Here is a 219814-nt window from a genome sequence, read left to right on the forward strand (position 1 = left end):
GCTTCGAACGCAACGAGTGTGTTCAGCCAGGGCAGGCGGGCAGTCTCTGAGCGTCCGTTGTGCATTCCAGCCTTACAATTCGTCGATTGCGATGCGCCTTGCCGCCGGTGCGCGCGGCCGAATCCAGCAGGCCGTCATCCAAAGACTAGCACGGCCAGCACCGTTTGGTTAAAGCCCGAACGCGCTGGCCAGCGTCTTCGCCGCAGCGTCATTGAAATGCAAGCGTGTTCCAGCCGGCAGTATCAGCCGAAGCGTAAGACGCGAGGTGGAACCGTCTACCGCAATCGCGCGGCGAGGTGCAGCGCCATAGAATGGCGCTGCGGGCTCAGAGCCCGGCGGTGAAGCCGATGACACCCTTGAAGCCGTAGCCGCCCCGGAAGCTGGTCGAGGCAAGTGCCTCGCCATGCAGGGCATATTTGCCGCCGGCCCATTTGTAGCTGCCGCCGACGCCGATCTCACCGGCGAAGCGCTGCGGTTCGAAGGCGAGGTCGACGCCCGACACCGCGACCGAGGAACCGTCGAGGAACTCGTAGGTCAGGTTGGCGATGCCGTAGACATGGCTGCCGGTTGCGGCCATGTCGTAGTTCAGTGCCGTGCCGATGCGGCCCTTGAGACTGTCGCCTTTTTTCAGCGAGACATTGGCGCCGAACGGATCGGTAAAGGCATCGAAGCTGACCGAGGAATAGGCCAGCTGCGCCTGCGGCGTCAGCGACCAGATGGAGTTCGAGCGCGATCTTGCGTCCGGCTTCCAGGCTCAACGCATAGCCGTTGCCATGGATGCCATTGCCGATCTCGCCGATACCAACGGCGCTCATGTCGCTGCGCAAGCTCGCCACCTGCGCCTGGGCGTCGACATAAAGGCCGCTGGCGCCGTGCCAGGTCAGGTTGGCGCCGATGCCGTAGCTTGTGGTGGTATTGGCGCCGTCGCCCAGGCTGGAGAAGATGTCTGCCGAGGCGCGCGAGTATTGCGCCGTCAGGCCGCCAATCAGCATGCCGGCCGGCCCTTCGTAGAATTGGCCGTCGAAGCCGATCTGCGTCAACGCCGTGTTGGCGTCATAGGAAGCATTGGCGGCACCCGCATCGGCCACGACATGGCCGTGGGCTGCTTCAATGCGCGTCCAGATCGCTGCCGCTGGTGCCGAGATCGCACCAGCACTGCCTTCCGCAGCAACGCGACGGCGGTCGCCGACACGCTGCTCGAGCGTCGGCAGGGCGATCATGCCAAGCAGCACCTGCGGATAGTTCTGGTAAACAGGCGTCGTCGGGGCCAGGCCCGCCGCGCGCAAATACCAGTCGCCGTCGGCCGGGTCCGATATGCCGTTGTGGAACAGCTTGTAGCTGTAGGCGCCACCGATGGCCGGCCCGCTGAGCGCGAAGGCATCGGCTGCGGAGCTGCCGTCGACCTGGACGATCCTGATGCCGTCGCCGGTCGTTTCGGCCCCGACGCCGCCGACATTGATGCCCCGGACCTGGGTCGGACCAGTACCCAGAATGCTGTTGCCGGTGATGACAAGAAGATCGGCTGGAGAACTGTCGCCGCCGAGTTCGGCCTCGACCTCCAATATGCCGCCATTGCTGGTGTAGTTGCCGGCGATGGTGAGAGTGCCAATCGAATTGCCCGGCGCGATAACGCCGCCAAGGCGGTTGATGGTGTTCCCGACAGTTCCGATGCCCTGCAACCGGCCACTGAGCACGTCCATGGTGCCGCCGAGAATGCCGTTGACGGTCAAGGTGCCGGCATTGACGGTCGTCGTGCCGGTGAAGGCCGAACTGTTGCCGGCAAGTGTCTGCTGGCCGCCGGCGAGGATGAAGCTGCCGCTGCCGGTAAATATGCCGGAGAACGTGTCGTTGGCCTGGGCCAGTGTGAGGGCCTGGCTACCAAAATTGACCGCGCCCGAGCCGGACAGCCTCGCGACCGACGTGCCCGACGTTGTCGCGGAGATATCGAACACCCCATCGGCGACGACGCCGCTGGAGCTTGCGAGGCTGGCATTTCCGGATAGAGCGAGCGTGCCCGACCGAATGACCGTCGCGCCGGCATAGCCGATTGAGCCTGTCAGGTTGAGCACGCCGCCACCAGCTACGGTCAAGCCGCCGCTTCCGGCGATATTGCCGGAGAGCGCGGCGGTGTTGCCCTTGGTGTCGATCGTACCGCCGCCGGCTGTCAGAGAAATGGAACGCGCCGATGTGAAGGACGAGCCGAATCGAAGCGTGCCTCCGTCGAAACTCAACCCGCCCGATGCCGCGCCAAGATTTCTGTCTGCGGTCACCTCAACCGTACCGCCATTAAGGAAAGTGCCGCTGGTGTAGGTGTTGGAACCGGAGAGGTAGGTCGTGCCGGCACCCTTGACGATCAGGCCACCGGTTCCCGTTACGGCGTTTTTGAGTAGTTGCCGGTTCCTACGGCATTGAGCGTCAGCATGGAGCTGCCGAGGAACACGAAGCGAAACGCCGTATGGCCCAGCTGAGTGATGCTGCCGGTGTTGCTGTCGATCCGCCATTCCTGGTTGCCACCGAGGGCGATCCGCTCCGACAATGTAATCTGCTGGTTAACCTGGCTGTCGACGCCCAGTCCATCCACGCCGTGGAGAGTGAGGGTCGATGACTGTGAGGCGGGAGTCATCGGCACGAATCCGCTGCCGGTATAGGGAGCCAGAAACACCAACTGACCAGCATTTCTGGCTGCACCCCACATGATTGACTGGCCGGTGCCTGCTTTATTGTAGATCGCCTGGTCGCCGATCCCGGGCAGGGGGTTAGGCCCTTCGAAGCCGCTACCGCCAGACTGCCCCCAAGTGACATTGCCCGACGAAACGAAATGAAAATCGGCGGCCACCGCAGGCCCAGACGACAACAGCGCCGTGATCGCGAGCGTCGAAACACTTGCGGAGATGAGGTGCGCGGTCGAAATTTTCCTGAAGGCAGGCATGCAAAATACTCCCTTCCGGGAGCGCATGTGCGGAGCCCGGTATCGATGGTCCGATACGAGTTGTCCTGCCAGGGGGAATGCATGCAGCAAGCTGCCGCAGAGCTAGTCCCTTGTCATGCCCGCCGCCTCTGTAGGCTCGCATAGAACTGGCCAAGCTGAAGTAGCGCTATGTCTCATTTGTCTGCGCATTTTGTCTCGGGCTATTGATCGGAGTTCTACCGGCGCGTGCCATTATGTCTCGCGCGCACGCCGCGATAGGTGGAGCACGACATCAAATCAGCTTACGCACCGTCATCTGCCGTTTCGACTTGGCGGGGGGGAACGTGCGATGCGGCGAGCCAGGACAGGCGCCCGATAGTGGTCGACGAAGTGCTGCTATCGACTGATTTCGTCGAACCGGGCCTGCGCGACGAAGTCTGGCGCAAGATCGCCAAGCCCTATTTTGAGGCGACGCAGGGCGACGAAGACACCATCCTGGAAGGCTCTATTCTCTCGCGCTCGCTCAGCACGATGCTGGTGGGAGCGACGACGTTCAACTGGCAACACTACAGCCGCGACCGGCGTTTCGTGTTGCAGAGCGGGCTCGACCATTACCTGCTGCAGCTTTTCATCTCCGGATCGCTCATGGGCGATTGCGACGGCCGCATGATCTCTGTCGATCCGGGCGACATCTGGGTCTTCGACCTTGCCCGCATCTTCAAAGGCAGTGCGCGCGCCGGATCGACGATTTCGATCGTCCTGCCGCGCGAGCGCGTCGACAAGGCAGCTGACGGGCGCAGCCTGCATGGTGTGGTGCTCAAGGCAGGGTTGCCCGTCACGCGGCTGCTGACGGATTTCATCGTCAGCCTGTCGAACGTGTCGGCTCAGATGGAGCATGCCGACATACTGGCCCTCGAGGGTGCGGCTATCGACCTGCTGGCGTGCGGGCTGGCGCGCCAGCTGCCGGACGGTGCACTCGGCGACCAGGCACTGGCGCATGTGCTGCGCCGGCGCGTGCTCGACGTCATCGACGCAAATCTCTCCGAACCGGAGTTGGGGCCCGCTCTGTTGATGCGTCGTTTCAGGGTTTCCCGGGCGCATCTCTACAGGACGTTCGCTGCCGATGGCGGGGTCGCCAGGGTGGTGCGCGAAAGGCGGCTCGATGCTTCCTATCGCGAACTTGTCAGCCCAGCCACACCGATCCGCTCGATCACCGAGATCGCCTATCAGCTCGGCTTTTCCGGCAGCGCGCAGTTTCTGCGGGCGTTTCGCGCCCGCTTCGGCATGACACCTAGCGAGGCGCGGCAGGAAGGTGGCACGCCGATGCAGGCCGACCGGCGGCTGGCGCAAGTGCACGAGCATCTGGCCGAGTATGCCCGCAAGCTCGGCGCGTCCTGACGCTCAGTTTTGCTCGCGCAGGGCGGCGGAAATGGCTTCGAGCCCGCCCCGGAGTTGCGCTTCGGTCGGCCAGCCGAAACCGACGCGAAAATAGGTTCTCGGCATTTCGAACCAGTGGCCGGGGCCGACATAGGCACCGTGCTTTTCGAGCAGGCCGTTGTAGAAGCGGTCGAGATCGAAATCGGGGCCGACATTGAACCGGGGAAAACCGACGACGCCGCCTTCCGGCCTGACCCATTCGACCAGCGGTTCGCGGTCGATCCATTGCTGGACCATGTCGCGCCGCGCCTTCATCTCGGGCATCAGCGCGCCGAGGAAGGTGTCGCGGCGCTCCAGCATGGCACGCGCGATGGCCTCGTCGATGACGCTGCCGCAAATGCCGATCTGCTCCTTGGCGGCGAGAAACCGTTCGTAGAGCTCGGCGTCTTGGGTGACCAGCCAGCCGATGCGGATGCCGGGTATGCCGAAGGCCTTGGACAGCGACGAGACGCTGATGGCACGCGCGCTGAGCGAGGCGGCGGCGGGCAGGCGTTGGCCGTAACTCAGGTCGCGATAGGTCTCGTCGACCAGCAGGTAGCAGCCGTGGCGCTCGGCGAGCGCGATCAGCCCGTCGAGGTCGGCGCGGCGCATGATCGTGCCGGTCGGGTTGTGCGGGCAGGTGACGCTGATGTAGCGCGTATTGGGGCGCAGGGCGGCAGCGACTTCCGCCAGGTCGACGGCGAAGTTGTTGTCGAAATCGAGGTCGATGTAGCTGATGGCGCAACCGATGGCGCGCGGCGTCTCGATGTTGGTGGCGTAGTTGGGGCGCACCACCACCAGGTGGTCCTTATCAGACAGCAGGCTGGTGGCGATGATGAACAAAGCGCCGGCCGCACCCGCGGTAACCAGGACGTGGTCGGGCGAAAGCCCGGCATCCTGGCCGGCGATCAGCTCGCGCAGGGCCTTGTCGCCGCGATGCTCGCCATAGAACAGCGTCAGGTCGGGCAAAGACAGGCCGATCTCGGACAGCTTCTGGTCGGCAATCGAGCTTTCCGAGAGATTGTAGCGAATTCGGTCATAGCCATATTCCTCCGGCGCTTCCTTTTCGATTACCATCCTGGCGTAGTTCATCGTCGCGCTCTCCCGTCCCACGGCATGCCAGCCGCTGCGATCATGTCGGCGAACAGCGTTAGTCAGGATCGCCGCGCCTAACCATCCTCCCAAGGGAGGAGGTTTGCCAGCAAAAGGGGACGCAGCAAGGCATGCCGCAGCACGACTATCGCGATGTGGCGGAGCTGGTTGGTGCCATCGGTGCGCCGACGTTTCCGTCGGTCCTGGCTGGCTGGATGCGCAGCCACGTCGCCTTCGACATGATCGCCATCGTCGTCTATCGCGGCAGCCAGCCGCCGCTGCACATCCATGACGACTTCAAGGGCGAGCAGGCGCGCAATGGGCTGAGGCAATATCTGGCCGAGACCTACTTGCTCAATCCGTTCTACCAGAGCCATCTCAAGGGCATCGCCTCAGGCGTCTACCGCATCCGTGATCTCGCGCCTGATCACTATCTGCAGAGCGAGGTCTACCGCTCCTACGAGATCATCATCTCGGAGACGGAGGAGATCGGCTACATCACCAGGGGCTGGCCGCGCGGGCTCGAGGAGATCGACATCGCCGTGGCGCTCGACGAACGCGAGACGACCGAGATCGGCATCTACAGCGCCAAGCCCGGGAGTTTCGATGACGCGGCAATCGAGAGGCTCAACGGCATGCTGCCGCTGATCGAAGCGAGCTTTCGCCAGCACTGGCAACGCATCAAGGCGCGGTATGTGGCCGAGCGGGTCTCGTCTGATGCCGGCTGGGCCGAAGCGGCCTACAACAGCTTCGGCAGCGATCTCTTGACCAACCGCGAGCGCGAGGTCGTGGTGCTGGTGCTGCGCGGGCATTCGTCGGACTCGATCGCAGCCCACCTCGACATCACCCGGGCCACGGTCAAGACTCACCGCAAGCATGCCTATGAGCGGCTTGGTATCTCGACCCAGGCCGAGCTGCTGTCGCTTTTTCTCCAGCATGTCCGCCAACACATGCCGGCAAGCTGAAGGCTACAGTTCCTCGAGTGCATCACCGATGGTTTCGATGCCCCGGAGCCGGGTTCGGCCGGCGGCGCCCGAGCGCTCGATGGCGCGGGTGGCGAGCAGGTGGCAGATCGCCATCGCCGAGACGTGGTTGAACAAGGGGCCCGGGGCGAGTGTCTGGCAGCGGAAATGCCAGGCCGCACTCTGGCGGTGGGGTACGCCCTCGTCGGTGATGTAAAGCAGCTTTGCCCCGCTTTTCTCGATGGCCGACAGCACCATCTCCATGCGCGCGATGCGGCGGCGCAGCCCGAACACCACTGTTACGTCGTCCTTGCCGACGCTGACAAGATGTTCGCCCAGCGTCTGTCCGCCGCCCGGAATAGCGACGATGTTTTCCACCACCTGCGTCATCTGCCACTGAAAATAGTCGGCGAAAGGGTGGCTGCTGCGGAAGCCGAGCACCCAGATCTTGCGGCTGGCCAGCATCGCCTCGACGGCGGCGTCGATCTGGCCGTCGGTGATGGTGGCGAAGGTGCCTTCGATGTTGGCGATGCCCTGGGCGACATGGGCGCCGAGCGACTGGACCCCGGCAGCATCAGTCGAAGTCGTCAGGAACAGGCGCGAGCCGGTCTGCTTTTCCTCGCGCGCATGGCGCCGGGCTTCTTCGTAATTCTCGTAGCCCAGACGTTTGACGAAGCGCGATACCGTGGCGTTGGAGACATTGGCCAGTGTAGCAAGCTCGGACGCGGAATAGCTCGCCAGTTCGCCGGGAAAGTCGCAGACGAAGTCGCCGAGCCGCCTTTCGGCCGGATGCAGCGTGTCGAGCGCCTCGCGCACACGGAAAAGAAATGGCCGATCCTTGGGGTTTGTCATGCCGCCTGCCGCTGAATTCTGGTCGCGCACATTTGCGCCGTTCGGCCGCCACCGCAAGAGTGGAAGCCCTCGAAACCCTGCCGAAACTGCCGCAATCACGAGGAATCACAAAGACATAAGCTCTTTGCCGCACAGCGCAACTCGTCTCACTGCCGCGACGTAAGATTGGGCTATAAAAACAATATTTCACATGTTAGATTGATGAAAATCAGTTTTCATCTGGTTCAGCCAAGGGAGGAGAAACCATGGCAGCGGAAAGTATGGTGCAATCCGGCAAGTCATCGCCGGTCATTCGACAATTGGAATCGGCGCTGAGCCGGATAGGCGTGACAGGCGCTCATAAACAGATCATCGCGCTGGTCCTGATAGGCTGTCTGTTCGACAGCTTCGAGCAAAACACGATCGGCGTCGCCGGTCCAATGCTGAAGGCGACCTGGGGCCTGACCGGCGCCGACATCGGCTTCCTCAATACCATCACCTTCGGCAGCGCCGCCATCGGCCGCCTGCTCTCGGGCATCCTCGGCGACCGTTACGGCCGCCGCGTGATGCTGACCTTCAATCTTCTGCTCTTCACCATCGGCTCGGCCGCCTGCGCACTGGCGCCCAACTTCGCCACGCTGTGCTTTGCCCGCGCCATCGTCGGCTTCGGCGTCGGCGGCGAGATCTCGACCGCGGTCACCATGCTGTCGGAGTTCTGCTCGCCAAAGTTCCGTGGCACGGCGGCAGGCCTCGTCAATGTCGGTGCCGGCGGTTTCGGCAACTTCCTGGCACCGGCTTTCGGCCTCTTGATCTTCACGCTGTTTCCCGGCGACAACGCCTGGCGCTGGCTGTTCGCTTCGCTCGCCCTGCCGGCCCTGCTGGTGGTGTTCTACCGCCGCTACGTGCCCGAGACGCCGCGCTTCCTGGCATCGCAGAACAGGATCGCCGAGGCCAACAAGGTGCTGTCGATCCTTGAATCGGGGTCGCTCCGGCCGCGCAATCTTGTTGTCCGCGAATATCTGACCCACGATCCGGCGCAGGACGAAGCTCCGAACAAGAACAGCTGGAAGGAACTGTTCCGCGCCCCGTTCATTGGCCGGACCGTTCCTGTCGCCATCGCCATCCTGATGAGCTACGGCGCCCAGCTGTCGGTGCTGACGCTGATGCCGATCATCTTCGTCTCGATGGGCTACACGCTGCAGGGCAGCCTGCTCTACTCGATGATCATCCAGAGCGGCAGCGTGCTCGGCGCCATCGCCGCCTCGATGTTCGGCTACTACTTCCCCCGCAAGAAGGTGCTCACAGTCGGTGCCGTCTTCGCCTGCCTCGCAGCCGTGTCGATCGTCTATCTCGGCACCAACATCTATCTGGTGCTGCTGTTCGGCGCGATCTTCCAGTTCTTCGTGCTGCTGCTCAACACCTCGATCTGGATCTATGCGCCCGAGCTGTTTCCAACCCGGATTCGCGCCTTCGGCGTGGCCTTCATCCTGGCAACGGGCTCGGCGGCCGGCTCCTTCATCCCCACCGTTGCCGGCGCGCTGTTCGACAACTACGGCATGGTTGGTGTGTTCAGCCTGGCGGCGGCGATGTACGCGGTCTTTGCCTTCTGCATCCAGTTGGGCCCTGAGACCTATGGCATGTCGATGGAAGACCTGACCCAGCCGGCGGAGGTCGAGACACCCGAAGTGTCGACCCGGCAGGCGCAAGCAAGAGCGTAATGATGACTTCACATATCCTGTTGATCAATCCCAACAGCTCGCAGGCAACCAGCGACATGATGCATGCCATCGCGCGCAAGACTGCAGCAGGACGGGTGGCCGTGGCGATTGCCACGGCCACCCGGAACCCGCCGATGATCGTCAACGGCCCGCAGCTGGAAGCTGCGGCCGACCAGGTCGTCGAGATCGGGTCCGACCACGGCAGGGACTGCCGGGGCATCATCGTCAGCGCATTCGGCGATCCCGGCCTGGCAGCCCTGAGGGAACGCATCGACGTTCCAGTCGTCGGCATCTGCGAAGCCTCGATGATCGAGGCTTCGCGCGGCGGGCAGCGATTTGGCGTTGCGACAACGACGCCTGATCTGGCCGAGGCGATCGCAGGCCGTGCCCGCGACCTGGGGCTTACCCATCTCTACACCGGCATCCGCTGCACGCCGGGCGACCCGATTGCTCTCGCCGGCGACGAAAAGCGCCTTGGCCAGTCTCTGGCCGAAGCGGTGCGCGCATGCATCGAGCTGGATGGAGCGGAGGCCGTCATCATTGGCGGCGGCCCGCTCGGACAGGCAGCCGAACAGCTGCAGCCGCTGTTCGACACGCCTGTCATCGCGCCGATTCCCTGCGCCATGGAACGCCTGCTGGCGCTGCTGCCGGCCGGCGACGGAGAGCTGTCGTCAATGCCGGCGTGAGGGGCTCGCTGGCCTGCGCATGCGGGACGGCGGTGGTTACCGCTGTGCCTTGCGCCTGGCAGCCTTGGCACGACGCTTCTGCCTGAGCCTGCGCTCAAGCAGCGACAATTCGATGCCGATCATGCGCGGCGCGTAGATCGCCGGACCGTGGTTGCCACCGGCCGCGCGTAGAATCTCCTGCAATGCGCGCCGCGACATCAGCTCGCGCAGCTTGCGCAAGGTGCGCCATTTGCCGAACGTCGAAAACAGCAAGGGCAGGTTTTCGGCAATGATGGTCCGGGCTTCCGGTGCCTCGAAGACTTGAAGCGAAGAGACGCCGTTGCTCTCGAGAACCTGGGCGACCGCGGACCAGAATCGCCATGCCCCCATGCGTGGCGAAAGTGTTGCGGCGTCCTCGATGAGAACCCGCATCGCCTCGCGCCGCCGCGCCGGGAAAAACCGCTGGGCAGGGCCTGCGATATCCACCACGCCGTCCAGAGCCGGGTTGCCAGCGAAGAAGTTGTCGCCGTGCAACCGATAGGCCGACAACGGCATGGCGATCGTCGCCGACCCGCCGAATACATGGGCGAGCCGGCAAAAATGGCCGTCTACCGACAATCCGAACATGACATCTGATTTGGCGCGTGGCCGTATCGTTTCGAGCAGGAAACGACGGAACATGTTGGACGTGCCCGGTGACCACAGCCAGCCATTTTCGGTGGGTGGATGAGCGACGATGCTGCGGTCGAGTTGGTCGAATTGCGCCCGGCTGACCTCCGACAATCGCAGCACCAAAAGGAGCTTCGCAGGCCGCCATCGCGCGTATCGAGCTGCAATCCCCTGAGACCGGTCCCCAATACCGCGCCGGCAGCATCGATCTCGATCACCGCGCTCGATGTGAATGCGACACCGCGCGGCAGTGCCAGATGCGCCTGGACATGCATGGCGGCAAAATCCGCCAGCAGATAGTCGTCGGAATCGACGAAGGTGACGAAATCGCCGCGCGCGACATCAAGGCCTTTCAGCGCGCCTGTGAGCGCGCCGAGGTTTTCGTCGAGCCAGATCGTACGAAACCGTGGGTCGTCGGCGATCGCCGCCTCGATCTCGGCGCGGCTGCCGTCGGTCGAGCCGTTGTCGACGACGATGGCCTCGAAATTGGGATAGGTCTGGTTGCGAACCGAGCGGATCGCCGATCCGACGAAACGGGCGTAGTTCCAGTTGCGGATGATGAATGAGACGAGCGGATAGGTCACCGGCTCGGGCACGCGTTCGTTGAGCGACAGCCCGCCCAGCGTCAAATTCGATGCCGACGTCTCGGCCGACAGCTCGTCCAGCTTCTTGTGCACTCACGATTCCCCGGCAAAGGCTGAGCGGGGCAGGCGCTCTTGCTACGGCTCGTCACATCGCATGGCATGCTGGCCTTGGCAACAAGCAGCCGCGCGGGCGTCAATCCAGCGCGCGGTCGAGATGGGTGTAGCCGCCGTCGACGAACAGCCATTGGCCGGTGGTGTGGCTGGCCTTGTCGGAGAGCAGGAAGATGATGGTGTCGGCGATCTCCTGCGCTGTCGTCATGCGTTGTCCCAGCGGAATACGGCGGGTGATCTCCTCCAGCCGCGCTTCGGGATCGTCGAAGGTTTTCAGCCATTTGTCGTAGAGCGGCGTCATCACTTCGGCCGGAATGACCGCGTTGACGCGGACGCCGTCGCCGCGCAGGGCTGCCGCCCATTCACGCGTCAGCGACAGCTGCGCGCCCTTGGCGGCGGTGTAGCCGCTGGTGTTGCCCTGGCCGGTGAGTGCTGTCTTGGACGAGACGTTGACGATGGCGCCGCGCGACTGCTTCAGCCACGGCAGGCAGTGATGCGCGGCCGTGTAGTAGTGGATCAGGTTGCGTTCGAGCGACTCGCGGAAGGCATCCGGCCCGGCCTCCAGTCCAATGCCGTCATTGATGCCGGCATTGTTGACCAGACCGTCGATGCGGCCGAAGATTTTTGCCACCTCGTTGACCGCGGTTTCGATCTCTGGGTCGTGCATCAGCTCGACCTGGACGAACATCGAGCGCGACGAGGCTGCCTTGAGTTTAGCGGCAAAGTCTTCGGCCAGCGGGCTGCGGCCGAAGACGACTGATATGGCGCCTTCGGCGGCAAGGCCGAGCGAAACCGCGCCGCCGATACCGGCACCGCCGCCGGTGACGATGACGACCTTGTCCTTCAGCCCGAGATCCATCTTAGCCTCCGTCAGCCGCGGAACTGGAAGTCTTCGAACGTCGCCGGCTTCATCTCGATGGAGAAGCCGGGCGCTATTGGCGGCATGTAGGCCGCGTTGCGGACGATGCAGGGTTCCTTGAAGTGTTCGTGCAGGTGGTCGACATATTCGACGACGCGGCCCTCACGGGTGCCGGCGATGCAGACATAATCGATCATCGACAGATGCTGGACGTATTCGCACAGCCCGACGCCGCCGGCATGCGGGCAGACGAGCAGGTTGTATTTCGCCGCCATCAAGAGCACCGCCAGGATCTCGTTGACGCCGCCGAGGCGGCAGGAGTCGATCTGCACCACGTCGATGGCGCCGCGCATGATGAACTGCTTGAACATGATACGGTTCTGGCACATCTCGCCGGTGGCGACCTGTACCGGGGCCACGCCCTCGCGGATCTTGCGGTGGCCCTCGACGTCGTCGGGATTGGTCGGCTCCTCGATGAACCACGGCTTGGCGAAGGCGAGGTCGCGGACCCAGTCGATGGCCTGGCCGACCTCCCAGACCTGGTTGGCGTCGATCATCAGCTGGCGGTCGGGGCCGAGCACCTCGCGGGCGATGCGCAGGCGCCTGATGTCGTCGGCCTTGTCGCGGCCGACCTTGAGCTTGACGTGATTGAAGCCGGCGTCGACCGCTTCCTGGCAGAGACGGCGCAGCTTCTCGTCCTCATAGCCGAGCCAGCCAGCCGAAGTGGTGTAGCAGGGGTAGCCTTCGCGCTCGAGAATGGCGATGCGCTCGGCCTTGCCTGAAGCCTTGTCACGCAGCATGGCCAGCGCTTCGTCAGGGGTGATGCAGTCGGTGATGTAGCGGAAGTCGATGCAGCGCACGAGTTCTTCGGGCGACATGTCGGCGACCAGCCTCCACACCGGCTTGCCCGACATCTTGGCCCAGATGTCCCAGACAGCGTTGACGACAGCGCCGGTGGCGAGATGGATCGCGCCTTTGTCGGGCCCGATCCAGCGCAGCTGGCTGTCGGAGGTGACATGGCGCCAGAAGGCGCCCATGTCGGCTGCGACCTTGCCCATGTCAAGGCCGACGACAAGATGGCGCATCGCCTCGATCGCGGCGCAGCAGATCTCGTTGCCACGGCCGATGGTGAAGGTCAGGCCATGACCCTCGATGCCGGGCGCGTCGGTCTTGAGGATGACGTAGGCCGCCGAATAATCGGGGTCCGGGTTCATCGCGTCGGAACCGTCGAGATGCTGCGAGGTCGGGAAGCGCAGGTCGAGCACCCGCATGTCGATGATTCTGGTCATGGTCGTGGGTCCTCTGAGCATGATCCCGAAAGGGCGAAGACCTTTCGGCCAAGATCATACGGCTAAGACAAGAGCGAGATGGCGGCTTAAGACGACGTCATCTCGTTCCATGGGTTCAGGCGGCGACGACGCGCTGCCTCTGGGTGCCGAGGCCTTCGATGCCGAGCGACATCGTCTGGCCTGGCTTGAGATAGACGGGCGGTTTCTGGCCGAGGCCGACGCCGGGCGGGGTGCCGGTGGAGATGACGTCGCCGGCCTGCAGGCTCATGAAACGGCTGAGATAGGCGACGATCTGCTGCACGGTGAAGATCATTGTCATGGTCGAACCGTCCTGGAAGCGCCTGCCGTCGACGTCGAGCCAGAGCTTGAGGTTCTGCGGGTCGGCTATTTCGTCTGCGGTCACCATCCACGGACCGGTCGGGCCGAAGGTGTCGCAGCCCTTGCCCTTGTCCCAGGTGCCGCCGCGCTCGATCTGGTATTCGCGTTCGGAGACGTCGTTGATGACGCAGTAGCCGGCGACGTGGCTCATCGCGTCGGCCTCGTCGATGTAGCGGCCGGGCTTGCCGATGACGACACCGAGCTCGACCTCCCAGTCGGTCTTGACCGAGCCGCGCGGAATTTCGACGTCGTCGTCGGGACCGACGATTGCCGAGGTCCATTTGTTGAAGACGATGGGTTCTGCCGGGATGGCAGCACCGGTTTCAGCGGCGTGGTCGGCGTAGTTGAGGCCGATGCAGATGAATTTGCCGATACGACCGACGCAGGCGCCGAGACGCAGATCCTGCTGCGGTGTGCCGGCAACCAGCGGCAGCGTCTCGACGTTCACAGCGCGCAAGCGCGCGAGGCCCTCGGGCGAAAGCACGTCGCCGGCGATGTCGTCGACGATGCCTGAGAGGTCGCGGACGCGGCCGGACGTGTCGAGGATACCGGGCTTTTCGTTGCCCTTGGGGCCGTAGCGGAGCAGTTTCATCTGGATCACCTTGTTGGGAAAGAAACCGGAGGCGGCAGACCGCCTCCGGGGAGAGTTGCGCAGGATCAGTCGTACAGCACAGCTGCGATTTCAGGCTGATCGATGTTGGTCTTGTCATAGTAGTAGAAGCCGGTGTCGATGTTCTTCTCGACCGCTTCACCCTTGGCTGCCTTGACGGCTGCTTCGACGGTCTTGTAGCCGATACCAACAGGGTTCTGGGTGATGGCGCCGGCCATCTGGCCGTCGCGGATCGCCTGCTTTTGCTGGGCGCCCGAGTCGTAGCCGATGATCACCAGCTGGCGGCCGAGTTCCTTGGCGCCGTTGACGACACCGATGGCCGAGCCTTCATTGGCGCCGAACATGCCCTTGAGGTCTGGGTTGGCCTGCAGGATCGCCTTGGTGATTTCCGTCGACTTGAGGTGATCGCCTTCACCATATTCGATGGCGACGATCTCGACCTTCGGATGGGCTTCCTTCATGCGGTTGACGAAACCGTCGCGGCGGTCGATGCCGGTGCGGCTTGTCTGGTCGTGCACGACCAGCGCGACCTTGCCTTCGTCGCCGATCAGTGCCGCCATCTTGTCGGCCGCAAGGGCTGCCGCGGCGATGTTATTGGTCGAGGCGGTGGCGACCGGGATATCGCCTTCGACACCCGAGTCGAAAGCGACGACCGGGATCTTGGCGTCCTTGGCCTGCTGCAGCAGCGGCAGGGCGGCCTGGCTGTCGAGGGCGGCGAAGCCGATGGCAGCCGGCTTCTTGGCAAGGGCCGCCGCCAGCATGTCGATCTGGCGGTCGACCTGGGTTTCCGAGTCAGGGCCTTCGAAGGTGACTTCGACGCCGAGGTCGGCCGCTGCCTTGTCGGCGCCCGCCTTCACGGCCTGCCAGAACTGATGCTGGAAGCCCTTGGAGATGAGCGGGATGTACATCTTGTCCTGGGCCATTGCCATGGTCGAGCCGTAGCCGAGGATTGTCATGGCGCTGAGAGCGCCAAGCACTGTGCGTCTGGTGAACATGTTTCCTCCGATTGGTCGTTGGTTGAACGTTGCTGGTGGAGCGCTTTCGCTCTCTTTTTGATGTTGGCGCAGCACCACGGCGCTGCGCGAAGCAAGCTTCCTCAAAGCCTGCGGCGCCGCAGAATGTCGGTGTAGACGGCGAGAATGATGATCGAGCCGGTGACCACGGTCTGCCATTCCTGGGCGACCGATAGGATGCGCAGGCCGTTGGCGAGCACGGAGATGATGAGCGCGCCGATAAGCGTGCCGATGATGGTGCCACGGCCACCCGACAGCGATGTGCCGCCTATGACGACGGCCGCGATGGCGTCGAGCTCGTAACCCTGGCCGAGCGCCGGCTGGGCCGAGTTGAGGCGCGAGGCGATGAGCAGGCCGGCGATGCCGCAGATGCTGCCGGAAAGTGCATAGACGGCGATCTTCCAGCGGTCGGTGTTGACGCCGGACAGCCGCACGGCCTCCTCGTTGGAACCGAGCGCGAAAGTGAAGCGGCCAAGGATGGTGCGTTCGAGGATGAAGCTCGTTGCGATCGCGACCAGGAACAGGATCAGCACGCCATTGGGGATCGGCAGGCCAGGGATGACCGTGCCGATCAGCGACCCTTGCGAGATCTGGGTGAAGCCTGGCGTGTTGTTGAAATAGATCGGACGGGTGCCCGAGATGACAAGCGACAGTCCCTTGAGGATCAGCATCATGCCGAGCGTGGCGATGAAGGGCGGGATCTTGAGCTTGGCGACGAAGGTGCCCGATAGCGTGCCGCTGGCGGCACCCGCAAGGATGGCCGCCAGCACGCCGAGGCCGAGCGGCATGCCCCAGAAGGTCAGCACCACGCCTGCGATGACGGCGCAGAAGGTCATCAGCGTACCGACCGAAAGGTCGATGCCGCCGGTGATGATGACAAGCGTTGCGGCGATCGCCAGCACACCGTTGACCGACGTCGCCTGCAGGATGGCGATGATGTTGGAGGTCTGCATGAAATTGGGTGAGGCGAAGCTGAACACCGCGACTAGTATGATCAGGCTGGCGAAAGCGAGCAGCCGGTGCTGGGCGCCCGAGAATCGCGCCGCGGTCGAGACGCTTGCTGTGGATGCGGTTGCACTCATTTGGCCTCTCCCTTTGCCGGCTTATCTTGTTTGTTGACGGCGTCGCCGCGAAGTGTCGCCAGATGCATGATCTCTTCCTGGCTGGCGCCGCCAGGCAGGATGCCGGTCAGCCGGCCTTCGCACATGACGGCGATGCGATGGCTGAGCCTGAGCACCTCGGGCAGTTCCGACGAGATGACGATGATGGCGCGGCCCTGCTTGGCCAGCGCGTTCAACAGCTTGTAGATCTCGTTCTTGGCGCCGACATCGATGCCGCGCGTCGGCTCGTCGAAGATCAGCACCTCGCAGTCGCGCAAAAGCCATTTGGCGATGACGATCTTCTGCTGGTTGCCGCCGGAGAGCAGACGCACTTCCTGCCGGTCGGACGGCGTCTTGATCGCGAGCTGGTCGATGTAGCGTGCGGCCGCGTCGTGCATCGCGGCTTCCCTGAGCAGCCCGCCGGAGCCGGTGAAGCGGGCGAGGCTGGCCAAAACGACGTTGTTGCGCACGTCCATGCCGGTGGCGAGGCCGAAATGCTTGCGGTCCTCGGAGAGGTAGCCGATGCCGGCGCGCACCGCGTCCTGCGGGATGCGGATGTCGACCTTTTTGCCGTGCATGTAGATGTCGCCGCTGTCGCGGCGGTCGGCGCCGAAGACGGCGCGGGCGACCTCGGTACGGCCCGCACCCATCAGGCCGGCGAAGCCGAGGATTTCGCCCTTGCGGACAGAAAGGCTGACGTCGCGGATGACCGTGCCGCGATTGAGGTGTTTGACTTCGAGCACGACCTCGGAAGTGGCATGGTCCGGTATGTCGGGGCGCTCATCGGTCAGGGCGCGGCCGACCATCATCGAGATGATCTTGTCGACGGGCGTTTCGGCGGCCGGCACCGTGCCGATATATTCGCTGTCGCGCATGACCGTGACGCGGTCGGCGATGCGCTTCAGTTCATCCATCTTGTGCGAGATGTAGACGATGCCGACGCCTTCGGCCTTGAGCCTGTCGATGATGGCGAAAAGCTCGGCGATCTCGGCATCGTTCAAGGCAGCTGTCGGCTCATCCATGATCAGCACGCGCGAACGGTAGGACAACGCCTTGGCGATCTCGACCATCTGCTGGCGGGCAATCGTCAAGCCGCCGACCGGCGTGCGTGGGTCGAGCTTGAGATGCATGCTGGCGAAGATTTCCGCCGCTTTGGCATTGAGCCTGGCCTCGTCGAGCAGCAAGCCGCCAGCCTTGCGCGGCTCGCGGCCGATGAAGATGTTCTGCGCCGCGGTCAGATGTGGCATCAGGTTGAGTTCCTGATGGATGATGCCGATGCCGAGGTCCTGCGCCTGGCGCGGCGAGTTGATCTCGACCGACTTGCCGTCGAGCAGGATTTCGCCGGCGTCGCGCCGGTAGATGCCGGCGAGGATCTTCATCAGCGTCGACTTGCCGGCGCCATTCTCGCCCATCAAGGCGTGGACCTCGCCCGCGCGCAGCTCGAGCTGGGCATTGTGCAGGGCGCGCACGCCGGGGAACGACTTGCCGATATCCTTCATGACGACGAGGGCGGTCATGCGCGTCCTCCTTCGAGGCCGTAGAAGCGCTGGGCAGCTCCGGCCAGGATCTGCGTCCGTTCGCTGGCGCTGAGACCGTCCAGCAAGAGTTCGGTGACCTTGACCCAGCCGCCGAAGCTTGCAGCCAGGGTCAGGACCGGCCAGTCCGAGCCCCAGACGATGCGGCGCGGCCCGAACCACGCCAGCAGTTTCTCGACAGTCGGCCGGAGAGCCGCAACGGCCCTTTCCGGCGTCGAGCGACGCTCGACAGGCAATTCGGTGAGCAGGCCGGAAAGCTTGCAGATAGACCTGGGGTGAACGGGCAAGAGCTGCCATGCCGGTCTCCCACATGGCGTGGCGTGGATCGCTGGCTTCAGTGGCGAGTGCCGGCTTGGCGGCGTGGTCGATGATGACGGGCAAGTCAGGATTGGCATCGACGAAACGCTTCAGCGCCGCAAGATGTTGCGGCATGACCAGCGCGTCGAAACGCAGGCCAAGACGCTTCAGCGCGGCGATGGCCTGCGGATGCGGGCGGGTGGCGATCCAGTCGGGATCATCGAGATCCTGCAGCATTGGCCGGACGCCCTTGAATAGCGGGTTTTTCGCCAGGCGGCCCAGAGAGGCCACGCTTTCGGCCGCCGACAAATCGACCCAGCCGACGACGCCGGCCACCGCTTTGTCTTCGCGCCCTTGATCGAGCAGGAAATCCGTTTCGGCTTCAGTGGGGGCGGCCTGGACCAGGATGCGCTGGCCTATGCCAGCTGTCTCGGCGAGCGGCCGCATCTCGGCTGCGCCAAAGTCGCGATAGATCGGCGCGAGATGCGCGGCGTCAGGCGTCAGCCAGCCGTAATCGCCACGCTGGAGCGCCCAGTAGTGACAGTGGCCGTCGATCCTTTCGATCATGGCCGCCGCTCCGCCTAGATGGTGACGCCGCCGTCGACCAGGACAGCCTGGCCGGTGACGAAGCGGGACTCGTCGGACAGCAGGTAGACCACCAGCGGCGCGATGTCGTCGACGGTGGCGAGCCGGCCGATCGGCTGGCGGGCGATGAAGTCCTTCTCCGCCTGCACCGGGTCGGCGGCGGCGGCGATACGGCCGCGCAGCGAGGGTGTGTCGACGGTGCCGGGGCAGAGCGCGTTGCAGCGCACGCCGCGGCGGATGAAGTCGGCGGCCATACCCTTGGTGAAGCCGATTACCGCAGCCTTGGTGGCGCCGTAGAGCAGCCGGTTGGGGAAGCCTTTGATCGACGAGGCCATCGACGCCATGTTGAGGATGGCAACGCTGCCAGTCTTTTCAGCCTGCTCCAGCATGCCGGGCAGGAACGCCCTGGTGGTGCGGTACATGCTCTTGACGTTGAGGTCGAAGCTGAAATCCCAGTCCTCGTCGCTGCAGTCCATGATGGTGCCGTTGTGGACGAAACCGGCGCAGTTGAAGAGCCCGTCGAGCGGTGCCTGCTGCTTGGCGAAGGCGGCGACTGCCGCGCCATCACGCACGTCGAGACGATGGGTCTCGATGCGATCGCTTTCGTTGGCCAGCGCTGCCAGGGCCTCGGCGTTGATATCGGTGGCAATGATGTGGGCGCCTTCCGCGGCGCAGGCCAGCGCACTGGCGCGGCCAATGCCTTGGGCGGCGGCGGAAATGAAGATGCGTTTCCCGCTTAGTCGCATAACCGTTGCCCTCCCAGCAAACTGCTTGCGTCTGTCTATATACGAACATACTATTCATAAATGAACCGACCTTGCAATGGGGAAATGCGAGGCGGATCGACAGGGAGGATTTCGAGCGATGCCAAAAGGGCCTTCAAAGACCGCCAACAGCGTCGACAAGGACGAGCGCTACCGCGCGCCCGCGCTCGACAAGGGGCTGGATATTCTGGAGCTGCTTTCAGAGCAGCCGGGCGGGCTGACGCGCGCCGAGATCGTCAAGGCGATGGGGCGCGGACCGAGCGAGGTCTATCGTATGCTCGAACGTCTTGTGGCGCGCGACTTCGTCAGCCGTTCGCCCGAAGGCGACCGTTATGCACTGACGATGAAGCTGTTCATCCTCGCGCACCGGCACCCGCCGGTGCGCCGGCTGGTGGCGCGGGCGCAGCCGCTGATGGATACGTTCTCGCTGGCCGCCGGCCAGTCATGCCACCTGGTGGCGCCCGACCGCGACGCGGCGATCGTGGTGGCGCATGCCAGCTGCCCCGGTAACTGGGAGTTCGGCATCCGCATCGGCGCCCATATCGAGCTTCTCACCACCAGCTCCGGCCACATCCTGCTTGCCTTCCAGGACGAGCATTCGAAGGCCGAGGTCGCGGCACGCTGGGAAGGCACGAAGCTGGCTGACGTGCGTGAAAAACTGGAGCCGACATTGACCGGCTACCGAGACGCCGGCCATCGGGTCGGCCCGAGCCAGCAGATGCGCGCCATCGACGACATCTCGGTGCCGATCCTGTCGCCCGACGGCTACGCGATTGCCGTGCTGACCTGCCCCTATATCCAGCGGCTGGACGACAAGCAGACCGACATCGACCAGACGCTTGTGCTGCTCAAGGACGTCGCGGCGAAGCTGTCGCTGTCATAGGTATCTTTGGCCAGGGCCGCTCTGCCCCTCACCCTTAGCCTGTCCTCCCAGACGGGGAGAGGGGGCGTCAGCGTTGCCGCTTGTTCCTTCCCCCCGTTTACGAGGAGAAGGTGCCGGCAGGCGGATGAGGGGTAGCTCTAGGTCAACCGAAATGTCTTAAGCGTCAGGCGGCACCACGCCCTTGCGGACGGCGAAGTCAGCGTAGAAGCGGCGCTCCTGCGTCTGGATGACGGCGTAGGCCTTTTTGGCGCGTTCGTAGAAGGCGAAGCGCTCGATGCCGACCATTTTGGTGCCGGTGCCCGCGATCAGCTTGCCGACCTCGCGCTGGACATCGGGAATCTCGTCCGGCTTGCCAACCACTTCCATGCGGCCGAAGGCATCGTCGACGAAGGTGTCGACGGGCATGACCGAAAGCACTGCCTTCATCACGCTGACAATGTCGCCGTCGATGCGCAAGGGACGGCCATAGACAGTTTGCCTGGCCATGGCATCGGCGGGGAAGTTGGCATCGGCGACGATCAGATCGTCGCCATGGCCCATGGCGCGGAGCACGTAGAGCACGTCGGGGCCGAGCAGCGGGTCGATGCCAAGGAGCATTGGAAACACCTGATGTTGCGATTGGGGACGGTTGCCCCTTGATGCCAGAATTGCAGGCAAGTGCTGCCGCGCGCAAGCGGTGTCAGGCGTCGCGCACGAATCCTTCGCTCGCCACCAGCAGGTTGCGTGTGTATTCCTTGGCGACGTTGCGCGTGGCGAGGTCGCCGGCCTCCAGCCGCTCGACCTCCTCGCCACTTTGCATGACCATCAAGCGTTCGCACATATGGGTGATGACGCCAAGGTCGTGGCTGACCATGACGAAGGTCAGCTTGCGGTCGCGACGGATCTGTTCGAGCAGATTCAGCACTTCGGCCTGCACCGAAGCGTCGAGCGCCGATGTAGGTTCGTCGAGCAGAAGCACCGAAGGTTCGAGGATCAGCGCGCGGGCAATGGCGACGCGCTGGCGCTGACCGCCGGAGAGCTGGTGCGAATAGCGGAAACGGAAGCCGGAGCCGAGGCCGACCTCGTCGAGCGCGCGCTGGATGCGCTTTTCGGTGTCGGCAAAGCCGTGGATGTCGAGCGGCTCGAGCAGCAGCCGGTCGACCGTCTGGCGCGGGTGCAGCGACCCGTAGGGGTCCTGGAACACCATCTGCACCTGACGGTAGAATTCCTTGTCGCGGGTCTTGCCCAGGCGCTTGCCGGCAACGTCGATGGTACCAGAGGTCACAGGCGCCAGACCGGCGACGGCACGCAGCAGCGTCGACTTGCCGGAGCCAGATTCGCCAACCAGGCCGAAGGATTCGCCCTGGGCAACCGTCAGGCTGACGTCCTTGAGTGCGATGAACTCGTCGTAGACGACGCGCAGGCGATCGATGGCAAGGGCAGGGGTCAAAGCAGCCACTCCGGCTGGCGGTCGAGCACGGGCAGCGGATGCCGGTCGGAGCCGATCTTGGGCATGCAGTTGAGCAGGCCTTGCGTGTAGGGGTGCTTCGCCTGCGACAGTTCGGAGGCCTTCAATTCCTCGACGATCTTGCCGGCATACATGACGATGACCCGGTCGCAGAAGGTCGAGACCAGGCGCAAATCATGCGAGATGAAGATCAGTCCCATGCCGCGGTCGATGACCAGCCGGTCGAGGATGCGCAAGATGTCGAGTTGGACGGTGACGTCGAGCGCCGAGGTCGGTTCGTCGGCGATCAGAAGTTCAGGACCGGCAATCAGCATCATCGCGATCATGGCGCGCTGGCCCATGCCGCCCGACACCTCGTGCGGGTAGAGATCGTAGACACGCCTGGGGTCGCGGATCTGGACGGCGGCGAGCATGTCGAGCGCGCGCTCGCGTGCTGTCGACTTGCCGATCTTCTCATGCGTGCGCAGCGTCTCGACGATCTGCCGGCCGATGGTCATGACCGGATCGAGCGAATATTTCGGGTCCTGCAGGATCATGGCGATGCGGTTGCCGCGCAGCGCCCGGCGCTCGGCAGCGGAGGCCTTGAGCAGGTCGATGCCGCTGAATTCGAGCCGCTTCGCCCTGATCTCGGCCTGTTGCGGCGTCAGCCCCATGATGGCGCGCCCGGTCTGCGACTTGCCCGAACCGGACTCGCCGACGATGCCGAGACGTTCCTGTCCGAGCGCGAAGGAGACACCGCGCACCGCTTCGACCACCCCGGTGCGGGTGGGGAAGGAGACGCTGAGGTTTTCGACATGCAGCAGCGTGCTCATTGGCCACCGCTGCGTGTATCGAGTGCATCGCGCAGCCCGTCGCCGAGCAGGTTGAAGCCGAGGCTGACGATGAGGATCGCGGCACCGGGCGCGGCCGCAACCCACCATTGGTCGAGGATGAAGCGGCGCCCCGAGGCGATCATCGCGCCCCATTCGGGCAGCGGTGGCTGCGCCCCGAGGCCGAGGAAGCCGAGACCGGCGGCGGTCAGGATGATGCCGGCCATGTCGAGAGTGACGCGGACGATCAGCGAGGAGATGCACAAAGGCATGATGTGGCGCAACACGATGCGCATCGGCGAGGCACCCATCAGCTTGACCGCCGCGATGTAGTCGGAGTTGCGCACTGTCAGCGTTTCGGCGCGGGCGATACGGGCGTAGGGTGGCCACGAGGTCAGGGCGATGGCGATGATGGCGTTTTCGATGCCGGGACCGAGCGCCGCCACAAAGGCCAGTGCCAGCACCAGCTTGGGAAAGGCGAGGAAGATGTCGGTGATGCGCATCAGCACGGCGTCGATCCAGCCGCCGGCATAGCCAGCCGCCGTGCCCACCAGCAGGCCGATCGGAGCGGCGATGACCGCCACCAGCACGATGACCTGCAAGGTCAGCCGCGAGCCATAGATCAGGCGCGAGAGGATGTCGCGGCCCTGGTCGTCGGTGCCGAGCCAATTGGCGGCACTGGGCGCCAGCAGGCGGGCGTTCTTGAGGTCGCCGATATAGGGCGAATGCGGCGCGAGCAGCGGCGCGAATGCGGCGACGAACAGCAGCAGCAAGATAATGCCGAGGCCGATGACGGCCAGCTTGTTTGCGGCAAAACGGCTCCAGGTCAGATAGGCGCGGCCGAGCCGCGCCTGCAGGCGCGATTGCGGCCTGTCGGTGAGAAGCCAATCGCGGCGGGTCATTGTTGTGTCGCTCATCGGATCCGCGTCCTTGGGTCGAGCAGGCGATAGAGCAGGTCGGACAACAGGTTGAGTGCGATGAACACCGAACCGATGACGATCGTGCCGCCAAGCACCGCATTCATGTCGGCGTTCTGCAGCGAGTTGGTGATGTAGAGGCCAAGTCCGGGCCAGGCGAATACCGTTTCGGTCAGCACCGAGCCTTCGAGCAAACCGGCATAAGACAGCGCGATCACCGTCACCAGCGGCACCGCGGCATTGCGCAGCGCGTGACCCCAGATGATGCGGGTTTCCGACAGGCCCTTGGCGCGTGCGGCGACGATGTATTCCTGGCTGAGCTCGTTGAGCATGAACGACCGCGTCATGCGGCTGATATAGGCGAGCGAGAAATAGCCGAGCAGCGAGGCCGGCAAGATGATGTGGGCGAAGATGTCCTTGAACGCCGCCCAGTCGCGGTTGAGCACAGCGTCGAGCAAATAAAAGCCGGTGATCGGCGTGAAGGTGTATTCGAACACCACGTCGATGCGGCCGGGGCCGGCGGTCCAACCGAGCCGGGCGTAGAACACCAGCAGTGCCAAAAGGCCGAGCCAGAAGATCGGCACCGAATAGCCGATCAGGCCGATAATGCGCACGACCTGGTCGGCAAGGCTGCCGCGCTTGACGGCGGCCAGCACGCCGAGCGGAATGCCGAGGGCGGCACCGATGATGGTGCCGACGGTGGCGAGTTCCATGGTGGCCGGAAAGACGCGGCGGATGTCGGCCATCACTGCATTGGTGGTCAGCACCGAGGTGCCGAAATCGCCCTGCAGCACGCCTTTCACATAGAGGTAGAACTGCTGGTAGTAGGGCAGGTTGAAGCCCATCTCCTCACGCGTGCGCTCGACGACATGAGCGGGCGCCCGGTCGCCGACGATGGCGAGAACGGGGTCGATCGGCACGACGCGGCCGATGAAGAAGGTCACCGCCAACAGGCCGAGATAGGTCGTGGCCACGATCACCACAAAACCGGCGACGGACTTGAGAATGGCGGAGGCGCGCCTGTTGGCGCGCCTCGCTTGCGTCTGGTTTTCCATGCTGCTCAACGGACTGATCCTTTTGTGCATGACCCCCGAAAATCGCTACCGATTTTCGGAAAGGATCATGCACAGACTCGTTTGCTACAGCGTCCTTTGCGCATCCAAAGAGGCGCGGCGCTGTAAGAGATCAGTCCTTGGTCACGGGAGCGACGAAGTTCGAGTCGAAGTTCGGCCCGAGCTTGTAGTTCTTGACGTTGCCGCGCAGGCCCGCGACTTCGGTCTGCTGGAAGATCAGCAGGAACGGGCTGGTGTCGAGTGCCGCCTGCTGCAGTTCCTTGTACATGGTGGCGCGCTTGTCGTTGTCGCGCTCCAGAAGGGCCGCCTTGGTCTTTTCGGTCAGCTCCGGCACGTCCCAGGCATTGCGCCAGGCCAGCGTCTTCACCGTGCCGTCGTCGGCATTGTTGGGGTTGGAGGTGAAGGTCTCGGCATTCGAGTTCGGATCCCAGTAATCCATGCCCCACTGGCCGATATACATGTCGTGGTTGCGGGCACGGTACTTGGTCAGCGTCTGCTTGCCGTCGCCGGGAATGATCTCAAGCTTGACGCCGGCCTGGCCGACTGTCTGCTGGAAGGATTCGGCGATGCCGGTGACCGGCTGGGTGTTGCGGACGTCCATGGTGACGGTGAAGCCGTCCTTCAGGCCTGCCTTTTCCAGCAGCTCCTTGGCCTTGGCGACGTCGAAGGTGAATGGGTTCGAGTTCGAGCGCACCGAGCACGCCCTTGGCCTGGTAGGTCTGGCGGATTTCGCCGATGCCCTTGATCAGCGTCGAGCCGATGGCATCGTAGTCGACCAGATATTTGAGCGCCTGGCGCACTTCGGGCTTGGCCAGGTTGGGGTTCTTCTGGTTGAGGCTGATGTAGTAGACCGTGCCCTTGGGCGCGCTGGTGGTGGTCAGTTCGGCGTTCTTGGAAATGGCGTCCAGGTCGCCAGGCTCGAGATTACGGGCGATGTCGATGTCGCCGGCCTCAAGCATCAGGCGCTGGGTCGCACTCTCCTTGACGTGGCGATAGATGACGCGGGCAAGTGCCGGCTTGTCGCCGTAGTAGTTGTCGTTGCGCTCGAGCACGAGGATCTCGTTGGCGCGCCAGTCGCGGATCTTGAACGGTCCCGAGCCGGCATAACCTGTCTTGAGCCAGCCATTGCCGAAGTCATTGTCGAACTTGTAGTCGTCGGTCGGCGTCACCGGGGCGACGTGTTCGAGCACAAGCTTGCTGTCCATCACGGCACCGACGGTGGCGGTCAGGCAGTTGAGCACGAAGGACGGAGCGTAGGACTTGTCGACGGTGAAGACGAAGGTGCTGTCGTCGACGGCCTTGGCCTTGTCAGTGACATTGTCCTTGGTCAGGCCGAACTGGGTGAGGATGAAGGCCGGGCTCTTGTCGAGCTTGACGACGCGCTCGAACGACCAGGCGACGTCTTTGGCGGTGATCGGATTGCCGGAGGCGAATTTGAGGCCGGGCTTGAGCTTGAAAGTGTAGACCAGGCCGTCGTCGGAAACCGTCCAGCTCTCGGCGACGCCGGCGCGTACCTTGGTGGTGTCGCTGATGTCGAGGCGTACCAGCATGTCGTAAGCGTTGCCGAGGAATTCGGCCGGGCTGAGCTCGAAGGACTCAGCCGGGTCGAGCGTGATGGTGTCGTCGATGGCCCAGGCCTGGACCAGCGTGTCGGCCGGCGTCACCGCAAGCGCGGGTGCCGCGAAGACCATCGCCGACAAAGCGGCGCCAGCAAGCATCAGACGGAAATGCCCGTTCATTTTACCGATCATCATTTTTTCAGTTCCCCAGGTTGACGAATTATTTGTTGTTAGGCCGTCGCTTCATGCCAGGCCGAGCGCAAGACCCTCAGCCAGTTGTCGCGGCAGATTTTCGCCAGATCGGCGTCACCATATCCAGCGTTGCGCAGGGCGGCAACGAGGTTCTGAAGCCCTGTCGCGTCGCCGATCTCGGCCGGCATCGTGGCGCCGTCGAAGTCCGAACCGAGCGCCACGCCGTCGATGCCGACATGCTCGACGAGATAGTCGATGTGGCGGATCATGTCTGAGAGCGGGGTGTCGGTGTTCTTGGCGCCGTCCTCGCGCAGCATGGTGACGGCGAAGTTGAGCCCGACCAGGCCGTTGCTTTCGCGCACGGCGGCAAGCTGCTTGTCGGTCAGGTTGCGGCTGATCGGCGTGATCGCATGGACGTTGGAGTGGCTGACAATCAGCGGCTGGTCGCTGAGCTTCGCCACGTCCCAGAAACCCTTTTCGGTGATGTGGGCGAGATCGATGGCGATGCCGATGCGGTTGCATTCCTTGACCAGCCGCTTGCCGGCTTCAGTCAGGCCCGGACCGGTGTCGGGGCTCGACGGGAAGGCAAAAGGCACGCCATGGCCAAATACGGTGTTGCGGCTCCACACCGGGCCGAGCGAACGCAGGCCGGCGGCGTAGAACACGTCGAGTGCGGCAAGATCGGCGTCGATCGCCTCGCAGCCCTCCATGTGCAGCACGGCGGCGAACTTGCCTTGGGCACGCGCGGCGTCGATGTCGGCGCCCGTGCGGCAGATCTTCCAGCCGCCGGCCCGCTCGATCCTGAAGGCGATCGAAGCCATGTCGAGGGCGATGTCGAGCGAAGGCGCGCGTTCGAGCGGCTTGCACAGCGGAATGGCGTAGTGGCCGTTTTCGTCGCGCTGCTCGTCGGGCATGCTGGCAGAGGTGATGTAGATCGCGCACAGGCCGCCGACGAGGCCGCCTTTTTGGGCGCGGGGCATGTCGATATGGCCTTGCTTGGTGCCTTCGATGAACTCGGCCACCGGGTCAGCGCCCTTGGCGGCATTGTTCCACAACCGATAAAGCACGTCGTTGTGGCCGTCGAAAACTGCCTGCATCACCTACTCCTGTCTGCGGCGGCAGTTGGATGATGCGCGGCTGGGCAAGTCAACCTGTCCGCTGCGGCGCGCTGTGCGCCGATGCCGCAAATCCGCTTTGCGCAACCAAGCAGGACCAAAAGGAATCTTGGCCTGGACCATTCGTCTTCGGCCCCCCATTTGGCGACGGAAATATAAGCGATCGGCTGTGTTGTCCGGCCAAAGACAGTTCTGGACCTGACCTTGCGGAAGAGCTGCGACCTTCTTCGGTATTGAACTGTGGTGAATATTTATGCAGGCGGGTGAATGCCTGCGGCGTAGCTGCCGGCTCAGTACCAATTGCGACAGGAAATTTACATATGTCAGAAGTCAGTCTTCTTGATCACGCACTCGTGCGCCTCGACGAGGCAGCGAAACATCTCAACGTCGATGCCGACGTGATCGAGAAACTGAAATTTGCCCGCGAGACCACCAAGGCCCGCCTGATGATCCGCATGGACGATGGCTCGCGCAAATCCTTCCTCGCCTGGCGCTGCCGCTATGACGACACGCGCGGACCGACCAAGGGCGGCATCCGCTTCCACCCGGAATCGACCGCCGACGAGGTCGAGATGCTGGCGTTCTGGATGACCTTCAAATGCGCCGTGATGAACCTGCCTTACGGCGGCGGCAAGGGTGCCGTGCAGGTCGATCCGCGCAAGCTGTCCAAGGCGGAACTGGAGCGGCTGTCCCGTGCCTACAGGCTTTCGCCCGCATCATCGGACCGGATCGGGACATCCCGGCGCCCGACGTCTACACCAACTCGATGATCATGGGCTGGATGGCCGATGAATACGCCCAGATCGTCGGACAGGCTTCGCCCGCCGTCATCACCGGCAAGCCGCTGGCGCTGGGCGGTTCGCTCGGCCGCGGCGACGCGACCGCGCGCGGTGGCTTCTATCTCGTTCGCCATCTTGCCGAGGAGCTCGGCCTCAGGGGCAGCTTGCGCATCGCCGTGCAGGGTTTTGGCAATGCCGGCCAGCACATCGCCCGCTTGCTTGCCTCGGATGGCCACAAGATCGTTGCCGTGTCGGATTCCGAAGGGGCGGTGCAGGCCGCCGGTGGTCTCGACCTCGACCGGCTGTTCGTCGCCAAGGACAGCGGTCGTTCGGTCGTCACCACCGCCGGTCACGCCGGCCACCAACTGCTCGACGGCAATGCGCTTGTCGGCGTCGACTGCGACATCCTGGTGCCGTCGGCGCTGGAGAACATGATCCGCATCGACAATGCCGACCAGGTCAAGGCCCGCATTGTGCTCGAACTGGCCAACGGCCCGGTCACCGCGGAGGCCGATGAGGTGCTGGAGAAGAAAGGCATCGTCGTCCTGCCCGACATCCTGGCCAACGCCGGCGGCGTGACCGTCTCCTATTTCGAGTGGGTGCAGAACCGCCAGGGCTACTACTGGCCGATCGAGGAGATCCACGACCGCCTGCGCACCATCATGGAGCGCGAGGGCCGCGCCATCTGGGATGTCGCCAAGGCCAAGGACGTTTCGGTGCGCACGGCCGCCTATGTCCATGCGCTCGCCCGGCTTGCCGAGGCGATCGAAGCGCATGGCACGCAGAATTACTTCGCCAGTTGATCCAAATCGGTCACGCCGCCGGATCGAAACGGTTCGGCGGCGCAGGCCCAATGGTTTGGCGCGTCCGCGCATTCATCCAGACGCACGACGCTCTGGCCTGTCATTTTCCTGTTGAAGCGCCGAATGGGTGCGGGTAGGGCTTTTGTCTTGAATTCCCCACAACCCTTGCCTTTCAGGCAGAACCGGCGGCCCGACATGACCTTCATTCCCGATTGGTCGACCATCATCCAGTTTGCGATCGCAACCTTCATCATCGCGATCACGCCTGGACCCGACATGACCTTGTTCGTCGGCCGGGCGCTGTCGGAAGGCCGCAAGGCGGGCTTTGCCTGCATGGCCGGGGCGATGACCGGCATCGTCTTCCACACCACGCTGGTGGCGCTCGGGCTGTCGGCGCTGATCGTCGCCTCGCCGCAGGCCTTCATGGCGCTCAAGATCGTCGGCGCCGGCTACCTCGTCTGGCTCGCCTTCCAGGCGATCACCAAGGGCTCGGCATTTTCACCCGATACCACCAAGCGGGCACCGCGTTCGATGTTCCAGAACTGGGCGACCGGGCTCGGCATCAACCTGCTCAACCCGAAGATCATCCTGTTCTTCATGACCTTCCTGCCGCAGTTCGTTTCGGCCCACGATACCAATGCGCCGGGCAAGCTGTTCTTTCTCGGCGCGATGTTCATCATCCTGTCGCTGCCGGTGACGGCGCCGATGGTGATCGCCGCCGACAGGTTCGCCGGCCTGCTCAGGAAGAGCCCCAAGGTGACACGCATCGTCGACTATCTGTTCGCCGGCGTGTTCTCGGCGTTTGCGCTGAAGATCCTTACGGCGCAGGCGAAGTAGGCCTGAGCGTCCCGGCAAAACGGCCGGTGATGAACCAGTAGGCGATGCCGCCGATCAGGCCGCTGCCGATGATCGAGACCGGCAGCAGCGGATCGCGGTAAGCGAAGCCGTGGTCGCCGCTCTGGTAGGCGAAGCCGATGAACACCAGTGCCACGAAGCCGCCGGCGAGTGCGTAGAACAGCCAGTCGCGCTTGCCGAGCAATTCGGCGAGCAGCATGACGACGACCGCCGGCACAAAGCCGAAATAGGCGACGAAAAGCGCGGTGAAGGGGATGGTGAAGACCATCGACCCGGTGGCGACCTCGGGCGGTATGTCGGCGGCCATCAGGCCGGCGGCGCCGAGGAAGACCATATTGAGAAAAGCGCTGGCGGCGAGCGACGCCGCGAGATAGCCCAGCACCATGTGGGCGAACTTGCCGAGATAGAGCAGGACGCGGCTCACGCCTCGCCGTGCCCTGCAATCATCATTGCCTCGAGCGCTAGGCGCTCGCTCTTCTTCATGCGCTCGGATTCCGACTTGAGCTGGCCGCAGGCGGCGAGGATGTCGCGGCCGCGCGGGGTGCGGATCGGCGAGGCGTAGCCGGCATTGTTGATGTAGTCGGCGAACTTCTCGATCGTTTCCCAGTCCGAGCACTGGTAGTTGGTGCCGGGCCAGGGGTTGAACGGGATCAAATTGATCTTGGCGGGAACGCCGCGCAAGAGCTTGACCAGCGCCTTGGCGTCTTCGAGGCTGTCGTTGACGTCCTTGAGCATCACATATTCGAAGGTGATGCGGCGGGCGTTGGACAGGCCGGGATAGGCGCGGCAGGCCTCGATCAGTTCCTTGAGCGGGTACTTCTTGTTGATCGGCACGAGCAGGTCGCGCAAATCGTCATTGGTGGCATGCAGCGAGATCGCCAGCATGACGCCGATCTCCTCGCCGGTGCGGAAGATCTCCGGCACGACGCCCGAGGTCGACAGCGTGATGCGGCGCTTGGACAGTGACAGCCCGTCGCCATCGGAGGCGATCAGCAATGCCTTCTTCACCGCCTCGAAATTGTAGAGCGGCTCACCCATGCCCATCATGACGATGTTGGAGATCTTGCGGCCTTCGGCCGGCACGATGGCGCCGTCGGGCGTGTTGCGCTCGGGGAAATCGCCGAGCCGGTCGCGCGCCGTCATCAGCTGCGTCAGGATCTCTTCCGCCGTCAGATTGCGCACCAGCTTCTGCGTGCCGGTGTGGCAGAACGAGCAGGTCAGCGTGCAGCCGACCTGGGACGAGATGCACAGCGTGCCGCGGCCTTCCTCGGGGATGTAGACGGTCTCGATCTCAACCGGACGGCCAGCGCCGCGTGGCGGAAAGCGGAACAGCCACTTGCGCGTGCCGTCGGAGGAAATCTGCTCCTCGACGATCTCCGGGCGCGCGATGGTGAAGTGCTTGGCCAGTTCTGCGCGCAGGTCCTTGGAGATGTTGAACATGTCGGCGAAGTCGGAGACGCCGCGAACATAGAGCCAGTGCCAGAGCTGCTGGACACGCATCCTGGCCTGGCGCTCGGGAACGGTGCCGGAGGCAATGAGCGCTTCGGCAAGCTCCTCGCGGGTGAGGCCGATCAGCGACTCCTTGACAGCTGCTGTCGCACGGGCGCGCAACGCGTCTCGGGTAGCATCGGTGGTGAGGTCGAGCGAAAGGGTCATTCAGGCTCAGCTAGGTTGATATCTCGGCAAATGTAGGATTTTGGGGCGACATATCACAGGTCTGTCGCCGCGTCACGTTTTGGCGGCCATGCATTTGTGCCGCAGCTTTGCGTTCTGTTAGGCATTGGACGGGATGCTAGGCGGATGAGCAACATCCTACACATCGTCCTGGTGGTGCTCGCCGTCAATGTTGCGGCGTTCGCTGCCTTCTGGTGCGACAAGCGGCTGGCCCGCAATGGCGCGCGGCGCATCCCCGAGAAAACCCTGCTCTGGCTCGCCTTCGCCGGCGGCAGCCTGGGCGCATTGTCGGCCCAGCATCTGTTTCGCCACAAAACCCGCAAGGAGCCGTTTCGCAGCAGGCTTTACGCGATCATTGCCCTGCAGGCGGTCGCCATCGCCGCCCTGGCGATCTGGCTGATTGCGCCACAATGGGCTTCTGGCCTGTTCAACGCGCTGAGCCGCCCGGCTGTATCGTAGCCCGGCCCGGGGCCTCAGCTTGCGCCCGTTTGACGGAGCACCAGCTGGTAGCGCTGTTCCGGCCGGCCGCTGCGTTGGTGCTGCACCAGCTCGCCCAAGCGGCGCCAGCCCAGGCGCTCATAGAGCCTGATAGCGCGATCATTGTCGGCATAGACCGCAAGCTGGGCTGTTTCGAAACCGCGCTCGCGCAGCAATGTCGCGATGCCGGCCAACAGCTCGGCTGCCGCGCCCTTGCCCCAATGGTCCGGGTCGACGCCGAAATAGTGGAGTTCCGCCACACTGTCCTCGCCCGCAATGGGCGCGATGGCGCCAAAGGCAACGGCAGTTCCAGCGTCGGTTTCGGCGACCGCGAGCAGGGCGTGCGGCGAGCTCGCCAGCACGCGCGCGATGACCGGCCTGGCTTCGTCCAACGTGGCGACGTCGGGATCATTGTCGCGCGCCGCCGTCGCCCGCGCCCAGATGGTCGCTGCCGCATCAACGTGGGTTTTGGTTCCGTCAACAATCCTGTGCATCTTCAAGCCTTCAATGCTGCGGTAACAAAAAAGCCGGGCGATCGGATCGCCCGGCTTTCGAAATACATATCGAGCGCTGTTACTTGCAGCTGGTGATCGACGTCAGCGCCGCCGAAATGCCCTTGAGCGAGAAGACGTAGCTTGTCGGGTTGCCGCGGCCGGACTTGGCCGACACCTTCATGTCGGAACCGCCTTTCATGGCGGCGATCAGGGCCGGCTCTTCGGCCGCGTTCTCGACCCAGGCCGATTTGCCCTTGGTGAACATGGAGAAGCTCTTGCCGTCGATGGTGACGGAGACCTTGGAGTTTTCCTGGAAATTGTAGCCGGCAATGAACTGCGGCTCGAACGAGACCTTCTGGCCCGGACGCTGGCTGACGAAGAAGAACATGTCGCCATGGTCTAGCGTCGGCGGCTGCTTGTCGGTCGGCACCGTCAGCACGTAGCAGACCTTGCCGTTCTGGGCCTGGTAGCTGTAGGTGCCCCAGTCGTTGTGCTGGCCGATCTTGGTCGCCGACTGGGCGAGTGCCGGCATTGCCGACACTGCAAGCACCAGACCCGAAATTGTAGCTATCAAACCGCGCATCGCTTTTCCTGTACCTCAAATGGAGCGGGGCAGGCCGACTGCGCGCCCGCCCATTCGCTTCATTTTGATTTAATCTGGGTTACCAAAGGGTGAATGGCTTCTCACAAAGGACATTCACCGCATGGAACCCCGCCGAACTGCCTGTCGTGCACAGGCGCCTTGTCCCTGTCGTGGTTGAAAACCACGAAAACGGCAAGAGTTTGACTTTTCGTTTCAGGATGAAACAAGCGGGCCCGCGCTTCACCGATCCTGCGACAGCGCTTCCTTCGCGGCAAGGCGGTGCGCCGGCGTCATGTGGGCCCGCACCGCAGCAATCGCCGCGGTCAGCACGGCGATGTCGTCGGTGAAGCCGAGGCCCAAGATGACGTCGGGAATGGTGTCGACCGGCAGGATGAAATAGCCGAGCGCCGCCAGAAGGATGCCCTTGGCGCGCAGCGGCGTGTCCTTGTCCAGCGCGCAATAGTAGGCGGCGACAACTTCTTCCATGAACGGCACATGCCGGGCCGCGCGCTTGGCGGTGCGCCAGAATTTCTCGCGCACTTCGCCCTCGCTTGGCGGAACATCGTTCATGCCGCCGCGGAAGCCATCAAAGCCGGGAAACTTCACCATCCAGACAATCTCCTTTGCCCGAACTCTATCTTTTCGCGCATCAAGCTCGCCAAAAACCGGTTTTGGCTTTCGTCCCAATGCGCCGGTAAAGATGTGGGAAAGTCCAAGCCCTGCTGCAAGATGCCAGGCTCAAGAACCGAAATAGCTGTTCATGCGCTTTGCCAGCTTGAAGTCGAGTTCAGTCAGTCCGCCAGCATCATGGGTGTTGAGCGTGACGTCGACGGTCTTGTAGACATTCGACCAGTCGGGATGATGATCGAGCTGCTCGGCGGCAAGGGCGACGCGGGTCATGAAGGCGAAGGCCTCGCTGAAATTCTTGAACACGAAGCGGCGCGACATCGACAGCCCGTCGGCGGCAAGTGTCCAGCCGCCGAGCGCGTCAAGCGCTACCTTCAGCTCCTGTGGTCCAAGTTTCTCTCTGGCCATTTCATGCTCCCGTGATATTCGAAGTGTTCACCAGCATAGCGCGGGATCGATGAGCGAGAAGCCGGTAAAATCAATTCTGTTCGTTTGCCTCGGCAATATCTGCCGTTCGCCGCTTGCCGAAGGCGTGTTTCGAGCCGTGCTCGCCGAACGCGGGCTGGATGGCGAATACACCATCGACTCCGCCGGCACCGGTGGCTGGCACGCCGGATCGGCACCGGATCCGCGTTCGATCGCGGTTGCGGCCCAGCATGGCATCGACATCACGGCGCAGCAGGCACGCAAGGTGGTGGCGCGCGATTTCGAGCGTTTCGACCTGATACTCGGCATGGATCGCTCCAATGTCGACGATCTCAGGGCGCTCGCTCCAGCGGAGTCAGGCGAACGTGTCGAGCTTTTCCTCGGCCATGCCAAGGGTGGGCCACGAGACGTGCCTGATCCCTATTATGGCGGTGAAGACGGGTTTGCGGCGGTCTACCGCATGATCCGCGACGCTTCCGAGGCATTGGCCGACCGGCTTGCGGCGCGGGCGTCGGCACCGTTGAGCGGCCACGCCTCCTCGACGATGTAGGGGCCGCCGCCGACCGAGTCGCGCGACGACATCAGGACAAAGCGGCCGACGCGGAAAGGCACGGTGGCGAAATTGCCGCGTGCCGACAGATAATGCGCGACGTCGAGCGGGCTGGTGTTCCTCAGCCGCGCCAGCGTCACATGCGGCGTGAACTTGCGCGGATCGGATGGGAGACCGAGGCGTTTGCAAATGCGGTCGATCTCGGCCTGCAGCGCATTCATCTCCGGGGACGGCGTGACACCGGCCCAGACCGCATGTGGCTTTTTCTGCCCGAAGGCGCCGACCCCGCAGAGGGTGAGCTGGAAGTCGGGCCGGTCGACGCGGTCGAGCACGTCAACGATCTCATCGGCGACATGGCCTTCGATATCGCCAAAGAAACGCAAGGTGAGGTGGTAGTTCTCGACGTCGATCCAGCGGGCGCCTGACAGGCCGCCCCTGAGCAGGGACAGCGATAAGGCGGCATCACGCGGAATTTCGAGGGCGGTGAAAAGACGCGGCATGGCCAGGCTCCCTTCCTCGAATCGCAATTCGTAGGCTCAGCGAATCATCGATCGCCGTGCTGGGCAAGTGCTTTGTTCAGCGTTTGCCGTTTCGACAATGCCGCGAAAGCGGATGTGTTGCAGCGCTGCATGGCGACGTTCATTTGCCGGCAATTGCCGTTTCCACAGTCGGCAGCGCCTTTGCCACCATCCGGTCGATGCCTTCGGCGGTCGGGTGCATGCCGTCTTCGAGCAGCAGTTTCGGGTCGGCGGCGACGCCGTCGAGGAAGAACGGATAGAGCGTCACGCCGTATTTTTCGGCCAGTTTCGGATAGATCGTCCCGAACTGTTCGCCATAGGCATGGCCGAGATTCGGCGCCGCGACCATGCCGGCGAGCACCACCTCGATTTTGCGTTCCTTGAGCCGGGCAAGCATCTTGTCGAGGTTCTGCTCGACGAGCGCCGGGTCGATGCCGCGCAGCATGTCGTTGGCGCCGAGTTCCAGGATGACCAGCTGCGTTCCGTCGGGAATCGACCAGTCGAGGCGCGACAGGCCGCCGCTGGTGGTGTCGCCCGAGACGCCGGCATTGGTAATCACGACATCGTGACCTTTGTTGCGTAGCGCCTTTTCAAGCTTTTCGGGAAAGCTCTCACCGGGATTGAGGCCATATCCGGCCATCAGGCTGTCGCCGAAGCCGACGATCTTGAATGGTTCGGCCCAAACCGGGGCAGTCGCGGTGAAAAAGGCAAGAGATGCGGCAAAGAATGCGAAAATAAGATGTTTCAATGCCATGTCTCAAAACCCATATGACCAAAATTCCTGCCTCTTACATTTTCATATAGGACAGATTTGCCGTGACAGAAGCCGTCATCGAACTGAGAGACGTATCGTTGACGCTCGGAACCGGGGCTTCTTCAGTACACGTGCTGAAAGGCGTCAGCCTCGATGTTGCGGCCGGCGAGGCGACTGGTATCGTCGGCCCCTCGGGCTCCGGCAAGTCGACATTGCTGATGGTGCTGGCCGGGCTGGAGCGGGTCGACGGCGGTACGGTGAAGATCGCCGGCGAGCTGCTCAACGGCCGCAGCGAAGACCAGATCGCCGCATTCCGGGGCCGCAACATCGGCATCGTGTTCCAGTCGTTCCACCTGATACCCAACATGACGGCGCTGGAAAACGTCGCCGTGCCACTCGAGCTGGCGGGCAAGCGCGACGCCTTCGCCATCGCCGCGCGCGAGCTCGCCGCAGTTGGGCTCGCCGACCGGGTGACGCATTATCCCGGCGAGCTGTCCGGCGGTGAGCAACAGCGCGTGGCGATCGCCCGCGCCCTGGCACCCGAGCCGCGGATCCTGATCGCCGATGAGCCGACCGGCAATCTCGATCAGGCGACCGGCCGGCAGATTGCCGACCTCCTGTTCGCCAAGGCCGCCGAACGAGCGATGACGCTGGTGCTGGTGACGCACGATCCCGCACTTGCCGCGCGCTGCGACCGGCAAGTGGCGATGCGTTCGGGGCGGATCGAGACTGCTGTTGTCGCGCAGGTGGCGGAGAAGGTCCGGGCATGAGGATGGGCCTCCTTCCTTCGCATCCCGCTCGTGGCGGAGATAGCCGCCAGGCAAGGCAACGTGGAGCGTCGATGCCTCAGAGAGAGGCGTCCCCATGCTGAAGGACCTGCCGCTCGCCTTCCGCTTCGCCTCGCGTGAAATGCGCGGTGGCCTGCGTGGCTTCATGATCTTCCTGACCTGCATCGCCCTTGGGGTCGCCGCCATCGGCGGGGTCAATTCGGTGGCACGCGCCATCACCGCCGGCGTTGCCAGCGAAGGCCAGGCGCTGCTTGGCGGCGATATCCGCTTCCAGGTGATCCAGCGCGAGGCGACCGGCAAGGAACAGGCATTCCTCGAAAGTCTCGGCACTGTCTCGCACAATGCCGGCATGCGCTCGATGGCGCGGCTGGAGGACGGTTCCGACCAGTCGCTGGTCGAAGCCAAGGCTGTCGACGACACCTATCCGCTTTATGGCGCGCTGGTCACCGAACCTGTTATGCCGCGCGGCGAACTGTTCGCCGAGCGTTCAGGCGTTTTTGGCGCGGCGGCACCCGACCTGCTGTTTGAACGCCTCGGCCTCAAGCTCGGCGATCGCATCAAGCTTGGCAGCGCGACCTTCGAGCTCAGGGCCAAGCTTGTGACCGAGCCCGACGCGGTCTCCGATGGCTTCGGCTTTGCCCCAAGGCTGCTGGTTTCGATGGAAGGCCTGGGGGCTTCCGGGCTGATCCAGCCAGGCAGCCTCGTCGAGCATGCCTACAAGGTCCGCATGCCGGTGGGCGCCAGCGAGGCCGAGGTCTCCGCCGTGCGCGAGCGGGCGAACGCCGAATTCCCCGAGGCCGGCTGGAGCGTGCGCACCCGCAGCAATGCGGCACCGGCACTGTCGGCCAACATCGAACGCTTCACCCAGTTCCTGACGCTGGTCGGGCTGACCTCGCTGGTCGTCGGCGGTGTCGGCGTGGCCAATGCCGTGCGCGCCTATCTCGACGGCAAGCGCGGCGTCATCGCCACCTTCAAGAGCCTCGGCGCCTCTGGCGGCTTCGTGCTGTCGGTCTACCTCATCCAGATCCTGCTGATATCAGCCGTCGGCATCGCCATCGGCCTCGTTCTTGGGGCGCTGATGCCGTTTGCCGCAAGTGCCGCGCTCCAGTCGGTCATCCCCGTGCCGGCGGAGGCCGGCGTGTACCCGGCAGCACTTGGCATGGCCGCTCTGTTCGGCATTCTCGTCACGCTTGCCTTCGCCATCCTGCCGCTCGGCCGCGCCCGCGACGTGCCGGCGACGGCGCTGTTCCGCGAGATGGGGTTCGAAGGTCGTGGCCTGCCGAGGCTGGTCTACATCGCGACCGCCCTGGCTATTGCCGCCGTTTTGGCGCTGCTCGCCATCTGGTTCGCCGGCGATCGCCGCATCGCCACCATCTTTGTCGGCGCGACGATCTTTTCGTTCCTGGTGCTGCGCGCCGTGGCCAGTGCCGTGCAATGGCTGGCGCGCAAGAGCCCGCGGGTGCGCTCGACAGCCCTTCGCCTCGCCATCGGAAACATCCACCGGCCGGGCGCGCTGACGCCGTCGGTGGTGCTGTCGCTCGGCCTCGGGCTGACGCTGCTGGTGACGCTGGCGCTGATCGACGGCAATCTGCGCCGCCAGATCGCCGGCAGCCTGCCCGAGCGGGCGCCGAACTTCTTCTTCGTCGACATCCAGCCTGATCAAGTCGACGATTTCGCCAGATTGGTCGAGGCCGAGGCACCGGGCGGCAAGCTTGTACGCGTGCCGATGCTGCGCGGCCGCGTCATGGCGCTCAACGGAACTGACGTGCAGAAGCTCAACGTGCCGCCGGAAGGCGCCTGGGTGTTGCGCGGCGACCGTGGCCTGACCTATGCCAAGAAACTCCCGGAGAACTCGACGCTGTCGCAAGGCACGTGGTGGCCGGCCGACTATTCCGGCGAGCCGTTGGTATCGTTTTCGGCGCAGGAGGCGGGCGAACTCGGCCTCAAGCTCGGCGACATGGTGACGGTCAACGTTCTTGGCCGCAATGTGACCGCCAAGATCGCCAATTTCCGCGAAGTGCAGTGGGAATCGATGGGCATCAACTTCGTCATGGTGTTTTCGCCCAACACTTTCGCCGGTGCGCCGCACAGCTGGCTCGCCACGCTCACCGAGGACAAGGCGTCGCCCGTCCAGGAATCGCGCATCCTCAATTCGGTGACGCGCAGCTATCCAGCGATCACTACGGTGCGGGTGAAGGATGCGCTCGACGTCGTCAACCGGCTCGTCGCCCAGCTCGGCACGGCTATCCGTGCTGCGGCGGGTGTGGCGCTGATCGCCTCGGTGCTGGTGCTGGCCGGTGCGCTCGCCGCCGGCAACCGAGCGCGTGTCCACGATGCGGTGATCCTGAAGACGCTGGGGGCGACGCGGCGAACGCTGATATCGGCGTTTTCACTCGAATACCTGCTGATCGGCCTGGCCACTGCGGTGTTCGCGCTTGCCGCCGGCGGCGTGGCGGCATGGTTCGTCGTCGCCCGAATCATGACACTGCCGTCGTCCTTCCTGCCCGAGGTCGCGGTGGCGACGATTGTCTTCGCCCTGGTGCTGACAGTCGGCTTCGGCCTCATCGGCACCTGGCGCGTGCTTGGCCACAAGGCGGCGCCCGTGCTGCGCAGCGAGTGACGAAATGCTGTCGTGGGCTGGACTTCAACGACATTTGTATGAGAAATGTGCCCTCACAGCGGGTTTCAGGCCGTAACGGGCCTTGTTTAGGTCTGAAAGAACCCTCATATTTCGCCAGAGGCATGCTGGAGTCCCGCCAGCGGCGCCTGGGTCTCGGCCTGACACCCGACGGGGCAGAAGCAATAGAGGAAACCATGTCCGACTTTAGAAACTACCAGACGCGCATGGCGACGGCAGGTAGCCGCACCGACGCGTCGATCGACGAGGGCCTGCGCGCCTATATGCTCAAGGTTTACAACCTTATGGCACTTGGCCTCGTCATCACCGGCGTGGCCGCGTTCGGCACCATGATGCTGGCGACCACCAACGATCCGGCAACCGCCGTGGCAACGATGGGCAACGGCAAGATGCTGACCAGCCTTGGCGTCGCGCTTTATGGCTCGCCGCTGAAGTGGGTCGTCATGCTGGCCCCGATCGGTATGGTGTTCTTCCTGAGCGCCCGCATCCAGTCGATGAGCACTTCGGGCGCGCAGACCGCGTTCTGGGTCTTCGCCGGCCTGATGGGCCTGTCGCTGTCGTCGATCTTCCTGGTCTATACCAGCGCCAGCATCGTGCAGACCTTCTTCGTGACCGCTGCCGCCTTCGGCGCGCTGTCGCTGTTCGGCTACACGACCAAGCGTGACCTGACCGCCATGGGCTCGTTCCTGATCATGGGCGTGTTCGGCATCCTGATCGCGATGGTGGTCAACATCTTCCTCCAGTCGTCGGCCCTGCAGTTCGCCATTTCGGCGATCGGCGTGCTGGTGTTCTCGGGCCTGACCGCCTACGACACGCAGAAGATCAAGGAGATGTATTTCGACGGCGACGACGCGCTCGTTTCCGGCCGCAAGGCGATCATGGGCGCGCTGACGCTCTATCTCGACTTCATCAACCTGTTCTCGTTCCTGCTGTCGTTCCTGGGCAACCGCGAATAATCAGGTCTGGACCAGTGACATTCGAAGGGCGGCCTAACGGCCGCCCTTTTCATTTGTGCCAGGCTTTGCTCTAATGGAGGCAGAAAAATGGACTGCCTAAAAAATGAGCATAGTGATACGACACGCCTTGCCCGACGACCTCGACCGGATCACCGAGATCTATGCCGATGCGGTGCTCAACGGTACGGCGAGCTACGAGTTGGAGCCACCGACACGCGCTGACATGGGCACGCGCTACGATGTCCTGATGGACGGTGGCTATCCTTATCTCGTCGCCGAACGTGAGGGCACGATCGTCGGCTATGCCTATGCCGGTCCGTTCCGGGCCCGTCCCGCCTATCGTTTTGTTGTCGAGGATTCGATCTATGTGGCGCCCGATGCCAAGGGCGCGGGCATCGGCAAGGCATTGATGCAGGCGCTGATCGACGAATCGACGACGCTCGGCTTTCGCCAGATCATCGCCGTCATCGGCGACGGCCATGCCGACAGCGCCTCGGTGCGGTTGCATGAGCGGCTCGGTTTCCATCACACCGGGCGCATGGAAGGTTCCGGCTACAAGCATGGCCGCTGGCTCGACACCGTGTTCATGCAGCTGGCGCTGAATGGCGGGGCCACGTTGTCACCGGATCCGGGTTCGATGCCGGAGCGGCGTTTCAGGGCCAAGGGCGGCCAGGGCTGAGCTCAGTCTGTTCCACCGACAAGCGGCACGAAGCGCACCGCGACCAAGGTCTTTTGCGCGTAGTCGGCTTCGCCGTTTCGCACGATCTTGACCAGTTGCTGGTCGCCAAGCGGGCCAAGCGGCATGATCAGCCGGCCGCCGATCACCAGTTGCCGCTTCCAGGCTGGCGGGACGGTGCGCGAGCCCGCCGCCGACAGGATCGCGTCGAACGGCGCCTCCGCTTCATATCCGACCGTGCCGTCGCCAGAGATCACCTCGACGGTCGTGTAGCCCAGCCGGTGCAGGCGGTCTCGTGCAGCCGCCGCAAGCAGATCCACCCGTTCGATGGTGACGACACGACCGGCGATCTCGGCCATGACAGCTGCCGCGTAGCCTGACCCTGTGCCGATCTCCAGGACCTTGTCGCCGGCCTTGAGCTCCGCCGCCCAAGCCATCAGCGCCACGATGTAGGGCTGGGAGATCGTCTGGTCGTGATCTAGGGGAAGTGCCGTGTCGTCATAAGCGCGTTCGCGCAAGGCTTCGGGCACGAATTGCTCGCGGGGCACGGCATTCATGGCTTCCAGTACCGCCAGCTCGGTCATGCCGCGCCGGGCGATCTGGTATTCCACCATCCTGAGGCGTGCTGCCCGGTCGTCGATCATGGCCTTCCTGCCGTTGCCTTTTAACCGGGGCGAGGGCGCAAGGTTCCCCGGCTCGGCACCTGCCGTAGCGTCCGCATGATGCTGCAGCGCGACGACCCTTGCTGCATTGCACAAAATGCAAAGCTCCTATGCAATATCAACACTTTAAATCAGCCCGCAGCGGAGCTAGATATAGGTCATCGAATTTGTCGGGCCTACCTCCTCCCAGGGTTTCCGACGAATAGGTCAGCGCCTACCTCCTCCCAGACGCTGGCCACAAATACGACACCCGCCGGACCTCCTCCCCCGGCGGGTGTTGTTTTTTCAGCTCCCCCACACCGATATCTGCCCAGTCGCACGCACAGCGGCCGATGGACCACGTCAGGCCAAACCGCCGGACAGGATGCCCCGCGCGATCACTGGTGTGGCGCTCAGGTGGCCGATCGGGCTATAGCCAATGCCAAGCGTCTCACGGCGATGCCGTCGAGAAACGAGTGCGCTCCGGCCTGCCTCTGCCACAAGCACGGACATGGCCGAGCGCGGGTGAGGAACCGAGGAAAGGAATTCAGCATGAACGTGATGAGCGAAACGGCAGCGCTTCTGGAGCGGCTGGGTGTTGCAGGTACCGCTTTCAGCGGCGGCGACCTGATCGTGCGCAGCCCGGTGACGGGCGAGCAGATCGGTGCGCTGAGGTCGATCTCAACCGATGAAGCCGGTGCCGCCATCGGCCGCGCCGATGCGGCGTTCAAGGCCTGGCGCAACGTGCCGGCGCCAAAGCGCGGCGAGCTGGTGCGCCTGCTTGGCGAGGAGTTGCGTGCCGCCAAGGCCGATCTCGGCCGCCTGGTGTCGATCGAGGTGGGAAAAATCCCGTCCGAGGGTCTCGGTGAGGTCCAGGAGATGATCGACATCTGCGATTTCGCCGTCGGCCTGTCGCGCCAGCTCTATGGTTTGACCATCGCCACCGAGCGTCCTGGCCACCGCATGATGGAAACCTGGCATCCGCTCGGCGTCGTCGGCGTCATCTCGGCCTTCAACTTCCCCGTTGCGGTGTGGTCGTGGAATGCCGCACTTGCCTTTGTCTGCGGCAACTCGGTGGTGTGGAAGCCGTCGGAAAAGACCCCGCTGACCGCCCTTGCCTGTCAGGCGATCTTCGAGCGCGCGGCCAAGCGCTTCGGTGCGGATGCGCCCGAAGGCCTGTCGCAGCTGCTGATCGGCGACCGCGCCATAGGTGAGGTGCTTGTCGACCATCCCAAGGTGCCGCTGGTCTCGGCCACCGGCTCGACCCGCATGGGCCGCGATGTCGGCCCGCGCCTGGCCAAGCGTTTTGCCCGTGCCATCCTCGAGCTCGGCGGCAACAATGCCGGCATCGTTTGCCCCTCGGCCAATCTCGACATGGCGCTCAGGGCGATTGCCTTCGGCGCGATGGGCACCGCCGGCCAGCGCTGCACCACCATGCGCCGCCTGTTCGTCCATGACAGCGTCTATGACCAGCTCGTGCCCCGGCTGAAGAAGGCCTATGACAGCGTGTCGGTCGGCAGCCCCTTGGAAACGGCGTCGCTCGTCGGCCCGCTGATCGACAAGGCGGCCTTCGACGGCATGCAGACAGCGCTGAAGCATGCGGCCGAAAGCGGCGGCACCATCACCGGCGGCGCCCGCGTCGACCAGGGCCATGACGGCGCCTATTACGTCAAGCCGGCACTTGTCGAGATGCCGGGCCAGACAGGCCCGGTGCTCGAAGAGACCTTTGCGCCGATCCTCTATGTCATGAAGTATTCCGACTTCGACCAGGTGCTGGAACAACACAATGCTGTCGGCGCTGGCCTGTCGTCGTCGATCTTCACCCTCGACCTGCAGGAGGCCGAGCGTTTCTTGTCGGTCGAAGGCTCGGACTGCGGCATCGCCAATGTCAACATCGGCACCTCGGGCGCCGAGATCGGCGGTGCCTTTGGCGGCGAGAAAGAAACCGGCGGCGGCCGTGAATCGGGTTCCGACGCCTGGCGCGCCTACATGCGCCGCGCCACCAACACGGTGAACTACTCCAGGGCACTACCCCTCGCCCAAGGCGTGTCATTCGATATCGAGTGAAGGGGCTGCAAAGCAGCCTGACACATCTCAAGCGCCGTCCGCGAAAGCGGGCGGCGCTTTCGTTTGCCGGGTCAGAGGGCGAGGCCGGGGATGGTCCAGCCCGCCATCTCGGCCTGTGCCGACGGTGCGATCGGGATCAGCCGGCGTGCCTCGAGGTCGAAGCAGATGGCGACCACCTCCATGGCACCGAAGGCACGACCGGAAAACGGGTCGAGCATCCAATTGACGATCGCCATGGTGCGGCTGTCGGCGCAAGCGAGGCCGGAGCGCACCTCCCAGCAATCGCCATTGCCGGGCATGTCGTCGACCAGGATCAGGAATTCGAGCGCCGCGGCGCCGAAATGTGGTCCGCGTCGCTCGCGATGATGGGCGCAAAGCTCGCGCAACGGCGTGATGATGTTGCGGACACTGTCGCCGATGGCGCCGACGAAAGCCTGCGGCAACATGCGGCCAAACGGATCGCAGGACTGCTGCAGCACCGCACCCTGGCCGAGCCGGTGCAGGCCAAGGTGTTGCGCCCGCGCGCCCGACGCGGACGTCTTGGCCGGCGGCTTGCCGACGCTGCGCGGCATCGCCAGCCTGGGCGTCTCGACGAGTTCGCCAGCGACACGGGTGGCGAAAGCCTCCGGCCATGGGCTCGAAGTGCGGTCCACCGTGGCGACATGGCCAAGGCCGACGCGGAAGGTCGCGGCGCATTCGCCCGAAGCGCTGTCGAACATCATGGCGACGATTTCGGCGCTGTTGTCGCCGATGGCTGTGAAGCCGGCGGAAATATGCATCGAGCTGCCGGCGCGCGCCTCGCGCAGGAAACGAATGTGCATGGTGCTGACGGCAAGCGTCGTCACTGACGCCGGCGCGAACAGGCGGGGCAAGCCGGCAAGGCCGAACAGCATGGCGATGGCCTCCATGCAGCGCGCCACGTAAAAGCGCGTGTTCATGTGGCCCATCTCGTCGCATTCCCAGGTGGCGACGCCGCCGCGCCAGACATCGCGCTGCCCCGATATGCCTGCAGTCATGCCTTGTCCTCTCTGTCTGGGGATCAGGCGTAGCGGTTGCCGCGCGCCGGCTGATCGTCGCATCGGACGATACCCTGAGCTGCGCGATCTCGGGCGGACTCCGCGCGCCAGATCAAAGAATTTGTCGCAGCGTGGTCCAATTTCACAGCTAGGCCATCGATGGTATCAATGCCGCGTCTAAACGAAGGGTCGCGACGCTTGGTCGGATTTCGCCGCAAGGGAATTGGGTTCGGGGTCGCGCTTGCCGCGGCGCTGATGCTCGTCCTGCAGACGGTGGCCGGCGCGCTGGCGCTTGGCCAGGGCACGCCGCCGCTCGACATTTTTGGCAATCCGCTCTGCATCACCTCGGCGAGCGGCCACACCGCACCCGCCAGGAGCGACCATCCAAGCCTGCCGCAATGCTGTACGCTTGGCTGCAACATGGTCTCGGTGACCACCGGTTCGCCGCCCGAGGGCGCAGGCCTTCCGGTCGTGCGTCCGCTTGAGGCCACGATCGTTTTCGCTTCCCCGAGGCTCGATCCGTCGATCACGCCGGAGCACGACCCCGGCAATCCGCGCGCCCCGCCTGTGGTCTGATACGGCCTGCCGGCTAGAGCTTTTGACGCAATTCCGCACGGAAAACCGCTCCGCACTTTTCCTGGAATTGCCCTGGCGACCGCCGCACGACATCTCCCTACACAGCTTATTTTGCGCCGCATGCGTCGGCGCTCCTTCAAGACACAGGAGTCTTCCATGACCCGTTCCGTTCGCGCCCATGCGCGCCCGCTCTTCCGCAGCCTGGAAGAGCGCTTCGGCATCGCCGTATTCGCGCTGCTGCTGCTGTTCGCCTCGGCCCATCAGCTGTTTGCCCATGGCTTCAAGGCCGGCGATCTCGAGATCGGTCATCCCTGGTCGCGCGCCACGCCGGCCGGTGCCAAGGTCGCCGCCGGCTACCTCACCGTCAAGAACACCGGCGCAGTCGCCGACCGGCTGGTGTCGATCCAGTCGGACGTTTCCGCGAAGGCCGAGATCCACGAAATGGCCGTCGACGCCAAGGGCGTGATGACCATGCGCCAGGTGACCGGTGGCGTCGAAATCCCGGCCGGCAGCGAAGTCGCGCTCAAGCCGGGCGCCTACCACATCATGTTCATCGGCCTGAAGGTGCCGGTCAAGGAAGGCGACACGTTCTCTGCTACACTGGCCTTCGAGAAGGCCGGAACGGTGACTGTCGAGTTCCAGGCCGACAAGATGGGCGGCCAGAGCCAGGACCATTCGGGTCACTGACATCATGGGCACGCGCTGTTCTTCCCTGACCGGGGGCGGCATGGCCGGCGACAGCGCGCGCCTGCTTGTTCTTTTGTGCGCCTTCGTGCTGGCCGGCATCGCCTTCTTCGGGGCGACGCTGGCGGCAAGCGCCCATGCCTCGCTGCTGCGTTCGGCGCCGGCCGAGGGCGCCGTGGTTCAGTCCGCACCAGCCGAAATCGCGCTCGGCTTCAGCGAGAGGGTCACGCCGCTCGTCGTCGAGCTGCTTGCGCCCGACGGCGGCTCGACGCGCCTGACCGCCAAGGCTGCCGGCGCCGACATGGTGATCGCCTGGCCAGCGTCGCCGGCCGCCGGCACCTACCTGCTTTCCTGGCGGGTCGTGTCTTCCGACGGGCATCCTGTCGCCGGCGTGCTGGCATTTTCGGTCGGCAGCCCCAGTGCGATGCCGCCCCAGGCGCCCGAGGCGAACGACAAGACGCTGCACTTCGCCATCTGGAGCGCCAAGCTGGTGCTCTATCTCGGCCTGGTCTTCGGCGTCGGCGGCGCTTTCGCGCTGGCCTGGCTTGCGCCTGGCAGACATTACGGCATCGGACCCATTGGCCTGTTGCTCGTTATGGGCCTCGCCGCCGCACCTGTCTCGTTAGGGTTGCAAGGACTCGATGCGCTGGGCGCGCCGCTCAATCTGTTCGGAAGTACCATGTCCTGGCAGGCCGCGGCGGCCACCAGCTATGGCTTCACCGCGGCGATCGCCTTCATGGCGTTGTCGCTCGCGCTGATCGCCATGGCCGCCGACGCAAGGCTGGCGCGCTGGCTGTCGCTCGCCGGCGTTGTCGGCGTCGCGGCGGCACTCGCCGCCAGCGGCCACGCCAGCGCCGCCGCGCCGCAATGGCTGACCCGGCCGATGGTGTTCGTCCATGGCGCAGGTATCGTCTTCTGGGCCGGGGCGTTGCTGCCACTGGCCTATGCCTGGCGCGAGGGCGGCGAAAGTGCTGAGGCAGCGTTGCGGCGCTTTTCGGCGACCATTCCCTATGTCGTGGCAGCACTGATTGGCGCCGGCCTCGTACTGACCGTCATCCAGGTCAGGGCGCCCGCAGCGCTCTGGAGCACGGATTACGGCCTGCTCCTGTTGGCAAAGCTCGGATTGGCCGCTGCTCTGCTTGTGCTCGCCGGCTTCAACCGCTGGCGCTTGACCAGACCCGCATTGGCCGAGCAGGTGGGCGCCCAACATTTGCTGGTGCGCAGCATCGTGATGGAGGCGCTGTTGATGGTCGCGATCCTTGGCGTCGTTGCCGGTTTCCGCTTCACCCCGCCGCCACGCGTGCTGGCCATCGAGGCAGCCGAACCCGCCGCGATCCACATCCATACTGCGGAAGCCATGGCCGACCTCGCCATCAGCCCCGGCCATGCCGGCACGGTCAGCGCTTCCATTGTCGTCATGTCGGGCGATTTCGGCCCGCTCGATGCGCGTGGCGTGACGCTGACGCTGAGCCAGCCCGGTTCCGCCGAGATCAGTGCTGCCGCACACAAGCCCGGCGATGGCACCTGGCGCATCGACAGCCTCGACCTGCCGTCGGCAGGCACATGGAACGTCGCCATCGACGTCGACATATCGCAGGGGCAAGCGGCGACGCTGAACGGTGAAGTCGCCATCAGGCCGGCCACCGGCTGGTAGTCGATACGGACGATGCCGCACCCGTAACGCCGCCTATCGTCCGGGCATTGTTTGCGAAATGCCCGGGAGTGCGCGCATGAAAATCCTCATCATTGGCGGAACGGGCATGATCGGCGGCCACACGGCCGGCTATCTCAAGGCGCAGGGCAACGAGGTGGTGCTGGCGGCACGCAAGCCAGCACCCGAATCGACTGCGATGGCTGCTTATCCGACCATTTTTGGCGACTACACCAAGGGTGATTTCTCGGCTGCCGATCTCGCGCCCTTTGACGGCATCCTGTTTGCCGCCGGCAACGATATCCGCCACCTGCCCAAGGGCGTCGACGAAAACGAGTTCTGGACCAAGATGCAGATCGAGGGCGTGCCGACCTTCGTTGAACTGGCGCGCAAGGCCGGCGTGCGCCGCGTCGTCCATATCGGCAGCTACTATCACCAGGTCATGCCCGATCTCGTCGAGACCAACGCCTATGTGCGCGGCCGCAGCCTAGCCGACGAGGGTGTGCGCGCGCTTGCGACCGGTGATTTCAACGTCTCGACGCTCAACCCGCCGTCGATCGTCGGTTATGTCGAGGGCCTGCCGACCAAGCGCTACGAGACGCTGATGGCCTATGCCCGTGGCGAGACGCAGCTGCCGATCTTCGCCCCGCCGGGTGGCACCAACTACATGTCGGTGCAGTCGCTGGCCGAAGCGATCTGGGGCGCGTTCCAGCGCGCCGAGAGCGGCAAGGCCTATCTGGTTGGTGACGAGAACCTGACCTTCCAGCAGTATTTCCAGTCGCTGTTCGACGCCGTCGGCAATCCGCACCGGGTCGAAGAGCGCAACGAGGAGCATCCGCTGCTGCCGGATATGTTCATCGTGCCGGGCCGTGGCAATATCCTCGCCTACGAGCCGGACCTCGAGGAGACCAAACTTCTCGGTTATCGCCGCAACGACGTGCAGCGGGCGCTGCGCGAGGTGTTCGCCCAGGTCTCCGGCGGTTGAACCGGGAAGAAAAGCATGGCCGACAATAAGGCAGACCTGCTGATGGAAGTGGCGCTCAGGCGCGTGTCGGAGCGCTATGCCTACGCTGTCGACTCTGGCGACGGCGATTTGCTCGCCGCGCAGTTCACAGCTGATGGCGTGGTGGAATCGCCACGTGGAAAATTCGAGGGGCACGAGCAGATCCGTGGCATCCCGGCGATGGTCGCCGGCCGCTACCTCAAGACCTTCCATGCCGTGCTCAACCAGATGGTCCGGCCGATCGAGGGTGGCGCTGCGGGCGAGACCTACTGCATCGCACGCCACTATTTCCGCGATCCTGCCGGTCGCTACCTCTGCTACGAGATGACCATCCGCTACCTCGACCGCTTCGCCCGTACCTCCGATGGCTGGCGCCTTGCCAGGCGTGAACTGGTGGTCGTTGGCACCCACACCCATGAAGCGCAGGAAACGGCGGCTTAGCCGCCAGGCGCCCAATCCATCGACTGCGGAGGACAGCATGCCCGACGAAATCCTTGGCCTTGCCGGAAAAGTGGCGCTGGTCACCGGCGGCGGCGCCGGCATCGGCCGGGCGACAGCCGAACTCTATGCCCGTGCAGGCATGAAGGTCGCAGTCGCCGAGATCGACCCGGCGCGTGTCGAGTCGGTACGCGAGGCATTGGGGTCCGACCACCTCGTCGTCGAGGCCGACGTGCGCAAGGCAGTCGACGTCGCACACCTGATCGAGGCTGTGCGCGGCCGCTTCGGCCGGCTCGACGTGCTGGTCAACAATGTCGGCGACTATCTTGGCTTCAAGACGCCGTTCGAGCAGTCGACCGAGGAAGAATGGACCGCGCTCTATCACATCAATTTGCTGCACATGTTCCACGTCACCAAGGCGGCAATCCCGCTGATGCGTGCGGGCGGACAAGGTGGCAGCATCATCAACGTCTCGACCATCGAGGCCTTCCGCGGCATCCCGACGACGGTCGTCTACTCGGCCTTCAAGGCGGCGGTCACCGGCTTCACCCAGAGCCTGGCTGTCGAGCTTGGCCAGCACGGCATCCGCGTCAACGCGATCGCGCCCGAGACCACCAATTCGGCGCAGATCGTGGCGACCCCACGCGTGCCGCAGGAGAACCTCGAGCATCTGAAGCGTTGGTTCCCGATCGGCCGTTTCGGTGAAGGTTCGGATTCGGCGGGAGCTGCATTGTTTTTGGCGTCGGAGGTGCTTTCAGGCTGGGTTTCGGGCACGACAATCCATGTCGATGGCGGCGTGCTTGCCGCTGGCGCCTGGATGCGCATGACCAACGACGCCTGGACGCACCTGCCGGTGATCCAGTCCGACGGCTACACGCCGCGGCCGCAAGCGCGCTAAGCCTTCCTAGGCGGCGCTCGACCGCTGGGCGAATTCGCGCATGTTGCCCGGCGCCTCGTTGCGGCCGACGAGGCTTGCGATCTCCGACAGCGGCAGCGGCCGGCCGAACAGGAAACCCTGCATCTCGGCGCAGCCTTCGGCGCGCAGGAACTCGAAGTTCTCCTGCTTTTCAACGCCCTCGGCGAGGACCGGGATTTGCAGGTCGTTGGCAAGCAGGATCGTTGCCCTGACGATCGCCGCGGCCGCGCTGTTGTTGGCGACGTCCTCGACGAAGGAGCGGTCGATCTTGACCCTGTCGAAGGGAAAGATCTGCAGCGTCGACAGCGAGGAATAGCCGACGCCATAGTCGTCCATCGCGATGGTGACGCCGAGTGCCTTCAACTGGCGCACGACATGCAAGGCGCGTTCGCGGTCCTCGATGATGCTGGCTTCGGTGATCTCGAGCTCCAGTCGCGAGGCGGCGAGGCCGGTCGATAGCAGGGTCTCGTGCACGACCTTGGTCAGGTCGGCCTGGACCAGTTGGGCCGCGGCGATGTTGACGGCAATCTTGTAGGGTTTGCGCCACGTCGCCACCTCGGCGCAGGCGGTCTTCAGCACCCATTCGCCGATTGGGAGGATCAGGCCGTTTTCTTCGGCGATGGGGATGAACTCTTCGGGCGCCACGATGCCGCGTTCGCGATGGTGCCAGCGCAGCAGCGCCTCATAGGCGGTGACCTCGCCAGTCTTCACGTCGAGCTGGGGCTGATAATACAGCTCGAATTCATCGCGCTCCAGCGCGTGGCGCAGTTCCATGGCAAGCGCGCTGCGCTCGCGCCGGCCTTCGTCCATCGAGCGGTCATAATAGCAGACCTTGTCGGTCACCCCGCGCTTGGCGCGGTACATCGCAAGGTCAGCGGCGCCAATCAGGTCGTCGGCATCGCCGGCGTGATCGGGATAGAGGCTGACACCGACGCTGGCACCGACCGACAATGTCTTGGCCTTGTTCTGGATCGGGTCGAGCACGCTGGCGACGAGGCGACGCACGAAGCTGTCGACCTCTTGCCTTGAGGAGACATCCTGCTTGACGGCGACGAACTCGTCGCCACCGACACGCGCCACCAGTTCGCCAGGGCCGGTCAGCGCCTTCAGCCGGTTGGCGAGGGTCATCAGCAGCAGGTCGCCTGCGTTGTGGCCGTGGACGTCGTTGATCTCCTTGAAGCGGTCGAGGTCGACGACGATCACCGCGGCCTCCTTGCCGGCGTCGGCGCTGCGCTTGAGCATGGCGGGCAGGTTGTCGGACAGGAAGGCGCGATTGGGCAGGCCGGTCAGCGGGTCGTGCTGGGCGGCATGGCGGAAGCTGTCGACCAGTTCGCGCTGCGATTTGGCGTCCATCACATAAAGCGTCAGCCCGGCAATGATCGCCATGGTGGCAAGCACCAGTACGGCCAGGAATTCGCTCGAAAACACTTTGTCCGGTACTGGCACCGAGGGATCGGGCACGATGGTGGCAGCGCCCATGGCTGTGAAATGCATGGCGCAGATGGCGAGCACCAGGGCAACGACCGACAGCGGCTTGGCGTGGCGGACGCGCTGCCGCGCCGCGAGATGCATGGCGAGTGCGCCAAAGGCCACGGCAAACAGGATCGAGGCCTCGACCAGATTGGCGTCCCATTCGATGCGGCCGGCAATCTCGAAACCGCTCATGCCGGTGAAATGCATGGCAACGATGCCGAGGCCGATAACCGCGCCGCCTGTTTCGACCGGCAGTCCGTTGGGCGGGCTCGCGGAAAGATGCAGCCCGGCGGCGGTGAAGGCGACGGCGATGACCAGCGAGGCGATGGTCAACAGCGGGTCGAATGCGGCGTCGAAAGGCAATTGGAAGCCGAGCATGGCGACGAAATGGGTGGTCCAGATCGCGGCGCCACAGGCAATGCCGGAAAGCATGATCCAGGAGGAACGGGCGTCGGATGAGAGACGAGAGGCGCGTTCGAACAGCCGCATCGTCATGGCGGCGCCCGCGACACAGACGATCGCCGCAACCACGACAAATGAATAGTCATGCTCGTAAGCAAGACAGGAAATGACCCTGAACATCGTCACGCCCCCACACCCGCCAACACTGCCTGGCCGGCCCCGTAGCCAAGTCTCCTCCCGAAAGGTGAAAGAAATTACTAATTTAGCAGCGCTTTTGTTCGCGTCATGCGGCTATCGTCAGGAGGCGCATGCAACGATATCGAGGTGCTCCGCAACTGGCCCCGGGCGCCAGACGCCGCTTCATGCTTGCGGCAACGCGGTTGCGAACCGCGCGGATATCCCTGACAACTGGCTGTCTCAGTCGAAGGAGCAGGGCATGGCCGAGGGCAAGACCAAACGGTTCGAAGCGACGCTGACCGCGTTGCGGGGCATTCTCATTGTCGCGGCGGCCTTGGTTGCCTTTTTCTACCCGGCGCAGGCGGTGCAGTTGCTGGTGCTTGTCGGTGGCGGGCTGCTGCTCGTCGATGGCGTGCTGGGCATGGTGACGATCGACCGTTCCGTGCCGCGAACGACCGGCCAGACGCTCGGGCTGACCCGCAATCTCTTGTCGATCGCGGCGGGCGTGATCGTCCTTGCCAGTGGCTTTTTGGCCAGCGTCTTCACCTTGTCCGCGCTGACATGGATCGTCGGCCTTCTGGCTTTGCTGGTTGGCCTGATCGAGATGGCATCGAGCTTTCTCGACAGCGATCGCCAGACGAGGCTCTGGCCGACGCTGGTCGGCGGCGCTGTCTATGCCGCCTTCGGCCTGGCGCTGATGTTCGTGCCGCTCAGCAGTGCGGCGACGCTGATGCGCTTCGCCACGATCCTGATGCTCGCTTACGCACTGCTGCTGTTTTACCGCGCCTGGCGCATCCGCGCGGCGAGGTGACCAGCGCGCATTTGAGCGCGCTCCAAGTTTTTTGAACCTCGTGCTTTCCGAGAATCGGAACCTATTTTCGGGCCGATGCGCTGGCAAAGCCGGTGAGGAAGGCGGTGAGGTTGTCACCGAGCGCGTCGCAGAGATAGCCGCCTTCCTGGACGATGACGGTGGGCAATCCAAGCCTGGCGATCGCTTCGGCGATGCGCGCAAAACCCGGTGTCGTCACCGACAGCCCGCCGAACGGATCGCCTTCGAAGGCGTCGAGCCCGAGCGCCACGACAAGCGCGTCAGGGGCGAAGGCCTGGATGCGGCGATTGGCGTGGTCGAGCGCTTCGAGGAACTCGACATCGCCTGACTTGCGCGGCAAGGGCAGGTTGTGGTTGTAGCCGAGGCCGGCACCTTCGCCGCGCTCGCCGGCATGGCCCCAGAAGAACGGGTAGAAGCGGCTCGGGTCGGCATGCAGCGACACCGTCAACACGTCGGCCCTGTCGTAGAAGATGCCTTGCGTGCCGTTGCCATGATGCAGGTCGACATCGAGGATGGCGACACGTGAAGCGGTGGCCCGCAGTCGTTGTGCGGCGATGGCCGAATTGTTGAAGAAGCAGAAGCCGCCGGCGACATCGGCAAAGGCATGGTGGCCGGGCGGTCGACATAGCGCATAGGCAGCCGGTTCGCCCGACAGCACGGCTTCGGTGGCGGCCACCGCGCTCCAGGCGCTCCAGCAGGCGCTGTCGAAGGTTTCGGCCGAGATCGGGCAGGCGGTGTCGGCCATGTGGTATCCGGCCTGGCCGGCAGCACCAGCCGGGTAAGTGCCGTTGCGGGCAAACGGATGGATATTGGGGATCACTTCGGCCGAGGCGCCTTCCATGCGCTGCCAGCGCTCGAAGATATAAGTCAGGAACTCGATATATTCCGGCGTGTGGACCGCGGCGATCGGGCGGAGGCCGTAACTGGCCGGGCGGTGGATCGTCGAGCCTGCGGTACGTGCGCCCAAAAGCAGGCGCTCGACCCGCTCGGGCTGTTCCGGATTGGGCTTTTGCGCCCCCATCGACAGGAAGGCCTTGGGATCGTGGCGCTTTTGCTCCTCGGCATAGAAGGTCTTCATTGGGGCTCCCCCGTCGTTTCGCTCAGCGCCGCGAATGTTGGTCCGCTGGCAATGTAGGATCTCTGGTCGCTCGTCCAGGCGAAGCCGAGCCTGGTGTAGAAGGGATGTGCGCGCGCGTTGTCGTCATCGACCGCCAGCCGCATGTAGACGCCGCCTCTGTCCCGGCAAAGCCTGGCGACATGGCGCAGCAGCTGCGCGCCGATGCCAAGGCTGCGGAACTGCCTATCGACAAACAGGTCCTGCACAAAGACGCCGGGGCGGCCATACCAGGTCGAGAAAACAGGGAAGAACAGGCACATGCCGGCGAACGCGCCATCCACCTCGGCGATGACAGCGGCGAAGGCCGGGTTTTCGCCGAAGCCGAAACGCCTGATGTCGTCTTCGGTGCAGGCGACGCCGTCAGCCTCGCCGACATGTTCGGCGAGCCCGATGATCGCCTTCATCAGTGATGGCGAATCGTCCGCTGTTGCTGGGCGGATGGAGACGGCGGTTGGCCGTGCCTCGGTGGGGATGCTCATTCGCGCAGTTCCGCTTCTGGACGCGGAATTGATAGCATCCGAGCCGGCGCTGGCGAGGGGGATTCAGCCTGTGGCCGCAAGCATGGTGCCGTCATGGCCCGATGCTGGAGCCATACCGGCACGTCGAACAACGTTGTGGCAGCTTTGACTTAGGCTTCCACCAGCTTCAGGCGCTTGTCGAAGACGCCAAGCACGCGGGCCAGTTCATGGCCGCGCTTGAGGATCAGCCCACCGGCGGCAACGACCGAGAAGGCGCCCTGCTTGCGGGCGAGTTTGGGATCCTTGACGATCTGGAACAGCGGGGTTTCGCTGGTGCGGCGAAAGACCGAAAAGACGGCGCGGTCGCTGAGATGGTCGATGGCGTAGTCGCGCCACTCGTTGGCGGCAACCATGCGTCCGTAGAGCCTGAGAATCTGGTCGAGTTCCCGTCGCTCGAATGCCACCGGGAGATCCTGGCGCTCCCGACGGGCCTCATGGAGCGGGATCAAAACCGCGGATGTCTCGCCATCCTCCGCCCCAGCACCGCGATCGGTCATCAATCGTTCCCTTGCAGAACACGACTTCGGCTCGTGCATGGCCCCGAAATCGGAAACGATTTTCGGAAAGGATCATGCACAGACTCAAACTGTTACAGCGTCCTTTGCGCGTCCAAGTGGGACGCGCGGTGCTGTAAGAATCGCGCATTCGCACCCGAATTGCAACCCGGGAGGGCGAAGCAACAGCTGTATGAAGAGTGTCGGATGGCTTGCCGCAACGGTAACGTTTGCGAGACAGACTGTCGGAATTGGTGATGACTCGCCACATTCCTGCCGTTTTTTATCCGCGCTGACGCCCCATTGTCCGACGAATTTACCCTCGTTGCCTGAGACGGTTCGGTCCGGCACCGGCTCGTAAACCCCAAGCCCCCCGCCCACGGGCTAGAGTCGGATCGAACCAACCTCGGTTCCTTTTCAGGACCAGGTGCGACGATCCCAAAATCTGAAGCCGACGTCTGGCCACAAGCCTGCGTCGGCTTTTTTGCGTTACAGCGCTGGGACCGGCTTGCGCACCACCGCAGCGCCGAGGATCGGGCCAGGCACACCATCCTTGCCGACGGCCTGCAACAGCACGGCGCAGCCGCCCTTCTTTTCCACTTCGCTCTTGGGCAGCTCGAACCGCTGCGTCTGGCCGTGCCACATGCCGGCGGTGTGCAGGTCGGTCACGGCATTCCAGTAGGTGACGCTGCGGCCCTTGTTTTCGCCTTTCTGCAGGTCGACGACCTGCGGTGGCTGATAATGCACGATCACCACATGGGCGGGACTGGCCGGGCCCTTGGCGGCGCCGACCTCGATGGTGAAGGTATCGCCATTGTCGGTCACCTTGAGGTCGACATTCATGCCCTGGCCGGTCTCGGCGAGGTTGTCGAGCGCACCGGTCACATCCTCGCTCTTGGCGCCGTTGACGTGGGTTCGGCCATTGATGACGGCCTGGGGCGTGTAGACCGAGCGTGCGCCGAAGGCGCGCATATAGGCATATTGCCGTTCGGTGTTGTCGTTGCTGCCGAGCTTGTCTTGCCAACCGAGATAGTCCCAGTAGGTGACGTGATAGGCGAGCGCCACCATGTCGTCTTTGGCGGCGAATTTGGCAAACAGCTCATCGGCTGGCGGGCAGGAGTTGCAGCCCTGGCTGGTGAAGAGCTCGATGACGCCGAGCGGGCGCGCCGTTGCCTTGGCTGTCGAGTCGGCATGCGTCGCGCCGGTAAACCCGGCAAAGGCCAGCGCCACGGCCGCCAGCCGATAATATCTGCGAAACTCCATGACCGATCCAGATCTTCAGCCGACGTAAGCGGCTTTTTTGTAGTTGCTGAAATATGTGGCAGAAGCGTCATTCAACGGGAAGTCACGTTGCGGTGAAATTTCCAACAAATGGAGTTTCCGCTGCGTCAGCCTGTCGGGACAAATTACCATTATGAAAATGGCCTCGTGGCGGTAGAATTGAACCCTGGTGAGGCAAGGTGATGCTGGAACAGTTCAGCCAACATCTCGATCTTTATTGCGAGCGCACTGACATCGGTCTGTGGGCCGAGCCATTCAATGCCTTGAGCAATCTCGCTTTTTTCGCCGCCGGCCTGTGGGGCGTCTACGAGGCGCGCCGGCGCAAGGCGGGTATTTTCGCCGAGGTGCTGGGCTGGTGGGTGGTGGCGATCGGCATAGGCTCGGCGTTGTTCCACACCTTCGCCACCGAGGCGACCAAATGGGGCGACATCCTGCCCATTGCCGGCTTTACGCTCGCCTATTCGCTGTTCAACCTGCGCCGCTTTGCCGGCATGGCGTGGCCCAAGGCGCTGGCGATCTTCTTCGGCTTCTACATCGTTGTCGGTTTCGTCACCTACATGGTGCCGGACTGGTTGCGCGTGGCCTCCAATGGCACCACCGGCTACCTGCCGCCGTTCCTGGCACTGATCTTCTTCGGCGGCGTGGTCATCGCCAATGGCAGCCGCGCGGGCTGGTACAACATCGCCGCTGCTGCGATCTTTCTGGGTGCCGTCACATGTCGGGTCATGGACCCGCTGGTCTGCGACGCCTTGCCGATCGGCACGCATTTCATGTGGCACGTGCTCGACGGGCTGATGCTTGGTGTGCTGCTTGCCGCAACGACGCGCTACGGCAAGCCCCGCACAGGGTGGGCAAGCGATGAAAATCGTGCGCGTATGGCGGCGGACCAGGCCTTATCCGGCCAGTGAAGCCACCGGTTCGGTGTGCCTTTCGGCCCAGCCGTCGAGCCATTCGGCTCCTTGCATCTCGATCAGTCGCGACGACGTGCGGTCGAACTCGAAGGCCTCGTGGCCGCGTTTGCCGGCATAAAGCTTGTCGGGTGTTGTCGCCGCACTGATCACCAGCCTGATGTGCTGGTCATAAAGCGTGTCGACCAAAAGGATGAAACGCTTGGCCTCGTTGCGGTTGGCTTCCGCCAAAACAGGCACATGGTCGACGAAGATGGTCTTGTAGTGGGCGGTGATCGCGAGATAGTCGCGCGCGGCAAGCGACTTTTCGCACAGATCGGCGAAGGAAAAGCGCGCGCATCCATCAACCGCCGCCGGCACATGCACCTTGCGGCCCTTGACCGCGACGGTGGCCGGTTCGGTGGCAGCGCTATGGGTCACTGTTGCCCAGGCCTTGTCCATCGCCTGGTCGGCAACCTCGCCCAGCGGGCTGATGTAGACCGGCACGCGGTCGAGCTTTTCGAGCCGGTAGTCAGTGTCGGCATCGAGATTGAGCACCCCGGTGTTGTGCTCGAGCATGCCGATGAAGGGCAAAAACAGCTGGCGGTTGAGGCCGTCGCGATAGAGATCGCGGGGTGCGACATTGGAGGTGGCGACCAGCACCACGCCAAGCCCAAACAGCGCCGAAAACAGCCTGGACAGGATCATCGCATCGGCGATGTCGGTGACCGAGAACTCGTCGAAGCACAGCACCCACGCCTCTTCGGCAAGTGCCGCCGCAACCGGCGGGATCGGGTCGTCGTCGCGCGAGGTGCCGTTCTTGCGTGCCGCCCGCTGCTTCTGGATGCGGTCGTGCACATCGGCCATGAAGTCGTTGAAGTGGACGCGGCGCTTGTGCTTGACCGGCACCAGCTCGAAGAACATGTCCATCAGCATGGTCTTGCCGCGGCCGACGCCGCCATGGACGTAGAGGCCCTTCACCGGCTCGCGCTGCGGCTTGCGCTTGGCGAACAGCCAGCCCAGCGCGCTCGATTTGCGCGCCAGCCTCTTGTCGGAGATTTCGTCGATCAGCCGGTCGAGTGCGGCCACGATCGTTAGCTGTGCCGGATCGCGGCGGATGCTGCCCAGCTCGACCAGATGGTCGTAACGCTGCCTGACGGTCACATGGGTCTGGAGGCCGTCACGCAGGTGCATGGTTCACTCTGGCACGAATTCGAAAGTCCCCTTGCAGTGCCGCGCGCCCGACAGGGCGCGCCAAGGATGCTGAGCACCTTGAACCTATGCATGATCCTCTTTCGAAAATCGATTCCGATTTTCGCGAGCATGCCCTAGCGGTTGAGCGAAATCGGCAGGCCGTTCGAGGTCTGGCCGTCGAAGCGGCCCTCGCCCGATGAATAGAGCCTGGCCAGCGGTGCGCCGGCTTCATCGAACAGGGTCAGCTGCTTGCCGGCGACGTTCCATGACTTGACGCCGTCGATCGGTGCCGGGCAGCGCAGCGGGCCGGCGCGGAAGCCCTGGCCGAATTTGGTCTGTGGCGTCGCCACCTTGCAGCTCTGGCCCGAAACCGAAGCGCTCCACACGCCAGCCACACTCGTTGCGGTGATGTCGGGTGCGTTGGCTGCTGCGGCGCCACCGTCGGCGGGCAAGGCCGCGACCTGGGTCTGCTGCTGCGGGGCTGCCGGGAACTGCGAGGCGCCGGCGGCACCTGGCGTCGAGGGTGGCGGCAACTGGCCGCTGGTCACCGTGCCAGCGGGTGCCGCGGGCAGCGGGGCCGGTTGGGTGTCCATCGACGAAAGGCGCGTGCTGTTACAGCCAGCGGCCGCCAGAAGCGCCACCAGCGATGCGGCCAGCAGGCCGGTTTTCGAAAAAGCCATTGCATTCCCTCCGTGGGGCAGTTCTGGGGGCGCCCCCGCGCGATCGACAGTTCGCCTCTAAAGCGGCGAAGTTGGCAGAATTTCAACCTGATATGGTTAAAATAGGGTTTGCATATGAAATTGTTGCAAAATTACCTCAATAGGCCGGCGCGCCGCGAGACTGGTAATTCGACGATGTTTCCGCCATATAGGCCCCAAACAGCCGCGAGACTTACCGACCATGGCCATTGAGGCCCCATTCGCCAAGATGAACGGGCTCGGCAACGAGATCATTGTTGCCGACATGCGCGGCCGCGCCGACCGCGTCACGCCTGCCGCGGCGATCGCGTTGGCTGCCGATGCGGCGACCAAGTTCGACCAGATCATGGCGATCCACGATCCGCGCACGCCGGGCACGATCAACTATATCGAGATCATCAATTCCGACGGCACCCATGCCCAGGCCTGTGGCAATGGCACGCGCTGCGTCGTCCAGGCGCTGGCCGCCGAGACCGGGCAGAAGGTATTCACCTTCGAGACTGTCGCCGGCATTCTCAATGCCGAAGAGCATGAGGACGGCCTGATCTCCGTCGACATGGGCATTCCGCGCTTCGGCTGGCAGGACATTCCGCTGGCCGAGGAGTTCCGCGACACGCGCGCCATCGAGCTGCAGATCGGGCCGATCGACGCGCCGGCGCTGCACTCGCCATCGGTTGCCTCGATGGGCAATCCGCACGCCATCTTCTGGGTCGACGAGGACGTCTGGTCCTACGACCTCGACCGCTTCGGGCCACTGCTCGAAAACCACCCGATCTTTCCCGAGCGCGCCAACATCTCGATCGCTCAGGTGACCTCGCGCGAAACGCTGAACCTGCGCACCTGGGAGCGCGGCGCCGGCCTGACGCTCGCCTGCGGCTCGGCGACCTGTGCCGCGGCCGTCAGCGCTGCCCGCACCGGCCGCACCGGCCGCACCGTCACCGTCACCGTGCCGAGCGGCGGGGTGCTCAAGATCGACTGGCGCGCCGACGACCACGTGGTCATGACGGGTCCCGCGGAATGGGAATTCTCCGGCAACTTCGACCCGGCCAGCGGCGCCTGGCGCCGCGAGCAGCAGGACGTCGCCTGATGGCCGTCGACGTCGTCACCTTCGGCTGCCGCCTCAACACCTACGAATCCGAGGTGATGAAGCGCGAGGCCAAGGCCGCCGGGCTCGACGAGCTCAAGGGTGGCGCGGTGATCTTCAACACCTGCGCTGTAACCAGCGAAGCCGTGCGCCAGGCCAAGCAGTCGATCCGCAAGGCGCGGCGCGAAAATCCCGACGCCCGCATCATCGTCACCGGCTGTGCCGCGCAGACCGATCCGGCCGCCTTCACCGACATGGCGGAAGTCGACCTCGTGCTCGGCAACGAGGAAAAGCTCAAGTCGCACAATTATCGCGCCTTGCCCGATTTCGGCATCAACGACTTCGAAAAAGCCCGCGTCAACGACATCATGAGCGTGCGCGAAACCGCCACGCATATGGTGGACGCCATCGAGGGCAGGGCGCGCGCCTTCGTCCAGGTCCAGAACGGCTGCGACCATCGCTGCACCTTCTGCATCATCCCTTATGGCCGCGGTAACTCGCGCTCGGTACCGATGGGCGCCGTTGTCGAGCAGATCAAGCGGCTCGCCGGCAATGGTTACGCCGAGGTGGTGCTGTCGGGCGTCGACATGACAAGCTATGGCGCCGACCTGCCCGGCGCGCCGCGCTTGGGCAAGCTGGTCAAGACGATCCTGCGCCAGGTTCCTGATGTGCGCCGCCTGCGCCTCTCCTCCATCGATTCGATCGAGGCCGACGAAGACCTGCTTGAAGCCGTCGCCAGCGAAAGCCGGCTGATGCCGCATCTGCATCTGTCGCTGCAATCGGGCGACGACATGATTTTGAAGCGCATGAAGCGCAGGCACCTGCGCGACCAGTCGATCCAGTTCTGCCAGGACGTGCGGAGATTGCGTCCCGACATCGTCTTTGGCGCCGACATCATCGCCGGCTTCCCGACCGAGACCGACGATATGTTCGAAAATTCGATCCGCATCGTCGAGGAGTGCGGGCTGACCCATCTCCACGTCTTCCCGTTCAGCCCGCGCGAGGGTACGCCCGCCGCGCGCATGCCGCAGGTCCGCCGCGACATCGTCAAGCAGCGCGCGGCACGTCTGCGTGCCGCCGGTGAGGCTGCCTACAGGCGCCACCTCGAAAGCCTGGTTGGCACGCGCCAACAGGTGCTTGTCGAACGTGAAGGGCTTGGCCGCACGGAAGGCTTTAGCCTCGTCGCACTCGATCAGGGCGCGCCGGGCGAAATCATAGAAGTCGACATCGCCGGGCATGACGGCGAGCGGCTCACAGCGGCACCGGCCGCCGCGCGCGCGGCCTGACGAAAGCGACCGCATGGCATTCGGGTTCATCAAGAAAGTCTTTTCCTTCGGCAAGAAGGAAGCTGTCGAGCAGCCGGCCGAGGACGAGGTCCTGCCGCCGCTGAATTTCGACGCGCTCGAAGCGCTGAGGCCGGCCGAGGAAATTCCGCCGACGCCGCAAACGCCCGTTGTCACTGATGCGCCCGCCGCCCCGGTCGAGGAGCCGAAGCCGGAACCTGCACCGGCAACGCCGCCCTCGGTGCCCGAGCCCAAGCCGGCCGAACAGCCGGTGCCGGTCGAGCCCGCACCGCAGCCCGCTCCGCCGGAGGAGCCCAAGCCCGAACCCGCGCCGGAAGTGCCTGCCGTCGAGCCGGAAAAGCCTGCCGAGCAGCCAGCGCCTGCACCGAGCCCGGTCGAGCCCGCGCCCGCGCCAGTGGAGGTTCCGGCGCCGTCGTCAGAGCCATCGATGCCTGCGCTGCCCGAGGAAATCCCGGCCCAGCCAGTGCCTTCGGCGCTGGAGCCTGCGATGCGTGCTCCCGAGCCGGTCGCCGCGGAACCTGTCGTCGAATCGCCGGAGCCTAAGTCCGCAATCCTCGCCGTCGAGCTGGGTGCCGCCGAGCCGGTCCTTGAAGCGCCTGAGCCCGTCGCCGTCGACGTGCCGCAACATGCCGATGCCTTGGCCGAGGACGAGCAGCCGGTTGCCGCGCTGCGCGAGGCCGCCGTCTCTGAGCCTGTGCCGGTTGAAGCTGTTTCCGTCGAGCCCGCTGCACCCACACCAAAGCCCGCTGCCGGCAAGGTGACCGTCCAGAAGAAGGTCGAGCAGAAGACCGAAATCGTCGAGGAGGCTGCACCTGCGCCGAGGCAGAGCTGGTTCCAGCGCCTGCGTCATGGCCTGTCGCGCTCGTCGAAGGAGCTGTCGGGCAACATTGCCGGCATCTTCACCAAGCGCAAGCTGGACGAAGACACGCTGCAGGACCTCGAAGACGTGTTGATTCGCGCCGATCTTGGCGTCGAGACTGCCCTTCGCGTCACCGATGCGCTCGCCGCCAGCCGCTATGGCAAGGATGTTTCCGACCACGAGGTCCGCTCGATCATGGCGGTCGAGGTCGAAAAGGTCCTGAAGCCGGTGGCGATGCCGCTTGAGCTCGATTTGTCGCACAAGCCACATGTCATTTTGGTCGTCGGCGTCAACGGCACTGGCAAGACCACGACCATCGGCAAGCTCGCGGCCAAGCTCACCGAAGGCGGGCTGTCGGTGATGCTGGCTGCGGGCGACACCTTCCGCGCCGCAGCGATCGAACAGCTCAAGATCTGGGGCGAACGCACGAAGTCACCGGTCATCGCCTCGAAGCTCGGCGCCGATGCCGCCGGACTTGCCTATGACGCGTTCGAAAAGGCCAAGGAGGCCGGCTCGGACGTCCTGATCATCGACACCGCCGGCCGGCTGCAGAACAAGACCGAGCTGATGGCCGAGCTCGAAAAGATCGTGCGCGTGCTCGGCAAGCTCGACCCCGAGGCGCCGCATACGGTGCTGCAGACCGTCGACGCCACCACCGGCCAGAATGCGCTCAACCAGGTCGAGATCTTCCGCAACATCGCCGGCGTCAACGGCCTGGTCATGACAAAACTCGACGGCACGGCGCGCGGCGGTATTTTGGTCGCAATCGCCGCCAAACATAAGCTGCCGGTCTATTTCATCGGCGTCGGCGAACAGGTCGACGATCTCGAACCCTTTTCGGCAAGCGATTTCGCCAAGGCGATCGCAGGAGTCGCCTGACCTATGAATGCACCTATCCTCGAAAGCGATCCGACGGACCCCAAGTCCAAGAAAGAAGACGTCAGCCCGCTGCTCAAGCTGGTGCTGGAACTCGGGCCGCTGGTCGTCTTCTTCTTTGCCAATGCGCGCGGCGAATGGCTGGCGCAGAAGTTCCCGGCACTGGCCGAGCTTGGCGGACCGATCTTTATCGCCACCGGCCTGTTCATGGCGGCAACGGCCGCCGCGCTGATTGCCTCGTGGCTGCTGACGCGGTCGCTGCCGATCATGCCGCTGGTCTCGGGCGTCGTCGTCTTCGTCTTCGGCGCGCTGACGCTCTACCTGCAGGACGACGTCTTCATCAAGATGAAGCCGACAATCGTCAACACGCTGTTCGGCGTGATCTTGCTTGGCGGCCTGTGGTTCGGCAAGTCGCTGCTCGGCTATGTCTTTGCCTCCGCCTTCCGCCTCGACGCCGAAGGCTGGCGCAAGCTGACCTTCCGCTGGGGCCTGTTCTTCCTGTTTCTTGCCGTGGTCAACGAGGTTGTTTGGCGGTCTTTCTCGACCGACACCTGGGTGGCTTTCAAGGTCTGGGGCATCATGCCGATAACCTTGCTCTTCACTTTCAGCCAGATGCCGCTCATCATGCGTCATTCGCTCGAAGAGTCGAAGTAGGGGGGGCCATGGAATTCATCGCCGACAGCGAGGCCTTGCGTCAGCATTATCGGATGCCCGGCGACGGTGCGGTGAGGAAGGAACTTCGCCACCTCGACCATCACGCCAAGAGTTTCCTGGCGCGCAGCCCGTTCGTGCTGGTCGGCTCGTCCGACGACAGGGGCAACGCCGATGTCACGCCCAAAGGCGACAAGCCGGGCTTTGTCGCGATCCTCGACGATAGCACTATCGCCATTCCCGACCGGCCCGGCAACAACCGGCTCGACACGCTTGAAAACGTTCTGGTCAACCCGGCTGTCGGCCTGCTGTTCCTTGTCCCGGGCATGAACGAGACGCTGCGCATCAATGGCGAAGCGCGCCTTACCGCCGATCCGGCCTTGCGCGAACAGCTTGCCGCCGAAGGCAGGCCGCCTGTCACCGTCATGATTGTCGCCATTAAGGCCGTCTACATGCACTGCGCCAAGGCGTTCATGCGCTCCGAACTTTGGGCACCCGCGACCTGGCCCGACCGCGCCAGCCTGCCGACGCTCGGACAGATCCTGCGTGACCAGCTGGCAATTGCCGACAATGCCGAAACGCTCGACCGCTCGCTGGACGAGTCCTATCGCAAGAGCATGTGGTAGCGTCGCTGGATACGATTCGTCCGACGCGGCCACCTTGCTTTGATCGACATTCTCGCCATTTCCGGCAGCCTGCGCGCTGCCTCCACCAACCGGGCGCTTGTTGCTGCCTTGGCGCGCAATGCGCCATCGGGTTGCCGTGTCAGCGTCTATGACGGTCTTGGCCGCCTGCCGATTTTCAACCCCGATGACGAGGGCGGGCGCACGCCAGGCGAGGCGACAACGTTCATCGATGCCGTTACGCGAGCCGACGGTGTGATCGTGTCTTGTCCTGAATACGCCCATGGGGTGCCGGGCGGGCTGAAGAATGCGCTGGATTGGCTGGTTTCACGCGATGCCGCCGTCGGCAAGCCTGCCATGCAGGTTCACGCCTCGCCGCGATCACAATTTGCCCGCGCCGCCCTTGCCGAGATCATGAAGACAATGTCCTTCGACCTTTTCGACGGACCAGAGCTGACCATCACGCTGCTGGGCAAAAGGCAGCACGAGATGGACGAGGTCCTCGCGGACGTCGTCAACATCGCATCGATGCGGGACACGCTGTCGGCGTTTTCCAGCTTTGTTCGCGCGCGTTAACCCGCCATGCGTCCCGCGCATTGCTGCGTTGCAGCATCTTATTTTGCGGCGCAATAGTTCCTATGTCATCATCGGATTGATCAGGGAGGTCAGTTTTCGCCGCATCTTGCGGCGCGATGAAAGGAACCTGCCATGTTTTTTGACAACCTTCTGAGCCGTGCCCGCGAAAGCGCTTCCAAGCGCAAGCAGTACAAGCGCCTCGTGGCCGAGATCGACGGCTTCTCCGGTCGTGACCTGGCCGACATGCGCGCCGACCGCAGCGAGATGCTGTACCAGGCCTACAAGCACGTTTACGGCTAAGGCCTAACCGTTAGATCAGGCCGGCCGATATCTGACCGGCCGTTGCGACAAGGCGCTTGGGCACCCTAAGGGATGCCCAAGCGCCTTTTCTGTTGGCGGTGTCGCTGAAGTTGTAGCTGGCTTCGGCTCAATGCGCCGGCGTCGCTGCCGTCACGCGGGCATGGGACCGTTTCAGCCAGTAACCGAAGATCGCCGCCGTGATGAAGGCGATCAGCCCGTAGATCGCTGCCGGAACCGCCATGGTCGCATTGTTCAGCAGCAGCGGGCTCAGCGCGATGGCGATCGCCAGCGTGCCGTTGTGGATGCCGATCTCCATGCCGATCGCTGTTGCCTGGCGCCTTTCGACGCCGGCCGCGCGCGGCACGAAATAGCCGACTCCGAGGCTGATCAGGTTGAAGGCGAGCGCGGCGAGGCCAACGATCGGCCCCCAGACCTTGAGCGTTTCCCATTCCTGGATCAGCGCCACGGCAACCACCGCAAACAGAAACAGCATCGAGAAGATCTTCACCGGCCGGGCCATGCGCTCGGCAAAGGCCGGGAAGCGGCTGCGCAGCCACATGCCGATCAGCACCGGGCCGAGCACGATGACAAACACCTGCAGCACCTTGGCGAACTGCAGCGGAATCGCCTGGTCGCCCGACAGGAAATGCGCCAGTGACCAGTTGACGATCAGCGGCAGCGTGAGGATCGACAGCGCCGAATTGATCGCCGTCAGCGTGATGTTCAGCGCCACGTCACCATCGGCCAGGTGGCTGTAGAGATTGGCCGATGTGCCGCCCGGGCTTGCCGCAAGCAGCATCATGCCGACGGCCAGTGCCGGCTCGAGGCCGAAGACATAGACGACGCCGAAACACGCCAGCGGCAGGATGACGGTCTGGCAGACCAATGCGACGAGCACCGCCTTTGGTTTTTGCAGGACGTTTCGGAAATCCTGGACCGTCAGCGACAGGCCGAGGCCGAGCATGATGACGCCGAGCGCCAGCGGCAGAAAAATGATGAGCGCGGAACTGTCTTGCATCTACGCCTCCCCTGTAGCCGCTCGCCGCGCCGTCACGGCACGCCTCTCCCCAGCGACTGTATGAAAACGTAGTGGAATTCCAGACGATTCGCACGTGTCGCGAATAGCCGGCTCTGGGGCTATTGTGCCGCCAGTGCCTTTTCGATCTCGGGCATCAGTGTACTGACGACGGCCTCGGTCGACAGTGGCCCGACATGCTTGAAGGCAACCTTGCCGTCCTTGCCGACAAGGAAGGTTTCCGGCACGCCATAGACGCCCCAGTCGATTGCCGTGCGGCCATTCTGGTCGACGCCGACGGCCTTGAACGGATTGCCGAGATCGCCAAGGAAGCGACGGGCGTTCTCCGGCTTATCCTTGTAGTTCAGCCCGGCGATGGCGAAGCGCTGGTCCTTCGACAGCTCCAGCAGCACCGGATGCTCCTCGCGGCACGGCGCGCACCACGACGCCCAGACGTTGACCAGCGTCACCTTGCCGGCGAAGTCGGTGGAGTTGAGGCCAGGCAGTGAAAGTCCTTCAAGGGCGGGCAGTTCGGTCTTCGGCGCTGTCTGGCCGATCAGTGCCGAGGGCACGGCGGTCAGGTCGCGGCCGGACAGCAATTGCGTCAGGAACAGGCCGGCGAGCGCCAGGAACAGCAGCAACGGCAGCAGCACGAAGAGTCTGCGCGGCCGTGCCGGCTTCTGGCTGTCGACGCTCATGCCTTTGCCTTGTCCGAGCGGCGGCGATGGCCGGCGGCTTCGAGTTCGGCCATCTCGCGCTTGCGCGCGCGCTGGTCGGCGAGAATCCAGATGATCAGCCCAGCGATCGTAAGCGCAGAAACGCCATAGGCGGCGGTGACATAGAGGGCGTGCGCACTCATCGGGCACCCTGGCAAGACTTGGTCATGTCGCTGTTTCCGAGCATTCCCTTCACTTAACGGTGGGTGGGCGGCTGCGCAATCGGACGCCGCGCCGCACCGTGGCGGTTGAAGGAAACGTGATCAGTCGGTGCCCGAGCGCAGGGCGACCGCCGCCGCCAGCGGTCCGATGACGGCCAGGAACATGGTCAGCGCGCACAGGATCAGGAACGGCGGGGTAAACGGGTCGGGATCGTTGACGGCACCATAGGCCGCGGTGACGCCGAAGATCAGCACCGGGATGACCAGCGGCAGCACCAGCACCGAAATCAGCAGGCCGCCGCGGGGCAGGGCGACGGTGACGGCGGCACCTGTCGCACCGATGAAGACAATGGCCGGCGTGCCGACGAGCAAGGTGAGCGCTGCGGCACCGATGCCGACAAGCTCCATGTTCATGAACAGGCCGAGCAGCGGGGCAGCGATGACCAGCGGCAAAACGCTCGCGGTCCAGTGTGCCAGGCATTTGACGAAAACGGTCAGCGCCAGCATGTGCCGGTCGGCGTTGAGCACCAGAAGGTCGAGCGAACCGTCCTCGCGGTCTGCCTGGAACAGCCGGTCGAGGCCGAGCAGGCTGGCGAGCAGCGCGCCGATCCACAGGATCGCCGGACCGATGCGGGCAAGCAGGTTGAGATCGGGGCCGACGCCAAAGGGGATGGTGACGATGACGGCCAAGAAGAACAGCACGCCCGTCAGCGCCCCGCCGCCGGCACGCACGCCCATGCGCAGGTCGCGGAGGTAGAGGGCTAGCATGGGTGCCCTCCATAGAGATGCGCGGAGCTTTCAAACATGCGCCCGCCCCATCTCCAACGTCTTGGCGTCTGCCAATCCCAGCGGCAAATGGGTCGCGGCGATGATGATGCCGCCTGATACGCAATGAGCCTTCATCAGCTCGGCGAAGCGCGCGTCCGAGGCCTTGTCGAGGCCTGATGTCGGTTCATCGAGCAGCCAGACCGGGCGGTGGCTGACGAGTAGCTTGGCGATCGCAGCGCGGCGCTTCTGGCCGGTCGAGAGATAGCCGAAGGGCAGGTGGCCGAGGCCGCCAAGCCCGACCTCTTCGAGCGCATCTGCGATGTCGAGCTTGCCGTCGCCAGAGAAGTCGCGCCAGAAGGCGAGGTTCTCCCGTACGGTGAGGGCTGCCTTCATCGCGTTCTGATGGCCGAGATAATGGCAGGCCGAAGCAACCGTGGGAAATTCCTCGCCGCCGCCCTCGACGGTGATTCGTCCCGATGCGTGCGGCAACAGCCCGGCGATCACGCGCAGCAGTGTCGACTTGCCCGAACCGTTGGGGCCGGTGACGACGAGTGCTGCGCCGTCCTCGAGCGAAAAACCGACGTTGGTGAAAACCGCCTCGCCGCCGCGTTCTCCGCTCAGATTTTCGGCGATCAGCCGCATTCGTTCCCCATCGCCGAAAGTCTTGTCCCCGCCGCTTCGCGCCGCAGCAAAATAGGCGAATCTCGGTCTAGAACTATTCCAATAAATTCTCTATATGCCACTCGACCATGCCAGCGGTCGGCATGGAAACAGAATTTGCGCCGAACCAGCGCACGCGCCGCCTTGAACGGCTCGGGTTGCTTGGGACCGGACAGCGGAAATGGCCGTACCCGCACCTTTGCGCGTGATTGCATGCCCATCGGAGTCCGTTCCCTTTCAGGCTGAACAGACAAGGATGGATCGCACGTGTCCAAATCACTCGACAGTTTCAATTGCCGCCGCACCCTTACCGCGGCTGGTACCGACTATGTCTATTACAGCCTCATCGAGGCCGAGAAGAACGGCCTGACCGGCATTTCGCAGCTGCCCTATTCGATGAAGGTGCTGCTCGAAAACCTGCTGCGCAACGAAGACGGTCGCACCGTCACCAAGGAGGCCATCCAGGCCGTCGCCGGCTGGCTGACCGACAAGGGCACCGCTGGCGTCGAGATCGCCTACCGCCCGGCCCGCGTGCTGATGCAGGACTTCACCGGCGTTCCCGCCGTCGTCGATCTCGCCGCGATGCGTGACGGCCTCGCCTCGCTCGGCGGCGACCCGCAGAAGATCAACCCGCTGGTGCCTGTCGACCTGGTCATCGACCACTCGGTCATCGTCGACGAATTCGGCACGCCGCTGGCCTTCGCCCGCAACGTCGAACTCGAATATGAGCGCAACGAAGAGCGTTACAAGTTCCTGAAGTGGGGCCAGCAGGCGTTCCGCAACTTCCGCGTCGTGCCGCCCGGCACCGGCATCTGCCACCAGGTCAACCTCGAATACCTCGCCCAGACCGTCTGGACGAACACCGAGGACGGCGTGACGACCGCTTATCCCGACACCTGTGTCGGCACCGACTCGCACACCACTATGGTCAACGGTCTGGGCGTGCTCGGCTGGGGCGTCGGCGGCATCGAGGCGGAAGCCGCGATGCTCGGCCAGCCTGTTTCCATGCTGCTGCCCGAGGTCATCGGCTTCCGCCTGACCGGCAAGCTCAGGGAAGGCGTCACCGCAACCGACCTCGTGCTCACCGTCACCCAGATGCTGCGCAAGAAGGGCGTCGTCGGCAAGTTCGTCGAGTTCTTCGGCCCTGGCCTGTCCAACATGACGCTGGCCGACCGCGCCACCATCGGCAACATGGCGCCGGAATATGGCGCGACCTGCGGCTTCTTTCCGGTCGATGTCGAGACCATCCGCTACCTCAACATGTCGGGGCGCGCCGAAAACCGCATCGCGCTGGTCGAGGAATATTCCAAGGCGCAGGGCATGTGGCGCGACACCTCGTCGGCCGATCCTGTCTTCACCGACCTGCTCGACCTCGACCTCGAAACAGTCGTGCCGTCGATGGCCGGCCCGAAGCGTCCCGAAGGCCGCATTCCGCTCGAAGGCATTGCCTCGGGCTTCGCGACCGCGCTCGAAGCCGAGTACAAGAAGACCGTCGACCAGTCGAAGCGCTACGCCGTCGAAGGCGAGAACTTCGACCTCGGCCATGGCGACGTGGTGATTGCCGCGATTACCTCCTGCACCAACACCTCGAACCCGAGCGTGCTGATCGGTGCCGGCCTGCTGGCCCGCAACGCCAACCGCATCGGCCTGAAGCAGAAGCCGTGGGTCAAGACCTCGCTGGCGCCTGGTTCGCAGGTGGTTGCCGAGTATCTCGAAAAGGCCGGCCTGCAGAAAGAGCTCGACCAGATCGGCTTCAACCTCGTCGGCTTCGGCTGCACGACCTGCATCGGCAATTCCGGCCCGCTGCCGGCGCCAATCTCCAAGACCATCAACGACAAGGGCCTGATCGGTGCGGCCGTGCTTTCGGGCAACCGCAACTTCGAAGGCCGCGTGTCGCCCGACGTGCAGGCCAACTACCTGGCTTCGCCGCCACTGGTCGTTGCCTACGCGCTCGCCGGTTCGGTGACCAAGGACCTGACATCAGAGCCGCTGGGTGAGGATCGCGACGGCAACCCGGTGTTCCTGAGGGATATCTGGCCGACCAATGTCGAGATCGACCAGTTCATCGCCGAAAACGTCACCCGCGAGCTGTTCGCCCGCAAATATGCCGACGTCTTCAAGGGCGACGAGAACTGGCAGAACGTCCAGGCGCCGGAAGGCCAGACCTACGCATGGGACGACAAGTCGACCTATGTGCAGAACCCGCCTTACTTCGTCGGCATGGGTGCGAAGCCGGCCAAGATCGGCAAGATCGAGGGCGCACGCGTGCTCGGCCTGTTTGGCGACAAGATCACCACCGACCACATCTCGCCGGCCGGTTCGATCAAGGCGGCTTCGCCCGCCGGCAAGTACCTGACCGACAACGGTGTCGGCGTTGCCGACTTCAACCAGTACGGTACGCGTCGTGGCAACCACGAGGTAATGATGCGTGGCACCTTCGCCAACATCCGCATCCGCAACCACATGCTCGGCGAAAACGGCCGCGAGGGTGGCTACACCTTCCACTTCCCGTCGAAGGAAGAGATGCCGATCTACGATGCCGCGATGCAGTACCGCGCGGAAGGCGTGCCGCTGGTGATCTTCGCAGGCGTCGAGTACGGCAACGGCTCGTCGCGCGACTGGGCTGCCAAGGGCACCAACCTGCTGGGCGTGCGCGCGGTCATCGCCCAGTCGTTCGAGCGCATTCACCGCTCGAACCTGGTCGGTATGGGCGTGATCCCCTTCACCTTTGAGGAAGGCACGACCTGGAAGACGCTTGGCCTCAAGGGCGACGAGCAGGTGACGATCGACGGCCTTGAGACGATCAAGCCGCGCCAGAAGATGATCGCCAAGATCACCTTCGCCGATGGTTCGGTGAAGGACGTTCCGATCCTGTGCCGCATCGATACGCTTGATGAGCTCGACTACTACAAGAACGGCGGCATCCTGCAGTACGTGCTGCGCGACCTCGCCGCGTAAGTTCGACGCGCGATTCATGTGAAACAAACCGCCGGGGCGAAAGCTCCGGCGGCTTTGTTTTGGGGGCGGATCAGAAGGGGGTGAAGGATCGCAACGGTGAAAGGCAAACCGCCGAGAAAAATCACTCACTTGGACATCTCCACGCTCCTGCCTGCCCGTTCAAGGCGAGCGTTCGGCCGCACCGGCTGATCGAAGCCAACCGCTGCAGAGTCTTAGGCGACCGACGCGGGAGCAGTTGCGACCAGCCAAGGCACTGAATGCGAACCGCCAACACGCCGAAATACGCCATCTGCCGTATTGCCCGGCCCGTCGCTGCCGGGACATCTGCCCACCTGACGGACCCCGTTGTCGCGGGTCGAGATTGACGAAGGAGCAGGTTCAATGAGGTTGATGACGTTTGGCGCAGCGTGGCTGGTTGCCATATCCAGTGGTGCGGCACTGGCTGCGGATGCTACGTCGGCGCAGCCGGCTGCCGGCTTCGTCTGGAGCGGCGGTTATGTCGGTGTGCAGGCCGGTCATCTCTGGGGCAATGGGCGGACGACGGCTGAAACCGGCTGGAATTCCAAGCCCGATATCGAGGGTTGGCTTGGCGGCGTTTATGCCGGCTACCACCATCAGCTGGCGAACCAGGTCGTGATCGGTATCGAAGCCGACCTTGCCTGGAGCAATGCCGATGGTTTCGGGCAGGCGTACGACGGATCAGGCACGCCCTTGCCGCCACCCGTCATTGGCGACGTCTATGAGCTCAACTGGTCGGGTGCGGCGCGCCTGAAGCTGGGTTACGCAATGGACCGCCTGCTGCCTTACGTTGCCGGCGGCGTTGCGTTCGCCGACGTCAACGTCCACGCCATCGACGATGGTGTCCGGATCAGCCCTATCGTTGGCGACACGATGGTCGGATGGACGCTCGGCGCCGGTGTCGAATACGCATTCACCGATAATCTCATCGGCCGCGTGGAGTACCGATACACCGATTTCGGCGACTTCGACCTGTCGTCGTTTGCGACGGCGGAGCTTACGACGCACGACGTTCGTCTCGGCGTCGCCTACAAGTTCTGAGCAAGGTACCTCCGCCGACCAAACCCCGGCCTCGTGCCGGGGTTTTTGCTTGATCAGGGATGCTTGAGAGGCAGTACCGTGCCGTGGACACGCCAAGCACATGATCCGGCGAGGCACGATCTCAAGCGCCGTCGCTCAGATCGTAGAGATACATGACGAAGGTCTCCGCCGGTTCGGCCGATTCCTTGCGCCGTTCATAGAGCGCGCGGGCCGGAACGTTGTCGGGTTCGGTGCCGAGCCAGGCCTCGGCGCAGCCCAGTTCGCGGCCGGCGGCAAACAACGCGTCCATCAGAAGATTGGCGATGCCACGGCGCTGCCAGGCCGGCGAAACACCCACCTCGTCGACATAGAGTTCCGACGGCTTGTCTGGATGACGGTGAACCATGCCGGCAGCCTGCGCCACAACCTGGCCATCATCGAGGGCGACGAAGAGCAGGTGGCCTGATGAGGCGAGGCAGGCCTTCAGGCGGGCGGCATCGACCGGCTCGTCGAAGACGTCGGCGGCGACACTGTCGAGCAGGTGTTCATCGCCCGGCTGGAGCCGGCGGATCTCGATGGACGGCATCGTGGTCTTCATCTTTTCTTCGTAAAGTCGTCACAAAACTTTGACGTTTACGTAAATCCCGTTGTTTCTAACCGATTGAAAAAGTTGAGGTTGAAATAATCGGTTGAATTTTTTTGGCCACGGAGCTATTGCGAGCCGCTATTTCTGGCTGCATTTCCGCGGCCTCTCTGGCCCAAACCTACTCCACCCCGCCGCCACGGCGTCGTTAAAGGCAAAGGGAAATTCCTTCATGGCACGCAACAAGATAGCCCTCATCGGCTCCGGCATGATTGGCGGTACGCTCGCCCATATGATCGGCCTCAAGGACCTCGGCGACGTGGTCCTGTTCGATATTGCCGAAGGCACCCCGCAGGGTAAAGGCCTCGATATTGCCCAGTCCTCGCCGGTCGACGGCTTCGACTCGCGCTTCACCGGCGTCAACGACTATGCCGGCATCGAAGGTGCCGACGTCTGCATCGTCACCGCCGGCGTGCCGCGCAAGCCCGGCATGAGCCGCGACGATCTGCTCGGCATCAACCTCAAGGTCATGGAACAGGTCGGCGCCGGCATCAAGAAGTATGCCCCCAAGGCCTTCGTCATCTGCATCACCAACCCGCTCGACGCCATGGTGTGGGCGCTGCAGAAGTTCTCGGGCCTGCCCAAGAGCCACGTCGTCGGCATGGCCGGCGTGCTCGACTCGGCGCGCTTCCGCTACTTCCTGTCGGAAGAGTTCAAAGTTTCGGTCGAGGACGTCAGCGCCATGACGCTGGGCGGCCACGGCGACGACATGGTGCCGATGGTGCGCTATTCGACGGTTGCCGGCATTCCGCTGCCGGACCTGATCAAGATGGGCTGGACCAGCCAGGACAAGCTCGACGCCATCGTCGAGCGCACCCGCAAGGGTGGCGGCGAGATCGTCGGCCTGCTCAAGACCGGCTCGGCCTACTATGCGCCGGCCTCGTCGGCGATCCAGATGGCCGAGGCCTATCTCAAGGACAAGAAGCGCGTGCTGCCTTGCGCGACGCACCTGTCGGGCCAGTATGGCGTCAAGGACATGTATGTCGGCGTGCCCGTGGTGATCGGCGCCGGCGGCGTCGAGCGCATCATCGAGCTCGACTTCAACAAGGCCGAGCAGAAGATGTTCGAAAAGTCGGTCGACGCGGTGAAGGGCCTGTGTGAGGCCTGCGTCGCGATCGCGCCGAACCTCGCCAAGAAGTAAGGGACAACGCGCATGAACATCCACGAATATCAGGGCAAGCAATTGCTCAAGGGTTTCGGTGCTCCCGTCGCTGACGGCGTGCCGGTGTTCAAGATCGAGGAAGCGGAAGCGGCGGCCAAGGCGCTGCCGGGTCCGCTCTACGTCGTGAAGAGCCAGATCCACGCCGGCGGCCGCGGCAAGGGCAAGTTTAAGGAGCTGCCCGCCGACGCCAAGGGCGGCGTGCGCCTCGCCAAGTCGGTCGACGAGGTTGTCGCCTTCGCCAAGGAAATGCTCGGCAACACGCTGGTGACCAAGCAGACCGGCCCGGCCGGCAAGCAGGTCAACCGCCTCTACATCGAAGACGGCGCCGACATCGACCGCGAGCTGTACCTGTCGATCCTTGTCGACCGCTCCGTCGGCCGCGTTGCCTTCGTGGTTTCGACCGAAGGCGGCATGGACATCGAGGCGGTTGCCCACGACACGCCGGAAAAGATCATCACCGTTGCGATCGACCCGGAAAAGGGCGTCACCGCTGACGACCTCAAGGCGCTGAACGGCGCGCTGAAGCTTTCGGGCGATGCGGCCAAAGACGGCGAGAGCCTGTTTCCGATCCTCTACAAGGCGTTTGTCGACAAGGACATGAGCCTGCTCGAGGTCAACCCGCTGATCGTCATGAAGGACGGCCGCCTGCGCGTGCTCGACGCCAAGGTGTCGTTCGACAACAACGCGCTGTTCCGCCACGCCGACGTGCTCGAGCTGCGCGACACCACCGAAGAAGACGCCAAGGAAATCGAGGCGTCGAAGTATGACCTCGCTTATGTGGCGCTGGACGGCAACATCGGCTGCATGGTCAATGGTGCCGGTCTCGCCATGGCGACGATGGACATCATCAAGCTCTACGGTGCCGAGCCCGCCAACTTCCTCGACGTCGGCGGCGGCGCTTCCAAGGAGAAGGTGACGGCGGCGTTCAAGATCATCACCGCCGATCCGGCCGTGAAGGGCATCCTGATCAACATCTTCGGCGGCATCATGAAGTGCGACATCATCGCCGAAGGCGTGATCGCGGCCGTCAAGGAAGTCGGGCTCAAGGTTCCGCTGGTGGTTCGCCTCGAAGGCACCAATGCGGAACTCGGCAAGAAGATCATCAACGAGAGCGGGCTGAACGTCGTTTCCGCCGACGACCTCGACGACGCGGCGAAGAAGATCGTCGCTGCGGTGAAGGGGTAACAACGAGCATGCTTCGAGCCGCGCAAATGTCGGTGCTGTCAGCCTTCGGGTTGGCGTCGCCTTCGTTTGCGGGCGAGGCAACAGACGCGGCAGCCCTCTTTCGCGAAATATGCCTCGCGACTGAGGGTGATCTGGTCGTTGCGAAGGAACGAGCGCAGGGGCACGGCTTCGAATTCGATGGCAGCTATGGCCGACTTGCAGGATCGAAGGGATGGCCAATGGTCATGCTCACGCCTACAGGCGATGGCAACATGCATGACCGGTGCGCAGTCGCTGGCGAAACCGTCGCTGAAGGGGCGATTGCTGACGTTGCCTTGTCAAAGGGACTGGTTGAGGTTCCCAAGGAAAAGGCCGTGGGGCGGCCCTCCGAGGGCTTGGTAGTCCGGACTTTCGTCAGCCGCGAATGTGCTGAGGCGTCTGAGTTTTTTGGCTCTTGCGAGCTGATTCAGTTCCTTGGCGACGAAAGACCAGAAGGGGCATCGTCAACGCCGTTCTTTCGCAAGTTCAATTACGTACCCAGCAGGAAACCGGTTAGCTGACGATTTTGAGCCAGCCTGATCGAACAAATTAAAACTTACTCGGAAAAAGGACTTTAGATGTCCATTCTCATCGACAAGAACACCAAGATCCTGGTGCAGGGCCTGACCGGCAATACCGGTTCGTTCCACACCGAGCAGGCGCTGGCCTATCACGGCACCAAGATGGTCGGCGGCATCCACCCCAAGAAGGGCGGCGAGAAGTGGGACGGCTCGGTGCCGCTGCCGATCTTCTCGACGGTTGCCGAAGGTAAGGAAAAGACCGGCGCCAACGCCTCCGTGGTCTACGTGCCACCGGCAGGCGCTGCTGCTGCGATCATCGAGGCGATCGACGCCGAGATCCCGCTGATCGTCTGCATCACCGAAGGCATCCCGGTTTCCGACATGATCAAGGTCAAGGCGCGTCTCGACCGCTCGGCCTCGCGCCTGATCGGCCCGAACTGCCCGGGTATCGTCACGCCCGACCAGTGCAAGATCGGCATCATGCCGGGCAACATCTTCCGCAAGGGTTCGGTCGGCGTTGTTTCGCGCTCCGGCACGCTTACCTATGAAGCGGTGTTCCAGACGACGAACGCCGGTCTCGGCCAGTCGACGGCTGTCGGCATCGGCGGCGACCCGGTCAAGGGCACGGAATTCATCGACATGCTCGAGATGTTCCTGGCCGACGACGAGACCAAGTCGATCATCATGATCGGCGAAATCGGCGGCTCGGCCGAAGAGGACGCAGCGCAGTTCCTCATCGACGAAGCCAAGCGCGGCCGCAAGAAGCCGATGGCCGGCTTCATCGCCGGACGCACCGCACCGGAAGGCCGCACCATGGGCCATGCGGGTGCCGTGATCTCGGGCGGCAAGGGCGGCGCGGAAGACAAGATCGCGGCCATGGAGGCAGCGGGCATCCGCGTGTCGCCGTCGCCGGCACGTCTCGGCACCACGCTGGTCGAGGCGATCAAGGGCTAAGGCCAGGTGAATAGGGGAGTAGGGCAGTAAGGCAGCAGGGAATTCCGGATCATTGCCCTACTGCCTTACTGCCCTACTCCCTTCAAAACAGGAGAGGAGCCAGAGGCTCCGCAGGACAAAATGGCACGATCAGATCAGGCCAACGACCAATTTTCCCTCACTTCGTTCCTCTATGGCGGCAATGCCGACTATATCGAGGCGCTGCACGCCGCCTATCTCGACGACCCTGAATCGGTCGATCCCGAATGGCGCGACTTCTTCGGCGCGCTGAAGGACGACGCCGTCGACATCCGCAAGAACGCCAAGGGCGCTTCGTGGTCGACGCCGAGCTGGCCGCTGCAGGCCAATGGCGAACTGGTTTCCGCGCTCGACGGCAACTGGGGCATGGTCGAGAAGCTGATCGAAAAGAAGGTCAAGGACAAGGCGGTCGCCGTCACCGGCGCCGAGCCGTCCAAGGCCGACGTGCTGCAGGCGACGCGCGATTCGGTGCGCGCCATCATGATGATCCGCGCCTACCGCATGCGCGGCCACCTGCATGCCAATCTCGACCCGCTCGGCATCGCCAAGCCGCTCGAAGACTATAACGAGCTGTCGCCCGAGGCCTATGGCTTCACCGCCGCCGACTATGACAGGCCGATCTTCATCGACCATGTGCTCGGGCTCGAATACGCGAACATCCGCGACATGCTCGAGATCCTCAAGCGGACCTATTGCTCGACGCTCGGCGTCGAGTTCATGCACATCTCCGATCCCGAGGAGAAGGCGTGGATCCAGGCCCGCATCGAGGGTCCCGACAAGGCGATCGAGTTCACGCCCGAGGGCAAGAAGGCGATCCTGTCCAAGCTGATCGAGGCCGAGGGCTTCGAACAGTTCATCGACGTCAAGTACAAGGGCACCAAGCGTTTCGGCCTCGACGGCGGCGAAGCGCTGATCCCGGCACTCGAGCAGATCCTCAAGCGCGGTGGCGCGCTCGGGCTGCAGGAGGTCGTGTTCGGCATGGCCCACCGCGGCCGCCTCAACGTGCTCAGCCAGGTGATGGCCAAGCCGCACCGCGCGATCTTCCACGAGTTCAAGGGCGGCTCCTACGCGCCTGACGACGTCGAAGGTTCGGGCGACGTGAAGTACCATCTCGGCGCGTCCTCGGACCGCGAGTTCGACGGCAACAAGGTCCACCTGTCGTTGACCGCCAACCCCTCGCATCTCGAGATCGTCGATCCGGTGGTGATGGGCAAGGCGCGCGCCAAGCAGGACCAGCTGTTCGGCCGTGCCCGTGGCGAGATCGTGCCGCAGGAAGAGCGCGCCAAGGTGATGCCGCTTCTGCTGCACGGCGATGCGGCATTTGCCGGCCAGGGCGTGATCGCCGAAATCCTCGGCCTGTCGGGCCTGCGCGGCCATCGTGTTGCCGGCACGCTGCATTTCATCATCAACAACCAGATCGGCTTCACGACGAACCCGCGCTTCTCGCGCTCGTCGCCCTATCCGTCCGACGTTGCCAAGATGATCGAAGCGCCGATCTTCCACGTCAATGGCGACGATCCGGAAGCTGTGGTGTTCGCCGCCAAGGTGGCGACCGAATTCCGCATGAAGTTCCACAAGCCGGTGGTCGTGGACATGTTCTGCTACCGCCGCTTCGGCCATAATGAAGGCGACGAGCCTGCATTCACCCAGCCGATCATGTACCGCAACATCCGCACCCATAAGACCACGGTGCAGATCTATGCCGACAAGCTGATCGCCGAGGGCCTGATCGCCCAGGCCGAGCTCGACAAGCTGCGCGCCGACTGGCGTGCGCATCTCGAAACCGAGTGGGAGATCGGCCAGGCCTACAAGCCCAACAAGGCCGACTGGCTGGACGGCGCCTGGTCGGGCCTGCGCACGGCCGACAACCAGGACGAACAGCGTCGCGGCAAGACAGCGATGCCGGTCAAGACGCTGAAGGAAATCGGCAAGAAGCTGACCGAGGTGCCGGCCGATTTCGAGGCGCACAAGACGATCAGCCGTTTCCTTGAAACGCGCCGCAAGATGATCGAATCGGGCGAAGGCATCGACTGGTCGACGGCGGAAGCGCTGGCGTTCGGCTCGATCCTGCTCGACGGCAACCCGATCCGGCTTTCGGGCCAGGATTCGGAGCGCGGCACGTTCTCGCAGCGCCATTCGGTGCTGTACGACCAGAAGGACGAGACGCGCTACATTCCGCTCAACAACCTGTCGGCGGCGCAGGCCGGTTACGAGGTCATCAACTCGATGCTCTCGGAAGAGGCCGTGCTTGGCTTCGAATATGGCTACTCGCTGGCCGAGCCCAAGGCGCTGACGCTTTGGGAAGCGCAGTTCGGCGACTTCGCCAATGGCGCGCAGGTGGTGTTCGACCAGTTCATCTCCAGTGGTGAACGCAAGTGGCTGCGCATGTCGGGCCTCGTGTGCCTTTTGCCGCACGGCTATGAAGGCCAGGGACCGGAGCATTCGTCGGCACGCCTCGAACGCTTCCTGCAGCTCTGCGCCGAAGACAACATGCAGGTCGCCAACGTCACCACGCCGGCCAACTACTTCCACATCCTGCGCCGGCAGCTGAAGCGCGACTTCCGCAAGCCGCTGATCCTGATGACGCCGAAGTCGCTGCTGCGCCACAAGCGGGCGGTGTCTTCGCTGTCGGAGATCTCGGGCGAAAGCTCGTTCCACCGCCTTTTGTGGGACGACGCCCAGTACCTCGGCAACGAGCCGATCAAGCTGGTCAAGGATTCGAAGATCCGCCGCGTCGTGCTGTGCACCGGCAAGGTCTATTACGACCTCTACGAGGAGCGCGAGAAGCGCGGCATCGACGACATCTACCTGTTGCGCGTCGAGCAGCTCTATCCGTTCCCGGCCAAGGCGCTGATCACCGAGCTGTCACGCTTCCGCAATGCCGAGATGGTGTGGTGCCAGGAAGAGCCCAAGAACATGGGTGCGTGGTCGTTCATCGACCCGTATCTGGAATGGGTGCTCGCCCATATCGACGCCAAGCACCAGCGCGTGCGCTACACCGGCCGTCCGGCCGCCGCCTCTCCGGCGACGGGCCTGATGTCCAAGCACCTGGCGCAGCTCCAGGCATTCCTCGACGACGCCCTCGGCGAATAACCAAAGAACGGACAGGCAAAAAATGGCTACCGAAATCCGTGTCCCTACCCTCGGCGAATCCGTGTCCGAGGCAACGATCGGCAAGTGGTTCAAGAAGGCTGGCGACGTGATCGTCGCCGACGAGCCTTTGGTTGAACTCGAGACCGACAAGGTCACCATCGAAGTGCCGGCCCCTTCTGCCGGCGTGCTGGTCGAACTGACCGTCAAGGAAGGCGAGACCGTTGGCGTCGGCGCATTGCTCGGCACCATCGGTGCCGGTGACGGCGCCGTTGCCGCTCAGAAGCCCGCAGCTGTCGCCCAGGCCACGGCCTCGACCGTCAAGGAAGCCGTGGCGCAGACCGCTTCGGTCGCCGGCGCCCCGGCGATCGAAGAACGCAAGATGCCGCCGGCACCGGCCGCCGCCAAGCTGCTCGCTGAGACCAACCTGTCGGTCGATCAGGTCGCCGGCTCGGGCAAGCGCGGCCAGGTGCTGAAGGGCGATGTGCTCGACGCCATCACCAAGGGCATTTCCGCTCCCGCCGCAGCCCCGGTTGTTGCTCCGGTGGTCGCCCGCGTTCCTTCGAGCGCAGTCGATGCCCCGCGCGAAGAGCGCGTGCGCATGACCAAGCTGCGCCAGACGATCGCGCGCCGCCTCAAGGAAGCGCAGTCGACGGCTGCCATGCTGACCACCTTCAACGAGGTCGACATGAGCGCGGTGATGGCGCTGCGCACCAAGTACAAGGACATCTTTGAAAAGAAGCACGGCGTGAAGCTCGGCTTCATGGGCTTCTTCACCAAGGCGGTGACGCATGCGCTGAAGGAAATCCCGGCCGTCAATGCCGAGATCGACGGCACCGACATCATCTACAAGAACTTCGCCCATGTCGGCGTTGCCGTCGGCACCGAAAAGGGTCTGGTGGTTCCGGTCGTGCGCGATGCCGACCAGATGTCGATCGCCGAGATCGAGAAGGAAATCGGCCGCCTCGGCCTCGCCGCACGCGATGGCAAGCTGTCGGTTGCCGACATGCAGGGCGGCACCTTCACCATCTCGAATGGCGGCGTCTACGGGTCGCTGATGTCGACGCCGATCCTGAATGCGCCGCAGTCGGGCATTCTGGGCATGCACAAGATCCAGGACCGTCCGGTCGTGGTCGGGGGCCAGATCGTGATCCGCCCGATGATGTATCTTGCGCTGTCCTATGATCACCGCATCGTCGACGGCAAGGAAGCCGTGACCTTCCTCGTCCGCGTCAAGGACAGCCTGGAAGATCCGGAACGCCTGGTTCTCGATCTCTGATCCGACCGAGGAAAGGTGCCCGGACAACCGGGCACCTGCTCCAGTCGGCAAGGTCTAGAGCCTCAAAATGCGAGGGGCGATGGAAGCGGCAGCAGCGTCGACTGAAATCTGGGTTCTCGGCTGGAGTGTCGTGCTGCTGATCGTGCACATACTGGTGCAGGCGCTGTCGCTCGACCTTTCCGGCGATCTCAGCATCAAGTATCTGCTCAGCCCGCGCGACGAGGGCAGGGCTTCGAAAAGCCTGATTGCGGGGCGGTTGCAGCGGTCGCTCAACAACATGCTCGAGACCTATCCCGCCTTCATCGCGCTCGCGCTGGCATTGGCGGTGACAGGCAAGACGGGCGAACTGGGGGCTGCGGGTGCCGTGACCTGGATCCTGGCGCGCCTGGTCTATGGCGTGCTTTATGTCGCCGGTGTTCCCATTTTGCGCACTATCGTCTGGTTCGTTTCGATCGGCGGGCTGGTCCTGATGGTCGTGCGCCTGATGACGTAAGATCCGCGCCTGAAGAAACCGAAACGAGACGGTCGCATGGCTTTCGAACCCGACATTCCCGCAATCCAGGTGCATCTGTGCGTCAAGGACGGCAAGGCGGCGATCGCCTTCTACGAAAAGGCCTTCGACGCGGTCGAGACCTTCGAGCAGATGGCTGATGACGGGGTGCGCGTGCTGCATGCCAACCTTGCGATGTTCGGCAGCGAGGTGATGCTGCATGACGAGTTCCCCGAATTCGGCGTGGATGTCTTGTCGCCGTTGAGCCGCGGTGGCGCCAGCATGACCGTCAACATCAACCTGAAGCTGCCCGGCGAGGTCGACCAGGCCGTCGAGCGCGCCACGGCGGCCGGTGCCAAGATCGTCATGCAGCCCGACGACATGTTCTGGGGCGCGCGCTACGCCAAGATCCAGGATCCGTCCGGGCATGTCTGGGCTTTCAATGCGCCGTTGGGCGCGCCGGCAAGGAGTGACCCGTCATGACGCAATACGCGTTCGAATTTGCCGGCTTGATGGCCGTCTTCGCGGTGCTGATGGTGGTGCCGGGCGCCGACTTCGTCATGGTGGTGCGCCAGAGCGTGGTGCATGGCCGCCGCGCCGCCATCGTCACCAGCTTCGGCATCGGCGTGTCGCTGCTGTTCCACGTCAGCTACACCATCCTGGGTATCGGGCTGATCGTGTCGAAATCGCTGCTGCTGTTTTCCCTGATCAAGTGGGCCGGTGCGGCCTATCTCGTCTATCTCGGCATCAAGGCGTTGCGCGCCGGGCCAATGGAAATGGCGCCGGTCGAGGTGCAGGAAGGCGGCGGCCAGCCCAAGGAAATTTCGGCGCTGCGCTGCTTCCTGATGGGCTTCGTCACCAACGCGCTCAACCCCAAGGCGGTGTTGTTTTTCCTGCCGTTGTTTACGGCGATGGTCAGCCACGAGACGCCGGCAGCGGTGAAGGGCGTCTACGGCCTGCTGATGGCCGTGGTGCTGATCGCCTGGTTCGTTGGCGTGTCGATGTTCTTCACCATGGCCTCGGTGCGCGAGCGCTTCGTTACCTGGGGCCGCTGGTTCAACAAGGCGACCGGCATGATCTTCATCGGCCTTGGCGTGAAGCTTGCCACGGTGCAGGCCGGCTGATGCGGTTTCAGGCGCTGATCGCGGCTGTTGCAGTGCTGTCGGCGACGACGGCCGAAGCGGCGTGCCCGATCGAGCTTGCCGTCTATGGCGACCGCGATGGTGCCGCCGAAATCGACTTCCGGCCGACACTGGAATCGGCAACGGTGACCAACAGCTTCAAGATGGTGCTGGACAATTCCGTCGTGCTCGACGGCGTGGTGATGTGGTCGCAGGACGTGGCGCGGCCAAATGGCATGCTGATGCACCAATGCCCCGAGGGCGACGTGACCGGTGAGGAGATCGAGGCCTGCACGGTATGGCAGGGCGTGATCTACAGCGTCGACGAGCAGGGCAATGTCGGGCTTCTGCCGCGCGAGCGAATCGCCGCGGCTGCGCCGAAGAAGCTGATCTTCTCCGACCTCGGCCATGGCCTCAGGACATCTGCTGCCTATGGTCCCGACGGGTTCTCCAAAGTGCCGTGGGACGTGTTCGAGCTGAAGGGGTGCCAGGAATGAGTGCGCTGGGAAAAGTCCTGCTGGTAACCGGCGGCAGCCGCGGCATCGGGGCTGCGATCTGCCGGCTTGCCGCCAAGGCCGGCTACCGCCTCGCCATCAACTATGCGTCGAACGAAGCCGCCGCCTCGGCACTTGTGGCCGAGATCAAGGCATCAGGCGGCGAGGCCATCGCCATCAAGGGCGATGTCGGCAGCGAAGCCGACGTGCTTGATATGTTCGCCGAAGTCGACCGGGCCTATGGCCGGCTCGACGCCTTCGTCAACAATGCCGGCGTTGTCGACATGAAGGCGCGCGTCGACGAGATGAGTGCTTTAAGGCTGGAGCGCATGATGCGCATCAATGTCGTCGGCTCGATCCTGTGTGCCCGCGAGGCGGTCAAGCGCATGTCGAGCCTGCATGGCGGCCAAGGTGGCGCCATCGTCAACATCTCGTCGGCGGCGGCGACGCTCGGCTCGCCCGGCGAGTATGTCGATTATGCCGCCTCCAAGGGAGCCATCGATACCTTCACCATCGGACTTGCCAAAGAGGTTGCGACCGAAGGCGTGCGGGTGAATGCCGTGCGCCCCGGCATCATCGACACCGAAATCCATGCGTCGGGCGGACAGCCGGACCGGATCGCGGCCATTCGCGGCCTGGTGCCGATGAAGCGCGAAGGCAAGGCACAAGAAGTTGCCCATGCCGTCATCTGGCTTTTGTCGGATGAGGCATCATATACGACGGGCTCGATTTTGAACGTGAGCGGCGGCCGCTGACCGCCCCAGGCAAGAAGGAAAGAACAATGGCATATGACGTCGTCGTAATCGGCTCGGGCCCAGGCGGCTATGTGTGCGCCATCAAGGCAGCACAGCTCGGATTGAAGGTCGCCGTGGTCGAGAAGAACGCGACCTTCGGCGGCACCTGCCTGAACATCGGCTGCATTCCCTCCAAGGCGCTTCTGCATGCCTCTGAGATGCTGGCCGAGGCACAGCATTCCTTCGACGCGCTCGGCGTCGAGGTCGGCACGCCGAAGATGAACCTGAAGAAGATGATGGCGCACAAGGATGCGACTGTCGCCGCCAACGTCAACGGTGTGTCGTTCCTGTTCAAGAAGAACAAGATCGACAGCTTCCAGGGTACCGGCAAGGTGCTCGGCGCCGGCAAGGTCGGCGTCACCGGTGCCGACGGCAAGACGCAGGAAATCGAGACCAAGAACATCGTCATCGCCACCGGCTCGGACGTCGCCGGCATTCCGGGCGTCGACGTCGCCTTCGACGAGAAGGTGATCATCTCGTCGACCGGCGGCCTGTTGCTGGAAAAGGTGCCTGGCCATCTGGTGGTTGTCGGCGGCGGCGTCATCGGCCTCGAGCTCGGCTCGGTCTGGGCGCGCCTCGGCGCCAAGGTAACCGTGGTCGATATCTCGACACCATTCTGGGCGGCATGGACGGCGACGTCGCCAAGCAGTTCCAGCGCATGCTGGCCAAGCAGGGCTTCGAGTTCAAGCTCGGCTCCAAGGTAACCGGCGTCGCCAAGGCCAAGAAGGGCGCGACAGTGACCTTCGAGCCGGTGAAGGGCGGTGCGGCCGAGACCATCGAGGCGGATGTCGTGCTGGTCGCCACCGGCCGCAGGCCCTACACCGACGGCCTCGGCCTCAAGGAAGCCGGCGTCGAGATGGACGAACGCGGCCGGGTCAAGACCGACGGCCGCCTGCGCACCAACGTTGCCGGCATCTATGCCATCGGCGACGTCGTCGTCGGTCCTATGCTGGCGCACAAGGCCGAGGACGAAGGCGTTGCCGTCGCCGAGATCATTGCCGGCCAGGCCGGACACGTGAACTACGACGTCATCCCCGGCGTGGTCTACACCAGCCCCGAGGTCGCTTCGGTCGGCAAGACCGAAGAAGAACTGAAGAAGGCTGGTATCGCCTACAAGGCGGGCAAGTTCCCGTTCACCGCCAATGGCCGGGCGCGCGCCATGCTGCACACCGACGGCTTCGTCAAGGTGCTGGCCGACAAGGACAGCGACAAGGTGCTGGGCGTTCACATTGTCGGCTTTGGTGCCGGCGAGATGATCCACGAGGCGGCGGTGCTGATGGAGTTCGGCGGTTCGTCGGAAGACCTCGGCCGGACCTGCCATGCGCATCCGACGATGTCGGAAGCGGTCAAGGAAGCAGCACTCGCCGCCTTCTTCAAGCCGATCCACATGTAATCAGGCGGATCGGGTCGATCCGCAGTGCGAACCAAAGTGAAACGGCCCGCTCGGTGAGCGGGCCGTTTGCTTTTCAGCAGCCGTTAGCCACCGGAAGGTGCCGGAGCCGGTGCCGTGGTGCCGCCGCCCGAAGGCGCGGGTTCGGCCGGAGCCGGAGTGGCAGGTGCGGGCGCAGGCTCAGCAGGTGCAGGCGCCATGGTACCCGACGGTGCCGGGGCAGGCTCGGCCGGAGCAGGTGCCGGGGCCGGTGCTGTCGCCGCCGGCGGTTCGGCCGGTGCCGGGGCTTCCGCGGTCTTGGGACCGAAGATGTAGTAGGCCACCGCTGCAAGCAGCACGACGATAATGGCTATCAGCCATGTGCTGCCCATGCTCGACTGGCCGGCTGGGCGTCCTGGATCTGGATTGTTCACCATTGAGATCTCCCTCAGCTGCGCTCCGCAATCATTGCGTGAACATCGCAATCAACGCGCGAAGGGCGTTTCGGTTTCACATTGACGTGAAATTTTCGAAACGAAGATTCCAGCGGCGGCGTTTCGCCACGCCGCCAAGGCCAAGAAAGAGGAATAGGCTCGACCAAGTTGCAGCGAGCCGAGGCTAAAAACATGCCCGTGGTGCCTGTCCTGTCCAGTGCCGAGCAAATTCTGCCCGGCGCCCGGTTCACCGACAGATTCGCGGTGGTGGTCAGTGGCCAACGCCTCGACGTCGGCACCGCGGCCGAGCGGGTGTTTCGTCATCGGCCGAGCTGGATCGGCGCGCTGATGGCGCTGCGCAACCTTTTGGTCAGGCCGTTCGGGCTGAAGACGCGCGATGAGGACCTTGCGCCGGAACTGGAGCGCAAGGGCATGTTCCCGGTGCTGAGCCAGTCGGCGCAGCGGATGGTGCTCGGGCTGGACGACCGCCATCTCGACTTCCGCCTGCTTGTCGAATTGAAGGAGCTTGGCGACGGCCGCCAGGAGGTGAGCGCCACGACGCTGGTCAAGCCGCACAATCTGCTGGGGCGGGCCTATCTTTGCGCCGTGATGCCGTTCCACAAGATCATCGTGCCGGCCATGCTGGCGCGCGCCGCCAAGCCTTAGAAACCTGCGTCCAGACGGGCGCGTGGCAAATTTCAGCGATCGGCTGATGTGACGGTGTAGCCGGCCTTGCGGAACAGCTCGACCAGCCCGTCGGGGCCGGGCAGGTGCAGCGCACCCACGGCCATGAAGGCGTCGCCAGCACTGATGAGCGGTTCGGCGCGCTCGACCATCGTCTTGTTGCGCGTCGTCACCATCGCCTCTTCGAAGGCGGCGTAACTCGCTTCATCGCCGCCCGTGTTGGGCAGCGCGTTGCGGAACAGCGGCCAGAACATGCCGGTGTCGCCGCGCTGGTAGAGCACGACCATCGTTTCGATGACATCGTCCATGCGATCGCCGAGCTTGAGGGTTTCGACTAGGCCCTTGATGTGGAATTCGAGCGGCAGCGAAGCCATCGCCGAGAGCTGGTCGGCAGCACTTTCGAGGCCCTTGACCTGCTTGCCGGCAGCTTTTGCCTGCTGCGCCAGCAGGATGTCGAGCACCGGCGCACCGCCAGACTTGCGGGCAAGCTCGCAGGCCGGAAGTGCGACCATCGCCGACAGCATCCACGGCTTCATCTTGGTGACGCTTGCGGGCGGGATGCCACGCGCCTCAAGTGCCGCATTGACGATCCTGGCGTCTTCCGGCGACAGCAGCGATGGCAGCGTGGTGGCGTCGGTGAACATCATCAGTTCTGGCTGCTTCATCAGGTTGGCGACCATCGCCTGCTGATCGAGCACATCGGTGGTTTCGATGACCAGCGTGTGGGCGGCGTCGAAGGCCTTTTGGGCCGCGGGTTGAAGGCTGGTGACGCGCGGGTCGGTGACATGCATGGTGCCGTAGAGCCAGGACGGCTTCTGGCCCGGCTTTTCCAGTTTCCACAACAGGCCCTGGCCGTTGAGCGTTTCTTTCGCCTCGGCCTCGATCTTGCCGAGCAGTGCCGGGTCGTTGTTCTGCAGCTCGGCCAGCATGTCCGAGCCGGTGCAGACAGGTGCCTCGGCATGCGCCTTGCCGGCGAGCAAGAGGGCGGCGGCGAAAAACAGGATGAAGAACAGCAGGTTGAGCGCTGCAAGCAGCTTCAGCGACAACAGCGAGGCGCGATCGGCAAAGGCAACGAGACGTTTCATGGCCTTGGTGTAGCGGCCAAAAGCGGCAAAACGGTTAATGCTGTGGTGACAATTGTCGGGTCGCAGGTGCTAGGCGCGCGGGTGCGCCGCCTCGTAGATCTCGAGCAGCCGGGTGGTGTCGACGCCGGTGTAGATCTGGGTCGTCGACAGGCTGGCGTGGCCAAGCAGTTCCTGGATGGTGCGCAAATCGCCGCCGCGCCCGAGCAGGTGGGTGGCGAAGGAATGGCGCAGCGCGTGCGGCGTCGCCGTGTCTGGCAGGTTCAGTGCTGCGCGCATCTTGCGCATCTCGCGCTGGATGATCGCCGGGTCGAGCTGGCCGCCGCGCGCGCCGCGAAACAGGGCGTTGTCGGCGCCGAGAAGGTAGGGGCAGAGCTTGCGGTACTCGGCGACGGCCTGGAGCGCGACGGGCAGGACGGGCACCAGGCGGGTCTTGCCGCCCTTGCCTGATATGCGCAGTACGGTGTCACTTGGCGACGCCAGTTCCGCTCCGGACAGGTTAAGCGCTTCGGAAATGCGCAAACCCGAGCCGTAGAGCAAGGTCAGCACGGCGGCGTTGCGCGCGGCGATCCATGGCTCTTCGGCGAGTTGCTCGCCAACTGAGACGACTCGCTTGGCGTCGACCGCCGTGAGCGGCTTGGGCAGCGATTTCGGCTGCTTCGGCGCCCGCAGCGCCGACGAGCCGGCGGCATTGACCAGGCCCTGGCGTTCAAGAAAGCGCAGCAGCGAGCGCACGCCGGCAAGGCCGCGCCCGAGCGTGCGGGCACCGGCGCCATCGGCGCGGCGGGAGGCAAGGAAGCCACGCAGATCGACCGGTCGCAGGTCGCTGATGTCGGAGATGCCGGGCGGGCCGCCGTTGTGGCCGGTGAGGAATTGCAGAAACTGGCGCGTGTCGCGCTCATAGGCATCGACGGTCGATGCCGACAGGCGGCGCTCGCCGGCAAGCGACTTCAGCCAGCCCTGACGGGCCGACTGCAGGTCGGGTTTTGCGGCGATGAGGAATTCCTGCATTGGCAGTCGGCGTCCGATTGGAATATGGCAGTGTTGAACGAGTGAAGTTGACAAGCAGTGAAGCAGGCGATGGCCAAACCTCAAAACCCTATCCAGATGGCCGTGATCGGCGCCGCCCACGGCATCAAGGGCGAATTGCGCGTCAAGACCTTTACCGGCGACCCGCTGGCCCTGGCCGACTATGGCCCGCTTTACGCCAAGGACGGACGCGCCTTCGAAATCGCCGCGATCCGGCCGGCCAACGAGGTGGTGGTGGTGCGCTTCAAGGGCGTTGCCGACCGCAACACGGCCGAGGCGCTGACCGGCACCGAGCTGTTCGTCGACCGGTCGGCACTACCCGATGATGGCGACGAGGGCGAGTTTTATCACGCCGATCTCGTCGGACTTGCCGTGCGTGACGAAAATGGCGAGCCGGTCGGCAAGGTGTTTGCCGTGCAGAATTTCGGCGGCGGCGACATCCTGGAAATCCAGTACCAGGGCCGCAAGGGCGTGCTGATCCCGTTCACCCAGGCAGCGGTGCCGGTGGTCGATGTGTCAGGCGGTTTCGTTGCCATCGACACGGTGGCGGCCGGGCTGGTGGAAAACGAAGACGATGATGACGCGCCCTCCGATGGCGAGTTCGACAAGCGCCCGCGCGGCCCCAGGGATGCCGGAGGCAACCGCTGATGTTCCGGGCCACCGTGCTCACGCTCTATCCCGAGATGTTTCCGGGCGCGCTGGGGTTGTCGCTGGCGGGGCGGGCGATGGAGCGCGGCGACTGGGCGCTCGAGGCGGTGCAGATCCGCGACTTCGCCACTGACAAGCACCGAACTGTCGACGACACGCCGGCCGGCGGCGGCGCTGGCATGGTGATGCGCGCCGACATTTTGGCCAAGGCAATCGATCACGCCTCATCAGAGGGGGATACGCGCCCGCGCATCCTGATGAGCCCGCGCGGCAGGCCGCTGACGCAAGAGCGCGTGCGCGAGCTGGCTGCCGGGGCGGGCGCGGTGATCCTGTGCGGGCGCTTCGAAGGCGTCGACCAACGCGTCATCGACGCGCGTGAACTGGAAGAGATTTCCGTCGGCGACTTCATCCTGTCGGGCGGCGAGCCGGCGGCACTGGTGCTGCTCGATGCCGTCGTCAGGCTTTTGCCCGGCGTCATGGGCAACGAGGTGTCGGGCGAAGAAGAGAGTTTTGAAGGCGGGCTGCTCGAGCATCCGCACTACACAAGGCCGCAGGAGTTCGAGGGTCGCGCTATCCCCGAAGTGCTGACTTCGGGCAACCACGGCAAGATCGCCAAATGGCGCCGCGCCGAGGCCGAGAAGCTGACGGCTGAACGGCGGCCGGACCTTTGGGCCGGGCGGGTCAAGTCGAAGTAGGATTTGTCGTCCGCCGTCAGGACGCCCCTAACCCCCCGTTTCATGTTGGAGAGGAACCCAATCCTGCGAGGTCGCCACCTTGGAGATTCGCGTTTCCTCTCCTTCGCGAAGTGGGTGGCGAGGCGCGGCCGAGCCGGTGAGGGGCGGCCTTACCCCTTGCTGAAATAGTAGCCCGCCAGAAACAGCCCGACCGCGACGACAAGGGCGCGGACGATGCCTTGCGGCACGCGCCGCGCGGTCCAGACACCGGCATAGCCGCCAAGCGCCACGCCCGGCACCATGATCGCGGCCTGCGTCCAGGCGACAACACCGCCGGAGGCGAAGACGGCGATGGCGATGGCGGCGATGACGATCGACAGCAGGTTCTTCAACGCGTTGAGGCGGTGGTAGTCGCCGCCTTCGGTGAGGCCGAGGGTGGCGAGCATCATCACGCCCATGCCGGCACCGAAGAAGCCGCCATAGATCGAGGTAAAGAACTGGACGAAACGGCCGGCGAGCGAGGTGGGGGCGCCTTCGGGCCGATCGGCCAGCTTCTTGGGGCGCAGCCAGGGGCCGGCGGCGAACAAAGCGGTCGCGGCGAGCAGCAGCCACGGCACCAGGGCGCCGAAGGCGACATTGTCGAGCGACAAAAGCGTCAGCGCACCGATCAGCGCGCCAATGGCCGAGATGACGGCCAAAGCAAGCGCGCCGCGCCACATCAATCTGATGTCGGCGAGATAGGCCCAGGTCGAGGTGATGTAGCCGGGGAACTGGGCGATCGAGGAGGTGGCATTGGCCGAGATCGGCGGTACGCCGAGCATGGTCATGGCGCCGAAGGTCAAGAAGGTGCCGCCGCCGGCGATGGCGTTGACGACGCCCGACAGGAAGCCTGCGAGAAAAAGGATGCCAATGGCGATGAGGGACACGGGCTGCCTGCCTTGCTGGTACGTGAGCCCGGTCTGTAGGAAGCTGAGCCCAACGATGCAAGCCATGGCTTGCCGATGGCGGCTAGGTGGTCCAAGGTACATCTGGCAGCCATATTGATACCGCTGCACGCCAGACGCGCAAAAAAGAAGCGGCAAAGGCGTGACAAATGGCCGAAATAGCGGTATGTGCCCGCCCGAACCGGACGAATAATCGACCGGACCCGTCAACAATGACGGTGTAGTCGCCCCTGCCAGAAGACCCGCGAGGGAAGAAGGCATAACCGAGCGGTCATTGGAACTGCAAGGCGAGCGTTGGGCGCTCTGGCTGTCGGAAGAACAAGAAGTGGATTTTTGAGATGGATATCATCCGCCAGCTCGAGGCCGAACAGGCCGCCAAGATCGAAGCCAAGCGCACGCTGCCTGAATTCCAGCCCGGCGACACCGTCCGTGTCCAGGTGCGCGTCACCGAAGGTACGCGTACCCGCGTCCAGGCCTATGAAGGCGTCGTCATCGCTCGCGCCGGCTCGGGCTTCCAGGAAAACTTCACCGTCCGCAAGATATCCTATGGCGAAGGCGTGGAACGCGTGTTCCCGGTCTACTCGCCGATGATCGAGGGCGTCGAGATCGTCCGTCGCGGCAAGGTGCGTCGCGCCAAGCTGTACTACCTGCGCGATCGTCGCGGTAAGTCGGCTCGTATCGTCGAGAACACCGGCGTGCGCGCCCGCAAGCTGAACGACGCCGAGCGCGCAGCACTGGTCGCCGAGAAGGCCCGTATCGAAGCCGAGAAGGTTGCCGCAGCTCAGGCGCTGGCCGCCGAGAAGGCCGCCCAGGAAGCCGCCGAGAAGAAGGCAGCAGCCGAGGCCGCCAAGGCAGCTGAAGCCGCTGCCGAGACTGCAGCCGAGTAATTCCGGCACACTGTTTTCGAAAGGGCGGCTTCGGCCGCCCTTTTCGTTTGGGGCGGATGCTGATCTTCAAGCCGGCTGACGCGGTTTCATTCCGGCCAGCGCGGCAAAAGCGGAACAGATACAGCCAATTCAGCGCGACTGGCGCATCGTCCATGCTTGCAAGCAGGCTTGGGACGGCTAAAGTCTGGCGCAAATCGACCGGCGCCGCCGGTCTTGTGTTTTCGGGGAATCATGTCAAACTTCAAATTGTCGCTGGCCGGCGCGCTGGCTGTCGTGCTTGTGCCTTTTGCCGCTATGGCCCAGAGCCTACCCGATCTCGGCGGCAAGTCGGTCGTCGTGGTGACCGAGAACGCCTATCCGCCGCTGCAGTTCATCGACCCCAAGACCGGCAAGCAGATCGGTTGGGAATATGATGCCATGGACGAGATCGCCAAGCGGCTGAACTTCAAGATCGAGTACCAGAACACCAGCTGGGATGCGATGATCCAGGCGGTATCAGACGGCCAGTACCAGGTCGGCATGACCGGCATCACCATCAAGGACGAGCGCAAGGAAAAGGTCGACTTCTCCGATCCCTACATGCGTTCGCAGCAGTTCATGCTGGTACGCGCCGACGAGAGCCGCTTTACCGACGCCAAGAGCTTCGGTGCCCTCAAGGACGGCCTGATCGCGGCGCAGCCGGGCACCTCGCCGTTCTACACCGCGGTCTACGAGATCCTCGACGGCAACGAGCAGAACCCGCGCATCAAGCTGTTCGAGACCTTCGGCGCCACCGTGCAGGCGCTCAAGGCTGGCGACGTCGACTTGGTGCTGACCGATAGCGTCGCAGCTCAGGGCTATGTCGACGCTTCCGAAGGCAAGCTCAAGGTGGTGGGCGCGCCGCTGGGCAGCGAGGATTTCGGCTTCATCTTCAAGAAGGGCTCGGACCTCGTCGCGCCGATCAACCAGGCGATCGCCGCGCTCAAGGCTGACGGGACCTTCGATGCGCTGAACAAGAAGTGGTTCCTCGACTACAAGATGGGCCAGTGATTGTGCTGCCGTCTCCGCTTCTCGGCGGAGACGGCAAGCCGCCGTCGGGCCTAGGATCCGTAGCGGCTGGCGCCGGCGTGGTCGACGACATAGAGCCAAGTGCCGTCGGCCTGCCTGCGCACGATCTCGGCGGTGAAGCCGGAATAGAGGGTAAGACCTTCCTCATCGACGATTGCGAAATCGGCGCGCAGCAGCGCCAAGTCACCGTGCTCGACGCAGAAGGTGTTTCTCGACGTCATCGTGCCCGGCATGCGCACGAGCCTTTCAAGCTCCCCGGCGATCGCGGCCTTGCCGGCAAAGCCGGAACCGCCGGCAGCAACCAGCAGGCGGGCATCTTCCTCGTAGAGCGCCAGCAGAGCCTCGACATCGCCGCTGTTGCGGATGGTGGCAAAGGTTTCGTTCATGTCGGCTGGCCGGTAGACTTTCAATGACATTGGCTTTCTCCTGTTTCGGCGACCAGAACACGCCGTTTCAGAACTATCCAAACGGGTACCCCGAATGAGTGCAGAGATGACCGCGACCAGCGAGCGCGAGGTGCCGACGCCACGGCGGCCGGAAGTGTGCCCGGTCGAGGATTGGCTTTCCTTTCTCGGTCACCGCTGGAATGCGCTCGTGCTGTGGCAGCTGTCGGTGGGGGCGAAGCGGCATGGCGACCTGATGACACAGCTGCCCGGTATTACTGCCAAGGTGCTGTCGGAGCGGCTGGACGGTCTGTTGCGGCGCGGGCTCATCGAGCGCGACGAGGCCGCCGCCTTTCCGCGCGGCGTGGTCTATTCGTTGACGGCGGGCGGTCGCCGGGTGGTTGCCCTTCTCGACCAGTTCGAGACACTGCCGCATTCCTTTGCCGGGCCGCGGCAGGACGCGGCATGAGCCACCGGGTCAAGAAGGACGACTTTCCGTGGTGGCTGGTGGCCTCCGTGGCGATCGGGATTGTTTCAGCGGTGACGATCGCGGCCAGCGATGTCTACGGCCAGATCCTGACGACGTTGGTCAAAGGGCTTTGGGTGACGCTTTTCGTCACCATCGTCGCTTTCGCCATGGCGTCGGCGCTGGGCCTGTTCATCGCATTGCTCGGGCTATCGAATTCCAAGGTGTTGCGCCAGGTCTCGCGTTTTTATGTCGAGATCATCCGCGGGTTGCCGATCCTGGTGCTGCTGTTCTGGATCGCCTTCGTTGGCGCGCCGGCCTTCGTCGTGGCATGGAACTGGGTGTCCATCCCGTTGCAGTCGGCCGGGCTGGTCGAGCCGATGCAGGTGCGCGACTTCTCGCTGCTGTGGCGGGCGATCATCGCCTTGATGATCGCCTATTCGTCGTTCATCGCCGAAATCTTCCGCGCCGGCATCCAGGCCGTCGATGTCGGCCAGATCGAGGCGGCAAAGGCGCTGGGGCTTTCGCGTTACCAGCGCTTCCGGCTGATCGTCTGGCCGCAGGCGTTCAAGACCATCCTGCCGCCCTACAGCAACGACTTCATCGCCATGGTCAAGGATTCCTCGCTGGTCTCGGTGCTCGGTGTGGCCGACATCACCCAGATGGCCAAGGTCTATGCCTCCGGCTCGTTCCGCTTCTTCGAAACCTATTCCATCGTGGCTTATGTCTACCTGATCCTGACGCTGGGGCTGTCTCTGGCCCTGCGCGCCCTGGAGCGGCGGCTGCGAAGAGATTTCACGCCATGATGGGAGACGCCGACAAGACCGCGCTCGACATGGTTTATCAGGCGGAGACGGAAACGGAGCTTGCCGCGGCCTATGCGGCATGGGCAAACGGCTACGACACCGAGACGGCAGCGCTTGGCTACTGCCTGCCCTTCATGATCACCGCCTGGGTGGCGCGACATGTGCCCAAGGGTGACGGGCCGCTGCTCGACGCCGGCTGCGGCACCGGGCTGTCGGGGCCGTATCTCCAGGCGCTCGGCTATGGCGACATCGAAGGGCTCGACCTGTCCGAGGAGATGCTCGACCTGGCGCGGGCGCGGGGCGGCTACAAGGCGCTGACGCAAGCAGCCCTCGGCGGGCCGTTGCCTTGGGCCGACGGGCATTTCGCAGCTGTCTTCTCGACGGGCGTTTTCACGGCGGGCCATGCACCTGCCTCCGGCCTGGACGAACTGGTCCGGATCACGCGGCCGGGCGGGTTCGTCATCTTTACCGTGCGCAGCATGGTGCTGGAAACAGGTGGTTTCCGCGGGAAGTTCGCCGAGCTGGAAACTGCAGGCAGATGGCGGGCGGTCGAGGAAAGCCCCGTTTTCCGCGCCTTTGCCGTGGCCGAGCCGGATGTGCTGGTCAAGGCGTACATATTCAGGGCTGTCTGATATGTCGCGCGTCATTAGGCCTCTGCGACCGGATGGACGATTGCGGTTGGCTATGTCGCGGACAAATCTCGCGGCATGGAAACCATTCGCCAGGCCCTCGCCAATCCACTTTCCCGCCTGCGTCTTGCAGGCCTCTTCGAAGGAAGCACCCTGCTCCTCCTTGTGCTGGTCGCCGTGCCGATGAAACATCTGGCCGGCTATCCCGCGATCGTCAGCGCATCCGGTCCGGTCCACGGCCTTGCCTTCGTGCTCTACGTCGTTTGCCTGGTCGACAATTTCTCCGGCGGCGGCTGGTCGCCCAAGGAGATGCTACGCACCGGGCTTGCCTGTCTCGTACCTTTCGGCACCTTCATCAACGACCGCTATCTTGCCGTCCGGGCCGCGAACCAGGCGGCTGGGCTATGAGCTATCTCGTCATCAAGTCATTGCATGTCGTGGCGATGGTGGTCTGGCTGTCGGGCATGATCTTCGTGCCGCTGACCTTGTCGCGCATGGCCGCAGGCGGCGGCATCGATGCCAGACAGGCGGCACAGCTGCGGGCGGGCTTTTCCGCGGTGGTGACGCCGGCAATGCTGGCGGTGTGGGGGCTGGGGCTCTATCTCGCCTATGATGTCGGCTATTTCAGCGACGCATGGTTGCATGCCAAGCTTGCGTTTGTCGTGGCGATGTCGGGTCTGCATGGCGTCTTGTCCGGCCAGCTCAGGCAGATGTCGGGGGCGAGGTTGGCAAAGCCGGCGCCGTTCGTGCTCAGGCTGCACTGGGTCGTTGGCCTGCTGTTGCTTGGCATTGTCGGGCTGGTGATCGTCAAGCCGTTTTAAGTAGGGCCGTTTTAAGTGGGGCGCTTTGAGTGCAGCCGTCCTGGACGAGGCGGGGCGCGGGTGCGCCGCGCCTTTCAGGCTGGGCCGGCGGAACCACCCTTGCCATGGCGCGTTGGGGGCCGAACCAGAATGAGGCCCTCATGGAACAGCTCGTCGAAGAATTCGGCCATCCGACCTACACTTCGTTTCCCGTCATCGTCGCGCGTCTGCTGCTGGCAACGATCTTCGGCGCCGTCATCGGTTTCGAGCGCGAATGGCGCAACCGGCCGGCCGGCCTCAGGACCCATGTGCTGGTGTGCGTGGCAGCCGCGACCTTCGGCATACTGACCATCGAGATCGTTCATGCGCCGATGTTTGCGGCTGCCGGTATGAAAGAGATGGTCAAGGTCGACCCGATCCGCGCGGTCGAGGCGGTGACGGCGGGCGTCGCCTTCCTCGCGGCGGGTACCATCCTGTTTGCACGTGGCGAATTGCAGGGCCTGACCACAGGTGCCGGCATGTGGCTGGCCGGCGCCATCGGTCTCGCCGCAGGGCTTGGCTTCTGGCAGATCGCCGGCTTCGGCACCTTCATGGTGCTTGTCGTTCTCGGCCTGATGCACTCGCTCGAGGTGAAGTTCGACCTGAGCGAGGACAAACGCGATGAGAAGCCGGTGGCGCGCAAGGCAGCGGCCAAGGGCAAGCGCGCCTAGCTGCCGTCAGGCTTCGGCGCCTGGTCGTGTCGGCACGTCATCCCGCACCTTTTCGAACAGCAGCCTGAGCGCCTGGCGTAGTGTCTCCATTTCGTCCGGGCTGGTCAGTTCGGCCCAGCGCGCGTCGACCTTGCGCCCGGTGGCGGAGGCGATGGGACGCACGGCCTTGCCGCGCTCAGTGAGAAAGACCAGTCGTCCGCGGCGATCGTTGGGATCGGGCCTGCGCTCGACATAGCCAAGCTTCTCCAACTCCTCGACCGCCTGGGTCATCGTCTGCTTGCGGACATGGGCGAGCTTGGTCAGTTCGCTGACCTGGATGCCCTCAGGCGGGGTGAAGGTGAAGACATTGGCGTGCGGCGGCCGGATGTCGCCGAAGCCGGCGTCGTCGAGTGCTGTGTCGACGTACGCCTGACCGACCTGACACCAAGGGCCGGTGCGGGCGGGACGGCGGTTCCATCCGCTGCTTTTTGCGTCCTGCCACGCTCCAATTGCCGGATAGGGAAAAGATTGATATGAGCAGGCCATGGAAGAGCTCTTTGGAGATCCGGCCTACAAGGGTTTCGTGCTGCAGGACCACAAGCGCCTGCCGTCGCGATTCTTTGCCCGGATTTCAGGCGCGTTGACCAGCCGACTTATTTAGTCGTTTTCGCCGAGCCGACGGGCTTTCGGCGCCTCAGCCTTCCCATGTTCATATCGACGGATCCAAGATCATGAGCGCACCGCGCACCCTCTACGACAAGATATTTGACGACCACATTGTCGACCGCCAGGACGACGGCACTTGCCTGCTCTACATCGACCGCCATCTCGTCCACGAAGTGACGAGCCGCAGGCATTCGAAGGGCTGCGTCTGACCGGCCGCACCGTGCGTCACCCGGAAAAGACACTGGCCGTCGTCGACCACAACGTGCCGACCTCGCCGGACCGCAAGAACGGCATCAAGAACGAGGAAAGCCGCATCCAGGTCGAGGCGCTGGCCAAGAACTCGGCCGATTTCGGCGTCGAGTACTACTCTGAAAACGACAAGCGCCAGGGCATCGTCCACATCGTCGGACCCGAGCAGGGCTTCACCCTGCCGGGCATGACCATCGTCTGTGGTGACAGCCACACCTCGACGCACGGTGCGTTTGGCGCCTTGGCGCATGGCATCGGCACGTCGGAAGTGGAACACGTGCTGGCGACCCAGACGCTGATCCAGAAGAAGGCCAAGAACATGTTGGTGCGTGTCGACGGCCAGCTGCCGGACGGCGTCACCGCCAAGGATATCGTGCTCGCCATCATCGGCGAGATCGGCACCGCCGGCGGCACCGGCTATGTGATCGAATATGCCGGCGAGGCGATCCGCGCGCTGTCGATGGAAGGCCGCATGACGATCTGCAACATGTCGATCGAGGGCGGCGCCCGCGCCGGCCTGATCGCGCCTGACGAGACCACCTACGCCTACGTCAAGGACAAGCCGCGCGCGCCGAAAGGCAAGGCGTGGGACATGGCACTGGAGTACTGGAAGACGCTGCAGACCGACGAAAGCGCGCATTTCGACAAGGTGATCGTGCTCGACGCCGCCAAGCTGCCGCCGATCGTCACCTGGGGCTCGTCGCCCGAGGACGTCGTCGCCGTCACCGGCGTGGTGCCGGATGCGGAAATCATCGAGGACGAGAACAAGCGCAACTCCAAGAAGCGCGCGCTTGACTATATGGGCCTGACCGCCGGCACCAAGATCACCGACATTTCGGTCGATCGCGTCTTCATCGGCTCGTGCACCAACGGCCGCATCGAAGACCTGCGTGCCGTCGCCAAGGTCGTCGAGGGCCGCACGGTCGCCTCGACCGTCAGCGCGATGATCGTGCCGGGCTCGGGCCTGGTCAAGGAGCAGGCGGAAGCCGAAGGCCTCGACAAGATCTTCGTCGCTGCCGGCTTCGACTGGCGTGAGCCGGGTTGCTCGATGTGCCTGGCGATGAACGACGACCGGCTCAAGCCGCATGAACGCTGCGCCTCGACCTCGAATCGCAACTTCGAGGGCCGCCAGGGCTTCAAGGGCCGCACTCATCTGGTGTCGCCGGCCATGGCTGCCGCTGCCGCGATCGCAGGCCATTTCGTCGACATCCGCGACTGGCACTGAGACGCGGCCGGCACGCCCGGCGATGAAAAAGGACAAGGCGGCGGAGCAACTGTTCCGTCGCCTTTTTCGTTTCAGGTCTTGGGGATCGCCCGCATTTCGTGCCTTGCGTTAACGTCTTTTTCGCCGGCTTGTGGTGTCATCCGCGCGAAGGAGATTGCTGGCGACGATGACCGGTGCGGAGTTCATTCTTGCGATCAACGTGTTCGTAGCCGGCCTTCTGGCCGGCGCTTTCATGTCGATTGCGCTTTATGACGAACGGCGCATCCCGGCGCGCTGGTTCGCGCTGTGCTATCTCACCGGGCTGCTCTACATCGGCACCGAATTCGCGATCCCGATGTTTGAGGACACGCGGCTGATCGTCACCGCCAACTTCGTGGCATTCCTCGTGACGCTGCTGATCATGAATGTCGGGCTGGCCAGCCGCTACGACGCACAGCCGGCATGGTGGTTGATGGCGGCGTTCCTCGTGCTGTCGACGATTGCGGTCTTTGCCACGCAAGGATTGCTCCGCGATTCGCTGCTGCGCATGATGACCTACCAGACACCTTACGCCGTAGCGCAGGCGGTCGGTGCGGCAACCATCCTGCGCTCGCGCCGGCAACTCAGCCAGTTCGACTACGTGCTGGCGGGCGTGCTGCTGGCGAGCGCGCTGCAGTTCTTCTCAAAACCCTATCTGGCGCTTGCCGTGGGCGGTCCGGGCTCCGATCCGCACCACTATCTCCAGAGCACCTATGCGATGATCTCGCAGGCGCTCGGCACGGTGTTTGCGCTGTCGATCGCGCTGATGCTGATGGTGATCCTGGTGCGCGACATCCTGCTCGATGCGACGCAGAAGTCGGAGACAGATGCGCTTTCAGGCCTGCTCAACCGTGGCGGTTTCCAGCGCCGGGCAGCCAGCGCCATGCGCGATGCGGTGCGCCAGGGGCTGCCGATCACGCTGGTCATCTCCGATCTCGATCACTTCAAGTCGATCAACGACAGCTACGGCCATGCTTCCGGCGACCGTGTCATCGAAGCCTTCGCGCGCTTCATTCAAGAATCAAAGGCCGGGCATCATGTCGCGGGGCGAATCGGCGGCGAGGAGTTCGCGATCATCCTGCCCGGTGCGCATCTGGCGTCGGCGCGGTTGTTCGCCGAGGGCGCACGTTCGGCATTTTCAGGCATGCCGGTCGACGGACTGCCAGGCGATTGCCGCTTCACCGCAAGCTTCGGCGTTGCCGAGCTCGTCGCCGGCGAAAGCATCGACCAGCTGATGGTGCGGGCCGATGCCGCGCTCTACGAAGCCAAGAAGGATGGGCGCGACTGCGTCCGGGTGTGGGGTTCGATCGCGCTGTTTGCGGATTCGACCGTCGTGCCGTTCGGCATCAAGCCGTCGAGCAGATAAACTCAGCGGCAAACCAGGCCGGGTTGCGGAATCTCGCCTTCGGAGAAGCCGTACATGTAGCTGCGGCCCTTGAGCAGCATGGGCGGGCGATAGCAGCGTGCAACCTTGCGGTCCGGCTCGTCGAGATAGATGACCTTCGGCCTGGTCGAGCCGGTGAATGCGGCGAGCTTGCGGGCCGAAGCGCCTTCGCCGACAATGATACGCTTGTACCCCACGGTGCTTTCGACGATCAGGTTGCCGAAAGAATCGGCATAGACGCGTTCGTGGCTTCCGCCGGCTGCGGCTGGAGAGGTGAATGCCATGCCAGCGGCAAGCATGAGGGATGCAGTTGCGGTCAGAGCCAGCGCGGAACGCATCGGGCAAATCTCCATGTTCGGTCGGACAGGAGATTAATGATTTCTTAATCTTTGTTAAGGCTTCGGGCCTTCTTGCGCGGAAAAGATTAACAAACATGGTTAATTTTTCCTGAATGCGAGCCGGTCGCCGGTCAACGCCAACGAACGGGTAGCCGCCGCGTCGTCCCGATGGGGGATGCCTTCGCTACCGATTCTGCCCGCACGTTCCGCACCGACTCACCCATGCGGGTAGCGGCGGCATTTGTTCAATCGATTGAAGCCGTGATGCGACTAAATAGATGAGCCAGAACGGTTTTCCGACTTTGACGCGGTGCAAAAAGAGCTTTAGAAAGCGCGCAGTTCCGACGTCGCAAAACGGTGCGGCGGCGCCGTATTCAAAGATAGCCACGCTCGGATGCAGACCGGGGGAGCCATGAGCAAATCACAAGCAACCCAAGCCACGTCGCGTGCGCGGCCCTTGTCGCCGCATTTGACCATCTATCGCCCGCCGATCACCATGACCACGTCGATCCTGCACCGCATCACCGGCTGCGCGCTCTATTTCGGCACGCTGCTGGTCGCCTGGTGGCTGATCGCTGCGGCGACCTCGCAGCACTATTTCGAATTCGTCAGCTGGGTGTTTGGCAGCTGGATCGGCCAGCTGGTCCTGCTCGGCTACACCTGGGCCTTGATGCTGCACATGCTGGGTGGCCTTCGCCATCTGGTCTGGGACACCGGGGCCGCGCTCGAAAAGCACACCGCCTCGAAATTCGCCTGGGCGACGCTGGCCGGCTCGGTGGTGCTGACGGCGCTGATCTGGATCGCCGGCTACATGGCGCGAGGGATGTGAGATGAGCGGCTCCAACAACGACATGCGCACGCCGCTTGGCAAGGTCCGCGGCCTCGGCTCCGCCCGCGAGGGCACCGAGCATTTCTGGCGCCAGCGCCTGACTGCGGTCGCCAACATTCCGCTGATGCTGTTTTTCGTCGGCCTTTTGATCGCGCTCAACGGCGCCGATTTCGCGACCGTGCGCGCCTCGCTGGCCAATCCGCTGGTTTCGCTGGTGCTGGCCCTGGTGCTGGTCTCGGGCCTCTACCACATGCGTCTCGGCATGCAGGTCGTGATCGAGGACTACGTGCATGGCGAGTTGCTCAAGGTGACGCTCATCATGCTCAACACTTTCTTTACCGTAGCTGTCGGCGTCGCCTCGCTCTTCGCCCTGCTCAAACTGGCATTTGGAGGCTGAACGGTGGCCAAGGACGGCAAGACCAGCGGAGCTTCCGCCTATACCTATGTCGATCACAAGTTCGACGTCGTCGTTGTCGGTGCCGGCGGTGCCGGCCTGCGCGCCACGCTCGGCATGGCCGAGCAGGGGCTGAAGACCGCCTGCATCACCAAGGTGTTCCCGACCCGCTCGCACACGGTCGCGGCACAGGGTGGCATTGCCGCCTCGCTGCAGAACATGGGCCCGGACTCGTGGCAGTGGCACATGTATGACACCGTCAAGGGTTCGGACTGGCTCGGTGATGTCGACGCGATGGAATATCTGGTGCGCGAAGCACCTGCCGCCGTCTACGAGCTCGAGCATTACGGTGTGCCGTTCTCGCGCACCGAAGAAGGCAAGATCTACCAGCGCCCGTTCGGCGGCCACATGATGAACTATGGCGACGGCCCGCCCGTGCAGCGCACCTGCGCTGCCGCCGACCGCACCGGCCATGCCATCCTGCACACGCTGTATGGCCAGTCGCTGAAGCACAACGCCCAGTTCTTCATCGAATATTTTGCGCTCGACCTGATCATGGAGCCGGACGGCACCTGCACCGGTGTCGTGGCCTGGAACCTCGATGACGGCACCATCCACCGCTTCTCGGCGAAGATGGTGGTGCTGGCGACCGGCGGTTACGGCCGCGCCTATTTCTCCGCGACCTCGGCGCATACATGCACCGGCGACGGCGGTGGCATGGCGTCGCGCGCCGGCCTGCCCTTGCAGGACATGGAGTTCGTGCAGTTCCACCCGACCGGCATCTACGGTTCAGGTTGCCTGATCACCGAAGGCGCACGCGGCGAAGGCGGGTATCTCGTCAACTCCGAGGGCGAACGCTTCATGGAGCGCTACGCGCCGTCGGCCAAGGACCTGGCGTCGCGCGACGTCGTTTCGCGCTGCATGACGCTGGAGATCCGCGACGGCCGCGGCGTCGGCAAGAACAAGGACCACATCTTCCTGCATCTCGACCATCTCGATCCGGCGGTCTTGCACGAGCGGCTGCCCGGCATCTCGGAATCGGCGAAGATTTTCGCCGGCGTCGACGTGACCCGCGAGCCGATCCCGGTGCTGCCGACGGTGCATTACAACATGGGCGGCATCCCGACCAACTACTGGGGCGAAGTGCTGAACCCGACCAAGGGTAACCCCGACCGCGTGTCGCCCGGCCTGATGGCCGTCGGCGAGGCCGGCTGCGCTTCGGTGCATGGCGCCAACCGTCTCGGTTCCAACTCGCTGATCGATCTGGTGGTGTTCGGCCGCGCGGCGGCAATCCGCGCCGGCGAAGTTGTCGACCGCAACGCGCCGATCCAGGCGCCGAACGCGGCATCGGTCGAAAAGATCATGGACCGTTTCGACCGCCTGCGTCATGCCAATGGCGGCACGCCGACGGCGGTGCTGCGCGAAAAGATGCAGAAGGCGATGCAGGAAGACGCCGCCGTGTTCCGCACCCAGGATTCGCTGGAGCAGGGCTGCAAGCGCATCTCCAAGATCTGGGGCGAGATGAAGGACATCAAGGTCTTCGACCGCTCGATGATCTGGAACTCGGACCTGGTGGAGACGCTGGAGCTCGAGAACCTGATGTCGAATGCGATCGCTACCGTTTACGGTGCCGAAGCGCGCAAGGAAAGCCGCGGCGCGCATGCCCGCGAGGACTTCTCGGCCCGCGACGACGTCAACTGGCGCCAGCACACGCTGGCCCATGTCGCCGAGGACGGCGAGGTGACGCTGAGCTATCGTCCTGTTCACACCGAGCCGCTGCTCAAGGAAGAAGACGGCGGCATCAGCCTGGCCAAGATCGCACCCAAGGCGCGGGTGTACTGAGCCATGGCCGAGGCGCGACGCAGCGTTTGGCAAGCAGGAGGGCCTGAAGCGGCCGTCCTCGCTTGCGCGCGCGCCAACCGTCGCCGGGAGTGCCGGCGATGAGCGAACTCGGCTTCTTTGCCATCAATCTCGACCGCTCGCCGCATCGCTGGGCCGAGATCCAGCGGCTGTTCGGCGCCATGCCGTGGCCGCTCGAACGCGTTGCCGCTGTCGATGTGCGCAAGCCCGACGACGTGCTTGCCGTGCGTGGCCAGACGCTGACCATGCGGCCCAACGGCATTGGCTGGAACCCGCTGCGCAACCGGATGTTCGCACTCGTCGAGGAGGCCTGCTTTGCCAGCCACATGCTGGCGCTGAAGGCGTTCCTGGTATCCGGCCACGATCATGCGGTGATCCTGGAAGACGACGCCGTGCCGCTCGACGGTTTCGCAGAGACCATGCGGCGGCTGCTTGCAAGCGGTGTGGCCTTCGACATCGTCAAGCTGGAAGGCCTGGTGCGGAGCGGCGGCCGGCTGTCCGTGCCGGTGGCCGATCTTGGGCGCGCCAAGCTGGTGCGCTCGCTGCGCCCGTCTTCCGGCGGCGCCGGTTATCTGGTGACGCGCAAGGCGGCTGAACAGCTGCTCGCCAAGGCCGGCAAGCTTGCGGTGCCGGTCGACGACTTCATCTCCAATCCGGGCCTGCATGGCTGCGACGTGATGCATTCGTCGCCCTGGCTGATCGTCCAGGCCGGCGCTGACACGACGATGGGCGAGCTGCGCACACCGCATCGCCACGTCAAGCGGCGCGACCCGTTCCACTTCCTGCAGCAGGGTCTCGTGCGCGGCACGCTCAGGCTCAAGCTCTGGCTCAACGCCGTGCATGGTTCGCCGCTGTCGCTGCTCAAGATCTACACGGCGCCGTGGTCTCCCGCAGACATTGTCCAGCAGATGCGCCGTCTGACTGCGGAGGCGGCAGCATGATGGCTGCGACATTGCCCGTAACAGGATATTCGGCAACGCCGCTGGCGGCCAAGCTTGGCCTCAAGGACGGCCAGAGCGTGGTGTTCGTGAACCTGCCGGGCGATCTCGACGGACTGGTTACGGCGCGCGACTTCGCCGCGACGACGCTGACCGATTGGACAGCGCTTGGCGAGGCGGGCGAGAGGCATGACATCGTTCATGCCTTCACCGGCAAGCGTGCCGATCTCGAAGCCAATGTCGAGACATTCAAGAAGATGATCGCGCCCGATGGCGCTGTCTGGATCTCCTGGCCCAAGAAGGCGTCGAAGATCGCCACCGACATCACCGAGGATGTCATTCGCGACGTCGTGCTGCCTAAAGGGCTGGTCGACGTGAAGGTCTGTGCCGTGGACGCCGTGTGGAGCGGGCTCAAGCTCGTCATCCGCAAGGAACTGCGCGCCAAGCTGTGAGGAACCGATCGTGGTCGAACTAACACTCCCCAAGAACTCGCAGATCAAGCAAGGCAAGACCTGGCCGAAGCCGGAGGGTGCCACCAACCTGCGTGAATACCGGATCTACCGCTGGTCGCCCGACGACGGCGAGAACCCGAGCATCGACACCTATTTCGTCGATGTCGACGATTGCGGCCCGATGGTGCTGGACGCGCTGCTCTACATCAAGAACAAGATCGACCCGACGCTGACGCTGCGCCGCTCCTGCCGCGAAGGCATCTGCGGCTCCTGCGCGATGAACATCGACGGCTCCAACACGCTCGCCTGCACCAAGGGCTGCGACGACATTTCGGGCGCGGTGAAGATCTACCCGCTGCCACACATGCCTGTCGTCAAGGACCTGGTGCCCGACCTCACCAATTTCTACGCCCAGCACCGTTCGATCGAGCCTTGGCTGAAGACGGTGTCGCCGGAGCCGGCGAAGGAATGGCTGCAGAGCCATGAGGATCGCCAGAAGCTCGACGGCCTCTACGAGTGCATCCTGTGCGCCTGCTGCTCGACCTCGTGCCCGAGCTACTGGTGGAACGGCGACCGCTATCTCGGCCCGGCAACGCTGCTGCAGGCCTATCGCTGGCTGATCGACTCCCGCGACGAAGCCAAGGGTGAGCGCCTCGACAATCTCGAGGATCCATTCCGGCTCTATCGCTGCCATACGATCATGAACTGCGCCCAGACCTGCCCCAAGGGTCTCAATCCGGCCAAGGCGATCGCCGAGATCAAGAAGATGATGGTGGAGCGCCGGGTTTAGTTCGGCGATCGGTTTTTGGCTGCGCGCCTGTGGCGTCGCGGCAGCCGAAATCGAGAAGATGATGGTGGAACGGCGGGTGTGAGGTAGCAGCTGATATGACGGACACGGACCTTCCCCACCTCACCCCGGTCGAAGCACGTGTTCTCGGCTGCCTGATCGAGAAGAAGGAATTGACGCCCGACGTCTACCCGATGACGTCGAATGCGCTGGTTGCCGCCGCCAACCAGAAGACGTCGCGCGAGCCGGTCATGGCCCTGGAGATCGTCGACATCACCCGGGCACTCGGCATGTTGCAGGCGAAGGGGCTGGCGAAGCAGCAATTCGCCTCGCGCGTCGAGCGCTACGAACATCAGATGGCGCAGAAATTCTCGCTGACACGCAACCAGAGCACGCTGATCGGCCTGCTTCTGCTGCGCGGACCGCAGACGGTCTACGAATTGCAAGCCCGTACTGAGCGCATGGCGAACTTCGCCGATGCCGACGCCCTGCGTGGCGAACTCGACATGCTGATCGGCCGCAGGCCGGCCCTGGTCAAGGAGATCGGCCGCGCTCCCGGCCAGCGCGAGGATCGCTTCGCGCATCTTTTGTCCGGTGATGTCGATGCCGCTGTTGTCACGACAAGTCGGGCCCCGAGCGCTGCTGCCCCCGTTGTCTCGGAACTCGAGGAACGCGTCCGGCTCCTGGAAGAGGAAGTCGCCGCGCTGAAGGCGCGGCTCGACGCGGTCGGCGGATAGGCGGCGCGGAACGCCAGCTGGCGATTGGCATTGCCACCCGACTGATCGACCTTGATCCATCACATCTGCTATAGCGTTCGGCAGCGATGGGCGTGCGAGGGGGCAGGTTTGATCGATCGGCATTTTCCAGCATCTATGGATCCGGCAATCGTGGCCGAGATCGACACCCGCCTGGTCGACATCGAACGTCAACACAATGTGTCGATCCCCTTGGCCGTCGAAAGCGGAAGCCGAGCCTGGGGATTTCCTTCGCCCGATAGCGACTATGACTGCCGATTTGTATTTGTCAGGGCAGTCAGCGAGACCTTCACGCTGTTCCCCGAGCGCGATGTCATTGAAACGCCGTTGACCTCGATCCTTGACGTCAATGGCTGGGAGCTATCCAAGGCTTTGAAGCTCCTGCTCAAGGGCAATGTGGTGGTGGTCGAGTGGCTGACGTCCCCCTTGACCTACCAATGCGATACCGAGTTTCGCGAGGCGTTCCTGAAGCTTGGCGACGAAGTCGCTGATCGCACATTGACCGGCCGGCACTACTATCATCTGGCAGCCAATCAGTTCGACCGCTTCCTGACCACGCCGGATCTGGTGCCATTGAAGAAGCTATTCTATGCGCTGCGTCCGTTGATGGCCTTGAAATGGCTCGACGAGAATCCGAACTCGGCAATTGCTCCAATGAATTTCCCGACCCTTTGCGCCGGAGTGCCTCTGGAGTCCTCCGTCATCGATGCGATTCAGGCATTGATCGCGCGCAAGGCCGAGACGCGAGAACTCGGTGACGGCCCGGTTCCCGGCCCCATTCTGGGGTTCCTGGCTACGGAGTTCTCCCGCGCGCAGATATGGCGTGATGGGGCTGAGGCACGCCGACCTGGCAGCGAGCGACTCGTCGATGATTTCTGGCGCACATGGAGCCATCGCCTCGCGCCAGCAGGCCGGGTGTAAGTCCGGCGTTTTTCGTATTGCGTAGGCCCCGTTAGCCTTTGGGACGGCCGCGTTTAGGTGGCATCGTCGCTGCATCGCCGCGCATCTCCTCGACGCAGCTGACCGCGAGATCGGTGCTGCGCTTGAGGAAGTCGACGATGGTGGCAAGCTCGGCCTGGCTGTAGCCCGACCACAGCTTCTGCATGCGCGCCTGCATTGGCCCGTAGGCCGCCTCGATCGGCTTGATCGCTTCCGCCTTGATACGTAGCAGCACGCGGCGACGGTCGCCCGGATCGGCCTGGCGCTCGACATAACCGGCGCGTTCGAGGCGGTCGAGCAGGGCGGTCATGGCGCCCGAACTCAACCCGGTGGCGGCAGCGAGTTCACCTGGTGTCGCCGCCTTGCGCATGAACAGCAGATCGAGGCATTCGAGATCGGTGGTGTGCAGGCCGAAGCGCTCGGCCACCGTCTGGCTGGTGACGATGTTTTGCGCGCCCATGCGCCGCATCTCCCGGTCGAGCGCGGCGATGAGGTCGTGGTGGGCGGACGCGTCTTTTTGCATCCGCTACTCATAGCGACCGGATGACGGTGGCGAAAGCCAACAGCATCGACAAGCCAACCACCAGATCGAGCGGCAGGCGCAGCCTGCTACGCTGCGTCCAGCGCCGGGCGGCGTCCTGGTCCATTGCCTTCGACGCCAACCTTTCGAAGGCCAGGGCCTTGGGGATGAAATCGAAGGCCGACCAGACACGCATGACGACGTGCGTTGCGAATGCGATGAGCAGCCAGAAGCGGGCGTCGGGGGCCGACCAGCAGGCAATCAGTGCGACGATCAGGGCGATCTCGAAGGCGGTATGAGCCGGGATCCAGAAGCGGCGGCGTGACAGGCCGCCGAGGTCCGGCTGGATCAGGTCACGACGTTCGGGCCAGGCCGGATCGACGACCGAGAATTCATAGAGGCCGCCGCCGATGGACATCAAAGCGAGTGCGGCGGCAAGGCCGGTGGAGATGAGCGGAAATGAGAGCATTGTTGAACCTCTGGGAATGGCCAATTAGCTCTATAATCGAATATCTTGATAATCAAGATATATGATGATGGAGAAATTCGCGCGGTTTCACGACGTCGGGATGGACCCTTTCTATGACGGTCGGCTTGGAGGGGGTGCAGCAACAAGGGGCGATTGATGGCGGTGCCGGCAGCGACCTGTCGAAGGGCGAGCCCTTGACAATAGTCGAACGAAAAACGGCCCGGCTGCGAAGCAACCGGGCCGTTTTGCTTGTTTATGATCGAAGGGAGATGCGATGCGAATGCCCTTCTCCCGCAGGGCAGAAGGGGAGGCCGGCGCTTACTTGCGCGCCGCTTCGACGATCTCTCGCGCCATGGCTTCGGCCACCGCGTCGGTGGTGCGGCCTTCGCTGTCGGCGCGCTGGAAGATCGCGGTCAGCGTGTCGGCGATGCGGGCGACGCGCGGGTTGACGGTCGCGACGTCATAGCCGCCAGCAGCCATTTCAGCGGCGACGTTGATGACGCCGCCGGCGTTGATGACGTAGTCGGGCGCGTAGAGGATGCCGCGTTCGACAAGGCGCTGTCCGTCCTCGGCCGTCGCCAGCTGGTTGTTGGCGGCACCGGCGACGATCTTCGCCTTGAGCAGCGGAATGGTGTCGGCCGACAGCATGCCGCCCAGCGCACAGGGCGCGAAGATGTCGACGTCGGCTGCGATGATGGCATTGCCCTCAACGACGGTGGCACCGAACTGCTCGGCGGCGCGGGCGGTTCTGACAGCATCGAGATCGCAGACGGTCAGCACAGCGCCCTCGGCATGGAGCTTCTGGCACAGCGACCAGCCGACCGAGCCGAGGCCTTGGACGGCGACGCGGACGCCAGCGAGATTGTCGCTGCCGGTGCGGTGGCGCAGCGCTGCCTTGAGGCCAACGAAGGTGCCTTCGGCGGTGAAGGGCGAAGGGTTGCCGCTGCCGCCCTTGGTGGTGCCGCTGACATTTGAGGCGCGCTCGGCGAGGAAATCGGCGTCGGCCAGCGTCATGCCGACGTCCTCGGCGGTGATGTACTGGCCCTGGAGCGTGGTGAGCATCTCGGCATAGGCCTCGAGCATCGCGGGCGTCTTTTCGGTCTTGGCGTCGGCGATGATGACCGCCTTGCCGCCGCCGAGCGGCAGACCGGCGATGGCCGACTTGAAGGTCATACCACGCGACAGGCGCAGCGCGTCGATGACGCCGGCTTCGAAGCTGTTGTGCGGCCAGATGCGGGTGCCGCCGAGGGCGGGCCCGAGAACGGTGGTGTGGACCGAGACGATCGCGGTCAGCCCGCGCGCCGTGTCGCGGCCGAGCCAGACCTGCTCGTGATGGTCGAAGCCGTCGAGATGGCGGACGTCTGAGGTGATGTCGGTGATTTCGAGCGTGGTCGCGACCGATGGCTGCGGATGACGCGGTTCAAGGACGTTCAGCATGAGGGTTCCTCCCGGGTGCGCTGGTCCCCTCGAAAGCTAAACATTTCCGGCGATTTTTGGTTTCGAAGACGGGGCGCGGCGCGACCGCGCATTGCGCGCTGCCGCTTTGCCGCGCAACAAACGCAAAACGCCGGGGCGAGCGGAAGGGTGGCCGGGCGCGGGACTGCCCCCCACGCGCCCGGCCTGCCGGCTGGTCGGAATGCCACTGCCCTGGCATTCCTTGCAGCCAGACTCCGTCAGCCGCCGGCGCAAGGCGCCGGCGCTTCAGAGCCTGTCCTGGTGGATCAGGCCTCCGGTTCCTTGTTCTCCTTCGGCTGCCGCATCTCAGCCGGTTCGGGGAGCTTTCCGCCAAGCGCCATGGGGGCAAGGAAGGCGCGCGGGTTGAAGCCGGCCGCGGCGAGCGCCACGAGCGTCTTCCAGAATTGCAGGCGGTACATGTCCGTCACCTCGTTTGCTGGACTGACCACTTCGATTCGTGAGCGCAAACTAGACGGGCGGACGACGCCGTTCTTGGACTGCGCGGCCCCTTCTTCGGGTCTCGACGGTACGGGCTTGACCTATTCATTGACGCGAATTAGAAAGAGTGTCTGCCCGCCTTGGTTGTGTATCGTTGAGTAGACCAATGACGAATTCTGACGGGCAGAACGCCTCTTTTCGCGTGTTGACAGACGACCTCCCGGCGCAGGAGCGGCTTGCCGTGCTGCGTGAGGTCTATGGCCGCACCATCCTCAATGCCGATCTCGAGCCGGTCGACGGCGCGCCTGTCCACATGGACATGCGGGTGCGGCTGCTGCCAGGCGTCGGCATCGCCACCGGCTCGGCCTCGCCGATCAAGGTCGGCATCGGCAAGGAGATGATCGACAATGACGACGTGATCCTGCTCGCGGCACTGTCAGGCGGCAGCCACATGCAGGTTGGCGGCCAGGACGAGAGCATCCGCCCGGGCTGCGCGATGTTCGTGCCCGGAGGGCGGGCCGGCGCCAATGTCACGCGCCCCGGCTTCACCTATGTGAACCTGCGCTTCGACAGGAAGGCACTGCAGCCGCTGCTCGGCGACGTCTCCAGGATGATGATGCGGCCCATCCCGATCAGCCATGGCCCGATGCAGCTGTTGATCACCTATGCCACGGCGCTGCAGGAGCTGGACGAGCCGCTTCCGGGCAACATGGCGCGCATGGTGGCGAGCCATCTGCTCGACCTGACGGCGCTGACGCTGGGTGCTGAACGCGACGCCGAACAGGTGGCGCTGGGGCGTGGTTTGCGCGCCGCCAGGCTGGCGGCGATCAAGTCTGATATCGCAGCGCGGGGCGACCTGCGCGGGCTGTCGGCCGAGGCGATCGCCGCCGAGCACAAGCTGTCGCCGCGCTATGTCAGAAAGCTGTTCGAGAGCGAGGGGCTTTCGTTCACCGAGTTTGCGCTTGGCCAGAAGCTGAAGCGGGCGCACCGCATGCTGGCCGACCCGCTGTGGGCACAGCGCAGCATCACCGACATCGCCTACGAAGCCGGGTTCAACGACCTGTCCTATTTCAACCGGGTGTTTCGCCGGCGCTTCGACGCGACCCCATCCGAGGTGCGCGCCGAAGGGCTGGCTGCCTGAAGCGGCAAAGGGCACCGGGCCTGGCGCATCGTGCTTTCCGAGGGGCGCAAGCGACGCTCGGGCCGATGGCGCGCCCGGCGCCCCGCAGGGCCTTGGTCAGGCGAGGCTGGCGTTGAGCGAGACCTTGATCGCGCCGAGCGCCTTGGAAACCGGGCAGCCTTCCTTGGCCTTGGCCGCAAGTTCCTGGAACTTGGTATTGTCGATGCCGGGCACGGTGCCGACAAGCGTCAGCGCGCTTTCGGTGATGCCGGTGCCGGGGATGAGCGTCACCACTGCCTTGGCGTCGAGCTTGTCGGCGGGCGTGCCGTTCTCGGCGAGGAAGTGCGACAGCTGCATGGCAAAGCAACCGGCATGCGCTGCGGCGATCAGCTCCTCGGGGTTGGTGCCCGACTTGCCGGTTTCGTCCTCGAAGCGGGCCTTGAACGAGTAGGGCTGGTCCTTGATCGCGCCGCTCTGGGTGTTGAGCGTTCCCGAGCCTTCCTTCAGATTGCCTTTCCAGACGGCGTTGGCGCTGTGGTTCATGATGTTCTCCATGATTTCTGACGGGGCCAGGTGCGGCAACCGGGTGAGACTATAGCGCTGCCGCGCGCGCCTGCCAGCGTTCCGTCGCCGGGAAAGCGGCGCCGTGCGAAAAAAGTCTCTCGCGAAAATGTCTGCTTGTCTTCACTGCCAGCGTCCTTGTGGCGAGCACGGTCCAACCCAAGGAGAGCATCCGTGAAGTATGTCTGCCTGGTCTATCTCGAAGAAGGCCTGTTCGGGACGCTGTCGCCCGAGCAGAAGGAGAAGCTCGATAGCGACTCGCTGGCCTATGACAAGCAGCTGGAAGCCAAGGGCAAGCTGATCGCAGCCGAGGCGCTGCAGTCGGTGAAGACGGCGAGGTCCGTGACGCGGCGCAACGGCAAGAGGCTTGTCACCGACGGGCCGTTCGCCGAGACCAAGGAACAACTGATCGGCTTCGTCATGATCGAGGCGGCCGGCGAGGACGAGGCGCTGGAGATCGCATCGCACATTCCGCTAGCGGCAATGGGCAAGGTCGAGGTGAGGGCGATTTACGATATTCCGGGGGCGTGACCCGGGGGGCGTGACGCTGTGGCTCGCCCAGATGACGAACTGTAGCGATCAGATAGCCTCGCCCTTGAGCAGGCGCGGGGTTTCGCCCGTCAGGCCGGAGGCCTGGCGGATGAAGTAGTCCTTGAGCCGGGGGACACGGTCGACGAGACCGAGACCGATGTCGCGGATGGCGCGGACCGGGGCAATGTCGTTGGAAAACAGCCGGTTGAGCACGTCGGTGGTGATGCCCATGCGCACGGTGTCGAAGCGGCGCCAGGTTTCGTAGCGTTCGAGCACGTCGAGCGCGCCGATGTCCTGGCCGAGACGGTCGGCCTCGACGATGGTTTCGGCAAGCGCTGCTGCATCCTTGAAGCCGAGGTTGAGGCCCTGCCCGGCGATCGGATGGATGCCGTGGGCGGCGTCGCCGGCAAGGGCGAAGCGCGGGGCGACGAAGGCGCGCGCCAGCGTCAGGCCGAGCGGCCAGGCGCGCGGCTTGCCCTCGACGCGGATCTCGCCAAGCTTGAGGCCGAAGCGCTGTTCCAGTTCGATCTCGAAGACGAAGGGGTCACCCGAGACAAGCTTGTCGGCGTCCGCAGTGCGCTCGGTCCAGACGATGGAGGAGCGGTTGACGCCATCCCTTGTCGGCTTGAGCGGCAAGGTGGCGAAAGGCCCAGCCGGCAGGAAGTGCTCTTCGGCGCGGCCGCCATGCGGGCGCTCGTGGATCACAGTGCAGACGATGCCGGACTGGCCGTATTCCCAGCGCGCGATCTTGATGCCGGCCATGTCGCGCAGCTTCGAATTGACGCCGTCGGCGGCAACCAGAAGCCTGGTGTCGATGCTGACGCCGTCGGCAAGATGGACCTTGGCGCCGGCGATGCCGGCTTCGAAGGCCTGGACGGCGACGCCCTCGATGATGTCGATGCCGAGTTCGGCGGCGCGGCGGCGCAAGGCGCCGTTGAGCAACCTGTTTTCGACCATGTGGGCGAAGGGCTCGCCTGCCTCGAGTTCGCCGTCGAAGGTAAGGAAGACCGGGCGGACGGGATCGGCACTCTTCGAATCGGTGATGATCATGTCGGTGATCGCCTGCGCCTCGGGCGCGATCTCTTCCCAGCAGCCGAGCTGGTCGAGCATGCGGCAGGCAGCAGCGGCGATTGCCGAAGCGCGGCCGTCCTTGCGCCAGACCTCGGCCGGGGCGGCGTCGACGATGGCGATGTGCAGATTGGGCCGCGCCTGCTTGATCGAGACGGCGGTGGCGAGGCCGACATAGCCGGCACCGGCGACCAGCACGTCGAGCTGCGTCGATTTGTTGTCGTCAGATTCGCGCGTGACCATGGCGGCGTCCTTTACGGCTAGGCTTCCCGCCTTGACTCGACGGGGGCTTCCTGCTGGAAACCGGGGTATACTTCGTCCCGAAAAGGGGAAAGCATGCCGGCCGGAATACAAGAGCTTCTCAGCATTCTCAATCTCGAGAAGCTGGAACACAACCTGTATCGTGGTCGCAGCCCGCAGGTTGCCTGGCAACGCGTCTTCGGCGGCCAGACCATCGCCCAGGCGCTGGTAGCAGCACAGCGCACCGTCGAGCCGGACCGGCACGTGCATTCGCTGCATGGTTATTTCATGCGGCCGGGCGATATCACCGTGCCGATCGTCTACGAGGTCGACCGCATCCGCGATGGCGGCAGCTTCACCACGCGGCGGGTGGTAGCGATCCAGCACGGCCATGCGATCTTTTCGCTCGAGGCTTCGTTCCAGGTCGACGAGGTGGGCCTCGAATACCAGATGCCGATGCCGCTCGACGTGCCGCCGCCGGAAGAGCTGAAATCGCAGCGTGAGCTCTTGGCCGAAGCCACCCATGTGCCCGAGCAGATCAGGCTGTTCTGGGCCAAGGAGCGGCCGCTGGAGCTCAGGCCGGTCTATGCCGAGCATTATTCGAGCCGCGACAAGCTGGCGCCGCTGCAGAAGGTGTGGATCCGCCTGACAGGCCCGGTGCCGAATGACCGGGCATTGCGCTGTGCGGTGCTTGCCTATCTTTCCGACATGACGCTGCTCGATACGGCAACCTTTGCCCATGGCCGCGGCATCTTCGATCCTGACATCCAGGCGGCGAGCATCGACCACGCCATGTGGTTCCATCGCGAGCATGATCTCGACGGCTGGCTGCTCTACACCCAGGACAGTCCCTCGACCTCGGGTTCGCGCGGTTTCACCCGCGGCGCGCTCTATTCCCAGGACGGCACGCTGATCGCTTCGGTGGCACAGGAAGGGCTGATCCGCCTGCGCACCAAGCCTACGAAATAGGCATTTTAGGAATTTTGCACATTATGTAAGCAGGTGCTTTGCTGCACCTGCGAAGGATGTTGCTTGCCCCTGAGGCATTACCCTTCATTTTCAACACCTTAACTTGCTCCAAACCAAACTGGCACGGAGCTTGAATAGCCTAGGTCACTCACCGGTGGTCTTCGGGTCCGCTGGCGACGTCTGCAACGCGGGGGACCCGCATCAGCAAGGGGTGAAACCTGATGAAAATCGTGATGGCTATCATCAAGCCGTTCAAGCTCGACGAGGTGCGCGAAGCGCTCACCAATGTCGGCATCCAGGGCCTGACCGTCACCGAAGTCAAAGGCTACGGACGGCAAAAGGGACATACCGAGATTTACCGCGGCGCCGAATATGCCGTGAGTTTCCTGCCCAAGATCAAGATCGAAGTCGCCGTTTCGACCGACCTCGTCGACAAGGCGGTCGAGGCGATCACCGGGGCTGCCAAGACCGGCCAGATCGGCGACGGCAAGATCTTCGTCTTCGGCATCGACCAGGCCGTGCGCATCCGTACCGGCGAAACCGACACCGACGCGCTCTGAGCAGGCCAACCAATTCTCATGGAGACCTCAATGCAAATTCCAACCTCATTGAAGACGGTGGCGCGCTCGGCCCTTGTCGGCACGCTCGCGCTCGCCGCCCTGGGAACGGTCGCGGCCTTCGCCCAGGAAACCGCACCCGCAGCGGCCGATGCCGCCGCAGCGGCAGCTCCCGCACCGGCTGATGTCATGGAGAAGGGCGACGTCGCCTGGATGCTGACCTCGTCGCTTCTGGTGCTGTTCATGGCACTGCCGGGCCTGGCGCTGTTCTATGGCGGCCTGGTGCGCGCCAAGAACATGCTGTCGGTGCTGATGCAGTGCACGATGATCGTCGCACTGGTGATCGTGATCTGGACGTTCTGGGGCTACTCGATGGCCTTTGGCGACGCGCCGAGCCCGTATTGGGGCGGCCTCGGCAAGGCCTTCCTGGCCGGTGTGACGCCTGAAAGCATGTCGGCGACCTTCACCAAGGGTGTCGTCATTCCCGAATACGTCTTCATCGTCTTCCAGATGACCTTTGCCTGCATCACGCCGGCGCTGATCGTCGGCGCGTTTGCCGAGCGCATCAAGTTCTCGGCCGTGCTGCTGTTCGTGGCGCTGTGGGTCACCTTCGTCTACTTCCCGATCGCCCACATGGTCTGGGATTCGGACGGCCTGATCTATGGCTGGGGCGCGCTCGATTTCGCCGGCGGCACTGTCGTCCACATCAATGCGGGCATCGCCGCACTGGTCGGCGCGCTGGTGATCGGCAAGCGCACCGGCTACGGCAAGGACAACATGGCGCCGCACTCGATGACGCTGACCATGGTCGGCGCCTCGATCCTGTGGGTCGGCTGGTTCGGCTTCAACGCCGGCTCCAACCTTGAGGCCAATGGCGGTGCTGCACTTGCCATGATCAACACCTTCACCGCGACCGCTGGTGCGATCCTCGCCTGGGTGATCATCGAAGTGGTTGCCCGCGGCAAGGCGTCGATGCTGGGCGCAGCCTCGGGCATGGTCGCCGGCCTCGTTGCGGTGACCCCGGCCGCCGGCTTCGTTGGTCCGGTCGGCGCCATCGCACTCGGCGCCATCGCCTCGGTCATCTGCTACTTCTTCGTCGCGGTGGTGAAGATCAAGCTCGGCTACGACGACTCGCTCGACGTATTTGGCATCCACGGCGTTGGCGGCATTATCGGCGCCATCGGCACCGGCGTCTTCAACGCCAAGGCGCTGGGCGGCATCGGCTACGGCGAGATGTCGATCGGCGGCCAGGTGTGGACACAGTTCCTCGCCGTGTCGGTGACGGTCATCTGGTGCGGTATCGGCTCGCTGGTGCTCTACAAGCTGGTCGACCTGCTTGTCGGCCTGCGCCCGACCGTCGAAGCCGAGCGCCAGGGCCTTGACCTGACCTCGCATGGCGAAGTGGCCTACCACTCGTGATGCCTGTTGGAGCGTGGTCCTCCCCCTAGGGATCATGCTCCGACCGCGCGGCCAGGGTAACGGCCGCGCAACATCCTCCCAAATCCCGTCGTGGCCGCTCGAAAGGCAGCTGCGCTTTGAGGCCCGGAGCTATCCGGGCCTCCTTTTTTAGTCGGGCTTGAATTTTAGTCGAGCTTGAACGCCGGATCGAGCGGGCGCTTGTGCAGGAAATTGCGGAGATTGCGCGGCGTGCGAGGGTAGCTGGCGCCCTGGTATTTCGCCGGGTCGCGATAGACGCTGAGGGTCGAGGGATCGCGTCGCGCGCCGCTCGGAATGGCGCCCCAGCGACCGGCGTCATAGAAATCGACGAGGAAGGCGTAGTCGTAGCGGCAGAAGCGCAGTGCCTTGGCGAGTGCGGCCGGCGACAGGTCGGACGGTTTGGCCTGGCCGCTTTTGGTCTGGCCGCTGGAGACGTGGATATGCGGCATCGACACGGTCTGGCCGACGATGTCGCTGATGTAGGCGGCGACCTGGTCGACCTTCTCCAGCTTGAACACCTTGTCGAACAAAAACAGGTTGCTGCCGAGGAAATAGCGCGGCGAGGCGACGTGGAAGCGGACGTCGCTGCAGATTTGACAATAATCCTCGACGTTGAGGATGAAGGTCTCGAGATCGGGTTCGAGCGAAAGGCCGAGCTGGCGCGCCATGTCGGCGTCGGCCTCGTCGCCGGTCAGAAGCCTGGCTTTGACGACACGGTCGAAATAGGCCGACAACAGCCGCTCGACCGGATCCCTGACGATGGTGAAGGGCCTGGCGTCGGCATTGTGCATTGGCCGAAACGGATCGACCAGCGAGGTCGGAAGCCGATGGTGGACGTCGTCGTCGGGGTTTTCGAGCGCTTGATGCTGGCCGGCAACCTGCATGAGCAGATATTTGACGCTGCTGCTGCCGCTCTTGGGCACGGGATAATAGGTGGCGTTGAAGAATCTCAGTCCTGTCGGCATCTGGCTCCTGGCGTTGTGGCTTGATGCGAAGAAGAGTTGCGACGTTGCCGTACCAGCAGGGCGCCGGGACAGCGGAGAGAACATTCAATGTTTCTAATGTGTCTATCGTTTGGCGCTGACTTGAGACCGGGGCCCAGGCGAGCCGGGCCCACGCAGGGAGTACTCAGGTCGACAGCGACTATCGTTGCGCTCAGGCGAAGAATGCCCGGATGCGTGGCCACAAGCCGATCGCCGCGCGGACACGGCGGGCGGCGCTGGCGCCCCTGACGGCATCGCCGAAATGGCAATAGCAGACGATGTTGTGTAGCTGCCGGTCGGACAGGTCGAAGAAACGCTTGGCCTCGCCGTAGCTGTCGTCGCCGAGGCCCGTTGCCCGGAAGGCGGGGTCCTCGAATGCCACCGTGATGGGCGAACCCGGTACGCGCATGGCAAGCCGTTCGGCGCGCGGGGCATATTCGGTGCCGGAAAGGGTACCCAGGCGCCGTTCCGGCTGGTCTTCAAGCAGTCGGGCCCAGCGCTCGAGACGCTCGGTGCGCGTCATCGGCAAATAGGGGCTGAGCGGCTGGACGTCGGCGAAGGCTTGCAGTTGCTCGATGCTGTGGTGCTTCATCGCTGCCTCCATTAGATTTTTCTAATATGGAAAACTATGGCGATGCGGCTCCTGCGGCAAGCCTGTTTTGCACCTAGGAACGGAAAAACCCCGCCCTAAGGGGCGGGGTCCTTTTTCATGCCAGGCAGATGGCCGGATTACATCGCCGATGTCGTCACCGCCGTGACCTTGGTGGCGTCGTCATCGGCAACCGTGATCGATACCTTCATGCCTGCCGCCAGATCGGCCGGCAGCGCGACATCAGCAGGAACGGTATAGGTCTTGCCGTCCTCCAGCGTGATGACCCGGGTGTCCTTGTTGAACTCCTTGACCACGCCGTCGGCCGAAGCAGCCCAAGCTGCGCCGGCCATCAGTGCCGCGGCTCCCAAAGCCAAAATGAGCTTTCTCATTCTGTTTCTCCTGGTTTGAGTCCCTTCCGGCAAATCCAACGCCAAAGCGGTGGGATGGTTGCATCAAAAATACCGCTGCCGGGCCGAGGCCGCGACCCATTCCCGAGGTTCGCGGCAGCGGCAACATGCCTGTCATGTGAACAATGGCTTAACCTTAATGCCGCCTTAACCTTCGCCCCGATAGTCTGACGACCGAATCTGCCCGCGATGCGTTCGCATGCGGGCTACGGCATCAATGGACGGGGACGAGGCATGCGTTCTGGGGTTTCCTCACCGCTCGCGCTGACCGAGACGGGGCACGGCATTCAGGCATTCGCGCGACGGCAAGCAGGCCGCGCGGCGGGTCTTGGCCTGTTTGCCTTCGTCGCCTTCGGGCTCGCGGCGCTCGGCACCTGGAACGTTGCCGATCCAAGCTTCAGCCACGCCACCGACAATCCCGTTACCAACGCCATGGGTTATCCGGGTGCGGTGTTCGCCGACCTCGCGATGCAGTTCTTCGGGCTGGCTTCGGTCGCTGCGCTGATGCCAGCGGTGATCTGGGGTGTGCTGTTCGCCACCGCGCGCGGCGTCGACCGCATGCCCAAGCGCGGCCTTGTCTGGTTCGGCTCCGCACTTCTTGGCGCAGCGATTGCCGGCTGTGTCGGCGCACCGCCGACCTGGCCGCTGCCGACCGGCCTTGGCGGCGTGTTCGGCGACATGGTGCTCAAGGTGCCGGGACTGTTCATCGGCGGTTACCCGACCGGGCTGATCGCCACGGTCATCGGCGTTTTGCTGATCGCACCGGCGATCTGGCTGTTTGCCTTCGGTGCCGGCCTGCTCAACCGCGAAAACGGCTTTGCCGTGGTCAATCCCAAGCCCAAGCCCGACATGCGCGAGCAGGATTTCGCCAGCTTCGACGACGAGGACGAGGACGAAAACGAGGGCGTGCTGGCGCTTGGTGCCATCACCCATTGGTGGCTGTCGGCCAAGGCCTATCTGCGCCGCCGCGCCGCCAAGCGCCGTGAGCTGGAAGGCTACGACATGCCGCCGGTCAAGCGCGAGAGCGCCTGGCGGCAGGCGGCCGAGCGCGTCGAATCGGCCGAGCGCGCCGAACAGCGGGTTACAACAGGCGGCCGTGCGCGGGTCGAACCCGAATTCTTTGCCCAGATGGTGTCGCAAGAGCGTGCCGTTTCGATCGATCCCGACGACCAGGATGTCTTCGGCGACGACGACATGGACATGCCACCAGTGCCGGCCGAACGTCGCGGCGCCAACGCCCAGGTGCAGAATTTCCGCTCACCGGCGAATGGGGCGCCCGCCCCGGCACGGGTCGAGGCACCAGCACCCCGGCCCGCGCCCGGCGCTCGTGTCCAGCGTGAGGCGCAGACCACGCTGATCGGCGCCGAGACCTTCGAGATGCCGTCGCTGCATTTCCTGGCCGAACCCAAGAACGTGGTGCGCGACGCCTCGCTGTCGAAGGACGCGCTCGAACAGAACGCGCGCCTGCTCGAAGGCGTGCTCGAGGATTTTGGCGTCAAGGGCGAGATCATCCATGTCCGCCCCGGCCCCGTCGTCACGCTCTACGAACTCGAGCCGGCGCCCGGCATCAAGTCGTCGCGCGTTATTGGCCTTGCCGACGACATCGCGCGCTCGATGAGTGCGATCGCCGCCCGCGTCGCTGTCGTGCCGGGGCGCAATGCCATCGGCATCGAACTGCCCAACGCCAAGCGCGAAACCGTTTATCTCCGCGAGATCCTGGCAAGCCGCGACTTCGAGACGACCAAGTCGAAGCTGGCGCTGGCGCTCGGCAAGACCATCAATGGCGAGGCGGTCATCGTCGACATCGCCAAGATGCCGCACGTGCTCGTTGCCGGTACCACCGGCTCGGGCAAGTCGGTGGCGATCAACACGATGATCCTGTCGCTGCTCTATCGCATGACGCCGCAGGAATGCCGCCTGATCATGATCGATCCGAAGATGCTCGAACTGTCGGTCTATGACGGCATTCCGCACCTGCTGACGCCTGTCGTCACCGACCCGAAGAAGGCGGTGGTGGCGCTGAAGTGGACGGTGCGGGAGATGGAAGACCGCTACCGCAAGATGTCCAAGGTCGGCGTGCGCAACATCGACGGCTTCAATGCGCGTGTCAGCCAGGCCGAGAAGAAGGGCGAGCAAATCTCGCGCACGGTGCAGACCGGTTTCGACCGCCAGACCGGCGAGGCGATCTACGAGACCGAAAACCTCGACCTGGCGCCGCTGCCCTATATCGTCGTCATCATCGACGAGATGGCCGACCTGATGATGGTCGCCGGCAAGGACATCGAAGGGGCCGTCCAGCGCCTGGCGCAGATGGCCCGCGCCGCCGGCATCCATGTCATCATGGCAACCCAGCGTCCGTCGGTCGACGTCATCACCGGTACGATCAAGGCCAACTTCCCGACCCGCATCTCGTTCCAGGTGACGTCGAAGATCGACAGCCGCACCATTCTGGGCGAGCAGGGCGCCGAGCAGCTGCTCGGCATGGGTGACATGCTCTACATGGCCGGCGGCGGCCGCATCCAGCGTGTCCACGGCCCGTTCGTCGCCGATGAAGAAGTCGAAAAGGTCGTCGCCCATCTCAAGCTGCAGGGCGTGCCGGAATATCTCGACGCCATCACCGAAGACGACGGCGAAGACGAGGACGAGCCGTCGGGTAAGGGCGGTGGCGGCAACGGCGGCGGTGGCAACTTCGAGGATTCGGACGATCCCTACGACCAGGCGGTGGCCGTGGTGCTGCGCGACGGCAAGGCGTCGACCAGCTACATCCAGCGCCGGCTCGGCATCGGCTACAACCGTGCCGCCTCGATTATCGAGCGGATGGAAAAGGAAGGCATCGTCGGTGCCGCCAACCATGCCGGCAAGCGCGAGATTCTGGTGCCGACCGAAGACGACAAGATGTAGGATCAGGTAACCGGCGATCACGTTTTCGCGTTCAGGGACGTGTGGCGTGAACCATGTCAAACTTCAGCCCTACTAAGTGCCGATACAACCGTCGAACTGGAATGAGAGAGTAACCGGCATGAACGACGACATCCGCACCCCGACCCGCCGACGCCTGCTCGGTTTCGCGGCGGCGATCGCCCTGACAGCGACACCGCTGATTGCATTGCAGACCCCTGCCCAGGCACAGGCGCAAGGCTCCGATGCAGCCCAGCGCATCGCCGACCATTTCTCGAGCGTGCGCTCGATGTCGGGCGAGTTCGTGCAGTTCGGCCCGCGCGGCGAGCAGACCGGCGGCAAGTTCTTCCTGCAGCGTCCGGGCAAAATTCGCTTCAACTACGAGGCGCCATCGAATTTCAAGGTCATCTCGGACGGCCAGTCGGTGGTCATCCTGAACTCGAAGATGCGCACATCCGACCTCTATCCGCTGTCGAAGACACCGCTGAAGCTGTTGCTCGACGAGCGCATCGATCTCTCCGGCAACAAGGTCAGGAGCGTCACCGAAGAGGACGACCTGACCACGATCAAGCTGTCCGACAAGCAGGTGTTCGGCAATTCGACCATCACCATGATGTTCGACCCCAAGTCCTACGAGCTGCGCCAGTGGACGATCACCGACGCGCAGGGCAAGGACACCACGGTGATGGTGTTCAACGTCAAGCAGGGCGGTTCCTTCCCTGGCGATACGTTCAAGATCGACTACAAGCTCAACCGCGAGCTGAACGTGCAAAAGAAGAGCGACTGATAAGCTGCTTGCCAAGTCTACCTTGCCGGTCATCTGACTTGGCAGGTTTCGACCTTGGGTTTGCCCGGCTTAGTTGTGGACAGCGGCGCTCGTGGCGCCGCTTATGGCATCGTGCCTTGTCATCGCAGGCCCGTGCTGGCAGGTTCCGCCGCAACTTCGTGCCGGAACCCGCCATGCCCTTTTCCATCGCCACCTGGAACATCAACTCCGTACGCCTGCGCATGCCGCTTGTCGAGCGACTGCTCACCGAGTATGCCCCCGACGTCCTGTGCCTGCAGGAAACCAAGTGTCCGGACGACCAGTTTCCGTCGGCGGCGTTCCGCAAGATCGGCTACGAACACATCGCGATCCACGGCCAGAAGGGCTATCACGGCGTCGCAACCGTGGCGCGGCGCCCGCTGGAGATCGTGGAAAAGCGCCGCTTCTGCGAAATCGACGACAGCCGGCATTTGTCGGTGCGCTTCGACGCCGGCGGCAAGAAGGTTGTGCTGCACAATTTCTACGTTCCGGCCGGCGGCGACGAGCCAGATGTCGAGATCAATCCGAAGTTCCGCCACAAGCTCGGCTTCGTTTCGGAAATGAACGCAATCCGCGCCGATCATGACGAGAACTCGGCATCGGTGCTTGTCGGCGACCTCAACATCGCGCCGCTGGAGCACGATGTCTGGTCACACAAGCAGTTGCTCAACGTCGTCAGTCACACGCCGGTCGAGACCGAGAGTTTCGAGGCGATGCGCAACGCCGGTGCGTGGGTCGACCTGATGCGGCTCAACGTGCCCGACGACCAGAAGATCTACACCTGGTGGAGCTACCGGGCGAAGGATTGGGAGATCTCCAACCGCGGCCGCCGGCTCGACCATATCTGGTCATCGGCGAATCTCGCGCCGCGGCTGACGGGCATCGACATCCTGAGTGCTGCGCGCGGTTGGGAGCGGCCGTCGGATCATGTGCCGGTCATTGCGCGGTTCGACCTGGACTGAGAAAACCCGCCCAAGCGGACATCTGCCGCAGCTTTCTGCGTTTCCGGTGCTCACGGACCTGAACGTCCGCTCCGCTCCGGTTCTCGAAAGCCGCACCAGCTGTCTCACCGGAACGCGTTTTCGAGCGCTGTGCGAAGCTACTTCCCGAATCTTGGCGCCAGGCTTTCGATGCGGGCGAGCATGTCCTGGAGGTCTTCGAGGATGTGCTGGTGCAGGCGGGCCGCGGCCTCGGGGTATTCCTCGAGAATGCGGTGGAACATCTTGCGGTTGAGCCGGATGATTTCCGAATCGATTGCGGCGGCGGCACTGGTCAGGCGCCTGGTGTCGGCGATGAGGGCGAGTTCGCCCAGCATCGAGCCGGGGCCGGCAGTGCCGACTTCGGCGCGTATGCCGTCAACCTCGCGGTAAAGCGCTATACGTCCCGATATCACGACATAAGCCGAATCGGCCTCGTCGTCCTCGCGGTAGAGCTTGCGATCGGCGGGGAGGTTCACATTCTCCGCACCGAAGGCCAGCAAACGCAGCTGTTCTTGTGTGAAGCCCTCAAACAGCCTCACGCCGGACAGGATGCGGATGTCGTCATCCAGCGCCATTATGTCCCCGACTTCTCAGACTGGCTCCCTTCCCTGTTGTTAGCCGGTTCCCCGCTCCAAACTAACAACATAATCCGCTTATCCCCCCGAAAACCAAAGCCGATTTTCGGGTCGATTCAGCAAACCAGTCAGGGGACCAGCTTGTATCCGCCGCTTTCTGTCACAAGAATTTCCGCATTGGAAGGATCGCGCTCGATCTTCTGGCGCAGCCGGTAGACATGGGTTTCCAGCGTGTGGGTCGTGACACCCGAATTATAACCCCAGACTTCCTCGAGAAGGACGTCGCGGGTGACCACTTTCTGGTCTGCGCGGTAGAGATATTTGATGATCGAGGCTTCCTTTTCGGTCAGCCTGACCTTGCCGCCGCGCGCATCGATGAGAAGCTTCTGGCTCGGCTTGAAGGTGTAGGGCCCGACCGAGAAGGTGGCGTCCTCGCTCTGCTCGTGCTGGCGCAGCTGGGCGCGGATACGGGCGAGCAGGACAGCGAAGCGGAACGGCTTGGTGACATAGTCGTTGGCGCCGGCTTCGAGGCCGAGGATCGTGTCCGAATCGGTGTCGTGGCCGGTCAGCATGATGATCGGCGCCTTGTAGCCGCCCTTGCGCAGGATCTTCACCGCCTCGCGCCCGTCCATGTCGGGCAGGCCGACATCCATGATCAGCAGGTCGATGAGGCCGGCGCGCGCCGCGTTGACGCCCTTGGCCGCCGTCGCTTCCTCAAGGACTTCGAATTCCTCGTAGAGCGCGAGCTGTTCGACCAGCGTGCTGCGCAGATCGTCGTCATCGTCGACGATGAGGATGGTGCGTGAGGTCATGGATCAATCCGTTGTTTCAAAATCAGTATTCTGTTGACCGCGGCAATCGAATGCGGAAGCTGATCGCCACAACTTTCAGCGGTAGTGATTTGTTCCGCAAGGCGATCATACAAGAAAAATCAAAGGCGTAATTGGGGCGGGTGATTTTTTGCGAAATGGCATTTCCACCATCGTCGTGCGGGCCAAGCCCGGCGACCCGACCAAGGGGCTGGTGCAAATAGGGGGCACGGTGTTCCCGTGCGCGCTCGGGCGGGGCGGCATCACCGCAAACAAGCGCGAGGGCGACGGCGGCACGCCGCTGGCCGCGATGCGCCTGTTGTCGGGTTATTTTCGCCGCGACCAGTTCGTGGCGGGGCGAAGCCGCTTGCCGATGAGCCCGATCGGCGCCGATCTCGGCTGGTGCGAAGTGCCAGACGACCGCAACTACAACAGGCCGGTGAAGATACCTTATGGCGCGAGCCATGAGCGGATGAAGCGCGACGACCGGCTCTATGACGCTTGCCTGGTGCTCGACTGGAACATCAGGCCACGGCGGCGCGGACGCGGCAGCGCGATCTTCTTCCATTTGACGCGACCGGGCTTCACGCCGACACAAGGCTGCGTGGCGGTCACAGCGCAGGTGATGGCGCGGCTTCTGCCGCACCTGTCGAGGCGCACGGTGCTGAAGGTGGTGCGCTAGGCGCGTGGCCGCAGGTCGCGGTCTGATTTCGGAAGGGAGCGCTCTGGCGCATCCATGCGGGCGCCGCAAAGAAAGCGGCCCGAAGATCGGGAGACATGATCCTCGGGCCGAGTGTGCTCCCAGAGTGAGCTTGGGAGATGGGGTTCAGCGGCGGTTTTGGCGGCGTGGTGGCTGCCAGCCGATGTCGAGCAGGCCGAGCCGACCAAGATCGGCGTCGACGGCCTTGGCGATATCCTTGCTGGCAATGCCGGTGTCGCGGCGATAGTGCTCAGACAACTCGGTCACATCCTGCACCGGCACGTTGAGCGCCGATTTCATCTGGCGAAACCAGTCGAAAACCGGCTGTAGCCGGGACGGCTGGGCAAATGGAGCTCTCAGGACAGCGGTAGACATGGTCGGTTCCGTTTCGTCCGGACATCAAATCCGGTTTGACATTGATTGAACTGGGCTCATGATGCGACTTTGAAAGTCAAAAGAGAAACGAGTAGTTCTTTCTCGATCATCAAACCAAATTTGAAGATCATGCGATGCGCTTCGTACCCGGAACACGTGCACTGCGGACGCTGGAGGCAGCCGGCCGGCATCTGAATTTCACCCGTGCCGCCGACGAACTCGGCCTGACGCCGGCCGCTGTCAGCCACCAGATCAAGGAAATCGAGGACCAGCTCGGCGTGGTGCTGTTCACCCGCACCAGCCGCAGCATCCGGCTGACCGAAGCGGGGGCGGCGCTGGTGGATGCTTCCGTCGATGTGCTCGACCTGCTCAACCGCGCGGTTTCGCGGGCGCGCAAGCTGACGCGCGGGACAGCTCTGCTCAAGGTGACGCTCGACGCGCAGTTCGCGGCCAAGTGGCTGATGCGGCGCATCGACGCTTTCCGCAAGCTGCACCCTGATATCGATCTCAGGTTCGACATCAGTTACGAGGTGCGCGATTTCGACCTCGACGACGTCGATGTCGGCATCCGCTTCGGCACCGGCAAATATCCGGGGCTCATTGCCAACAGGCTGTTCGACAACATCATCATTCCGGTGTGCAGCCCGGCCTTGCTGGCGTCGGGCCCGCCGCTGCGTGTGCCGCGCGATCTCTTCCACCACACGCTGGTGCACATCGAATGGTCGCAGCAAGGTGTGACATGGCCGAACTGGCGGATGTGGATGGCGGCCGCCGGCGTCGACGATTTCGACGACAGCCGCTCGGTGGTGTTCACCACCTCATCCGATGCGGTGCAGGCAGCGCTCGACGGCAGTGCGGTGGCGCTCGCCGACTTCGCCATGGTGGCCAACGACCTGTCCGAGGGGCGGCTGGTGCGGCCGTTCGAGCTGGGCATCAAGGTGGCGCGAGAGTTCGCCTATCACCTGGTCTATCCGGTCGCATCCGCCAACGATGCACGGGTCATTGCCTTCAAGGACTGGCTGCTGAACGAAGTCCACAACCCGCAGGCCGATCCGACCCGGCGAAGCTGGGACGATTTCAGGCCGTCATAGGCAAGCGAAGATCAGGCGAAGCGCCAGACGGTGGTGCGCTTGACCTCGGCATCTTCGAGCGCGCGGGTGACCGGCACCTCGTAGGTGGCGAGTTTCTCGAGCCGGTCCTTGGGCAAGTAGGAGCGGCCCGGGTCGCCGACGAGCACGTCGGCGCCGCGTGCCCGGAGCGCTTCGAACCACGGCACGAGCCGGTCGGCGAAGGGTTTTTCATAGAAGACGTCGCCGGCGAGCACGACATCCCAGCCATCGTCGCGTCCGACCTGGTCGATGCCAGTGAAATGGACCGCTACAGCATTCGCCGCCGCGTTGAGGCGGATCGCCGCTTCGCAGAACGGGTCGATGTCGGCGCCGACGACTGCAGCAGCGCCCGCCTGCATCGCTGATATGGCGACGAGACCGGAGCCGGAGGCGAAGTCGAGCACGCGCTTGCCGGCAACGGTTTGGGGATTGTCGAGCACGTATCGCGCAAGTCCCTGGCCGCCGGCCCAGGCGAAAGCCCAGAAGGGTGGCGGCAGGCCGATTTCGGACAGCTGCTCCTCGGTCCGGTGCCACAGATCATGCGCCTCGTCGGCGAGATGGAGCGCGATCTCAGGCACATGCGGCGGGCGCATCAGCGCCGTGTTGGCGCGGATGAAGGTTGCAGCAACCTCGGGTGTGAGCCTTGTCACGGAAGCCGTGGTCACGGCGCCTTGTCGAGCCCGGCCATGCGGCAGACTTCCTGCCATTCGTCAGAGGTGACCGGCTGGACGGACAGGCGCATCGAGGTGACCAGCGCCATCTTTTCCAGCGCCGGGTTGGCCTTGACGTCGACAAGGGTGACCGGCTTCGGGATCTCGCTGTGGTAGCGGATGTCGACGCATTCCCAGCGCGGATCTTCGGTGGTGGTGTCGTGGTGGGCGAGCGCACAGACCTCGGCGATGCCGACAACCTCGAGCCCTTCATTGGAGTGGTAGAAAAAGCCGAGATCGCCGATCTGCATGGCGCGCATGTTGTTGCGGGCGAGGTAGTTGCGCACGCCGTCCCATTGCGTGCCCTCCTTGCCCTTGGCCTTCAGCATCGCAAAGGAGAATTTAAACGGCTCGGATTTGAACAACCAGTAATTCTTTTCGCTCATGTCGTCCCTCTAGGCTTGTGGTTCAGGCGCTGGCCGGGTTGTTGAACACCCAGTTCCAAGGCCGGATGTCGACGCTCGCAAACAGGCCGGCCTTGGCATAAGGATCGGTGCCCGCAACTGCCTGCGCCGCCGCCGCATCGGCGGCTTCGATGACGACAAGCGAGCCGTCCGGCTTGCCGTCGGTGTCGAGGAAGGGGCCGGCGAATTTCAGCGCACCCTTGGCGTTGAGGTCGTTGAGGAAGGCAACGTGGTCGGGCCGCGCGTCGAGGCGGACCTGGAGATGGTTCGGCTTGTCCTTGCAGATCAGTGCGAAAAGCATCGTTGTCTTTTATCCTCCTGGTGCAAGATCCCGAAAATCGGAATCCATCTTCGGAAAAGGATCATGCACAGATTCAAAGTGTTACAGCGTCCTTTGCGTGTCCAAAAGGACACGCAAAGGACGCTGTAACGGGTCAATCGGCTTCGGCGCGCAGCGGACGGGTCATCAGCCCGGCGACGGCCTCGTTGATGGTGATGGCGTTGTCGAGCAGGGCGGCCACGGCCTCGATGATCGGCGCGTCGAGGCCACGTTCGCGGGCGATGCGGGCGGCGATGTAGGACGTGGCGACACCTTCGGCGAGCGGACGTCCGGCGAGTTCCTCGCCTTTTCCGAGTGCGACACCATAGGCGAAGTTGCGCGACTGCACCGACGAGCAGGTCAGCATCAGGTCGCCGAGGCCGGACAGCCCCATCAGCGTTTCGGGCCGGGCGCCGAAGGCAGCGCCGATGCGACGCAGTTCGACGAAACCACGGGTGACAAGCGCCGCCTGGGCCGATGCGCCAAGGCCAGCACCGGTGACGGCACCGGCGGCGATGGCGAAGACGTTCTTGAGTGCGCCGCCGATTTCGACGCCGATGAGATCGTCGCTGGAATAGCAGCGCAGGTTGGCAGCGGAGAAGCGGGTCGCAAGCGCGGAGGCTCGCGCCTCATCCTCCGACGCAACGACAACGGCGGTGGGCAGGCCACGCGCCACGTCGGTGGCGAAGCTTGGTCCGGAAAGTGCTGCCACGGGATTGTCGGGCAGGATCGCGTTGGAGATATCGGACAAAAGCCCGCCGGTGTCGCGCTCGATGCCCTTGGCGCACAGTACCAGCGGCACATGGTCCGCGATATGCGGCTTGATCTCGGTCAGGACGCTGCGCAGCGCCTGCGCCGGCGTGACGACCAGCACGCAATCGGTGCCGGCAAGACTTGCCGCGAGATCGGTTGTGGCGGCAATGCCGGTTTCGAAGGTGATGCCGGGGAGATAGCGCGGGTTTGTGCCAGTGCGGATAGAAGCGACGCTCTCGCTGTCGCGGGCCCAAAGCGTGACGGCATGGCCGGCGCGCAGCATGGCGAGTGCCAGAGCCGTGCCCCAGGCGCCGCCGCCGAGAACCGTGACCTTGTATGCGCTCATGCCTTGGCTCCCCGCCTGCCGGATCCAACCACCGGCGCCGACACGCTGTCGAGCGGCCAGCGCGAGCGCGGGACAAAATCGAATGCGTCCGGTTCAACGAGATTGGCGCGCAACCGCTCGATGCCGGCCCAGGCGATCATCGCGGCGTTGTCGGTGCACAGCGCCATCGGCGGCGCGATGAAGGCAAAGCCGTTGTCGGCGCAAAGCTTCTCCAGCATGGCACGGATCTGGCGATTGGCGGCGACGCCGCCGGCAACGACGAGAGCGGGCACGGCCGTATCGGGGAACTCAGCGCGGAAACGGGCCAGCGCGCGCTTGACCCGGTCGCCGAGCGTATCGGCAACAGCCGCCTGGAACGAAGCGCAGATGTCGGCGACATCCTGGTCGCTCAAGGGAGCCACGGCGGTTGCCGCCTGGCGCACCGATGTCTTGAGGCCGGAGAAGGAGAAGTCGGGCTGGGCCGAACCTTTCATCGGGCGCGGGAAGACAAAGCGGGTGGCGTCGCCAGACTGGGCTGCCTTCTCGACATTGGGGCCGCCGGGATAGGGCAGGGCCAGCATCTTGGCGGTCTTGTCGAAGGCTTCGCCAAGCGCGTCGTCGATGGTGGTGGCCCAGCGCTGGTAGTCGCCGACGCCCTTGACCAGAACGATCTGGGTGTGGCCGCCTGAGACAAGCAACAGAAGATAGGGAAATGCGAGGCCGTCGGTGAGGCGCGCCGTCAGCGCGTGGCCTTCGAGATGGTTGATGGCGATCAGCGGCTTGCCGGCGGCAGCGGCTATCGCCTTGGCGGTCATCAGCCCAACGATCAGCCCGCCAACGAGGCCGGGGCCGGCGGTGGCGGCAACAGCGTCGATGTCGGCGAGCGACAGGCCGGAATCCTCAAGCGCTGCCTCGACGATGCCGTCGAGCGCTTCGACATGGGCGCGCGCCGCGATCTCCGGAACGACGCCGCCAAAGGCCGCGTGCTCCTCGATCTGGCTGAACACGGTGCTCGACAGGATGCGCGGCGGCTGGCCGGCTTCAAGCGCAACGACGCTGGCCGCGGTTTCGTCGCAGCTTGTCTCGATGCCCAGAACACGGATCAATTGGTCGCTACCCTGCATGATTGCCCGGTGGTAATTTCCTAGATAGGAGGTACGGGAACGCCCCGCCAGCGCGGGGTTATCACGGACCAAGCGCTATGCAAACTAGAGCCTTGAGAATCGGAACCCGCGGCAGCCTGCTGGCGCTTGCGCAGGCGCATGAGACGCGTGCGCGGCTGATGGCGGCGCACGGCCTGCCGGAAGAGGCGTTCGAGATCGTGGCGATTTCGACCAGTGGCGACCGCATCCAGGACCGGCCGCTGTCGCTCGCCGGCGGCAAGGGCCTGTTCACCAAGGAACTGGAAGAGGCGATGTATGCCGGCGAGATCGACATCGCCGTGCACTCGTCCAAGGATATGCCGACGCAGCTGCCCGACGGGTTGGAGCTCTCGGCGTTCCTGCCACGCGAGGACCCGCGCGACGCCTTTATCGGCCGCGCGGCGCCGACGATCATGGATTTGCCTGAGGGTGCTGTCGTCGGCTCGTCGTCGCTCAGGCGGCAGGCGCTGATCCGGCGCATGCGCCCTGACCTCGACGTGGTGATGTTCCGCGGCAATGTGCAGACCCGCCTGCGCAAGCTCGACGAGGGCGTGGCGCAAGGCACGATCCTCGCCAATGCCGGCCTGCGCCGCCTTGGGCTTGAGAATGTCATCACCGACCTGATGCCGCTCGACATCTTTCCGCCAGCGCCGGGGCAAGGCGCGATCTGCATTGAAAGCCGCGTCGGCGACACCGATGTCACCGGCATGCTGGCAGTGATCGACCACAGGCCGACCGGCCAGGCACTGGCTTGCGAGCGGGCGTTTCTGGCCGCCCTCGACGGTTCGTGCCGCACCCCGATTGCCGGATACGCCGAGATCGATGGCGACAGGCTGTCTTTTCTCCGGGCTTATCCTGACGCCAGATGGTACGCTGTGGCACGAGGCCAGGGCCGAGGGCCGGGTGGCGGATGCCGTTGAAATCGGCTGGAACGCCGGCGATGAGGTGCGGGCACGGGCCGGCACGACATTCTTCGAGGGGTGGAGCTAGATGGCACAGCGCGTGCTGGTGACGAGGCCGGAACCCGGCGCCACCCGCACCGCGCGGCGCCTTGAGGCGCTCGGCTTCGAGCCGGTGCTGCTGCCACTTTCCGAAACGCGTGCCCTGCCAGTGGCACGCGACAGCGTTCCAGCCGATGCGACCGCGATCGCGGTGACCAGCGCCAATGCTCTGCGGCATGCACCAAGCGGTCTGATCGAGCGCTTGCGGCGCCTGCCTTGCCATGCGGTCGGCGCACGCACGGCTGAAAGCGCACGCAAGGCGGGATTTTTCTCGGTCAACGAAGGCCCTGGCGACGCTGCCGCTCTTGCCGACATGATATCAATCGAACTTGGCGAGACGACGCTGGCCTATCTCTGCGGTCGGGTGCGGATGCCGGATTTCGAGCGCCGGCTCGGCAGCAACGGCACCAGGGTGGTGCCGATCGAGACCTACGACACGATCGCGCTTTCGCCCGATCCTTCCTTCGTACGCCAGCAACTCGGCGGGCAGCCGATCGACGCGGTGCTGATCTATTCGGCAAGATCGGCCGCAGCCTTCGGTACCTTGATGCAAAGACATGCCGAGGCTGATTTGCTGATGCGCGGGGCGACGTGTTTTTGCCTGTCCGGGCGTATTGCCGCTGCACTGGTCGATGGCCTGCGCGTCGAGGTGGCGCTGGACCCCAACGAGGACGCACTGCTTGATCTTCTCGGCGTGTCCGACTGACGTCGCGTCGACGTGCCATCACACGGCCTTTTTTCGCGGGACGGTGGTGTGTTACTTGTCTTCTTCTTCGCCCCCGCAGCGTTCGCGGGATCCAGGCCAATGAAATCGCGGAGCTTCAAGCATGGTCAAGACGCCCAAGACGCGCCATTCGAAAACGCATCGTGAGCCGGTGACGATCGAGCTGGAGCCGGGCGCGGTTTCGCGCGTTACCGAAGCTGAGGCGACGAGCGAAGCAAGTGCTGCATCCGACAGCGCAACCTCCGAGGCGTTGGCGCAGGCATCCTCTGCTTTCGGCGACGAGACAAGTTCAAGCATGAAGGGCAGCCAGGCAAGCCATGACTACAGTTTCGACAATGAGCAGCCGGCGCGACCCGACCAGCCCGAGGCCGAGGCATATCAAGCTGCAGCCAGGCCGAGCTCTGCTGCCTATGGCGGCGCAACGATGACCGTCGAACCACGTCGCGGCAGCGCGTCGACGCTTGCGGCCGGACTAGTCGGTGGCCTGATCGCCGCGCTGGGCTTTGCCGGGTTGCAATATAGCGGGGTCCTGGGCACGCCGGCTTCCGGCGTCGAGCAGGTGCAGACCGAACTTGCCTCGCTGAAGTCGCAGCTTGCCGATCTCAGCGCTGCGGCCAATGGTGGCGGTGCGCTGAAAGGCGAGGTCGAAGGCCTTTCCGCAGCGCTCCAGCAGGCGAAAACCGAGATCGAGGCGCTGAAATCGACGGCCGGCCAGGCCGGATCGGGCGAAGCGCTTGCCGGGCTCGACGGCCGCATCAAGCAGATCGAAACGGCGGTGACCGCGCTCAGCCAGAACAGCGGGGCCGCGACCGAGATCGCGACGCTCAACGAGCGGGTCGCGGGGCTGGATGCCGCGGTGAAATCGGCAGGTGCCGCCGCAACGGCAGACGACGGCAAGATCGCGACGCTGGAGCAGTCGATTTCCACCCTGACCTCCAAGGTCGAGGCGCAGGCGGCGCAGCCCAAGATCGCGCTGGCGATTGCCGCTTCCGCACTGAAGGCTGCGGTCGACCGCGGCGCAGGCTTTGGCGCCGAGCTCGAAACCTTTACCGCCATTTCACCTGAAGCGCCGGAGCTTGTGGCACTCAGGGCGCATGCCGAAAAGGGCGTGCCGACACGCACGGACATCGTGGCCGAAACCGATGCAGCGGCGAATGCGATGATCGCGGCGGCGAAACCCGTCAACGCCGATGCCGGCATTCTCGAGCGCCTGGTGTCGAGTGCCGAACAGCTGGTGCAGGTGCGGCCGATCGGGGCCGTCGAGGGCACCGGCGTTCCGGAAACGGTGGCGCGCCTGGAGGTTGCGGTCACCCAGGGCGATTTCGCCAAGGCGCTGGCCGAATACGACACGCTGCCCGACACGGCCAAGGCCGCTGGCGCCAACTTCGCCGCCAAGCTCAAGGCGCGGCTCGATGTCGAAACGCTTGTCGACAAGCTCGTCGCCGGCGCGATGAAGGCATGAGGGACGCCAGATGATCCGCATCCTGTTTTATCTGGCCATCGTCTTCGCGCTCGGGCTGGGCTTCGCTTGGTTGGCCGACCGCCCCGGCGACATGGTGGTGACCTTCAGCGGCTACCAATACAAGGTCAGCCTGATGGTGGCGGCGGTGGCGATCACCGCCATCGTCGCGGCGGCAATGCTGACATGGTGGCTGACCAAAGCGGTTTGGAATAGCCCTTTCACCATCGCCCGGCATTTCCGCGCCCGCCGGCGCGACCGTGGCTACCAGGCGCTGTCGACCGGTATGATCGCGGCAGGTGCCGGCGATGCGGCACTCGCACGCAAGAAGAACAAGGAAGCCGTCAAGCTGATCAGTTCCGACCAGGAACCGCTGATCCATCTGCTCGACGCTCAGGCGTCGCTGCTCGAAGGCGACCATGACAGCGCGCGGCAGAAGTTCGAGGCGATGCTCGACGATCCCGAAATGCGCCTGCTTGGCCTGCGCGGACTATATCTCGAAGCCGAGCGGCTCGGCGACCGGGCGGCGGCGCGCCACTATGCCGGCCGTGCCGCAGGCCTTGCGCCGCAGCTTGGCTGGGCCGCCGATTCGACGCTCGAGGAAAAGACCGAACGCGGCGACTGGGACGGGGCGCTGGCGCTTATCGATGCGCAGAAGTCGACCCGCCAGATCGAGCGCGACGTGGCTAATATCAGGCGTTCGGTGCTGTTGACGGCCAAGGCGATGTCGCTGTTGGAGAGCGATTTCAACGCTGCGCGGACCGCTGCACTTGAGGCCAATCGGCTTCGTCCCGATTTTGGCCCGGCAGCGATCATCGCCGCCAAGGCGCTGCTGCGCCAGAACGATGTGCGCAAGGGCTCGAAGGTGCTTGAGACCGCATGGAAGGCAGAGCCGCTGCCCGACATCGCCGAACTCTACGTCCATGGCCGCCCCGGCGATGCCGTGCTCGACCGGCTGGCACGGGCGAAGAAGCTGCAGTCGCTGAAGCAGAACCATGCCGAATCCTCGCTCGCCGTGGCGCGGGCGGCGCTGGAGGCGCAGGACTACAAGCTGGCGCGTTCCGAGGCGGAGGCTGCCGCGCGGATGCAGCCGCGCGAGGGCGCTTACCTTTTGCTCGCCGATATCGAAGAAGCGCAGAGCGGCGACCAGGGCAAGGTGCGGCAGTGGCTGTCGCGCGCCGTGCGTGCGCCACGCGATCCCGCCTGGGTGGCGGACGGTGTGGTTTCCGAGCGCTGGGCACCGTTCTCGCCGGTTACCGGCAGGCTCGACGCCTTCGAGTGGAAGGCGCCGGAAGAGCGGCTCGGGCATCTGATCGAACAGGATGACGAGCCGGCCGAACGGGTGAAGATCCCGAGCATTGCCGCAGGGCAACCGGCCGGCGACGATATCGTCGACGTGATCGTCGAAAGCGATGCCGAGCCTGAAAAGGTGGTCGAGCCGTCGAAGGCGGTGCCGCCCGCTCCCGACGGGATCGCGGCGCTTGTCGACGACGACAAGGCGGAACCGATCCGCCTGCCCGACGATCCGGGCGTCGATCCCGAAGTGGAGCGGAAAACGCCCAGAAGCGGTTCCGTTTGTTTTGATTTCCCCTCGTGCCTGGATCTAGGCTTGGTTCAAACAGGATTCGACGATGTTCGAACGCATGATTTCGTTTCTGAAGGACCTGCCGGCGGCGGGCTCCAGGGTCGCCCGCGAGGACGATCCGCGCGTTGCCGCGGCGGCGCTGATGTATCATGTCATGGATGCCGACGGCGACCGGCAGGACGTCGAATGGGAGCGGGTCAAGCAGCTGCTGAGCCAGAGCTACGGTATCTCGGGCGCGGAACTCGACCGGCTGGTCAAGGCCGGCGAGCAGGCCGACAATGAGGCGATCGATCTCTACGCCTTCACCAGCGTGCTCAAGCGCAGCCTCGACGACCAGGCGCGCAAGGACTTCATCGGCATGATGTGGGAGATCGTCTATGCCGATGGCGAGTTGCACGAGATGGAAGACAACACCATCTGGCGCATCGCCGAGCTGATCGGCGTGGAAAGCCGCGACCGCGTCGAAGCCAAGCGCAAGGCTGCACAGAAGGCGCAGCGCTCATTCGGACCCGAAGCGGACGAGTGAGCGGCCAATGCCGGGCAAGGCGCGCCCCAGGGTCCTGGTGGTACTGCATCAGGAGCATTCGAGTGCTGGCCGCGTCGGCCATGTGCTGATCGAAAACGGCTTCGATCTCGATATCCGCCGGCCGCCGCTTGGCGATCATCTGCCCGAGACGCTCGACGAACATGCCGGCGCGGTGGTCTTTGGCGGGCCGATGAGCGCCAACGACCACGACGAGTTCGTGCGGCGCGAGACCGACTGGCTGGCTGTGCCGCTCAAGGAGAACCGGCCGTTTCTCGGCATCTGCCTCGGCGCGCAGATGCTGGTCAATCATCTTGGCGGCAAGGTCGAGGGACATGGCGAGGGGCTTGTCGAGATCGGCTGGTATCCGATCAGGGCGACCGAGGAAGGCCGCAAGCTGATGCACTGGCCCGAGATGGTCTACCAGTTCCACCGCGAGGGTTTTTCGCTGCCGCGCGATGCGGTGCTTCTGGCTTCATCCGATAGCTATCCCAACCAGGCGTTCCGCTATGGCGACAATGCCTGGGGCATCCAGTTCCATGCCGAGCTGACGCGGGTGATGATGCAGCGCTGGGTGGTGCGCGGGGCCGAGCGTTTTGTGTTGCCCGGCGCCCAGCCCGGCCGTGACCATCTCGGCGGTCGGTTGATCTGGGACATGCATCTCAAACGCTGGCTCGACGAATTCCTGGTCAAGATCTTCGGCGAGCCGGCCAAGGGCTAAGCCTGTTTCTTGCCGTCACGAGCGTCGATTTCGTCCTGCTGGGTGTCGATGGCCACGGTCTGCACCTTGGTGTTCTGGCCGGCGCCGCTCATCCAGCGGCCACCGTCCTTGACCAGCACATAGAGCGGCGAACCCTCGAGTTCACCGGCGATAGGCGTGCCGTCCTTGTGGACCGGGCGCTGGCGGATGTTCACCGCCGCTACCTCCGGGCTCAGCATCGTGACATGGGCGACGTCATAGCGGGCGTATTGGTCGCCCAGGTCGGGCGTCAGCACCTTGCGGGTGAACTCGGCGATCTCGACCTTGCTGGAAAAGCGCCGGCCGAAGGCCGTGACCCAGACAGCGTCGGGGCGAAACAAAGCGAGGAAATCGTCGGCCGAGCGCTCGTTCTGCGATCGCTCGACTTCGGAGATCAGCTTGTTGATCAAAGCGAGGTCGTTGTCGTCCACATTGGCCATGGTCATTCCGCACTATCCCGATGCTCGCACAGTGTTCTTCATTGCCGCGATCTGGCGGGGCAAGCATCGCAATCGCCTAATCGATGTAGGGGAATGTATGAATACGTTGCGATATTTACAACGCCGGCAAAGCAGCCAGGATCGGAAAGTTCAGACGCGCCCGTCGAGACGCCTGACCTTGCGCAGGGCGGGAAATGTCCAGGCCCAGATGCAGGCGACAGCAATGGCGCCAATGCCGCCGAAGACGACGGCCGGTGCCGTGCCGATGAGGGCGGCCATGGTGCCGGCGCGGAACTCGCCGAGTTCGTTGGAGGCACCGACAAAGACGCCGTTGACCGCATTGACGCGGCCGCGGACATGGTCGGGCGTCCATAGCTGGATCAGGGTCTCGCGGATGTAGACGCTGACCATGTCGGTGGCGCCGATGAAGGCGAGGGCAACGATCGACAGCCAGGGAATTGTCGAGAAACCGAAGATCGCGGTGAAGACACCGAACAATGCCACGAACACAAACATGACCAGGCCGGCGTGGTCGCGGATCGGATGGCCGGCGAGCCAGACGGCGACGATGATGGCACCGACGCCCGGCGCGGCGCGCAGGAGGCCGAGGCCCCATGGCCCGAGGTCGAGGATGTCGCGGGCATAGACAGGCAGCAGGGCGACGGCGCCCGACAAAAGCACGGCGAACAGGTCGAGCGAGATGGCGCCGAGCACGATCTTTTCGCCCCAGATGTAACGGAAGCCGGCAAACAGCGTCTCGACCGACGGCTTGTCGGTCTCGCTGCGCTGGACAGGCTTGGGAATGGAGAAGACCAGCGCTGCCGAGGCAAGCATGAGGATGGTCGCGGCACCGTAGGCGGCTTCGGGCGAGACGCCATAGAGCAGGCCGCCGGCGACCGGGCCGACGATGGTCGCGGTCTGCCAGGCCGACGAATTCCAGGCGACCGCATTGGCGAAATCCTCTGCTGGCACGAGATTGGCGACCAGCGAGGCCGAGGCCGGGCCGAAAAGGCCCGCGCGATGCCGAAGACGGCGAGCACGACGAAGATCGGCAATGGGCTGGCGAGGCCGTGGAAAGTCAGCGCAAGCATGGCAGCGGCACAGGCGGTCTCGACCAGGGCTGACAGGCCCATGATCAGCCTGCGGCCGAAACGGTCGGCAACGACGCCGGTGACTAGCACCAGCAGCAGTGCCGGCGCGAACTGGATGACGCCGACGAGGCCGAGGTCGAAGGGGTTGCGGGTCAGGTCGTAGACCTGCCAGCCGACGCCGACCGAGATGATCTGGGTCGAGAAGGTGGCGAGGAAACGCGCGATCCAGAAACGCGAGAAGGCGCCATGGCGAAAGGCGGCGAAGCGCTGTTCAGGTGCTGTGACGGGCTGGGATGTCATCGGCGCGGCGCGGAGAACCTGTGTGCGGAGCCGGTGCAAATCGCGTCAACCGACCGCCGCTGCCATAGCGCAGTTTGGCGCTGAGTGGGCGCTTTTGTGCGGCTGGATCAAAGTTTTTTCGGAGGCAGTGGCCTGCGTGGCCCGACGCTTCAAGCCGTCGGGCCACGCCGCGCGGTCCTGGCAAGGCTGTTACCTGACAAAGACCGTAACCGAGCCATCGGCACCAATGCTGGCGGCGACAATGGCCGAGGTCTCGACCATTTCCGCGTCGAGTTGCGATTTCAGGGCGCTGTTGGCCATGATCGCAGCCTGCACGCCGGTGATGTCCGCTTCATTGTCGCTGACGGCCTTGTCCAGCGCCTGCTTGTCGCCCTTGGCAATTTCCGACAGCGTGACGATCTGGACGCTGCCGACCGTCGTCATCGCCTGGATGGCCCTTGCGGTGCTGCTGCTGGCCTGGATGGCGGACAAAACGGTGCCGAGATCGGCCGTGGCGCTGGTGCTGGCCGTGGTGGATGTGTCCACCTGGGCGGCTGGCCTGGCGGCGTCCTCGGCAATAGCTGGCGCGGCCAGCGTCGTGGATGCGAGCAGGACCGCAGTGGCGAGTGAATGTTTCATCTTCTTCCTCTCGAATTCATGCCCTCGCGTCGGAGTAACTGACCGGAGCGGCATGGGTTCCGCCCAAAAGAGGCCCGAAAGAGGCATTGAAGAAAAAGCCGGGCTCGATGTTATGGGCGACAGCAGGCGCAGTGCCTTCTGTTCCATGGTGTTGCGCCGGATGGGGCTCGGGCGCGCATGTTGCATTGCAACATAGTTTGAATTGTCCTCACCGATCGCGTCGCCGATCCTGCGGCATGTCCAGCAGGCTCACCGCAAAGACATGACAGCACCCGCTTCGTCGTTTTCGCCCCGACATCGAGGGCCTGCGCGCCATTGCTGTCGGTGGCGTGGTCGCCTTTCATTTCGGCATGTCGGACCTGCCGGGCGGCTTCATCGGCGTCGACATCTTCTTCGTCATATCAGGCTACCTGATTACCCGGCACCTGATGCAGGAGATCGGTCGAAGCGGGACTGTCGATCTGTGGCGTTTCTACGGACGCCGCGCGCGGCGGCTGTTGCCGGCATCGCTTTTGGTGATCGCGGCAACGCTTGTCGCGGGATACTTCATCCTGGCGCCATCCGAACAGCAGCTCTACGCCAAGGGTGCGCTGTTTGCTTCCAGCTATGTCATCAATCTGTGGCTGCTGCGCTGGTCGTTCGAGTATTTCGCCGCCGATACGGCCAGCAACCCGTTCCTGCATTTCTGGTCGCTGTCGGTCGAAGAGCAGTTCTACCTGCTGTGGCCGGCCTTCCTGCTGCTGGTCGTGTGGTTGCGGCCGGGCGCAAGGGGCATCGCATTCATGCTGGGCGTGGTCGCAATGGTCTCGTTCGGCGCCAGCGCCTGGATGACCTCGGTTTCGCAGCCCTGGGCCTTCTATTTTTCGCCGCTGCGTGCGTGGGAGTTCGCCGTGGGTGGGCTCGTTTCGCTTGGGGTGGCCGAGCGCTGGGCGTCGGGTTTTCGTCTCTCGCCCGTTATGGGCTGGATCGGCATCGCATCGATCGCCACCGCCTATCTGACCGTGTCGGAAACAGATCCGTTTCCCGGCTTCATCGCGCTGTTGCCGGTTGCCGGAACGGCGATGCTATTGCTGTCAGGCGCCCGCCAAAGCCCCGTGGGGCCGGCTGCGCTGCTGTCGCTGCCGCCGTTTCAATGGACCGGGAAGCTCTCCTACTCGCTCTATCTCTGGCACTGGCCTGTCATCGTCTATGCGACGATCCTGTGGCCCGACCTTGCGCTCACAGGCCGGCTCGCCTGCTTGCTGGCGACGGTCGCCCTGTCCTATCTCAGCTATCGTTTTGTCGAGAACCCGGTGCGCTCGAACGGCTGGCTGTCGGCAGGCGCGGTGCGGTCGCTCGGGCTCGCGGCAGTGCTCACCTCTGTCGGCGTGACACTGTCTTACGGTGTTTCCCTGCTCGCGGCACGCAGCGTCGACCCGAACCAGAAGCTCATCGCGGAGAGTGCTGCCCGGTATTCGTCGGCGCGCCAGATCGACACCAATTGCGTCGCCAGCCTGGAGCAGACCAAACCGCGCAGCTGTAGGCTCGGTGCATCGCAGCCGCAGAAGACGATTGTGCTGTTCGGCGATTCACATGCCGACCACTGGTCGACGCCGCTGGCCAAGATCGCCGAGACGAACAACTGGCGGCTGGTAACCTATCTGAAGTCGTCCTGTTCGGTGGCGGCGGTGCCGACATGGAACGTTCGGCTGATGCGGGCCTATTCAGAATGCGATGCGTGGCGGCAGGCGGCGATAAAGGAGATCGCCAGCCTGCAACCCGATGCGGTGATCGTTTCGCAGTTTTCGTACAGCTACGTCGAAAATGACGTCAATGGCGAGCTGGAGCATCTGGTCAGCCGCGACGTCTGGGCCGACGGCTTGAGGGCGTCGCTTGCGGCGCTTCACAAGACCGGCGCCGAGGTCGTGCTGCTCAGGGACGTTCCCGTGCACAAGTCATATCTCGACCGCTGCGTCGCCCGTTCGTTGTGGCAGGGAAGGAGTGCTGCTGTCTGCGACACGCCGCGACAGGAGGCCATAGACGAGCGGGTGTCGGAGACCGAACAGGCCGCGACATCTGGCCTGCCTGGCGTCAGGTATGTCGACCTGACCGAACTGTTCTGCAACGAGACGACATGCCCGGCGATGATCGACGGCAAGCTGACCTTCCGCGACCGCCACCACATCGCCACGCCTTATGCGGCGACGCTGGCTGGCTCGATGCAGCGCGCGATCTTCGGTGACCAGCTGGCGGCACACTGGCAGTAGCCGTCATTCGCCGGCCCTTAATCCCACGTGAAACCGCTAAAGCCGGATACCGGTGGTGCTGAGGCCTTTGGTGATGCTGCCGGAGGTCGGCACCAGCGGGATCAGGCAAGCCTGCAGCGCGTGGTAGATGTCGGGCTTGCCATAGAACGGGCCGGCATTGGGCTTGAGATCGCTGTCGAGCTGGGCGTGCCAACCGCCATTGGTCCGGTCGATGAAGCGGCTGGCGCAGAAGCTCCAGATGCGGCGGTACCACTCTTCATAAACATCGTCGCCGCCGATGGCGTTGAGCACGGAAGCGGCGCCGATCGCCTCGCAGCATGGCCACCAGTAGCGGTCCTTGATGCGGGCCGAGCTGTCCCATTCGAGCGTGTAGTAGAAGCCGCCCTTGGCAGCGTCCCAGCCATCGGCGGTTGCCTGGCCAAACAGGTTCTTGGCTGCATCGGGCAGCCAGGCGAGCTTGCGGCCGCCGAGCTCCCAAAGTTGCAGCAACAACCGCGCCCATTCGAGCGAATGGCCCGGTGTGGTGCCATAGGGGCGGAACATCGGGTCGCCGGAATAGTCGCGGTCGAGCTCCCAGTCTGATGTGAAATGCTCGGGCAGGCGCCAGCCTTCGGCGGCCGAGTGGCGGCGGATGATCAGGTCGGCGATGCGTTCGGCCATGGTGAGGTAGGTGCTGTCGCCTGATGCCTCGAAGGCCGCCATCAGCGCCTCGGTCAGGTGCATGTTGGAGTTCTGGCCGCGATAGCTGTCGAAGGGTTTCCAGTCGCGGGTGAATTCTTCCGCCACCGCGCCGTGTTCCTCTTCCCAGAATTTTTCGGACAGGATCGTCGAAATGTCGGTCAGCAGGCGGTCGGCGTCGGGGTGGCCGGCGACCTTGGCGCTGGAGGCGGCAAGCAGAACGAAGGCGTGGCCATAGGCCTGCTTGGTGTCGTTGGTCGGACCGTCATAGCCGACGCCCCAGAAATAGCCGCCGTTGGTGGTGTCGCGGTGACCGTTCCACAGAAAATCCATGCCGTGGTCGACAAGCGTGTCGGCGCCAGGCCGGCCGAGCAGGTGGGCAATCGCGAAACAATGCACCATGCGGGTGGTGACATGGATCTGGCGGCCGGCGAACTTGCCGGGCACCGCGCCCGGCGCGAGCGGGTGGCCTTGGTCATCGAGGTCATGGAAGCCGCCGAGAGGATTGAGGCTTGCGCGCTCAAAGAAGGAAAACAGCGCGTCGGCTTGCTGCAGCAGCCACAAGCGGTGGCTTGTCCGGGTGGTCCATTTGGCCGCGCCGGCGGAAATTTCCAGTGAAGCCATGAAGTTCCCCTGCGGCTGATTGACTGCCTCGACCTGAAACCACGACCTAAAACGTTATGGCGCACGCACTCAACAGGAAAACGCCATGATTTGCGTCCAGCGGTGCATAGACGCTGGATACAGCTAATATGCCACGGTGGTGCCACTAGCCATGGCGCTTGCCGCGCATTATGGACAAATGGCGCGCTTGACCGAGTTGGCAGCGAGATTTCGGGGACTAAATGACGAAATTGATGTCGTCCAAGGCGGACGGCCTGCCCAAAGGGTCTGCCCAGGCTGCAGATCATGCGGCCGAAAAGGCGCTCGTTCGCCGGCTTGCATCGCATTGCAATCGCTTTCGCGACCCAGACGACCGCCGCGCGGCGTTCGAACTGGCGGTGACGCTGGTGCCCTTCCTGGCGATGGGGGCCGTACTTGTCTGGCTTGCCGCCTATGCCGAGCCGGTGCTCGGCGGCTGGCGCTGGCTGGCGCTGGCCGGTCTGGCGCCGGTCTGTGCGGCGTTTCTGGTGCGGCTGTTTGCCATCCAGCACGATTGCGGCCATGGCTCGTTCACCAGTTCGCGCGAAGCAAACCGGATGATCGGACGGCTGCTGAGCGTCTTCACCTTCACACCCTATACGCTCTGGCAGAAGGCACATGCCGTGCACCACGGCGGCTCGGGCAATCTCGACAAGCGCGGCATCGGCGACATCGATACGCGCACGGTGGCCGAATATGAGGCGATGACCACCAGCCAGCGGCTGATGTACCGCATCTATCGCAACCCGATCATCCTGATCGTCATCGGCGTACCGATCTATTTCCTGATCATGCACCGGCTGCCCTACAATGATGCCATTCCGCGCGTCGAAGCCTGGCGTAGCGCCGGCGGCCTCAACGTGGCGCTGGTGCTCGTCTATGGCGGGCTCGTGCTTGTGGCCGGCTGGGCGGTGATGTTGGCGGTTCTGCCTGTCGTGGTGATGGGTGCCTGGGCCGGTGGCTGGCTGTTTTATGTCCAGCATCAGTTCGAAGAGACGCGCTGGGATGCCGGCGACGCCTGGGACCTGCATGTCGCAGCGTTTGGCGGCAGCTCGTGGTACGCCTTGCCCGCTGTGGCACAGTGGATCACCGGGTCGATCGGCCTGCACCACATCCACCACCTGTGCAGCCGCGTGCCGTTCTACCGCCTGCAGGCCTGCTTCGACAGCAATGCCGAGCTTCGCGATGCCAGCCAGACCGTCAAGCTGACCTTCTGGAAGAGCGTCGGCTGCATCAATCTCGCACTGTGGTGCGAGGATCGCCGCCGGCTGGTGACGTTCGCCGAAGCGCGGGTTTAGCCACGCCGTAGATTTCCGTCAGTTCGACAGCCGACTGCGCCAGAGCGCAGCGGCCTCGTCGCGCGCCTCATTTCTAGGCTTGCGGCTTACCGGGCCGGCGCCGGCGATGGCATGCCGGCGCGGATGAGCTGCGAAAAGTCCGGCGTCAGGCCGGCAGCCAATGCGCGCGTGGCGATGTGGGCACGCGCGCGCAGTTCCTGCACCGAGAGGCGGGTGTCGAGCGCGCCTCGGTCATAGGCGTATTCCGGCAGATAGCCGTTGACGATCAGGCGCCAGTCGAACGGGGTCACGTCGCCGACGGCGCGCATCATCCTGAAGATGACGGTGGTGCAGTTGGTGGTGATCGAATTGTAGAAACGCGGCGTCGCGGCCAGCGCATTGGCATCGGCGACATAGCCGAGCAGCAGCGCCCGGGCGTCCTTTGCGGGCACGTTCAGCCGGTAGAGCTGGACGTCCTCGCCGCGGATGTTCGAGCGGACGCCAACGACGTCGCGCTCGTCGGCTGCAACGATGACCAGTGGGTTGGCCTTGAACAGGTCGGCGATCGGCGAGAATTCGCCGCCATTGCGCCTGCGCACCTCGACCGACCAGGCGAGCTGGTCGCCGCCTTCGAAGCCGAAACTCATGATGACATGGGCCATCTCCGGCCCGGCCCAATAGGACATGAACAGGTCGAGCGTCTCGAGCTTGTTCAGGTCATAGCTGCGCGTCGTCCAGCGCTCGGTGAAATCGGTGTTGCTGCGCCATTCGAAGTCGCGGACGTTGGTCAGCGTCAGCTTGTCGCCCTCACGTAGCCCGGTGACCTGGCGCGCGACATCGGGGGCAAAGTCGGCGTGCTCCGGTGGGGCGATGGTGTTCCACCACACCATGACCGCAGCGAAGGTAATGACGAACAGCGCCAGCGCGTGCAGGCGCCAGGGGCTGAACAAGGCGATGGCGGTGGCGATGCCGAGCAGCGCGAACAGGCACGCCGCGAGGCCCCTGCCGATCTCGGGTGCGGGCAGGCGATACCACAGCGCCAGCGTCGCCCAGGCGGCCGCGAGCGCTATCGCCAGGACAAGGACGATGGCCGAAACGATCAAGCCCACGTTGCGCAATGCCATCTCCGGTCGGGTTTAGTTCCATCCACTTAGCCGAGATCGCAGATCAGCTGCCTTGCGGCAAGCGCAGATCGCCAGGCGCCGGCGATGTTGGTGGTGTCTGGAGCTCCCCTCGCTGGTGGGGTGGGTAGCTCTGAGCGGATCGGTCCGCGCCGACGAATATGCTGATAGCCCCAAAAGCTCAGGGAGTTTCGGCACCTTTTGCCTTCAGGAGGTTGCGCCGAAATTCACAGACTTGCGCCCGCGCGGGAAAGGGCAGCTGCTTTTCGTCTCACCACTCGGCGACCGAACCGTCCTTGTGGCGCCAGATGGGGTTGCGCCAGCGATGGCCTTCCTTGGCGCGTTCCTTGACGTATTCCTCGTCGACCTCGATACCGAGACCGGGGCCGTCGGGGATGGTGACGTAGCCGTCTTCGTATCGGAACACGTCCTTGTTTTTGGCGTAGTCCATCAGATCGTTGGTCTTGTTGTAGTGGATGCCCAGGCTCTGTTCCTGGATGAAGGCATTGTAGCTCACCGCGTCGAGCTGCAGGCAGGCGGCGAGCGCGATCGGGCCGAGCGGGCAGTGGGGGGCTACGGCGACATCATAAGCCTCCGCCATGGCCGCGATCTTGCGACATTCGGTGATGCCGCCGGCATGCGAGAGATCCGGCTGGATGATGTCGACAACGCCTTCCTGGAGCACGCTCTTGAAGTCCCAGCGGCTGTAGAGGCGTTCGCCAAGCGCGATCGGCGCCGATGACAGCCCGGCGATCTCCTTCAGTGCCTCGCGGTTTTCGCTGAGCACCGGCTCTTCGATGAACATCAGCCTGTAGGGCTCGAGCTCCTTGACCAGCACCCTGGCCATTGGCCGGTGGACGCGGCCGTGGAAGTCGACGGCAATGCCGACATGCGGGCCGACTGCCTCGCGGACCATGGCGACACGCTCGATTGCCGCATCGATCTTGTCGTGGCTGTCTACGATCTGCAGCTCTTCAGTCCCGTTCATCTTGAGCGCGGTGAAACCGCGCGCGACGACGTCCTTGGCACCTGCCGCGACTTCCGATGGTCGGTCGCCGCCGATCCAGGAATAGACCTTGATGCGGTCGCGGCAGCGCCCGCCAAGCAGTTCATGCACCGGCACGCCCAGCGCCCGGCCCTTGATGTCCCACAGCGCCTGATCGACGCCGGCAATCGCACTCATCAGGATCGGGCCGCCACGGTAGAAGCCGCCGCGATACATGACGTTCCAGTGGTCCTCGATCAGCCGGGGATCCTTGCCGATCAGGTAGTCGGCAAGCTCATGCACCGCCGCCTCGACGGTGTGGGCGCGGCCCTCCACGACTGGTTCGCCCCAGCCGCTGACGCCTTCGTCGGTTTCGATCTTGAGGAACAGCCAGCGCGGCGGGACGATGAATGTCTTGAGTGCAGTGATCTTCATGGTGTCGGCACTACTCCAATGTATGCGCCCGCTCAGTCTTGCTTCTTCTGGCTCTTTGCCCGCGCGAGATCGCGTGCGGCGAGGTCCAGAATCTCGTTGGCGGCACGGCGCGCGGCTGTGGCGTCGCGCATGCGCAGCGCCTCAACCACGCCGTAGTGGACCCTGACGGCCTCGTCGCGCCGGTCGACGGAATTGGCTGTCGCCTCCAGCGCGAAATTCAACGCAGTCTCGATCATCCCGCCGATCTGGCGGAAGATCGGGTTGTGGCAGGCCCCGTAGAGCACCTGGTGAAAGGCCGCGTCCGAGCGGGCAAAGCGCGCAACGTCGCTTCCCGCGTCCTCCATGCCTTTCCAGGCCAGCTCAAGGTCGGCGATCTCCTGCAGCGACGCTCGTGTCGCGGCAAGTTCGGCGACCAGCGGCTCGATGGCGCGGCGGGTCTCCAGGATGGAATCGAACAGCTTGGGATCGAGGGTGTTCGGCGCGTGCCACTCCAGCACCTGCGGGTCGATGATGTTCCAGTTGTCGCGCTCGCAGACGACGGTGCCGATGCGCGGACGGCTGAGAACAAGGCCTTTGGCGGCGAGCGTCTTGAGTGCCTCGCGGATGACGGTGCGGCTTACGCCGTGTTCGGTGCAGAGATCGTTCTCGCTCGGCAGTGAGCTGCCGACCGGATAGTTGCCGGCAAGGACCTCCGCGGCAATCGCACGCACCACGTCCGGCAACACGCGCGGGCGGCGCGATTTCGCTACCGCTGCTGGCGCCTCTTTGATGTTCATGCGTTCTCCTCCCCCAAGAGCGTTTTCTCGTTCTTATGTCCGCTTCGCATGCCGGACAATGCGCCCTGCGATCATCCATGGCGGTGTCGCAAAATGAAGCTAGCTCATTTATCATACCAGTGCAATTGACTGGTATGATAAAAGACGCTAGCGTTTGTCATCCGGGCTGAGCGCCCGGCACCTTTGGGAGGAGTTCACATGCGATTGTTGAAGACGGCGCTCGTCGCGGGCGCCTTAGCGGCTCTGTCTGTCACCACCATCGTTTCTGCCTATGCGCAGGAGACCAAGATCGGCTTCATCGTGAAGCAGCCTGAGGAGCCGTGGTTCCAGGACGAGTGGAAGTTCGCCGACCAGGCCGCCAAGGAAAAAGGCTTCACACTGGTCAAGATCGGCGCCGAGGACGGCGAGAAGCTGATGTCGGCGATCGACAATCTCGGTGCCCAGGGCGCTCAGGGCTTTGTCGTCTGCACGCCCGATGTCAAGCTCGGGCCTGGCATCGTTGCCAAGGCGGCAGCCAACAACCTCAAGGTGATGACCGTCGATGACCGTCTGGTCAGCGCCGACGGCAAGCCGATCGAGGAAGTGCCGCATATGGGCATCTCGGCCACCAAGATTGGTGAGGCCGTCGGCCAGGCGATCGTCGACGAAATGAAGGCCCGTGGCTGGAAGGCCGAAGAGGTCGGTGCGATCCGTGTCTCCTATGACCAGCTGCCGACCGCCGTCGATCGCGTCGAGGGCGCCATCTCGGTGCTCAAGGCCAACGGCTTCAAGGCCGAGAACATCTTCGACGCGCCTCAGGCGAAGACCGACACGGAAGCCGCGCTCAACGCGGCGACGGTTGTCCTGAACAAGAACGCCAACATCAAAAAGTGGGTCGCCTTCGGCCTCAACGACGAAGCGGTTCTGGGTGCCGTGCGTGCATCGGAAGGCGTCGGCATCGCGGCTGACGGCATGATCGGTGTCGGCATCGGCGGCGCGGACTCGGCGATCAACGAGTTCAAGAAGCCTTCGGCTACCGGCTTCATCGGTTCGGTGATCATCTCGCCGAAGCGCCATGGCTATGAGACTGCGCTCAACATGTATGAGTGGGTCGCCAACGGCAAGGAACCGGAGAAGCTGATCCTGACCGCCGGCGCGCTTGCCAAGCGTGACGACTTCGAAAAGGTCCGTGCGGAACTCGGCATCGAGTAATCACCGCTACATTGAACGGTGTCCGACGGCGGTGCTTTGCTGCCGTAGGACATTCAGGAGGACCGTCGATGTCATTTCTCGAATTTTCTCACATCTCGAAAGCCTATCCTGGCGTCCAGGCGCTGTCCGACGTGTCGTTTTCCGTCGCAAAGGGGGCCGTCCATGGCCTGATGGGCGAAAACGGCGCCGGCAAGTCGACGATGATCCGGGTCCTCTCGGGCGACCAGCATGCCGATACCGGCGACATCATCATCGACGGCCAGGTCCAGAAATATGCCTCGACGCGTGACGCCTTTCATGCCGGCGTCATCGTCATTCACCAGGAACTGCAGCTGGTTCCGGAGCTTACCGTCGCCGAAAACCTGCGGCTCGGCCGCTTTCCGGCCAATGCCGGTGTCATCCAGTCACGGCAGATGTTTTCAGAGGTCGGCGACAAGCTGAAATCTGCAGGCATCGACATCGACCCGCGCCGCAAGGTCAAGACGCTGTCGATCGGCGAGCGGCAAATGGTCGAGATCGCCAAGGCGATCATGCTCGATGCACGCGTCATCGCGCTGGACGAGCCGACCTCGTCGCTGTCGTCGCGCGAAAGCGAAATTCTCTTCAGCCTGATCGAGCGCCTGCGCGCCGAAGGCAAGGTCATTCTCTACATCTCCCATCGCCTCGACGAGGTGTTTCGGCTCTGCGACAGCCTGACCGTGCTGCGCGACGGCAAGCTGGCCGCCCATCACCCGAGCCTCGAAAACGTCACGCGCGAACAGGTGGTGGCGGAGATGGTCGGTCGCGAGATCTCCAATGTCTGGGGCTGGCGCGCCCGAACGGTGGGCGATGTCAGGCTGAAGGCGGAAGCCATCGCGGGCGACAAGCTCGTGCAGCCGGCGAGCTTCGAGGCCAGGGCCGGCGAAATTCTCGGCTTCTTCGGGCTGATCGGCGCTGGCCGTTCCGAGTTGATGCGCCTGATCTATGGTGCTGACCTACGCAGCAGCGGAACGATCAAGATCGATGGACAGGCAGTGCACGCCGTCGACCCGCGCCAGGCGATACGCGCGGGCATCGTGCTGTGCTCCGAAGACCGCAAGCATGACGGCATCATCCAGGGGCGCTCGCTGGAAGAGAACATCAACATCTCCTCGCGTCGCCACAACACGCGCTTCGGCATCCTCAATCCGCGCAAGGAAGCCGAAATCGCCGAGACCTACATCAAGAAACTCAAGGTCCGCACGCCTTCGCGCAAGCAGGACATCCTGAACCTATCCGGCGGCAACCAGCAGAAGGTCATTCTCGGCCGCTGGCTGTCCGAACAGGGCGTCCGCGTCCTGATCGTCGACGAGCCGACACGCGGCATCGATGTCGGCGCCAAGTCCGAAATCTACGAAATCCTCTACCAGCTTGCTGAGCAAGGCATGGCGATCATCGTCGTTTCCAGCGAACTGCCCGAGGTGATGGGCATCTGCGACCGCATCCTGGTCATGTGCGGCGGCCGCATCTCAGCGCATATCGACCGCAACGATTTCAGCGAGCGTGCAATCCTGGCGGCAGCGCTTCCCGACAAGAAGACGCCAGACGCAATCGCTTCCTAAGGGGACTGAGCATGACAAACTCTTTCAAGAAGGTACTGCTCGGCGACCAGGGTCTCGTCGTGATCTTCGTTCTGGCCTTTGCGCTGGTGTCGATCTTCGTTCCGAACTTCCTGACCGAGCGCAACATGCTCGGCCTGCTGCAGTCGGTCGTCACCGTCGGCATCGTCGCCTGCACCATGATGTTCTGCCTGGCGGCGCGGGATTTCGACCTGTCGGTCGGCTCGATCGTCGCCTTTGCCGGCATGGTCGCCGTCATGGCCTCGAACGCCACCGGTTCGATCATGGTCGGCATCCTCGCGGCGCTACTTTGCGGCGGCGCCGTCGGCCTGATCAACGGCGTGGTCATCGCCAAGTTCCGCATCAATGCACTGATCACCACGCTGGCGACGATGCAGATCGTGCGCGGCCTCGCGCTGATTGCGTCGGACGGCCGGGCAGTCGGCATCAATGATCCGAATTTCTACCAGCTTGCGCTGTCCAAGCTGCTCGGCATTCCGACGCCGATCTGGGTGTTGGCGACCCTGTTCGTGGTGTTTGGCTTTGTGCTCAACCGCACCGTCTTCGGCAAGAACACACTGGCCATTGGCGGCAATCCGGAAGCGTCGCGTCTGGCTGGCGTCAATGTCGACTGGACGCGCATCTGGATCTTCACCCTGCAAGGCATGGTCTGCGCCATCGCCGGCATCCTGCTCGCCTCGCGCATCACCTCGGGCCAGCCTAATGCGGCCATTGGCCTGGAGCTTTCGGTCATCTCGGCCTGCGTGCTTGGCGGTGTGTCGCTGGCCGGTGGCCGCGCGGCGATCGCCGGCGTGATCGTCGGCGTGATGATCATGGGCATCGCCGAGAATGTGATGAACCTGCTCAACATCCCGGCCTTCTACCAGTACATCGTCCGTGGCGTGATCCTGCTGCTCGCCGTGTTGCTCGACAATCTCAGGTCCAGCGCGCTCGGACGCCGTTGAGATGCAAGGGTTTGTCGAGCTTGAAGGCGAGCGCCTGGCGCTCCGGGTGAGCTTGAAGGGCGGGGCGGTCGATGACGGCCAGACAAGCGATGGCCGGCCCTTCCTGCGCCGACACGGCGACGGCGCGTTCGACGTCTTGCGTTCGGCCTGCTTTCCGCTGGTTCCGGTCGGCAATCGCGTCGAGGCAAACAGCTTCGAGCTGGGCGGCAAAAGCTATCGCTTCACGCCCAATACAGCCGAACCGAACTACATCCATGGCGACGGCTGGCTGGCTGAATGGAACGTTGAAGATGCCTCGACCACGCATGTTCGGCTTGCCTTCGGCCAGCTCCACCCTGTCAATTCGCCCCATATCTATCGCGCGGTTCAGACCATCACGCTCGACGGCGCAACCGTGACCTTAGCACTTTCGGTAACGAACCTGGGCAGCGAGACACTGCCGTTCGGCATCGGCTTCCATCCCTATTTTCCCCGCACCGACGCCACCCGGCTCATGGCCCCGGCGATGGCTTGGTGGACCGAGCGCGAGGGTTATCTGCCTGGCGTGCGCACGCCGATCCCAGACAGTGCCGATTTCGTGACACCGCGCCGGCTGCCGCGCCGCAGGCTGAACAATTGCTTCGAAGGCTGGAGCGGCCAGGCACGGATCATTTGGCCCGAGATGAAGCTCGCCGCAGACATCGCCGCCGATGCGTTGTTCTCGCGCTACATGCTCTACGCGCCGGAAGACGACTGCAGCTTCTTCTGCCTGGAACCAATGTCGCACACGCCCAATGCACTGGCGCTTGCCGGGCCGGAATCGCTGCATCTCTTGGCACCCGACGAGACGCTTGCCGGCACCTTTTCGATCACTGTTTCTGACTGCGAGGACTTCCAATGAGCGACCGTCTTGTCGGCAAACGCATTTTCCTGACCGGTGCAGCACAGGGCATTGGCCTCGCCATAGCCCAGGAATGCCTGAGGGAAGGCGCGAAACTTTTCATCGTCGACCGTGATGGTCCGTTGCTGCGCGAGACTGTTGCCAGGCTTGGGGCATCCGAGGGCGCGCTTGGTCATGCCGAGGCCGACATTTCCGATATGACCGCGATAGCTGCCGCCATGACAGCGGCGGAAAAGGCGATCGGCCCGGTCAACGCCCTGATCAACAATGCCGGCATCAACGTCTTCAGTACGCCGCTCGAAACCACCGATGCCGAGTGGCAGCGTTGCTTCGACGTCAATCTCAAAGGCTCATGGAACTGCTGCAAGGCAGTGCTGCCAGGCATGATTTCAGCCGGTGGCGGAGCGATCCTCAACATCGCCTCGACGCATTCCTTCACCATCATTCCGCACACCTTTCCTTATCCGCTGGCCAAGCACGCGCTGCTTGGCCTCACCAAATCCCTTGCGCTCGAATATGCGGCTTCCGGCGTGCGGGTGAATGCGCTCGCGCCCGGCTATGTCGAGACGCAGAAAAACATCGACTACTGGAACAGCTTTGCCGATCCGGCAAAGGCGCGCGCCGAAACCCTGGCGCTGCATCCCGGCAAACGCATCGCCACCCCCACCGAGATCGCCAAGGCGGCCGTGTTCATGATCTCGGACGAATGCCCGTTCATGAACGCTGCCTGCCTTGTCGTCGACGGCGGCCTGAGCGTCCTCCAGCACGCCGCGCAGTGAGGGGTACGATGACCGCAGCACCCGTCATCGTGGCGATCGATTGGGGAACCACCCGCATGCGGGCATGGCTCCTTAATGCCGAAGGGGCCGCCCTTGCCGAACATCGCAGCGACGAAGGACTGACCACCGCCCAGACGGTCGGCTTCGAGCCCATTCTCGAACGGTGCCTTGCTGCCTTGCGCGCGCCGGACGGCGTGCCGGTCATCATCTGCGGCATGGCCGGCGCGCGCCAGGGATGGATCGAGGCGCCTTATGTCGACGTCCCGTCCTCAATTGCGGCGATCCTCAGGGGGGCGGTCCGCGTTCCTCATGCGGGACGCGACATCCGCATTGTGCCGGGCCTTGCCCAGCGCAGTGCCGAAGCCCCCGACGTGATGCGGGGCGAGGAGACGCAACTGGCCGGCTCGAAGCTCGAGGCTGCCGGCCGCCATGTGGTCTGCATGCCGGGTACCCACTCCAAATGGGTGGTCGTCGACAGCGGCGCCGTCGAGACTTTCCGGACGTGGCCGACCGGCGAATTGTTCGCGCTGCTTTCAAGCCACTCCATCCTGCGCCATTCGATTGGCGAGACGCCGGGCGCCATCTCGGCGGAGAGCCCGGTGTTTGCAAGTGCCTGCGAGATCGCGCTCGCCGAAGGCGGCGATTTCGCCTCGCGACTGTTTTCGATCCGGGCCGGTTCGCTGCTTTACGGTCTGACCCCCGAAGACGCGGCGGCCACGCTTTCCGGCTTGATGATCGGCAGCGAAGTGGCGTCGGCCCGGCGACAATTTCTCCATGACGATCGAAGCCTGACCCTCGTCGCTTCCGGCACGCTCGCCACGCTTTATCGTCGTGTCTTCCAGGTCGCCGGGTTCGAAGTCCGCGACATCGATGCCGACATCGCGGTGCGCATCGGTCTGTTTGAGGCAGCGCGCCAGAACGAAATGATCGATGGAGTGCCGGCATGACCAGAACAGCGGAATTTCCGAAATTGCGGCGCGGGCTTGTCGCGATCCTGCGTGGCCTTACCCCCGATCAGGCCGTTGCGGTAGCCGGCGTGATCTACGAAGTCGGCATCGAGGCAATAGAGGTGCCGCTCAACTCGCCGGAGCCTTTTGCCTCCATCGCTTCCATCGTCGGCAGCCTGCCAGCTTCCGCGTTGATCGGAGCAGGGACCGTGCTTGAAGCGAGGCAGGTCGATCGTCTCGCCGAGGTCGGCGGTCGCCTTGTCGTCAGCCCCAACATCGATGCCGAAGTCATGGCCGCAGCCGCCCGCCATCGCATGGTGACCATGCCTGGAGTGATGAGCCCAACCGAGGCGTTCAAGGCACTGCAGCTGGGGGCCTCGGCGCTCAAGTTTTTTCCTGCCAGCGTGCTCGGTGTCGGCGGTATCGCCGCGATGCGCGCGGTGCTGCCCAAAGACACTGTTGTCGGCGCCGTCGGCGGTGTTTCCGATCGCGACTTCGCCAGCTATCGCGCAGCCGGCGTCAGCGCCTTCGGGCTTGGCACGAGCCTGTTTCGTCCCGGCATGAGCATCGAGGAGGTGGCGACGCGGGCAAGGTCCGCGGTTGCCGCCTGGGACGCGGCTTTCGGGGACGACAACGATGCCGGCTGACCTCGTTTCGGTGTTGTCCGACCATGCCTGCGAACTTGGTGAGGGACCGAGCTACGATCCGGTCAGTGACACGCTCTACTGGTTCGACATCGTCAACGGGCTGCTGCTGGAGAAACGTTTCGGCGAAGACCGCACCATAACCACCCAGCTCGGCCAGATGGCGAGCGCCCAGGCGATCATCGATGGCGAGCGCCAGCTGATCCTGACCGAGACCGGCCTTCATGTCAGGGACAGGACGACAGGCCGCCTGGTCCTTCACACAGCAGTGGAGGCGACAAACTTGGCCACGCGCTCCAACGATGCCCGCGTGCATCCATGCGGCGCCTTGTGGTTCGGTACGATGGGCAAGCGGGCGGAGACAGGTGCCGGCAGCCTCTACTGGTTTTTTCGCGGCGAGCTGCGCCAACTTTACAGCGGCATTTCCATCCCCAATTCGATCGCGTTTTCCCCTGACGGCACCATTGCCTATTACGCCGACACCGCAGTTGGGCGGATCATGCGTGTTGTTTGCGACGCAAGGACCGGCTTGCCTGCAGGCGAGCCCAAGGTTTTCGCCGAAAGCCAGGGTGCGGGCGGCTTCGACGGATCGGTGGTCGACGCCGATGGAACCCTGTGGAACGCGCGCTGGGGCGAAGGGCGGCTCGCCGCCTATGCCCCCGGTGGCGAACTTGTCCGCTCGGTGCTGTTTTCGGTGAGCCAGCCGTCATGCCCGGCATTCGTTGGCAAACATGCCGACCGTCTTGCGGTGACGTCAGCCTGGATCGGGCTGAGCGATGACGCGCGCCGTGCCGAACCGGATGCCGGAAGGACGTTTCTGGTCGACCTGCCGGTCAAGGGCCGGCTCGAGCCTGATGTGCTGATCTAGCGGCATAGCCGCGCCGGCCGCCGCTGGCGGCTCTCCAACCACAGGAACATGACAGTGACACGGAAACTGCGTTCGCAGGCCTGGTTCGGCGGCTTTGGCAAGGATGCCTTCATTCACCGCAGCTGGATGAAGAACAACGGCCTGCCCGACGATGCTTTCGACGGACGGCCGGTGATCGGTATCTGCAACACCTTCTCCGAACTCACACCTTGCAATGCGCACTTCCGCGGCCTGGTCGAGCATGTGAAGGCGGGCATCCTCGAAGCGGGTGGCCTGCCGCTCGAGTTTCCGGTCTTCTCGTGCGGTGAATCCAATCTGCGTCCGACCGCGATGCTGTTCCGCAATCTTGCTTCGATGGATGTCGAAGAGGCAATCCGCGGCAACCCGATGGACGGTGTGGTGCTGATGGCCGGTTGCGACAAGACCACGCCGTCGCTGGTCATGGGTGCTGCGTCCTGCGACGTGCCGGCGATCGTTGTTTCGGGTGGCCCGATGCTCAACGGCCGCTTCCGTGGCAAGCCGATCGGCTCGGGCACCGATGTCTGGAAGTTCTCCGAGGACGTGCGCGCCGGTCTGATGAGCGAGCAGGAATTTGCCGCCGCCGAGAGCGCGATGTCGCGCTCGCCGGGCCATTGCATGACCATGGGCACGGCCTCGACCATGGCGTCGATGGTCGAGTCGCTCGGCCTGGCTTTGCCTGGCAACGCCGCCTATCCCGCCGTGGATGCCCACCGCGCGCGGCTCGCCCGTCTTTCCGGCCGGCGCATCGTTGCGATGGTCAAGGAAGACCTGCGCCTGTCCGCCATCCTCACCAGGAAGGCATTCGCCAATGCCATCCGTATCAATGGCGCGATCGGCGGCTCGACCAATGCGGTCGTCCATCTGCTCGCCATCGCCGGCAGGATCGGCACTGAGCTGACGCTCGAGGACTGGGACCGTTATGGCCGCGACATCCCGACCATCCTCAATTTGATGCCGTCCGGCAAGTTCCTGATGGAAGAGTTCTGCTACGCCGGCGGTCTTCCTGCCGTCATGAAGGAGATCGCCGACCTGCTCGACCTCGACGCGCTGACGGTGACCGGCAAGACGGTCGGCGACAACATCGCCGGTGCCGAGAACTTCAACGACGAGGTGATCCTGCCCCGCGACAAGGCGTTGACCCAGCAGGGCGGCATTGCCGTCCTGCGTGGCAATCTCGCACCCAATGGTGCGATCCTCAAGCCTTCCGCTGCGTCGCCGGAACTGATGCGCCATCGCGGCCGCGCCGTGGTGTTCGACAACATCGAGCACTACAAGGCGCGCGTCGACGACCCTGGGCTCGACATCGACGAGACCTGCGTGATGGTGCTGAAGAACTGTGGCCCCAAGGGCTATCCCGGGATGGCGGAGGTCGGCAACATGGCGCTGCCGCAGAAGCTGCTGGAAAAGGGCGTGCGCGACATGGTCCGCATTTCCGACGCGCGCATGTCCGGCACCGCGTTCGGCACGGTTGTGCTGCATGCGGCACCCGAGGCCGCCATCGGCGGCCCGCTGGCGCTGGTCGAGGATGGCGACATGATCGAACTCGACGTCGAGAACCGCCGTTTGCACGTCGAAGTCAGCGACGAAGAACTGGAGCGCCGCCGCAAGCTGTGGACCCCGCCTGTGCCGGAGATGCAGGGCGGCTACCAGAGCCTCTATGTCGAGCGTGTCATGCAGGCCGATCGCGGTGCCGACCTGGACTTCCTGGTCGGTTGCCGTGGCCATGACGTGCCGCGCGAAAGCCATTGACGGAGAGGCCGATGCGCCGTTTCGCTGTCGCCGACTTGCACGGCATCCACGCCATCCTCTACGCGTTGTTCGATGACCAGGAGCGGCTCGACCGGGCTGCCATGCGTCGGCAGGTCGAGCTTTGCCTTGAGGTCGGCGTCCACGGCATGGCCGCACTCGGCCTTGCCACCGAAGTGTCCAAGCTGACGGATGCCGAGCGCCGGATGGTCATGGACTGGATCGCCGAAGACACCGGCGGAAAGGTGCCGCTGGCGCTCACCATCTTCGGCGCGTCGGTGGCCGAACAGATCGCGCAGGTGCGCCACGCCGAAAGTGTCGGCGCCGACTGGCTGATCCTGCAGCCGCCGATGGTCGGCCAGTATGGGGCGGCCGAATACATCCGCTTCTTCGGCCGCGTGGCCGAGGCGACCGATCTGCCAGTCGCCATCCAGAATGCCCCGGCCTTCATGGGACGTGGACTGAGCTCAACTGAGATCAGCGACCTCGTTCGCCAGCACCCGAACATCCAGCTGGTGAAAGGCGAGGGTCCGGTGGTCGACATCGCCGGCCTTGTCGAGGCAACCGGCGGCAAGCTGCCGATCTTCAACGGCCGCGCCGGGTTGGAGATGCTCGACAATCTGCGTATCGGTTGCCGCGGCCTGATCCTGGCGCCGGATTGCATCGACTATGCCGTCGCGGCCTATGACAGCTTCCGGGCCGGTGATGAGGACGGTGCGCTTGCGCGCTGTCGCCAGATGTTGCCGGCGGTCGTTTCGACCATGCAGGGACTGGAGAACCTGTTGTGCTATGGCAAGCGGCTGTTTGCGCTACGCAGCGGATTGGCTGTGCATGATCGTGGTCCAGCGCTGCGCCCGAGCGCGACCGGCCTTGCGATGATCGAGCGCTTCGCCGCGGAGATGGGGCCGCTGCAGCATCGGACGGCGAGCATCAATTCGACAAGCCGGTGATCTGGCAACGCGCCATGCCTGCAGTCTGAAGCCTGGCCTTCAATGGCGGTAGACTGCCTTTCAGCCGAGCGCGGGCTCGCCAGCAGGTAGGCACTTGAACATGGCTCCGGCATGCGCCCGCCTGGGAACTGCTCGGTCAGAAAGGTGGCGGCGGCGCCTGATGGCGCGCCGCCGGTACGTTCGGTCGTGTTGCCAAAGCAGACTTTACGTCGGCTGATTGACGAGCACATCCTCGATCCGGATCGGGAAACGCCGGACCCGCACGCCGGTCGCATGCCAGACGGCATTGGCGATCGCACCCACGGTGCCTGTGATCCCGATCTCGCCTACGCCCTTCACGCCGAGCGGATTGACGTAAGGATCGTCTTCCGGAACCAGGATAGCCTCGAGCGAGGGCGCGTCGGCATTGATTGGCACGTGGTACTCGGCAAGGTCGGCATTCATGATCCGTCCGGTCCTGCGATCGGTGATCGCCTCCTCCAGCAGCGCAAAGGAGATGCCCCAGATCATGCCGCCAAAATACTGGCTACGCACCAGGCGGGGATTGATGATGCGGCCGGCTGCGAAAGCGCCAACCAGGCGCGTCACCCGCATCTGGCCGAGGTCGGGGTCGACCTTCACTTCGGCGAAGACCGCGCCGTGCGAATACATCGCATGGGTCGAGGCGGCCGCTTCGTCGCGTGCCGCCCTGGCCTTTCCGACCACCTCGGTGCGACCGGCGCGGGTAAGGATCTTCGCATAGGTTTCGCTGCGTCCGCTGTCGTCGCGGCGATGGAGTCGGCCGGAACGGGCGACCACGCCGATGTTGCCAGCGCCGAAGAGCGGCGATGCGGGATCGGCGGTGGCGAGCTCCGCAAGTCTGGCGATCGCGTCCTGACCGGCATTGTGGAGCGCCAGGCCGGCGCTGGCGGTATGGCCGGAGCCACCGGCGATGCCGCCGTCGGGCAGACTCGATATGCCCGAATGGAGCTCGACCTGATCGGGATCGAGGCCGAGCGCTTCGGCCGCGATCTGGGCAAGTGCTGTCCAAGCGCCTTGCCCCATGTCGGCGCCCGCCGTTTCCACCAAGGCCGTGCCGTCGGCACGCAAGGTTGCGCGAGCCTCGGCTGGGAAATGCGGGCAAGGAAAGACTGCGGAACCCATGCCCCAGCCGACGAGAAAACCGTTCTCGTCGCGCATCTGGCGCGGCTCGATCGGCCGACCCGCCCAGCCGAAACGTTTGGCTCCCTCGGCGTAGCATTCGCGAAGCGCCTTGGATGAAAAGGGCCTGCCGGTGCCCGGCTCGGTCTCTGCATAGTTGGCAAGCCTGAATGCGAGCGGATCCATGCCACAGGCTTGGGCTGCCTCGTCCATGGCAACTTCGAGTGCCGCGGACCCGGAGGCTTCGCCCGGTGCGCGCATTGGCCCCGGCGTGCCTATGTCGAGGCGCAGGCCCTCGTGTTCGGCAAGGATAGCAGGGCTGGCATAGAGCGGCAGCGACGCATTGGCCGCCGGCTCGATGAACTCGTCGAAGCTTGATGTGGCGCAGAGCGCGCGATGGTGAAGCGCAGTGAGGCGCCCGTCATGATCAGTGCCTATGCGCAGCTTCTGCCAGGTGCGGCCGCGGTGTCCGACTGGGCCGTACATCTGCGCCCGGGTTAGCGACAGCTTTACCGGGCGGCCGAGCATGCGGGCAGCGAGGACGGCGAGGATCTGCGGCCCGTTGAGAATGGCCTTCGAGCCAAAGCCGCCACCGAGGAAGGGCGATCGGATCAGCACGTTCTCCGCCGGAATGCCGAAATAGGCAGCATAGGCCGCGCAGCTCAGCGCCATCGCCTGATTAGGCATGTCGATGGTCACCCGGTCACCGTCCCATTCAGCGACGATGGCATGTGGCTCCATCGCATTATGGTATTGCGATGGCGTGACATAGTCGGCCTCGGTCACCTGGGCGGCAGCCTTGAGGCCTGCCTCGACGTCGCCATGGGCCGTGCGCGGCGGCGCGCCAATGCCGATCGCAGCGAGGTCGTAACGTTTGCCGCTCTTCAGCTCCGTGCGGGCGCTTTCGACCTCATATTGTGGGTCGAGCAATGCGGCCGCTTCCGTTGCTGCCTCCCACGTCTCGCCAATCACCATGGCGATCGGCTGGTTGACATAACGCACGGTGTCGTCCTGCAGCACCTCGACGCGAAACCCGAAGGGCGGCATCTTCTCGTCAGGATCGTGGGCGAGTGGCGGCCGGTTTGTCGGTGTCAGGACTTCAACGACGCCGGGATGCGCCATGGCGCTCTCCACATCGAGTGCAGTCACCCGCCCGCGCGCGATCGTGCTGACGGCGATGACGGCATAGAGCATGCCGTCGGGATGGTTGTCGGCGGCATAGGTTGCCCGGCCGGTAACCTTGAGCACGCCGTCGCGGCGGGTCAGCGGCTGGCCCATGTTGGATCCGTGCCGGCGATGCTGAGGGGATGGGGAAGCGGGATCAAGCGGCATGGTTCGCTCCGGAGGTGATAGCGAAAGGGGAGGCCGGTAGCGCGGGCATGACTTCCGGCGTTCCTTCCAGTGCAAGGCTCAAGGCGCGCACGACGATGCGGCGCGCCAGTTCGATCTTGAAGGCGTTGTCGCCAGACGGCCGCGCCTCGGCGAGTGCCAGATCGGCGGCGATTGCGAATGCCTGCGGCGAGGGGCGCTGGCCCTCCAGCGAAGCCTCCGCCGTGCGCGCCCGCCAGGGCTTTGCGGCGACACCGCCGAGCGCGATGCGCGCCCTGCGGATAGCGCCATCTTCGATCTCCAGCGCGGCTGCCGCCGAGACGACGGCAAAGGCATATGAGGTGCGCTCGCGCAACTTCAGATAGCGCGCGTTGCGCGAGAAGCCCGCGGCTTCTGCCGGAAGCCTGAGTCCGACGATCAATTCGCCGGGCGACAGTCCAGTTTCCCGTTCCGGCGTGGCGCCAGGCAGGACGTGCAGCAAATCTATCGGAATCTCGCGGGCGCCATGCAGGCCCTGCACCTCGACCACCGCATCCAGCGTCACCAGCGGTACGCAGAAATCGGAAGGGTGGGTGGCAATGCACTTCTCGCTCCATCCAAGCACGGCGTGGAGGCGGTTCTCGCCGTCGCGCGCGTCGCAGCCCGATCCCGGCGCGCGTCGGTTGCAGGCGCTCGCCATGTCGTGGAAATAGGCGCAGCGCGTACGCTGCATCAGATTTCCGCCGACGGTTGCAGCGTTGCGAAGCTGTGCCGACGCGCCCGAAAGCAGTGCTTCGGCAATGGCCGGGAAGGTGCGCGCGAAGCGCTCGTCATAAGCAAGGTCGGAATTGCGAACCAGCGCACCGATGCGTGCACCACCGTCAGGCAGCCATTCGATGCGGTCGAGGCCGGGTAGCCGCGTGATGTCGACGATCCGCTCGGGCCGTGCGGTGCCCGCCTTCATCAGGTCGAGCAGATTGGTGCCGCCTGCGAGGTAGGACGATCCCGGCACAGCGGCGGCCGCCACGGCCTCCGACACGCTGTTCGGCCGGATGTAGTCGAAACGGTTCATGCCGCGTCCCTCCGGTTGGATTCTGCGAGGGTCTGCTGCGCTTCGAGTACCGCTTCGGTGATGCCCTGATAGGCGCCGCAGCGGCAGATGTTTCCGCTCATCAGCTCGCGGATGCGCTCAGGGTCGTCTCCGGTATGGCCTTCGGCGATGAGGCCGACGGCGCTCATGATCTGGCCCGGCGTGCAGTAGCCGCACTGGAAGCCATCATGTTCGATGAAAGCTGCCTGGACCGGATGCAGCGTTTCGCCGTTTGCGAGCCCCTCGATGGTGGTGACTTCAGCCCCGTCGAGGCTGGCAGCCAGAGCGAGGCATGAATTGATGCGTCGCCCATCGACGAGCACGGTGCAGGCGCCGCACTGTCCCCGATCGCAGCCCTTTTTCGTGCCGGTCAGGTCGAGGCGCTCACGCAACAGGTCGAGCAACGTTACGCGCGGGTCGTCGAGCACAACTGTGCGCAGCTGCCCATTGATGGTGAGGCCGATGGAGAGTGACATCAAGGTACTCCATTCAGTGATTGTGATGTATGGATCGGAGCCGCCGAGTGGCAGCCGCGGATGCGGGCGCGGGAAAAAACCTGGCGCGAACTGTCTGTTGGCCGTGACCGGGAATGCGTGCTTTTGTGCGGTTTCCCGATGCGCAATCTATTTATACGGAGGGTTCCTCCGTTTATCAAGGGGCAACAAGTCCCGGCTGGAAGAAACATGGGACCTGAGACCGCAAAGACAAGACGCAAGCCGCGTACAGACGCAATCCTGAATCGCGAACGCCTGCTCGAGGCGGCAACGCAAGTCTTCAGCGTCGGCGGCCCGCAGGCGAGCCTGGAGGCGGTCGCGCGGCAGGCCGGCGTCGGGATCGGTACGCTCTATCGCCATTTTCCGACGCGCGAAGCGTTGTTCGAGGCCGTCTACCGCCATGAGGTCGACCACCTTGGCGAACTCGCAGAGCAGCTTGCCCGCGACAGCAATACGGTCGAAGCGCTGCGCAAATGGTTGCATGCCAACGTCCGCCTCGTCGCCACCAAGAAAGGCATGGTCGAGGCGTTTCAGCTCGTCGCGTACGGCTCTTCCGAACTGAAGGCCTATTCCTTCGAGCGACTGACCAACGCCATCGGACTGCTGCTCGATCGCGGGGTCGCGGCGGGTGAGCTGCGTTCCGACATCACGCCGGAAGACCTGCTGCGGACCCTCGTCGGTATCTTCTATTCGCAAGGCACGGCCGACTGGCAGCCGACGGCCCTTCGCCTCGTCGACGTCTTCGTCGACGGGCTGCGCAAGCGCTAGCAAAGGGTCGGCGGCAGGGGATATCTAACGTCTGCAGCGGCTACGGAGCAGCGCTCCGCTGCCGGCGTGAAGCAGGCACAGGGTCGCAACGAAAGCTGCACGGCAATGGCCGAATGTCCGCCAGCAGCTGACGCACTTCCGACAGTGTCGTGGCGAAATTCTGAGCAAGGGGAGAAATGGCAGTTCGGCAATATTCCGCTGGTGGAGCTGAGGTCCACCGAACATGCGTCCCACCATGTTTCAGCCCGTCCCCGATTGCCTTGTGCCATAAGGCCTAAAGAGCATTTTGTGTCTTGGGTCGTTTCGTGTCGTCCTGTACTATCCCCACTTCGAAGTGGGGAAGTAAGTGGGGAATGGCTAGGACGCTTAGCAAACTGTCGGACGCATCCGCCAAGGCTGCAAAGAAGCCGGGCCGCTATAGCGATGGCGGTGGGCTCTATCTCAATGTTTCACCATCGGGCGCGAAGTCGTGGGTGTTCATGTGGGTGAAAGACGGCAAGCGCCGTGAGATGGGTATGGGGAGCTATCCGCTCGTCACGCTCGCGAAGGCACGCCAGAAGGCAAACGAACATCGACTTGCCGTGCAAGAAGGCCGTGACCCGATAGCCGAGAAGTCGAAAGAGGCCGAACCAACCTTTGGCGAATGCGCTGATCGATACATTGAAAGCATCAGATCCGAGTGGCGCAACGCCAAGCACGAGTACCAATGGAAGCAGACGCTCGGGGACACCTACTGCAAGTCAATCCGCACCAAGCGTGTTTCCCAAGTCACAACCGATGACGTGTTAAAGGTGCTTTCGCCCGTTTGGCAGGCCAAGAGCGAAACCGCGTCCCGCCTTCGCGGTCGGATGGAGCGTGTTCTTGAATTTGCTAAGGTCAAAGGCTGGCGCTCTGGTGAGAACCCCGCAGCGTGGCGCGGCAACCTTCGCAATCTGTTACCCAAGCGGCAAAAGCTCCAGCGCGGCCACCAACCGGCGATGCCCTATAAGGATGTGCCGGGCTTCATGGCCAAGTTGCGGAAAGCAGAGGGAATGAGCGCAAGAGCGCTGGAGTTCACAATTCTGACTGTTGCCAGGTCGGGCGAGACGCTCGGGGCCGGCTGGACGGAAATCGACTTCCCGCACAAGCTATGGAAGGTTCCGGCAGAACGGATGAAGGCCGGCGAGGCCCACACAGTCCCGTTGTCAGCGGCTGCAATGGCCATGCTTGAGACGCTTAAAGAGAACCGCACAGGGGATTACATTTTCCCCGGCTTGCCACGGCCAGGGAACAAGAAGGACGCCAAGCACGGGCGCCCGCTCTCTAACATGTCCATGATGATGATGCTTCGGCGGATGAAGCTTGGCGAGCTTTCCGTGCATGGGTTCCGGTCCAGCTTCCGCGATTGGTGCGGCGATGCCACGTCGTTCCCACGAGAAGTTGCGGAGGCGGCACTAGCGCACAAAGTCGGCAATGAAGTTGAGCGCGCCTATCGCCGCTCCGATGCTCTGGAGAAGCGCCGCAAGCTGATGCAGGCGTGGGCAGACTATCTGGCAGCGGCGAAGGCTGGAAACGTGTTGAAGTTTGATGAGGCCCGGACTCGGGCTTGAATGAAACCGCAGGGATAGGACGGCCATCCGACAAGCCGGGGTTAGCACCTCCCGGTTTCCCTGCGGCCCCTAAAGGTGCATCGCAAAGGTGCTGCGGTGACGGACCCAATTCCTGATGGCTACATGCCCGTGCGAGAAGCATTTGAACGATTTCGACAAGCCCTATGGAATGGCCTGAACACCGAGGGAAGCCCTCAGTCGCAATCCCGCTAATGACGAATTGATGGCGCGCTTCGGGCGTCTGGAGGATGTCGAACGTGGGGAATTCGTTGGGGTCCTTGCGAAGGGCGAATTGAAAGCTCTGGTTCGTTTCCCGGACAAGGCCGACAACTACCGGCTACCGGCAGATTCTTGGCGCGATCAATTTTTCGCCGAACGAACACTCCTGGCTGACGAAATTGCTAATCCGATATCCGGGCCATGGGAGGCCTTTGCCGGACGCACGCCGTTCATTCACGAGCCCGAATTTCAGGCATGGCTAGAGGGTTTCAAAGGGGAGGCGCGCAATCGCGAGACCACGTCGGGTATGTGCCTTAGGCTTGCGAAAGACGAATTAATCGACGCGGCATTCTATGGGCGCGTCTCGCCAGCTGACGCCCTTTCGCTAACTGAGAAGTGGGGATTGCCCCCATTGGATAGGCGGCCCAACGCGGCAAGTTTCGATCCGATGCGCCAAGCAAAATGGACCCTTGCGATGACAGTCGCATGGATCGTGTGGCGAACTTCGGAAGCAGTGCGTGATAATTGGGATTCTTACCGCATTGAATGTTGGGAATGGCGCGGCCATCGCTCGCGACTGCCGGTGAATGGCGGTAGTGAATGGCAAGAGGTCGAGGGTTGGGAGCTTCGGCACCAAGAACCCGCCACATTGATGCGATTGGGAATTGTCGAGGCTGTCGAGGACCCATTGAAAGATGGGCACGAGGAGATTGTTTCGGTCGCGAGCGCCAGGAAGGAGCTTTGGGACCGGCTGGCCGAAGGAGCGCTTATTGCTACAGGCGTTCCCGAGGCCACAAGTCGGCCAGTTCAGGTGCCGGCCCATGAGTGGGCATATCTCGTGGCAACTGCGGACAAAAATCTATCTGACCAGCTTAGGTTCAAGGACTCCCCGCTGAAGGTCGAATATCGAGAAGTCATGTTCTCTCGTGACGACGTGCAGCGCCTCTGGAACCAGCCGACGCCCAAGCGCTCATTGCCCGCAGCCTCGCCAATGAGGGTAGAGCACGGTGCTTTCATGTTCCTTGGTGAGGCAATCGATTGGATTATCTGCAGAGGGCTGCCTTTGCCCTCGCAGGAGTTTGCAGATCGGTGGGACGAAGCAGAGCAAAACCTCTTCGCCGTCCTCGACACCAATGTAGTCACCGTCCAGGGATATCCTGCTCCCAACATGCTCCGCGTGTATGAGGATCTGCCGCTCGGAATTTGGGCGCGCATGAACAGGGGCGGAAGCGGCGACCCTATGTTTTCATCGGTTGATGACAGTGAAGAGCGGGAAGATGGCGGCAGTGTCTTTGTAGGCGACCAAAGGTGGGATGGTGTCAGGCTGCCAACAACCTTCGTGATGAGGCAGTGGCCAACCTTTCCCGAAGGTTCGGGTGTGGATGATGCTCCCCGCCGTAGGGGGCGGCCCGCCCGATATGATTGGGCCGCGTTCGGGGCCAAGGCGTTGAGCTTGTTGGAGGAAGAAGGGGATTTTGACCCAGCCGTGGACCCAAACTGGAACCAAAGTAAGCTGGAACGCCTCATGGCAGATTGGTGCCTGGAAAGGTGGGGAACCCAACCGAGTGAGTCAGTAATTCGGATCCGGGTCAAACCGGTAGTGGTCGAGTACCGGCGAGGCCGAAAAGGGTAGCAATTACTGGCGAGCCTTTTAAGCCTTACCGTCCGACTTTCCCCGGCTAACTCGTCAATTTCTCCGCATGCACCGTGATGTGTTCCGGTGCATCCAACGGAGAAACACTATGCAGAAACTGTCAGTCACTATCCCCGAGGCGGTCACAATGACCGGAATCTCGCGGACGTCGTTCTACAAGTTGTTTGCAAACGGTACCCTAGTTCGCCGCAAGCATGGCAAACGTTCGTTGATCTTGGTCGAAGACCTTGAACGCGTCGTCCGGGCGCTTCCGGCAGCGGAGGTGTGATCGATGCACCTCAATAGCGAAACCGCCGCTCCGAAGGGCTCAATCTTCGGGAACGGCGGCTTGGTAATTTCTAAAGCTGTGGTGGCTCAGAATTACCCCAACACCCCCGCCAGTGCAACGGAAATCGCCGCCGCTGTGGTGGCCGCTCGGTTCCGCGTTTCCCCCTGCATCGCTCGCGTAATTTGCGAGCTTGCACAGATCGGCGGGAGGCTCGCATGAGCAAGAAGCTACGATTAATCGCCAAGATCGAGCCGGACGGCGCCGTCAATGAAGTCGTTGGACGCGATGCATGGGCGCTCAAGAACCTGAAGGCAGCCGGCAAGCGTGGTTGCACGCCGATCGATCACCCGGGGCCGCGCTGGAGCCACTACGTCTACAAACTGCGTGGCATGGGCTTCGTCATAGAGACCATCCACGAAGCCCATGACGGCCCGTTCGCCGGTACCCATGGTCGTTACATCCTGCATTCGGAGGTAACCATCATCGGCGAAAGGGGTATCGCGGCATGAGCAATTCAATCCCCATTGCCGTTGTCGAGAAGAACCGAACAGAGGAAGTTCGCATCTCACTCGACGTCCTGCACGGTCGGCGGTTGTTCAACACCCGCGTCTACTATGAGGTAGGCGACGGTACAAAGCGACCGGGTAAGGCAGGGCTGGCGTTACGCCTTGAGTGCCTGGAGAGTTTCGCAGAAGCCGTCACCTCGGCGCTTATGACAGCCAGGGCCAAAGGCTACCTGAAATGAGCAAGCGCGAGTTCTCCAAAGTTTCCCCGGCCGTATGGCGGTCGGGGAGGTTCACCGGGCTGGAGTGCAGCGCCGCCCAAGTCCTGTACCTCTATTTCCTCACCTGTGAGCACCAAAACAGCGCCGGCTGTTTTCGACTGCCAGACGGGTACGCCTGCTCCGACTTGCGGTGGGAGCCTGCAATGTACACTGAGGCTCGTGAGCGATTGGTTAGAGCCGACCTGATCACTTTCGATCCTGCGACCGAGGAGATCTACATAGATCGCTGGTTCAGACACAACGCTCCGATGAACGAGAAGCATTCAGTCGGAACGCGACGTATCATCGAGGCCATCGAAAGCGATGTTGTCCGCGAAAAAGTGGAGCACGAGTTCCTGGTAGCGGATGAGATCCGCACCGCCAAGATCATGCCGCCGCCGAACACCCCATTCCACACAGCCGGCCTTTCAAACAGCCGCCTTGTAAAAGGAGGGCGCTGATAATGCCCATACTCTCCCCATACGGTATCGAGACCCTATCGATATATAGAGACAGAGACCTGAGACAGAGACCCAGACCGAGAGGAGACCCAGACAAAAACCAAAGAATAGACCTTGAGACCGCGATTCGCGCTTTCGAAGGAACGCCAACCGGAACCGTTGGCGAAACGAGGACCGTTCGCGACATTGGGCTTAGGAGAGGTGAGCTAGGCCCGTCTCCTGCAGCGCTCGTCACGGGAGATGGCCATGGACCGGAGTAAGCGTCTGACGCTAAAACAGGCTGCCGGCATTGCCGGGGTGTCTCCAGATACGATTGCCAGATGGTGCAAGCGCTATGGCATCGGGAGGCAGTTGCACCGTAATGCGCCGTGGCGGGTTGACCCAGTCGGGCTTGCGATTATCTCCGATGGAGATCAAGCAGCGCTAGCGAAATACCAGCGCGGCGATTGAGGATTTGGTCAGCGAAAGTCAGGGCATCAACGAGAAGAAACGCGAACCTGGAAGCGCGCCGAACGAGAGCCTCAAAGCCTTGAGGAAGCGTCAGATGAGCTTGATGAGTGGCTTCAACACATCAACGGTTTCCGTCAGGCCCCGGGCTTCCATTTGCAGCAGAAGCGCCTCTGCGGTCATCTCCGGCCTTTTAAGTCGCATCCTCATCTCTTTGATCGCGGCACCGGCTCGGCCAAATTCAAGGGCGATGGTGTCGGCGATGAAAGCGTCCCCGGACTTGGCTTCCACAACGTCGTCTCAATACTGCCGTCCGCCGCTTCCTTCGTCTTCACGCCAATCTGTGTGGTGTCCGCGATGTCGAGGATGTCGTCGAAAAGGGCGTCGGCCTGAGCTTCCCTCGCGCGCGCGTATTGGTCCGCAAAGGAGATCAGCGCCGCTGCGAGAACGTGGGTATCTTTGGGATCGGGCAGCCCTGCGCACATCGGCAGAAAGGTGTCAAAGTCGAGAATCGTGGCATCCTCGAATGCCTCTTCCATCTGACGTCTGGCCCTTGCGGCGTTTTCAGCCGCGTCTGTATGCCCCTTACGTTGACGAATCTGCTCGATTGCGGCTTGGGTTTCATCCAGCACCTGGGTGGACCATCTGAGGCGGAAGAACTCTGCTTCTGCGAGGGTCAGCAGCAGATTCCGCCTCAGCGTGTCCGCAAGGGTGCACGCATCTATGAGCGCGGTGTAGCGATTGGCGAACAAGGCTACAGAATGTCCGCGTCCAGCTCGGCAAGTTCCGCAAGCGCCTTGCCGCGCTTCTGGTCACGGTCCCGCTTATACTGAAACAGATTCTCAGCCATAATTCGACGGTGTCGCCCGACCGTTGTGAACTGGATTTCACCCTTCTCCAGTAGTGAAATAAGAAATGGACGAGAGACATTCAGAATATCGGCAGACTGTTGCGTAGTGAGCATCTTCGATACCGGAACCAGCGTCACTGCATCGCCATTTCCGATATGGCGCAACAAATCCATCAATAGCCCAGATAAGGCTGGCGTCAGAACTATTTCTGTCGGCTTCTTCGTTTCCTCGTCCAGAACACGAAGCTTGGCATTGTTTGTGGCGTTTGCGGCTATTACCTTTCGCAGTTGGTTCGCGGCAGCCTTCTCGCCTGCGGAGGGAAGACGGTCGCCGAACTGGCGGGCAGAGGCTGGAATGGTCATGGTGAGTCGCTCTTCCGGTGAATCTTCACTTTAGCTGAGATTTGCGTTATTCGCAATAATCGAAATGAACGCAATAAGCGAAAGTCGCAATCCGACGCGCATGGTTATTCTCTTGTCATGGCTTTCTCTGTCGCAAACCTGACTCTTGGCCCTCAGTCCGGTCGACTGCGGACTTTGCGGACAGTGCCGTACATTGCCGATGATACGGAACGCCTGCAAGGGCGCCGCCTGCTAGATTCCTTGTTCGCCAACGAGGGACAGGGCCATGCGGCTGACTGCTGCGATGATCGAAAACATCCGACTCCGTGTCACGCCCGAGGAGAAGCGGCGCTTCGCGGAGGTTGCGCGTAAGCGCGGCGTAACACTCAGCGACCTGGTGCGCCTAAGCCTGACCGAAGCCACTAAGCGCGTGGCCGCATGATGGCCGCTACTGCTTCCCCCTACGAAATGAACCTCATGGCGCTTTGGCTGCGGCATCGCAACGAGTGCCGTTCTGTCGGCCAGATTGTGGCTGACGCGCGCGCCGGCCTGCTGCCGGGGGTTTACCTCCAGGGGCGCAGCTACCTGATCGATGACGAAACGGCGGCCCTAGCGGCAATGAGCAAGGGTGCGGGCAACGGTGGAGGCTATTGCTAGATGTTGCTGTTCATAGACAACCGCCCCGTTGTTCACTTGGTAACGCAAGCCGTCGATACCACCGATCGGTTGGGCTCTTACACGTTCTCCGGTCTCAACTTCGGGGATGACTTTAGCAATCGCACGCTAGTCGCCCTCATTCATCTGGTAGCCAGCGGTAACAACCGGATTGATCAGGGTAGCTGCACAATTGGCGGTGTAGGCGCCGCAGGTGGTGATTCCGGCGATGCCGGCTCTTCCCCGGTGGGGGGCGCAGGGGCTGGCGTGTGGGCTGCCAGGCCTTCGGGAACCTCGGGTAATGTCACTGTCAACTTCTCCACCGCAGCGGCCAGCGCTTGCGCAATCTACCTCTACGCCGTGACAGACTTGGCTTCCGCAACGCCGTTCGCTGAATCGTTCGGATCTGGCGGCGGTGGCGGCATAACCAGTGACCCGAGCTATCCGGCGAGCATGAACGGAACGCTGAATGTCCCGAGCGATACCGTGCACGGGGCGGTGATTTTCGGAGCAGCGAGCCGGGCGAACAACACGAGCGCAATCACCCTCGTAGGCATGACGCAGCAATACGACACCACCCTTGACGGCTCGCACCGTATCGCGGGCGGCTATGCCTTCCGGCTACCCCAAGAAACCAACCGCACAGTCGGGCTCTCGACCGGCGCCGGCAACGTCATCTTTGGCATGGAAGCCAGGTCATTCAGCTAGGAGAAAGAGCAATGCTTCCAGGAATCGGCACGTTCCTTGTGCAGGCCCCAAAAATCGATTTGGTGGCGCAGGCGGTAGACACCACCGACCGCTCAGGGTCTTACACAGTCTCGGGGCTAAATTTCGGGGCTGAATTCAGTAATCGGGCCATCATAGTGGCGGCGATGCTCGTCAACTCGGCGAACTCAGTCGTCAACCAGAGCGGGGCAACGATTGGGGGCGTGGCGGCCTCTGGGAACGATTCCGGCGATGCTGGCACTTCGCCCACGGGCGGCGCCAGTTGTGGTGTATGGGCCGCCAGGCCTTCGGGAACCTCGGGAAGCGTCAGCGTAAGTTTTGGGGCCACCTCTCAGGCATGCGCCGTGTTCGTATTTGCGGCAGAAATAGCGTCAACGACCCGTTTCGCTGAATCTGTCGGCAGCGGCGGCGCGGGCGGCATCACAAGCGACCCCAATTTCCCGGCGAGCGACAGCGGGACCATCAACATTCCGCAAGATGGGGTGTTGATCGGTGGCGTAGCCAGAGCAAACACAACGGCCCCTATCACCCTAACCGGCTTCCATAGTCAGAGAGAAATGGCGCTCGACACGGGCCACCGCATCGCGGTCGGCTGGAAGTGGTACATGCCGGCTCAAACGGCCTACCCCATTGGCTTCACCACCAGCGCGGGCGGCGTCATCTACGGAATGGAAGCGCACTCATTCGCCTGACCATTTGAGCCGGACTGAGAGGCCTGAAAACATGTCGAAAAGTAAGGGCAAATTGCGAGTCGTGAAGACAGATGAGCCGTCAACAGAAGTAGCTAAGTCCTATGAGCCTACCGAGCGCGAACAGCGCGCTATGGCGAACTTCAGGGAACGCCGGGACGGTCGGTGCCCGCTCCCCAAATTCAAGACCGAAATGAAGCCCTCGGGTGACGGTAAGTCTTCGGTCCAGGTCGATATCGACCATGAGGATTGGCTGACCGGATATGAGTTGCAGAGCGAGGCCATCAAGTCGAATAGCAATTCATACTATATCGGCACCACTGACGCCTTGGCTCAGCTCTCTCGCATCGGGGACAAGGTACACGAGAACACCTTCAATTATGCCTTCGCACTCATCGCCGGCATCGAGCCAAAGGACCAACTAGAATCCATGCTCGCCGTGCAAATGGCTGCGGTGCACATGGCCACGTTGAAGGCCGCCCGTACGCTCCAAACAGCGCAGTACGTCGAGCAGCAAGACAGCGCTCAGCGCACTTTTACCAAACTGGCCCGGACCTTCGCCACACAAGTCGAAGCCCTCAAGCGATACCGTAGCAAGGGCGAGCAACGGGTGTACGTGGAGCGGGTGACGGTCAACGAGGGCGGGCAAGCTGTAGTTGGTAACGTCGCCAGCGGGGTGGGGGTACATGAAAAAAAGTCCGCATAATCCCATGCACAGCGCTCACTCTGCCCCCAGATGCGGCGCCAAGAGTAAACGTAGCGGTGCCAGGTGCAATGCACCAGCGGTACGTGGCAAGCGCGTGTGCCGCATGCACGGGGCTTTGGCAGGCGCCCCAAGGGGCGATGCTCATGGCAGATTTAAGCACGGATTGTACACTTGTGAGAAATTGGCCAGCGAAAGGGCCATCGCCGAGTTGCTCCTCGTGTCACGGCGCGGCCTGCAAGACTTAGATCACCAACCACCCGGCGAATCACATTAGATAAATGGCTACCAGAGGGACATGGGGGGCGGTATGGCGAAGTGCATCTATCGGGAAGTAGTCTTAGACTCAAGCAATAACCCAGAAGATGGGGATGCCTCATCTGTAGAGCATATTATCCCTTGGGCATTGGGGGGCTCGAATGCCTTCACGACAAATGACGCGTCGAAGTTCGCAAACAACAGTCTAGGTTCGGAAGTGGACGCTCGGTTTGCCAACACCCTTCCCATTGCAATCATGCGTCACAGATTGCAGCTGAAGAGCCAGAGTGGGAGCATCGCACCCATAGTTTGGCATGGGGAGAGCCCAGAGGGTTTTGGCGGAACGGTGACAATTCATCATGACGGAAAGGTTGATACCGTTCTTGATTCTACCGTCAATCGACCGCAAAAGGGCCAGCCCGGACCAATATCTATCGCAGGGCCTCGTGAGCGCATCGAGGGTATACTGGATGGTATGCTCAGCGGAATGAATAAGAGAAAAGAAGTAGCGTACTCTGAAGATGGAAACTTGCTTAGTTCGCTAGACGATTTTTTTGCAATTTCGAAAAAAAGCTTGGTAGATAAGCTATCTCTTTCTGTAGAGTATTTTAATCAAGAGGCTTGGACTAGAGGAATACTGAAAATTGCCTTGGCTTCTTGTCACAAGATTCTCGGAAGCGAGTGGACATTTTCTGCCGACGCATCCGGCATCCGTCAGGCGGTTATGAACCCCAGAAAAGACTGGACCACTTTGCCCCGTGGCTTTATCGCCGGTGAGTTGGATCGCCGGCTGAGGTTGGCCATGGGGAAGACCGCCAAAATGCGGGACACATTCCAACACATCGTGACTGTGTTGCCTTCCGACAAATACGGGCGAGGCATCGTGGTCGTATCTCTTTTTGGTGGCAACGGCGTCCCGGAATCACTGATTGATATAGGTCAACTGCCCCCCTCATTTTGTGAGGCTCTCAATCGTGAAAACAACGGAGACACAATAGTGGGTTATCGAGTTGACCCAAAGACGCGAGTTACTGTCCCCATAACATTTCGCGAAGTGGATCGCCGGATGGCGACACAAGGGCCTTCTGATAAGAAATCTCTGCAGATTTATCGCGACCCAACCCTGCGCTAGTTGAACGGATCTATCCTTCGGCACGGAACCTCAAAGTCAGGGCTGGGGTACGGGATGCCTCCACCCGTTACAGTGGCCGCGCTCATGTCGAATAATGGCGCTGGGCGTTGCCCGCTTGTACGTCTCTGACGACACAATCACGAGACAGTAGGACTTCGACACGGGGCGCGAGCATCCGCGTAGGTCAAACAGGTGCCGCAAGCCCGGGCCGATCCGGTGGCATTCCTTAACGACCAGATGCTGCGGGAAATACCGCACCTCCATCTTGCCAGGGAACGGATAATCGAACTCCGGGGGCGGATTCCATGTCGGGTCCTCCCGGCCAGCTAACGCATTCGAGGGGATAACCGACGTTGCAATGACCAGTGCAGCGAGCAATTTGCCTGCCATAACCATCTGAATGTCTCCCATCGGAACCATTCAGTGTTATATAGGACGCAAATCAGTTCGGAAACAGACAAAATGTCAGGTATCGTTGCCAGATTGACTGCCGCTGAATACAACCCGGTTATGGAAGGCCGTCACATCAAAGCCGCCCGCGCCATGCTGGGCCTAAGCCAAACCGACCTGTGCAAACTGGCCGGGGTGAGCCGCGCGACTTTGAACGACCTGGAGAATGATACCGGCGACCCGCGTCGGTCATCCGCGCTGGCAGTAGAGGCGGCTTTGCGCGAAAAGGGCGTCAACTTCATTGACGATGGCGACTCCATCGGTGTGACTATGCCCAAGAGTACAAATAGGACCTGACACAGACCTTGGGAGGGATCTGTTGGCATCAAGACATTACCTCTTCCCGGACGAGGGTGAGCCGGTTCGAGTATCGCTTGAATTGCTCAACGGCCTTATCTCAGGCCGCGACGCGCTACCTCAGTATGCTGGAACGCGGCAACGTGTTCTCGGGGTAATCTTGGATTTGGAGGACGGCAAGCCGTCTCGGGTAGCTCATACCGAAACAGGGATTTGGATTTTTGACGAAGACGGCCGGATTTCCTCCGGCCTACATCGAGCGGTTGCGCTCGCGATGGATTCGATGCCGAGGCCTAGCCGACACTCCGCGACCGTGGTCGAATTGCACCCCCGCGCCAGTGAACGCATGTTCGAGAAAGAGTTTCGTTGGCAAGCTGAAAAGTCTGACATCGACCGTGTCCTGGCAGACATATGGCCTAAGCAGAAAACCGACCGCTTGAGCACTATCAAAGGTGTGTCTAAGCGAAAGCCGTCGCTGAGCTTTGAGGCAAGACATGCGCTAAATGAAATATCTGAAGGGTTCTGGAAAATACCCCTAGCTATCGAGCGTCTAAAGGAGCCAAGCCAAAAGGCATTCGGCTACGAGGCACGTTTACGCGCTGAAAGCGACCCCGATTTTGCCCCCCTGTACCGTGCCATAGCTGACATGTCCGATTGGCAGCTCGACGTTCAGAAGCGCCGACGCACCGGCAAAGGAGTCTGGTATGCCGTCGTTGAAGTGATGGCCTGGCATGATGGGGTCGGAGAGGCTGTTGCGCGGTATCACCAACGCTGCAACAGTCGCAAGGAGGCGGTGCTGGCGGCAAGGGCACTGCTTTCTGAACATGTCGCCAAATTCGACGACGATAGAACCGTTGAGGCACTACTACTCACCGAGCCTGAATGGGAGAAGCAGTCTTCTGACGACATCGGCTCAAGTTGACGGCTACCCCGCTTGATATGGGCAAACGTCGCCCCATAGCCCAGGGGAAGAGTGCCAGCCTTTGGGTTGGAGGCCCCGGTCGAGACGGCGCAGTTGATGCGACTTTTCGAGCGATACCTCAATTATCGCAAATGGCGTCCAACATCATCGACATGAGTTTGTCGCGCGCCTTCGCCTGTAAGGGTCCGATTGGCTCTGAAGTGAGCAATTGGTCTATCGAAAATCGCCGATAAGGCGGGCGTCCTGTGCCGACGTAAATCTGCCCTCGATCCCAATTGAAAACCAGCTTCCAGCTTGCGCTCTCATCTTCGGCTAGGACGCACGTAAGCGGCTTCATGCGAAATACTCCCTTGAAAAGGAGAGACTGCCAAAGCATTGGAGGCTCCGCTGTCGCCAGATCTGGCTATTGACTTCCCTTCGCTACCGAGGGGTGGTGGCTAGGCTTTTTAGGTTAGGCTAATATTAATTGCCCTCGATGCATCCTGAGCATCTGCGGGCGTGTATCGAGTACCCGCGCGGCGCGAAAGCGCCCAGGCAACAGGCTCCGTCATCGGAAGGTGACGGAGCCTTCTCATTCGTGCTTCGCGCTACGCGCAACAGTTCGCGGCTTGAGGGCCGAAGGCCAGCCAATCGCTATCTTACGGCGCCGTAAGCGTCGGGGTTTCCGCTGGGATTGTCTCCCCGCCCTTTAGGAATCGCTTAACTACGACTTGCCCCGATCATGGCGACAGCGACAATGCACGTTGACGTATATTAGCGACTCTCTATTCCTCTCTTGGCGGCACTTGCCCGTCCCTCAATCGGCGCCTTTCAAAAAGGAAACCCGAATGCGTTCGAAGTCACTCCTCCACGTTACCACCGTCGCCTCGGCAATCGTGAAGCTATTCAAATAGCCTGGAAGTCGCCGACGCGGTCGCGAGAGTCATTCCATGTCGGGCACTTCGCCAGCCCGGTAGAGGATTATGGGCTCCCCATATTCACCGATGGAAGGGTTGGCCTCTCGCGACCAAGCGACAACGCCGGCATGCTCGCTCTCGATCATCTTGGCCAAGCGAACGGCCGCATCCTCGCTCTGCATCTGGCGCGGATCGAATGCCGGCTGAAGGTTACCTTCGTCATCGCGATTGAAAGCCGCCACCACAATCAGTTTCGGCATTTTCTGTTGCGGGAGGACGTGACCGGTATTCGACATCGAGCGGTCTCCTAGATCAACGAGCCTTGGGATTGAGGCAAAATGAATTGGCTCGGTGGAAGCTCCAGCATGTTGTCAGCCGGGAGGGCTCTCACCGTCCTTGTGGTATTCAAGCGACGACATGCCGGGCATCTTGTCCTCGGGCCAGCCAACACAACAGGCGTCTATGGCGGCTGCCTCCGCTTCAAGCCACACGCTGGCCGCTTTCCCATCCTCCTCGCTAAGTTCTCCCTGAAATCCATCGTCATCCCAGCATTCCAGCGCGAACATCCCTGAGCAGGCGCGTTGAGCTGTCATGCTGGCGGCATCGATCACCGCCTGCGCCGCAGCGATGCCGCGTTGCATATCCTCCGGGGAAACTCCCTCGATTCTCAGGTGCAATCCCATCAGGGCCTCCATCGCTGATGCCCATACGTTAGCGTGATGTGAATTGACTCCGCAAGGCATCTGTTCCTATTTTGTTCTCATGCCACTGCTGTCTGAATTCCCGTCCGATAAGGTCGTCATCTCGTGCGAGAAGTGCGGAATGCGGAAGCAATACGACCGAGACGCCATGGTGCGCACGGGCGGGGACCGCACGCTAGCTCACTTGTTGGATGAGATTGTCGCCCGCGTTGGCTGCCCTAAAGCCAGCAGCCTAAGTGTCTACGAGCGGTGCGGCGCCAAGTTTGAGGAGCTGCTGGCACTGTTGAAGGGGCGGCGGGAAGAATGACGGCTGCGAAGAAACGAGAGAACTCAAAGCGCTGGCATATCCGCCAGAACCTGCCGCATCAGGTCGCGCTGCCGAACGACCTGTGCTGCATGGAGAACTATGACCTGATAGCTGCTTTCTGCCGCCGGTTCGATACAGAGCCGATGATGCAGCATGTGGTGGCCAAGTGGCCGAACGGCAAAAGCGAGGAGTTCCGGCTTTATTGCTTTGCGACCCGGGCCGATGCCGAGGTGTTCGCGGCCCATTTCGAAGGTGCGCACTTCGACCCAATCAAGGACCGCGAAAAGGGTAAAATCAACGGCGCCTGGCTGCGAACCGACGAGTGGAAGCCGTCTGAGCGGTGCGGGCCGTTGGAGCTGCCGCGCTTCTTCCGAGAATACGGGGGTAGGCCGAGCGGGCTACGCCGGGCCGCTCTCAGTCTTTCATGTCCTTGCGCCACCAGCGATTACCCATCCTATCGCCCGCAACACACCGTAGATAAGAAGTCCTCCGAGAATGAAGGCGACGGCGAAACTGCCCGATTGAGACAAGTTTGAATGGTGTCTCGCGGCGAAGATTTCATTCTGCGCCTGGAGCGCGCGGTCTAGCGATTCCGTTGCGCCGCTTTGGTAGCGGATAACCTCTCCATCCAGGCGGGGGCGTGGGTAGGTGCCATAGAAATCGATGTCCGAGAACGCTATAGCCACGCGGGGCCCTCCGACCCACGAAAAGGCAAATGCCGCCGCCCAGAACACGCCAATAGCGATGGATATCCCACCTAACACTACCCCGAGCCGATGGAAAACGCGGTGAATTCGTCGACCGGTGGAGATAGGGCTGTCGTTCACTTGCAAACCACCCACTCTTGTTCGGAGTTAATCCAACAGTAGCCGTTAGCGGTGAGCTCCCTGCCAAGCCGATCCAGGGCAGTGCAACTGGCCGCGCTCTGGTTGGCGGTAAGGATTTCACCGGTTGCGGTTTCGCCTTGGCGGCACTCAGGGCGTAACTTGTAATAATCCTGAACAGTTTTCGGGCCATCGAAGGCGAGCGCCAAAGGCAACGTGAATAAGCTAAGTGCTAAAGCAACGATAAGGCGCATTCCCTTAGCCTAATGTGACCTCCGTCGTCTTTCAACTTGTCCGTTAGGCAAGAACAGCAAGGCGGTAGACCTATCGTGAGCGGCGCGCTTCCCAAGGCTCGAGAAAATCGCCCTGCCAAAGACCGCGCCGATCCGCCTTTGCCTTGGCCTGCTCGGGTGCATAAGCGCCACGGCTGTACCGTGGCCAATCCAGTGCATGGCCGTTGCGCACAAGCCAGCGGGCCACGCTCTCGCCGTCTGCCCGGTAGCAGTCGCCCACAAAGCGCTTGTAGCGGTCGCGGCTATGGTATTCGCACCTGGTAGGGCGAGACGCGGCCAGGAACTCGTCTAGGGCATTAGCGGCGGCCTGTCCGCATCTGTAGGCCTTGCCGTTGCCATCGTGGCAAACCTGCCAGCTTTCAGGAGCATCTACGCCATTGAACCGAATGCGCTCGCCGGCAATCTCTACCGTGTCGCCGTCCACAACAGACGCTCGACCCACGACGGGGCCTTGCGCAGCCGCTTGGGCGAGGCTCAGCAATAGCGCAAGCACTGCCACCGACGATTGTGACATCGTTGCCTGACGTGTCGAATAGCGCCTCATTTTGCTGACTTGGGCTGCGCCAGCCTGACGCCGGCCCCGCCACCATTCTCTGGTATGAACACCACCCCGGCCTGTTCGAATGTGAGGCCGATTAGCTTCCTATTGGCGTCCCGCATGTCGCCACCTTTTTCAAAGGCGCGAATTGAGACGGCGCTGATTGACACCCGTTCCGCTAGGTCACCCTGGGTCCAGTTCAGTAGGGCACGGGCGGCTCGACACTGCTCAGGGGAAATCATTAACTTTCCTTTTTCGCAAGTTTAGGCTTGAAACCGAAACTTACATGGGTTATGAAAAAAGCAAGTTAGCGTTCAATTCCACAAGTTACAAGCGGAGTGTTCGTGCAATGTTCTCCCGTTCACAGATACTATCGACCGCATGGGCTATGTACCGCAGGCACTTTGCCGCTCGGCCGCATCTGAAATTCAAGTTCGATCGCTCCGATTTCGGCTTCTACCTCGCCACGGCGTGGCGGAACGCAAAGGCCTCAGCGTTGTCGTTGGTAGAGCGCCGCACCGAAGCCCTCGCCAACCAGATCGAAGCCTTGAGCTTCAAGACGCTGCGGTATGACACCGCCCCAATGCGCCGGGCCTTGGAAAGCCAGATGTCCGCGTTTTCAGCCTAGGCGCACAGCGCCCAACCTTAACAAAACTCAACATCAGGGAGACAAAACAATGTCCACGCGCAAGGTGGCAGCCGCCGAAGGCATGCCCGAAATCAACCGCCGCACCGCTCTTGTTGCTGGTGCAAACCTCGCCCTCTCCACCGCCGTCCTTGGGGTGACGGTTTCCCCTTCCGAGGCCGCCGAGCCAGAACAACCTTGGGTGAAGGCCCGTAGGTTGGCCCGCGAACTCTCCGACACCCTGGCCCAATGCGATGACGGGCACACTATGGCCTACATCTACCCGGCGTCTGCAGGGTTTCACAGCAATATACTTTTTGGAGACATGGAGGGCTCTGCCGAGCACCGGCTAGAGTTTCACGCCAAGGCCTACGCCATGGCAGCGCGCGATATCGATCCCACCGCGACCTCTCTTTGGATGGGCCGAGCCGTCGACCCTGACAATCCGCAGCGCTTCAACATCGTCATCGTGCAGGAGGCCTGACCATGGCCAACAATGTCGTTGTTCTTGCCGCTGTGCGAGCCGAGCGCGTACCCGAGGCGGTCATGCCCGACAGGCTCGCAGCGTCTTGGGCTGAGGGTTGGGCTCGCGTCCAGATGTGCCACCATCAGCGCGAGGTGGCTTGGTGGCGCTATCGCCTTGCCGTCAACGTGCACGGCCTCAATAGCCTAGAGGTTATGCAGGCCAAGCGTTACCGAGTGTCGGTTGAGCGGGCATGGGAACACGAGGCCTATCAACTCCTGTTCGTTCCGGCGCCGGCCGTTCGATTTCTTCGCTGGAAAGAGCGCTTCGCCACGGGCACCCGCTGGAGCCCTCACGTAGAGGCGGCACTTATGCGCGACCGCAAAACGCACGCCGTCCGCATCGAGGGTAGCCGCAAAGCCGCAACCACCATGAGAGCAAGGAAGGGGGCCTAACAATGACCCGGCTTATTCCGCAGAGCGACATGAGCGCTGACGACCTCATGAAGTGCAGTTACCAAGCGCAGTCGATCCTATCACTTTGCATCCGGGTGGCCGACGACGCTTCGCTAGGGAAGGCCGCGCCTGCTCCCAGCGCGGACATCTCCCAAGCGCTTACGGTCGCATTGGAATTGGTCGGGGCCATGCACGACGCCCTTGAATCCCATGAGGGTCTGAAAGGCGGTGTGCAATGACCTATCGCGACAATCTCACGTCTAGCCTCGCCAATACCATGGAACTGGCCGCCGACTTGGCCACCGAGATCCATACGGCACTTGAACGGAGCGCGCTCAAATGAACATCACCCGACGTCTGCTGCTTCAGCGCGGCATGGCCGGAGCCGTTGCCGCAACTGGCGCAGCGACCGATGCAGAGCCGACCCCGCGCCAAAGGCTTGAGGCTGCGGTAGTCGAACTAAAGGCAGCCGCAACCTGCATATGGCCCACGGCGAATGACTGGATTATCAATTTAGACGGCACTCCGTCCGTCCCGCTGCTTATCACCAACTACGATCCAGACGCCAAGCCAAGGCGAGGTAGCGCCAGGGCTAGTTGGGAAGCCAAGGACCGAGGGGCGCCGAAATGAGCAACCGCCTCAATCTCCATGACGCAAACGTTCGCCGTAGTATCGAGAATGAGATCGAGCGGCTGATAGCTAAAGTCGGCCCGAATTGGCGCTGTCTTGATTTTAATCAAATGAAATCAAGCAAGTGTCATTTCGAATCCGTAATGATACTGCTCTCAAGGTGAGACGTCACCAAGTTCCACCAGTGGGTCAGCAGGGTCGACCACAATCTTTGACATATCAACGGGCGCTGACTGGCAGTGTATCAGGCCGAAGAGTCGGCTAGCCGCAAAAGGCAGGCCGGCGCCGACACTGGGAACCTGCATGCAAACGCTTACATCTGTGCCTTTTGATACCTCCCAAAAGAAAGCTGGTCTGACGACGCCCGGATCACTCCCATTGGCTGGGTTGAAATATGGGGCTTGTATCTTGAAATCTGTGATTGGCCCGCTTGCAGGAGCTGTCTGCACGGGTCGGCAATAAGCGTTATGTTGTTCGTTCTGATACACGGAATTGAGGAGCGTATAATCCAGTGACGCCTTGCATTCAAAAATGATGTTTGTGTCTACGTCTATAACCAATGTATATGACGCAAGAGAAGTGTGGGAATATTTTCCGCCTACTGCATTGTTAGCAACAATATGAATAGCAGATCCCGACACGTCTGGGATAAGTTCGAGTTTTGTTGCGGATGCTGGCAAGGCCATCAGGCTGGCAGTCACAAGTCCAGCCATCAATACAAGATTGCGCATGGGGCAGTCCCTCCGACTGTCAGATATCTTGCGCCTTGTCATGTTAATCAGCAATAGGAATCCAGGGCGACTTCTTGAGGCACCCGCCAACTTGGGCGCCACTTCCTGGCGAAGCGTCCTAAGGTTGAAGCACTCGACCGAGAAAGCACGCGGCGCGCAAAGCCAAAGGCGAGAGGCGAAGCGGTTTCGAAGCTGTCGGCTTATCTGTCTCCTTTCCATCTTTCGAAAGGGTCGATTCCGTTCTTGAGCCAATGCTGCGAGGTATGTCTCACTAAGTCATAGGGGCCTTGAGTACGGTACTCGAACGATTGAACCACATCCGGCCTACGCATGCTCTCCCACAAGTGTGCGGTCAGTGATCGGGAGGTCTTCGCCACAGCATGTTCGCGGGCAACTTCGCCATCTGAGAACTTGCCAATAAAGAGTTCAACTGCAGCCACTAGGCTGTGGGCATCGTCATGCGGAACGAAGCGGAGGTGGTCGAGTTCAAGTAATGCGCGGGCTTCCCGTTCTTCCTCAAACTTTTCTGGACTAGAAATCCATCCAATGCCGCCGATGGACACCTCCAGCGTTCCCATCTGGCACGCGTTGTAAAAAACACGGTACCGCCTGCCATACTCAGGCCCGTCGCTTAGATAATCTCTTATCTCGGTGTCTCGAAGCTCTTCGATTGCCCATGGATCAGCTATGTGCCTGTTCAACATGACCCCAAACCATTTGAAGTCGTCGAATAGAATATGGTGTGCGGGCGTAATGAACGACTTCACGCCATTTTCACAGATAGAGGAAGGAAGCTGGTGGACCGGCGCGTGGCGCTCACCATCCTCGATGGCCGCCACAATGCCTGAGTAATCTTTGTGGATGACCCGTTCTTCGACGAGATCGAGGCGATGCGCCAAGTTGTAGAGCGCAACAATCAGCAACAGGGCCACAATCGCCCAGCTGAACGTCTGGTCATCAATGCCAAACAGATCTTTCGCCCAGTAGACGATAAGAGCCCCAAACCCGATACCAGCCCATACCAGCATTTGCCGAGTCATTCAGACCGCCCCCAACGCATTTCTCAAGAATGCTCTCGGGCCTACTCGACGGCAAGACTGGACCTTCGAGTCGCTAATCCTGGGTTCCACTGTAACTAGGAAAGGCATTTCAGAATGCGCATCCCGTGGAGAAATCCAGTTCACACCGTTTCGAGCGCGAAATAGAGGGCTGCAATCCATCTAAGTGGGGAAGAAAGTGGGGATCGGCCAAGCTTTCCTTAGAAAGGAAAGCAAAATCAATTTTTTAGGATAATCCGCTGGTGGTGTGCGCAGTCTCTCGCGAACGGGCCTCAACCGACGATTAGCCTGATAGCACCCCAAATTCAGGGAATTTCGTCACGTTTCAGGTGCTTCATCGGTTCTGTGCGACGAATTGTTGAGGCAGCGCAGAGGTTTACGTCGCAATTCCCTATGAAACGGAACAGGGAATGTCTTTCAGCCTAGTAGGGAATTTCGGTATCCGTGCAGGGTAATGGTCTGAGCCGCCGCGACACCCTTCAGAGGTGCTGTCGTCTCTTGGTTGACGAGATCAAACCGGCACGGCTTGCAGCTTTCATGAAAGCCTTTCGGGCCTCTTTCGGCGCTCGCCAGCCATCAAGAGCGTCGCGGCATGCGCGATAAGCGGCTCGATACGAGCGACCGCGAGCCCAGTCAGGCCAATGCTCGTTCATAAACTCGATCGCTTCCAACGAACTTGCAACGACACGTTCGCCCCAGGGCCTCAGCGTCAGCTTAACCGGATCTGGAAAGCGCACATCGTTCATCGCTTTATCCATCAGGTTTGCTTCGCGGACCATGTTGGCACGCTCGCGCCGAGCTTGGCCGCCATTCAGTGCATTGTGGCCGCACCGAATTCGCCAATCGAAGGGGTTGGGGCTACATTTTCGGATCGTGGGGCAAGAAGGTCATGTCTCCGGGCAAAGGCGACAAACATGCCGCGGGCGGTTTCCGCTTCGATCTCACCGGCGAGCGCTGCCTTGCAGGCGTGGAAAGCAATCACATGCGCCGGATCCCTTCTTGACGGTGGCCATTCGTAAAGAACTGCGATGGCTTCAGTCACGGACTTGACCTCCGTCGGGAAACCGAGACCGACGAGGATGGTGACGGGACGTTCGAACAGGTTGTGTTCCATTGGTTTCCTCCTTTCTTCATCGGACGCTTTGGCAAGCGGTATTGTCTGTAACTCGCAGCGCTCGGATATTTCATGCACGTTGCGAAGCGGGGGCAAGGCGCTGTAGGCCTTCACCGGTGCCTCGAGCCATGCCGTCAAGGCATAGCGGATGCTCGCGACCGTCTAGCCACGTTCTTACTTCCCCGATGCAGTAGGCCGAGGCATCGGGGAGATCAGTATCCCGCCTTCGGAGGGCGCCGAGGCAATGATTAAGACGCGTCGACGTCATGCCCTGACCTCCTGGCGTTGGAAGACGACATAGGCAATGGTGAAGAGCAGGATCATTGCAGCGACCAGCCCTGAGATCTGTGGCCATACGATCAGAAGGCTCTGCATTGTGGGTAGCGGCGCGCCGACGATTGCACCCTGGACCTGATCGAAGAACAGCGGACCGACGGAACGGGCGGCTGGGTCGAGCAGCATCGCTGTCACTTCACCGTAGAGCATCTGCGGCGACAGTCTTGCAACAGCCTGCTGCGTCTCAAACTGCGTGATGACACTCATCGGGTCGAGCGGATCGATCGGAGTGAAAGCATTTGCTATCAACGGGGCGATCATTCCCCAGAACACTGTCAGCACCAGCCAGACCGACAGCGCCGCCAGCGCAGAAGTGGCGGGCGAGCGAATGACCGTTGAAAACGTGATCGCAAGCGCCAACCAGACGCCAGCGTATGCCAGTGTCACCCCCAGATATGCGATGCCGCGAACGAGGTCTCCAGCCAACGGCGGAAGGCCAAGGAAAAGGATGCCGAGGCCAACCATGAGAAGCCATAGCGTCAGCAGCGCGATCGCAATGACCAGCAGTCCACCCAGGAACTTTCCGAAGAGCACAGCGTCCCGATAGATCGGCTGCGAGAGGAGCCGACTCATGGTCCGGCGCGAGTGCTCGCCGTTGATGGCATCGAAGCCGAGCGCGATTGCCACGAGGGGCAGCAGAAAGCCGAGGAATGCAGCGAACGACGGTAGGGGCTCTTGAGCGACGGTCAACAACTTGAGGAACAGGTAGGGATCCTCAGCCGTGGTTTGGCTGATGCGACCGATCGCGCCATAAACAGCGCCGATGGCGGTGAGCAGGACAAGCAGCATGATCAGGTGCATGCGTGCGCTGGTCATGTGATCGGCCGCTTCCTTGAGGGCGATGGTCGCGACCCCTTTGAAGGGGGAGCCTTCACGCATCATGGCCAACCTCCCTGAAATAGCGAGTGTACGCCTCGTCGAGGCTTGCCTGACGCAAGTCGAGGTTCTTCAACGCTCCGCCGCCTTCAACGACGAAGCGAGCTAGTTCCGGGCGCACGTCGCGTTCCGCTTCGACCAGCCAGTGTCCATGTCGTCCCGGGACGACAGATCGTACCCCCAGCGCCATCCCGGCCGCCTTGGCGAGATCGATGCCGTCCGCCTCAACGTCTACGATGAAGGCGCCGCCACCAATTTGCGCTGCCAGCTCCTCTATCGTGCCCAGAAAGCCGATCTTGCCTTTATTGAACAGTGCGATGCGATGGCAAATCGATTGAACCACGTTGAGCATGTGCGACGACAACAAAATGGTCATGCCGTCGCGGCTCAATGCCTGGATCAGGTCGAGCAATTCCTGGGTCGACTGGGGATCGAGACCCGAAGTCGGCTCGTCGAGAATGGCAACGCTGCATTTGCGCATGAGAAGTTCTGCAATGCCAAGACGCTGCCGCATGCCACGGGAATAGGTGCCGACCTGCCGATCGGCGACCTCAATCAGTCGCACCTTTTCGAGGGCCGCGGCGATCCGTTCACGAGCAAGATCCTTTGACATGCCTGCGAGACGGGAGGTATAAGCCAGGTTCTCGCGGCCGGACATGGCATCGTAGAAACCGACGGCGTCCGGCAGGTAGCCAACCTCTCTTTTGACCTCAAGGGGCTGGCGCAGAGGGTCCTTGCCAAGGATGCGTACGCTGCCTTCACTTGGCTCGGTCAAGCCGAGCAGCATCAGGATTGTGGTTGTCTTGCCCGCGCCGTTCGGCCCGAGCAGTCCGACAACTTCTCCGGCTTCAACCGACAGATCTATTCCTGCGACCGCGGTTGCCGTGCCGTAGCGTTTGACCAGTCCAGTTGCTGTTATGACTGTGGTGTTCATCATCGCCGCCCATACCTCATCACAGCCATGCCGAGGACGAGTGCGGCCGCGGCAATGACGCCGAGCCCGGCAACGCCCCACATTGTCGATGTATTGACCGTCACGCGGAACTGCGCCGATTCCGACACGCTTCCACCGCTGGCGCGAACATTGATCATGTAGTCGCCGGCGATAGCACGCTCGGAAGGGGTGATCTTTACGTTGACTTCGCTTGTGGCGTTCGGCGCAAGCGTGCCAACGGTCTTGGGCTCGAATTCCACCTTCCAGCCAGTGGGTGGCGAGGCCGAAAGTTCGACATCCGTCGCTGGCGCAGTCCCAGTGTTGGCGAGCGTAAAGGGGAAAGTCGTTTCCTTGCCGGCAACCGCTTGGCCCGAAAGCCGTTCCTGAGGGCCGCTCAACGCGACCTCCGGTTGACCCGTCACCTCAATGCTGAGTTCTGTCGCGGCGCTGGCGCCACCACCCGCAACTTCCATGGCGATCGGATAGCTGCCAGCTGGCGCGGCGCGTGCCGGTGTGACCTCGAGCGTAATGTTTTGAGTGGCGCCGGCTTCGATTGGCAAGCCGGTGATTTCTTCCGAGCCATACCCGCGCTTAAAGCGTGTCTGGAAGCCTTCGGGGGCAGTGGCGGCCAGGTTGACCAAGCTTTCCTCGGCGCCGTTGTTGGTCACTTCGACCTTGAAGCTGAAGGTCGAGCGCGCAGTACCCCGCAGCGCCGGCAATTCCGGTTTCAGTTCCAAGCCGCCCTCGGATGCATCCGATAGTTTCACGGTAATCGGCAAATCGGCCGTTTGATTGCCGTAGCGAGCCTTGACGTCGATCGGCACGCTCGTGCCGGTCGCACCCTCCGGTGGCGTCAGCTCGAGCTTGACCTCTTCCGTGGCATTGGGCGACACAATGACGGCCCCAACCTCGCGGTTGCCACCCTTGATCGACCATTTCCAGCCATCGGGAATGCCTGACACCTCCAGCGACGCACGCTGAGGCGGCAGATTGTGGTTACGCAAAGTCAGCGGGATCGACTCGGTCTCGCCGGGTCGGATCGCCAGGTCAGGATGCGGTGTCGTCAGCCAGAAGCCGGTTAACTCTTGAGGATTTGCTGGTTGATCCTGCGCGAGCGCCGGAACCGGGATCAACGCCGCTGCAATGGCCGCTCCTGCGGCGATTATCCATCGAACAGATTTTTTCATCTCCTTCTCCCAATCGATGAACACGTTGCTCTACTCGGATGCTCCTAGCGGATAACCAGGAAGAGCTTGTTCCCACCACGAAACAGATCCAGCGCGATCGTGCCGGCGGTGTTGCGCAGTGCCGTGGCCAGTTCGACCGTGGTTGTGACCGGCTGCCGGTTGACCGCGACAATCACGTCCCCAGCTCGCAGGCCGGCACGGGCTGCGGCGCTGCCTTCGTCGACGCGGGAAACGAACACGTTTCCAGCGGCATCTTCGATTTGCGCGCCCTCCAGACGATCGGGCAGCGCCGCCGTTTTTGCTCCCTTTTCAGGTTCGATACGCACAGTGACAGACTTTCGCGCGCCGTCGCGCAGGTACTCGATGCCCACCTCCGATCCGGCGGGTGCCAGGCCAACCCGGTTTCGCAGATCGGCTGAGCCGGAGATCGGGTGCTGATCGACACTGATGATCACGTCGCCGGCCAGTAGCCCGGCTTGGGCAGCAGGCGAGCCGTCTTCGACGCTGCTGACAACGGCGCCGGAATTCTCGGTGAGTTTGAGCGCGTCTGCGAGGTCCGGCGTCAAATCCTGGATGGCGATGCCGATACGACCCCGACGCACCTCGCCATGCTCAATGAGTTGCTTCATCACAGTCGACGCCATCGCGATCGGGACAGCGAAACCAATGCCGATATTGCCGCCGGCCGGCGCGATGATGGCAGTGTTGATGCCAACCAAACGCCCGTCATGTGTCACCAATGCGCCGCCGGAATTGCCCGGATTGATCGAGGCATCAGTCTGGATAAAATCTTCGTAGCCCTCGATGTTGATGCCGCTGCGGCCAAGCGCACTGACGATACCAGCGGTAACGGTTTGGCCGAGACCAAATGGATTGCCGATCGCCACGACTGGTTCACCGACGCGCAGCGTATCGGAATCACCGAAGGAGAGGGCTGTGAGCCGGTCGCCCTTGATCCTGAGCAACGCGATGTCGGTCGCCTGATCGCTGCCGATCAATTCAGCTGTGAAGCGGCGTCGATCCTTCAGCGTCACCGTGATCTCGCTGGCGTCGGCGACGACGTGATGGTTGGTGAGGATGAACCCCTTTTCGGCGTCCACGATGACGCCCGATCCGGCGCTCAATCTGGGCTGCGCATCGGGCATGTTGAAATAGCGACGAAAGAAGGGATCATTGTAAAGCGGATTGGTCTGGGCTGCGGAGCCGGAAGTGACTGAGATGTTGACGACAGCCGGTGTCACTTCTTGCAATACATCGGGAAGAGGGCGCTCGGCGCTTGCGCTAATGACGGGCTGCGGTGCGGCTGCCAATGCGGGCGCCGGCGCCAGAACAAGAAAGACTGCCGAAAGCGCAAGATAGCTAGACCAACGCGTAGTCATTTTTCGGCCCCGAACTCTAGATTTCTCCTTTCGACGCCACCGGCTGGCCATCGGGTCTACCGTGAACGGACGATATTGTCCGTTCCTCTCATTTGCCGGCGAACGCCAGTTTCAGTTTGCGACCGCGTCAAACATCCGTTTTCGGGTTCGCTTTTCCGTCCGACAGCTGCCGCGCCGCCAAGAACATCACCGTGTACGCTGCCTTCCGCCGGTCCCAGCCTGCGGATTCAGTCATGTCGAGCACCTCGGTCAGCACCGGCTCCAGCACGGCTTTTAGATCGGCCTCATAATTCATTTCGGTCGCCGCACGTTGCGGCGGCGCAATCTTGTTGATGTTGATCGTATCCATGGCATCACCCGTCTGGGGCTGTGTCCGCGCCCGGATGGACGCGGACACAGCCTCTCTGTCTCTTAGAAGTCCATGCCACCGCCGGGCATCGCTGGCAGCGGCGCGTCCTTCTTCGGTTTCTCGGCCACCATCGCCTCGGTGGTGACCAGCAAGCCAGCGACGGACGCGGCGTCCTGAAGTGCGGTGCGCACCACCTTCACCGGATCGATGACGCCCTGTGTGTAGAGGTCGCCAAACTCGTTGGTTTGTGCGTTCCAGCCGTAGCCGAACTCGGCCTTGTCGCGCAGCTTGCCGACGATGATCGAGCCTTCGGCGCCAGCGTTTTCCGCGATCTGTCGCACTGGGGCTTCGAGGGCGCGGCGCACGATCTCAACGCCGTGTTTCTGGTCGGAGTTGTCGGCCTGGACATTGTCGAGCGCCTTTACCGCGCGCAGCAGGGCAACACCGCCGCCCGGCAGCACTCCTTCTTCAACTGCCGCCCGAGTTGCATGCATCGCGTCATCGACGCGATCCTTGCGCTCCTTCACCTCGACCTCGGTCGAGCCGCCGACGCGAATGACGGCGACACCCCCGGCGAGCTTGGCCAGGCGTTCCTGCAGCTTCTCACGATCGTAGTCCGAGGTGGTCTCCTCGATCTGAGTCTTGATCTGGGCAACACGCCCCTGGATCTCGGTCTTGGAGCCAGCGCCGTCAACGATGGTGGTGTTATCCTTCTCGACAACCACCTTCTTGGCGCGGCCGAGCATGTTCAGCGTCACGTTTTCGAGCTTGATGCCGAGATCTTCCGAGATCGCCGTGCCGCCGGTCAGAATGGCGATGTCTTCCAGCATCGCCTTGCGGCGATCGCCGAAGCCAGGCGCCTTGACGGCAACGACCTTGAGGCCGCCTCGCAACTTGTTGACGACAAGGGTAGCCAACGCCTCGCCCTCGACGTCCTCTGCGATGATCAGCAGCGGTTTGGAAGACTGGACCACCGCCTCCAGAACCGGAAGCAAAGCCTGCAGGTTGGACAGCTTCTTTTCGTGGATCAGAACATAAGGCTCTTCCAACTCGACGCGCATCTTGTCCTGGTTGGTGACGAAATAGGGGGACAGGTAACCGCGATCGAACTGCATGCCTTCGACGACTTCGAGTTCGGTTTCGGCGGTTTTTGCCTCCTCGACCGTTATCACACCCTCGTTGCCGACTTTTTGCATCGCCTCGGCCAGGAAGCGGCCAATTTCGGCGTCGCCATTGGCCGAAATCGTTCCGACTTGAGCGATTTCGTCGTTCTTGGTGACCTTGCGAGCATTGACCTTGAGTTCCGCGACCACGGCGTCGACCGCCTTGTCTATGCCACGCTTCAGGTCCATCGGGTTCATGCCGGAAGCGACAGCTTTGGCACCTTCCTTGACAATCGCCTGGGCAAGCACTGTCGCCGTTGTGGTCCCGTCGCCGGCGATGTCGCTGGTCTTGGACGCGACTTCGCGCACCATTTGCGCGCCCATGTTCTCGAATTCGTCCTCCAGCTCGATCTCCTTGGCGACGGTGACACCGTCCTTGGTGATGCGAGGGGCGCCGAACGACTTGTCGATCACAACGTTGCGGCCCTTGGGACCGAGCGTGACCTTCACAGCGTTGGCGAGAATGTCGACACCGCGCAGCATCTTCTCGCGGGCTTCGGTATGGAATTTGACTTCCTTAGCAGCCATTTTTCTTGCTCCTTCTTAAATGCCGGGTGCCACCTTAGGCGGCCTTCTTGGCCTGGGCCGCGGCATCGATCACGCCCATCACGTCGGACTCCTTCATGATCAGGAGATCCTCTCCATTGAGTCTGATCTCGGTGCCGGACCATTTGCCGAACAGGATGCGGTCGCCAACCTTGACGTCGAGCGACAGCAACTGGCCGCTGTCGTCGCGGGCGCCCGGACCAACGGCTATGACCTCGCCTTCCTGCGGCTTTTCCTTGGCAGTCTCGGGGATAATGATGCCGCCGGCCGTTTTTTCCTCGGCCTCGATGCGGCGGACCAAGATACGGTCGTGCAATGGACGGAACGTCATGTCGTTCTCCTCATGGACAAACAGATTTTTGAGGTTCCTCCGCGCCGCATCCGAAGCGGATCCGGCGCGGGGTGCGCGACCCTTTTTCGGCATCGCACGCAATCGATCTGGGTGAGGTGTATTTGAGTTTCAAGAGGTGGCTGCAAAAATTTTGGCACTCGGGCATGCCGAGTGCTAGCGCGCTGAATTCATGCAGCTATCCGCCGCGAATGCGCGATTGAGGGGGCTTGAAATTTCGTTCGAATCCTCCAAAGTTTTTGTCCGACGATGGTCCGCCTAGGACCACCGTCGAAACGTCAACCCAAAGGAGATTGTTGTAACGGAGGACCATCGATGGAACGAACCGTCCCGACGATTATCCCTTCGATCGCCCCTGAAACCACGGATCTGTCACTGGACCGTCTGCTTTTCCCGGCCCGGTTCTTCGGCCATCCCGACGATGTGGTGACGGACGATCAGCTCGACATTCAGGAAAAGCGTGCCATTCTTGCCTCCTGGGCATCGGATGCATGCGCGGTCGAATCCATACCGGCCCTGCGCAAGCCACCAGGCGTTGCGGCCCCGGTGACTTTCGATGCCGTCATGGATGCGCTTCGCCGGCTCGATGAAATTCGCGCCGACGCCGCCTCCAAATTCGACCAGGGCGGCAACCGCGAACGTCCGGAAAGATTGGACGCTTGATGGTGACCGAGAACAAGCTTGTGCTCAGCAGAGAATTCCGGTTGCAGATGGAGGGTTACGGCCTCACGACCGCGGAGATCCATTATCACCTTCCTGATTACCCGCGGTTGTTGCAACTTTTTGTCTGGCAGGAATACGACCTCGCACCGGAATTCCCGACGCTGAAAGGTTTCCTCAGCTACTGGGAACAGGAACTTGAAGGCGCGCTCCATTCAGTGCGCGTTGCCCATCACCGCCTGATCAAACCTGCGGAATGGCAAGCAGTGGACGGGGTGTTTACGATTCAGTGAGCACCAGGGCCCGGTGCGGCCGGGCCCTCTATCTCGTCATCGTCGGGCTCAATCAAGTCAATCAGTGCCGCAACCCGCGTTCCGGGAAGTGGGCGGCCTTGCCCCATCAACGCGTCGTCGCCGAAAGCCCAACCCCACGCCTCCCTGAGTTCATCGAGCGAAGCGCCGGACATGATCACTTCTGCAATCACTGTGTCGTCCACCGGTCCGAGGACCGAGACAACGTCTTCCCGCGTCATGGTCATCGCTTACCTCCATCGATTCGCCAGCGGACTAGATGGGCATTGGACGGAGCGCTTTCCAGTCGCCCCGGCCTGTGAATCCACCACCACGCCGTCAAAATGTCGGCTCGATTGCTCGCCCCTTGACGTCGAGCAAATCGCTTCCCAACTCTTAATTCGTCGGCCGCTGCAAAGGGCCGGCACGGTCAGGGAGCGCCAGGCTTCTTGGCGCTTCCTCGTACCTATGTTGCTCCAAGGAGGATGTAGCTATGAGAACAAATATGGACTTCTCCCCCTTCTACAGGTCGAGCATCGGCTTTGACCGGGTTTTCGATCTGCTCGAGAAATCCAGTTCACCGCAGGCCGACAACTGGCCGCCCTATGACATCGTCAAGCTCGGTGAAGACACCTATCGCATCGCGCTTGCTGTAGCCGGGTTCGCAGAAGACGAGCTTTCGATCACCCATGAGCCGAACCTGCTCGTCATCAACGGCTCGAAGACAGAAAATGGCGAGGTTTTGTATCTCCACCATGGACTGGCGATGAGGACCTTTGACCGTCGTTTCGAACTCGCCGACCATGTCAGTGTCATGGGTGCCAAGCTCGAGAACGGCCTGCTAATCATCGACCTCAAGAAGGAAATTCCTGAGGAGATGAAGCCGCGACGGATCGCGATTAACGCCGACGCTGACAAGAAGTCTGCGTCGAAGCGGATCGAAGGCAACGTAGCGGCATGATCTTACCTGAACCGGCCAGCGCGACACCCCATCTGGGGTGGGGTGTCGTCGTGACCTGACGAGAAAGGACAAGAAAGACGAAAGGAAACGACAATGAGTGTGCGTGACCTGATTCCATGGAACCGTGGCAATAACCAGGCTCCGACGATCTATCGCAGCGAAGACATGGATCCGTTCATGTCGCTGCATCGCAACGTCAACCGGCTGTTCGACGAGGTGTTCCGGGGATTTGACACACCGTCGGTGTTTGGCCGCATGACGCCTCGGAACGGCGCCTGGCCAAGCGTCGAATTCTCGGAGAACGACAAGGAAATCCGGGTGGTCGCGGAAATGCCCGGACTTGACGAGAACGACGTCGAGGTTCTGCTTGACGACGGTGTTCTCACACTTCGCGGCGAGAAGAAATCGGAAACCGAAGACAAGGATCGTCAGTTCAGCGAACGCTATTACGGGCGTTTCGAGCGGCGCCTTGCTCTTGGCCGCGAGGTTGATGAGGACAGGGTGGAGGCGGCATTCAAGAACGGCGTCCTCACAGTGACCCTGCCCAAGACGGAAAAGGCGCAGGCGAACGCCAAGCGCATCGCGATCAATACCACCAAGTGATGGCTGACTGGCCGGTCGGGCCCAAGGTCCCGGCCGGCATCTTCAGGCGAGGAGGAGTCGATGACGGCGCCGCTGACACCAAACGTCGAGACGGACCGCATCCTGTTGAATTGCGGGCGGACGGCGAACGTCAAGCTTCCAATGATGTTTCCCGCCAAGCGGCCACCACTGAGCGGGCAAAGTTCGGCGCGGATTTTCCGGCCTGGCCGCTGTGTCATGACCTCTGCCCGCGGCAGGGCTCAACCGTGGCGGCTGGTGTTTGAACGGCGGACGCCGCCCTTCATTGACGCTTTGATGGGCTACACCGGAGGGGATGATACGCTGACCCAGGTCACGCTTGATTTTCCGACCCAGGAAGCGGCCATAGCGTTCGCTGAAAGGCAAAACCTAGCCTATGCCGTGCTGAATTCCCCGCCAGAACGGCCTCGACCAAACGTCCGATCGCTTCTCCGGGAGCCACGGAAAAGCAGACCGAGGCACCGGACACAACCACAAGTTAGGAGGTAAGAATGGCAAAACTCCCTTTCTTGGCTCCGGTGCAGGTTGAAACAAACGGCGCTGTCCACGAGATCGACTCGGTGCAGGAGGCGATGATGTTCCTGAAGCACTGGCCGACAGGTCGTCGGGGGCCGGTGTTCACCTGCGCCGAGAGAAGCTGCAACGCGGCGATCGCCGGACAAATGTCCGTTGAACAGGCACGACAGGCCTTTGTCAGCTTCGCCAGAATTGCCGGCGTTCTGATCAGCACCGAGCCATCGGCGCCATTGCCGAAGGTCGCTCTAAAGCAGTCGCGCCAAAACGCACCCTGAGTAGAGGTTGCCTACCTTTGCGTCCGTAGCGCCCCCTTCTACGTGGCAAGGGAACCTTTCCCGCTAAGCATGGTTTTTGTTGCTGCGACAAAGGCGGCAGGCAGCGCACCGCGGAACGCCTACATTTTCTTTGCGCGACAGGCGTTTCAGTGGTTCGATCTGGTCAGCCAACGCTAAAGGTACTCATCGTTGAGGACGAAGTATTCCTCGCGCTGGACTTGGAATTTCAATTGCTCGAACTAGGACTGGACGTGGTCGGCATGGCGGATCATGCGAAGCGAGCGCTGGAGCTAGCTCGAATGCATGCTCCGGATCTGGCCCTTGTCGACCTCAACCTGAAAGACGGGCTCACGGGGCCGCATATTGCTCAGCGGCTAGCAAACGATCATCACGTCTTGGTGGTGTTTGTCACCGGGAGCCCCGACCAGATCCCGCTAGATTATGCCGGTGCTATCGGAGCAGTCACGAAGCCTTGTGAACCTATTTCGCTTGGCCAGGTGATCGATTTCGCCAGTGCCTACATTCACCGAGGTGCGGACTGCGCATTGCCAACTCCGCCGCCTCAGATGAGGCTGGCACCATCGCTTCGTTAAGGGCGAGCAGAAAAATTGCTCACACTCGGGAGCGACAGCGCCCCAACCGGACGCACAGCGCAATTTGGGGTTGTTTCGATGGGGCGATTACCCTCCCAAGCCCAAACGAGGAAGGTCGCCGTCTGCAACTATCGGCCAACCGCAGGGTTCTTAGGATGCGCGACGAACCCCCTTCGGATCTGTCTACCGCTCGCTTGCGGGTCGATACCATGGGCTTCTTGTCTGCCGGTTGGCTGGCCGATACTCCCGGTCGGCTGAGCCCTCGGAACGAGGAATATGTTTCCAAGGACTAGTCGTGCCGGCTACCTTCCCTGGATCATGCAGCCCCCCATTTGCTAACGCGCTTATCAGTGCCAGTTCTAATTCATGACCAGCACGCCAAGGACTATGTTCCCTTCGTGGTTTCCGTCGACCGTCTACCATGACGACACCCAAGGTGTGCCGATACGTTTATATCAGACCCTCATTTTCGCATACAACGATGCTTGCCCTTGTGAAGTTCCCATCTCGCATTCGCCCGGGCTTCCCAACCGGGCTCTGTTCCTCGACCGACTGAACCAGGCCCTGGCGCGGCGTAATCGCGGTCGCGGGGAGGAATTCGCCGTCCTTTTCATCGACCTGGACCGTTTCAAGGTGGTCAATGACAGCCTGGGGCACCTTGCTGGTGATCGCCTGATCATAGAGGTGGCGGCTCGCACGTGTATCTGTTTTCTTAATATTCGTCATACTAGTGATAATTATATCAGATTATTTTTTATCCTGTGCTTTCACCCCCTCACCAATTTCTTGTCACGGCGCGGGCCGTTGTGAATCATGCGAAAAAATACTTGTCTCCATACTTGTTCTCTGAGGCCCGAATCGGCAACATTTAGCTGTCCCGCCGAGGGATGGCCCAACCTGTAGTGCGGACGGGCAGGCCTTTCGAAAAGTTCAATCTTGCTAATCTCGCCGGATCTCTCCGGCGGAACGAGGAGGTCGTTGCCATGTTAAACGCACAAGGAACACGTCGCTTTGACGATGCTCAGGCCAGATCCAACCATCCCGAGGTCGAGATGGTTGCGATCGACCGGTTGATCGAGCCCAAGCGAGCTTTGCGCAAGATAACTGAGCGCCATGTTGAAGCCGTTGTCCGGTCCATCGAACAATTCGGTTTCATTGGCGCCATCGTCGTTGACGCCGGCCTTACGGTTATCACTGGCCTGGCCCGGCTCGAAGCGGCGCGGCGGCTCGGATACTCGGAACTGCCAGTTATCCGGATTGACCACCTGACCCAGGCTCAAATCAGGGCATATCGCATCGCTGACAACAAACTCGCCGAAGGCGTTGCCTGGGACGAGAGTGCGCTTCGTTTGGAGTTCGAAGACATCCTGGTGCTCGACACCAGCTTCGAGCTTGAGCTGACCGGGTTTTCAACCGGCGAACTCGATGTTGTGCTTGATGCCGGGGATGGCAGCGATCCGGCCGATCAGATGGATGTTGCTCCCGCTGATGTCGCGGTGTCTCGGCTCGGCGATGTCTGGCAGGTCGGACAGCACCGCCTGATCTGTGGAGACGCAAAGCTACAGGCAACCTATGCCACTTTGTTGCGCGGGGAGAGGGCACGGCTTATTGCTATCGACCCGCCCTACAATGTCGGGATCGCCAGCATCATGGGGCTCGGAGAGACCCGGTACCGGGAGTTTGCTGAGGCCTCAGGCGAGATGTCTCCTGAGCAGTTCGAGCAGTTCCTCACATCGAGCTTGTCGGCAATGGCTGGGCACCTCGTGCCTGGCGGCCTGATCTATTCCTTCATGGACTGGAAGCACATCGAGATCTTGCTCGAGGCGGGACGCGGGCTTGATTACGAACTGCTCAACCTCGCTGTCTGGAACAAGATGAAGGGTGGCATGGGAAGCCTGTACCGCTCCGCCCATGAACTCTGCGCCGTGTTCAAAAAACCCGGCGCTTCCCACCTCAATAACATCGAGCTCGGTCGTCATGGCCGCAACCGGACCAATGTCTGGGATGTACCTGGGTTCAACAGCTTTGGCCGAGAACGCAACAAACGCCTTGCCGATCATCCCACCGTCAAGCCGGTCGAGCTGATCGCTGACATCATCAAGGATGCCTCGCAACGTGGCGACATCGTCATCGACGGCTTTTGTGGCTCCGGCACGATGCTGATCGCCGCAGAAAAAACCGGCCGAGTTGCGCGCTGTGTTGAACTCGATCCGCTTTATGTCGATGTTGCGCTGCGGCGCTTTCAGGAGCGGTTCGGCATCGAAGCGGTCCATGTTGAGACAGGCCTTGGCTTCCATGCGATGAGCGAGATGCGTCGCGCCGAAAGTTCTGGCCAGACAGACGGCACCGACACCTTAGATACTTGCCCTCTCAACGAGGGTTCTTTGGTCATGCCGGCCTCTGCACAGCAAGTTGGCTTGGGGCAATCCAACCCTCCCGTACCGCGGCGCCGGCGTGTTCCGACCTGGCTCATTGAGCCGGACGTTGTTGCCAGCAAGGGAGGTCGGGTATGAGCGGGCCCTCGCGAAGCGCCCCCGCGGGCAATCCTGTCCAATCATCTCATGATGCAGCAGCGCCGCGGCGACGTCGGCCGCCGCCGCCGCAGGCTGCAGCTCCCAGTCCTTATTGTAAGGCTCTGCCGAGCACGCCGCCTGCACCATCGCAATCCGTAAGCAGCAGTAACAGCACCAGCGAGCCTTATGATGTCGGCTATGGCAAACCGCCAAAGGCGGCGCAGTTCAAACCGGGAAAAAGCGGCAACCCGAAAGGTCGGCCGAAAGAAAGCCTGTCGCTCAAGACTATCCTTCAGCGAGAGCTACAGCAGTTGATTGAGATCCGTGACGGCGATGGAACCCGCAAGATCACCAAGCGAGAGGCCCTGATCAAGTCGTTGATGGTGAAAGCCATCAAAGGCGACCTCAATACCATAAAGGCACTGATCGTGATCGCGGGCGAGGATGCCGAGCCTGCAGATAATCCCGTTCATGAGCAGGCTCTTTCACCCGCTGACCAAGCCCAGCTCCGGCATCTTCTCGGTGACACTGCACTGGATATGTCGATCGGTCCTCAAAGCAGAAAGCGGAAGGACTAGCTCGATGAGTGGGGCTCAGCCGACTCTCATCGCCCTAGACAACCCGTCGCAGTTTCTCGCAGAGCTGCGACGGAGGTCGCTCAGCGCCTTTGTTGGAAGTGTCTTCGGCGAACTCAACGGCGATGGCTATCAGCCCAATTGGCACATCGACGCGATCGCATGGCATCTCGAGGAAGTTGAACGTGGTACCCTTAAGCGTCTTATCATTACCCTTCCACCACGACACCTTAAGTCGTTCGCTGCATCGATTGCCTTCCCCGCTTGGGTCTTGGGCCGAGATCCGGCGCGCAAGGTGATATCGATCTCGTACTCGCAGGACCTGACGAAGAACCTTTCGAATGAGTTCAGGCGTGTTCTGGATCTCCCACTCTACGCCAGTCTTTTTCCAAAGACCCGGCTGAGCAAGACCAAGAACACCGAGATCGAGCAAAAGACCACGTCAGGTGGGTTTCGTTATGCCACATCAGTCGATGGAACACTCACCGGGAGAGGCGGTGACATCATCATCATCGACGACCCGATCAAGGCTGGCTCGGTGATGTCAGACGCCGAACGAACGGCGGTCAACACTTGGTATCACAATTCCGTGGTGTCGCGCCTCGATAGCAAGAAGGACGGCGCGATCGTCATCGTCATGCAACGCCTCCACGAAAACGATCTGGTGGGTCACCTGACAGAGCGTGACGACCATGGCTGGACCATCCTGAATATCCCCGCGATTGCCACAGTCGATACCATCTACCGTACCGGCAATGGCCTCAACAACCGTACTTATCACCGCCGGGCCGGCGAACTGATCCAGCAAGACCGAGAAGGCCAGGACCATCTCGATGCCTTAAGACAAGACATCGGTACGCATCAGTTCTCGGCACAATATCAGCAAGAGCCGATCCCGCTGGCCGGCAATCTGATCCGACGTAACTGGCTCAAGAGCTATCGGACGCCGCCTGAACGCCAAGAGTTCGATCTGGTCGTCCAAAGCTGGGACACCGCTTCGAACGCTGAGGAGCAAAACGACTTCTCCGTTTGTACAACCTGGGGTGTCAAAGGTAAGCAACTTTACCTGCTCGACCTGTGTCGCAAGAAGCTTGAGTATCCCGATCTCCGCAAGGAGGCCCTAAGACTAGCGCGAGAGTTTCGGCCCGGCATCATTCTGATCGAGCGGGCTGGAACAGGGTTTGCGCTCCTCAAGGATCTACCCCTAGTCTATCGGGACGCGTACCTCCCCAAGAGCACCCCCCGCAGCGACAAGGTCAGCCGTGTCGCCGGTGTGTCCTCTCTCATTGAGCAAGGCAGGGTGCTCATCCCGGAAGCTGCCTTGTGGCGCGATGAATTCCTGAAAGAGGTGTTGGCCTTCCCAGGTTCGCGACACGACGATCAGGTTGATAGTATGGAGCAATTCCTGCGTTACATGCAGGCCCTCGGCAATCGTATGCCGAAATTCGATCCGGTGATGGGTAAGCGGGTTCGCGAAAGGCGCGACGTCATCAATCGGCGCTGATAACCGTCATACGGGTCGGGCTCCGATCCCATTCATGGGCGAACTGTAGATGCTGCCGCTGATTTGCGAGCCAACGCTTCAAGTGTCGCAACGGCCACCTCGAGCTCTGACTGCCCGAGCTTCGCCAGCAGCTCTCGAGCAACGACCACCAGATCCTGGCCGTTGACAGGGCCGGTTGTGCCCAGGTCGTTGAACAGTTCCGTCGTCGACACGTTAAGCACCGCAGCCATTCTCTCTAGCGTGGCTACTGACGGCCAATTCAGTCCCCGTTCAATCATCGAGACAGCATCGACACTGCGGTCGAGTTCGGCCGCGAAGTCGTTTTGCGTCAGCCCACGCAGCTCGCGCAGCGTCTTGATCCGTCGTCCGAGTGCCAGTTTGAGCTCCATGAGCCGTATCATGAATGCGGGCATTCGGAGTTAGAACCGAGCTAACCTGCGGAATTGACTTGTAAATCGTATCGATAGTACGCCAATGTCCACTCCAATGATGCCTACGATCCGGCCAGACGCCCGGACGCCATTGGAGAACGAATCATGGGTGCTTCCAACGACCTGACGGCCTTACTCGTCATCGTCTGGCTCTTCGGACTGATATTTGTCTTGGCGAGCCTGTTCAGGCCAGTGCCGCCGTTTCGATCGCGAACCCAGGCATTCCTCCTGGGACTGCCTGGCATCCTGATCGCGCCGTTTGTCATTGCAATCGCCTTGGGCTGGGCGCCTGCCCCTCGGGACCAAGGCGGCTCTATAATTGCACCAGAACCTCAATCAGCAAGTCGGCCGCCGGAAGATGCCGGGCCTTCGCCATTGGCAACCACCGATGTCGTTGCCACAACAACCACAACTACGCCTCCTACCCCATCCGCCCCTGAAATTGTCGGCCTGACCCACATCAACAAGGCGTTGGGCAAACGGGTGAGCTATCGCAAGCCGAGAACCAAGGTCCTGGTCAAACAGGATGTCCCGGCGGGTGCCTGGTCGCTCCAGGAGCCCTCGACCAAAGTGATCTGCTTCGCCGACGGCAACAACGCGGTCTTCTTCACCATCGGCGAGCGCTTCATTGCCGCCAATGGCAAGGCCCGGCAGTTTGTTCGCCACAAGGCTGGCGACGGCATCGTGTTGGCAAATGACAAGGTGGCACCGATCGAAGAACTCGAACGCGGGACACATATCAAGCTCGTCGATGCGGTGATCGATGCCGGGCTTGCCCTTTGCGCACAGAAATCGGTCGACGAGGTAACCAAGGCGGTTCGCAACGGACCAGATAAACCCTCCCATCCTCTTGCCACATCGCCAGAGGAAGAAGCTCTGTTCAATGCTGCCCTCACAATTAAGGGTGGCGAGCGGTGCAGATACGAACTAAGTGCGCCGCGGCTGGTCGACTATCTTGAGGAACACGGTATCGACCACACGAGGTTCACTACAGAGATTGAGCCCTATCTCGCCACCGCTGCCGGCTTTCTCGAGGGAAGCGGCAAAAGCTATTGCAAGGACAAGCTCCTTCCGAAATTTGGCCCGGAGGGCCTCGGGTTCTTATCCGAGAGATAGTCGATGGCAGACGGTTGTTGTGCCCACGCTCTTTGATCACGGCCAGTGGCCACGTCGCTAACTAGCCACCCGTTGAACGGAAAACTGCACGCTCTCAGGTCGGGAAATAGGCAGGATCGCTAAAATACGGCGATCCGCCTCCACCAGATTGCAAAGACCAAAGGGTAGTCTTCCCTGGAACCAGGCATTGGGTATGAAACGATCGCAGGAGCCTTTGTCGCCTCGAACGCCCCTTCGATTGGTATCCGCCTCGAAGCGACCGCGGTGGAGCCTGCCCCGTGCCCGATCAACAGCTACAGTGAGTCTGCTGTTGCTGGCGTCGGCCGCGACAGGCTATTTCGGATTTGATCAGGGGGCGCCTGCTCATCTCAAGATCCCTACACAGCCGCTTGTCGGCCGAGCATCGATTGTCGATGGTGACACCATCGAAATCCGTGGTGAACGCGTCCGTATCAACGGTATTGACGCACCGGAATCAGCCCAAATCTGTAAGGATGCAAAGGGCGCGAACTATCGTTGTGGCTCAGTCGCAGCCGCAGCCCTTGCAAAGTATCTCGAACGATCCTCCCCGTCCCGTTGCGAATTCGTCGACCGTGATCGTTATGGCCGCTTTGTCGGCAATTGCCGCCGCGCTGATGGCAACGACATCGCTGAATGGCTAGCCCGCAACGGCCACGCGCTTGACTGGCCGCGGTATAGCAATGGGGCCTACGCATCTCATCAGAGCGCCGCAAAGAGAGAGCGCATTGGCGTCTGGTCGGGCTCATTCCAACCACCATGGGATTGGCGCGCCCAACAACGAGGCGAGACTGCTGAACCCGCGATTGTCCATGTACCAGAGGAGCCGGCCACGACGCCGCCGAGCTATGGCTTGGTGTCGTCGTCCTGTCGGATCAAGGGGAACATCGCAGCCGACGGCGATCGCATCTATCACATGCCAGACCAGAAATTTTACGCGAAGACAAAGGTCACTGCAGCAAAAGGCGAGCGCTGGTTCTGTTCAGAAGCGGAAGCGCAGCAAGCTGGCTGGCGGTCCGCCCGCCAGTGACTTGAGCCAGTCCGGTGCCGGTTATAGTGTCCTGGGCTGCTAGGGGGAAGGCGTGCGATTTCTTTATTAGATCTACCCTTACGGCAGGTTTGATCCGCATTTGAGTGTTAAGTTCTGCTTCGAATTATTGACTTTTACGACAAAATCTATCTCCACTCGGGTGAGTTGCAAAATTACAAAAGCTTATTTTAAGATGGAATGTTGCTGGAAAGATGATGCGTAAATTCTTTGAGACGGCCGTACTTATTGTTTCTTCTTCTCTTCCCGCAATTGCTGGCGATTTCGCTGGACCCGCAAAAATTATCGACGGCGACACGATTAAAGTTGGCCTGATCAGTATCAGGCTTCATGGCATCGACGCGCCTGAGGTTGGCCAGCGATGCAAGATGTCAAACGGCAAGAACTGGGATTGTGACGATGCCGCCATGGATAGGCTTGGTGACCTGATAGCCAATGGCGTTGTCTGCAAAGGCAAAAAGTACGACGGCTATGACAGGCTCCTAGCAGTCTGTTTCACCCCCAGTGGGACCGACATCAATAAGACCCTGGTCGCAGAGGGATATGCTTGGGCTTTCCGAAAATACTCGATAGACTACGTTTCAGATGAGGTTTCAGCCCGTGGGCAGCGACTAGGTGTCTGGCAAGCTGAGACCCAGGCTCCTTGGGACTACCGCGACATGAAGTGGCAGGTGGCAGCACAAGAAGCTCCAAAGGGCTGCCCCATCAAAGGCAACATTTCTTCCAACGGGAACATCTACCACGCGCCTTGGAGCCCTTGGTACAAAAGGACGAAGGTTAGTGTAGACAAAGGCGAACGCTGGTTTTGCAGCGAGAGAGAAGCTCTGGATGCAGGCTGGAGAGCTCCCGCTTGGCGATGAGCGGGGATCGTTATGGCTGCGACGGTTCTGGTATGTTTCGCTTCCGTACCCTGATCTCGATTCTTCGGCGATCCTGAACATCGCCTGTTTGGGCTCCGTCAGTCAGTCTGTCCCCAGGTAGGATCAGTTGTGCGCCAGACATCGGCAGGATCGTAAGACCTTGAAGCTCAGGGACGCTACCCAGCACTCCGGCGACGGCCATAGCTCGCGCAAGACCAAGCCCGGCATTGTCGCCTGGCCGCATCTTTCCGACCGATGTGGTGCCATCGAGAATACCTTTCATCTCGGCATCCAAGTTTGACCTGACCCCATTGATCTTCTGTTCATCGGTATGGCCGATGACTTCGATCACATCGACTTCGTACTTTGTCGCAATTTCTGCGATGCGTTGTGATGTGTCTTCAGCTAGCAACTTCCTGAAACCAGGACTGAGCAAAGCGCTGCCGCTCTTGAAGAAATAGTCCTTGGTTTCACTGAGGTTGATAATCGGCGGCCATTCGTGCGGTTTCGAGTCCCCGTCAGTAGCTTTGAAGGCCTCAGCCTGCCTAACGACGTCGGCGAGCTGCTCCTCCGCAGGAACTTCCGTGGAAACAACAACTGTCTCGCGGAGAACTTTGATCGCTGGAGCCAACTTTTCGATCTCTTGGACCGTCAAGTTTTGCTCTTGGAGCTTTTCGATCACGGCAGATGCTTCGACCACCTCGGCAGGCGTAATATCCTCATTTCTGAGTTCGATGATAACTGGGGCCTGCTTGTTGACCTCGTCAAGAGTGAGACCAGTTGCCTTGAGCTGGTCAATATCCCGTTTGGCGATCTCCAACTCACGCCAGCTTTCGTCGATCTCTTTGGGAGTCGCACTGCTTAGGTGCTTGAGTTTCTCGGACAATTGGATGGTTAGCGCCTTCTCCTCGGCCAAAGCGATTTCCAGTGCCTGTTTATCGGAGGCAGTTAGCAGGGCTTTGTCGGCTTCCTTGCGCTCTTTGATGATGATGGCACCAGCCGCGAGCAGGAGGCAGAACACGAGGAGGAGCATAGACTCGGCCATCGTCAGGCCGAGGATGAGGCCTCGGCCATAGCCACGCTGTTCGCTCGAGACAGAAGTGCCCTGGATGCTCATCCTAATGGCCACCACTTCTTGCCATTGCCTTCAATGTTGGGGGCTTGCCCATCGGATGGACGTGGGGACCATGGCTCTACAATTGGTGTCGGCTCGTTCGCCATGACGGGTGGTGGCGGTGGTGTGGGTGCGGTGGGTGTCAAAGGTACGACTGGCACCGATTGGCGCGTTCCGTTTACAGTTGTGCCAATCGTACTTGGCTCTTCTACGCCCTGGGCCTTCATGGCATCGTCCAGCGCCCTGCTCAAAGCGGAAACCATATCGTTGTTTTGCTGCTCCAGTTTGCGCGCCATGCTGTCAGTGTTCTGCTGAACCTTCGCAGAAGCTATGACCGCCCTTTCCATAAGCAAAATCGACTTGCTCATCGTATCTGTTGCCTTTTCGAGGCCAGACATAACCGCATCGAAACGAGCGTTTTGCGCGGTCATTGAGGCCTCATTCTTAGCGATGTAGGCATGCATCGACGTGCCGAGCTCCTTCACCATCGGTGCGAACTCGTTCCTGATAACGGCTTCAGGAAGCATGACGTCATCAATTTTCTTGGCTGCGTTTTCTATGTTCTCAACGATCCCGTTGAGCTTCGAAACGATTTGCTCGAAAGCTGTATCGGCCGCACTGCCGAACTTCGCCGAAGCCTCTTTCATGGGCCGGATGGCCTCTTCCGCCATCTTTTCCACCGTTTCTGTGACTTGCGTGTTGGTCTGCTCCATGTGCTGGAGCATGTCGTCGAAGCCTTCGGTGATCATCTGCGTGTTGACTCGACGGAAATCGACGAACTCCCGCGAGGTGTTTTCCAGCTCCGCTCTCACGCGCCTCGTCATTGACGCGAGGTCGTGACGTGTCGCACGTTCGATGTCGAGGACGTCTCGGCGTGTCTGGTTGTAAAGAATGCGAAGGGAGATGCCGACAATTGTTGATGTGATGGCGATGCCGAAGTTTCTGACAACATCGTCCATCGAACCGTCTGAGGTGAACTGATAGAGCGACACCCCAAGGCTCGAGAGGGTGAACAGAAACCCCATGTAGTAGAGATTGTCACCGGTTTGCTCGTCATGGAGGCGTACGCGCCCCGAGTACCATGATAGCCCAAGGTAGCCGAGCATCAGAATGATCGGGAACATCATTGAGATGAACGGGTTAAGCCCTGAAAGCTTCGACACTGCAATGAAAACGCACCCGATGAGAGTGAACCCGCCGAAAACGATGAGTGGCAAGTTCTGAATGATCGTGGGGGCGGAACGCCTTGCTAGCGTGTCGATTTTCAATTCATGCCCTCCAGTTTCAACGGCTTTTGCCAACTGCCGTCATTGCCCTCGACCCAGTTAGCCCAAAACGTCACGTGTTCGGCACTATTGAACGATTTCGCTTTTCGGTTCACGTACCAAAGCGTAACTTCCACCCCGTCGAGGGAGGTCGCATATTCAGTGTAGGCTGGGCTGGACTTGTAATTGGCGTAGTCGATACCTGACTTATATTGGGAATAGAGTGACGTGTGTTCGATCATGTCAGATGCGACGATTAGCTTTTTGGGTATATTCGTAAACTTGTCCAAGACGGTCAGTTTGATAATTTGTATTCCGGCCATGATAGGCGACTGATCGCCTGACTGCCCTTTCCCGATCTCGCTTTCCACTTTCCCCAGTGGTTCGTTGAACGCATCTTCCCACTGCTTTTGGCGGCGTGCTGGATTCTGCGTCCAGATATCAACCGAGGATCCGTCCCCTGGATTACAGCCATCAAACATTTTGACGAGTTCGCCTGGCTTTGCCGTCAAACCGTATATTTCGAGCAAGCCACCGATGGGGATCGCCTCAGCGACAGCGTTGAATTGGGTCTTAAGGTCAATCAGCGTCGTTTTGGTGATTGGATCGGTCGTATCGAATAGGACCGAAGTCACTGCGATTGGGCCTGTTGTCGGGCATAGTGATGCTTGGTCCAGCTTCGTTGCGTTCGAAGCTTTGACATAGAGGTAAATGAGTCCGCCACCGAGGCCCGCGGAAAGAGCTAGCATGGCCGCCCCGCCAAGGATCATCCCTGATCTGCCGTTTTTCCGTCTGCGTTTCCTAGCCATTTGCGGCCTCCGGATGAAGCTTATCGAGTTCCCGGAACTCATCTATGCCGCCTTCACAGACCGCAGCAATGTTCTTGATCTGGTCGGTTAACTCAGCCTGGGCCTTGGTGATTGAAGCTGAGATCTCTTTGTCAGAGAGCTCTGTATCAGAAGCGCGTGTGGGCTTAACTCGCTCGAGCTTGTAGGTATTGTCAAAGTACTTTGGAGCGTCATTTGTGCGAACCTTGATATTGGCGTCCCTATACTTCCTCAGAAGCATGTTCGCCGTCCGCTCGAGTTGGTCCTGATATTGAGCAAAGAGCGAAAGCATCTTTGAGCGGTGCGCAATGATCGCATTGTGCTCTCTGCGTCGGCCGCTCAGGCTTTTGATGATGGCATCGACCTTCTCGTTGTGCTCATCACGAACGTCGATGAGATTGTCGATCAGGTACTCCTGGCGGCTCACATACTTCTCGCGGGCGGCAATCAGGCGTTTGTGGACGCCGGCGTACCCAAGATAGGGGTCTCGCAGGTACCAGCCGTCGATAAACGTGATGATCGAAAAGATGAGGCCCGTTCCAAAAAGCAGCCAGGACTTGATGTCGGCGAGTCCAAACGGATCATTTCGCATCCTGGCGATTGCCTGCACCCCTGCTTCATCGAAGAAGGTTCCTGAGATTTCGCGATAGTGCGCGAGCAACAGATTCAGGCTAACGGCAAAACTCACGTAGACGAGGATGGAAGCTAGGCCAATGAGCTTCAGGAACCATGACCTATGAGCCGTTAGGCTGACGCAGAATAGAGCCAGGATCAGCGTGAAGCCGATATTGAGGAACGAAAACGAAATCGCCTCGACGATGCCGCCGACAACGCCCATCTCGCTTCCCTTAGCAAGGAAGAAGCCGTTCGCGATAACCTCAAGCAGAAATACGAGGATGAGGACGGAGATCTTGAAGAACATGACCGATCCCTCAGACACCCGAGGGGCACGTGTAATTCGATGCGTCTTTTGGAAATGGTCAAAGTCCTTTTCGGCAGCATCTAGCCCGCGCCGGAGCCCATGGAGCTCGTTGCGCCCCTTTACGATCTCCGCCTTGAAGTCCGAGACGCCTTCGGCGCTTGTCTTTTGGATATCCGAAAACTGACCTTGGAAGTCGAGACTGGCTAGTCGCTCTGTAAAGAGATGCAACTGGTCTTCAAGGTTATGATGTGCAGTATTCTTTGCATCCTGTACCTTTCCGACGATGGAGAGTTCGATGTCGTCCAAAGATTTAGCGCTTTTCGATGGTTGATTTTGCGCGCCACGAGCTTCACCTTCTTCTGCCAGCTTCATGTCTCGTGCGACCCGCTCAACGTCGAGACTGGGAAAGATCTCGGTATTCACCACGTAGTCGTGGTTGCTCTCCCGAAATTTTTCAAGAAGGCCGTTAAGTCCACTAAAAGCTCTCGCCAAAACCTGCCCCTGCAGTGCACCCAATGGGTTCTATTAGCATGTCATCTTGCACTGGCAACGGGCTAGACGGCATAGGAACATACGGCCAGCCGTACAATGCATTAGGCTCGACGGCGCGTTCAGGGGCTGACCTGAGACCCCAAAGAGGCTTCCCTTCTGCTTCTCACGATGAGTAATTGGATCCGGATAGGCGTACGAATTCAAGACGCGTACTTGGGCACACAGCGATACGCAGCGCCCAATCAGCACTTGTTGACCGGCAGGGTTGCTGCCTCCAACTGAACAGCCCTCACAGCTTCCAGTGCTACTAACGCAGCGGCGACCTTGGCGCGCGCCTCTTCGATATCGGCCATGACCAGGCAGTCGTTCCGCTGGATTGCCGCCAGGAAGGCAGCGAGCACGGCGGGGCAGTTTGCCGCCAAGCCTAGAAAGTGATCTCCACTCGGCGCCCGCTCGCCGGAAAGCCAGTTTTTCACGGTCCGCTCGTTCGCGCCGGTCCAAAGAGCCACCGTCTTGATTTTGGATGACTGCCCCTTGAGGGAGCTCCGTAGGGCTGTCGAAACCAACCTGGCAAAAGACGGCTTGCTCGGCTTCGCGCGTGGCCGATTGGGTAACATGTTGCCCGACTTTGGAAAGGACATTCCACCACCTCCGAACTGTAGTGTTGGTCGGCTGCTTTCGAGACAGCTACAAGAGTGGAGCGTACGCATTTGAAAGGGCGTAACCGACCATCGCGGACGGTGAGAGGCGGCAAGGTTTGGTCTAACCGTGCTGCCGCTTATGTGCGGATGTCGACCGACCATCAGCGCTATTCAACTGAAAACCAGCTCGCCGCGATCAAACGGTTCGCCGAGGCTCGGGACATCGAGATCGTGCGGGTCTACGAGGATGCTGGCAAGAGCGGGCTGAACCTGGAAGGTCGCGACGCATTCCAACGTTTGCTCGCCGATGTCGAACGCGGTGCCGCCGACTTTGGGACGATCCTGGTCTACGATGTCAGCCGCTGGGGACGCTTCCAGAACGCAGATCACGGTGCGCACTTGGAATTCCTGTGCTCCCGAGCCGACATCGTTGTCCATTACTGTGCGGAGCAATTCGAGAACGACGGCAGCATCGGATCCAACCTGTTGAAGACCGTGAAGCGGGTCATGGCCGGAGAATATAGCCGCGAACTCTCCGTGAAGGTCTTCGCCGGCCAATGTCGCCTTAGTGAAAAGGGGTATCGCCAAGGCGGGATGGCCGGCTACGGTCTAAGACGGCTTCTGATCGATGAGAACGGCGAGCCCAAGGCTCAGCTGTCGATTGGCGAGCGCAAGAGCCTTCAAACCGACCGCGTGATACTAGTCCCCGGACCAACCGAGGAAGTTGAGACTGTCCAGCGCATCTATCGCCTCTTCGTAGACCTTCGCATGCAAGAGGCCGAGATTGCGGCCCGGCTCAACCGGGAAGGGGTACTAACCGACCTGGCGCGGCCTTGGACGCGCGGCACGGTCCATCAGGTTCTAACTAACCCAAAATACATCGGTGACAACGTCTTCAACCGCGTCTCCTTCAAACTCAAAATGCGCCGAGTGGTAAACCCCAAGGAACATTGGGTGCGCGCCAGTGGCGCGTTCGCGGCGATCGTCGACGTCGCAACCTTCAATCGCGCCGCGAAAATCGTGGAGGACCGATGCCGGCGGCTCGACGACGATGAACTCCTCGTCTTGCTCAGATCGCTTTTGGAGGCCCAGGGTTCCCTTTCCAGCATCATCATCGATGAGCGCGAGGACATGCCGTCGAGCAGCGTCTACCGGAATCGCTTCGGCAGCCTGCTACGCGCCTATCGCTTGGTTGGCTACAGCCCGCAGCGGGACTATCGCTATATCGAGATTAATCGGCGCTTGAGGGGCATGCACCCGGACGTCGTTGCAACGGTGATTGACGGCCTGCGCGCCGCCGGCGGCGACGTCCGAGTCTATCCCGAAACGGGGCTAATCGACGTCAACGACGAATTCACAGCCTCGGTCGTCGTGGCCCGTTGCGGTGAGACGCAAGCGGCTTCGCCGCGGTGGCGCATTCGGCTCGACACTGGACTCGCGCCCGATGTCACGATCGCCGTCCGCATGGACCGAGGCAACGTATCCCCGCTCGACTACTACCTGCTCCCGCGTCTCGACATGACCGAGCCGAAGCTTCGCCTCGCCGAGAGCAACGGCCTGTCCTTGGACGGCTATCGCTTCGAGACGCTGGAGTTCCTGTTCTCTCTTGCGGCTCGAGCCCAGTTTGAGGAGGCGGCATGACCGAAGCGAAGCACACTCATGTAGAGATGATCCCGATCGACCGGATCGTCGTCCTGAATCCGCGCGCCCGCAATCGGCGTAAATTTTTGGAGGTGGTCGAAAGCATCAAGACGGTCGGGTTAAAACGCCGATCCGCGTCAACACCATGATCGGAACGGATGGCCAGCGATCCTACGGACTCGCCTGTGGCCAAGGGCGCATGGAGGCCTTTCGTGAGCTCGGCCAGACCGAGATTCCGGCCATCGTCAAGGAGGCATCGGAGGAGGAATGCTTCGTCATGAGTTTGGTTGAGAACTGCGCTCGCCGGCAGCACCGTTCCATCGACCTTCTCCAAGATGTCGCGACACTGCGCACGCGCGGCTACAACGACCGACAGATCGCGGAAAAGATTGGCACCTCGCCGGAGTGGGTCAACATGATGGCCACGTTGATCGAGAAGGGTGAGCAGCGCCTTATCGAAGCCGTCGACGCTGGAACCATTCCCATCTCGGTCGCTATTGAAATCGCTCGCGCCGATGACGAGACCACCCAGAAGATGCTGGCTGAGGCCTACACCGAGGGTAAGATTTCCGGCCCCCGTCTAATAAAGATGCGGCGCCTGATCGAGCAGAGGGCGCGGCGCGGCAAGCACATGTTCACGAACCCTTTTGGCAAGAAGCTAGGTAAGGCCAGGACGTCCGAGGCCTTCGTCCGCGTCTTTCAGCAAGAGGCGGACAAGCAGCGCCTGCTGGTGAAGAAAGCCGAGGTGACACAGACCCGCCTACTCTTCGTTGTGGAAGCCTTGAAGAACCTGCGGGCCGACGAGAACTTCGTCACACTCCTGCGGGCTGAACGTCTCGATACCTTGCCGAAGGACTTGGAGAACCGCATCGTAGGAGAGGCAGCATGACAAACGTTGAAACCTGGGCGCGGATAGCCTTCGAGCCTGAATGCGTTATCGTGGCGATCGACACCCTCCTGCCTGTCCGGCCGCCTCGGGCGTCGGTCAAGGCAAGCCACAAGTATCAACAGATCCGCACATCGGTAATCGAGATCGGGCTGGTCGAGCCCCCCGTGATCGCTAGGATCGATGGCAATCCTAACAACTATCTCCTGCTCGACGGCCATGTCCGTGTCGAAATCCTGAAGGACTTAGGCGCGACTGAGATTGAATGCCTCGTCTCGACCGACGACGAGAGCTTCACCTTCAACAAACGTATCAGCCGGCTCTCCGCTGTTCAGGAGCACTCCATGATCCTGAAGGCGATCGCCCGCGGCGTCTCCAACGAGAAGATCGCCCGGGCGCTCAGCCTCCATGTCAACAGCGTGCGGCGGAAAGCGACCCTGCTAGACGGCGTCTGTCATGAGGTCGTGTCGATGCTGAAGGACACGATGTGCCCGATGGCCGTGTTCGAGATCCTCAAGCGTATGAAACCGCTGCGCCAGATCGAGGCGACCGAGCTGATGATTGCTGCGAACAGTTATACGTCGGCCTACGCCACCGCGCTTCTCGCCGGTACGCCGACCAATGAACTTGCTGGCGAGAGGAAGTCGAAGAAGGTGCGTGGGGTCACACCGGAGGCGATGGCTCGTATGGAGAAAGAACTCGCCCGCCTCCAAGAATCCATGGCTGAGATTCAGGATACCTACGGAAAGGAGCATCTCCAACTGACTGTCGTAAAGGGCTATCTTAGCAAGCTGCTCCGCAATCCGCGCGTCGTGCGCTACCTTCTTCAGCACCGACCGGAATACCTTGAGCAATTTCAGGCGATAGCCGATGTCGCCTCCTTCGCTGATCAGGCGGCATGATCCATTTCTCGTGCCGCTCGTGGCAATATCATTAGCCCCTCTCGTGGGGCAGCTTTCAGCGTGGAAGCCTTTTATTCATGATGCAGCTTCCATGCCCAGAAGGATTTCAGCTTACTTGAGCAGCCACATTGCGTGATCTTGCATCGTGACCTTCTGGCGCAACCTGGCCTTGAGGGAGGCTGGAGATGACCGTTCGTGCGGCATCGGACATCCGTATCAGACGCCCTTCAATATCCCCCAGATCCATAGCCCGGTTGGTTGCCGGCGGGTAGCCTCGCACGCCAAACATATCGAAGTCGCAGGCGTACGAGGGCCAAGCTGTTTGACGACTGGTGCGACGCCTGGCCCGTGTACCTCAACTCCAGACACCCCTCCCGCGCAGCGGGTCGTCCACGACCTAAGGGCGTTACGAACATGCAATCGGTTCCTGCAAGCTGCCGTCCGCAAATGCGCCGTTCTTGGTCCGCGCGCCTTGTCAAACGTACTTTGACGGCCACCGCCAATCAGTCTGCGCCTTGCCATAGCAGTTGGTGTCGTAGGTAAAGCGACCGGACGCGATCTCCCGACAAGCCCAGACAATCTGACCGTACGCATTGTAGAAGGCATCCCAATCCGCACCTTGATAATAGCTTGGGCGATAGCCTCCTCCACCTCCGCAATCGTTGTTGGCGCACACCGCCACCGCTGCGCCAACCGCTGCGATAGCGACGCCAGCTGCGATCGCGTTGTTTTGGTTGTTGACCATGTCTACGCACTGGAGGGCCGAGACCGACCTACTTGATAGCTCGACATAAAGCGCTTGCTTGAACTGTGCGTCATTCGTGGTGACAAAAGACCGGCACAGTGCCGATGTGCTTACGGCCTTGGGGTTCTTACTGAGCGCTTGTTGGGAGGTGGTACACGCAGCAAGTGACAGAGCGAGAAGCGCTGCCACAACAGCGGCGTTTTGCCGAATAGTATGCATTTCGAGCTCCCCAGCCCCGATAGTACGTTAATCAAGCTATCGATAAAACAGCTCTTCGTGAAGTATGGAATCTTGCGATACTTAGGCGGCTGAGCGAAGATCTAGGCAGTGCATGTGATGTGGCCCTACGTGGCCAGTTGCACGACCGTCTGGAGGGGGCTTTGACAGGCTGGGAGAGCCGACCGTCAAGAAAATTGCCGCAGCGGGTGCGTCAGAGGCGGCGCAAGCTACCCTACGCTGTGCGAAAACTGGTTCCAACGGTGGCGATCATCGGTGGAATCTTCGCCTATCAGGCCGTCGAGCGAAGTGGTGCTCAAATTAGCCGCATGCTCGACAGCGTGGGCTCGAGCGTTCCGCGCCCGGCTGAAACAACCATCCAAGGCCGCGCCTCCGTCATCGACGGCGACACTATCGAGATCGCTGGCCAACGTGTCCGCTTCAACGGGATCGATGCCCCGGAGAGCTCACAGCGCTGCCAGGATGCAAAGGGCGTGGAGTACGCCTGCGGGCGCATCGCTGCGAAGGCGCTTGACCAATTCTTGGCGAAGTCTCGCCCGGTCAAATGCGCGTTTGTCGAGTGGGATCAATATGGTCGCTTCGTCGGCAACTGTATTCGCGCCGATGGCAAATCCGTTGCCGGTTGGCTAGTCGAGAGCGGCCACGCGCTCGATTGGCCGCGATATTCTGGGCTCGAGTATGCTGGCCACCAAGCCGCAGCAAAGAATGCCAAGCGCGGCGTCTGGCAGGGGCAGTTTCAGAACCCATGGGACTGGCGGGCAAACCATTCTGGAGACATTGCGCCAACGGCTGTGGCGCCGAGCCCGAGCTTCACGTTCCTAGGCTCATCGTCGTGCGACATCAAAGGAAACATCAGTTCAGAGGGCGAGCGCATCTACCACACCCCGGGTCAAAAGTTCTATCGCCAGACCAAGATTTCCGAGGGAAAAGGCGAGCGGTGGTTTTGTTCAGAGGCAGAAGCCAAACAAGCTGGCTGGCGTAAGTCCAAAAGATAACCCTCAGCATGTCTTGACGGAACTCAACCGCAAAGCGAGGATGAACCTAAATCCGGGGGAATTTCGTGAAATCAATGCTGCAAATCGTCCTGCTAGCGCTTGTCGCGGGCTGCGCAACTCCACCATCCAATATCAAGGCTGTCGCGTCCGATGGGCGACAGTGCACCCAGGCCGACCGCGATCGCTTGGCCGACATCACAGCGCGCCAACAGCGCACCGCTAACAAGGACGCTTGGGGCGTGTTCATGATTGGTGTTCCGCTCGGGGGCGACGACACACACGAACCAGAAATTGCCCGACTGAAGGGACGCTGCGGTGTTAGATAGTCAACCTCCTGCCTTGTTGCTTACGAAGCCAATCTCCTACTTCTCGGCGGTGAAACTCACGCTTCTTGTCATGCTAGCTTTGTTGGCCTTGCTCGACCCTGCGTCAGCTCATGGCGGGGGCTGCCGTAAGAGCTCTCCTCCCGGGCAATGCTGTCACATGGACAACAGCCAAGGGTCGGTGCATTGCCATTGATGGAGACGGCTGTCCTCGCGGATCGTCAAACCAGAGCCCCGAAGTGCCTCATGCTTTCCCGGTAGTGCAGGTGGATGTAGAAGTAGTCCTGGTCGCGCGGTACGTCCGCAAAGATATCCTGCTGCTACGGCGGTCAACTACGAAGCGCTACCCGATGCAGCTCTCCCATTCTTGCGGTCGATGTCCTTAGTTTCTCTAGGCTGGACAGCATGATAGGCTAAGTAGCGGAGGGAACGTCAACGTATATCGCAGAAATTCGAATTGAGAACTTCCGGCTGTTCGGCGTTGACGACAAGGCTTTCGTGCTGCCGCTGTCGCCGGGACTTACGGCTTTGGTCGGCGAGAACGATGCTGGCAAGACCGCAATAATTGACGCGTTGCGGCTGGTGCTCGGTACACGCGACCAGGATGTTTTGCGGGTCGATTCGGTCGATTTCCATCAGGCGACACCCGGTGGTGCGCGAGCAGATGAGATCGTTATCCGGCTGACTTTTCGAGGCCTCACCACCGCCGATCGAGGCGCATTCGCCGAATTCCTCACCTATGAAACGATAGCCGGCGCGACCGAAACCGCGCTCACTGTGACCTGGGTCGCGAAACGCAACGCCAAGGAGGGCAGCTCGCGCCGGGTGTTGCCGCCGGAATGGCGCACCGGCGCAAAGGGTGACGGCCCTTTGCTTGACCCAGGGGCACGATCGCTGCTGACGGCGACGTATCTGCGGCCCTTGCGTGACGCCGAGCGGGCACTGAGCGCCGGGCGCGGATCGCGGCTGTCCCAGATCCTCCAGCACACCAAGGAGATCCGCGAAACTGGAAACCCGTTTAACAAGCTTTCCGATCCGCCTGACGACCCGGCTACGCTGAGCGTGCTGGGCCTCGGCGACTATGCGAGCCATTTGTTCGGACAGAGCCAAGGCATTAAGCAGGCGCGGAAGCGGCTCAACGACGAATATCTAAAGCCGCTGTCGTTCGCGAACGATCTTCTGCACGCACGGATCGAAGTAGCGGGCGCGCAGGACGACAGCCTCAGGCTGCGACAGTTGCTCGAGAAGCTCGAACTCACATTGACCGCCTCTGCCGACGCAGAAAGCGAGCACAGCCGGGGACTTGGCTCGAACAACCTACTGTTCATGGCGTGCGAGCTGTTACTGCTAGCCACCGAAAGTGACGGCTTCCCGCTATTGCTGATCGAAGAGCCTGAGGCGCACCTCCATCCGCAGCGGCAACTGCGGCTGATGTCGTTCCTACAGGAACAGGCGAAGAAGCAGCGTCCCGACGGACAGCGCATTCAGATCATCGTCACGACGCACAGCCCCAATCTCGCATCGGACCTGCAGCTCGACAATATTGCGCTGATAGAGGGTGGCCGGGCATTTCCGCTTAGCAAGGAAAAGACGAAGCTCAGTGCGTCCGACTATCGTTTCCTTGAGCGCTTCCTCGATGTCACTAAGGCGAACCTATTCTTCGCGCGCGCGGTATTAATCGTCGAAGGGGATGCCGAGAACATCCTGCTTCCGGTGATCGCGAGGCTGATTGGCCGTGATTTCCACCATCATGGCGTGTCGGTCGTCAATGTCGGCGGCGTCGGCCTTGGTCGGTATGGTCGCATCTTTATGCGCGAGAATACTGACCAGGACGGTGTCATCGGCATCCCCGTTGCTTGCGTGACCGACATGGATGTGATGCCCAACAACGGACCGTGGATCGTCGGCAAGTTGAAGGACGGCGAGGATATCCCAGCGCTTCCGGGATCGCGCCGCAAGTGGCGGGTGAAGGATGATTTCCCGGGCGACCAGCTGGAACAGCGCCGAGCGCAGCGAAAGGCGAATGCGTCGGGTCAGAAGGTAGAGACGTTCGTCGCCAATGAATGGACGCTGGAATTCGACCTCGCCTTCCATGGCCTCAGCCAACATGTCTATCGGGCGGGCTCGTTGGCACTAGCCGACGACCGCTTGAACGCCGGAACAGCCAACCAGGCGGCCATACTCTCAGATGCCGACGCAGCCTATCAGGCGCTGGTTGATGCGGGTCACGATCTTCCGACGCTCGCCTTGCACGTATACGCGCTGTTCGAGGCCGATGGTGCCTCTAAGGCGATCGGCGCGCAACATCTCGCCGAACTTCTGGAGGAGGCGATAGCCGACAATAGCCTCGATGCCGAAGGACTGCGTGCGTTGCTCCCGCCTTACGTCGTTGCCGCGATCGCGCACGTCACCGGACCGTTCGTACCCGCGCCCGTTGGCGGCGAGGCAGGTGAGCCAGGCCGGGCGCCTACCGCGGCGCCGGTGTAATAAACGATGTTCGACGATCTCATTCGAGAGGAGGATGTCGCCTGGGCGGCAGCGTTAATGGGACTGGGTCCTGACGGGTTCGCGCCGGTCGGCGACGATGTCAGCCGACTCCAGGCGATGCTACGGCTCGACACTGTCGATTTTGAGGCTTGTCCGGGCAGCGGCAAGACGACCTTGCTGGTCGCGAAACTGGCAGTTCTGGCGATGCGTTGGCCACACCGTCAGCAGGGCATCTGCGTACTGTCGCACACCAATGCAGCGCGCAACGAGATCAGCGCGAAGCTCAGCCATTCGGCGGCGGGGATCGTGCTCACACGCTACCCGCATTTCGTTGGCACTATCCACGCGTTCGTAAACGAGTATCTGGCGCTGCCCTGGCTCCGGTCGAAGGGCACTGAGGTGCGCTGCGTCGATACGCAGATCGCGCTTGCGAAACGCTGGAGTCTGTTACCGCAAAACCGGCGCTGGGCGTTGCGGCAGGCCAACCTCAGCGAGACCTGCCTGATCTACGAGAACATCGATTATGGCGGCGGTCAAACCGGTAATTTCGGACCGCATACGCCAACCTACCGGGCGATCGTCGAAGCGCGGCGCACGTCGAGCGAACAAGGGTATTTCTGCTTCGATGAGATGTTCCTTTGGGCCAACGAGCTGCTTGACCGGCATCCGGAGACGGTCTCGACGCTGCGCTGGCGCTTCCCGCTTGTGTTCGTTGATGAGGCGCAGGACAATAGCGAGGCACAGTCAGCGCTGCTACACCGCCTGTTCTGCCATGGCGACGCGCCGTCACGTCGGCAGCGATTCGGCGACTCCAATCAAGCGATCTACGGCAGCCCCAGCCAGAGAGGCGCCACGTCTGACTTGTTTCCAGGCGCCGTCATACACCCGATGCCCCGCAGCTACCGCTTCGGTCAGGACCTCGCGGATCATGTGAAGGGATTGGGGGTGACGCCGCAGGCGCTACTTGGCGCCGGTCCACCGGATCTCCTTGGCGTTGATCCCAAAGCGCCGGCGATCTTCCTGTTCGACGATGGGTCGGTACAGGGCGTGCTGGCGCGCTACGGCCAGCATCTGCTGGAGAGCTTTGACGCAGCCGCGCTCGAAAAGGGCGTGTTCACAGCGGTGGCCGGGGTGCACGAGCTTGGCAAGGACGATCGGATCCCGCGGGCACTCGGGCACTACGCGCCGAGCTATGACCCGGTATGTGCGCGGAGGGAGTCCGCGCCGAGCAGTTTCGTGCAATATCTCGCGCGGGCACGCTTCGAGACGGCGGGCAGTGGGAACACGGATAGGTTGGTCAACGCGACGGCGGCGGCGCTGCTTGCCGCGAGCGAGCTTGCCGGCGGCACCCATGGATACGGTTCGCGGAAATCCCCACATCGCCGCGTGGCCTATATGCTCGGCGACAGCGACGCGCGAGCCGATTATCTCGCGCTGCAGGAAATCGTCCTGACCCATCAGGGCAACCTTAGCCCAGTCATCTGGATGGCGGCACTGGCGCATGTCGAAGGGGTGGTCCGGCACCTTAGCGGTGCGGCGGCATTAGGCGGCGATGTCATCACTTTCCTAGCTCCACCACAGCCGGAGGCCCTTGCCGAGGGCGGACTCGCGAACGGCGCGCGCAGTGACAACTTGTTTGTTTATCCGCCCGACGCGCCGCAGCTACGCATTCGTCTAGGCTCGATTCATTCGGTGAAGGGCGAAACGCATACTGCCACGCTGGTGCTCGATAGTTTCTATCATAACCACCACCTCAGTGAATTGAAGCCGTGGCTGCTAGGAGCGAAATCGGGTGGCTTTTCGACGAACCGCAGGGGCCGGCAGGTCTCCGAGGGCGCGCGTATGCACGGGCGGCTCAAGCTACATTATGTTGCCATGACGCGCCCGACTCATTTGCTGTGCCTAGCGATGCGGAAGGATGCCTTCGTCGAAGACGAGCTCAACACACTAACGAATCGGGGTTGGACGATCATTGACTGCACAATCGCGTAAGTGTGATCGCAGGAGTGAAGCAATAAAGTCCGATACTGCTGCGCGGATGTTTAGACGAGTTCTGCATCGCGAATCGATCGGCTCAACCCGATGTCACGTCAACCTCATCGAAGCTCAGCAGAACTTCACTGCAAAGCAAATGAGTGTTCGTTTTACCCACGGCGCTAAGCAACTCTGAAACAGTTAAATGCGGGCCCCATAAAGCCGCGTTTGAACTCGAGCCCGTTCCTGTCGCTTTCAGTAGTTGCGTGGAGCGCCAAATACGCGACTTGGGTGGTGCTCTATTCACCCTTGTCTATTCTAATATTTGACCCGATCGCGGGGCACCCACGATTGCCACGGCCGCCATCCTTCCTGCTTGACTGCAAATGCAATAATGGCGGCTTACGATAAACCTGGTGCCTTTCCGGTCCTTAGATCCTCCCAGCTAACCACCAGAATCATTTCCGATCCGCTGCTGTTGCTAAATAGCAGGACTTTGTCGGTCACATCCTCGACTTCCGGAATCCAGGGCATTGAGGGAAGGCTTCCTATGGAGATTTCGCCGCCTGCGCCAACGCAGATACAGGGGTTCTTCTCTCCACGTTTGCGGGCGGCTACGATCTGCTGTTCCAGCCAGTCCCAATCATGGCAAATCGGTGCCACGGGTGCCAATGTATGTGCAAGTTGTGGGTGCCAACTATCGACGATCCCGGGGATTTCAGTCAGCAACTTGTCGATCAGCAGGTCCGCCCTCAGCTTGTCGATCGCGGCCAAAGCGGCATCCTTCCCTTCGCTCAAAGGCACCAGATCGCCAAAGCTTGCGGCTATGGCCTTGGTGGCAGAGTCGGCGTCCCGGCCATCGCCGGTTGCCGCTACAACAGACCATTTCAGCCAGTCTCGCGCCCTCGCCACCGCCAGTACGCGAAGGGATGCGACCTTAGGATTGTCCTGCCTTGCGTCGAACTGCCAATCGAAAATGGCATGAGCCTGCCAGCCGGTCGAGAATGCTGCGCGCATCAGTTTCTCGTCTTCACCGATGAAGGCCCGCAAGATCCAGTCAGCAAAGGCCGAAACAGACGCAAATGCCTGTTCTCCGGTTTCGGATTGACGCACGGCAATGGTGGGCGGAGCCTCATCCAAA

General features: G+C 62.6%; 234 protein-coding genes and 11 pseudogenes (2 of these 245 cut by a window edge). 136 read left to right on the forward strand and 109 right to left on the reverse strand.

All coding sequences use genetic code 11. The features are described from left to right. The 4 genes and pseudogenes from ACHMW7_RS04895 to ACHMW7_RS04910 form a co-directional block, all read right to left on the reverse strand. Positions 1–65 carry the 5' end (the start) of a LysR substrate-binding domain-containing protein gene (locus ACHMW7_RS04895; protein ID WP_395449229.1) on the reverse strand. Its footprint begins 856 nt before the window's first position, so only the first 65 of its 921 coding nucleotides appear in the window; it begins with the start codon at positions 63–65; its stop codon lies beyond the left edge, outside the window. Positions 66–325: 260 nt separating this feature from the next. Next, positions 326–718: an autotransporter outer membrane beta-barrel domain-containing protein gene (locus ACHMW7_RS04900; protein WP_395451263.1), complete on the reverse strand. Its 393-nt coding sequence runs from the start codon at positions 716–718 to the stop codon at positions 326–328. Between the two features lie 64 nt (positions 719–782). Continuing rightward, positions 783–2357, reverse strand: a pseudogene (locus tag ACHMW7_RS04905) (autotransporter outer membrane beta-barrel domain-containing protein); the annotation flags it as partial. 14 nt (positions 2358–2371) lie between these two features. Continuing rightward, positions 2372–2929: a hypothetical protein gene (locus ACHMW7_RS04910; protein ID WP_395449230.1), complete on the reverse strand. Its 558-nt coding sequence runs from the start codon at positions 2927–2929 to the stop codon at positions 2372–2374. A 357-nt stretch (positions 2930–3286) separates the two neighbouring features. On the opposite strand from ACHMW7_RS04910, the gene ACHMW7_RS04915 reads away from it, so the two are divergent. After that, positions 3287–4306 (forward strand): helix-turn-helix domain-containing protein, encoded by a 1020-nt coding sequence (locus ACHMW7_RS04915; protein ID WP_395449231.1) that lies wholly within the window; start codon positions 3287–3289, stop codon positions 4304–4306. Between the two features lie 3 nt (positions 4307–4309). Here ACHMW7_RS04915 and ACHMW7_RS04920 read toward each other — a convergent pair whose 3' ends face one another. Further along, positions 4310–5416 (reverse strand): aminotransferase class I/II-fold pyridoxal phosphate-dependent enzyme, encoded by a 1107-nt coding sequence (locus ACHMW7_RS04920; protein WP_395449232.1) that lies wholly within the window; start codon positions 5414–5416, stop codon positions 4310–4312. Positions 5417–5547: 131 nt separating this feature from the next. Between ACHMW7_RS04920 and ACHMW7_RS04925 the strand changes: the two genes are divergently transcribed. Next, positions 5548–6381, forward strand: coding sequence for a response regulator transcription factor (locus ACHMW7_RS04925; RefSeq protein ID WP_395449233.1), 834 nt, complete (start codon positions 5548–5550; stop codon positions 6379–6381). Between the two features lie 3 nt (positions 6382–6384). Here ACHMW7_RS04925 and ACHMW7_RS04930 read toward each other — a convergent pair whose 3' ends face one another. Next, positions 6385–7230 (reverse strand): MurR/RpiR family transcriptional regulator, encoded by an 846-nt coding sequence (locus ACHMW7_RS04930; RefSeq protein WP_395449234.1) that lies wholly within the window; start codon positions 7228–7230, stop codon positions 6385–6387. Between the two features lie 245 nt (positions 7231–7475). Between ACHMW7_RS04930 and ACHMW7_RS04935 the strand changes: the two genes are divergently transcribed. Both ACHMW7_RS04935 and ACHMW7_RS04940 read left to right on the forward strand, forming a co-directional pair. Beyond that, on the forward strand, positions 7476–8927 hold the full coding sequence (locus ACHMW7_RS04935; protein WP_395449235.1) for an MFS transporter: 1452 nt from the start codon (positions 7476–7478) through the stop codon (positions 8925–8927). A 2-nt stretch (positions 8928–8929) separates the two neighbouring features. Then, positions 8930–9613 (forward strand): aspartate/glutamate racemase family protein, encoded by a 684-nt coding sequence (locus ACHMW7_RS04940; RefSeq protein ID WP_395449236.1) that lies wholly within the window; start codon positions 8930–8932, stop codon positions 9611–9613. 36 nt (positions 9614–9649) lie between these two features. On the opposite strand, the gene ACHMW7_RS04945 is transcribed toward ACHMW7_RS04940, so the two are convergent. The 11 genes and pseudogenes from ACHMW7_RS04945 to ACHMW7_RS04995 form a co-directional block, all read right to left on the reverse strand. Then, the gene (locus ACHMW7_RS04945; RefSeq protein WP_395449237.1) at positions 9650–10219 is read right to left on the reverse strand and encodes a hypothetical protein; all 570 of its coding nucleotides are present in this window, start codon (positions 10217–10219) and stop codon (positions 9650–9652) included. Further along, complete coding sequence (locus ACHMW7_RS04950; protein ID WP_395449238.1) at positions 10201–10938, reverse strand: glycosyltransferase family 2 protein; 738 nt, start codon at positions 10936–10938, stop codon at positions 10201–10203. Before ACHMW7_RS04950 ends, ACHMW7_RS04945 begins: the two co-directional genes overlap by 19 nt. 100 nt (positions 10939–11038) lie before the next feature. Next, on the reverse strand, positions 11039–11815 hold the full coding sequence (locus ACHMW7_RS04955; RefSeq protein ID WP_395449239.1) for an SDR family oxidoreductase: 777 nt from the start codon (positions 11813–11815) through the stop codon (positions 11039–11041). Between the two features lie 11 nt (positions 11816–11826). Next, the gene (locus ACHMW7_RS04960) at positions 11827–13104 is read right to left on the reverse strand and encodes an L-fuconate dehydratase (RefSeq protein WP_395449240.1); all 1278 of its coding nucleotides are present in this window, start codon (positions 13102–13104) and stop codon (positions 11827–11829) included. 115 nt (positions 13105–13219) lie between these two features. After that, positions 13220–14074, reverse strand: a complete 855-nt coding sequence (locus ACHMW7_RS04965; RefSeq protein ID WP_395449241.1) for a fumarylacetoacetate hydrolase family protein — start codon at positions 14072–14074, stop codon at positions 13220–13222. 65 nt (positions 14075–14139) lie between these two features. Continuing rightward, a complete protein-coding gene (locus ACHMW7_RS04970) occupies positions 14140–15087 on the reverse strand; it encodes an ABC transporter substrate-binding protein (protein ID WP_395449242.1) in 948 nt (315 codons plus the stop codon). A 101-nt stretch (positions 15088–15188) separates the two neighbouring features. Continuing rightward, positions 15189–16187 carry an ABC transporter permease gene (locus ACHMW7_RS04975; RefSeq protein WP_395449243.1) on the reverse strand — a complete coding sequence of 333 codons (999 nt, stop codon included), beginning with the start codon at positions 16185–16187 and terminating at the stop codon, positions 15189–15191. Continuing rightward, positions 16184–17722 (reverse strand): sugar ABC transporter ATP-binding protein, encoded by a 1539-nt coding sequence (locus ACHMW7_RS04980; RefSeq protein WP_395451264.1) that lies wholly within the window; start codon positions 17720–17722, stop codon positions 16184–16186. Before ACHMW7_RS04980 ends, ACHMW7_RS04975 begins: the two co-directional genes overlap by 4 nt. Further along, on the reverse strand, positions 17719–18135 hold the full coding sequence (locus tag ACHMW7_RS04985; RefSeq protein ID WP_395451265.1) for an amidohydrolase family protein: 417 nt from the start codon (positions 18133–18135) through the stop codon (positions 17719–17721). Before ACHMW7_RS04985 ends, ACHMW7_RS04980 begins: the two co-directional genes overlap by 4 nt. Beyond that, positions 18062–18604: pseudogene (locus ACHMW7_RS04990) on the reverse strand (amidohydrolase family protein); the annotation flags it as partial. The pseudogene ACHMW7_RS04990 and the gene ACHMW7_RS04985, both read right to left, overlap by 74 nt. A 14-nt stretch (positions 18605–18618) precedes the next feature. After that, positions 18619–19368: an SDR family oxidoreductase gene (locus ACHMW7_RS04995; protein WP_395449244.1), complete on the reverse strand. Its 750-nt coding sequence runs from the start codon at positions 19366–19368 to the stop codon at positions 18619–18621. 118 nt (positions 19369–19486) lie between these two features. Here ACHMW7_RS04995 and ACHMW7_RS05000 point away from each other — a divergent pair, with 118 nt between their 5' ends. Beyond that, the gene (locus ACHMW7_RS05000; RefSeq protein ID WP_395449245.1) at positions 19487–20269 is read left to right on the forward strand and encodes an IclR family transcriptional regulator; all 783 of its coding nucleotides are present in this window, start codon (positions 19487–19489) and stop codon (positions 20267–20269) included. A 156-nt stretch (positions 20270–20425) separates the two neighbouring features. Here ACHMW7_RS05000 and ACHMW7_RS05005 read toward each other — a convergent pair whose 3' ends face one another. The 7 genes and pseudogenes from ACHMW7_RS05005 to ACHMW7_RS05035 form a co-directional block, all read right to left on the reverse strand. Continuing rightward, entirely contained in the window at positions 20426–20866 is a 441-nt protein-coding gene (locus ACHMW7_RS05005) for an RbsD/FucU family protein (protein WP_395449246.1), read from the reverse strand. 82 nt (positions 20867–20948) lie between these two features. Beyond that, on the reverse strand, positions 20949–21698 hold the full coding sequence (locus tag ACHMW7_RS05010; RefSeq protein WP_395449247.1) for an ABC transporter ATP-binding protein: 750 nt from the start codon (positions 21696–21698) through the stop codon (positions 20949–20951). Next, positions 21695–22528: an ABC transporter ATP-binding protein gene (locus ACHMW7_RS05015; RefSeq protein ID WP_395449248.1), complete on the reverse strand. Its 834-nt coding sequence runs from the start codon at positions 22526–22528 to the stop codon at positions 21695–21697. The genes ACHMW7_RS05010 and ACHMW7_RS05015 overlap by 4 nt, the downstream gene beginning before the upstream one ends. After that, a complete protein-coding gene (nikC, locus tag ACHMW7_RS05020; protein ID WP_395449249.1) occupies positions 22525–23442 on the reverse strand; it encodes a nickel transporter permease in 918 nt (305 codons plus the stop codon). Before nikC ends, ACHMW7_RS05015 begins: the two co-directional genes overlap by 4 nt. Beyond that, positions 23439–24497: an ABC transporter permease gene (locus tag ACHMW7_RS05025; protein WP_395451266.1), complete on the reverse strand. Its 1059-nt coding sequence runs from the start codon at positions 24495–24497 to the stop codon at positions 23439–23441. The genes nikC and ACHMW7_RS05025 overlap by 4 nt, the downstream gene beginning before the upstream one ends. A gap of 130 nt (positions 24498–24627) precedes the next feature. Further along, positions 24628–26266, reverse strand: a pseudogene (locus tag ACHMW7_RS05030) (ABC transporter substrate-binding protein). 38 nt (positions 26267–26304) lie between these two features. Continuing rightward, positions 26305–27363: a dipeptidase gene (locus ACHMW7_RS05035; RefSeq protein ID WP_395449250.1), complete on the reverse strand. Its 1059-nt coding sequence runs from the start codon at positions 27361–27363 to the stop codon at positions 26305–26307. A gap of 338 nt (positions 27364–27701) precedes the next feature. On the opposite strand from ACHMW7_RS05035, the pseudogene ACHMW7_RS05040 reads away from it, so the two are divergent. Beyond that, positions 27702–28963, forward strand: a pseudogene (locus ACHMW7_RS05040) (Glu/Leu/Phe/Val dehydrogenase). Here the strand turns inward: ACHMW7_RS05040 and ACHMW7_RS05045 are convergent. Beyond that, the gene (locus ACHMW7_RS05045; protein WP_395451488.1) at positions 28948–29160 is read right to left on the reverse strand and encodes a hypothetical protein; all 213 of its coding nucleotides are present in this window, start codon (positions 29158–29160) and stop codon (positions 28948–28950) included. The pseudogene ACHMW7_RS05040 and the gene ACHMW7_RS05045 overlap by 16 nt on opposite strands. Between ACHMW7_RS05045 and ACHMW7_RS05050 the strand changes: the two genes are divergently transcribed. Continuing rightward, on the forward strand, positions 29129–29800 hold the full coding sequence (locus ACHMW7_RS05050) for a LysE family translocator (protein ID WP_395451267.1): 672 nt from the start codon (positions 29129–29131) through the stop codon (positions 29798–29800). The two genes, ACHMW7_RS05045 and ACHMW7_RS05050, sit on opposite strands and share 32 nt — an antisense overlap. Here the strand turns inward: ACHMW7_RS05050 and ACHMW7_RS05055 are convergent. Further along, on the reverse strand, positions 29781–30242 hold the full coding sequence (locus ACHMW7_RS05055) for a hypothetical protein (RefSeq protein ID WP_395449251.1): 462 nt from the start codon (positions 30240–30242) through the stop codon (positions 29781–29783). The two genes, ACHMW7_RS05050 and ACHMW7_RS05055, sit on opposite strands and share 20 nt — an antisense overlap. Beyond that, positions 30239–31474 carry a 23S rRNA (adenine(2503)-C(2))-methyltransferase RlmN gene (gene rlmN, locus ACHMW7_RS05060; protein WP_395449252.1) on the reverse strand — a complete coding sequence of 412 codons (1236 nt, stop codon included), beginning with the start codon at positions 31472–31474 and terminating at the stop codon, positions 30239–30241. Before rlmN ends, ACHMW7_RS05055 begins: the two co-directional genes overlap by 4 nt. 144 nt (positions 31475–31618) lie before the next feature. On the opposite strand from rlmN, the gene ACHMW7_RS05065 reads away from it, so the two are divergent. Continuing rightward, on the forward strand, positions 31619–31951 hold the full coding sequence (locus ACHMW7_RS05065) for a DUF1294 domain-containing protein (protein ID WP_395449253.1): 333 nt from the start codon (positions 31619–31621) through the stop codon (positions 31949–31951). A gap of 14 nt (positions 31952–31965) precedes the next feature. Here the strand turns inward: ACHMW7_RS05065 and ACHMW7_RS05070 are convergent, their stop codons facing one another. The 4 genes from ACHMW7_RS05070 to ACHMW7_RS05085 all read right to left on the reverse strand — a co-directional run bounded on the left by ACHMW7_RS05070 (position 31966) and on the right by ACHMW7_RS05085 (position 34081). Further along, positions 31966–32463 (reverse strand): GNAT family N-acetyltransferase, encoded by a 498-nt coding sequence (locus ACHMW7_RS05070; protein WP_395449254.1) that lies wholly within the window; start codon positions 32461–32463, stop codon positions 31966–31968. Between the two features lie 79 nt (positions 32464–32542). Beyond that, positions 32543–33046, reverse strand: coding sequence for an invasion associated locus B family protein (locus ACHMW7_RS05075; RefSeq protein WP_395449255.1), 504 nt, complete (start codon positions 33044–33046; stop codon positions 32543–32545). Between the two features lie 240 nt (positions 33047–33286). Further along, positions 33287–33655, reverse strand: a complete 369-nt coding sequence (locus ACHMW7_RS05080) for a YkvA family protein (protein ID WP_395449256.1) — start codon at positions 33653–33655, stop codon at positions 33287–33289. Positions 33656–33784: 129 nt separating this feature from the next. Then, a complete protein-coding gene (locus ACHMW7_RS05085; protein WP_395449257.1) occupies positions 33785–34081 on the reverse strand; it encodes a 4a-hydroxytetrahydrobiopterin dehydratase in 297 nt (98 codons plus the stop codon). A gap of 49 nt (positions 34082–34130) precedes the next feature. Between ACHMW7_RS05085 and ACHMW7_RS05090 the strand changes: the two genes are divergently transcribed. Beyond that, positions 34131–34649 carry a low molecular weight protein-tyrosine-phosphatase gene (locus ACHMW7_RS05090; protein ID WP_395449258.1) on the forward strand — a complete coding sequence of 173 codons (519 nt, stop codon included), beginning with the start codon at positions 34131–34133 and terminating at the stop codon, positions 34647–34649. On the opposite strand, the gene thpR is transcribed toward ACHMW7_RS05090, so the two are convergent. Further along, positions 34553–35149 carry an RNA 2',3'-cyclic phosphodiesterase gene (gene thpR / locus ACHMW7_RS05095; RefSeq protein WP_395449259.1) on the reverse strand — a complete coding sequence of 199 codons (597 nt, stop codon included), beginning with the start codon at positions 35147–35149 and terminating at the stop codon, positions 34553–34555. The genes ACHMW7_RS05090 and thpR overlap by 97 nt on opposite strands. A 112-nt stretch (positions 35150–35261) precedes the next feature. Here thpR and ACHMW7_RS05100 point away from each other — a divergent pair. Continuing rightward, a pseudogene (locus ACHMW7_RS05100) lies at positions 35262–35486 on the forward strand (hypothetical protein); the annotation flags it as partial. Here the strand turns inward: ACHMW7_RS05100 and ACHMW7_RS05105 are convergent. Beyond that, positions 35397–35921, reverse strand: a pseudogene (locus ACHMW7_RS05105) (arylesterase); the annotation flags it as partial. The pseudogenes ACHMW7_RS05100 and ACHMW7_RS05105 overlap by 90 nt on opposite strands. 62 nt (positions 35922–35983) lie before the next feature. Here ACHMW7_RS05105 and ACHMW7_RS05110 point away from each other — a divergent pair. The 4 genes from ACHMW7_RS05110 (at position 35984) to ACHMW7_RS05125 (ending at position 40982) form a co-directional block, all read left to right on the forward strand. Next, positions 35984–36691, forward strand: a complete 708-nt coding sequence (locus tag ACHMW7_RS05110) for an ABC transporter ATP-binding protein (RefSeq protein ID WP_395449260.1) — start codon at positions 35984–35986, stop codon at positions 36689–36691. Between the two features lie 94 nt (positions 36692–36785). Continuing rightward, positions 36786–39329 carry an ABC transporter permease gene (locus tag ACHMW7_RS05115; protein ID WP_395449261.1) on the forward strand — a complete coding sequence of 848 codons (2544 nt, stop codon included), beginning with the start codon at positions 36786–36788 and terminating at the stop codon, positions 39327–39329. Positions 39330–39523: 194 nt separating this feature from the next. After that, positions 39524–40303: a Bax inhibitor-1/YccA family protein gene (locus tag ACHMW7_RS05120; protein WP_395449262.1), complete on the forward strand. Its 780-nt coding sequence runs from the start codon at positions 39524–39526 to the stop codon at positions 40301–40303. 103 nt (positions 40304–40406) lie between these two features. Next, on the forward strand, positions 40407–40982 hold the full coding sequence (locus ACHMW7_RS05125; protein ID WP_395449263.1) for a GNAT family N-acetyltransferase: 576 nt from the start codon (positions 40407–40409) through the stop codon (positions 40980–40982). A 2-nt stretch (positions 40983–40984) separates the two neighbouring features. On the opposite strand, the gene ACHMW7_RS05130 is transcribed toward ACHMW7_RS05125, so the two are convergent. Further along, positions 40985–41623 carry a protein-L-isoaspartate(D-aspartate) O-methyltransferase gene (locus ACHMW7_RS05130; RefSeq protein ID WP_395449264.1) on the reverse strand — a complete coding sequence of 213 codons (639 nt, stop codon included), beginning with the start codon at positions 41621–41623 and terminating at the stop codon, positions 40985–40987. A gap of 549 nt (positions 41624–42172) precedes the next feature. Between ACHMW7_RS05130 and ACHMW7_RS05135 the strand changes: the two genes are divergently transcribed. After that, positions 42173–43687, forward strand: a complete 1515-nt coding sequence (locus tag ACHMW7_RS05135) for an aldehyde dehydrogenase family protein (protein ID WP_395449265.1) — start codon at positions 42173–42175, stop codon at positions 43685–43687. Between the two features lie 71 nt (positions 43688–43758). Here ACHMW7_RS05135 and ACHMW7_RS05140 read toward each other — a convergent pair whose 3' ends face one another. After that, complete coding sequence (locus ACHMW7_RS05140; RefSeq protein WP_395449266.1) at positions 43759–44703, reverse strand: acyl-CoA thioesterase; 945 nt, start codon at positions 44701–44703, stop codon at positions 43759–43761. Positions 44704–44901: 198 nt separating this feature from the next. On the opposite strand from ACHMW7_RS05140, the gene ACHMW7_RS05145 reads away from it, so the two are divergent. The 6 genes from ACHMW7_RS05145 to ACHMW7_RS05170 all read left to right on the forward strand — a co-directional run bounded on the left by ACHMW7_RS05145 (position 44902) and on the right by ACHMW7_RS05170 (position 49953). Then, complete coding sequence (locus tag ACHMW7_RS05145; protein ID WP_395449267.1) at positions 44902–45279, forward strand: hypothetical protein; 378 nt, start codon at positions 44902–44904, stop codon at positions 45277–45279. A gap of 156 nt (positions 45280–45435) precedes the next feature. Continuing rightward, positions 45436–45966, forward strand: a complete 531-nt coding sequence (locus ACHMW7_RS05150) for a copper chaperone PCu(A)C (RefSeq protein ID WP_395449268.1) — start codon at positions 45436–45438, stop codon at positions 45964–45966. Between the two features lie 40 nt (positions 45967–46006). Next, positions 46007–47617: a copper resistance CopC/CopD family protein gene (locus ACHMW7_RS05155; protein WP_395449269.1), complete on the forward strand. Its 1611-nt coding sequence runs from the start codon at positions 46007–46009 to the stop codon at positions 47615–47617. Positions 47618–47693: 76 nt separating this feature from the next. Beyond that, positions 47694–48599 (forward strand): NAD-dependent epimerase/dehydratase family protein, encoded by a 906-nt coding sequence (locus ACHMW7_RS05160; protein WP_395449270.1) that lies wholly within the window; start codon positions 47694–47696, stop codon positions 48597–48599. A 15-nt stretch (positions 48600–48614) separates the two neighbouring features. Next, positions 48615–49058 carry a nuclear transport factor 2 family protein gene (locus ACHMW7_RS05165; protein ID WP_395449271.1) on the forward strand — a complete coding sequence of 148 codons (444 nt, stop codon included), beginning with the start codon at positions 48615–48617 and terminating at the stop codon, positions 49056–49058. Positions 49059–49095: 37 nt separating this feature from the next. Next, the gene (locus tag ACHMW7_RS05170) at positions 49096–49953 is read left to right on the forward strand and encodes an SDR family NAD(P)-dependent oxidoreductase (RefSeq protein ID WP_395449272.1); all 858 of its coding nucleotides are present in this window, start codon (positions 49096–49098) and stop codon (positions 49951–49953) included. A 6-nt stretch (positions 49954–49959) separates the two neighbouring features. Here ACHMW7_RS05170 and ACHMW7_RS05175 read toward each other — a convergent pair whose 3' ends face one another. Further along, a complete protein-coding gene (locus tag ACHMW7_RS05175; RefSeq protein WP_395451268.1) occupies positions 49960–52026 on the reverse strand; it encodes a putative bifunctional diguanylate cyclase/phosphodiesterase in 2067 nt (688 codons plus the stop codon). A gap of 256 nt (positions 52027–52282) precedes the next feature. Here ACHMW7_RS05175 and ACHMW7_RS05180 point away from each other — a divergent pair, with 256 nt between their 5' ends. Continuing rightward, a complete protein-coding gene (locus ACHMW7_RS05180) occupies positions 52283–52834 on the forward strand; it encodes a DUF308 domain-containing protein (RefSeq protein WP_395449273.1) in 552 nt (183 codons plus the stop codon). A gap of 61 nt (positions 52835–52895) precedes the next feature. On the opposite strand, the gene ACHMW7_RS05185 is transcribed toward ACHMW7_RS05180, so the two are convergent. From ACHMW7_RS05185 to ACHMW7_RS05200, 4 genes are all read right to left on the reverse strand, one after another. Next, a complete protein-coding gene (locus ACHMW7_RS05185) occupies positions 52896–53930 on the reverse strand; it encodes a histone deacetylase family protein (RefSeq protein WP_395449274.1) in 1035 nt (344 codons plus the stop codon). Next, complete coding sequence (locus ACHMW7_RS05190; RefSeq protein ID WP_395449275.1) at positions 53927–54448, reverse strand: GNAT family N-acetyltransferase; 522 nt, start codon at positions 54446–54448, stop codon at positions 53927–53929. Before ACHMW7_RS05190 ends, ACHMW7_RS05185 begins: the two co-directional genes overlap by 4 nt. A gap of 149 nt (positions 54449–54597) precedes the next feature. Further along, positions 54598–54984, reverse strand: a complete 387-nt coding sequence (locus tag ACHMW7_RS05195; RefSeq protein ID WP_395449276.1) for a DUF2794 domain-containing protein — start codon at positions 54982–54984, stop codon at positions 54598–54600. 486 nt (positions 54985–55470) lie between these two features. Then, positions 55471–56244 carry a DUF1223 domain-containing protein gene (locus ACHMW7_RS05200; protein ID WP_395449277.1) on the reverse strand — a complete coding sequence of 258 codons (774 nt, stop codon included), beginning with the start codon at positions 56242–56244 and terminating at the stop codon, positions 55471–55473. A gap of 200 nt (positions 56245–56444) precedes the next feature. Between ACHMW7_RS05200 and ACHMW7_RS05205 the strand changes: the two genes are divergently transcribed. Further along, positions 56445–57170, forward strand: coding sequence for a ceramidase domain-containing protein (locus tag ACHMW7_RS05205; RefSeq protein WP_395449278.1), 726 nt, complete (start codon positions 56445–56447; stop codon positions 57168–57170). On the opposite strand, the gene zapE is transcribed toward ACHMW7_RS05205, so the two are convergent. Both zapE and ACHMW7_RS05215 read right to left on the reverse strand, forming a co-directional pair. Then, positions 57156–58343, reverse strand: coding sequence for a cell division protein ZapE (gene zapE / locus ACHMW7_RS05210; protein WP_395449279.1), 1188 nt, complete (start codon positions 58341–58343; stop codon positions 57156–57158). The two genes, ACHMW7_RS05205 and zapE, sit on opposite strands and share 15 nt — an antisense overlap. Before the next feature lie 134 nt (positions 58344–58477). Next, positions 58478–59023, reverse strand: coding sequence for a protease inhibitor Inh/omp19 family protein (locus ACHMW7_RS05215; RefSeq protein WP_395449280.1), 546 nt, complete (start codon positions 59021–59023; stop codon positions 58478–58480). A gap of 220 nt (positions 59024–59243) precedes the next feature. Here ACHMW7_RS05215 and dapF point away from each other — a divergent pair, with 220 nt between their 5' ends. The 7 genes from dapF (at position 59244) to ACHMW7_RS05250 (ending at position 65314) form a co-directional block, all read left to right on the forward strand. Next, on the forward strand, positions 59244–60128 hold the full coding sequence (gene dapF, locus ACHMW7_RS05220; RefSeq protein WP_395449281.1) for a diaminopimelate epimerase: 885 nt from the start codon (positions 59244–59246) through the stop codon (positions 60126–60128). Then, positions 60128–61411 (forward strand): tRNA (N(6)-L-threonylcarbamoyladenosine(37)-C(2))-methylthiotransferase MtaB, encoded by a 1284-nt coding sequence (mtaB, locus tag ACHMW7_RS05225; protein WP_395449282.1) that lies wholly within the window; start codon positions 60128–60130, stop codon positions 61409–61411. Before dapF ends, mtaB begins: the two co-directional genes overlap by 1 nt. Before the next feature lie 13 nt (positions 61412–61424). Continuing rightward, a complete protein-coding gene (gene ftsY / locus ACHMW7_RS05230; RefSeq protein WP_395449283.1) occupies positions 61425–63167 on the forward strand; it encodes a signal recognition particle-docking protein FtsY in 1743 nt (580 codons plus the stop codon). 3 nt (positions 63168–63170) lie between these two features. Beyond that, on the forward strand, positions 63171–63818 hold the full coding sequence (locus ACHMW7_RS05235) for a septation protein A (RefSeq protein ID WP_395449284.1): 648 nt from the start codon (positions 63171–63173) through the stop codon (positions 63816–63818). A gap of 8 nt (positions 63819–63826) precedes the next feature. After that, a complete protein-coding gene (locus ACHMW7_RS05240; RefSeq protein WP_395449285.1) occupies positions 63827–64441 on the forward strand; it encodes a pyridoxamine 5'-phosphate oxidase family protein in 615 nt (204 codons plus the stop codon). Positions 64442–64480: 39 nt separating this feature from the next. Then, complete coding sequence (locus ACHMW7_RS05245) at positions 64481–65014, forward strand: NADPH-dependent FMN reductase (protein ID WP_395449286.1); 534 nt, start codon at positions 64481–64483, stop codon at positions 65012–65014. 132 nt (positions 65015–65146) lie between these two features. Then, a complete protein-coding gene (locus tag ACHMW7_RS05250) occupies positions 65147–65314 on the forward strand; it encodes a hypothetical protein (RefSeq protein WP_395449287.1) in 168 nt (55 codons plus the stop codon). A gap of 127 nt (positions 65315–65441) precedes the next feature. On the opposite strand, the gene ACHMW7_RS05255 is transcribed toward ACHMW7_RS05250, so the two are convergent. The 5 genes from ACHMW7_RS05255 to ccmA all read right to left on the reverse strand — a co-directional run bounded on the left by ACHMW7_RS05255 (position 65442) and on the right by ccmA (position 68616). Beyond that, complete coding sequence (locus ACHMW7_RS05255) at positions 65442–66332, reverse strand: bile acid:sodium symporter family protein (RefSeq protein WP_395449288.1); 891 nt, start codon at positions 66330–66332, stop codon at positions 65442–65444. Positions 66333–66451: 119 nt separating this feature from the next. After that, a complete protein-coding gene (locus ACHMW7_RS05260) occupies positions 66452–67027 on the reverse strand; it encodes a DsbE family thiol:disulfide interchange protein (protein WP_395449289.1) in 576 nt (191 codons plus the stop codon). Beyond that, complete coding sequence (gene ccmD, locus ACHMW7_RS05265) at positions 67024–67188, reverse strand: heme exporter protein CcmD (RefSeq protein WP_395449290.1); 165 nt, start codon at positions 67186–67188, stop codon at positions 67024–67026. Before ccmD ends, ACHMW7_RS05260 begins: the two co-directional genes overlap by 4 nt. Positions 67189–67308: 120 nt before the next feature. Then, positions 67309–67974, reverse strand: coding sequence for a heme exporter protein CcmB (ccmB, locus tag ACHMW7_RS05270; protein ID WP_395449291.1), 666 nt, complete (start codon positions 67972–67974; stop codon positions 67309–67311). A 30-nt stretch (positions 67975–68004) separates the two neighbouring features. Then, positions 68005–68616, reverse strand: a complete 612-nt coding sequence (gene ccmA, locus ACHMW7_RS05275) for a heme ABC exporter ATP-binding protein CcmA (RefSeq protein WP_395449292.1) — start codon at positions 68614–68616, stop codon at positions 68005–68007. A 285-nt stretch (positions 68617–68901) separates the two neighbouring features. On the opposite strand from ccmA, the gene acnA reads away from it, so the two are divergent. After that, positions 68902–71592, forward strand: a complete 2691-nt coding sequence (acnA, locus tag ACHMW7_RS05280) for an aconitate hydratase AcnA (RefSeq protein ID WP_395449293.1) — start codon at positions 68902–68904, stop codon at positions 71590–71592. A gap of 381 nt (positions 71593–71973) precedes the next feature. Then, positions 71974–72651: an outer membrane protein gene (locus ACHMW7_RS05285; protein ID WP_395449294.1), complete on the forward strand. Its 678-nt coding sequence runs from the start codon at positions 71974–71976 to the stop codon at positions 72649–72651. Positions 72652–72772: 121 nt separating this feature from the next. On the opposite strand, the gene ACHMW7_RS05290 is transcribed toward ACHMW7_RS05285, so the two are convergent. Beyond that, the gene (locus ACHMW7_RS05290) at positions 72773–73228 is read right to left on the reverse strand and encodes a GNAT family N-acetyltransferase (protein ID WP_395449295.1); all 456 of its coding nucleotides are present in this window, start codon (positions 73226–73228) and stop codon (positions 72773–72775) included. 217 nt (positions 73229–73445) lie between these two features. Between ACHMW7_RS05290 and mdh the strand changes: the two genes are divergently transcribed. The 12 genes and pseudogenes from mdh to lpdA all read left to right on the forward strand — a co-directional run bounded on the left by mdh (position 73446) and on the right by lpdA (position 85792). Next, positions 73446–74414: a malate dehydrogenase gene (mdh, locus tag ACHMW7_RS05295; protein WP_395449296.1), complete on the forward strand. Its 969-nt coding sequence runs from the start codon at positions 73446–73448 to the stop codon at positions 74412–74414. A gap of 12 nt (positions 74415–74426) precedes the next feature. Further along, positions 74427–75620: an ADP-forming succinate--CoA ligase subunit beta gene (gene sucC, locus ACHMW7_RS05300; RefSeq protein ID WP_395449297.1), complete on the forward strand. Its 1194-nt coding sequence runs from the start codon at positions 74427–74429 to the stop codon at positions 75618–75620. 26 nt (positions 75621–75646) lie between these two features. Beyond that, positions 75647–76159: a hypothetical protein gene (locus ACHMW7_RS05305; RefSeq protein ID WP_395449298.1), complete on the forward strand. Its 513-nt coding sequence runs from the start codon at positions 75647–75649 to the stop codon at positions 76157–76159. A gap of 57 nt (positions 76160–76216) precedes the next feature. Then, positions 76217–77113 (forward strand): succinate--CoA ligase subunit alpha, encoded by an 897-nt coding sequence (gene sucD / locus ACHMW7_RS05310; RefSeq protein ID WP_395449299.1) that lies wholly within the window; start codon positions 76217–76219, stop codon positions 77111–77113. 120 nt (positions 77114–77233) lie between these two features. Beyond that, complete coding sequence (locus ACHMW7_RS05315; protein WP_395449300.1) at positions 77234–80224, forward strand: 2-oxoglutarate dehydrogenase E1 component; 2991 nt, start codon at positions 77234–77236, stop codon at positions 80222–80224. Positions 80225–80246: 22 nt separating this feature from the next. Further along, positions 80247–81500 carry a 2-oxoglutarate dehydrogenase complex dihydrolipoyllysine-residue succinyltransferase gene (gene odhB, locus ACHMW7_RS05320; RefSeq protein ID WP_395449301.1) on the forward strand — a complete coding sequence of 418 codons (1254 nt, stop codon included), beginning with the start codon at positions 80247–80249 and terminating at the stop codon, positions 81498–81500. A 79-nt stretch (positions 81501–81579) separates the two neighbouring features. Further along, the gene (locus ACHMW7_RS05325; protein WP_395449302.1) at positions 81580–81993 is read left to right on the forward strand and encodes an MAPEG family protein; all 414 of its coding nucleotides are present in this window, start codon (positions 81580–81582) and stop codon (positions 81991–81993) included. A 36-nt stretch (positions 81994–82029) separates the two neighbouring features. Further along, positions 82030–82473 carry a VOC family protein gene (locus ACHMW7_RS05330; RefSeq protein ID WP_395449303.1) on the forward strand — a complete coding sequence of 148 codons (444 nt, stop codon included), beginning with the start codon at positions 82030–82032 and terminating at the stop codon, positions 82471–82473. Then, positions 82470–83114 carry a LysE family translocator gene (locus ACHMW7_RS05335; protein WP_395449304.1) on the forward strand — a complete coding sequence of 215 codons (645 nt, stop codon included), beginning with the start codon at positions 82470–82472 and terminating at the stop codon, positions 83112–83114. The genes ACHMW7_RS05330 and ACHMW7_RS05335 overlap by 4 nt, the downstream gene beginning before the upstream one ends. Then, positions 83114–83608, forward strand: coding sequence for a hypothetical protein (locus ACHMW7_RS05340; RefSeq protein ID WP_395449305.1), 495 nt, complete (start codon positions 83114–83116; stop codon positions 83606–83608). The genes ACHMW7_RS05335 and ACHMW7_RS05340 overlap by 1 nt, the downstream gene beginning before the upstream one ends. Beyond that, positions 83605–84360, forward strand: coding sequence for an SDR family oxidoreductase (locus ACHMW7_RS05345; RefSeq protein WP_395449306.1), 756 nt, complete (start codon positions 83605–83607; stop codon positions 84358–84360). Before ACHMW7_RS05340 ends, ACHMW7_RS05345 begins: the two co-directional genes overlap by 4 nt. Before the next feature lie 26 nt (positions 84361–84386). Beyond that, positions 84387–85792: pseudogene (lpdA, locus tag ACHMW7_RS05350) on the forward strand (dihydrolipoyl dehydrogenase). An 83-nt stretch (positions 85793–85875) separates the two neighbouring features. Here lpdA and ACHMW7_RS05355 read toward each other — a convergent pair. After that, on the reverse strand, positions 85876–86205 hold the full coding sequence (locus ACHMW7_RS05355) for a hypothetical protein (RefSeq protein WP_395449307.1): 330 nt from the start codon (positions 86203–86205) through the stop codon (positions 85876–85878). Between the two features lie 189 nt (positions 86206–86394). Here ACHMW7_RS05355 and ACHMW7_RS05360 point away from each other — a divergent pair, with 189 nt between their 5' ends. Next, a complete protein-coding gene (locus tag ACHMW7_RS05360) occupies positions 86395–86868 on the forward strand; it encodes a DUF2867 domain-containing protein (RefSeq protein WP_395449308.1) in 474 nt (157 codons plus the stop codon). Between the two features lie 32 nt (positions 86869–86900). Here ACHMW7_RS05360 and ACHMW7_RS05365 read toward each other — a convergent pair whose 3' ends face one another. After that, a complete protein-coding gene (locus ACHMW7_RS05365; protein ID WP_395449309.1) occupies positions 86901–87971 on the reverse strand; it encodes a TraB/GumN family protein in 1071 nt (356 codons plus the stop codon). Positions 87972–88040: 69 nt separating this feature from the next. Further along, positions 88041–88979: a tyrosine recombinase XerC gene (locus ACHMW7_RS05370; protein ID WP_395449310.1), complete on the reverse strand. Its 939-nt coding sequence runs from the start codon at positions 88977–88979 to the stop codon at positions 88041–88043. Positions 88980–89048: 69 nt separating this feature from the next. On the opposite strand from ACHMW7_RS05370, the gene rimM reads away from it, so the two are divergent. Both rimM and trmD read left to right on the forward strand, forming a co-directional pair. Further along, positions 89049–89645 (forward strand): ribosome maturation factor RimM, encoded by a 597-nt coding sequence (gene rimM, locus ACHMW7_RS05375; RefSeq protein WP_395449311.1) that lies wholly within the window; start codon positions 89049–89051, stop codon positions 89643–89645. Next, complete coding sequence (trmD, locus tag ACHMW7_RS05380; protein ID WP_395451269.1) at positions 89642–90340, forward strand: tRNA (guanosine(37)-N1)-methyltransferase TrmD; 699 nt, start codon at positions 89642–89644, stop codon at positions 90338–90340. Before rimM ends, trmD begins: the two co-directional genes overlap by 4 nt. A gap of 149 nt (positions 90341–90489) precedes the next feature. Here the strand turns inward: trmD and ACHMW7_RS05385 are convergent, their stop codons facing one another. Beyond that, positions 90490–91245 (reverse strand): sulfite exporter TauE/SafE family protein, encoded by a 756-nt coding sequence (locus ACHMW7_RS05385; protein ID WP_395449312.1) that lies wholly within the window; start codon positions 91243–91245, stop codon positions 90490–90492. A 356-nt stretch (positions 91246–91601) separates the two neighbouring features. On the opposite strand from ACHMW7_RS05385, the gene rplS reads away from it, so the two are divergent. Both rplS and ACHMW7_RS05395 read left to right on the forward strand, forming a co-directional pair. Continuing rightward, positions 91602–92150, forward strand: a complete 549-nt coding sequence (rplS, locus tag ACHMW7_RS05390; RefSeq protein WP_115730189.1) for a 50S ribosomal protein L19 — start codon at positions 91602–91604, stop codon at positions 92148–92150. 231 nt (positions 92151–92381) lie between these two features. Next, complete coding sequence (locus tag ACHMW7_RS05395; RefSeq protein ID WP_395449313.1) at positions 92382–93179, forward strand: basic amino acid ABC transporter substrate-binding protein; 798 nt, start codon at positions 92382–92384, stop codon at positions 93177–93179. 50 nt (positions 93180–93229) lie between these two features. On the opposite strand, the gene ACHMW7_RS05400 is transcribed toward ACHMW7_RS05395, so the two are convergent. Next, on the reverse strand, positions 93230–93613 hold the full coding sequence (locus tag ACHMW7_RS05400; protein ID WP_395449314.1) for a YybH family protein: 384 nt from the start codon (positions 93611–93613) through the stop codon (positions 93230–93232). A 76-nt stretch (positions 93614–93689) separates the two neighbouring features. On the opposite strand from ACHMW7_RS05400, the gene ACHMW7_RS05405 reads away from it, so the two are divergent. From ACHMW7_RS05405 to ACHMW7_RS05430, 6 genes are all read left to right on the forward strand, one after another. Next, positions 93690–94049 carry a winged helix-turn-helix transcriptional regulator gene (locus ACHMW7_RS05405; RefSeq protein WP_395449315.1) on the forward strand — a complete coding sequence of 120 codons (360 nt, stop codon included), beginning with the start codon at positions 93690–93692 and terminating at the stop codon, positions 94047–94049. Beyond that, positions 94046–94852 carry an amino acid ABC transporter permease gene (locus ACHMW7_RS05410; protein ID WP_395449316.1) on the forward strand — a complete coding sequence of 269 codons (807 nt, stop codon included), beginning with the start codon at positions 94046–94048 and terminating at the stop codon, positions 94850–94852. The genes ACHMW7_RS05405 and ACHMW7_RS05410 overlap by 4 nt, the downstream gene beginning before the upstream one ends. Continuing rightward, entirely contained in the window at positions 94849–95484 is a 636-nt protein-coding gene (locus ACHMW7_RS05415) for a class I SAM-dependent DNA methyltransferase (protein WP_395449317.1), read from the forward strand. Before ACHMW7_RS05410 ends, ACHMW7_RS05415 begins: the two co-directional genes overlap by 4 nt. Positions 95485–95559: 75 nt before the next feature. Next, the gene (locus ACHMW7_RS05420; protein WP_395449318.1) at positions 95560–95889 is read left to right on the forward strand and encodes a DUF3817 domain-containing protein; all 330 of its coding nucleotides are present in this window, start codon (positions 95560–95562) and stop codon (positions 95887–95889) included. After that, positions 95886–96302, forward strand: coding sequence for a CopD family protein (locus tag ACHMW7_RS05425; RefSeq protein ID WP_395449319.1), 417 nt, complete (start codon positions 95886–95888; stop codon positions 96300–96302). The genes ACHMW7_RS05420 and ACHMW7_RS05425 overlap by 4 nt, the downstream gene beginning before the upstream one ends. 140 nt (positions 96303–96442) lie before the next feature. Next, positions 96443–96991 (forward strand): MgtC/SapB family protein, encoded by a 549-nt coding sequence (locus ACHMW7_RS05430; protein ID WP_395449320.1) that lies wholly within the window; start codon positions 96443–96445, stop codon positions 96989–96991. Positions 96992–96997: 6 nt separating this feature from the next. Here ACHMW7_RS05430 and ACHMW7_RS05435 read toward each other — a convergent pair whose 3' ends face one another. Beyond that, the gene (locus ACHMW7_RS05435; protein WP_395449321.1) at positions 96998–97516 is read right to left on the reverse strand and encodes a MarR family winged helix-turn-helix transcriptional regulator; all 519 of its coding nucleotides are present in this window, start codon (positions 97514–97516) and stop codon (positions 96998–97000) included. A 185-nt stretch (positions 97517–97701) separates the two neighbouring features. Here ACHMW7_RS05435 and leuC point away from each other — a divergent pair. Beyond that, positions 97702–99110, forward strand: a pseudogene (gene leuC, locus ACHMW7_RS05440) (3-isopropylmalate dehydratase large subunit). Between the two features lie 166 nt (positions 99111–99276). Next, positions 99277–100494 carry a diguanylate cyclase gene (locus tag ACHMW7_RS05445; protein WP_395449322.1) on the forward strand — a complete coding sequence of 406 codons (1218 nt, stop codon included), beginning with the start codon at positions 99277–99279 and terminating at the stop codon, positions 100492–100494. Positions 100495–100496: 2 nt separating this feature from the next. Here the strand turns inward: ACHMW7_RS05445 and ACHMW7_RS05450 are convergent, their stop codons facing one another. Next, positions 100497–100850, reverse strand: coding sequence for a hypothetical protein (locus tag ACHMW7_RS05450; RefSeq protein ID WP_395449323.1), 354 nt, complete (start codon positions 100848–100850; stop codon positions 100497–100499). 412 nt (positions 100851–101262) lie between these two features. On the opposite strand from ACHMW7_RS05450, the gene sdhC reads away from it, so the two are divergent. The 8 genes from sdhC (at position 101263) to ACHMW7_RS05490 (ending at position 107786) form a co-directional block, all read left to right on the forward strand. After that, positions 101263–101679: a succinate dehydrogenase, cytochrome b556 subunit gene (sdhC, locus tag ACHMW7_RS05455; RefSeq protein ID WP_395449324.1), complete on the forward strand. Its 417-nt coding sequence runs from the start codon at positions 101263–101265 to the stop codon at positions 101677–101679. Position 101680: 1 nt separating this feature from the next. After that, entirely contained in the window at positions 101681–102076 is a 396-nt protein-coding gene (gene sdhD, locus ACHMW7_RS05460) for a succinate dehydrogenase, hydrophobic membrane anchor protein (RefSeq protein ID WP_395449325.1), read from the forward strand. Positions 102077–102079: 3 nt separating this feature from the next. After that, positions 102080–103915: a succinate dehydrogenase flavoprotein subunit gene (gene sdhA / locus ACHMW7_RS05465; RefSeq protein ID WP_395449326.1), complete on the forward strand. Its 1836-nt coding sequence runs from the start codon at positions 102080–102082 to the stop codon at positions 103913–103915. Between the two features lie 98 nt (positions 103916–104013). Further along, positions 104014–104874, forward strand: coding sequence for a glycosyltransferase family 25 protein (locus ACHMW7_RS05470; protein ID WP_395449327.1), 861 nt, complete (start codon positions 104014–104016; stop codon positions 104872–104874). After that, the gene (locus ACHMW7_RS05475; protein ID WP_395449328.1) at positions 104871–105323 is read left to right on the forward strand and encodes a DUF3052 domain-containing protein; all 453 of its coding nucleotides are present in this window, start codon (positions 104871–104873) and stop codon (positions 105321–105323) included. Before ACHMW7_RS05470 ends, ACHMW7_RS05475 begins: the two co-directional genes overlap by 4 nt. A gap of 10 nt (positions 105324–105333) precedes the next feature. Beyond that, positions 105334–106113 carry a succinate dehydrogenase iron-sulfur subunit gene (locus tag ACHMW7_RS05480; protein WP_184768200.1) on the forward strand — a complete coding sequence of 260 codons (780 nt, stop codon included), beginning with the start codon at positions 105334–105336 and terminating at the stop codon, positions 106111–106113. Positions 106114–106208: 95 nt separating this feature from the next. Beyond that, complete coding sequence (locus ACHMW7_RS05485; protein ID WP_395449329.1) at positions 106209–106847, forward strand: YceH family protein; 639 nt, start codon at positions 106209–106211, stop codon at positions 106845–106847. A gap of 150 nt (positions 106848–106997) precedes the next feature. Continuing rightward, entirely contained in the window at positions 106998–107786 is a 789-nt protein-coding gene (locus tag ACHMW7_RS05490) for a DNA polymerase beta superfamily protein (RefSeq protein WP_395449330.1), read from the forward strand. Positions 107787–107817: 31 nt separating this feature from the next. Here the strand turns inward: ACHMW7_RS05490 and ACHMW7_RS05495 are convergent, their stop codons facing one another. The 4 genes from ACHMW7_RS05495 to ACHMW7_RS05510 form a co-directional block, all read right to left on the reverse strand. Next, positions 107818–108327: a MarR family winged helix-turn-helix transcriptional regulator gene (locus tag ACHMW7_RS05495; RefSeq protein WP_395449331.1), complete on the reverse strand. Its 510-nt coding sequence runs from the start codon at positions 108325–108327 to the stop codon at positions 107818–107820. 7 nt (positions 108328–108334) lie between these two features. Then, positions 108335–108793 carry a hypothetical protein gene (locus tag ACHMW7_RS05500; protein ID WP_395449332.1) on the reverse strand — a complete coding sequence of 153 codons (459 nt, stop codon included), beginning with the start codon at positions 108791–108793 and terminating at the stop codon, positions 108335–108337. Positions 108794–109111: 318 nt separating this feature from the next. After that, on the reverse strand, positions 109112–110230 hold the full coding sequence (locus ACHMW7_RS05505; protein WP_395449333.1) for a Glu/Leu/Phe/Val dehydrogenase: 1119 nt from the start codon (positions 110228–110230) through the stop codon (positions 109112–109114). Between the two features lie 284 nt (positions 110231–110514). Continuing rightward, entirely contained in the window at positions 110515–110667 is a 153-nt protein-coding gene (locus ACHMW7_RS05510) for a hypothetical protein (protein WP_395449334.1), read from the reverse strand. Positions 110668–110852: 185 nt separating this feature from the next. On the opposite strand from ACHMW7_RS05510, the gene ACHMW7_RS05515 reads away from it, so the two are divergent. Then, positions 110853–111827, forward strand: a complete 975-nt coding sequence (locus tag ACHMW7_RS05515; RefSeq protein ID WP_395449335.1) for an AraC family transcriptional regulator — start codon at positions 110853–110855, stop codon at positions 111825–111827. A gap of 96 nt (positions 111828–111923) precedes the next feature. On the opposite strand, the gene ACHMW7_RS05520 is transcribed toward ACHMW7_RS05515, so the two are convergent. Beyond that, positions 111924–112349, reverse strand: coding sequence for an OsmC family protein (locus tag ACHMW7_RS05520; RefSeq protein WP_395449336.1), 426 nt, complete (start codon positions 112347–112349; stop codon positions 111924–111926). A gap of 192 nt (positions 112350–112541) precedes the next feature. Here ACHMW7_RS05520 and ACHMW7_RS05525 point away from each other — a divergent pair, with 192 nt between their 5' ends. After that, positions 112542–112898 carry a YciI family protein gene (locus ACHMW7_RS05525; protein WP_395449337.1) on the forward strand — a complete coding sequence of 119 codons (357 nt, stop codon included), beginning with the start codon at positions 112542–112544 and terminating at the stop codon, positions 112896–112898. Positions 112899–112946: 48 nt separating this feature from the next. Here ACHMW7_RS05525 and ACHMW7_RS05530 read toward each other — a convergent pair whose 3' ends face one another. Beyond that, positions 112947–114209: a ubiquinone biosynthesis hydroxylase gene (locus ACHMW7_RS05530; RefSeq protein WP_395449338.1), complete on the reverse strand. Its 1263-nt coding sequence runs from the start codon at positions 114207–114209 to the stop codon at positions 112947–112949. 93 nt (positions 114210–114302) lie between these two features. Between ACHMW7_RS05530 and ACHMW7_RS05535 the strand changes: the two genes are divergently transcribed. The 3 genes from ACHMW7_RS05535 (at position 114303) to ACHMW7_RS05545 (ending at position 117151) form a co-directional block, all read left to right on the forward strand. Further along, the gene (locus tag ACHMW7_RS05535; protein WP_395449339.1) at positions 114303–115175 is read left to right on the forward strand and encodes an acyl-CoA thioesterase; all 873 of its coding nucleotides are present in this window, start codon (positions 114303–114305) and stop codon (positions 115173–115175) included. 221 nt (positions 115176–115396) lie between these two features. Further along, the gene (locus ACHMW7_RS05540; protein ID WP_055975214.1) at positions 115397–115735 is read left to right on the forward strand and encodes a P-II family nitrogen regulator; all 339 of its coding nucleotides are present in this window, start codon (positions 115397–115399) and stop codon (positions 115733–115735) included. Positions 115736–115765: 30 nt separating this feature from the next. Next, positions 115766–117151 (forward strand): ammonium transporter, encoded by a 1386-nt coding sequence (locus tag ACHMW7_RS05545; protein ID WP_395449340.1) that lies wholly within the window; start codon positions 115766–115768, stop codon positions 117149–117151. 164 nt (positions 117152–117315) lie between these two features. Here ACHMW7_RS05545 and ACHMW7_RS05550 read toward each other — a convergent pair whose 3' ends face one another. The 3 genes from ACHMW7_RS05550 to ACHMW7_RS05560 all read right to left on the reverse strand — a co-directional run bounded on the left by ACHMW7_RS05550 (position 117316) and on the right by ACHMW7_RS05560 (position 119133). Then, complete coding sequence (locus ACHMW7_RS05550; protein ID WP_395449341.1) at positions 117316–118134, reverse strand: sulfotransferase family 2 domain-containing protein; 819 nt, start codon at positions 118132–118134, stop codon at positions 117316–117318. 190 nt (positions 118135–118324) lie between these two features. Beyond that, a complete protein-coding gene (locus ACHMW7_RS05555) occupies positions 118325–118744 on the reverse strand; it encodes a hypothetical protein (RefSeq protein ID WP_395449342.1) in 420 nt (139 codons plus the stop codon). Between the two features lie 137 nt (positions 118745–118881). Beyond that, complete coding sequence (locus ACHMW7_RS05560; protein WP_395449343.1) at positions 118882–119133, reverse strand: DUF1344 domain-containing protein; 252 nt, start codon at positions 119131–119133, stop codon at positions 118882–118884. A gap of 252 nt (positions 119134–119385) precedes the next feature. On the opposite strand from ACHMW7_RS05560, the gene ACHMW7_RS05565 reads away from it, so the two are divergent. From ACHMW7_RS05565 to xth, 3 genes are all read left to right on the forward strand, one after another. Further along, positions 119386–122052, forward strand: a complete 2667-nt coding sequence (locus tag ACHMW7_RS05565; protein WP_395449344.1) for a DNA translocase FtsK — start codon at positions 119386–119388, stop codon at positions 122050–122052. A 118-nt stretch (positions 122053–122170) separates the two neighbouring features. Then, positions 122171–122836 (forward strand): outer membrane lipoprotein carrier protein LolA, encoded by a 666-nt coding sequence (locus ACHMW7_RS05570; protein ID WP_395449345.1) that lies wholly within the window; start codon positions 122171–122173, stop codon positions 122834–122836. A 173-nt stretch (positions 122837–123009) separates the two neighbouring features. Continuing rightward, a complete protein-coding gene (gene xth, locus ACHMW7_RS05575; protein ID WP_395449346.1) occupies positions 123010–123816 on the forward strand; it encodes an exodeoxyribonuclease III in 807 nt (268 codons plus the stop codon). Positions 123817–123953: 137 nt separating this feature from the next. Here xth and ACHMW7_RS05580 read toward each other — a convergent pair whose 3' ends face one another. Both ACHMW7_RS05580 and ACHMW7_RS05585 read right to left on the reverse strand, forming a co-directional pair. Then, complete coding sequence (locus ACHMW7_RS05580; RefSeq protein ID WP_395449347.1) at positions 123954–124409, reverse strand: cyclic nucleotide-binding domain-containing protein; 456 nt, start codon at positions 124407–124409, stop codon at positions 123954–123956. A 128-nt stretch (positions 124410–124537) separates the two neighbouring features. Further along, positions 124538–125221 carry a response regulator transcription factor gene (locus tag ACHMW7_RS05585; RefSeq protein ID WP_067956144.1) on the reverse strand — a complete coding sequence of 228 codons (684 nt, stop codon included), beginning with the start codon at positions 125219–125221 and terminating at the stop codon, positions 124538–124540. Positions 125222–125396: 175 nt separating this feature from the next. On the opposite strand from ACHMW7_RS05585, the gene ACHMW7_RS05590 reads away from it, so the two are divergent. Then, a complete protein-coding gene (locus ACHMW7_RS05590) occupies positions 125397–125900 on the forward strand; it encodes a L,D-transpeptidase (protein WP_395451270.1) in 504 nt (167 codons plus the stop codon). A gap of 144 nt (positions 125901–126044) precedes the next feature. On the opposite strand, the gene ACHMW7_RS05595 is transcribed toward ACHMW7_RS05590, so the two are convergent. Next, complete coding sequence (locus tag ACHMW7_RS05595; protein ID WP_395449348.1) at positions 126045–126293, reverse strand: hypothetical protein; 249 nt, start codon at positions 126291–126293, stop codon at positions 126045–126047. A 134-nt stretch (positions 126294–126427) separates the two neighbouring features. Here ACHMW7_RS05595 and gcvA point away from each other — a divergent pair, with 134 nt between their 5' ends. Continuing rightward, positions 126428–127384 carry a transcriptional regulator GcvA gene (gene gcvA / locus ACHMW7_RS05600; protein WP_395449349.1) on the forward strand — a complete coding sequence of 319 codons (957 nt, stop codon included), beginning with the start codon at positions 126428–126430 and terminating at the stop codon, positions 127382–127384. Positions 127385–127395: 11 nt separating this feature from the next. Here the strand turns inward: gcvA and ACHMW7_RS05605 are convergent, their stop codons facing one another. The 5 genes from ACHMW7_RS05605 to tsaD all read right to left on the reverse strand — a co-directional run bounded on the left by ACHMW7_RS05605 (position 127396) and on the right by tsaD (position 131016). Further along, positions 127396–128109, reverse strand: coding sequence for a class I SAM-dependent methyltransferase (locus ACHMW7_RS05605; RefSeq protein ID WP_395449350.1), 714 nt, complete (start codon positions 128107–128109; stop codon positions 127396–127398). Beyond that, the gene (locus tag ACHMW7_RS05610; protein WP_395449351.1) at positions 128064–128498 is read right to left on the reverse strand and encodes an EVE domain-containing protein; all 435 of its coding nucleotides are present in this window, start codon (positions 128496–128498) and stop codon (positions 128064–128066) included. The genes ACHMW7_RS05605 and ACHMW7_RS05610 overlap by 46 nt, the downstream gene beginning before the upstream one ends. 22 nt (positions 128499–128520) lie before the next feature. After that, a complete protein-coding gene (locus ACHMW7_RS05615) occupies positions 128521–128817 on the reverse strand; it encodes a YciI-like protein (RefSeq protein ID WP_395449352.1) in 297 nt (98 codons plus the stop codon). A gap of 133 nt (positions 128818–128950) precedes the next feature. Next, positions 128951–129934 carry an NAD(P)H-dependent glycerol-3-phosphate dehydrogenase gene (locus ACHMW7_RS05620; protein WP_395449353.1) on the reverse strand — a complete coding sequence of 328 codons (984 nt, stop codon included), beginning with the start codon at positions 129932–129934 and terminating at the stop codon, positions 128951–128953. After that, the gene (gene tsaD / locus ACHMW7_RS05625; protein WP_395451271.1) at positions 129931–131016 is read right to left on the reverse strand and encodes a tRNA (adenosine(37)-N6)-threonylcarbamoyltransferase complex transferase subunit TsaD; all 1086 of its coding nucleotides are present in this window, start codon (positions 131014–131016) and stop codon (positions 129931–129933) included. Before tsaD ends, ACHMW7_RS05620 begins: the two co-directional genes overlap by 4 nt. A gap of 98 nt (positions 131017–131114) precedes the next feature. On the opposite strand from tsaD, the pseudogene hemC reads away from it, so the two are divergent. The 6 genes and pseudogenes from hemC (at position 131115) to ACHMW7_RS05655 (ending at position 137068) form a co-directional block, all read left to right on the forward strand. Beyond that, positions 131115–132045, forward strand: a pseudogene (gene hemC, locus ACHMW7_RS05630) (hydroxymethylbilane synthase). Then, positions 132046–132762 (forward strand): uroporphyrinogen-III synthase, encoded by a 717-nt coding sequence (locus tag ACHMW7_RS05635; RefSeq protein WP_395449354.1) that lies wholly within the window; start codon positions 132046–132048, stop codon positions 132760–132762. 121 nt (positions 132763–132883) lie between these two features. Next, entirely contained in the window at positions 132884–134242 is a 1359-nt protein-coding gene (locus tag ACHMW7_RS05640; protein ID WP_395449355.1) for a COG4223 family protein, read from the forward strand. A gap of 10 nt (positions 134243–134252) precedes the next feature. Continuing rightward, a pseudogene (locus ACHMW7_RS05645) lies at positions 134253–135576 on the forward strand (heme biosynthesis protein HemY); the annotation flags it as partial. Between the two features lie 294 nt (positions 135577–135870). Then, positions 135871–136350: a TerB family tellurite resistance protein gene (locus tag ACHMW7_RS05650; protein ID WP_395449356.1), complete on the forward strand. Its 480-nt coding sequence runs from the start codon at positions 135871–135873 to the stop codon at positions 136348–136350. Between the two features lie 7 nt (positions 136351–136357). Beyond that, positions 136358–137068 (forward strand): glutamine amidotransferase, encoded by a 711-nt coding sequence (locus tag ACHMW7_RS05655; protein ID WP_395449357.1) that lies wholly within the window; start codon positions 136358–136360, stop codon positions 137066–137068. Here the strand turns inward: ACHMW7_RS05655 and ACHMW7_RS05660 are convergent. From ACHMW7_RS05660 to ACHMW7_RS05670, 3 genes and pseudogenes are all read right to left on the reverse strand, one after another. Next, a complete protein-coding gene (locus ACHMW7_RS05660; protein WP_395449358.1) occupies positions 137065–137532 on the reverse strand; it encodes an SgcJ/EcaC family oxidoreductase in 468 nt (155 codons plus the stop codon). The genes ACHMW7_RS05655 and ACHMW7_RS05660 overlap by 4 nt on opposite strands. Positions 137533–137676: 144 nt before the next feature. Beyond that, positions 137677–138917, reverse strand: a pseudogene (locus tag ACHMW7_RS05665) (MFS transporter). Between the two features lie 189 nt (positions 138918–139106). Next, positions 139107–139682: a hypothetical protein gene (locus tag ACHMW7_RS05670; protein ID WP_395449359.1), complete on the reverse strand. Its 576-nt coding sequence runs from the start codon at positions 139680–139682 to the stop codon at positions 139107–139109. Positions 139683–139864: 182 nt separating this feature from the next. Between ACHMW7_RS05670 and ACHMW7_RS05675 the strand changes: the two genes are divergently transcribed. Beyond that, the gene (locus ACHMW7_RS05675) at positions 139865–141781 is read left to right on the forward strand and encodes an acyltransferase family protein (protein ID WP_395449360.1); all 1917 of its coding nucleotides are present in this window, start codon (positions 139865–139867) and stop codon (positions 141779–141781) included. 36 nt (positions 141782–141817) lie between these two features. Here the strand turns inward: ACHMW7_RS05675 and ACHMW7_RS05680 are convergent, their stop codons facing one another. Continuing rightward, the gene (locus ACHMW7_RS05680; RefSeq protein WP_395449361.1) at positions 141818–143083 is read right to left on the reverse strand and encodes an AGE family epimerase/isomerase; all 1266 of its coding nucleotides are present in this window, start codon (positions 143081–143083) and stop codon (positions 141818–141820) included. Between the two features lie 221 nt (positions 143084–143304). Between ACHMW7_RS05680 and ACHMW7_RS05685 the strand changes: the two genes are divergently transcribed. Next, on the forward strand, positions 143305–144399 hold the full coding sequence (locus tag ACHMW7_RS05685; RefSeq protein WP_395449362.1) for a fatty acid desaturase: 1095 nt from the start codon (positions 143305–143307) through the stop codon (positions 144397–144399). Positions 144400–144485: 86 nt separating this feature from the next. Here ACHMW7_RS05685 and ACHMW7_RS05690 read toward each other — a convergent pair whose 3' ends face one another. The 3 genes from ACHMW7_RS05690 to ACHMW7_RS05700 all read right to left on the reverse strand — a co-directional run bounded on the left by ACHMW7_RS05690 (position 144486) and on the right by ACHMW7_RS05700 (position 147695). Then, positions 144486–145502, reverse strand: coding sequence for a DUF4105 domain-containing protein (locus ACHMW7_RS05690; RefSeq protein WP_395449363.1), 1017 nt, complete (start codon positions 145500–145502; stop codon positions 144486–144488). 268 nt (positions 145503–145770) lie between these two features. Further along, positions 145771–146919 (reverse strand): galactonate dehydratase, encoded by a 1149-nt coding sequence (dgoD, locus tag ACHMW7_RS05695; RefSeq protein WP_395449364.1) that lies wholly within the window; start codon positions 146917–146919, stop codon positions 145771–145773. 32 nt (positions 146920–146951) lie between these two features. Continuing rightward, on the reverse strand, positions 146952–147695 hold the full coding sequence (locus tag ACHMW7_RS05700) for a FadR/GntR family transcriptional regulator (RefSeq protein ID WP_395449365.1): 744 nt from the start codon (positions 147693–147695) through the stop codon (positions 146952–146954). 198 nt (positions 147696–147893) lie between these two features. Between ACHMW7_RS05700 and ACHMW7_RS05705 the strand changes: the two genes are divergently transcribed. From ACHMW7_RS05705 to ACHMW7_RS05750, 10 genes are all read left to right on the forward strand, one after another. After that, the gene (locus tag ACHMW7_RS05705) at positions 147894–148886 is read left to right on the forward strand and encodes an arabinose ABC transporter substrate-binding protein (protein ID WP_395449366.1); all 993 of its coding nucleotides are present in this window, start codon (positions 147894–147896) and stop codon (positions 148884–148886) included. A gap of 68 nt (positions 148887–148954) precedes the next feature. Next, positions 148955–150466, forward strand: a complete 1512-nt coding sequence (araG, locus tag ACHMW7_RS05710) for an L-arabinose ABC transporter ATP-binding protein AraG (protein WP_395449367.1) — start codon at positions 148955–148957, stop codon at positions 150464–150466. Positions 150467–150477: 11 nt separating this feature from the next. Next, positions 150478–151428, forward strand: coding sequence for an L-arabinose ABC transporter permease AraH (gene araH / locus ACHMW7_RS05715; RefSeq protein ID WP_395449368.1), 951 nt, complete (start codon positions 150478–150480; stop codon positions 151426–151428). 1 nt (position 151429) lies between these two features. Next, positions 151430–152308 (forward strand): aldose 1-epimerase, encoded by an 879-nt coding sequence (locus ACHMW7_RS05720; protein WP_395449369.1) that lies wholly within the window; start codon positions 151430–151432, stop codon positions 152306–152308. After that, entirely contained in the window at positions 152305–153087 is a 783-nt protein-coding gene (locus ACHMW7_RS05725; protein WP_395449370.1) for an SDR family oxidoreductase, read from the forward strand. Before ACHMW7_RS05720 ends, ACHMW7_RS05725 begins: the two co-directional genes overlap by 4 nt. Before the next feature lie 8 nt (positions 153088–153095). Next, positions 153096–154034, forward strand: a complete 939-nt coding sequence (locus tag ACHMW7_RS05730) for a 2-dehydro-3-deoxygalactonokinase (protein ID WP_395449371.1) — start codon at positions 153096–153098, stop codon at positions 154032–154034. Continuing rightward, a complete protein-coding gene (locus tag ACHMW7_RS05735) occupies positions 154031–154681 on the forward strand; it encodes a 2-dehydro-3-deoxy-6-phosphogalactonate aldolase (protein ID WP_395449372.1) in 651 nt (216 codons plus the stop codon). The genes ACHMW7_RS05730 and ACHMW7_RS05735 overlap by 4 nt, the downstream gene beginning before the upstream one ends. Beyond that, the gene (locus tag ACHMW7_RS05740; RefSeq protein ID WP_395449373.1) at positions 154671–155546 is read left to right on the forward strand and encodes an SMP-30/gluconolactonase/LRE family protein; all 876 of its coding nucleotides are present in this window, start codon (positions 154671–154673) and stop codon (positions 155544–155546) included. The genes ACHMW7_RS05735 and ACHMW7_RS05740 overlap by 11 nt, the downstream gene beginning before the upstream one ends. A gap of 48 nt (positions 155547–155594) precedes the next feature. Next, complete coding sequence (araD, locus tag ACHMW7_RS05745) at positions 155595–157316, forward strand: L-arabinonate dehydratase (RefSeq protein WP_395449374.1); 1722 nt, start codon at positions 155595–155597, stop codon at positions 157314–157316. A gap of 11 nt (positions 157317–157327) precedes the next feature. Next, complete coding sequence (locus ACHMW7_RS05750; RefSeq protein ID WP_395449375.1) at positions 157328–158263, forward strand: dihydrodipicolinate synthase family protein; 936 nt, start codon at positions 157328–157330, stop codon at positions 158261–158263. Between the two features lie 204 nt (positions 158264–158467). Here the strand turns inward: ACHMW7_RS05750 and ACHMW7_RS05755 are convergent, their stop codons facing one another. Genes ACHMW7_RS05755 through ACHMW7_RS05765 form a run of 3 tightly spaced genes read right to left on the reverse strand, consistent with a single transcriptional unit; the run spans position 158468 to position 162277 of the window. Then, entirely contained in the window at positions 158468–160735 is a 2268-nt protein-coding gene (locus tag ACHMW7_RS05755) for a xanthine dehydrogenase family protein molybdopterin-binding subunit (protein ID WP_395449376.1), read from the reverse strand. Further along, complete coding sequence (locus ACHMW7_RS05760) at positions 160725–161783, reverse strand: FAD binding domain-containing protein (RefSeq protein WP_395449377.1); 1059 nt, start codon at positions 161781–161783, stop codon at positions 160725–160727. Before ACHMW7_RS05760 ends, ACHMW7_RS05755 begins: the two co-directional genes overlap by 11 nt. After that, positions 161780–162277: a (2Fe-2S)-binding protein gene (locus tag ACHMW7_RS05765; RefSeq protein WP_395449378.1), complete on the reverse strand. Its 498-nt coding sequence runs from the start codon at positions 162275–162277 to the stop codon at positions 161780–161782. The genes ACHMW7_RS05760 and ACHMW7_RS05765 overlap by 4 nt, the downstream gene beginning before the upstream one ends. Before the next feature lie 207 nt (positions 162278–162484). Between ACHMW7_RS05765 and ACHMW7_RS05770 the strand changes: the two genes are divergently transcribed. The 8 genes from ACHMW7_RS05770 to ACHMW7_RS05805 all read left to right on the forward strand — a co-directional run bounded on the left by ACHMW7_RS05770 (position 162485) and on the right by ACHMW7_RS05805 (position 168467). Next, positions 162485–163063: a TetR/AcrR family transcriptional regulator gene (locus ACHMW7_RS05770; RefSeq protein WP_395449379.1), complete on the forward strand. Its 579-nt coding sequence runs from the start codon at positions 162485–162487 to the stop codon at positions 163061–163063. 353 nt (positions 163064–163416) lie between these two features. Further along, positions 163417–164652 carry a tyrosine-type recombinase/integrase gene (locus tag ACHMW7_RS05775; protein ID WP_395449380.1) on the forward strand — a complete coding sequence of 412 codons (1236 nt, stop codon included), beginning with the start codon at positions 163417–163419 and terminating at the stop codon, positions 164650–164652. 223 nt (positions 164653–164875) lie between these two features. Then, complete coding sequence (locus tag ACHMW7_RS05780) at positions 164876–166504, forward strand: hypothetical protein (RefSeq protein ID WP_395449381.1); 1629 nt, start codon at positions 164876–164878, stop codon at positions 166502–166504. Between the two features lie 148 nt (positions 166505–166652). Then, positions 166653–166793, forward strand: a complete 141-nt coding sequence (locus ACHMW7_RS05785; protein ID WP_395449382.1) for a hypothetical protein — start codon at positions 166653–166655, stop codon at positions 166791–166793. 215 nt (positions 166794–167008) lie between these two features. After that, positions 167009–167302, forward strand: coding sequence for a hypothetical protein (locus tag ACHMW7_RS05790; protein WP_395449383.1), 294 nt, complete (start codon positions 167009–167011; stop codon positions 167300–167302). Further along, on the forward strand, positions 167299–167538 hold the full coding sequence (locus ACHMW7_RS05795) for a PC4/YdbC family ssDNA-binding protein (RefSeq protein ID WP_395449384.1): 240 nt from the start codon (positions 167299–167301) through the stop codon (positions 167536–167538). Before ACHMW7_RS05790 ends, ACHMW7_RS05795 begins: the two co-directional genes overlap by 4 nt. Further along, positions 167535–168017: a hypothetical protein gene (locus ACHMW7_RS05800; protein ID WP_395449385.1), complete on the forward strand. Its 483-nt coding sequence runs from the start codon at positions 167535–167537 to the stop codon at positions 168015–168017. Before ACHMW7_RS05795 ends, ACHMW7_RS05800 begins: the two co-directional genes overlap by 4 nt. A 246-nt stretch (positions 168018–168263) precedes the next feature. Then, positions 168264–168467 (forward strand): helix-turn-helix domain-containing protein, encoded by a 204-nt coding sequence (locus tag ACHMW7_RS05805; RefSeq protein ID WP_395449386.1) that lies wholly within the window; start codon positions 168264–168266, stop codon positions 168465–168467. A gap of 203 nt (positions 168468–168670) precedes the next feature. Here the strand turns inward: ACHMW7_RS05805 and ACHMW7_RS05810 are convergent, their stop codons facing one another. Beyond that, positions 168671–169216 carry a hypothetical protein gene (locus ACHMW7_RS05810; RefSeq protein ID WP_395449387.1) on the reverse strand — a complete coding sequence of 182 codons (546 nt, stop codon included), beginning with the start codon at positions 169214–169216 and terminating at the stop codon, positions 168671–168673. Between the two features lie 2 nt (positions 169217–169218). Then, complete coding sequence (locus ACHMW7_RS05815; RefSeq protein ID WP_395449388.1) at positions 169219–169677, reverse strand: excisionase family DNA-binding protein; 459 nt, start codon at positions 169675–169677, stop codon at positions 169219–169221. A 265-nt stretch (positions 169678–169942) separates the two neighbouring features. On the opposite strand from ACHMW7_RS05815, the gene ACHMW7_RS05820 reads away from it, so the two are divergent. The 9 genes from ACHMW7_RS05820 (at position 169943) to ACHMW7_RS05860 (ending at position 175487) form a co-directional block, all read left to right on the forward strand. Continuing rightward, positions 169943–170098 carry a type II toxin-antitoxin system RelB/DinJ family antitoxin gene (locus ACHMW7_RS05820; protein ID WP_395449389.1) on the forward strand — a complete coding sequence of 52 codons (156 nt, stop codon included), beginning with the start codon at positions 169943–169945 and terminating at the stop codon, positions 170096–170098. Continuing rightward, entirely contained in the window at positions 170095–170313 is a 219-nt protein-coding gene (locus ACHMW7_RS05825; protein ID WP_395449390.1) for a hypothetical protein, read from the forward strand. Before ACHMW7_RS05820 ends, ACHMW7_RS05825 begins: the two co-directional genes overlap by 4 nt. After that, positions 170314–171018 (forward strand): hypothetical protein, encoded by a 705-nt coding sequence (locus tag ACHMW7_RS05830; protein ID WP_395449391.1) that lies wholly within the window; start codon positions 170314–170316, stop codon positions 171016–171018. It begins immediately after the preceding gene. A gap of 11 nt (positions 171019–171029) precedes the next feature. After that, on the forward strand, positions 171030–171728 hold the full coding sequence (locus tag ACHMW7_RS05835; RefSeq protein ID WP_395449392.1) for a hypothetical protein: 699 nt from the start codon (positions 171030–171032) through the stop codon (positions 171726–171728). Positions 171729–171759: 31 nt separating this feature from the next. After that, positions 171760–172431 carry a hypothetical protein gene (locus ACHMW7_RS05840; RefSeq protein WP_395449393.1) on the forward strand — a complete coding sequence of 224 codons (672 nt, stop codon included), beginning with the start codon at positions 171760–171762 and terminating at the stop codon, positions 172429–172431. A gap of 4 nt (positions 172432–172435) precedes the next feature. Then, the gene (locus tag ACHMW7_RS05845; protein WP_395451272.1) at positions 172436–172705 is read left to right on the forward strand and encodes an HGGxSTG domain-containing protein; all 270 of its coding nucleotides are present in this window, start codon (positions 172436–172438) and stop codon (positions 172703–172705) included. 33 nt (positions 172706–172738) lie between these two features. Continuing rightward, positions 172739–173818 (forward strand): hypothetical protein, encoded by a 1080-nt coding sequence (locus tag ACHMW7_RS05850; protein WP_395449394.1) that lies wholly within the window; start codon positions 172739–172741, stop codon positions 173816–173818. 462 nt (positions 173819–174280) lie between these two features. Beyond that, complete coding sequence (locus tag ACHMW7_RS05855) at positions 174281–174565, forward strand: helix-turn-helix transcriptional regulator (RefSeq protein WP_395449395.1); 285 nt, start codon at positions 174281–174283, stop codon at positions 174563–174565. Positions 174566–174587: 22 nt separating this feature from the next. After that, positions 174588–175487: a hypothetical protein gene (locus tag ACHMW7_RS05860; protein ID WP_395449396.1), complete on the forward strand. Its 900-nt coding sequence runs from the start codon at positions 174588–174590 to the stop codon at positions 175485–175487. A gap of 922 nt (positions 175488–176409) precedes the next feature. On the opposite strand, the gene ACHMW7_RS05865 is transcribed toward ACHMW7_RS05860, so the two are convergent. Both ACHMW7_RS05865 and ACHMW7_RS05870 read right to left on the reverse strand, forming a co-directional pair. Further along, entirely contained in the window at positions 176410–176679 is a 270-nt protein-coding gene (locus ACHMW7_RS05865) for a hypothetical protein (protein WP_395449397.1), read from the reverse strand. Positions 176680–176754: 75 nt separating this feature from the next. Further along, entirely contained in the window at positions 176755–177066 is a 312-nt protein-coding gene (locus ACHMW7_RS05870) for a hypothetical protein (protein WP_395449398.1), read from the reverse strand. Positions 177067–177387: 321 nt separating this feature from the next. On the opposite strand from ACHMW7_RS05870, the gene ACHMW7_RS05875 reads away from it, so the two are divergent. Then, complete coding sequence (locus ACHMW7_RS05875; RefSeq protein ID WP_395449399.1) at positions 177388–177927, forward strand: hypothetical protein; 540 nt, start codon at positions 177388–177390, stop codon at positions 177925–177927. 287 nt (positions 177928–178214) lie between these two features. Here the strand turns inward: ACHMW7_RS05875 and ACHMW7_RS05880 are convergent, their stop codons facing one another. The 3 genes from ACHMW7_RS05880 to ACHMW7_RS05890 form a co-directional block, all read right to left on the reverse strand. Then, positions 178215–178469 carry a hypothetical protein gene (locus ACHMW7_RS05880; protein ID WP_395449400.1) on the reverse strand — a complete coding sequence of 85 codons (255 nt, stop codon included), beginning with the start codon at positions 178467–178469 and terminating at the stop codon, positions 178215–178217. A 70-nt stretch (positions 178470–178539) separates the two neighbouring features. Then, positions 178540–179022, reverse strand: a complete 483-nt coding sequence (locus tag ACHMW7_RS05885; RefSeq protein WP_395451273.1) for a thermonuclease family protein — start codon at positions 179020–179022, stop codon at positions 178540–178542. Between the two features lie 26 nt (positions 179023–179048). Further along, on the reverse strand, positions 179049–179288 hold the full coding sequence (locus ACHMW7_RS05890) for a multiprotein-bridging factor 1 family protein (protein ID WP_395449401.1): 240 nt from the start codon (positions 179286–179288) through the stop codon (positions 179049–179051). A 44-nt stretch (positions 179289–179332) separates the two neighbouring features. On the opposite strand from ACHMW7_RS05890, the gene ACHMW7_RS05895 reads away from it, so the two are divergent. The 4 genes from ACHMW7_RS05895 to ACHMW7_RS05910 are packed head-to-tail and all read left to right on the forward strand — an operon-like array spanning position 179333 to position 180828. Then, positions 179333–179674 (forward strand): hypothetical protein, encoded by a 342-nt coding sequence (locus tag ACHMW7_RS05895; protein ID WP_395449402.1) that lies wholly within the window; start codon positions 179333–179335, stop codon positions 179672–179674. A gap of 49 nt (positions 179675–179723) precedes the next feature. Then, positions 179724–180155 (forward strand): hypothetical protein, encoded by a 432-nt coding sequence (locus ACHMW7_RS05900; protein ID WP_395449403.1) that lies wholly within the window; start codon positions 179724–179726, stop codon positions 180153–180155. Positions 180156–180157: 2 nt separating this feature from the next. Then, on the forward strand, positions 180158–180589 hold the full coding sequence (locus ACHMW7_RS05905; protein WP_395449404.1) for a hypothetical protein: 432 nt from the start codon (positions 180158–180160) through the stop codon (positions 180587–180589). Positions 180590–180591: 2 nt separating this feature from the next. After that, complete coding sequence (locus ACHMW7_RS05910; protein ID WP_395449405.1) at positions 180592–180828, forward strand: hypothetical protein; 237 nt, start codon at positions 180592–180594, stop codon at positions 180826–180828. A 546-nt stretch (positions 180829–181374) separates the two neighbouring features. Here the strand turns inward: ACHMW7_RS05910 and ACHMW7_RS05915 are convergent. From ACHMW7_RS05915 to ACHMW7_RS05965, 11 genes are all read right to left on the reverse strand, one after another. Further along, positions 181375–181950 (reverse strand): hypothetical protein, encoded by a 576-nt coding sequence (locus tag ACHMW7_RS05915; protein ID WP_395449406.1) that lies wholly within the window; start codon positions 181948–181950, stop codon positions 181375–181377. A gap of 200 nt (positions 181951–182150) precedes the next feature. Beyond that, the gene (locus tag ACHMW7_RS05920; protein WP_395449407.1) at positions 182151–182990 is read right to left on the reverse strand and encodes a hypothetical protein; all 840 of its coding nucleotides are present in this window, start codon (positions 182988–182990) and stop codon (positions 182151–182153) included. Between the two features lie 497 nt (positions 182991–183487). Further along, positions 183488–183787, reverse strand: coding sequence for a DUF982 domain-containing protein (locus ACHMW7_RS05925; RefSeq protein WP_310326004.1), 300 nt, complete (start codon positions 183785–183787; stop codon positions 183488–183490). Positions 183788–183819: 32 nt separating this feature from the next. Then, positions 183820–184122, reverse strand: coding sequence for a DUF982 domain-containing protein (locus tag ACHMW7_RS05930; protein ID WP_154387589.1), 303 nt, complete (start codon positions 184120–184122; stop codon positions 183820–183822). A 264-nt stretch (positions 184123–184386) separates the two neighbouring features. Continuing rightward, the gene (locus ACHMW7_RS05935) at positions 184387–185340 is read right to left on the reverse strand and encodes an ABC transporter permease (protein WP_154387590.1); all 954 of its coding nucleotides are present in this window, start codon (positions 185338–185340) and stop codon (positions 184387–184389) included. Continuing rightward, a complete protein-coding gene (locus ACHMW7_RS05940) occupies positions 185330–186268 on the reverse strand; it encodes an ABC transporter ATP-binding protein (RefSeq protein WP_154387596.1) in 939 nt (312 codons plus the stop codon). Before ACHMW7_RS05940 ends, ACHMW7_RS05935 begins: the two co-directional genes overlap by 11 nt. Beyond that, on the reverse strand, positions 186268–187479 hold the full coding sequence (locus ACHMW7_RS05945; protein WP_395449408.1) for an NEW3 domain-containing protein: 1212 nt from the start codon (positions 187477–187479) through the stop codon (positions 186268–186270). The genes ACHMW7_RS05940 and ACHMW7_RS05945 overlap by 1 nt, the downstream gene beginning before the upstream one ends. Before the next feature lie 20 nt (positions 187480–187499). Further along, entirely contained in the window at positions 187500–188834 is a 1335-nt protein-coding gene (locus ACHMW7_RS05950; RefSeq protein ID WP_310325993.1) for a Do family serine endopeptidase, read from the reverse strand. A 127-nt stretch (positions 188835–188961) separates the two neighbouring features. Further along, positions 188962–189183 carry a hypothetical protein gene (locus ACHMW7_RS05955; RefSeq protein WP_310325991.1) on the reverse strand — a complete coding sequence of 74 codons (222 nt, stop codon included), beginning with the start codon at positions 189181–189183 and terminating at the stop codon, positions 188962–188964. Positions 189184–189245: 62 nt separating this feature from the next. Beyond that, entirely contained in the window at positions 189246–190874 is a 1629-nt protein-coding gene (gene groL / locus ACHMW7_RS05960) for a chaperonin GroEL (RefSeq protein ID WP_395449409.1), read from the reverse strand. A 34-nt stretch (positions 190875–190908) separates the two neighbouring features. Beyond that, entirely contained in the window at positions 190909–191223 is a 315-nt protein-coding gene (locus ACHMW7_RS05965) for a co-chaperone GroES (protein WP_310325987.1), read from the reverse strand. A gap of 333 nt (positions 191224–191556) precedes the next feature. Here ACHMW7_RS05965 and ACHMW7_RS05970 point away from each other — a divergent pair, with 333 nt between their 5' ends. Both ACHMW7_RS05970 and ACHMW7_RS05975 read left to right on the forward strand, forming a co-directional pair. Continuing rightward, a complete protein-coding gene (locus ACHMW7_RS05970; protein WP_310325985.1) occupies positions 191557–191904 on the forward strand; it encodes a hypothetical protein in 348 nt (115 codons plus the stop codon). Continuing rightward, complete coding sequence (locus tag ACHMW7_RS05975; RefSeq protein ID WP_310325983.1) at positions 191904–192194, forward strand: usg protein; 291 nt, start codon at positions 191904–191906, stop codon at positions 192192–192194. Before ACHMW7_RS05970 ends, ACHMW7_RS05975 begins: the two co-directional genes overlap by 1 nt. On the opposite strand, the gene ACHMW7_RS05980 is transcribed toward ACHMW7_RS05975, so the two are convergent. Then, positions 192188–192439 (reverse strand): hypothetical protein, encoded by a 252-nt coding sequence (locus ACHMW7_RS05980; protein ID WP_310325981.1) that lies wholly within the window; start codon positions 192437–192439, stop codon positions 192188–192190. The two genes, ACHMW7_RS05975 and ACHMW7_RS05980, sit on opposite strands and share 7 nt — an antisense overlap. A 245-nt stretch (positions 192440–192684) precedes the next feature. On the opposite strand from ACHMW7_RS05980, the gene ACHMW7_RS05985 reads away from it, so the two are divergent. From ACHMW7_RS05985 to terL, 9 genes are all read left to right on the forward strand, one after another. Beyond that, positions 192685–193152, forward strand: a complete 468-nt coding sequence (locus ACHMW7_RS05985; RefSeq protein ID WP_310325979.1) for an Hsp20 family protein — start codon at positions 192685–192687, stop codon at positions 193150–193152. A 93-nt stretch (positions 193153–193245) separates the two neighbouring features. Then, positions 193246–193755, forward strand: a complete 510-nt coding sequence (locus ACHMW7_RS05990) for an Hsp20/alpha crystallin family protein (RefSeq protein ID WP_154387469.1) — start codon at positions 193246–193248, stop codon at positions 193753–193755. Between the two features lie 216 nt (positions 193756–193971). Next, positions 193972–194262, forward strand: a complete 291-nt coding sequence (locus ACHMW7_RS05995) for an NADH dehydrogenase ubiquinone Fe-S protein 4 (RefSeq protein ID WP_395451274.1) — start codon at positions 193972–193974, stop codon at positions 194260–194262. A 2-nt stretch (positions 194263–194264) separates the two neighbouring features. Further along, complete coding sequence (locus ACHMW7_RS06000; RefSeq protein WP_310325973.1) at positions 194265–194564, forward strand: DUF982 domain-containing protein; 300 nt, start codon at positions 194265–194267, stop codon at positions 194562–194564. Between the two features lie 218 nt (positions 194565–194782). Next, on the forward strand, positions 194783–195157 hold the full coding sequence (locus ACHMW7_RS06005; protein ID WP_395449410.1) for a response regulator: 375 nt from the start codon (positions 194783–194785) through the stop codon (positions 195155–195157). A gap of 366 nt (positions 195158–195523) precedes the next feature. Continuing rightward, positions 195524–195967 (forward strand): GGDEF domain-containing protein, encoded by a 444-nt coding sequence (locus ACHMW7_RS06010; RefSeq protein ID WP_310325969.1) that lies wholly within the window; start codon positions 195524–195526, stop codon positions 195965–195967. 173 nt (positions 195968–196140) lie between these two features. Beyond that, the gene (locus tag ACHMW7_RS06015) at positions 196141–197670 is read left to right on the forward strand and encodes a site-specific DNA-methyltransferase (protein WP_395449411.1); all 1530 of its coding nucleotides are present in this window, start codon (positions 196141–196143) and stop codon (positions 197668–197670) included. After that, the gene (locus ACHMW7_RS06020; RefSeq protein WP_395449412.1) at positions 197667–198248 is read left to right on the forward strand and encodes a DUF5681 domain-containing protein; all 582 of its coding nucleotides are present in this window, start codon (positions 197667–197669) and stop codon (positions 198246–198248) included. The genes ACHMW7_RS06015 and ACHMW7_RS06020 overlap by 4 nt, the downstream gene beginning before the upstream one ends. 4 nt (positions 198249–198252) lie before the next feature. Then, the gene (gene terL / locus ACHMW7_RS06025; protein ID WP_395449413.1) at positions 198253–199749 is read left to right on the forward strand and encodes a phage terminase large subunit; all 1497 of its coding nucleotides are present in this window, start codon (positions 198253–198255) and stop codon (positions 199747–199749) included. A 32-nt stretch (positions 199750–199781) separates the two neighbouring features. Here terL and ACHMW7_RS06030 read toward each other — a convergent pair whose 3' ends face one another. Then, positions 199782–200138 carry a helix-turn-helix domain-containing protein gene (locus tag ACHMW7_RS06030; protein WP_395449414.1) on the reverse strand — a complete coding sequence of 119 codons (357 nt, stop codon included), beginning with the start codon at positions 200136–200138 and terminating at the stop codon, positions 199782–199784. Between the two features lie 147 nt (positions 200139–200285). Here ACHMW7_RS06030 and ACHMW7_RS06035 point away from each other — a divergent pair, with 147 nt between their 5' ends. The 3 genes from ACHMW7_RS06035 (at position 200286) to ACHMW7_RS06045 (ending at position 203222) form a co-directional block, all read left to right on the forward strand. Continuing rightward, a complete protein-coding gene (locus ACHMW7_RS06035) occupies positions 200286–201296 on the forward strand; it encodes a hypothetical protein (protein ID WP_395449415.1) in 1011 nt (336 codons plus the stop codon). A gap of 298 nt (positions 201297–201594) precedes the next feature. Next, on the forward strand, positions 201595–202344 hold the full coding sequence (locus ACHMW7_RS06040; protein WP_395449416.1) for a thermonuclease family protein: 750 nt from the start codon (positions 201595–201597) through the stop codon (positions 202342–202344). A gap of 215 nt (positions 202345–202559) precedes the next feature. After that, entirely contained in the window at positions 202560–203222 is a 663-nt protein-coding gene (locus ACHMW7_RS06045) for a thermonuclease family protein (protein ID WP_395449417.1), read from the forward strand. Positions 203223–203232: 10 nt separating this feature from the next. On the opposite strand, the gene ACHMW7_RS06050 is transcribed toward ACHMW7_RS06045, so the two are convergent. The 5 genes from ACHMW7_RS06050 to ACHMW7_RS06070 form a co-directional block, all read right to left on the reverse strand. Further along, positions 203233–204339: a hypothetical protein gene (locus ACHMW7_RS06050; protein ID WP_395449418.1), complete on the reverse strand. Its 1107-nt coding sequence runs from the start codon at positions 204337–204339 to the stop codon at positions 203233–203235. Then, positions 204336–205604, reverse strand: coding sequence for a hypothetical protein (locus ACHMW7_RS06055; protein WP_395449419.1), 1269 nt, complete (start codon positions 205602–205604; stop codon positions 204336–204338). Before ACHMW7_RS06055 ends, ACHMW7_RS06050 begins: the two co-directional genes overlap by 4 nt. After that, positions 205601–206410, reverse strand: coding sequence for a hypothetical protein (locus ACHMW7_RS06060; protein ID WP_395449420.1), 810 nt, complete (start codon positions 206408–206410; stop codon positions 205601–205603). Before ACHMW7_RS06060 ends, ACHMW7_RS06055 begins: the two co-directional genes overlap by 4 nt. After that, the gene (locus ACHMW7_RS06065) at positions 206403–207866 is read right to left on the reverse strand and encodes a hypothetical protein (RefSeq protein WP_395449421.1); all 1464 of its coding nucleotides are present in this window, start codon (positions 207864–207866) and stop codon (positions 206403–206405) included. The genes ACHMW7_RS06060 and ACHMW7_RS06065 overlap by 8 nt, the downstream gene beginning before the upstream one ends. A gap of 218 nt (positions 207867–208084) precedes the next feature. Next, on the reverse strand, positions 208085–208483 hold the full coding sequence (locus ACHMW7_RS06070) for a hypothetical protein (protein WP_395449422.1): 399 nt from the start codon (positions 208481–208483) through the stop codon (positions 208085–208087). Positions 208484–208630: 147 nt separating this feature from the next. On the opposite strand from ACHMW7_RS06070, the gene ACHMW7_RS06075 reads away from it, so the two are divergent. Genes ACHMW7_RS06075 through ACHMW7_RS06090 form a run of 4 tightly spaced genes read left to right on the forward strand, consistent with a single transcriptional unit; the run spans position 208631 to position 211912 of the window. Further along, the gene (locus ACHMW7_RS06075) at positions 208631–210124 is read left to right on the forward strand and encodes a recombinase family protein (protein WP_395449423.1); all 1494 of its coding nucleotides are present in this window, start codon (positions 208631–208633) and stop codon (positions 210122–210124) included. Continuing rightward, positions 210121–210273: a hypothetical protein gene (locus tag ACHMW7_RS06080; RefSeq protein ID WP_395449424.1), complete on the forward strand. Its 153-nt coding sequence runs from the start codon at positions 210121–210123 to the stop codon at positions 210271–210273. The genes ACHMW7_RS06075 and ACHMW7_RS06080 overlap by 4 nt, the downstream gene beginning before the upstream one ends. Next, a complete protein-coding gene (locus tag ACHMW7_RS06085) occupies positions 210270–211013 on the forward strand; it encodes a plasmid partitioning protein RepB C-terminal domain-containing protein (RefSeq protein WP_395449425.1) in 744 nt (247 codons plus the stop codon). The genes ACHMW7_RS06080 and ACHMW7_RS06085 overlap by 4 nt, the downstream gene beginning before the upstream one ends. Next, positions 211010–211912, forward strand: coding sequence for a plasmid partitioning protein RepB C-terminal domain-containing protein (locus ACHMW7_RS06090; protein WP_395449426.1), 903 nt, complete (start codon positions 211010–211012; stop codon positions 211910–211912). Before ACHMW7_RS06085 ends, ACHMW7_RS06090 begins: the two co-directional genes overlap by 4 nt. A 475-nt stretch (positions 211913–212387) precedes the next feature. Here ACHMW7_RS06090 and ACHMW7_RS06095 read toward each other — a convergent pair whose 3' ends face one another. Further along, positions 212388–212876, reverse strand: a complete 489-nt coding sequence (locus tag ACHMW7_RS06095; RefSeq protein WP_395449427.1) for a hypothetical protein — start codon at positions 212874–212876, stop codon at positions 212388–212390. Between the two features lie 260 nt (positions 212877–213136). Between ACHMW7_RS06095 and ACHMW7_RS06100 the strand changes: the two genes are divergently transcribed. The 3 genes from ACHMW7_RS06100 to ACHMW7_RS06110 all read left to right on the forward strand — a co-directional run bounded on the left by ACHMW7_RS06100 (position 213137) and on the right by ACHMW7_RS06110 (position 218691). Further along, a complete protein-coding gene (locus ACHMW7_RS06100) occupies positions 213137–213889 on the forward strand; it encodes a thermonuclease family protein (protein ID WP_395449428.1) in 753 nt (250 codons plus the stop codon). Between the two features lie 821 nt (positions 213890–214710). Then, positions 214711–216699, forward strand: coding sequence for an ATP-dependent nuclease (locus ACHMW7_RS06105; protein WP_395449429.1), 1989 nt, complete (start codon positions 214711–214713; stop codon positions 216697–216699). A 6-nt stretch (positions 216700–216705) separates the two neighbouring features. Next, positions 216706–218691: a UvrD-helicase domain-containing protein gene (locus ACHMW7_RS06110; RefSeq protein ID WP_182575969.1), complete on the forward strand. Its 1986-nt coding sequence runs from the start codon at positions 216706–216708 to the stop codon at positions 218689–218691. Between the two features lie 384 nt (positions 218692–219075). On the opposite strand, the gene ACHMW7_RS06115 is transcribed toward ACHMW7_RS06110, so the two are convergent. Next, a protein-coding gene (locus tag ACHMW7_RS06115) for a hypothetical protein (RefSeq protein ID WP_395449430.1) crosses the window boundary here: on the reverse strand, positions 219076–219814 show its 3' end. The gene runs 1457 nt beyond the window's last position; only the last 739 of its 2196 coding nucleotides appear in the window; its start codon lies off the right edge, out of view; it ends in the stop codon at positions 219076–219078.

Origin of the sequence: Aminobacter sp. UC22_36 (assembly GCF_044056035.1) — a bacterium.
In the GTDB taxonomy this organism is placed as follows: domain Bacteria; phylum Pseudomonadota; class Alphaproteobacteria; order Rhizobiales; family Rhizobiaceae; genus Aminobacter.

Bases quoted from the DNA above. Each gene is read 5' to 3' on its own strand.
- ACHMW7_RS04910 (WP_395449230.1), bottom strand. From the start codon at position 2,929: ATGCCTGCCTTCAGGAAAATTTCGACCGCGCACCTCATCTCCGCAAGT.
- ACHMW7_RS04920 (WP_395449232.1), bottom strand. From the start codon at position 5,416: ATGAACTACGCCAGGATGGTAATCGAAAAGGAAGCGCCGGAGGAATAT.
- ACHMW7_RS04925 (WP_395449233.1), top strand. From the start codon at position 5,548: ATGCCGCAGCACGACTATCGCGATGTGGCGGAGCTGGTTGGTGCCATC.
- ACHMW7_RS04930 (WP_395449234.1), bottom strand. From the start codon at position 7,230: ATGACAAACCCCAAGGATCGGCCATTTCTTTTCCGTGTGCGCGAGGCG.
- ACHMW7_RS04935 (WP_395449235.1), top strand. From the start codon at position 7,476: ATGGCAGCGGAAAGTATGGTGCAATCCGGCAAGTCATCGCCGGTCATT.
- ACHMW7_RS04940 (WP_395449236.1), top strand. From the start codon at position 8,930: ATGACTTCACATATCCTGTTGATCAATCCCAACAGCTCGCAGGCAACC.
- ACHMW7_RS04945 (WP_395449237.1), bottom strand. From the start codon at position 10,219: ATGTTCGGATTGTCGGTAGACGGCCATTTTTGCCGGCTCGCCCATGTA.
- ACHMW7_RS04955 (WP_395449239.1), bottom strand. From the start codon at position 11,815: ATGGATCTCGGGCTGAAGGACAAGGTCGTCATCGTCACCGGCGGCGGT.
- ACHMW7_RS04960 (WP_395449240.1), bottom strand. From the start codon at position 13,104: ATGACCAGAATCATCGACATGCGGGTGCTCGACCTGCGCTTCCCGACC.
- ACHMW7_RS04965 (WP_395449241.1), bottom strand. From the start codon at position 14,074: ATGAAACTGCTCCGCTACGGCCCCAAGGGCAACGAAAAGCCCGGTATC.
- ACHMW7_RS04970 (WP_395449242.1), bottom strand. From the start codon at position 15,087: ATGTTCACCAGACGCACAGTGCTTGGCGCTCTCAGCGCCATGACAATC.
- ACHMW7_RS04975 (WP_395449243.1), bottom strand. From the start codon at position 16,187: ATGAGTGCAACCGCATCCACAGCAAGCGTCTCGACCGCGGCGCGATTC.
- ACHMW7_RS04980 (WP_395451264.1), bottom strand. From the start codon at position 17,722: ATGACCGCCCTCGTCGTCATGAAGGATATCGGCAAGTCGTTCCCCGGC.
- ACHMW7_RS04985 (WP_395451265.1), bottom strand. From the start codon at position 18,135: ATGCCAATCCTGACTTGCCCGTCATCATCGACCACGCCGCCAAGCCGG.
- ACHMW7_RS04995 (WP_395449244.1), bottom strand. From the start codon at position 19,368: ATGCGACTAAGCGGGAAACGCATCTTCATTTCCGCCGCCGCCCAAGGC.
- ACHMW7_RS05000 (WP_395449245.1), top strand. From the start codon at position 19,487: ATGCCAAAAGGGCCTTCAAAGACCGCCAACAGCGTCGACAAGGACGAG.
- ACHMW7_RS05005 (WP_395449246.1), bottom strand. From the start codon at position 20,866: ATGCTCCTTGGCATCGACCCGCTGCTCGGCCCCGACGTGCTCTACGTG.
- ACHMW7_RS05015 (WP_395449248.1), bottom strand. From the start codon at position 22,528: ATGAGCACGCTGCTGCATGTCGAAAACCTCAGCGTCTCCTTCCCCACC.
- nikC (WP_395449249.1), bottom strand. From the start codon at position 23,442: ATGAGCGACACAACAATGACCCGCCGCGATTGGCTTCTCACCGACAGG.
- ACHMW7_RS05025 (WP_395451266.1), bottom strand. From the start codon at position 24,497: ATGGAAAACCAGACGCAAGCGAGGCGCGCCAACAGGCGCGCCTCCGCC.
- ACHMW7_RS05035 (WP_395449250.1), bottom strand. From the start codon at position 27,363: ATGCAGGCAGTTTTCGACGGCCACAACGACGTGCTTTATCGGTTGTGG.
- ACHMW7_RS05045 (WP_395451488.1), bottom strand. From the start codon at position 29,160: ATGTCGGGCCGCCGGTTCTGCCTGAAAGGCAAGGGTTGTGGGGAATTC.
- rlmN (WP_395449252.1), bottom strand. From the start codon at position 31,474: ATGACCCTTTCGCTCGACCTCACCACCGATGCTACCCGAGACGCGTTG.
- ACHMW7_RS05065 (WP_395449253.1), top strand. From the start codon at position 31,619: ATGAGCAACATCCTACACATCGTCCTGGTGGTGCTCGCCGTCAATGTT.
- ACHMW7_RS05070 (WP_395449254.1), bottom strand. From the start codon at position 32,463: ATGCACAGGATTGTTGACGGAACCAAAACCCACGTTGATGCGGCAGCG.
- ACHMW7_RS05075 (WP_395449255.1), bottom strand. From the start codon at position 33,046: ATGCGCGGTTTGATAGCTACAATTTCGGGTCTGGTGCTTGCAGTGTCG.
- ACHMW7_RS05080 (WP_395449256.1), bottom strand. From the start codon at position 33,655: ATGGTGAAGTTTCCCGGCTTTGATGGCTTCCGCGGCGGCATGAACGAT.
- ACHMW7_RS05085 (WP_395449257.1), bottom strand. From the start codon at position 34,081: ATGGCCAGAGAGAAACTTGGACCACAGGAGCTGAAGGTAGCGCTTGAC.
- ACHMW7_RS05090 (WP_395449258.1), top strand. From the start codon at position 34,131: ATGAGCGAGAAGCCGGTAAAATCAATTCTGTTCGTTTGCCTCGGCAAT.
- thpR (WP_395449259.1), bottom strand. From the start codon at position 35,149: ATGCCGCGTCTTTTCACCGCCCTCGAAATTCCGCGTGATGCCGCCTTA.
- ACHMW7_RS05115 (WP_395449261.1), top strand. From the start codon at position 36,786: ATGCTGAAGGACCTGCCGCTCGCCTTCCGCTTCGCCTCGCGTGAAATG.
- ACHMW7_RS05120 (WP_395449262.1), top strand. From the start codon at position 39,524: ATGTCCGACTTTAGAAACTACCAGACGCGCATGGCGACGGCAGGTAGC.
- ACHMW7_RS05125 (WP_395449263.1), top strand. From the start codon at position 40,407: ATGAGCATAGTGATACGACACGCCTTGCCCGACGACCTCGACCGGATC.
- ACHMW7_RS05130 (WP_395449264.1), bottom strand. From the start codon at position 41,623: ATGATCGACGACCGGGCAGCACGCCTCAGGATGGTGGAATACCAGATC.
- ACHMW7_RS05135 (WP_395449265.1), top strand. From the start codon at position 42,173: ATGAACGTGATGAGCGAAACGGCAGCGCTTCTGGAGCGGCTGGGTGTT.
- ACHMW7_RS05140 (WP_395449266.1), bottom strand. From the start codon at position 44,703: ATGACTGCAGGCATATCGGGGCAGCGCGATGTCTGGCGCGGCGGCGTC.
- ACHMW7_RS05150 (WP_395449268.1), top strand. From the start codon at position 45,436: ATGACCCGTTCCGTTCGCGCCCATGCGCGCCCGCTCTTCCGCAGCCTG.
- ACHMW7_RS05155 (WP_395449269.1), top strand. From the start codon at position 46,007: ATGGCCGGCGACAGCGCGCGCCTGCTTGTTCTTTTGTGCGCCTTCGTG.
- ACHMW7_RS05160 (WP_395449270.1), top strand. From the start codon at position 47,694: ATGAAAATCCTCATCATTGGCGGAACGGGCATGATCGGCGGCCACACG.
- ACHMW7_RS05165 (WP_395449271.1), top strand. From the start codon at position 48,615: ATGGCCGACAATAAGGCAGACCTGCTGATGGAAGTGGCGCTCAGGCGC.
- ACHMW7_RS05170 (WP_395449272.1), top strand. From the start codon at position 49,096: ATGCCCGACGAAATCCTTGGCCTTGCCGGAAAAGTGGCGCTGGTCACC.
- ACHMW7_RS05175 (WP_395451268.1), bottom strand. From the start codon at position 52,026: ATGTTCAGGGTCATTTCCTGTCTTGCTTACGAGCATGACTATTCATTT.
- ACHMW7_RS05180 (WP_395449273.1), top strand. From the start codon at position 52,283: ATGGCCGAGGGCAAGACCAAACGGTTCGAAGCGACGCTGACCGCGTTG.
- ACHMW7_RS05185 (WP_395449274.1), bottom strand. From the start codon at position 53,930: ATGAAGACCTTCTATGCCGAGGAGCAAAAGCGCCACGATCCCAAGGCC.
- ACHMW7_RS05190 (WP_395449275.1), bottom strand. From the start codon at position 54,448: ATGAGCATCCCCACCGAGGCACGGCCAACCGCCGTCTCCATCCGCCCA.
- ACHMW7_RS05195 (WP_395449276.1), bottom strand. From the start codon at position 54,984: ATGACCGATCGCGGTGCTGGGGCGGAGGATGGCGAGACATCCGCGGTT.
- ACHMW7_RS05200 (WP_395449277.1), bottom strand. From the start codon at position 56,244: ATGGAGTTTCGCAGATATTATCGGCTGGCGGCCGTGGCGCTGGCCTTT.
- ACHMW7_RS05205 (WP_395449278.1), top strand. From the start codon at position 56,445: ATGCTGGAACAGTTCAGCCAACATCTCGATCTTTATTGCGAGCGCACT.
- zapE (WP_395449279.1), bottom strand. From the start codon at position 58,343: ATGCACCTGCGTGACGGCCTCCAGACCCATGTGACCGTCAGGCAGCGT.
- ACHMW7_RS05215 (WP_395449280.1), bottom strand. From the start codon at position 59,023: ATGGCTTTTTCGAAAACCGGCCTGCTGGCCGCATCGCTGGTGGCGCTT.
- dapF (WP_395449281.1), top strand. From the start codon at position 59,244: ATGGCCATTGAGGCCCCATTCGCCAAGATGAACGGGCTCGGCAACGAG.
- mtaB (WP_395449282.1), top strand. From the start codon at position 60,128: ATGGCCGTCGACGTCGTCACCTTCGGCTGCCGCCTCAACACCTACGAA.
- ftsY (WP_395449283.1), top strand. From the start codon at position 61,425: ATGGCATTCGGGTTCATCAAGAAAGTCTTTTCCTTCGGCAAGAAGGAA.
- ACHMW7_RS05235 (WP_395449284.1), top strand. From the start codon at position 63,171: ATGAATGCACCTATCCTCGAAAGCGATCCGACGGACCCCAAGTCCAAG.
- ACHMW7_RS05240 (WP_395449285.1), top strand. From the start codon at position 63,827: ATGGAATTCATCGCCGACAGCGAGGCCTTGCGTCAGCATTATCGGATG.
- ACHMW7_RS05250 (WP_395449287.1), top strand. From the start codon at position 65,147: ATGTTTTTTGACAACCTTCTGAGCCGTGCCCGCGAAAGCGCTTCCAAG.
- ACHMW7_RS05255 (WP_395449288.1), bottom strand. From the start codon at position 66,332: ATGCAAGACAGTTCCGCGCTCATCATTTTTCTGCCGCTGGCGCTCGGC.
- ACHMW7_RS05260 (WP_395449289.1), bottom strand. From the start codon at position 67,027: ATGAGCGTCGACAGCCAGAAGCCGGCACGGCCGCGCAGACTCTTCGTG.
- ccmD (WP_395449290.1), bottom strand. From the start codon at position 67,188: ATGAGTGCGCACGCCCTCTATGTCACCGCCGCCTATGGCGTTTCTGCG.
- ccmB (WP_395449291.1), bottom strand. From the start codon at position 67,974: ATGCTAGCCCTCTACCTCCGCGACCTGCGCATGGGCGTGCGTGCCGGC.
- ccmA (WP_395449292.1), bottom strand. From the start codon at position 68,616: ATGCGGCTGATCGCCGAAAATCTGAGCGGAGAACGCGGCGGCGAGGCG.
- ACHMW7_RS05285 (WP_395449294.1), top strand. From the start codon at position 71,974: ATGAGGTTGATGACGTTTGGCGCAGCGTGGCTGGTTGCCATATCCAGT.
- ACHMW7_RS05290 (WP_395449295.1), bottom strand. From the start codon at position 73,228: ATGAAGACCACGATGCCGTCCATCGAGATCCGCCGGCTCCAGCCGGGC.
- mdh (WP_395449296.1), top strand. From the start codon at position 73,446: ATGGCACGCAACAAGATAGCCCTCATCGGCTCCGGCATGATTGGCGGT.
- sucC (WP_395449297.1), top strand. From the start codon at position 74,427: ATGAACATCCACGAATATCAGGGCAAGCAATTGCTCAAGGGTTTCGGT.
- ACHMW7_RS05305 (WP_395449298.1), top strand. From the start codon at position 75,647: ATGTCGGTGCTGTCAGCCTTCGGGTTGGCGTCGCCTTCGTTTGCGGGC.
- sucD (WP_395449299.1), top strand. From the start codon at position 76,217: ATGTCCATTCTCATCGACAAGAACACCAAGATCCTGGTGCAGGGCCTG.
- ACHMW7_RS05315 (WP_395449300.1), top strand. From the start codon at position 77,234: ATGGCACGATCAGATCAGGCCAACGACCAATTTTCCCTCACTTCGTTC.
- odhB (WP_395449301.1), top strand. From the start codon at position 80,247: ATGGCTACCGAAATCCGTGTCCCTACCCTCGGCGAATCCGTGTCCGAG.
- ACHMW7_RS05325 (WP_395449302.1), top strand. From the start codon at position 81,580: ATGGAAGCGGCAGCAGCGTCGACTGAAATCTGGGTTCTCGGCTGGAGT.
- ACHMW7_RS05330 (WP_395449303.1), top strand. From the start codon at position 82,030: ATGGCTTTCGAACCCGACATTCCCGCAATCCAGGTGCATCTGTGCGTC.
- ACHMW7_RS05335 (WP_395449304.1), top strand. From the start codon at position 82,470: ATGACGCAATACGCGTTCGAATTTGCCGGCTTGATGGCCGTCTTCGCG.
- ACHMW7_RS05340 (WP_395449305.1), top strand. From the start codon at position 83,114: ATGCGGTTTCAGGCGCTGATCGCGGCTGTTGCAGTGCTGTCGGCGACG.
- ACHMW7_RS05345 (WP_395449306.1), top strand. From the start codon at position 83,605: ATGAGTGCGCTGGGAAAAGTCCTGCTGGTAACCGGCGGCAGCCGCGGC.
- ACHMW7_RS05355 (WP_395449307.1), bottom strand. From the start codon at position 86,205: ATGGTGAACAATCCAGATCCAGGACGCCCAGCCGGCCAGTCGAGCATG.
- ACHMW7_RS05360 (WP_395449308.1), top strand. From the start codon at position 86,395: ATGCCCGTGGTGCCTGTCCTGTCCAGTGCCGAGCAAATTCTGCCCGGC.
- ACHMW7_RS05365 (WP_395449309.1), bottom strand. From the start codon at position 87,971: ATGAAACGTCTCGTTGCCTTTGCCGATCGCGCCTCGCTGTTGTCGCTG.
- ACHMW7_RS05370 (WP_395449310.1), bottom strand. From the start codon at position 88,979: ATGCAGGAATTCCTCATCGCCGCAAAACCCGACCTGCAGTCGGCCCGT.
- rimM (WP_395449311.1), top strand. From the start codon at position 89,049: ATGGCCAAACCTCAAAACCCTATCCAGATGGCCGTGATCGGCGCCGCC.
- rplS (WP_115730189.1), top strand. From the start codon at position 91,602: ATGGATATCATCCGCCAGCTCGAGGCCGAACAGGCCGCCAAGATCGAA.
- ACHMW7_RS05395 (WP_395449313.1), top strand. From the start codon at position 92,382: ATGTCAAACTTCAAATTGTCGCTGGCCGGCGCGCTGGCTGTCGTGCTT.
- ACHMW7_RS05400 (WP_395449314.1), bottom strand. From the start codon at position 93,613: ATGTCATTGAAAGTCTACCGGCCAGCCGACATGAACGAAACCTTTGCC.
- ACHMW7_RS05405 (WP_395449315.1), top strand. From the start codon at position 93,690: ATGACCGCGACCAGCGAGCGCGAGGTGCCGACGCCACGGCGGCCGGAA.
- ACHMW7_RS05410 (WP_395449316.1), top strand. From the start codon at position 94,046: ATGAGCCACCGGGTCAAGAAGGACGACTTTCCGTGGTGGCTGGTGGCC.
- ACHMW7_RS05415 (WP_395449317.1), top strand. From the start codon at position 94,849: ATGATGGGAGACGCCGACAAGACCGCGCTCGACATGGTTTATCAGGCG.
- ACHMW7_RS05420 (WP_395449318.1), top strand. From the start codon at position 95,560: ATGGAAACCATTCGCCAGGCCCTCGCCAATCCACTTTCCCGCCTGCGT.
- ACHMW7_RS05425 (WP_395449319.1), top strand. From the start codon at position 95,886: ATGAGCTATCTCGTCATCAAGTCATTGCATGTCGTGGCGATGGTGGTC.
- ACHMW7_RS05430 (WP_395449320.1), top strand. From the start codon at position 96,443: ATGGAACAGCTCGTCGAAGAATTCGGCCATCCGACCTACACTTCGTTT.
- ACHMW7_RS05435 (WP_395449321.1), bottom strand. From the start codon at position 97,516: ATGGCCTGCTCATATCAATCTTTTCCCTATCCGGCAATTGGAGCGTGG.
- ACHMW7_RS05445 (WP_395449322.1), top strand. From the start codon at position 99,277: ATGACCGGTGCGGAGTTCATTCTTGCGATCAACGTGTTCGTAGCCGGC.
- ACHMW7_RS05450 (WP_395449323.1), bottom strand. From the start codon at position 100,850: ATGCGTTCCGCGCTGGCTCTGACCGCAACTGCATCCCTCATGCTTGCC.
- sdhC (WP_395449324.1), top strand. From the start codon at position 101,263: ATGAGCAAATCACAAGCAACCCAAGCCACGTCGCGTGCGCGGCCCTTG.
- sdhD (WP_395449325.1), top strand. From the start codon at position 101,681: ATGAGCGGCTCCAACAACGACATGCGCACGCCGCTTGGCAAGGTCCGC.
- ACHMW7_RS05470 (WP_395449327.1), top strand. From the start codon at position 104,014: ATGAGCGAACTCGGCTTCTTTGCCATCAATCTCGACCGCTCGCCGCAT.
- ACHMW7_RS05475 (WP_395449328.1), top strand. From the start codon at position 104,871: ATGATGGCTGCGACATTGCCCGTAACAGGATATTCGGCAACGCCGCTG.
- ACHMW7_RS05485 (WP_395449329.1), top strand. From the start codon at position 106,209: ATGACGGACACGGACCTTCCCCACCTCACCCCGGTCGAAGCACGTGTT.
- ACHMW7_RS05495 (WP_395449331.1), bottom strand. From the start codon at position 108,327: ATGCAAAAAGACGCGTCCGCCCACCACGACCTCATCGCCGCGCTCGAC.
- ACHMW7_RS05500 (WP_395449332.1), bottom strand. From the start codon at position 108,793: ATGCTCTCATTTCCGCTCATCTCCACCGGCCTTGCCGCCGCACTCGCT.
- ACHMW7_RS05505 (WP_395449333.1), bottom strand. From the start codon at position 110,230: ATGCTGAACGTCCTTGAACCGCGTCATCCGCAGCCATCGGTCGCGACC.
- ACHMW7_RS05510 (WP_395449334.1), bottom strand. From the start codon at position 110,667: ATGTACCGCCTGCAATTCTGGAAGACGCTCGTGGCGCTCGCCGCGGCC.
- ACHMW7_RS05515 (WP_395449335.1), top strand. From the start codon at position 110,853: ATGACGAATTCTGACGGGCAGAACGCCTCTTTTCGCGTGTTGACAGAC.
- ACHMW7_RS05520 (WP_395449336.1), bottom strand. From the start codon at position 112,349: ATGAACCACAGCGCCAACGCCGTCTGGAAAGGCAATCTGAAGGAAGGC.
- ACHMW7_RS05530 (WP_395449338.1), bottom strand. From the start codon at position 114,209: ATGGTCACGCGCGAATCTGACGACAACAAATCGACGCAGCTCGACGTG.
- ACHMW7_RS05535 (WP_395449339.1), top strand. From the start codon at position 114,303: ATGCCGGCCGGAATACAAGAGCTTCTCAGCATTCTCAATCTCGAGAAG.
- ACHMW7_RS05540 (WP_055975214.1), top strand. From the start codon at position 115,397: ATGAAAATCGTGATGGCTATCATCAAGCCGTTCAAGCTCGACGAGGTG.
- ACHMW7_RS05545 (WP_395449340.1), top strand. From the start codon at position 115,766: ATGCAAATTCCAACCTCATTGAAGACGGTGGCGCGCTCGGCCCTTGTC.
- ACHMW7_RS05550 (WP_395449341.1), bottom strand. From the start codon at position 118,134: ATGCCGACAGGACTGAGATTCTTCAACGCCACCTATTATCCCGTGCCC.
- ACHMW7_RS05555 (WP_395449342.1), bottom strand. From the start codon at position 118,744: ATGAAGCACCACAGCATCGAGCAACTGCAAGCCTTCGCCGACGTCCAG.
- ACHMW7_RS05560 (WP_395449343.1), bottom strand. From the start codon at position 119,133: ATGAGAAAGCTCATTTTGGCTTTGGGAGCCGCGGCACTGATGGCCGGC.
- ACHMW7_RS05565 (WP_395449344.1), top strand. From the start codon at position 119,386: ATGCGTTCTGGGGTTTCCTCACCGCTCGCGCTGACCGAGACGGGGCAC.
- ACHMW7_RS05570 (WP_395449345.1), top strand. From the start codon at position 122,171: ATGAACGACGACATCCGCACCCCGACCCGCCGACGCCTGCTCGGTTTC.
- xth (WP_395449346.1), top strand. From the start codon at position 123,010: ATGCCCTTTTCCATCGCCACCTGGAACATCAACTCCGTACGCCTGCGC.
- ACHMW7_RS05580 (WP_395449347.1), bottom strand. From the start codon at position 124,409: ATGGCGCTGGATGACGACATCCGCATCCTGTCCGGCGTGAGGCTGTTT.
- ACHMW7_RS05585 (WP_067956144.1), bottom strand. From the start codon at position 125,221: ATGACCTCACGCACCATCCTCATCGTCGACGATGACGACGATCTGCGC.
- ACHMW7_RS05595 (WP_395449348.1), bottom strand. From the start codon at position 126,293: ATGTCTACCGCTGTCCTGAGAGCTCCATTTGCCCAGCCGTCCCGGCTA.
- gcvA (WP_395449349.1), top strand. From the start codon at position 126,428: ATGCGCTTCGTACCCGGAACACGTGCACTGCGGACGCTGGAGGCAGCC.
- ACHMW7_RS05605 (WP_395449350.1), bottom strand. From the start codon at position 128,109: ATGGCAGGAAGTCTGCCGCATGGCCGGGCTCGACAAGGCGCCGTGACC.
- ACHMW7_RS05610 (WP_395449351.1), bottom strand. From the start codon at position 128,498: ATGAGCGAAAAGAATTACTGGTTGTTCAAATCCGAGCCGTTTAAATTC.
- ACHMW7_RS05615 (WP_395449352.1), bottom strand. From the start codon at position 128,817: ATGCTTTTCGCACTGATCTGCAAGGACAAGCCGAACCATCTCCAGGTC.
- ACHMW7_RS05620 (WP_395449353.1), bottom strand. From the start codon at position 129,934: ATGAGCGCATACAAGGTCACGGTTCTCGGCGGCGGCGCCTGGGGCACG.
- ACHMW7_RS05635 (WP_395449354.1), top strand. From the start codon at position 132,046: ATGGCACAGCGCGTGCTGGTGACGAGGCCGGAACCCGGCGCCACCCGC.
- ACHMW7_RS05640 (WP_395449355.1), top strand. From the start codon at position 132,884: ATGGTCAAGACGCCCAAGACGCGCCATTCGAAAACGCATCGTGAGCCG.
- ACHMW7_RS05650 (WP_395449356.1), top strand. From the start codon at position 135,871: ATGTTCGAACGCATGATTTCGTTTCTGAAGGACCTGCCGGCGGCGGGC.
- ACHMW7_RS05655 (WP_395449357.1), top strand. From the start codon at position 136,358: ATGCCGGGCAAGGCGCGCCCCAGGGTCCTGGTGGTACTGCATCAGGAG.
- ACHMW7_RS05660 (WP_395449358.1), bottom strand. From the start codon at position 137,532: ATGACCATGGCCAATGTGGACGACAACGACCTCGCTTTGATCAACAAG.
- ACHMW7_RS05670 (WP_395449359.1), bottom strand. From the start codon at position 139,682: ATGGAACAGAAGGCACTGCGCCTGCTGTCGCCCATAACATCGAGCCCG.
- ACHMW7_RS05680 (WP_395449361.1), bottom strand. From the start codon at position 143,083: ATGGCTTCACTGGAAATTTCCGCCGGCGCGGCCAAATGGACCACCCGG.
- ACHMW7_RS05685 (WP_395449362.1), top strand. From the start codon at position 143,305: ATGACGAAATTGATGTCGTCCAAGGCGGACGGCCTGCCCAAAGGGTCT.
- ACHMW7_RS05690 (WP_395449363.1), bottom strand. From the start codon at position 145,502: ATGGCATTGCGCAACGTGGGCTTGATCGTTTCGGCCATCGTCCTTGTC.
- dgoD (WP_395449364.1), bottom strand. From the start codon at position 146,919: ATGAAGATCACTGCACTCAAGACATTCATCGTCCCGCCGCGCTGGCTG.
- ACHMW7_RS05700 (WP_395449365.1), bottom strand. From the start codon at position 147,695: ATGAACATCAAAGAGGCGCCAGCAGCGGTAGCGAAATCGCGCCGCCCG.
- ACHMW7_RS05705 (WP_395449366.1), top strand. From the start codon at position 147,894: ATGCGATTGTTGAAGACGGCGCTCGTCGCGGGCGCCTTAGCGGCTCTG.
- araG (WP_395449367.1), top strand. From the start codon at position 148,955: ATGTCATTTCTCGAATTTTCTCACATCTCGAAAGCCTATCCTGGCGTC.
- araH (WP_395449368.1), top strand. From the start codon at position 150,478: ATGACAAACTCTTTCAAGAAGGTACTGCTCGGCGACCAGGGTCTCGTC.
- ACHMW7_RS05720 (WP_395449369.1), top strand. From the start codon at position 151,430: ATGCAAGGGTTTGTCGAGCTTGAAGGCGAGCGCCTGGCGCTCCGGGTG.
- ACHMW7_RS05725 (WP_395449370.1), top strand. From the start codon at position 152,305: ATGAGCGACCGTCTTGTCGGCAAACGCATTTTCCTGACCGGTGCAGCA.
- ACHMW7_RS05730 (WP_395449371.1), top strand. From the start codon at position 153,096: ATGACCGCAGCACCCGTCATCGTGGCGATCGATTGGGGAACCACCCGC.
- ACHMW7_RS05735 (WP_395449372.1), top strand. From the start codon at position 154,031: ATGACCAGAACAGCGGAATTTCCGAAATTGCGGCGCGGGCTTGTCGCG.
- ACHMW7_RS05740 (WP_395449373.1), top strand. From the start codon at position 154,671: ATGCCGGCTGACCTCGTTTCGGTGTTGTCCGACCATGCCTGCGAACTT.
- araD (WP_395449374.1), top strand. From the start codon at position 155,595: ATGACAGTGACACGGAAACTGCGTTCGCAGGCCTGGTTCGGCGGCTTT.
- ACHMW7_RS05750 (WP_395449375.1), top strand. From the start codon at position 157,328: ATGCGCCGTTTCGCTGTCGCCGACTTGCACGGCATCCACGCCATCCTC.
- ACHMW7_RS05755 (WP_395449376.1), bottom strand. From the start codon at position 160,735: ATGCCGCTTGATCCCGCTTCCCCATCCCCTCAGCATCGCCGGCACGGA.
- ACHMW7_RS05760 (WP_395449377.1), bottom strand. From the start codon at position 161,783: ATGAACCGTTTCGACTACATCCGGCCGAACAGCGTGTCGGAGGCCGTG.
- ACHMW7_RS05765 (WP_395449378.1), bottom strand. From the start codon at position 162,277: ATGTCACTCTCCATCGGCCTCACCATCAATGGGCAGCTGCGCACAGTT.
- ACHMW7_RS05770 (WP_395449379.1), top strand. From the start codon at position 162,485: ATGGGACCTGAGACCGCAAAGACAAGACGCAAGCCGCGTACAGACGCA.
- ACHMW7_RS05775 (WP_395449380.1), top strand. From the start codon at position 163,417: ATGGCTAGGACGCTTAGCAAACTGTCGGACGCATCCGCCAAGGCTGCA.
- ACHMW7_RS05780 (WP_395449381.1), top strand. From the start codon at position 164,876: ATGGCGCGCTTCGGGCGTCTGGAGGATGTCGAACGTGGGGAATTCGTT.
- ACHMW7_RS05785 (WP_395449382.1), top strand. From the start codon at position 166,653: ATGACCGGAATCTCGCGGACGTCGTTCTACAAGTTGTTTGCAAACGGT.
- ACHMW7_RS05790 (WP_395449383.1), top strand. From the start codon at position 167,009: ATGAGCAAGAAGCTACGATTAATCGCCAAGATCGAGCCGGACGGCGCC.
- ACHMW7_RS05795 (WP_395449384.1), top strand. From the start codon at position 167,299: ATGAGCAATTCAATCCCCATTGCCGTTGTCGAGAAGAACCGAACAGAG.
- ACHMW7_RS05800 (WP_395449385.1), top strand. From the start codon at position 167,535: ATGAGCAAGCGCGAGTTCTCCAAAGTTTCCCCGGCCGTATGGCGGTCG.
- ACHMW7_RS05805 (WP_395449386.1), top strand. From the start codon at position 168,264: ATGGACCGGAGTAAGCGTCTGACGCTAAAACAGGCTGCCGGCATTGCC.
- ACHMW7_RS05815 (WP_395449388.1), bottom strand. From the start codon at position 169,677: ATGACCATTCCAGCCTCTGCCCGCCAGTTCGGCGACCGTCTTCCCTCC.
- ACHMW7_RS05820 (WP_395449389.1), top strand. From the start codon at position 169,943: ATGCGGCTGACTGCTGCGATGATCGAAAACATCCGACTCCGTGTCACG.
- ACHMW7_RS05825 (WP_395449390.1), top strand. From the start codon at position 170,095: ATGATGGCCGCTACTGCTTCCCCCTACGAAATGAACCTCATGGCGCTT.
- ACHMW7_RS05830 (WP_395449391.1), top strand. From the start codon at position 170,314: ATGTTGCTGTTCATAGACAACCGCCCCGTTGTTCACTTGGTAACGCAA.
- ACHMW7_RS05835 (WP_395449392.1), top strand. From the start codon at position 171,030: ATGCTTCCAGGAATCGGCACGTTCCTTGTGCAGGCCCCAAAAATCGAT.
- ACHMW7_RS05840 (WP_395449393.1), top strand. From the start codon at position 171,760: ATGTCGAAAAGTAAGGGCAAATTGCGAGTCGTGAAGACAGATGAGCCG.
- ACHMW7_RS05845 (WP_395451272.1), top strand. From the start codon at position 172,436: ATGCACAGCGCTCACTCTGCCCCCAGATGCGGCGCCAAGAGTAAACGT.
- ACHMW7_RS05850 (WP_395449394.1), top strand. From the start codon at position 172,739: ATGGCGAAGTGCATCTATCGGGAAGTAGTCTTAGACTCAAGCAATAAC.
- ACHMW7_RS05855 (WP_395449395.1), top strand. From the start codon at position 174,281: ATGTCAGGTATCGTTGCCAGATTGACTGCCGCTGAATACAACCCGGTT.
- ACHMW7_RS05865 (WP_395449397.1), bottom strand. From the start codon at position 176,679: ATGTCGAATACCGGTCACGTCCTCCCGCAACAGAAAATGCCGAAACTG.
- ACHMW7_RS05870 (WP_395449398.1), bottom strand. From the start codon at position 177,066: ATGGGATTGCACCTGAGAATCGAGGGAGTTTCCCCGGAGGATATGCAA.
- ACHMW7_RS05875 (WP_395449399.1), top strand. From the start codon at position 177,388: ATGACGGCTGCGAAGAAACGAGAGAACTCAAAGCGCTGGCATATCCGC.
- ACHMW7_RS05880 (WP_395449400.1), bottom strand. From the start codon at position 178,469: ATGCGCCTTATCGTTGCTTTAGCACTTAGCTTATTCACGTTGCCTTTG.
- ACHMW7_RS05885 (WP_395451273.1), bottom strand. From the start codon at position 179,022: ATGTCACAATCGTCGGTGGCAGTGCTTGCGCTATTGCTGAGCCTCGCC.
- ACHMW7_RS05890 (WP_395449401.1), bottom strand. From the start codon at position 179,288: ATGATTTCCCCTGAGCAGTGTCGAGCCGCCCGTGCCCTACTGAACTGG.
- ACHMW7_RS05895 (WP_395449402.1), top strand. From the start codon at position 179,333: ATGGGTTATGAAAAAAGCAAGTTAGCGTTCAATTCCACAAGTTACAAG.
- ACHMW7_RS05900 (WP_395449403.1), top strand. From the start codon at position 179,724: ATGTCCACGCGCAAGGTGGCAGCCGCCGAAGGCATGCCCGAAATCAAC.
- ACHMW7_RS05905 (WP_395449404.1), top strand. From the start codon at position 180,158: ATGGCCAACAATGTCGTTGTTCTTGCCGCTGTGCGAGCCGAGCGCGTA.
- ACHMW7_RS05910 (WP_395449405.1), top strand. From the start codon at position 180,592: ATGACCCGGCTTATTCCGCAGAGCGACATGAGCGCTGACGACCTCATG.
- ACHMW7_RS05915 (WP_395449406.1), bottom strand. From the start codon at position 181,950: ATGCGCAATCTTGTATTGATGGCTGGACTTGTGACTGCCAGCCTGATG.
- ACHMW7_RS05920 (WP_395449407.1), bottom strand. From the start codon at position 182,990: ATGACTCGGCAAATGCTGGTATGGGCTGGTATCGGGTTTGGGGCTCTT.
- ACHMW7_RS05925 (WP_310326004.1), bottom strand. From the start codon at position 183,787: ATGGTCCGCGAAGCAAACCTGATGGATAAAGCGATGAACGATGTGCGC.
- ACHMW7_RS05930 (WP_154387589.1), bottom strand. From the start codon at position 184,122: ATGGAACACAACCTGTTCGAACGTCCCGTCACCATCCTCGTCGGTCTC.
- ACHMW7_RS05935 (WP_154387590.1), bottom strand. From the start codon at position 185,340: ATGATGCGTGAAGGCTCCCCCTTCAAAGGGGTCGCGACCATCGCCCTC.
- ACHMW7_RS05940 (WP_154387596.1), bottom strand. From the start codon at position 186,268: ATGAACACCACAGTCATAACAGCAACTGGACTGGTCAAACGCTACGGC.
- ACHMW7_RS05950 (WP_310325993.1), bottom strand. From the start codon at position 188,834: ATGACTACGCGTTGGTCTAGCTATCTTGCGCTTTCGGCAGTCTTTCTT.
- ACHMW7_RS05955 (WP_310325991.1), bottom strand. From the start codon at position 189,183: ATGGATACGATCAACATCAACAAGATTGCGCCGCCGCAACGTGCGGCG.
- groL (WP_395449409.1), bottom strand. From the start codon at position 190,874: ATGGCTGCTAAGGAAGTCAAATTCCATACCGAAGCCCGCGAGAAGATG.
- ACHMW7_RS05965 (WP_310325987.1), bottom strand. From the start codon at position 191,223: ATGACGTTCCGTCCATTGCACGACCGTATCTTGGTCCGCCGCATCGAG.
- ACHMW7_RS05970 (WP_310325985.1), top strand. From the start codon at position 191,557: ATGGAACGAACCGTCCCGACGATTATCCCTTCGATCGCCCCTGAAACC.
- ACHMW7_RS05975 (WP_310325983.1), top strand. From the start codon at position 191,904: ATGGTGACCGAGAACAAGCTTGTGCTCAGCAGAGAATTCCGGTTGCAG.
- ACHMW7_RS05980 (WP_310325981.1), bottom strand. From the start codon at position 192,439: ATGACCATGACGCGGGAAGACGTTGTCTCGGTCCTCGGACCGGTGGAC.
- ACHMW7_RS05985 (WP_310325979.1), top strand. From the start codon at position 192,685: ATGAGAACAAATATGGACTTCTCCCCCTTCTACAGGTCGAGCATCGGC.
- ACHMW7_RS05990 (WP_154387469.1), top strand. From the start codon at position 193,246: ATGAGTGTGCGTGACCTGATTCCATGGAACCGTGGCAATAACCAGGCT.
- ACHMW7_RS05995 (WP_395451274.1), top strand. From the start codon at position 193,972: ATGACCTCTGCCCGCGGCAGGGCTCAACCGTGGCGGCTGGTGTTTGAA.
- ACHMW7_RS06000 (WP_310325973.1), top strand. From the start codon at position 194,265: ATGGCAAAACTCCCTTTCTTGGCTCCGGTGCAGGTTGAAACAAACGGC.
- ACHMW7_RS06010 (WP_310325969.1), top strand. From the start codon at position 195,524: ATGACCAGCACGCCAAGGACTATGTTCCCTTCGTGGTTTCCGTCGACC.
- ACHMW7_RS06015 (WP_395449411.1), top strand. From the start codon at position 196,141: ATGTTAAACGCACAAGGAACACGTCGCTTTGACGATGCTCAGGCCAGA.
- ACHMW7_RS06020 (WP_395449412.1), top strand. From the start codon at position 197,667: ATGAGCGGGCCCTCGCGAAGCGCCCCCGCGGGCAATCCTGTCCAATCA.
- terL (WP_395449413.1), top strand. From the start codon at position 198,253: ATGAGTGGGGCTCAGCCGACTCTCATCGCCCTAGACAACCCGTCGCAG.
- ACHMW7_RS06030 (WP_395449414.1), bottom strand. From the start codon at position 200,138: ATGGAGCTCAAACTGGCACTCGGACGACGGATCAAGACGCTGCGCGAG.
- ACHMW7_RS06035 (WP_395449415.1), top strand. From the start codon at position 200,286: ATGGGTGCTTCCAACGACCTGACGGCCTTACTCGTCATCGTCTGGCTC.
- ACHMW7_RS06045 (WP_395449417.1), top strand. From the start codon at position 202,560: ATGCGTAAATTCTTTGAGACGGCCGTACTTATTGTTTCTTCTTCTCTT.
- ACHMW7_RS06050 (WP_395449418.1), bottom strand. From the start codon at position 204,339: ATGAGCATCCAGGGCACTTCTGTCTCGAGCGAACAGCGTGGCTATGGC.
- ACHMW7_RS06060 (WP_395449420.1), bottom strand. From the start codon at position 206,410: ATGGCTAGGAAACGCAGACGGAAAAACGGCAGATCAGGGATGATCCTT.
- ACHMW7_RS06070 (WP_395449422.1), bottom strand. From the start codon at position 208,483: ATGTCCTTTCCAAAGTCGGGCAACATGTTACCCAATCGGCCACGCGCG.
- ACHMW7_RS06075 (WP_395449423.1), top strand. From the start codon at position 208,631: ATGTCGACCGACCATCAGCGCTATTCAACTGAAAACCAGCTCGCCGCG.
- ACHMW7_RS06080 (WP_395449424.1), top strand. From the start codon at position 210,121: ATGACCGAAGCGAAGCACACTCATGTAGAGATGATCCCGATCGACCGG.
- ACHMW7_RS06085 (WP_395449425.1), top strand. From the start codon at position 210,270: ATGATCGGAACGGATGGCCAGCGATCCTACGGACTCGCCTGTGGCCAA.
- ACHMW7_RS06090 (WP_395449426.1), top strand. From the start codon at position 211,010: ATGACAAACGTTGAAACCTGGGCGCGGATAGCCTTCGAGCCTGAATGC.
- ACHMW7_RS06095 (WP_395449427.1), bottom strand. From the start codon at position 212,876: ATGCATACTATTCGGCAAAACGCCGCTGTTGTGGCAGCGCTTCTCGCT.
- ACHMW7_RS06110 (WP_182575969.1), top strand. From the start codon at position 216,706: ATGTTCGACGATCTCATTCGAGAGGAGGATGTCGCCTGGGCGGCAGCG.